The sequence below is a fragment of the Brevibacillus aydinogluensis genome (assembly GCF_961514395.1).
In the GTDB taxonomy this organism is placed as follows: domain Bacteria; phylum Bacillota; class Bacilli; order Brevibacillales; family Brevibacillaceae; genus Brevibacillus; species Brevibacillus aydinogluensis.
On the sequence record NZ_OY569118.1, the window covers coordinates 2,763,934 to 2,994,619 of the forward strand.

A 230,686-nucleotide genomic window follows, 5' to 3' on the forward strand; every position below is an offset into this window, starting at 1 on the left:
TCATATAGATGGTACAAACTGACCAGTGAGGAGGGTTATCCGTGCGGAGTGCTACCACCTCGGTATTTACAGGTCTCTTATACACGCTCGGTCTGGTGCTGACGGGCGCTCTCCTGGCCGCCCTGCTGCTGTCCTTTACCAACATACGCGAAAGCACCCTGCCGTATTTCACCTACACCATCAACGCGCTGGGCCTCTTGTTGGGCGGCTATGTGACAGGACGGCGCTGCGGAGGAAAAGGCTGGTACTACGGCGGGCTGACCGGTCTGTCTTACTTCCTGCTCGTGCTGTTGATCGGGTTTTTGGGCTTTGATGCGACCATGCAGTGGAGCACCCTGTTGTACCTGCTGGGCGCGTTTGTGACAGCGGCTGTCGGCGGCATATTCGGCGTCAACTCCGTTTCCAAGCGGTACTAAGCAATTTACGGAAGGGTTTTACGTGACCGAAGCCGCGGGCATCACCCGGTCTTTCCCCCGCATGCGACAGGCAGCCAACGTAAAAAACATCCGGCACCATTGAGGTAGCCGGATGTTTTCGCGTGGATGAAAACTTATTTTGACTCTTCCTTCGATTCCGCAGCCGGTTCGCTGGCGGAGACTACGTTGTTAACGGCACCGCGGTCAAACGTAACGTGGACGTTGTGGGCAATTCGCAGCGTGACGGTATCGTCCGTCAAATCCTGAATCGTGCCGTGGATACCGCCGATGGTTACGACTTTATCACCCTTTTTCAGCGAAGCCAGCATGGCGTTGCGCTGTTTCTGCCGCTTCTGCTGCGGGCGGATCAGCAGAAAATAGAAGATCACAAACATGATGATGATGGGCAAAAAGCCTTGCAGTTGTTGCATGATTGTCCTCCTTTTTTCTTAGAAAGATCTATCTTCACTCAATCCGTATTGAGCGAAAAACTGATCGCGAAAATCGCGCAGCCGGTCTTCGGCAATCGCCTGACGCACCTGTTCCATCAGCTTTACCAGAAAATACAGGTTGTGATACGTGGTGAGCCGGACGCCGAAGATTTCGTCTGCCTTGATCAGATGACGGATGTAAGCGCGCGTGTAGTTTTTGCAGGTGTAGCAGTCGCAGTTCGGGTCCAGCGGGGTGAAGTCGCGGGCGTACTTGGCGTTGCGGATCACCAGCCGCCCCTGGCTTGTCATGCATGTCCCGTTGCGGGCAATGCGGGTGGGCAGCACACAGTCAAACATGTCGATGCCGCGAATCGCTCCCTCAATCAGCGCGTCCGGTGAACCTACGCCCATCAGGTAGCGCGGCTTGTTGGACGGCAGCAGCGGCACCGTATGCTCCAGCACCTCGTACATTAATGAAAACGGTTCACCGACACTCAATCCCCCAACCGCGTACCCGGGGAAATCGAGCGAGACAAGGTCGCGGGCGCTCTGCTCGCGCAAATCCTTGTACATGCCTCCCTGCACGATGCCAAACAGCGCCTGGTCATTCGGCCGGGTGTGGGCTTTCAGACAGCGCTCCGCCCAGCGCGTGGTCCGCTCCATCGACTGCTTCACGTAATCGTATTCAGCCGGGTACGGCGCGCACTCGTCAAACGCCATGAAGATGTCGGCGCCGAGCGCATTTTGTATCTGCGTCGCTTCTTCCGGTCCGATAAACAGCTTTTCTCCGTTCAGATGGGAGCGAAAGAAAACGCCTTCTTCCGTAATCTTGCGCAAATTGCTCAGGCTAAACACCTGAAATCCGCCGGAATCGGTCAAAATCGCCCGATCCCAGTTCATGAAACCGTGCAAACCGCCTGCCTCCCGGACAATTTCATGACCGGGCCGAAGAAACAGGTGATAGGTGTTGCTCAGGATGATGCCGGCACCGATCTCCTTCAGTTCCTCCGGACTCATCGCCTTGACGGTCGCTTGCGTTCCCACCGGCATGAACACAGGGGTGTCAATCGTCCCGTGCGGCGTATGCAGCTTGCCGAGCCGTGCCCCTGTCTGCTTGCAGGTTTTGATCAATTCGTAGCGTACAGCCAATCTGTGTGCACTCCTCAAACTCTGGATGTAATTCTCACCTATTATATAGAAACTGGCAGCTTTTCACAAGGAAAAACCGGGGGACAAGCCCCGGCATTACAAAATCAGCATGGCATCTCCGAAACTGAAAAAGCGGTATTCCTCGGCAATCGCAGTTCGATATGCCCGCAGCACGTTTTCCCTGCCGGCCAGCGCGCTGACCAGCATGACCAGCGTTGACTTGGGCAGGTGGAAGTTGGTCAACAGGCCGTCGATAATCCGGAACTCGTAACCCGGATAGATGAAGATGTCCGTCCAGCCCGATCCGGCCGCCAGCCTGCCGTCATGCATGCCGCCCACCGTCTCCAGCGTCCGGCAGGCGGTGGTGCCGACCGCAATCACACGCCTGCCTTCCGCCTTGGCCCGGTTGACCGTCTCGGCGGTCTCCGGCGGAATCTCGTAATACTCGGCGTGCATCACATGCTCTTCCACGACATCAGCGGTGACCGGGCGGAACGTGCCCAATCCGACGTGCAGCGTGACATACGCAATCTCGACGCCCTTTTCCGCGATCTGCCGCAGGTACTCCTCGGTAAAATGAAGGCCTGCCGTCGGTGCGGCCGCCGACCCCCGTTCACGGGCATACACGGTCTGGTAGCGCTCCTGGTCTTCCAGCTGCTCGTGGATGTACGGCGGCAGCGGCATGGTGCCGAGTTGGTCCAGTATCTCGTAAAAAATCCCGTCGTAGTGAAAACGGACAATGCGCCCGCCGGTCTCCGTCACTTCTTCGCAGACACAGCGCAGCAGTCCATCGCCAAAGACCACTTCCGTCCCCGGCTTTACCCGCTTGCCCGGCTTGACCAGTGTCTCCCAGCGGTCGCCGCCAAGCGACTTGAGCAGGAGCACTTCTATTTTCGCTCCCGTTCCGCTCTTTTCGCCGATCAGGCGCGCGGGCAGCACGCGGCTGTCATTTAGCACCAGCACGTCGCCCGGCCGCAGGTACTCCACCAAATCCGTAAAGCGGCGGTGTGTCAGCTCCCCTGTCCGCTTGTCGAGGACAAGCAGTCGCGACGCCGTGCGATCCTTCAGGGGATGCTGTGCAATCAGCCGCTCTGGCAGTTCAAAATCAAAAAGTTGTACGTCCACAATTCCGACTCCTCATCTGCAGTCCAACGAGCCGTGACGGGATCACCGCTCAATTGTCACATCCTGGTAGTAGTGTTGCAAGATTTGTTTATAGTCATACCCGTTTTCCGCCATCGCTTTCGCCCCGTATTGAGATACGCCGAGGCCGTGGCCAAAGCCGTAGCCGCGGAACAGGAACATCGGCTGCTTGCTGAGCGTGCGCCAATCGCCATCACCGCTGTAAATCAGGAACTGGTCGCTGTAGCCGTTGGTCGAGGGCGACTCCCAACCGTCAGCCCCGAGCACCGCCACGCTGCCGCCACGCGTGTACTCGCGCCGTTTGCCGTCCGCGCCCAACACCGTAAACGTCCCCATTTCCTCCACGTCAAACTTGGTGCTGCGCAAACTGCCGCCGCCCTGTGTGAATATGGAGCGGTGCGCGTCCGGCGACGACACCTTGAGCGTCACGCCGTTCGCCTCCATTTCCAGCACACGACCCGACGGCCCCCGTTCGGTGACGACAAGCGACTCCACTGTTTCGCCGACCCGCTGCGCTTTGTTGCGGTCCTGACTGGCGTTGACCATCGCCGCCACTTCTTGCCCTGTAAACGGTCCGCGCGTCCAAGCGTAGGCATTTTCTTCCGCTTCCTCCCGGATGATCGTCACCTGCGTCCCTGCGGGCAGCGTGGTGAGCACGCGGTGGTAAGTGGTGCTGGGACCGGACCGCAGGTTGGTCCCCTCCGTCGCGATCACGGCCTGCTTCAATCCCACAGGATTGACGCCCCCGTTCAGCCGGATGAGGTCGCTGCGCACATATCCCAGGGTGCCGTCCGTCAGCGCCACGTAGTACCAGCGGTTGGCCGTTTCCAGCGGTCCGCGGTCTTCACTGGGCACGGGACGAAGGTAGGGAACAGGATTGCCCCACGCTTCCGTGCCGTCGGCGGTCATGCCGCCTGCGTTGGAATAGTACAGGGATTCAACCAGTTTTCCTCTGTACCTGATTACTTCGCCTGCCGTCTCGTCGACGGCCTGGCGGATGTCGGCAGACTCGCGCCCGTACCCGTAGTACGCCTGCTCGTACACAGTGTCAGATACGTTGGCCACGCCGTATTTGTTCCCTTGGCTGATCGCCCTCGTACGGGCCAGGACAGCCTGCGTCTTGAGCGCTTCCAGCGGCCAGCCCGCAGCCATTTCTGATCCGACCACGCCGTACAAGTACTGCTCCAGCGGCAGTTCATTCACGACCGTCAGATGCCCGTTGTACTCGGACAGCTCGATTTTTCCCCGATACTTGCGCTGGTCCCGCTCCTCCACGCCGATCAGCGGCAGGGCACCTCCCTTTTTCGGCTCCACGATCAGCCTGGCTTGCGGCGAGAACGCGTATTTCCATATGGTCTCGGAACCGTACACGTCCTTTTTCAGCACCGCATACGCACGGCTCGCCGCTGCCCGGTAGGAATAGCCGGGTCTGGCCGCCGCCGCTTTTTGCGCCAGGCTCTGGACAGCGTCCTGGCTCACTTCGTCTCCGATCCACACGGCGTACTCCAGCTTGCCATTGTCCGCCACCAGCACCGGGTACGCCGGAAGACCTGCGCCAGCCAGCGCCTGCTGTGCATCCAACGCCTGCTGCCAACTGCCGAAGCGGCCCGCTTCCAGTCTCATCGGTCCTTTGACCGCCGACTGCTGCCCGGTTGCCTGAGCGACTGTTTGGGCCTGGGCTGCCGCCGCCTGATACGTGTCATACGTGCCGCTGACCACCTGGTACAGCGTCTGTCCGCCCCGCTGGACCGCCTGAATGGAAGCGTCCCACTTGCGCTGGCTGAGCTGCTGCGCCACTTGCTGAGCCCGGTTGAGGTCACTCGTTTCCGTCACCAGCAGGTGATATTCGTCGGTGCGAAAACGCGCCGCATTTCCCCCCAAGGCAGGCAGTTTTACCGCTCCCTCGCTGCCACTGAGCGTTACCTCCAATCCAGTGCCGCTGGTCAGCGTCACTGCCGGCACCACTCCGCGGTATCCTTGTCCAGTATCAATAAACAGCGCGACCCTGATGTTGGAGTCGGCTGCTTCCACGGGAACCTGTCCCGTCAGAAGCGTCGCCGACAGCAGGCCGGCCGTAAGGATTTTCCCCATCCAACGCTTGCACATGCCGCTCGTCCTTCCTCTCCGATGTTTTGTTGCGCGTCGAAAAATGGCATCAACTCCCATGTTTTTCGACAAAATCGCGATTTTTCCTGCCCCGTTTGCGAATTTGGAACCGGAAGAGGATTTTTACGGGAAACAAGAAGTAAGCCGACGTCGGATAAAGGACGTCGGCTTTTGTTAATCGGAAACCCGTACGGTTGTTCTAGACATTTGCTTCTATAACTATTTAGATTTGAAATAACTGGCATCGCCACCTTATTTTTGGTGGTTATAAAATTAATATCCCGGATCGTCATCATGAATAGTAATGACGGCACCTTGGTGACTATTTGAAACACGTTCTTTCAGGATTGGAAAAGCCGGAGTAAACATACCCACCGTTACAATCGTGATCAGTACTGCCGAGAAGATTTTCTTCATAAGGTCTACCTCCAATCTATATTCCTACTTACAATTACGTTGGCACAATTTCTCCAACATTTCCATAATTCCTTCAGACAATACTTTACCGAATTGACGATGTGCTACAAAAATAGAACCAATGCATTCGTTTACGTAGGCAAAGGCACCTAATTTCTGATAATACGAAGCGCTTTGTATCAAATTTTCAATACCTTCCTCGAACATTTCGTTTGCCAATTGATGCAGGCCTTTTTGTTTATAATACAACGCTAAATGTTCCACTTTTTTTGGTGTATTTATCTGTTGGGGTAAAAATTGCTCCTCTTTTTTTATCAGATCTTCTATCCCCTCATGGTCTCCAATTTGCTGGTACACTTCCAACAAATCAGTGGCAATGGCAATACGTGATTCGCGTTCCGCTTCTACCAGACATTCTTTGAATCCAGCAATTCCTTCAGAAAATTCCCCCTTTTTTACATGAATCTGAGCAAGATAGTATTTAGTTCTATTAGCATTTGCAAATGGGTTATTTACATACTTTTTCAAATACAACTCTGCAAGAATACAGTCCCCCATGTTTATGTAAGAGTTAGTAATTGCAAGCAGGGCAGAGGCCTTCAACTCACTTTCGGTTACGTCTTCCGCAATGCCCTGCCTGCACAGATGGATACAATCGTCGAAGTATTTGAGTGCATATGCTTGAAGTCCCAAACGGTAATACGCGATTATGCGCTCCGATGGCTGCAGATATTCGATGTACACCAACAGCTCTTTCCCTCTACGATATGTCTCCTCCAATCGGGAGAAGTCGTAGCGCTCGATCAAATACCGCTCGAACAACCCCTTCGCCAAATAAAAAGGGATGCCCCGCTTTTTCGTGCATTCGATCATCACGTTGTAAAGAGCCAGCTTGATTTCCTCGTTTTCAGACTCCCGAGCTTGCTGAAGAATGTAATCCAGCGCGAGAAACGTGTTTAGCCTCGGCGTTTCCAACAACTTGTTAGCCGTTTTTCGGACAATGTGTCGATTGGTACGGACGACAGCCTCGGACAACAACATTTTAACGTCTCCGGTCGCTCAGAAACGCCCAAATAAAACGAGATAATCTTATCATATGGGATGTCGAGCGCGGACGCGATTTTGCAACAGGTGGAAAAACTGGGCCTCCTAGTCTCTCCCGATTCAATCCGGGCCAGTACGCTTCTGTTTAAACCTGTCAGCTCGGCCAATTCACTTATCGAGAGGTTCGCCTTATAGCGATACTCCTTTACCATCTCTGCAAACGACATTGGTACGCCCCCCAAACAGTATATAACCATTATCTGTAAATACTGTTGCCAGAGTACCATGAAAAATAATTTTTGTAAATATTTTGTTAATTTTGTTGAATTTTTACTGCTATATCAAACAAAGAGCCTGCTCTTCAATTGAAGGGCAGGCTCCGTCTTTCATGGCTATTTGAACAGGCGGAACAAGTATCCGGCCAACGACAGCAGAATACTGATCACAATGCAGGTGACGATCGGAAAGTAAAACTTGACGTTTTCCTTTTCCACCACGATGTCTCCGGGCAGGCGCCCGAGCGGCAGAAAGCGGCCGCCCACCTGCCACAACAGACCGATTGCGATCAGCACGGCTCCTCCAATAATCAGCAGTTTGGCTACCGGATTCACGCTTTCATCTCCCGACCAAAGTGTTGATAGGCCAACGGCGTCACCACACGGCCGCGGGGGGTCCGCTGCATGAAGCCGATTTGCAGCAGGTACGGCTCGCAGACGTCCTCAATCGTCTGCCCTTCCTCTCCGATGGTAGCGGCGATTGTGTCCAAGCCGACCGGCCCCCCGTCAAACCGGTCGATGATCGCCAGCAACAGTTTGTGGTCAATGTGGTCCAGCCCGCAGGCATCCACCTGCAAGCGCTCCAGCGCTTCCCGGGCTATCTCCGCGGTAATCACGCCCTCACCCTGCACCTGGGCGAAATCGCGGACCCGTTTTAACAGCCGGTTGGCTACGCGGGGTGTTCCGCGCGAGCGTTTGGCAATCTCTTCGGCGCCGCCCTCGGTGATGCCGATCTGCAAAATGTCGGCGGCCCGCGTAACAATAAACGTCAGTTCGGGAACGGTGTAGAACTCCAGCCGGTTGACCACGCCGAAGCGGTCCCGCAGCGGAGACGACAGCATTCCCGCCCGGGTGGTGGCCCCGACCAGCGTGAACGGCGGCAGATCCAACCGGACGCTGCGTGCGCTCGGCCCTTTGCCGATGACGATGTCCAGGGCAAAGTCCTCCATCGCCGGGTACAGCACTTCTTCCACGCTGCGGTTGAGCCGATGGATCTCGTCGATGAAGAGCACATCGCCCTCCTGCAGATTGGTGAGCAGCGCGGCCAGATCGCCGGGCCGTTCGATCGCCGGACCGGAGGTGGTGCGGATGTTTACCCCCAGCTCGTTGGCGATGATTTGCGACAAGGTGGTTTTGCCGAGGCCGGGGGGACCGTACAGCAGGACGTGGTCCAGCGCTTCCTTGCGCATTTTGGCCGCCTCGATGAACACCTTCAGATTATCCTTTACCTGCTGCTGTCCGATGTATTCATTCAGATAGCGGGGACGCAGGCTCAGTTCCGCCGCATCCTCCTCCACATGCATCTGCGTCGTAATGATGCGATGATCCAACTCCTCACCCCCTCATTAACAGCGCAAGCCCCTGCTTGATCAACTGCTCAACCGGCGCGCCACCCTTGGCCGCTTCGGACAGGGCGCCGCGAATCGACTGCAGCTCGGCGTCGGAATAGCCCAACGCCGTCAACGCCTCCTGCGCCTCCTGAAGCGCGGACGCCGCCTTTTCGCCCGCCGCCAGTTCCGTCGCGGCAACAGCCATGACCGCCGACGGCGTGTAGCCGGTCAGCTTGTCTTTCAAGTCAAGGATCATCCGCTGCGCGGTCTTTTTCCCGATTCCGGGGAACTTCGTCAGATAGGAGACATTCTCCTGTTGAACAGCCATCACGATCTGTTCCGGCGTCGCGGCGGCCAGGATGGACAGCGCTCCTTTGGGGCCGATGCCGTTGACGTCCAGCAGCTTGCGGTACAAGTCGCGCTCCTCCCGCGTGGCAAACCCGTAGAGCAGGATCGCGTCTTCCCTGACGTGGTGATGGGTGTACAGCCTGGTTTTCGTCCCTTCGTACCGGACGAACTGGTACGGATTGGGACAAAAGAGGCGATAGCCGATGCCGCCGGCTTCGATGACGATGTACTCGGCATCCAGGTAAGCCAGCGTGCCTTCCACAAAATCAATCATCGTTGTGCTCCTTCCGAAAGGGAAATAAAGGCGCGGAACTGCGCGTGGGTGATGGCGATGCCCAGTGCGTCGGCGACGTCATCCGGCTTGGGCGTCTCCTTCAACCGGAGCAGCATTCGCGTCATCTCCTGAATCTGCCTTTTTTCTGCTCCGCCATAGCCGGTAACCGCCTGCTTCACCTGCATGGGCGTGTATTCGTAAACGGGAATGCCGGCCATCTCGGCGGCCAGCAGGATGACTCCCCTCGCTTGCCCGACCGTAAAAGCGGTCGTGACGTTTTTGTTGAAAAACAGCTTCTCAACGGCCATCTCATCCGGCCGGTATGTATCAAGCAGGCTCTGCATCGCTTCAAAGATCTGTTTCAGCCTTAGCGGCACCGGCAGGCCCGCCTCCGTCTGAATGCTGCCGTACTGTACAGGGCGCAGTTTACTGCCCTGTTTTTCCAAGATGCCAAACCCGACGATGGCAATGCCGGGGTCGATACCGATGATGCGCATGGGCCCACTCTCCGCGTTCAAGTTTCTGTTCCTACTGTACCACAAAGCGGAGAAAAAGCGAACGTGCATTTCCATCGGCAAAAGAAAAAGCCCGACCCTTTCACAGGATCGGACTGCATACGGCGTCACCTAGTGCTTGTTCAATCCCAGTGCATCCGCTTCGTCGTGCAGCATGTGCGCGTATTCGTCCACGCTTTCACGCATCTGTTCGCGGATCTGGTTGATCCGGCGATAGTCGAGCTTGTTGTGCCCCTGGTTCAATTGAACATACAAACGCTGGTGAAACTGGTCTTTGTAGCTTCCTCGAGGCATCGAAGACATGCTGGCAAGACCCCTCCTTAAAGCGCCGTATGAGAACAGTTTGGCGTGAGCATCAGCATGATATGATGGCAAGATTTGCTTCGCAAGCGGGATGCGCCCGGCAGCGCACACTATTACGCGGAGGTGTCCTGACGTGCGTAATGTCCTGATCGTCACATTATTCCTCTGCTCTGCGCTGCTGTGGCAGCCCCTCCAGACCGCAACGGCCGCACCCCCGTCCGAACTGCAGATTGTCGTCAGCGTCGGACCGAATGCCGACTTTTTGTCCACGCTGTCCATCCGTCAAAAAAACGGGCTGGCTCAAATCATCCTGCGCAGCCCGATCGGCCCTGCCAGCCCCCTCCCGAACCCGTCAGGGCAACGGTCTCCATCGGCTCCCGCACGTTTTTGTACGGGTATGACGGCCGCCTGTACGACCAAAACCGGCATGCTGCCGTGCACTTGCCCAACGATGCGGCTGCTGAGCTGGATCGGTACGTGAACCGGCTGGAACAGGTCCACTTCGGCAAACCGCTTGACTGGAGCGAAGTGCGCCGCATGTTCAAACGAATGGGGTACGCCACCGTCATCGACTTGGAGACGGGAAAACAGTTTCGCGTGCAGCGGCGGGCGGGCAGCCGTCACGCCGACGTGCAGCCGCTCACCAAAGAGGACACCCGGATCATGAAAGAGATCTACCAGGGCAAATGGAGCTGGAAGCGTCGGGCGATCCTGGTGAAGGTGAACGGCACGTACCTCGCCGCCTCGATGCACGGCATGCCGCACGGGGCAGGCGCGATCCGCGGCAACCAGTTCCCCGGTCATTTCTGCATCCACTTTACGGGCAGTTCCACGCACCGGCGCAAGGAGCCGGACCCCAGTCACAGCCTGATGATATTGAAGGCGTCGGGAAAACTGCCGGAAACGGTGATGGCCGCCTCGCCGTACCAACTCGTGGACTACTTTCTCACTTCCTTGCACGAACACGATTTGCAGACACTGCGCATGACCACGGACGGCTTTGCGCTGCCCCCTTTTCTACAGGAGATTGACAATGTCAAACGGACTGAGGAGATCCAGACCGGCGATACCGCCGACATCCTCGCCGTGGAGATTCCGGTGCGCCTCGAATACGTCAACAGCGAGGGTAAGAAAAAAGAGGGGCGCTGGGTGTTTCACTTGTGCCGAACCGCCCCCTGGACCCCGTGGAAAATCACGGATATTTGTGCCGACGAGTAAAGGCTGCCCGCAACGGGTCAGCCTCCCATCTCAACTTTCTTCTTCGTCTGTCTGAAACTCACTGTACGTGGACAGCACGCTGTTGTACTCCGCCAGATCGCGGACACGGATGCCCCGTTTCAACGATTCCAGCTTATCCTTGGTCAGTTTTGTTTCCATTTTTGCGGTGTCAATCCGGTAAAACGTCTGCACCACCTGCTGCTCCGCCGGCAGGCCATTGAACAACGTCAGCACGCCATCGGGCGACAAGCCGAAGTATCCGTTTGCCTTGCACGACGGAGCCAGATCGTTCTCCCGCTTGTACAGGATCAGCTTGGCAGGATCGGACGCGATAATCTCCCACCCGCTGTACGCCACCAGGGCTTGGGCCAGTTGCTCGTGCGGAACCTGTTTGATTTCTTCATCCTTTACGCCGCACAGGTAGGTGCGAGCCAGCACCAGCTGGTACGACTTGTTCACGGTCTCCTGTGATCCGCCTGTCTCCACAGCCAGCCAGGATAGTCCGCTCCCGTTTTGGTCCCGGATCAATTCTCCTGCCGCAATGCCGCCGGCCAAACCAACGGCAAACACGGCTGTCCACGACATGAAAAACAACCAATGCCGCCTCATGATACCCATGTACTCCTTTGTACCTGTTTCCAACTAGCATTGCCAATTTTCTAATAGGAAATACCCGGGAATCGCCAAAATTCTTATCTTTGCGACAACTACCCGTGGAAAATATACCCAATCCCCTACAGACGTGATACACTATGATTGCACGTAATCTATCTTTCACGGGAGGAATGCAATCCTATGAAAAAGGCACGCGTACACAGGCTGGCCAGCTGTCTCCTGTCTGCTTCCCTGGTTGTGGCGGCGCTTTCGTTCCCGCTCGTACCGGCAAGCGCCAACGGGGACTCCACACTGAAACTGCGCCTCTTGGAGACGACCGACCTCCATACGCACATCGTCAACTACGATTACTATCAAGACAAGGAAACGGACGAATTCGGCCTGGCCAAGACTGCTTCGCTGATCAAAAAAGCCCGCGAAGAAGTGAAAAACTCAATGCTGTTTGACAACGGCGACCTGATCCAGGGCAATCCGCTGGGCGATTACGTGGCAAGGGTAAAACCGCTCAAGGACGGCGAGATTCATCCCGTTTACAAAGCGATGAACCTGTTGAACTACGATGCCGGCAACATCGGCAACCACGAGTTCAACTTCGGCCTGGAGCATCTGGATCGCAGCCTCAAGGGGGCGAAATTCCCCTACGTCAACGCCAACGTGTACGTGGACGACAAAGACAACAACCCGGACAACGACAAGAACAAGTTCACGCCTTATCTGATCCTGGAGCGCACGTTCAAGGATGAGCGCGGCAAGGACGTCAAGCTGAAAGTGGGTGTGATCGGCTTTGTTCCGCCGCAGATCATGGTGTGGGACAAGTCCAACCTGGAAGGCAAGGTGATCGCCAAGGACATCGTGGAGACGGCGAAAAAATACGTGCCGGAAATGAAGAAAAAGGGAGCCGACATCATTGTCGCCATTCCCCACTCCGGACTTGGCCCCGTCGAAGCGGGCACCACTCTGGAGAACGCCAGCTATCAACTGACCAAAGTGGACGGCATCGACGCCATCTTGTTTGGCCACTCCCACTCTGTCTTCCCGGGCCCCGGCTATGAGAACATCCCGGGCATCGACGCAAAAAAAGGGCTGATCAACGGCAAGCCGGCCGTCATGCCGGGCTACTGGGGCAACCATCTGGGCGTGGTCGACCTGACGCTGAAACAGGAAAACGGCAAATGGAAGGTCGTCGAAGCGGAATCCCGGGCGATCCCGATCTACGATACTGCGAACAAAAAAGCTCTGGCTGACGTGGACACCTCCATCGTCAATGCCGTGAAGGAGGATCACGACAAAACCGTCGAGTGGGTGCGTTCTGCAGTAGGCACAACCACCTCGCCAATCCACAGCTATTTTGCGCTGGTCCAGGACGATCCGTCCATCCAAATCGTCACCAACGCTCAAAAGTGGTACGTGGAGAAAAACATCAAGGGCACGGAATATGAGGGCATTCCGGTGCTGTCTGCAGGCGCTCCGTTCAAGGCGGGCGGCCGCAACGGGGCAAGCTACTACACCAACATTCCGGCCGGCACCATCGCGATCAAGAACGTGTCCGATCTGTACATTTACCCCAACACGTTGAAAGCGGTGCTGGTGAACGGCGCGCAATTGAAAGAGTGGCTGGAACGCTCCGCCGGCCAGTTCAATCAGATCGACGTGAACAAGACGGAGGAGCAGCCGCTGATCAACGAAGCCTTCCCGACTTACAACTTTGACGTCATCGACGGGGTCACTTACCAGATCGACGTCACCCAGCCGTCCAGGTACGACAGGGAGGGTAAGTTGGTCAACCCGAACGCGAACCGGATCAAGAACCTCTCGTACAACGGCAAACCGGTCAAGGCGGAGGACAAGTTCATCGTCGTGACCAACAACTACCGGGCCAGCGGCGGCGGCAACTTCCCGGGTCTGGACGGCAGCAACATCGTCATCGACTCGCCGGACGAAAACCGCCAGGTCGTGATCGATTACATCCTCAGCCAAAAGACAATCAACCCGGCTGCCGACAACAACTGGTCGTTCGCTCCGATCACCAAGAAGGTAAACGTGACCTTCACCACGTCCCCGGACGCCAAACCGTATGCCGAACAGATGCCGCATCTCAAGTACCTGACTACGCTGGAAAACGGCTTTGTCAAATACAGCATCGACCTGTCCAAGGCAGCCTCCAAGTAACGCGAAAAAAGCTGATGGCATCCGTGCCGTCAGCTTTTTTCTTTTACCCGACAAATAGATAGGACCCCCAGGGAGAGCGCTGAAAAATCGCCGGGCCCGCTTCCAGAAACATTCGGCGCGACCGGCGCAGCCGCGCTTCCATCTGTACGAGCTGCAGCACACCGCGCATGGTGTAACCCGGCCGGTTGGCGTACACGCCCGTCACTTCGCGCAGGAAATTGTCCGGGTAGCGCAGAAGCTGGTGGATCATCCAGACTTGGGTGTCGCTGAGCACATTTACCCGGCTGTACGCCTCAATCGCTTCCACAAACGATTCGACGCGGTACCCCTGCATCAGCAGCATGCGCCCCATGAGCTGGACCAGATCGCTGAGCTGCATGTCGTGGCTCACGGTGTCCAGGTCGATCAAATAGCATCTTCCTTGCGGCGTGATCAGAAAATTGTGGCTGGCCACGTCCCGGTGGGCGAGCGTACCCTGTTTGACCACGGCAAACAGCTCCGACGCCAGCGGCAGTTTGTACGCCGTCTGCAAAATCTCGCGGCTGTCACGGATGACTTCATCCGCCATCTCCAGGATGATCTGTTCCAGCCGGTTTTGCGGGCCATGCTGTTCCACGTGCCAGATGATCCGCTCGAAATGCTCCAATCGGCTTTCCCATTTGTCCAGCAAAGCCGGTTTGCCTTCAAATGCATAGGGATAAGGGACGGGGAAGCCGCTGGCCGCCTGGTGAAATCTGGCCAGCGTCGCGGCCGATTTTTTTACGTCGGATAGCGAGGTGTTGTCGGCTTCCCGGCCATCGATCATTTTCATCACGGTGTAGTAACGGTTCTGAAACGGAAAGATTTTCTCTCCGCGCTCATCGGAGACGTACTGAACCGTTTGGTAAAATCCTTTCTCTTGCAGGGTATCGGAGAGTCGGGTCACCCACTCCGCCTTCTCCCGATCTTTGTAGCCCTTGATGATCCAATGGCCCCGATCCGTCTTGAGAAGATGAACATTGCGTCGGGGCTTTATCCCATAGATGCGGCAGCGGAACGCTTTTTCAAGAGAAAGAACAAAGGATCTGCTCATGTCCTGACACTCAGGAAGAAGAAGATTCATCGTGCCCCTGTTCCCAATTTGGCCACACTTCCTGAGCGGGCAGGGCCGGAATGGATTGGGAAGCAGAGTACGTCAACGGGGTCGCGTTCTCCTGTGTGCCGCTGTCACACTGACAATCTTGATAGGGCAAGTCATCATATGGACCATCGTGACCGCTGTCCCGACACGAGCAAGAGCTGGACGTCGAATCGCAGCACTCCCGATGATGCCGCTTCTTCTTGCGGCGGGTACGGCCCGGCGGACGCCGCCATCTCGACGGACTGTCTTCATACAGGTAATCCGGCGGCATCGCGTGTGGCGGCAGCATTTCCGGACCTGTCCACGGCGGCATCATGTTCGGCGAAATCATTTCCGGACCCGCCCACGGCGGCATCATGTTCGGCGAAATCATTTCCGGACCCGCCCACGGCGGCATCACGTTCGGCGGCAGCATTTCCGGGCCTGCCCACGGCGGCATCGCGTGTGGCGGCAGCATTTCCGGGCCTGCCCACGGCGGCATCGCGTGTGGCGGCAGCATCTCCGGGCTTACGCGCGGCGGCATCGCGTTCGGCGGCAGCATTTCCGGGCTTACGCGCGGCGGCATCGCATTCGGCGGCAGCATTTCCGGGCTTACGCGCGGCGGCATCGCGTTCGGCGGCAGCATTTCCGGGCTTACGCGCGGCGGCATCGCGTTCGGCTGCTGCGTCTGCGGGCTTACCCACGGCGGTCTTCCGCAAGGCGGGCAGATCGGCTGCGTCGGACTCACCTTGGCCGGTGGAGCCGTCGGCGGAACCGGCCTCAGTTGAGGCGGCACAGGCGGCCGAATCGGTTGAATCGGCGGCTGTGGAGTGACCGGACGAGTGGGCGAAGGCACAACCTGCGGCGATAACCTGGTAGGCGGTGTCGGCGCAGCGTACGGCACGAACGGACGCACTTGGCCGGGGGGCGCAGGCGGAACATTCGGCCCATATGGTCTTACCTGGCCGGGCGGCATTGGCGGCACTCCTGGTCCGTATGGTCTTACCTGACCGGGCGGCATTGGCGGAACATTCGGCCCATATGGTCTTACCTGGCCGGGCGGCATTGGCGGAACATTCGGCCCATATGGTCTTACCTGGCCGGGCGGTATTGGCGGCACTCCCGGCCCGTATGGTCTTACTAGGCCAGGTGGCATTGGCGGAACATTCGGCCCGTATGGTCTTACTAGGCCGGGCGGCATTGGCGGCACATTCGGTCCATACGGTCCAATATCGCCGAACGGCGCGGGCAGTTCAGACGGCTCGGAAGGCAGGGCCTGCGGCGCTTCTTGTTCTGCTTCGATTTCCACTTCGCGCTCTTGCCCGATGTCTGTGTCCATCTCTGGTTCTGTTCCTGGTTCCGCTCCCGGTTCGGTTCCCAGTTCCGTTTCCGGTTCTGTTTCCGGTTTCAGCTCCTGATCCGTGTCTTCCTCCGGCGGCTCCATCGGCCGCATCTCGATTTGCTGCGGCACCTCCGGCTCCATTTGTTCTTCCTTGATCGGCTTTTCTTTAACCCGGGGAGATTCCTGCGATGATGACGTCCTGTTTTTCTGCGGCCGTACCGGCACGCGCTTGGACGGGATTTTTACCCGCATGCCGGGATAAATCAAGTCAGGGTTTTTTATCTGGCTGTTCAGGCGAAGCAGTTCTTTAAAATCGACGCCGTATTTTTTGGCGATTTTCCACATGGTGTCGCCTCGTTGAACTACGTGGATTTTCACAGTTTCTCCTCCCTCTCGGAAACTCCTTTTCATGGTATGCACCCATGGGCGTTTTGCTCACCCCGGCAAAAAAGGGCGTTCGCCCATCTTGCGGAGCGCACGAAAAAACGGCTGTTTGACGTGTCGTCAAACAACCGTTCCGATGGGAGTTTTCTGCAGCAGTGCAGTGAAACTGCCGCTTTCCTCCACGCACTTGCCACGCTTTCACCTTTTTTCTCCAACGCGGACACCATGCTTGAACCGCTCAGAAGGTCCCCGGCATTTTCCTCTTCTACATATGGCTTACTCCTTGTAAATGGCCTTCAGATAAAACGGATACGTGCCGAGCTGGCGGACCTGGCAGCCAAGTGCCTCAATCTCGGCAAACGCGCCGGGAAGCAGCACATCGTCCATTCTTTGTTCGATGTCAATCACGAACAGGTAGCTGCCCAATCCCTTTTTGGTCGGGCGGGATTCGATGCGGGACAGGTTGATCTTGCGCCAGGCAAACGCGGCCAGCACCTGGTAGAGGGCGCCCGGAAAATCTTCTGGAAGCGTGACCAGGATGGTCGTCTTTTCCCTGTCAGACGGGGGCATCTCCAGCGGTTCGCGACCGACGAGGACAAAACGGGTATAGTTGTTGGAATAGTCTTGAATCTCCTGCTGAGCAAACGACAGCGGGTAGATTTCCGGATTGAGCCGCGTCCCGATCGCCGCCCACGGTTCCTCCGGATGCTCGCTGACGATCTGTGCCGCCTGCGCCGTGCTGTTGGTGTACTCAATTTCAGCGTGGGGCAGGTGCTTGCGGAGAAAATTGTGACACTGGGCGATGGCGTGCGGGTGCGACAAAATCCGGGTAATGGCTTCGAGCGGCAGGATGTCGTCCCGCTTGGCCACCAGCAAGTGCTGTGATATTGGCAGCGCCAGTTCGGCCAAAATCGGCAGGTCCACCTCGTGAATCAACCAGTCCATGGCCGCGTTGACGGTGCCTTCAATCGTGTTTTCCACCGGCACCACGCCGTAGTCTGCCTCTCCTGTGGCAGCGGCGTTCAGAACGTCGATGATGCTCGGACACGCCAAGTAACGAAACGGCCGACGCGCCGTCAACGCGCGGGCCGCTTCTTCTGAAAATGTTCCGCGCGGTCCGAGAAAAGCCAATCGTTTCTCCATGACAATACTCCTATCCGCATTCTCTATCTGGTCGAGATTGTCACCTGTGCGCCATGCTCATCGGGTCTTAACCGCATCGTCCGGTAGGAAACGCCGTGCTTTTGCATCACACTGTCGACAAACGCCTGCAGCTTTTCCCGCTCCGCGTCCGTCGAGTAGAAGCAGAGCATCGTCGGTCCCGCGCCGCTCAGCGCCGCACCCAGTGCGCCGTTGCGAGACGCCCCGTCCAGGATTTCACGCAGGCCGGGGACAAGCGCAGCCCGGTACGGCTGATGCAGCCGATCCCCCATCGCCTGACCCAACAGGTCCAATCTGCCTTGGGCCAAAGCGGCCACCAGCAAACTGCTATGACCAACATTATATATGACATCCGGTTTGCTGTACACATCAGGCAGGACATGGCGCGCCTTTTCCGTCGACAGCGGATAGTCAGGGATGATTACGAGCGTATGCAGCCCCTCCGGGGGAGCAAGGCGGACGTAAGGGATCGGCTCCTCGTCCCGCTCCGGCATCGTCGCCACCACAATGCCGCCGAACAGCGACGCCCCCACGTTGTCCGGATGGCCTTCCAGCCGGGTGGCGATGGCAAACAGCCGCTCCCGGTCAAACGGCTCTCCGGCCAGCTTGTTGGCGGCGACGAGTGCGCCGACGATCGCCGCGGCGCTGCTGCCAAGCCCCCGCGTCAGCGGCGCTTCCGTCGTTGCGCGGATATACAGTTCAGGGACGGGCAGCCCCGCTTCCGCAAACAGTCCTGCGGCCACCTGGTACAGCAGGTTCCCCTTGTCCGCGGGCAGCCCCTCCAGTTCCTCGCCGATCAGCACGATTTCCGTCGTCTCGCTGAGCGCCATCTCCACTGTGGAGTACAATTGAAAGGCCATGCCCACGGCATCGAAGCCCGGTCCCAGGTTGGCGGTGCTGGCGGGGACGGTGACCCGCACGAGAGGACGGTTCATCACGAAACGCCTCCCGCATTTTCGCGAATCAACGCCATCACCGCGTCACGCGTCGCCGGCACGGAGCGCGGTTCTTCCCCTACCAGCTTGAGGGCGGTATTGGGATCTTTCAGTCCGTTGCCCGTCAGCACGCATGCGATCGTCAGGCCCTGCTCCAATCTGCCCGCCTCGCGCAGCTTGATCACGCCGGCCAGGGAAGCGGCCGATGCCGGTTCGCAGAAGATGCCTTCGCTTTTCGCGAGCAAATGGTAGGCGTGCAGAATTTCCTCGTCGGTCACGCTGTCCACCAGACCGTCCGATTCGGCGATGGCCGCCAGCGCTCCATCCTTGCTCGCCGGGTTGCCGATGCGAATCGCCGTGGCAATCGTCTCCGGATTGGGCACGGGATGGCCGAGGACCAGCGGCGCCGCTCCCGCCGCCTGAAAGCCGAACATGCGCGGCAGTTGTGCCGTTTTTCCGGCTGCGTGGTACTCCTTGAAGCCCTTCCAGTATGCCGTGATGTTGCCGGCGTTGCCCACCGGAATGGCGAGAATGTCCGGGGAGGTGCCAAGCGCGTCGCAAATTTCAAACGCGGCGGTTTTTTGCCCCTCGATCCGGTACGGGTTGACCGAGTTGACCAGCGTGATCGGCTCAGCAGCGGTGATGTCGCGGACGATGCGCAGCGCTTCGTCAAAGTTCCCGTCGATGGCGATAACCTCCGCTCCGTAGGCGATCGCCTGCGCCAGTTTGCCCAGCGCGATGTTGCCGCTCGGGATCAGCACGATGCAGCGCAGCCCGGCGCGGGCGGCGTAGGCAGCGGCAGCAGCAGAGGTATTGCCGGTGGAGGCGCACATGATGGTGGTGCTGCCTTCTTCCAGCGCTTTGGCGACGGCCATCACCATGCCGCGGTCTTTAAACGAGCCGGTCGGATTCAGCCCTTCATACTTGAAGTACAGCTCTACACCCAATTGCCGGGAGAGAGACGGAGCGTATATCAGTGGCGTGTTGCCCTCGTGAAGGCTGACATGCGGAGTCTTTTCCGTCACCGGCAGAAACTGGCGGTACCGGGCGATGATGCCGGATTGCCGGTCGGCCTGAACAGACGATTGCCATTGGCTCATGCCTGCTCGCCTCCTTCCACGCGGTAGCAGCTTTTCACTTCGCTCACGATCTCCAGTTCTTCCATGCCCTGCAGCACCTCGTCCATGTCTCCCTTCGACGCCAGATGCGTCACGATGATGATTTCCGCCTGTTCACCGTTGTTGTACGGCTGCTGCAGCACCTGCTCCAGCGAGATGTTCTTGTCCGCCAACAGCTGCGTAATCTGCGCCAGTACACCGCGCTTGTCGGCCACGACGATGCGGAGGAAATATTTTGACAATTTCTGCTTGTCATCCTTGAGAATCTTTTCTTTGTATGGAGCGACCATGCCCCGTCCGTTTACACCCAGCTTCATGTTTTTCACCACCGTCACCAAGTCCGACACGACGGCCGTTGCCGTCGGAAGTTCGCCTGCACCCGGACCGTAAAACATGGTCTCGCCCACTGCTTCCCCGTGCACGTAGACGGCGTTGAACACTCCGTTGACCGATGCCAGCGGGTGACTCTTGGCAACCATTGTCGGCTGTACGCTTACCTCGATTGCTTCGCCGTCCCGGCGGGCCAGACCCAGTAGCTTCACCTCGTAGCCCAGCTTTTTGCCGTAGGCGATATCTTCCTTGGTCACCCCGCTGATGCCTTTGACGTCCACATCCTCCAGCTTCATCGGCACACGGAAGCCCAACGTCGCCAGAATCGCCATCTTGCGGGCAGCGTCATAGCCTTCGACGTCGGAGGTGGGATCTGCTTCGGCGTATCCGAGCGCCTGCGCTTCCTTCAGCACGTCGCTGTAATCGGCACCGTCCTGGCTCATTTTGGTGAGGATGTAGTTGGTCGTGCCGTTGACGATCCCCATCATTTTGGTGATACGGTCAGACGAAAAACCTTCCACCAACGCTCTCAGAATCGGAATACCGCCGGCGACACTGGCTTCGTAATAGACGTCGCAACCTTTCTCCTGCGCTTTTTGCAGGATTTCGCCGCCGTGCAGGGCCATCAGATCCTTGTTGGCGGTGACGACGTGCTTGCCCCGTTCCAGCGCTGCCAGAATATATTCTCTCGCCGGCGAGATGCCGCCGATCACTTCCACGATCACGTCGATCTCCGGGTCGTCCAGCAGATCGGACGCATTAGTCGTAAGCACGCTGTTCATCGACGGGATGCTGCGGGTCTTCTCTGCATCCTGCACCAGAATCCGCTTGATCTCGATGCCCAGCCCCGTCTGTTTTTGCAAATCCTCCTGATGGGCCTGGATGATGCGAACGACGCCAGTGCCTACTGTGCCAAACCCCATCAACCCCAGTTTTACCGTTTGCTTGTCCATGTCTCTCTCCTCCTATCCGGCAGCCGCTATCCGCGACCGACAATCATCGCTTTGCGCACACCGTTTATCTCTTGCAGTCCTTCCAGAAACTCCGTGCTGGACACCTTCAGATGAGCCATGTCCACCGACATGGAAATGTTGGCAATACCCTGGAGCGGGATCGTCTGGTTGATCGTCAGCACGTTGCCCCCTTGCTCCGCTATGTACTGCAGCACCTTGGACAAGTACCCGGAGCGGTGTTCCAGCGAAAACGTGATGGTCATGATCTTCTCACTCATCATCGCGTTGAACGGAAAAATGCCGTCCTTGTACTTGTAAAAAGCACTGCGGCTTAATCCCACCCGTTCCACCGCCTCGTTTACCGTATCCACTTCTCCGGCCTCCAGCAGTTTTTTCGCCTCGATGGTCTTGGCGATCGACTCCGGTAAAATGTCGGAGCGAATCAAGTAAAACTTTTCTTCCCGTTTCACACGTTGTGTCCTCCTGAGAAAAACAGTTGTTTTCGCCTAGAGGACATTATAGCTGATCCCTTTTCCCCTGACAATCCTTCTATGCAATTTTTTTGTGCTCGCCTGCTCGTACATGAGCGAATTTCCCTTGGCACAGACTATAACGGACCCAGAGCAAAGCGAGGTGAGTGACCAATGGCTGGACGCGGCAAGACGGACAAGTCGGAGCGCCGGAACAACCACCCCGCCGCCAAGCCGAGCGATTTGGACCAGTTCGGCGACAACACGCGGGGGAAAAAAATGGCCCAGTCTCCCCACGCAGTGGAAGATCCGAGCGGCAACAAGTAAACGGGCACAGCAAAAAAAGTATGCCTGTGGTCAGGCATACTTTTTGCTCCCAAAATATTCCATTTATTTCCTCCGGACGAACGCTTTCTTCCTGAGACGTTCACGCATTCCTGCTCGTTGCAAGGAATTGCAAGACTTATGCGTTGCGTCCGGATTGTGCCAATTTTTCGTAATAACGCTGCAGCACGTGACGATATCTTTCCTCCAGATCGGTGATGACCAGCTTTAACACCGCCGAACCGTCCCGAAACGTCTTCTCCACCACTTTTGTCATCGCCACCAGTTCCTGCTTGTAATGCGGAAGAAAAAAGGACAAGTGCAAAAAATCGCCGACGGAGACGAATCCGTCCGTGCCGACAATCAGATGCGTCGGGGAAAACCGAAGCAGGACGCCCTCCCCGCTTTCTTCTATGGGTCGGGCTCCCATGATTTTGTACGGAACATTGATGACAAAATCAGGCTGCAGGAGCGGCCGCTCTCCTTTGGCTTCCTGTTCGATGCTGGTCGGCACCAGGCGCGCCAGCTTCACGGGCCACACCGCCTGTTCCTGCACCACCTGCAGACTCAGCCAGGTAATGGCTTCATCCGTTTCCCAGCGCAGATGGACGATGGTTCCCAACAGGGAGGTGTTCGTGTCGCTCTCCACGTACGAAAGGATCAGATAGCCCGAATGAACATGTTCGACGATGGCATGAAGCGGCCGATTTGCTGCCAAGGGCGTCACCAGTTCGACCGCTCCGCCCCGCTGCAACCGCTTGTCCGCAATAAACGGAGAAAGGGAGGGGATATCCGCCATACTGTTATCACTCCACAAATTCAAACTCAAAATCACCAATGCGGACGGTGTCGCCATCCTTGGCCCCGTGTTTGCGCAGGGCTTCGTCCACGCCCATGCTGCGCATCATGCGGGCGAAGCGCTGAACAGAATCGTAGCTGTTCAGATTGGTCATGCGGACCAGCTTTTCAATTTTTTCGCCGCTGACGACATATACCTCGTTGTCGCGGGAAATCTCAAACGGCTCCGGCTCTTTCTCTGCGCGGAAGACGACGCGCTCTTCCGCTTCCGCCACCTCTTCGACAGCCGGCTTGTCCGGCAGCGTTTCCAACAGATCGGCCACGGCGTGCATCAGCTCCTGTACCCCCTGGCGGGTAGCCGCTGAAATTTCGTACACGGTCACACCGGGCACCAGTTCCTGAAAGCGGCGCAAATTCTCCTTTGCCTCGGGCAGGTCCATCTTGTTGGCGGCGACGATCTGCGGCCGCTCTTCCAGCTTCAGGTTGTACAGCTTCAGTTCCCGGTTGATCTGATGGAAATCTTCCACCGGGTCGCGTCCGTCCACGGCTGCCATGTCGATCACGTGGACGATCAGACGGGTCCGCTCTACGTGTCGCAAAAACTGGTGCCCCAGCCCCACACCTTCATGCGCCCCTTCGATCAGCCCCGGCAGGTCCGCCATGACGAAACTGCGTTCGCCCAGATCGACCACGCCCAGGTTGGGCGTCAGCGTGGTAAAGTGGTAGGCGGCAATCTTCGGCTTGGCCGCCGTTACGCTGGCCAAAAGCGTCGATTTGCCGACGCTGGGATAGCCGACCAGACCGACATCGGCAATCAGCTTCAGCTCCAGTCTCACATAGCGCTCCTGTCCCGGTTCACCGTTCTCCGAGATGTGCGGCGCCGGATTGGCCGGTGTGGCAAAGCGGATGTTGCCCCGTCCGCCGCGCCCGCCTTTGGCGATGACGGCCCGCTGTCCGTTCTCGACCAGGTCGGCGATGACCTCCCCGGTATCGTCATCAATCACGGTCGTCCCCGGAGGAACCCGCACGACGAGGTCTTCCGCTCCGGCTCCGTGCTGCCCTTTATTGCGTCCGTTCTCGCCGCGCGGAGCCTTGAAATGCTTCTGGTAGCGAAAATCCACCAGCGTGCGCAGCCCTTCATCCACGACGAAGACCACATCTCCGCCGCGCCCGCCGTCACCGCCGGCCGGCCCGCCCAGCGGCACGTATTTTTCCCGTCGGAAAGAGACGGCTCCATTTCCGCCGTCTCCCCCCTTCACGTAAATCCTTACCTGATCGACAAACATGCTGTCACCTCTCTCATTCCGCCACTGGAACAGCCGTTTCCAGTACCCATTCCTCGTCTGTATGTATGCACGCGGTGATTATCACCGGAATTCGACTCTTGTCACGTACCAGTTTTTCCAGTTCGCACTGCGCGGATGCACGCAGCTTCCCGGCCAGGTCAAAGCGAAAATGGATGCCCTTTTCGCCTCGGTACAAGCTGATTTGCATGCTGGCCGGTTCAAATTCATTCCGGTCCAGGTGCTCTCCGACCGTAAACACAATACCTGCCACCAACTGAAACAGGTCATGCTCGTCTGCTGCTGCCTTGCGCAGGTCCACTTCGCTGCAGACATCCACTTCCAGCAGCAGGTCATTGTTTAGCGCGTTAAACGTCAAAAAGAAGACGGACAGCAGCGAGCTGTTCAGCCTGGCCACCATGCTTTCCTGCATGGCCAGCTCCGCGATGCGTTTCAGGTACTTTTCACCTTCTTCCAAGCGGCCCAGACGCAGGTAGCCGAGCAAAACCTGGACATGGTTGAGCCAGTCGTGCCGCTGCCGGTTCAATACGGCCAGCAGTTGATCAGTTTGCTGCGTGAACAGCGTGCGCTCGTCCCTCATCTTCCCCACCCAAACCGATAAATTTCTTTCTTCTACCATTGTACCATACGTGCGTAACGACTAAAAGAAATCCTCCATGCCGGATAAAAAGAAAACCCAGCGACAAGGCTGGGTTTTCGTCTCCGAACTATTTACGCTTGAGAAGCGACCGGTTCGATCACCACTTGTTTGCGATCGCGGCCCAGACGCTTGAAGCGAACGATGCCGTCAGCCGTTGCAAACAGCGTGTCGTCGCCGCCTCTCATGACGTTAGCACCCGGGTAGATCTTCGTACCGCGTTGGCGTACGAGGATGTTGCCAGCTTTCACGAATTGACCGTCGCCGCGCTTCACACCCAGACGTTTGGAGATGGAGTCGCGACCGTTCTTGGTAGAACCTACCCCTTTTTTGGAGGCGAAGAACTGCAGGTCAACTGGGAACAGGAATTTCATAGTCAGGCACCTCCTTGCCATTTTGAATCGTGAATCGCCACGTATTTTCCGTTCGTTTCAGCTACAACAAACAGGGCAACAACCATGCTCTCAGCCAAGAGCTGTTGTTTCTCATGAAGGCGAGCGTCGTCGAGACGGCCCACTCTCCAGCGGAGAAACCCGCCCTCTTCTGCTGCGTGCTCAACGTCCGGAACAAATCCGAGCAGTGGCTGAATCGAATTGACGATCCCGAGACTGACCGCGGACACGGCTGCACAGACGATGTCCTCGCCATGCCTGCCGGCGTTGGCATGTCCCGAAATCGCAATCTCTTCAATTTCACAGTGCGCATTGCGCTGAACAGTTACGGTAATCATCTCGGTACGTCACCAAAATTACGCATTGATCTTTTCGATCACAACTTTGGTGAACGGTTGACGGTGACCTTGTTTGCGACGGTAGTTTTTCTTGGCTTTGTATTTGTACACGATAATTTTTTGACCTTTACCGTGTTTTTCTACTTTGCCGGTTACCGTTGCGCCTGCTACGGTAGGAGTACCTGCCGTAACTTTGCCGTCTTTGCTTACAAAGAGAACTTTGTCGAAAGTAACTACGTCACCTTCGCCTGCAGCCAGTTTCTCGATGTAGAGAACAGAGCCTTCTTCTACTTTGTATTGCTTGCCGCCGGTTTCGATAATTGCGTACATGTTGTGCACCTCCTATACTCAGACTCGCCTGTGCAGGTGCGCCGCGAACGGCGTCTTGTCCAACCTGATTCGAGCGGTTACAGTATGCGCGAGGCATAGCTGCATGACAGACATTAGGTTACCATACCTGTACTGTACAGTCAAGGCATTTTATGCTTTTTCCCGATACAGCCGGTCCGCTTCCTCTCTGCGGCCGGCGTACAGGATGCGGTATCGCTCGGGCGGAAGATGGTCAGCGCGCAGCACGTACAGATGCAGCGGCCGCCCCTCTGGACTATCAGCCGCCAAGCGTTCGTACATCCGGGCCGGCACCTCGATCAGCGCCGCTTCCGCCTCCTGGCTGCGGACAAGCCCGCCCAGCTCGTCAAACAGTCGGCGCTCCAGTTCGTCGACGGAGAGGACTCGTCCCGTTCCGCCACAGCAGGGGCACGGCTCCGTCATCCGTTCGGCCAGGCTGGCCCGCACCCGCTTGCGAGTCAGCTCAACCAGGCCGAGCGCGGTCATGCCTAACACCGCCACCGGCGCCGTATCCTTGGCCGCTTCGGCGCGCAGGGCAGCCAACACCCGCTCCCGATTGGCCGCTTCCTGCATGTTTACAAAATCGATCAGGACAATCCCACCGATGTCGCGCAGCCGCAGTTGACGGGCAATCTCCCGGGCCGCTTCCAGGTTGGCGGCAGTTATCGCCTGTTCGCGCTGCTGTCCCCCTTTGCCGCTAAAGGCTCCCGTGTTGACGTCGATCACCGTCATCGCTTCCGTGCGGTCAAACACGAGATGGACGCCGCTCGGCAGGGGGATGCGCCGCTGCAGCGCCCGGTCCAGTTGGGCCACCAAGCCGAGCCGCTCAAACAGCGGTTCCCTGCCCTGATAGCGGCGAATCTTGTCCGCCGCGTCGGGATACAGCGCCTCCGTCAGTTCCTTGACGCGCTGAAAGGCGGCCGTCTCTTCGACGATGATCTCCTCCGCGTCCTCCGCTCCAAAGTCGCGCAGTGCCGCCTCAATCAGTCCGACATCGCGGCAGATCAGGCACGGCGTTTTCCGCCCGGCGGCCGAGGCGAGCGCTTCCCGCCAGCGCTTTCGCAAAAAGGTTAGCTCGCGGGCCACTGCTTCATCGTCGACATGTTCGGCTTCCGTCCGCACGATCACTCCTTCGCCGTCCTCCAGCAGTCCGGCGGCCCGCTCCCGCAGCTTCCGCCGTTTTGCCTCGTCCGCAATCTTGCGCGAAACCGAGACGCGGGCAGTCGGCTCGGCCGGCACGCTTGCGACCGGCAGGCCGTTTTCCACCGTCCCGACGGCTCGTCCCTCCGGAGGCAGGTACACCAGCAGTCGGCCGGGGATGCTGACGCGCGTCGTCACTTTTGGCGCCTTCCCTTCCGCCGCTTCCTTGCTCACCTGCACCAGCAGTGTTTCACCTACTCGCACCAGCTCGTTGATCAGGCGCTTTTCCGTTCCATGAAACGGCGGCAGGGCATCGTCCACGTACAAAAAGGCGTTTTTTCCCTGGCCGATGTCGACAAAGGCGGCCTGTATCCCCGGCAGCACATCCGTCACCCTGCCCCGGTAGACACAACCCGCCTGCGGTTCCGTCTCCGCCTGTTCGCTGCGCCATTCGACCAGTCGCCCCTGTTCAAGCAGCGCCGCCCAGAGCCTGCCGCCAGACCCGCTGATAGCCACCTGTTTCACGCCGTTCCTCTCCTTTTTCCCTCTTCCCGCGCATGTAAGACGGACGGGCCGGCTTGACGTCCCGCACGTCCACGCCATGCCCACCATCGCTTGGGCGGGGTCCGCATCATCACTCGCACCACGTACTCTACCACAGCGGTGAAAAAAGAAAAGCGGCGGGGCCGCGCTCACACCAACTGCCCGACGGCGGTATCGTGTTTGTTTTCAAACAGAAGCGCATGCAGCAGCCGCTCCTCAGCCAGCAGACCGCTCCCCTGCACGTAGACCAGGTGGGAACAGCCGCGCCGCAGCAGATGAGACACCTCCATCGCCGTCGACTCGGGCGGAACGGTCAAGGCCCGCACACCGTACTCTTCCGGCTGGCGCGCGTATTTTTCCATCAGAAAGCGGATGAATTGGTAGGGAAAACGCAAAAAGGCCTGAATGTTGACGGCCAGCAGATACACGGCCACCACGGCGACATTCGTCTGCAGAGACAGGACAGACACACCCAGCATCAGTGCAGACAGCATGGCGCTCAGTGTCAGCGACGCGATGGCTGCCCGGCGGTATGGCATGCACCAGCAGAGGACAGCTTGAACGATCCGCCCCCCATCCAGCGGCCAGATCGGCAGCAGGTTGAAGCCGGCGACCGCCACGTTGCCGGCCAGGAAAAAGCGGGCCCACTCATCCGTCCAGATGTCGGCATACCAGCATACCAGGGAGACCGCGATCATGATCACGTTGAGAAACGGGCCGGCCAGGGCCACCACAATCTCGTCAAGCGGATCGACTGCGTAGGCTTCCTCCATCGTCGCCACGCCGCCAAACGGCAGCAATTCCACTTCCGTGACCGTCCAGCCCAGCTCCCTGGCGACCGCGATATGCCCCATCTCGTGAATCAGCACGATCACAAACAGGGTGATAATCTCCCAAAACTTTCCCAACAGGATCGACATGCCGATCACAATCCAAAACAGCAGGTGAATGCGCAGGCGGATGCCAAACGGGCGCCACTCATTCAAAGGAAATCACATCCAGCGGATCGATCGCCTGCTCCTGCGCCCGTGCCCCCAGGTACAGATACCGGGCCGTTTCATTGACGGCTCGCGGGATGCCCACCACCTGTCCCGGCTGGAGAAAGTCGTTTACCGCGACCTGAATTTTCTCCATATTGCCAAACCACATCTCCCGTCCCTGGACCAGACGGACAACCACCGTCGTGCCAAAACCGGGCTTTTCCCCCACAAACGTCACCCACCCGGCCTCGCCCATCGTGACCGCACCGTCTGTCCCGGTGCTCAGCACAACCTTGCCGCTGGCATGGTCAAAGGGCTTCACCACTTTCCACGAAGCCGGCCATTTCCAGACGGTCTGTGTGCTGTGCCCGTCCACCGGAACCGCTTTCTTGCCCGACAGGGACGGCAACAGCGTCGGCAATGCACCGAAGCGCGCTTCGTACCAGTCGGCCACGCCGGCAAAATTAAAATCGCGCGTCATCACTTCGCGCGCCGAATGTTTCCAGTCCAACGGAACGACGGACGTTTGGAAAATCAGATAGGCCAGACCCACCAATAGCGCGGACGCGAAGATCCGGATGCCCCATTGCTCCCGGTCAGGCAGTTGGGGCATGGTGCTGTTCCGGCGGGAAGCGTATGGAAACAGAGCGTCGTCGGGGTCGATCGGATCTTTCCAGTCGTCGACAAACGGGGCCAGACTGTCGCGCGACTGTGAGCGAATCCGCTCCATCCGCGCCCGCCTCCTCTCTTTGACACGATCCACTTCGTCGAACATGTCCCATCCCTCCGATGGCCAAGCTTTTGTACCATCTTATGACCTGTCTGTCCGCATTATAACCGCGCGGCATACAGCCGTAAGGAACGGATGACGGCTGTTGACCTGGGCAGCTGGGGACTGCCCCGACATGCAAAAAAGCAGCCTCTCCATCGAGAGACTGCTTTTGATATGGGCCATTGTTTACAGTTTCACAACGTTCGCAGCTTGCGGTCCGCGGCTGCCTTGAACGATTTCGAACTCAACCTTTTGACCTTCTTCCAGCGTTTTAAAACCCTCTGCCTGGATAGCGCTGTAGTGTACGAATACGTCATCTCCGCCTTCAACCTGGATGAAACCGTATCCTTTCTCCGCGTTGAACCATTTAACAATACCTTGTTGCATGAAACAAAACCTCCTAAACATGCGCCCGCATCGGGGCGAAAGAGTGATCCGTTAACCTGTTTTTACAGAGGAGTTTTTGCCGGTATGGAAAAAGTCGTACCGAGCCGAGATTTGACCACATGGTGGCGTCTCTCAACAAGGTACGACTCCACAACCTATATCAAATCACTACAGCTAGTAAAACGGGTTAACTTAGATTGAGTGTATCACATCCGGATCGGTTTGTCACGCATTTAATCAAAACGCAGTCTGTCCTTGCGCATCCCGATGTTCAGGACGACGCCGATGATCAGAAAATTGGTCAACAGCGAGCTGCCGCCGTAGCTGATAAAGGGCAGTGGAAGCCCGGTGATGGGCATCAACTGGATGGTCATGCCGATGTTCTCAAAAATCTGGAACGTGAACATGCCGACCACCCCTGCCACTACATAGGAACCAAACGGATCTTTAACCTCCATCGCGATGCGGATCATCCGGTAAATCAGGAAGAAGAACAGGATCATCAGCACACCCGCGCCGACGAAACCGAGCTTTTCTGCAATGACGGTAAAGATGAAGTCGCTTTCGCCGACGGGGACCCAGCCGAAACTGGCCTGGGTCGGCGTGTTAATGCCTTTGCCAAACAGTTGGCCGGAGCCGATCGCAATCAGCGATTGCTTCAATTGAAAACCGCGCCCCATCGGTTCCAGATCGGGGTTGAGCCAAAACTTGATCCGATCAAACTGATACGGTTTGAAGATCTTGAAGAAAATCGACTGATGGAAAAAGTACAGATACGTCATAAACCCGAAAAAGCTGCCGACGAGCGTTCCCAGGTAGAGCACGTGTTTCAACCGGATGCCCCCCACAAGCAGCATGGTGGCCAAAATGCTGCAGTACACCAGCGCGCTTCCCAAATCGGGCTGCACCAAAATCAACAGCAAGGGCACGGCGATGATGAGCCCGACGGGAATGAGCTGATAGAAATACCGGAACCGCTCGGGATCGTCAGCCTTGTTGGCCAGGTAACGGGCCACCGTCAAAATCGTAAACAGTTTCATCGGCTCAGACGGCTGAAACAAAACGCCCCCCGGCAGGCGGTACCAACTCGTGGCGTTGTTGATCGGCGTCGTCTGGAATACGCCGATCAAAAGGATGATGCCGATGGCGTACAAGACGTAAGACATGGAGTAATACAGCCGATAGTCGAACAGCAGCGTAGCGAAAAGCACCATAAATCCGATCGCGTACCAGATCATCTGCTGGTTGGCCATGTGGATACCTTTGTCCGATCCGGAAATACCACTGTAGCTGTACACGGCCAAGCCAAACAGGATGATCACAATTGGCCAGTCGATCGATTTCAGATGTCGTTTTTCAAGGTCAAACATAGTAGTTTCTTCGCCCTCCCTGGCTCCCATTCTCACGAGGGACGCGGCTTCCTGGGATCCGCTTGCGCATCTGCGCCGATAAGAATGAAAGAACAGGAAAACTCCTGTTCTTTTGGTTCGGCTAACGTCGCTTTATTTCAATCCGAAAAACCTGCGCACCTTTTGCAGCACGCCCGTCTTTTCCTGCAGCGGCTGAAGCGGCACGGCTTCGCCCAACAGGCGGCGGGCGATGTTGCGGTAGGCGATGGACGCACGGGACTCGTGGTTCATCACCACCGGCTCACCCTGGTTAGCCGATTTGATGACATGATCATCATCCGGCACAACGCCAATCAAGTCAATGGCTAACAAATCCAGAATATCTTCCACATCGAGCATGTCGCCGTTTTTCACCAGGTGCGACCGCACACGATTGATCACCAGCTTGGGCATGCCGACCTGTTCCCGTTCCAACAGACCGATGATCCGGTCCGCGTCACGGACAGCGGCTTTCTCTGGCGTCGTGACTACGATCGCCTGATCCGCGCCTGCCACCGCGTTGCGGAATCCCTGCTCGATCCCGGCCGGGCAGTCGATCAGGACATAGTCAAACTCCCGCTTCAACTGTGTGACGATTTCCTCCATCTGCTCGGGGGAAACCGCCGACTTGTCCTTGGTCTGTGCAGCCGGCAGCAGGGACAGGGTTTCGAACCGCTTGTCTTTGATCAGCGCCTGCTGCAGGCGGCAAGTCCCTTCCGCCACATCCACCAGGTCGTAAATGATGCGGTTCTCCAGTCCCATGACGACATCCAGATTGCGCAGTCCGATATCCGTATCGACCATGCAGACTTTCTGGCCCAGGAGAGCGAGCGCCGTTCCCAAATTGGCGGAAGTGGTCGTCTTGCCCACGCCGCCTTTTCCTGATGTTATGACAATTCCAATACCCACGTCCGTTCCTCCTCTTACCCTAACGCCTCACACTTTTTTCGCGCCCAATTCGGGGCGAATCCGGGGCAGATAATTCATTTTGGCTACCAGCATGGTGCCGTTCTCCAAATAGGCGAATTCCGTGCCGCCGTTTTTCGCCCACTCTTCTCCCGGCCTGCTGATCACTTCCGCGATGCGCAGTTGGGTGGGATTCATGACCGCGGCGGCGATGATCACCTGCGTATCCCCGTTGATCCCGGCGTGGGCGTACCCGCGCAAATGACCCAGCACGTAAATGCTGCCCGTCGTCCGCACGATGCCTCCCGGGTTGACGTCTCCCAGAAGCAGCAAGTCACCGTCGAACTCCAGCACCTGCCCGGCGCGAACCGTGTGTACCTGGATGGAAAACGTCGATTTGAGACGTTCGGCAAACGCTTCTTCCTTGGTGATCACGTCCGCTTCGATCGTGTGGATCACCAGATTGCCTTTTTGCCGGATAATTTGCGTCAACTGCTCCTGTTGTTCAGGAGTGCAGTATCGCTTTCCCAATTTAATCGAAACGCGAATCAACGGACCCGACAAGATCTGTTGATGGCTGTGCTCTATCTTTTCACGCAAATCGGCCAGAAGTTCGTCGAAGGAACAGGCGTCATCCATGAAAAAGACGAGACCATCTTTTGTTCCCTTGATCGTGACCTTGTTTTTCACAGTCGTCACCTGTTTCACCTCGAGCGATACCATTCGCCACGATTACAAAAGATTCCTGCTCCATTGAAAAAAATTGCCGAATGCAGTCGGTCGCAGCTCATTGCTGTTCAGCCTGGGTCGGCTGCTGCTGCGAAGCAGTGTTCGCGGCGGGGGTCAGCACGCCCGGATACATTTCGTTGTACGCCTCCAGCAGTCTGCGGGCAATCGGACCGGTGGCGTCGGAACTGGACGTGCCGCTGCGCAAGCTGTCGGGAGCGAGCACGACAAACACCAATTGCGGGTTTTCGTAGGGGGCAAAGCCGACCAGCAGGGCGTTTTCTGCCTTGCGCCCGGTCTGCGCCGTCCCTGTCTTGGCCCCGACGTTGAACGGCAGGCCCTTGAACGTGCTTGCCGCCGTACCGCCTGGCTTCGTCACGGCCAGCATCCCTTCCTTGACCACCTGAATGTATTTCGGATTGACGTTGACCCGGTTCAGCACTTCCGGTTCGATTACGGTCAACGTCTGTCCAGGCTGTTTCGGGTCCGTCGTGCCGCGGCGGATTTCATTGACCAGATGCGGGCGCACCCGGTAGCCGCCGTTGGCGATTGTCGAGACGTACTGGGCGATCTGAATCGGCGTGAACAAATCATATTGGCCGATCATGGCGTCGGCCAGGTTGCCGTAGTGTGAATTGGGGTTTTCCCATCCCATCTTCTCGCCGGGAAGATCGATACCCGTCTTCACCCCCAGTCCAAACTGCGCATTGTAGTAGTCCAGCACGGAAAACTGTTCGGACCAGTGATTCTTCGCCCGTCCTGCCAGGCGAATCGCCATCTCGTACATGTAGGTGTTGTTGGACACGGCCAGCGCGCGGCGGGCGTTGACCGGACCGTGTCCGCTCGGTTTCCAGTTCCGTTTGTACATGTTTCCCACCTTGAGGCCGCCGCGGTCGATGATGGTTTCGTTGGGAGTGGTCAGCCCCTCATTCAGGGCGATCATCACCGACAGGGGCTTGTAGGTGGACGCCGGAGGAAACTGCGTATAGATGAATCGGTTTGCCTCGTTGGGCAGGATGACCGACGTATACACCTCGTTAAATTTCTTGCGGTCGTAGTACCAGTTCACATCGTAATCCGGATAGCTGGCCATCGCCAGGATTTCCCCCGTGTTCGGATTCATCACCAGAACATGGGCCTCCTTGAATTCCTTTGGCGTGGTCGGCTTGCTCTTGAACTTGAGAAACTCCTCTTTCAAAATGGCTTCCACCTTGCTTTGGAAGCGCCAATCCATCGCCAGCACCAGATCGTTGCCCGGTTCCGGTTCCCGGCTCATCCGCTTTTCAACCGTCTGCGAGTCCTTGTTGACGTGCACTTCCATCACGCCGTCCTTGCCGCGCAGATAACGCTCGTAATACGCCTCCAGACCGGTCACGCCGACGCGGTCAAACGGATTGTATCCCTGTGCCTGGTACTCCTTTAACTGCTCCGGCTTGATGGCGTTGATATAGCCAAGGAAGTTGGTGCCAAACGGCGTTCCGTCCGGGTCCTGAATAATTTGTCGCACCGGTTCCAGCACAACGGAAATACCGGGCAATTCGGACAGACGTTCCTCGATTTGATACCGCTCCGCATCCGAGATGTTCACTTTTACGCGGCGCGGAATGTAGCTCGGCATATGTGAAGAGCGCATTTCCTGCAGCAGGGAAAGCTTGTGCCACTGGAACTGGCGCTGCTGGTCGTTGAGCGGCAGACTTACGTCCAGGTCAAAAATGGCCGCGTAGCCCAGCAGTTCCGTATCCGATTTCCCCTTCAACTCCTCGGGATTGGGAAGCTTGTTGATCCGGTATTTGATCTGGCCGATCAGGTCGTCCCGGTACTCCTTGTCCAGCGTCAACTTCAGTTCCGCGTTGCTGGAGACGGCGTATTTCAACAGCTCCGCATCGGACATTTCATCCAGCTCTGCGCGCTGCCCCGGGTCGTTCAGCTTTGCCTTGAGCAGACTCAGTGCCTGCTTTCGCGAGGTGTCGTCAAACGGGGAGCGCACATACAACCCGACGTACAGCGCCGTCTTGATCAGTTGGTAGTCGGACATGCTGTCGATCTCGCTTACCTTCGGCACCTGCCGCAGCTTGTGCTCGATCCGCTCGATCAATTTGTTCGTCTCCTCGGGGCCAAACGCAACCGGCAGCTTGGATTCCAGTTCGACCGTCTTTTTCAGCAGTTCCTTGTCTGTCCCCATTTTCACGCCATCCATCGACAGGATGCGGGCCAAAAGATCGGCCACCTTATCCTTGTCGATCTCCTGCCCCAGCTCCTCCACGTAGGTAACGGTATAAACCGGCTTGTTGGAGACCAGCACCTCGCCGTTTCGGTCAAGGATGCGGCCGCGGGGAGCCGAAATCGGCAGCTCGCGGATGCTGTATTTCTCCAGTTCATGTCGGTACTGCTCTCCATGCACCAGCTGGACGTAGGCGAGACGCAGGATGATGGCGGCAAAAAACAGGAACACAAGCAAAAACAGGATGTTTAATCGAACCGGTATGTCCGACTTCTGCTCATTCTTTTCGTCCACGACCCCTCTCCTCCTTTCCAGTGCCCCCGCCGGGATGACCCGGCTGCTTGTGCCGCTACTCCAACGGGAGGTCGCGTTTGAACATAACGGATTCGCACAGACGCTTGATCGGGGAGTAAATCACCAGGGCACTCAACATATTTAATACGACCGTTGGCAGAATCTGCCAGTTGAGCATCCACTGCACGTCAACAGGGGCTTTGGTGAGAAGCAGATGGAGGCTGTACAGCAGCCACTCGTGGGCAAACAGGATCAGGCTGCACGTGACAAACACCATCCCGAAGCCCCGCTGAAACAACAAGACGATTAATCCTGCAAAATAGCTGGCCACCATCATCGTTATCATGTACAGACCGATCACCTGTCCGTACAGCACATCTTGCAAAAATCCGAGTGCCAGCCCGTAATAAAGTCCTTCCCGCCGCCCCAAAAACATCGAGACGAGAATGGTGCCGACAAGCGCAAAGCGGGGTACTGTCATCAGAGACAGACCCCATTTGTCAGGCAAAAAGACCTGAACCAGCGTACCTTCCAGAACAAACAGCAAGAGCAGCGTCGCAGCGAGCAGAAACCGTGGCATTACCTTCCACCTCCGCCCGATCCTGCAGACGCTTGCGACTGCGTGTTCTGTCCAGGCTGAGTTGACTGTTGTCCCTGCGGCTGATTGGGTATCAGCTCACCCGTGGGCGAGAAGGTGAAGTTGCGCTCTACCACCATCACTTCGTTCAATTGGGAAAAGTCGGCGCTCGGCTGGATATAGGCGGTCTGCGTCAATCCGTAATCGTCAGGCTGTACCCGAACAACGTATCCAATCGGCAGATTGGGCGGAATCACTCCACCAAATCCGGAGGTGATCACCTGCTGCTTTGGTTCGATTTTCTCTCCCAAAGGGATTTTGCGCATGACAAGCAGGCGTTCTTGCGGATCGTATTCTTCAATGACACCGCTGACGGGATGGTGGGTAACGGTGCCGTTGACGTTGCGCACGGTTTGAATCGAGGCCGAGACGTTATTACGCCGCTCATAGCTGGTCAACAGTTCCACGGTGGCGGAAAAGTTGGCCACGCTCTGCACCCGGCCGATCAATCCCTTGGCGGTCATGACCGCCATGTCTTTCTTGATGCCGTGTTTCAATCCCTTGTCGATCGTGATGACGTTGTTCCACGTGTCCGGATTTCTGGCCACCACTTCTGCGTAGCGAAGCTGGTAGGACTTTTTCAACGATTCCTCTGCTTGCAACAGCTTGCGAAGACGGTCGTTTTCCGCCTGGAGCGAGTGCAGCTCCGCCGTTATCCGGGCGTACTGGTCCAGGCTTGCCTTGAGCGCCCGGTTTTCTTCGTATACGTTGTACGCGTCGCCAATTTCTTGAAAGAAGGTGGAAACAGCCTGGGCAGGGCGGTAAAAGATCCCCTGCACCACGCTGAACACATCCTTGAAAAACATTTCCGGCCAGGTCAGGCGAGCCCGTTCCCGGGACGTAAAGCCCACGATGGAAATCAACAGGACCAGGCCCACAAGCACAATAATCAGCCGCTTGTTCCCGAAAAACGACATGCCGCAACCTCCGATTATTTACCGCGCTTTTGTCTGGAAGAGGTGATTCCGTGTTTCGATTTGAACAGATGGAGGTTTTCCAGCGCGCGGCCGGTTCCGATCGCGACACAATCCAGGGCGTTTTCCGCCACGTGCACCGGCATGCCGGTCTCCTTGCTCAGCAGGCGATCGATATTACGCAGCAGCGCTCCGCCGCCGGTCAGCACGATGCCGCGGTCCATGATGTCAGCTGCCAGCTCCGGCGGACTTTTCTCCAGTGTTACTTTCACGGCTTCGACGATGGCTGCCACCGTTTCCGCCAGCGCTTCGGCAATTTCCTCGCTGCTGACGGACAGAGTTTTCGGCAGCCCGGTCACCAGGTCGCGCCCGCGAATCTCGACGGTCTCCAACTCGTCGGGAGCGATGGCGGAGCCGATCTCCAGTTTCAGCGTTTCCGCGGTGCGCTCGCCGATCATCAGGTTGTACTTACGTTTGATGTATTGAATGATGGCTTCGTCCATTTCGTCGCCCGCGACGCGAATGGAACGGGAGGTCACGATGCCGCCGAGCGAAATGATCGCCACTTCCGTCGTCCCCCCGCCGATGTCCACGACCATGCTGCCGGTCGGTTCCCACACCGGCAGGTCAGCGCCAATCGCTGCGGCAAACGGTTCTTCGATGGTGTACGCTTCCTTCGCGCCGGCCTGTTTGGTGGCGTCTTCCACGGCCCGTTTTTCCACCGCGGTAATGCCGGACGGAACGCAAACCATCACGTTTGGACGGCGGCTGAACAGTCCCTGGTTTTTCTGCGCCTGGTTGATGAAGTAGCGCATCATTGTTGCCGTCGTGTCAAAATCGGCAATCACGCCGTCCTTCATCGGGCGAACGGCGACGATATTGCCGGGGGTACGGCCAATCATGCTCTTGGCAGCATTCCCGACTGCTTCGATCGTATTGGTGTCGGTGCGAATCGCCACGACGGACGGTTCGCGTACGACAATCCCTTTTCCTTTTACATAGACCAGTGTATTGGCAGTGCCAAGGTCAATCCCCATGTCACGAGAAAATCCACCAAACATAAAAAAACTCCTTCCGCTGTTGTCCGGTTACAAATCAATGATGTAATAAACTCTTGTAAAACATGCTCGGTAACACCGGTCCATTATGCGGAGCCAACGCATACCCGTTACAGGTAGCCCTGCTCTTTCAAGCTCACGTACCTGGCGTCACCGATGATAATGTGGTCCAGCAGGGTAATGCCAAGCAGTTCGCCGGCTTCCCGCAAGGTGCGGGTAATGGCGAGGTCTTCCCTGCTGGGTGTTGGGTCGCCGCTGGGATGGTTATGTATGCAAATGACCGATGCGCTGCTGGAGCGAATCGCTTCTTTGAATACTTCCCGCGGATGCACAATGGAGGTGTCCAGACTCCCGACAAAAATCGTTTTTTTGCCGATGACGTGATTTTTGGTGTTGAGAAACAGACAGACAAAATGCTCCTGCGTCAGATGGCCAAGCTCTGGCATCATCAGTTCCGCCACATCGCGCGGCAGACGGATGGACGCGCGGCGCTGCCCCGAACCTCCAAGCAGTCTGCGCCCCAACTCGAATGCAGCATGCAACTCGATCGCTTTCACCTGTCCGATTCCCTTCAAGCTGGTGAGTTCGGTGTGAGAGGCTTGAGCCAGGCTGCGCAAGTCGCCAAACGTAGCCAGCAGGCGCTGGGCAAGTTCAAACGCCGTCTCCTGTTCACTGCCCGTTCGCAGCAGAATCGCGAGAAGCTCGGCATCGGACAGATGGCCCGCTCCTTCGCGCAGCAGTCTTTCTCTTGGGCGGTCATAGTAAGGGACGTTTTTCTTACGCATTTCGTTACAGGTGGTTGCCGACATTTTTACCGCCTCCAGCAAATCGTGATCGGTTTGCGGAAACGGCTGGCATCAGAAGCGTCATGAGCGGGCAGAGGCCGTTGCCGCGGAATGCGCAGCACTGATGCGTTACAGCAGGGTGATTCCGAAGCGGGAAAGCATGCGGGCCGTCAAGCACAGCGGCAGTCCGACCACCGTAAAGTAGTCGCCTTCGATGCTTTCCACAAGGGTGGAGCCAATGCCTTGAATGGCGTACGAACCGGCCTTGTCCATCGGTTCCTTGGTCGCGATGTAGGAGCGAATTTCCCGCTCGGTCAGCGGGCGAATCCGCACCGTGGTATTGCTGTGTGCAACCTCGAAACGGCCGGTAGCGGCATCCGTCAGAGCGACGCCACTGTACACGGTATGCTCACGGCCCTGGAGCTCCGAGAGCATGCGAAAAGCGTCCGGCTCGTCAGCCGGCTTGCCCAAAATGCGTCCGTCCAGGACCACGATGGTATCAGAGCCAAGCACGACGCCGGCATCGAGGCGGGAAGCGACGGCCTGCGCCTTGCGAAGGGCCAATTCTTCCACTACCGCTTCCGGGGACATTCCCGGCTGAGTCGTCTCGTCCACTTCACTGGTCATGACGGTAAACGGCAGACCCAACGTCTGCAAAAGTTCCCGCCTCCTCGGCGACGAGGAAGCCAAAATGAGTGATGTTTCTGCTTTCATGCCACGTTCGACCTACTTCATTCTGCGATATATCCAAAAGGCGAGAGCAAGCCCTCCGATACTGGCCAGATTTAGTTTTACCTGAATGTTTATGTTATACTTCAGGATTTCCAAATCGGCCGCCGGGGTCCATGAAATCTCTTTACTCTTTGCGAGAAACGGGATCCACGGTCCCAAAATCTCTCCCAGGATACTGCCGCATAACATCCCGGAAAGTAAAAGAAGCAGAAGCGTAAGTGTTTCTTTCCCCTTCAAATCCCTCATCTCCCTTTTGTCTCTGCGTCCGAACCACTATTCCCCGCATCCGTCCCGCAGAGGTGCGGTGCAGCCAATGGCGGCTGCCCGACCGGTGCCGTGCGGCAGCCCGGCAATACCGGAACGAAGCCGTTCGAACATCTATATCTCTCAAGGGATTTCTTTTTTGCCAACCATAAGTGTAGCAAATGGGACAAGGTGAAACAATCCCCGATACTTACTGTATGTAAAGAAAAAACTTCCTGCAAGAAAACCTGCATGGAAGTCTTGGTCATGTACCGTTATTCCGCCGCTTTCACCTGCCGGACCCAGTTGGCGTAGTTCTCCCAGAACGTCAGCACGCCGGCCTGCACCTGCCAAGCATACGATTCCGCGCTGGCCGTCTTGCCGCCGACAATTGCCTCCGCCATTTTGTCGCGGGCCTGCACAGCCTGGTTCATGCCGTTGACCATTCCGGCGAACAGAGACTGCCCCGACTCTTGCGCGGAAACGGATCGGCCCTGCTCCAGAAAACGGCGGTGCTGTTCTTTGATCGCGGACGCTTCTTCCTTAGACAGCACCGGCTGGGCCGAACTGATCACGTGACCCGATTGGCTGGCCAGGGTGCGGGCCATCTCCAGCCCGGTTTGGAAAAACGCATTCAAATCCTCCGGTGTTGCCGTCCCCGCCGCTCCTGTAACGGAAACGCTTCCGGAGACACCCGGCAGGACCCATTCCTTGACGTAGACGTCCATTCCCTTTGCCTTCAGATTGCTGGCAAACCCGAGCACGGCGTCGCGGGCAGGCGCCGCAGCAGCAAACAGATACTGTTTGTCCTCTCCTTTGTACAGGAAGTGCGGGATGCCCGCTGCGTCCAACGGCTTGATCGCCTCGGCTGTTGACGTCTCGGGTTGGAACACTCCGATCTGGGCCACGTACAAACGCTCCTCCGGCAGTTGCAGCTCCACCATTTGCTTTGTGCCGTCCGCGTCAGTCCCTGCGGCTTCGGGTGTGACCGGTCCGGCCGCTTTCATCCCGTCTGCCTTATCATCCTTCCCCCCGGCCGAAAACGTCGTCACGGTATCGCTCAATACACTTTGATACGACCGGGACAGTTGTTCTTCGCCGAAAACGCTCAGCACCAGCAGTCCGAACACCAGCCCGATCGCCACCGCGCCGCCGGTGGCAAACAGATTTTTTGTCACGGTGCCTTGACGCACCCATTTCGACAGGACAACCCGGCTGCGTCTGAAACGGCCGCTTTCCTCCTCATCCGGGGAGAACTCCGCCTCCCGCTGCGGCTCAACGCCGCTATCCCGCACTGCCGTCACCTGCGGGTGCTTTTTGTGAAGCTCTTTTAACAGCGACCAGGCATCCTCTTCCCGCGACGTTTTGACGGTCGGGACGAAAGGGATCCCCTCTGCTTTCCGCCACTCGATCGGGGGCTGCCCGCCGTCCGTCTGCCCTGTTTTTTTCTCCGTCCTGCTTCCATCCCACCGCTCGCCGTTCAATTTTACCGTCACCTGCGTTTTTCTCTGTCCGCTCACGACAACGCCCTCCTCAAAAACAGGCTCTGTTTGTACCAGTCTACGTCGTGTGGGGACAGGTTATGACAGCATGTGGACAGCGAGGATGCCCGCACAGAGAAACGGAGCAAACGGCAGCGATGCCCCACGCCTTGCCTGCCCATCCAGCAGCATCAGGACACCTGCCGCCAGCGCCAGCGCACTGCCGACGGTAAGCCCAGCGGCAAACGTCCGCCAGCCGACCGCTGCCGCCAGCACACCCGCCAGTTTGGCGTCCCCCATCCCCACCACATCAGGTCGAACCGCGGAGATCGTCCCGAACAGCAGCAAGCCAAAACCCCCTGCCAACAGCGAGGAAAGCCAGGCGTCCGGATGCTTCAGCCAATGCAGGGCCGACAGGACGGGCAGGGCCGCCAGCAGGACGGCATTGGGGATGCGCCGGAACAAAACATCGGTCAGAGAAACCAGGAGACTGAATACAATGAGTAGGAGAGCGGAAAGCTGCTCTGTGATGTCCCTCCCGTCCTGCATTCGTACGACGGCAAACAGGGTGCCGCAGAGAAGCGACACGACCAGCCTGCAAAAAAGCGCAGGAGCACGGAAAGCAGACGGCCCAAAACGACAGGCCAGTCCGCATACATACCAGCCGGCAGCAGTGCCAAGAACTCCCGCACCGATCGCTCCCCACATCTCCACAGCAATGCTCCCTCCCTGTTTTTCTTCGCTGCAATGATTCTGCCTCTTCACAGCGGGACAAAAACAGGGGAGCCGTATCTGCCTAATCCAGCGGCCTCATTTTTCTGAGGCCATGCTCAAACTGGTGCAGCTGGTCTATGCGCTCGTTGACGAACTGGAAATCCTCCTGCCACCCCTGCTGCTTCGATTCCTGCACGACTTCCGCCTTCTTTTCCAGCGTCTTGATTTCGTTTCGCAGCGCGATGATGATATCCACAAATGTGTCCATATTCATCTGCCGGATTCGCTGAATAAACTGCCATTCCGCTTCCGTCAGCCGATATTGTTTGTTTGCCACGAAGTGATCCCTTCTTTATTGTAAAATGTGTCAAATTTTAATACTTTCGTTTCAAAACATGGACTTTTTGACGTCGCAATTTATATAATTATATTTGAATATGTTTATATAGACGAATTTACAAGGAAGGAATGAATGCATACTAGCATGAAAGAATTCCCTCCCCTTCGTTGAGGTCAGAGTTGACGTCAGTTCATCCAAACAGGAGGCGATCGTTGTGTTCAATATTCGGGAGTGTGACTTGCCTGGTATCGGGCGAAAGTACCAAATCGATACCAGGGGAGGAGACAAGCTTGTAGTCGTCGTTCACGACGACGGCCGAAGAGAGCTGTACCACTTTGACAAGGACGACCAGGATGACAATATCTCCATGGTCACGCTGGATGACGACGAAGCGCGTCAGGTCGCCGGCATCATCGGCGGGATGACCTATAAGCCGAAAGCCCTCGATACCATTGAAATTGCCTTGGATCAGCTGGTCATCGAATGGTACAAGATTGAACCTGGTTTTCGCTGCATCGGAAAAACCATCGGCGAACTGGACATCCGCCAAAAAACAGGGGCAATCGTCATTGCCATCATTGAAAAAGACCACAAACAGATTATCAGTCCCGGGCCGGAGCAGGTCCTTACCGCCGGCTCAACCCTGGTGGTTGCCGGGGAAAGAAAGCAGGTGAAGGCGTTAAAAACCACGCTGAGCACGGGAGGTGAATGATATTGGAGTACATCGTGTTTGAAGTAGGCCTGGCCATCGCGTTGATTGCCATCGCCGGCTTCATTTCCACGAAACTTCGCTTCTCCATTGTCCCCTTTTACATTCTGGTCGGCATGGCGGTGGGGCCCCACGCCCCTGATATCGGCCTGTTTGACCTCCGCTTCATTGAAAGTGCGCCGCTCATCGAATTTATGGGCCGCATCGGCATGCTGTTTCTGCTGTTCTACCTGGGACTTGAATTCTCCGTCGGCCGCCTGATCAAGGCAGGCCGCTCGATCGCCGTAGGCGGTACCATCTACATCGCCATCAATTTCACGCTCGGACTTTTGTTCGGGTTTGCCGCCGGGTTTCCCACAAAGGAAGCGCTGGTGATTGCCGGCATTACCACCAGTTCGTCCAGCGCCATCGTGGCAAAAGTGCTGGTCGACCTGAAACGGACAGCCAACCCGGAAACGGAGATGATCCTCGGCATTATCATGTTTGAGGACATCTTCCTGGCCCTCTACATCTCCATCATGTCCGGCCTGGTGCTGAGCGGGGCCTCATCGATTGCGGGCGTCATTACTTCCGCACTGATCGCGCTCGGCTACATGCTGCTGTTCATCATCATTGGGCGAAAGGCAGTCCCCTTGCTGAACCGCGCGCTCCAGATCAAATCCAATGAAGTGTTCATGCTCGCCGTGTTTTCCGGCCTCTTTCTGGTCGCCGGCTTCTCCGAGAAGATCCACGTCGCCGAGGCGATCGGAGCGCTGCTCGTCGGCCTGGTGCTCGCGGAAACGGAGCATATGAAACGAATCGAGCATCTGATTCTGCCTTTCCGCGACTTTTTTGGCGCCATGTTCTTCTTCAGTTTTGGCCTGACGATCGATCCCTTGGCGCTGAGCGGAGCCGTGTGGCTGTCCATCATCGCCGTACTGCTCACAATGATCGGCAACTTTTCCGCCGGTCTGCTCGCCGGACGAAGCGTCGGCCTGTCCCCCAAGGCTTCGTCCAACATCGGACTCACCATTATGTCACGCGGTGAATTCTCCATCATCATCGCGAATCTGGGGAAATCCGGCGGCCTGCTTGAGATCCTCCAGCCGTTTGCGGCCCTTTACGTGTTAATTCTGGCGATTACGGGCCCGTTACTGACGAAGGAATCAAAGCGGATTTACAACCTGCTGAACCGGGTAATCCCATTAGAGCGGATGGGGCGGAAGAAGCCTGCGGAAAGCTCCGGCCAGCATTGACAACCGGCAAGGCCACAGCCAGAGGCGGCTCGGATGTGTTCCAAGCGGCCTCTGGCGACCATTCACGGCATCCATGTGACCAGGAGACCGGCATGCACCAGCCCGCCGCCAAATCCGTAGAGGAGCAGCGTATCCCCGGGCTTTACCTTTCCGTCGCGGATGCCCAGTGAAAGCGCCAGCGGAATGGTGGCCGCCGACGTATTCCCGTAGTACTCCATGCTGTACAGTGTCTTCTCCAACGGAAATCCGCTTTTTTCGCAGATGGACTCAATCATCCGCAGATTGGCGCTGTGGGGAATGAACCAATCCACGTCCCCAAGCGTAAGTCCGGCCTGCTCCACCACTTTCGCCATGCCTGCGGGAACCGTAGTGACCGCCCATTTGTACACTTCCCGGCCGTTTTGCACGATACAACCGTTTCCTGCCAGTTCTGCCTCACCCATTCGCCGCGACAACCCCGTGCGGTACAGATGAATGCCTCCCTCTCCTTTTGTTCCCAAATGGGCGGCAAGAAATCCCGGGTGCTGCTCATCCCGCTCGACCAGTACCGCCCCGGCGCCGTCGCCAAACAGAATGCAGGTGGTCCGATCCGTGTAGTCGGTCACCTTGGACAAGGTTTCCGCGGCCACGACCAGCACTTTTCGATGCAGCCCCGCACTGATCATGCCGTTGGCCAAGTGCAGGGCGTAGGCAAACCCGGCACAGGTGGCGTTTACATCAAGCGCTCCCGCCTGCCCGATTCCAAAGCGGGCTTGAATGCGGCTGGCGACGCTGGGAAAGGGGTAATCCGGCGTGGTCGTAGAGACGAGAATGAGGTCGACATCCTCCACCGTTTTTCCATACGCCTTGATCATATCCTCAACGGCGGCGATTGCCAAATCGCTGGTGAACTGGTTTTCGTCGGCGATCCGCCGCTCCCGTATGCCGGTGCGCTGCACGATCCACTCATCCGACGTGTCTACCATCTTTTCCAGGTCAAAGTTGGTCAGCACACGCGCCGGCACGCAGGTACCAATGGCCGTGATGCGTGCTTTCGATGCCGTTTTCATACTCATCTTTTCTCACCTCGCTCGTATTGTACCCCTATTATATCACCAAGTATTATTACCTGGTGCTAATTTTCCCGTTTTATTCTATTGCTTTCATCACAAAAAACGCCCGGACCGTCATCCGGACGTTTTTTTGCCGTTTTTCACACGTGCTTGCCGTTACTTGACCAGCTTTTCCACCAGCCAGTAAGCGGACTTCCAAATGTCGCCCGCTCCCATGGTCAGGACCATGTCGCCGGGCCGCAGCGCGTTGACCAGATGCTCCTGTACCTGTTCTTTCGTCGGGATGTACTGCGCGCGCGGGTGGCTGTTGGTGCGAATCTTTTCCACCAGCGCTTCGGCGGTCACCCCTTCGATTTTCTCCTCGCCAGCCGGGGAGTAGATGTCGGTGATGATCACCTCGTCCGCTTCCTTGAACGCCCGGCTGAACTCATCCATGAGAAAATACGTGCGGGTGAATCGCTGCGGCTGAAAGACGGCGATCACGCGTCTGCCCGACGCCCGGGCGCCGTTCAGCGTGGCCATGATTTCCGTCGGATGGTGGGCGTAGTCGTCCACCACGAGGATGTCACGCGCTTCTCCGATAATCTGGAACCGACGTTTTGCTCCTCTGAACGTTCCCAGCGCCTGCGCAACCGCTTCAAAGCTCAGCCCCGCTTCCAGACAGACGATAATCGCTGCCAGTGCGTTGGCCACGTTGTGCTTGCCCGGCACGTGCAGCGTCAGCTCGCCGAGCAGCTCTCCACGTCGGTACACCTCGCATTGGGTGCGGCGGTCGCCGCAGACGATCGACCGTGCGCAAAAATCCGCCTGATCCACAAACGACGGGTGGATGGCGTACGTAATCACTGTTTCGGATACCGCTGTCAACATTTCCCGGACAGTCGGATCGTCGAGACACAGAATCGCTTTTCCGCCCGGTTTCAAGTGACTGAGGAACTGCGCGTACGCCCGCTTGAGATTGTTAAAATCGCCGCCAAAATGTTCCAGGTGGTCCGGTTCAATGTTGGTGACGACTTCGTACACAGGCCGATACTCCAGGAAGGAGCCGTCGCTCTCGTCCGCTTCCGCAACGACGATATCGCTTTTGCCCGCTTTTGCGTTGGTTCCCGCATTCAGCAGTTCTCCACCGATGATAAACGTCGGATCTACTCCGCACTCTTCCAGAACGTGGGCGATCATCGAAGTCGTCGTCGTCTTGCCGTGTGCACCTGCAACGGCCACGCCCGTCCGCTCGTTGAGAATACGGGCCAGCATCTGGGAGCGGTGCAGCACAGGAATGCCGCTTGCCTGGGCCGCGACGACTTCCGGGTTATCCTTTGGAATACTGGTGGAATATACGACCAGATCGCTGCCTGCGACATGCTTGGCATCGTGGCCGATATACACGACAGCTCCCCGTTCCACCAGTTTTTGGGCCAGATCGTTCATTGCGACATCTGAGCCGGTTACCTTGTAGCCAAGGTCGATCAAGACGCGGGCGATGGCACTCATGCCATATCCGCCAATGCCCACAAAGTGGACGCGTTGGGCCTGATCCACCCTATTCACCTGCCTCTTCTACTGTAGTGGGAAAGAACGCGCGTACTTGGGCGATGAAGTAGAGCGAACCGCAGACAACCAACCAATCGTCGCCGTTTACCCTCCGGCTGTCCTTCACCCAAGAAGAAAGAAACGCCTGCCAGTCGGAGACGGACTCAAGACTTTCTGTCTGCCATCCTCCCGAGCAAAACGCATCGTACAATTGCCGGCTCTCGGCGGCGCGAGGAAAGTCAAACGTCGCAAGGTGTATGGTCTTCACACGCTCTTGCAGCGGTTTGAGCGCCTCGGCCATCTGAGCAAGCGGCTTATCCGCCAGTCCGGCAAACAGCAGGTGCAGCCGGGTGTCTGCTGTCACCAACCGCTCCAGACTGCTCACCAGCGCTTCTATTCCCTCCCGGTTGTGTGCCCCGTCCAACACGACCATCGGTCTTGACGAGACGACTTCTAGACGTCCTGGCCAGCGAGTTTGTTGCAGTCCGCGGGCAATTTCCTCGTCTTCCAGCAAAAAGGAGAAGAAGTTTTTCAGCACGTCGATCGTCATCAGGGCAACGGCAGCATTATCCGCCTGATGGGGGCCGTTCATGGCCAGCCGGTAATCCGTCTCGTGCCGGCGGTGCAGGCTGCGGTAGCGGATGAGCTGCTCACCCATCCGCTCCTCCAGCTGCTCCACGTCAAAGTGTTGACCGATTGTGTACAGTGTGCCGCGTGCTTTCTCGACGTGTTCCCGGAAAACGGTGAGCACTTCCGGCCGCCGTTCACCGGTCACGACAGGCACACCCGGTTTGATAATCCCCGCTTTTTCCCGGGCAATCTCCTCCAGGGTGCCTCCCAGGACATCCGTGTGATCCATGCCGATGTTGGTAATGACCGAAACGAGCGGAAAGACGACGTTGGTGGAGTCGTTCCGTCCTCCCAATCCCGCTTCCCACACGACGACGGCGGGTCTGGCAATCTTGGCAAAGTAAAGGATGGCGATCATGGTGATCACCTCAAACTCCGTGGGCGAGCCGTACTCCGTTTCCGCCGCGCAGCGCTCCACGAGCGGCTTCACCTCATTGGCCACCGCTACCAGATCATCCTCGGGGATCATGACGCCATTAAACCGAATCCGCTCGCGAAAATCGAGCAGATACGGAGAGGTGAACGTGCCCACGCTGTAGCCGGCTTCCAGCAGCATCTGCGTCAGATAGGCGCAGGTGGAGCCTTTTCCGTTCGTGCCGGCGACGTGGACAAACGCCAGCCTGCGCTCGGGATGATCCAATTCCTGCAGCATCCACCGCATTCTCTCCAGACCCGGTTTCTGCCCGAATCTCAGCAGCCCGTGCAGCCAGTCAAGCGTTTCACTGTACCCTTCCAAACGGTTTACGTTCATACCGCATTGCTCCATTCTCAAAAGTATGCGAAAGGTCGGCGGTTCATTCGCTTTTCAGTTCCGCCAGGCGGGCAATCACTTTGTCCCGCTTCTCCATGTAATCAGCCAGTTTGGCCTTTTCTTCGTCAATCACTTTTGCCGGGGCTTTTGCCATAAAGCCCGGGTTGTTCAGCTTGTTCTCGATCCGCTCCACTTCCTTGTGCAGCGTCGCCAGTTCTTTTTCCAGGCGTTTGATCTCCTGGTCGAGATCGATCAGCCCGGCCAGCGGCAGGAACAGCTCCGCACCCGTCACCACAGCGGACATCGCCTTGTCCGGCGTCGCCAACTGCTCACTGATCTCCAGGCGTTCAGGATTGCAGAAGCGGACGATGTACTCTTTGCCCCGGTTCAGGCGTTCCAGCGCAACGGCGTCGCCCGGCTTGATCAGCAGCTCGATCTTTTTGGACATCGGCACGTTGACCTCGGCGCGAATGTTGCGCACGCTGCGGATCACTTCCATGAGCAGGTTCATCTCTGCCTCGGCATCCGGGAAGCTCCACTGTTCATTGACAGTCGGCCATGCCGCCACCGTGATGCTCTCGCCCTGGTGAGGCAGCGCCTGCCAGATTTCCTCGGTGATGAACGGCATGAACGGATGCAGGAGGCGCAGCGTTTGATCCAGCACGGTGGCGAGCACGGACTGGGTCGTCTTCTTCGCCGCCTCGTCGCTGCCGTACAGCGGCAGTTTGGCCATCTCGATGTACCAGTCGCAGAGATCGTCCCAGATGAAGTTGTACAGCACACGTCCTGCTTCGCCAAATTCAAACGCGTCCATCAAGCGGGTCACGTCGGCGATGGTAGCCTGCAGACGGGAGAGAATCCACTTGTCCGGCGTGGACAGTTCGCCCGACAGGTCAATGTCCTCGTAGCGGAAGCCGGCCATGTTCATCAGGGCAAAACGGGAGGCGTTCCAGATCTTGTTGGCGAAGTTGCGGTTGGATTCCACCTTCTCCCAGTAGAAGCGCTGGTCGTTCCCCGGCGAGTTGCCCGTCGCCAGCGTGAAGCGGAGCGCGTCTGCCCCGTATTTTTCAATTACTTCCATCGGATCGACGCCATTGCCCAGCGACTTGGACATCTTGCGCCCTTCGGAATCGCGAATAATGCCGTGAATCAACACGGTCTCAAACGGATTTTTCCCGGTAAACTCCAGGCCGCTGAAAATCATCCGGGCGACCCAGAAGAAGATGATGTCGTAGCCGGTGACCAGCACGTTGGTCGGATAAAAGTACTTCAAGTCCTCGGTCTCGTCCGGCCAGCCCAGCGTGGAGAACGGCCAGAGCGCGGACGAGAACCAGGTGTCAAGGACGTCCGGGTCCTGCTCCAGCTTGTGGCTGTGGCAGTGCGGGCACTCGGTCACGTCGTCGCGGGACACAATCGTCTCGCCGCAGTCCTGGCAGTACCATGCCGGAATCCGGTGTCCCCACCAGAGCTGACGGGAAATGCACCAGTCGCGAATGTTTTCAATCCAGCGCAAGTAGTTGTTCTTGAAGCGTTCCGGAACGAATTTGACGCTGTTCTCGCTGTACGCATTGGCGATGGCAGCATCGGCCAGAGGCTGCATTTTGACGAACCACTGCGTCGACAGGTACGGCTCGACGACGGCGTCGCTCCGCTCGCTGTGACCCACCTGGTGGATGTGCTCCTCGATTTTGAACATGACGCCCTGCTCGGTCAGGTCCTTGATGATCTGCTTGCGGCACTCGAAGCGGTCGAGGCCCTGATACTTGCCGGCGTTTTCGTTCATCGTGCCGGTTTCGTCCATGACCACGATCTGCGGCAGGTTGTGTCTTAAGCCGATTTCAAAGTCGTTCGGATCGTGGGCCGGCGTGATTTTCACGGCGCCGGAACCAAACTCGGGGTCGACGTAGTCGTCAGCTACGATCGGAATTTCCCGGCCGACAATCGGCAGGATCACCGTTTTGCCGATCAGGTGCTTGTATCGTTCGTCATCCGGGTGAACAGCGACAGCAGTATCACCCAGCATCGTTTCCGGACGGGTGGTCGCCACTTCGATGTAGCCGCTGCCGTCAGCCAGCGGGTAGCGCATGTGGTGCAGCGCGCCCTTCACCTCTTTGTAGATCACCTCGATGTCGGAGAGCGCCGTGCGTGCGACCGGGTCCCAGTTGATGATGCGGTTGCCGCGGTAGATCAGGCCTTTTTCGTAGAGACGGACGAATACCTCGCGCACCGCCCGGGACAGTCCTTCGTCCATGGTAAAGCGTTCACGCGAATAGTCCAGCGCCAGCCCCAGCTTTTCCCACTGGTCGCGGATGTGTTGGGCGTAGATGTGCTTCCACTCCCAGACTTTTTCCAAAAACTTCTCCCGACCCAGATCGTGGCGGGAAATGCCCTGTTCGCGCAGGTTTGCTTCCACGCGGGCCTGAGTGGCGATTCCGGCGTGGTCCATCCCCGGCAAAAACAGCGTGCTGTAACCCTGCATTCGCTTGGCGCGGGTGATGATGTCCTGCAGGGTGGTGTCCAGAGCGTGCCCCAGGTGCAGCTTGCCCGTCACGTTCGGCGGCGGGATGACGATCGTGAACGGACGTTTGTCCGGATCACGCTCCGCCTTGAAAAACTGCTTTTCGATCCAGTACGGATACCATTTGCTTTCCGCTGCCTTCGGATCGTAGTTCTTCGGCAGCAGTTGATCGATGTCTTGCGTCGGTTGAGTCGACATAGCACATCCTCCTTCGGAAAATAAAAAAACCTTTCATCCAAAGGACGAAAGGATCATTTCGCGGTACCACCTTTGTTAACACACGGCGCGTCGAAAAGACAGACGGGGCGTGCGTTCCCTCAGACACATAACGGCTGTTGACCGGTTTCGGCTAAGCGGCATCGCTTCACCGAAACAACTCCCGGGCGACCTTCAGCCATTCCCTGCCTTAGAGAATCTCGCAGCAAATGATTCTCCCTCTCTGCCAAGGCGTCCTGGCCTACTCTTCCCGTTCATCGCTTGTTCCCTGTTCTGTTGCAGATTCTAGGTTATTATTATATACAAACTGCGCGCAGCCCGTCAAACCCGGCCTGCTACGCTTTTTTGACGCCAATGCCGAGCGCCTCCGCAAACCCCAGCAGTTCCAGGATGTCCAATATCTCTTCCCGCACGTTGACGATTTCCACGTGTTTGCCCGCACTAAGCAAATCCTTGGTGGTGTAAAACAGGCTGCAAATCCCTGAAGAATCGACAAACGTCACGTCGCGAAAGTCAACCGTCACGCGTTGATTCCGCTCCCCGTATTCGCGCAGCAGCCGCCCCACTTCGTCCCCTACGGCCATGTCCAGTTCTCCGGCAAAAAACAGCGCGGCCTGTCCGTCCGCTTCGATTGCCCGGTATTCCATGCACAAACTCCTCTCCCTTGGTTTTCTCATCACGCCACCGGTACTGACAGTTCCCTGCTTTCATGTATTACCCTTTTGTGCATTTCCCAAACATTCACAATGGTTGGACGCGGCACTCCAAGACCAGTTTTGTGCCCGCCGACGAACTGCAAAGCAGGAGCCGGTCGCAGCACCGCAGCATGACGTGAAACCCGACACCCAGCGAGTTTCGGGTGGAATAGCCCTGGATCAGCGTCGCACGCGGCAGTTCTTCCAGATCGATGCCGCCCCCCTGGTCATGGACGACGGCGCGGCACACTTGCTCATTTGCCCGGTAGAGAGTGACCGTACCGCCGCTGCCGTGCTTCAGCGTATTGCTGGCCGCTTCGTTCAGCGCCACGATGTACTGCAATAGACGCTTGTCCGCCATTCCGAGCGGCTCCAGCACCCGTCGGCACTCGCGCCTCAGCCTGCTCAAATCCTCCGGAGCCCGTACGTCAATGGCAGCCAGCATCTCTCCTTCCCTGATCAGTACAAACAGTTCCTCGTCAGTCAACAGGACCAGCTTGTCGCCCGTCACCGACGCCAACACCTGTTTGTACAAATCCCACTCTTTTTTCTGCCGCCGCCGCTCCTCGGCAATCGCCTCCGTAATGTCGATCAGCGCAAGGCCGCACGTCCGGTCCGGCAGGGGAGACGCGTACAGCTCGTAGACACGGCTCCCGTCCGGCGCCACGACCTGTTCCCTGAGCGCGGTGCCCGCGTCCGCCGCCCGTGCCGCCAGACGGCGCATCTCCTGCTCCAGCGGCTCGTCCACCCGAGCTGTCCCGAGCGGACGCAGGCGGCCGTCCTCCACCAGATAAAGGTAGATCGCCCCCACCTGGCGCAGGATGGAGAGCTTCTGCAGCTCCTGCTTGATTATCCGGCTCCACTCGTCGTTCCGCTCCCGCATGTTTTTCAACAGCGAGGCCGGGTCGAGCTCCCCGCTCAGATGCCAGCGGTGAAACTCATCCAGGAGCAGCCGCTCCAGCACCTCGTTCCGGCGCAGCACCTTTTCAATATCCAGCACGTAATACGGCACATTGCGGATTCCCCGGACCAGGCTGCCGATAATCCGAAAGTCGGCGGCCAGCTCCACTTCAATTCGCCCATGCAGCGGCTGCCCGGGACAGTACAGCCCCACTGCGGTCCGGCTGACCGCGCGCAGCTCCGCGACAGCCTCCGCGCCGTCCGCCAAAAGCGTCAGACGAACCTGCCGGGGCGGCAGCACCTTCTGCGCCGAGCGGCCCACCCGCAGTTCGTTCAGGCAGTTGCGGCAGGAGGGCTCGTCGGGACACCGCTCACACAGTATCATGCTCCTTCCCCCTCTTTCTTCGCAGCCGTTTGAAACTGAAGGATCAACAAGGAAATGTCATCCTTCTGCTGCCAGGCGCGGGTCAATTCCCAGACGCGCTGCTCCACCAGGGCAATGCGATCTTCGGCCGATGTCCGGCATTCGTTCCACAATGCGGACAATTCCCGGCGCCATCTGTCGGGGCAGCGGCTCGAATCGCGCCGCTTCAGGTCTGGCAGGCCATCCGTGTAGACGAGCAGCATGCCGTCTTCAGTAATGTCCATTTCCTCCCGGACGTAGCGGCTGTCGGACGACAACCCCAGCCCCAAGCCCCCGGCGCAGGAGAACAGGCCGACCTTGCTGGCCGACAGGTACAGCGGCTGGGGATGGCCCGCCCGGCTGAGAAAGAGCTTGTGGGCAACAGCGTCGTACACCACGATCAACATCGTGATGAACGAGCGCGTTTTGCTCAAATCCGCATACAGCAGGTTGTTCAGCCTGTAGAGTATCTGGTCAGGCTCCCAGCACGTCTGGATCACTGCCCGCAGCGCGCTGCGAATGCTGTTGGCCATCAGGCTGGCCGGCAGGCCGTGTCCCGATGCGTCTGCCACGACAAAGCAGGTGTAGCGCTGGTCAATCCGGACGTAATCCACGTAGTCCCCGCCCACGTAGGCAACCGGCAGATAGACCGCTTTTGCCTGCAGGCGCGGCAGCACCATCCGTTCCTCAGGAATGAGCAGCAGTTGAATTCTCCGCGCAAGCTCCATCTCCTGCTCCATCAGGCGCAGTTCAAGCGACTGGTTTTCGTGCAGACAGCGCAGGATCAGACCACGCACGTTGACCGCGAGCAGTCGGTAAAAGGGGTGCTCCATCTCTTTTTCATCCGCCTCTTCGTCCGCCGTCTTGGCCAACACCACCACGTAGCGGGGCGACAGCGGCGAATCCCGCTGTTCGTCGACGACAATCTGCTCCGTCAGCGTATGCCGAATTTGCGGATGGTCCGGATTGCCCCGGACGCTCTCGTAATAGACGACACCATCCGCTGACTCCAGGGACAGCCGCAGGTATAAAAGCGTGCCCATTTTGGCAAACCAGGCGTCCACCAGCTCCTCGATCACCAGCTGCAGGTTTTCGTAGCTCACTTCCCTCATGCTGTGCTCGTTGCTGACGATCAGGAGCTGTTCATAGCGCTGCTTCAGCTTGAGCAGCTGCGCCATCTGGGCGTTTTTCCGCCCACTCTGCTCCAATTGCTCCGCGAACCTCCGTTCCAGTCTGTCCACATACCCAAAGGCGCGTTTGATCACGCTCCGGTTGGCCCGGATTGTCAGCACCAGCCTCACCAGCGCCACCAGCGCTCCCAGGGCCATGCCGATCAGACTGAGGCGCGGTATGGCGGCAACGGATAAGGCGGCAACCACGGTACCTGTCAGCAGTACCGCCGCCATGGATGCATCATGGAGGGAAAATGTCAGTCTTTCGTACGAATGGGTGCAGTCGTCGATTTCCAGTGAGCGTTCACTGACTCGCTCACGACGCTGATGCGCCCGGCAGAGAAGCCAAAGCGAAGTGGCCCCCGCTCCAAACAGCAGAGCCGGAGACAAAAAGGGCAGCGCCGCCGTCAAAACAATAAACGGCAAAACGGCCGCAAGCAGGCGGCGCCGATCCGGCTGGGCCGCATCCGCCATCCGCCGATTGGCGAGTGCCAGGGTGACGGCGGGAAGCAGCAGCAAAAACCCGCTTTGCAGCGCCATTTGGGCGTGCAGCTGGCGGGACAAATCCGGCATGAGCATCAGGCAGACGGCTGTTGTGCCCAACATGGCGCACAGCGTCAGTGCGTCCAGCAGCGTCTTCCACCGCTCGCGGCCGAGATACGGAGCAAACATCGTGTGCAAGGCCAACAGAAAAAAGAGCGAAAAGCACACACACAAAGACAGGCTGATTATCCGGCCCCAAGCCATCGGGATGAATCCCAGCAGGTGTCCGGCTCCCCAGCTGATCAATCCCCATCCCAGCCAAAACGCATCCCAACGCCTATCGCAAGCTGAACGACGGGACACATGCACCAGATACGCGCCCGCGCCCGTACCCAGCGTGTAAAGAAGAGCTTCCCAGATCATCGTGGATCTCCTTATTTTTGCTATCCTATCAGACTATTTTCATTTTACCTACCCGCTCACTCCTGCGTCCAAACCTGTTTTTGCCCCGATAAGCGCGGCTGGTGCAAGGCACTGGCTGTATTCCTTGCGCATATGCTGGAACGAGGTGATTCCGATGAACTGCCGCTGGAAATTCCACCCCACCTACCTGAGGATCAAGTACGGCTGCAAACAGGTTCTGCTGCCGCTGATCATCTTTCAGTTCATCCGCACGGTGATCGTTCCCACATCGTTTGACGTCGTCCTGCTCGGCATCCTGGGGCTCTTGTACGTGGCCATTTACCTCGGCTGGCTGTAGGGGACTTCAATGAGGACAGCAAAAAAACAACGCCCCACTCTGTGAGACGCTGCTTGTCAAAAGGCCTGCTGAACCCAGCGGTTGAGCCGCATCAACCGGTCTATATCCTTCTCCAGCCGCTTGACGGCGTACAGTTCGTTCCAATCCCGCATGCCGCCGTAGTAGATTTCGATATCCCGCATCACCCTTTCCGGGTAGGTGAGAAAGATTGAAAGCAGGTCGATCTCATCCGGCCGAAGCGGAAAGATGCTGGTGTAGTGATGAAACAGTTGACTCGCCCCCGCCGCGTCGCCCGCCTGGTGAAAATAGGCGCGGTAGAACAGGGTCAGGTCACGGGTGGGCGTGTCAAAGAGGGCGCGGTCAAAGTTCAGCAGCTTTCCCTTCCCCGAGCGGTCGGGCATGATGTGGGCCGGATGGGGGAAACCGTGGATCAGGGACAAGCGGAAGTGGGCGTGGGTCTGGTGCCGTTCCCGCCAATCCCGGAGCCGGGCAATCGCTGTTTGGGCCAGTTCGGACACGTACGCCTGATTGGCGAGGAAGACCACGTCAAACGGCGATGGATACAGGCGCTCACGGGCCAGGTCGGCCGCCTTCTCCGCATGTGCCAACAGATGCTGCCAGCGTTTCAAAAGGGAGTCGATCAGCGGCTCTACCTGGCGAGGATCGTCAAACCGGAAATTTTGCGTCAAATGGTGCAGCTCGGCCAATCGTTCCACGGTCGGCGTCGCCCAGGCCAATGGCTGATTGTCCCACAGTTCGCCCCCGGGCATCCAGACGGTCAGGTAATACGTGGTCTCTCCCTGCTGGACGTAAGGTTCGTCGTATTTCGTGTAACAGTACGGCACGGTTCCGTCCCATCCCCGCTGCTGCAGATGGCGCAAAACGCCGCTGACAAGCAGCAGCTTTTGCGCAGAGACCCGCGTCCGCTTGCAGACAAACGATCCGTAAGGGGTCAACACCTTGTACACGTTGGGGGGTTTTAGTTCATCGACGGTCTGGGCGTACATGTCGTATTCACGAAACAGCGGATAAATATCGTCAAAGCGGCTCATACGCCTACTCACTCCTTGCACCCTCAGCCCGCTCAGCCACACGCCGCAGCAAACCGTCGACGGCTTGCTGACGAACGAGGGCCTGCTCAAACTCCGCTGCCGAGCCCCCGTCCGGCTGACCATCATCCTCCATGTATTTTTCCATTTGTTTCCATAATTCCGTTGGTGCCGCCAGAAACGCCAGCATTAGCGTATAGTCGCCGTAACTGAGCGGTTTTGCCTCCTCGTAGCCGTCGAGAAAGGCATCCACCTGAGCTTGGTCATGATGCGTCAGGTACAGATCCCGCAAAAAGACGGCCACATCCCGCTGCTGAACGGACAGCGTCGGCTGGAAAAAGCCGCGCAGGTAAAGCCTGCCATCGATCATGCCCAAATTGTCCCGGTGCAGTTCGCCGTGCGAGACGGACAGTGCAGCCGGATCAATCCGCGAGCTGGCCAACAGGTCGGCGCTGCGCTGCATACGCTGGAGCACGAAGGGAAACAATTCGGCGACTCGCCGCCGTTCCCCCTCCGCCCGCCTGTACCTGGCCCGTACCGCTTCCCACAATTCCCGTGCCCGCCTTGACTCGGCCACCGCCTGAAGCTGTTCCTGGCGCCAAAAGTCTACGGCGGGAAACAGGCTGCTCTCCCGCTGGGCTGCGTGCATCATGCCGATGATCCTGCCGCATTGGCGGATGGTCTCGTGATCCGTCGGAACCGGTTCGATGTGGCGCAGATGGTCTGTCAGGGTAATGCCGCGGCTGGCCTTCACCAGATACGGTTTGGCATCCCGCGTGCGAATGAACCGTTCCAGTTCGCGAAACCCCTGCCGGGCCATCCTCTCCCGCCAGGCAAACGACCAGCGCATCACGTCCACACGCGGCCAGATACGCAGTTCCTTGGTGCCCCGGTTTGTCTCCAGCAGATAGCAGTCTTCCAGCGGCGTCATGTGGATTACCCTCGCCCGATAGCGCCGACAAATCTCGGAAAGGTCGATTTTCTCCACGGTTCCCCGCTCCTCACTCTGGAATGTACAAAATTTGCCCCTCCACTACCTGGTCCGCGCTCAACTTGTTTACCTCCAGGATCTTGGAGATGGGCAGGGAGTACCGCTGGGAAATGGATTCCAGCGTGTCGTTGCGCTGAATGATGCACAGTTTCAACTTGCTGTACCGCTCTTCTTTGCCGCGGATGAACGAGGTGAGGTTGTGCATCGCTTCCAGCGTCCTACTGTCCGGCTCGTACGCGTCCGCCCTGCGGGAAGAACTGGAGGACGACTCGGCGCTTTCGGCTGCCTGCGCTTCCTGTTGGATGCGACTTGCCTGGGAAAAGATGGACGTGAGGTTCAGTTTCTCCCCTTCTCCCTCGGTCGGCTTGCCGGAGATGGCCACACGCACCTCCCGCTCCTCTTCCGGCTTGGGAGCAGTCTGCACTTCCAAAACGTCCGGCTCCTCCTGCGCTTCGACGGTATCCGCCTCTTTCGCCTCCGCCTTGGCCTCGGCCACTCCCGTTTCTTCCGCTTTTACGCTTGCTTCAGCCGCTTCCGCTGCTTCCGCCTCCACGCTTGCTTCGGCCTTCACGCTTGCTTCCGCTTCGGCCGCTTCCGCTGCTTCCGCCTTCACGCGGGCCTCAACCGCTCCCGCCTCTTTTGCCTTCTTGTTGGCCTCGACAATTCGCGATTCACCCGCTGCAGGCCTGGCGCTTCCCGTTTCTTTACCTTCTGCCTGGGCCTCAACACCGCGTGTATTTTTCAATTCGGCCTCGTACGATGATGCGAATCTGGGAGCAGTGGCATCTGGAGCACTCTCCCACCTGCTTTGCTCCTCCCGAGCAGACGCGCGGTTCACCTCCCAGGGTGGAGCCTGATGAAACGACATCTCTGGATATTCGTCTGCTTCCAAAGCCGGCTGATCCCACGCACCTGTCACCTCACCGTATTCCGCTGAGGCGGTCACATCGCCATAATCCGTCTGGGAAGATGGCAAAGGTGAGGCAGGCCGGTCAAACATCGCCGCGTATTCAGCAAGCTCCTCTGCCTCCGCATGAGGCTCCCGCTCCATCCTCTCCAGCTCAGACAGCCTCTGTTCGAGTTCTTCCAACGAAGCTGGACGTGCCACGCGGTCCCGCTGGTCCGGGCTGATTGCTTCGGCCTGCCACTGTTCTGCTGCGCGGCTCTCCACATCCACGTCCGAATGCATGTCCGAGTCCGTCTGCGGCTGCACGTCTGCACGCACGGACATGTCCGCTTCCGCCGTTTCCACCTCCGACTGCATCGCCTTCTGGTCGGATACCCAGTAAGGCTCTGCCATGTGGGCGGCTTCATCGGCGGGGGACGCTGCCGAGTCGGGCTGCAGGGCGGATTGTTGCCCCTGCTCGGTCAGCTGAATGCCGGCAATTTTCAGTTCTGCTTCGATCAGCAGTTGATGCGGCGTTTCCACCTGGCAATCAAAACCGTCTACGACCGCGTAAATGTCCCCCATTTCGGCAACCCGGCTGACTGGGATCGTGATGTTGACGGGGATCCGATGATTCACTTCCTCCTCAAAACCGAACAGCCCGCCGTTGTTTCCCGCCTGCGGAAACGGAGCGAATGTCACCGCTTCCACCAGGGTTTCCGCTCCGCCTTCGGTGGGCTCCGAGGCGCCCCTGGCCGGCTCGTATGTTCCGTACAACTGCAGGCAGCCTGTTATGGAGATGAAGGACTGGTTTTCCAGCACCTCAATATCGGGGACCAATTCCAGCTCTTTCAATTCGCCAATCCCGGCGCGTTCCGCGGGGAGGAATATGGTTTCCTTGATGGCGAACGACAGCAGCCCATCCTGAATCGCCATTCGTGCTCCTCCTTTCAAGTGCAGGACATTTCCCTATACTATATGGACAGGACGAGCCGTTTAGCACTGCAAAATGAAAGGAGCACAAAAGAAATGATAGCCGTGCTGCAGCGAAAAGACGGAGACGTGCGCCAACCAGCGGTCTGCCGGTGATGTCCAATGCTGCCATCAGCAAATGAGGGCAGCCACAACAGCTTTTTTTACATGGACATGCCGCACGGATACGCAAAAAAACCGGGGCATCAATTCCCCGGTTTTTGTGTCAAGTGGTCAAGCAGTTCGCGCATTGCCCGTTTTCCTTGGTCAATGCAGTCGGGCACCCCGACTCCGCCGTATGAGGCGCCTGCCAGCCGCACTGCAGGAAGCGCTGCACCTACTTTGGCAGTCACGTCGCGCAGCCACTGCTGATGGCCGACCATGTAGGGAAGGCCCCTGTTCCAGCGGGTGACCCGGTAAAAATCAGGCGTATCGCCGATCTTCATGACCCGTTTTAAATCGCGAATGACCACGTCGACGATCTCCTCGTCGGAGCGGTCGACGATTTCCTCGTGGCCCGGCTTGCCGACATAGCAGCGGACGAGCGCTTTTCCCTCGGGTGTCGTATGGGGCCACTTGCGATGCGTCCAGGTGCAGGCGGTGATGGTGTAATTGGCCTTGCGCGGCACGACGAAGCCCGTTCCCTCCACGTCCAGAGGCACCGCCTCCGCCGGGTAGGCCATCGCCACCGTGGCCATGATCGTCGGCTTTGCGCCGCCGAGCGGCGGGATATCGACGTACGGACGCAGCAGTTCCTGCGCCACCGGATGAGGGACGGCCAACAGCACTGCATCCGTCCGCAGCGTCCGACCGTCGCTCAACTGCAGCATATATCCCTCCGGCCGCTTTTCGATCTGCCGCACTCCGGTATTCTTCTGCACCGCCTCTGCCGGCAACAGCTGCTCGATCCGCTCCGCCAGCGACTGCAGTCCGCCTTTCAGCGTCATGAACATGCCCGTCGGCTTTTTCGGCTGTTCCGGCTTTGCCTGCGGCCGTGCGTTTTTCATCGCCAGGATCAGGCTGCGGTACTTTTGTTCCATTTGCGCATACTGCGGAAACGTGGAGAGCAGGCTCAGCTTGTCGATGTCGCCGCCATACACACCGGAGATGAGCGGCTCGATGACGTTTTCGATCACTTCGTCGCCGAGACGGCGGCGGAAAAAGTGACCGACTGATTGGTCCTCGCCCGGTTTTCCGCCCGGCAGCACCAGGTCGGCGGCAGCCCGCAGTTTGCCCAGCGGCGACACCAGCGGCGTCCAGACAAACGGCAGCAGTTTGGTGGGAATGCCCATTACCGCCCCTTCCGGTATGGATACGAGGCGATCCTTATGGACGATGTACGCCTGTCCGGCGTGGTTGTGCACAAGCTGATCGCCCAACCCGACGTCTTTGATCAGTTGGGAGGCGCTTGTTTTACGCTCCAAAAAGGAGTCCGCCCCCAACTCGATGGTAAATCCCTGATGCCGCCACGTCTGGATTTTGCCGCCCAACCGGCTGCTTTCCTCCAGCAGGGTAAAGCTGACCGGTACGCCCTCTTCACGGCTCCATTTTTGCAGGTAGTAGGCGGCGCTCAGTCCCGTGATGCCGCCGCCCACGATCGTCACATGCAGGTGTTTGTCGCTCATACGCTATTTCCCCAAGTCCGCCAACTTCTTTCCGACAACATCCGCCAAACAGGCGATAAACTCCGGTCTGGCGTTGGGCATCGGCGGGCGGTAGTAGTTTGCGCCCAGTTCTTCCGTCACCGCTTTGCACTCGATGTCGTTGTCGTAGAGGACTTCCAAATGTTCGGCGACGAACCCAACCGGACAGTAGACAAACGACGTGTAGCCATGCGCCGCGTGCAGCTCTCTGGTCAAGTCCTGCACGTCCGGCCCCAGCCACGGTTCCGGCGTTCTGCCGGCGCTTTGCCATCCCACCGCGTAGTGGGTGACTCCGGCGGCCTCGGCAATCCGTTTGGCCGTATCCTCCAGCTGTTGCGGGTACGGATCGCCCAGCTGCAGAATCTTCTCCGGCAGGCTGTGAGCCGAGAAGATGACCACCGCTTTCTCCCGCTCCGCTGCCGACATGGCAGCAAACGTGTCGCGAAGCGCATTCGCCCAGTAAGCGATAAAGCCCGGCTCCTCATACCAACTGTCGATGCTGTTGATCACCGGACCGCCAATCTTCTCCGCATGGGCTTTTGCCCGAGCGTTGTACTCCTTGACACTGTAGGTGGAGTAATGGGGAGCAAGCACCAGGCTGATCGCCTCGGTGATGCCGTCGCGGTGCATCGCATCCACCGCGTCCTCGATAAACGGCGCGATGTGCTTCAAGCCGAGGTAACCGACAAATTCCGCATCGGGGTGACGGCGGTTCAACTCCGCTTCCAGCGCTCGCACCTGCTCGTCCGTAATCTCAGCAAAACGGTTGATCCCGCCGACCGCTTCGTAACGCGCCTTCAGGTCGTTCAGCAGGTCTTCCGGCGGTTTGCGACCGCGACGAATATGGGTGTAGTACGGTTCGATTTCGTCCTGGCTGCGCGGCGTTCCGTACGCCATCAGCAAGAGGCCCCATTTACGCTTCGCCATCTGTTCACACCTCCCGTCACGAATCTCGGCGGTAACTGTGGATGAAGCGGGTCAGTTTCTGCAGCGTTTCCACCTTCGCATCCGGGAAGACGCCGTGCCCCAGATTGAAGATGTAGCCAGGCTGTTTGGTCCCCTCGTCCAAAATCGCCTTCGCTTTGGCCTCCAGCATGTCCCACGGCGCCAGCAGGAGCGTCGGGTCGAGATTGCCCTGCAGCACCTTGGTGACCCCCAGTTCCCGCGCGGTACGGATGGAGGTGCGCCAGTCGAGACCGACCACGTCCACCGGCAGGCGGTCCCACTCCTTCAGCAGGTGGCCGGCGCCAACGCCGAAGTAGATCGTCGGCACGCCTGTTTCTTTCAGCGCGCTGAAGATGCGGTGCATCACCGGCGCAATATAGGTGCGGTAGTCCTCGTCGTTGAGTGCGCCCACCCAGGAGTCGAACACCTGCACAGCCTGCGCACCGGCGCCAATCTGCGCTTTCAGGTAGCGAATGGTCATCTCTCCCAGCTTGTCCATCAGCGCCTGCCATGCCTCCGGCTGCGTGTACATGAACGCTTTCGTCTTGTGGTAGTGCTTCGACGGGCCGCCCTCGATGATGTAGCTGGCCAGGGTGAAAGGCGCGCCGGCGAAACCGATCAGCGGTACGGAGAGCTGCTGGCGCAGGATTTTAATCGCTTCCATTATGTACGGCACGTGCGATTCCGGGTCCAGTTCGCCCAGGCGCTGCACATCGGAAAGCGTTTTGACCGGATTGGCAATGACTGGTCCGACGCCCGACTCGATGTTGACGTCCACTCCGATCGGCTTCAGCGGGGTCATGATGTCAGCAAACAAAATGGCGGCATCGACACCCAACTGCTCAACGGGCAGCCGCGTGACTTCCGCACACACTTCCGGTATGTAATTCATCTCAAAAAAGCTGTACTTGGCGCGAATCGCCCGGTACTCCGGCTGATAGCGCCCCGCCTGCCGCATGTACCAGACCGGTACGTGCTCCGTCGGCTCGTGGCGACAGGCTTTCAAAAACGTATCGTTAAACGGTTTTGCACTCATGAACAAACCTCTCTTCGTTCAAAGAATGATCCTCTTTCATGATACCATCCACCATTCGACAAATCCCGCATCTTTTGTGTCAAAATCGTTATCGTTTCATAGTGTTTCCAAAAAGTTCCTACTGAATGCGAATATCCCCGGTCGCGGAGCGGACGAGGATGCGGGGTCCGTCGGAGCCGTTCGATCCGTCCAGCCTGTGATCCGTTCGCTCGCTGTAGGATAGTCCGGGCCACTCGGCGTCCACTTCACCCGTGTCGGATTTCAGGTCGAGCCGGACGGCCGCCGGTTTCTTCTCCACTTTGATCTGCACGTCGCCCGTATCAGTTGTGATGTCAACATTGCCGGTCAGTTCGGCCAGCACCAGATCCTGCACGTTTCCCGTATCGCTGTCGATGTTGACATCGCCGCGGATGCCGACCAGGTCCATGTCACCCGTGCCGGTGCTGACCGCCAGCTGGTCGCCCTCAAAGCCGTTCAGCTTCACGTTACCGGTGCCTGTTTGGATCGTCAGGCGCTTGGCCTGCAAGCTGCCGGTGCGAATGTCTCCCGTCACGGTGGCAAGCTGCACGTCCTGATAGGCAGCAGCAGGAATGGTCACCTGGAGTTCCAGTCGAGTGTTGGGAGAGAAGAAAAAGCCGCCCTGTTTTGGCTCCCCCACAGTGATCCGCAGGATACCGTCAGGGGTTACCTCCGTCTGCAGCGTCGGCTTGAGAGCAGCGGACAGCTCCCCGACCAGCCGGACGCTGATCGACGACTCCTGGGCTGCGGAGAAGACAACATCAGCTGTCTCCGTCTTCAATTCGATATTGTTCACCTGCTGTGTGATCGTACGCTGCTCGTCGATGGACTGCACGTCAAAATGGAAATGCCCCCCCTGATGAAACTGCCAGACGAGCCCTCCCACTCCGACAAGAAAGGCAAGAAAGAAAAAGCCGAATAATCGATTACTGATGCGTTTCATCTCATTTCCCCCTGATCAAGCGCAGATTGAAATGCAGGTAGCGCAGAGATTGCCGGTACAGCCAGCCGGTCACCCGGAACAGCCCGATCGCCATCATGCCGCCCAGTCCAAACGACGCGATGCCGGCAAACACCATGTAGGTGCGGTGATCGGATGCTTCCGGAATGACAAAAGGAAACAGCAGGCCGACCGGTGCGATCAAAAGTGCCAGCGAAGCGGCGTAGAGGCCGATCAACACGCCGATGAGCGCAAGAAACGGTCCCAGGACAAAGACGAGGTTAAAGAAGACAAGCATGACGGTCGCGATCACCGTCCGCGTCATGTTGCCGACGGACGCATCGGAATTCGCCTGGTATATCCGATGGTCGGCCAGGATTTCTTGTGCAATCAGCCGGGGACTGCCCAGTGCTTCGGCAATCTCCTGCTCGCTTTTTCCGCTCTTGACACCGTTCAAAAAGTGCTGCGTGTAACTGGCCAGGATGTCCAACCGCTCCTTGTCCGGAAGCTCGCGCAGCAAGCTGTCCAGCTCACGTATAAATTCACTTCTCGTCATAAACGATCCCCCCTGGTTCATCCGATTGACCCCGCAGGCGAATGCACAACTCCACGTAACAAACGGAGTCGTTCCCGATCGGTTCGCCCTGAATCGGGAAGCTGGCAACGGACAAGCATCGACCCGAGCCAAACGCATTTTCCCATTGCTGACTTGTGAACGGCGCTTTCACTACCATTGTACTAGGATCGCGGCGATTAGCGAATACAGCCCCAAATGTACGTTACGAGCAAGGCCCCCGTTTCATTTCATACGTGTTCTCGATTGGGCGACGGGAGACACACATTTCTTCTCTGCGCCAGTCAAGCGGAGGCGTATTTTCCAGTGATGTCTGTTTCAAAAACAAACGACGCCAGATGGCAGCGCCTATGAAATATGAAAATGTGAATCTGACAATCTGTATTATGTCCGGTTGATATAGTTATAGACATGCTGGCAGCATTATTGTAAAATAAAACCAAATATTCCAAATATTAAATTATTTAAGGAGGAATTTGCGATGAGCCGACGTTTTCTGCCCGCCTTGCTCGCCCCTTCCCTCGCCCTTTTGCTGGCCTGGCCGTCCGCTGCCGCAGCAGCCCCCAGTCCCACTCTGCACGACGACAATCCAAACGGAAAAGCAGGTGATTGGTACACCGGAGCGATACCGCCCAACGCTTCGAATGACAAACCGGTATTGCTGTTCGTGCAGGGGCTTCATTCTGACTACACCACGTGGACTGCCTCCGACGACTTTTACACCGCCGCTTACAACGCCGGATACCGCACCGCGTTCGTCCAGCTGCCGGATGCGGAGGGCACCGGCGGCAGCATGTGGACCAACGGCCGCATATTGGCAGATGTCATCAAGAAAGTGGCCGACTACTACCAAGTCCCCCAGATCAATGTAATCGCCCATTCAAAGGGCGGCATTGACACGCAAGCGGCGCTGGTGTACTACGGAGCGCACCCCTACGTCAACGTCGTACATCAATTGGGCACGCCCAACAAGGGGTCGGAACTGGCCGACCTGGCCTACAGCGATTGGACGTGGTGGCTGGCGGAGATTATTGGCATGCGTGACGATGCCGTCTACTCGCTGCAAACCTCCTACATGGCGCAGTTCCGTGAGCAGACAGACAGCCGGGCGGAAGCCCGCAAGGCCACCACGTACATGGGAGCAGGTACCGGTGACGATGGATGGTTTTCCCCCACCTGGTTCGCCCATGCCATCCTCCCCGGCTCGGATGACGGGGCCGTCTCCCTCGACTCGGCGTTCGGTCTGCCGTACGGTATCCGCTCCTTTACGGACAAAGGCTCGGAAAAGCTCTCCCACTTCCAGCTGCGGGATGCCTCCAAGACTTGGGAGCTTGTCCGGCCCAAGCTGAAACTGGCTTCCGCCGGATGGAGTGAAGCCGGAGCGGCTGAAGCCGAGTGGACTGACGCTGGATCGGCCAAAAAAGCGGATCAGGCCGACCGGGTGCCGGCACGCAGCAAAGACGACGCTACCAGTGCCATCTATCGCGGCGGAGAAGTGGACGGCGAGCAGACGGAGCGCATTCCTCTGGAAGGCGGCCTCAAGAACGTGATGATCGACGTCATGGTGGCTGACGAAGCGACCACGGTGGAACTCATCAGTCCGTCGGGGAAGGTGTACAGGCCGGAAGATGGAGAGGCAGTGTCGGACGAACACGGCATCTTCGGCAAAGCCATGCATCACGTCTTCTCGATTGACAAGCCGGAAAAAGGAGAGTGGACCGCGAAAATCAACGGCAAACGGGACGCGTACTTCCTGCTGGCCGCCGTCAAAGGAGGCGTCGACCTGAATTGGCAGGCGGACAAGCAGGTGTTCAAGAAAAACGACACCGCTTCGCTGCAGCTTGAGACGCGCAAAGGCAAAACAAAGCAGACCTCGCTTCAGCAGGCCACGCTGCGTCGGTCCGGATCCGGCAAGGGAACTGAGCTGAAGCGGCTCCGTGTCAATGCGGTCAGCGACAACGAGATGAACATTCGCTTCCAGGTGCCGTCCGAGCCGGGTGTCTACAATCTGTCGTTTGAGGTGACAGGCGTAGACGAATCAGGGGCAGCGTTTACGCGGTCGGTCAACTACAATTTTGCCGTCACGGACGATGACGGTGAGATTCCTCTTCCCGAATAAAACGAAAGAAAGCCCTCCGTCCGGCAGCTGTTCGGACGGGGGCTTTCGCTGTTGCTTCATGGCGGGTAGCAGCAGTATGGTCCTGCCGATCGCTCGTTTTACTCGTTGACTTCGACGATGCGCCCTTCTACCTTTGGGTTCACCGTCTTTTTGTTTATCAACGCTTCTTCGACGATGGTGTAGAGCGTGAGGCCGGTGTTGAATCCCGGTTTGTTAAACGACTCGTAGCCGTCGCCGCCGGCAGCGATGAAGTCGTTGGTGGCTACCTTGTAGGTTTTCTTCAGATCAAGCGGCTGGCCGCCCACTTTCACTTCCACGACACGCTCGCCGGCCGGCTTTTTCGGATTGTAGGTAAAGGACATGCCGCTGATTTGCGGGAATCGTCCTGCGCCTTCCTCCACCTGGCTGACGCCGTTTTCCAGCGCCTTTTTCAGCTCTTCGCCTGTCACTTCGATCACGGTCAGGGTGTTCGGGAACGGCAGCAGCGTGTACAGGTCCTTTTTCGTGATGTCGCCCGCTTTCAACTGGGTGCGGATGCCGCCTCCGTTGATCAGGGCCACGTCCGCTTCGTGTCCTTTGATTGCCTTCGTGCGCTCCAGCATGATGTCTGCGACCAGGTTGCCGACGTTGGTTTCTTTTTTGCGCACCAGGCTGCGGTCTCCGTCCAGATCCACTTCCGACTTGGCGATCACTACGCCCATGACTTCGTCGATCTTGCTGACAATCTCCTGCACCAGTTTCTCTACTTCCGGGTCAGCCTGTACACTCTCATCGTACTCTTTCAACCCGCCGCTAAACGCGACCAGCTCCTTGCCCAGGTAGTACAGGTCGGCACGGCCCAGAGATTTGCCGTATTCCCAGTCCTGCACGATGTAGGTGCCGTTGACCACTTCCGGTGTCTTCAGCGGCGTGTGGGAGTGGCCGCCGACGATCAGGTCGATGCCCGGCACGTTCTTCGCGATTTCGCGGTCCACCTCAATCCCCACGTGGGAGACCACGATCACGTGATCCGCTTCCTTTTTCAACTGCGGCACGACCACCTTCGCCACTTCCACCGGATTTTTGAACGTCAGCCCTTTCACGTTGTCCGGATGCGTGAGAATGGGCGTATCCTCCGCCACGAAGCCTACGAACGCGAACTTCTTGCCGCCGATCTCCGCCTTGTACGTGGGCACGAGGAACTCCGTGCCGTCAGCCTTAAACACGTTGGCGGAAATGATCGGGTACTTCAGCATATCGCGCAGCTTGAGGAGCTGTTCGTAGCCGAAGTCAAACTCGTGATTGCCCGCGGCCATCACGTCGTAGCCGAGGTGATTGAGAATCGGCACGACGGACTCTCCCTTGAACTGGTTGACGAAGACAGTGCCCTGGAAGGTGTCGCCGGCGTCAATCAGCAGGAAGTTCTCGTTTTCCTGACGCCACTCTTTCAGCAGCGTGGCAATCTTGGCAAAGCCGAATTCCTTGAGGCTTGCATCCTCTTGAATATGTCCGTGCGTGTCATTGGTGTGGGCGATGGTGATGTGCGTGGTGGCCGCGTCCCCGATAGCCTGGAAGAATTCGCCGCGGGTCACCTGTGCCTTGTTTTCCAGCTTGAGCGTATAGCCCAGCTTTTTCGCCATCTCCGTCAGCTTTGCGGCGGACGGCAGTTGTGTCGGAGTGTTGATGTCGTTTGCGCTAATTGCTCCCTGGCTGTTTAGCCAAGTCAGGTACGGTGCGGACCAGTGGGCGCCTTTGCCCGCCGAGGCGGTGACGTGGACTCCTTTCAGTTTGGCAAAGACGACGGCGGCCTCAGCCAGCGTCACGCTGCGCTCCAGCGCCAGATCACCGTTTTGTCCCGGTAAGAGGATGGACTTTTTTACCATCCAGTCCACATGCTTTACCGGATGGAGCGGCGCGGCAAACGCCGATCCGGCCATCAGCGACGAACAGATCGCTGCAGCCACTACGGCCAGGCTGATGCGACGTGCTTTTTTCATGAGTGCTTCTCCCCCCAAAACAATAATTGATAGAATAGGACAGCACTACTGATTATAGCAAAATTTTCTTGCGATTTGTCCACGTTTTGTCAGAAACTTCCCATAAATTCGCCAATCGCCGCCGTCAAGTCATCCGGGACTTCCAGCATGCCCATGTGGCCCGCTTTCGGCAGCAGCACCTGGCGAACGTGCGAACCGTCTGCCGTGAAGGTCTTGGCCGGGGAGACGATCTGGTCCTGTTCGCCCGCGACAAGCAGCACAGGCAGGCTGGTTTTCTGCAGGACGTGCCGTCGATCCGGCCGATCTCTCATCCCCTGCAACGTGCGGATCGCTCCCTGCGGATCAGTCCCAAGACCTATTTCCCTGGCCAGCCGCACATCGTCAGGACGGGAGGTGACGCTGTCTGGGGCAAACAGCCTGGGCACAAGCGCCTTGATAAACGGCTCCATCCCGTTCTGCCTGATGCTCTCCATGCTCTTGTCGCGGTTGGCCTTTCCCTGTTCGTCGTCGGGATACGCGGTGGAGTGGATCAGCCCGAAGCCGGTCAGCCTGTCCGCGTAGCGCTCCGCAAACGCCAGCGTCACGTAACCGCCCAGCGAGTGGCCCAGCAGCGTCGTCTGTTCCACTTCCAGCGCATCCAGCAGATGAACCAGATCCTCTGCCAGCCGTTCCATCGTGTACGGCTCGTCAGGCGCGGAACTGCTGCCGTGTCCCCGCAAGTCCGGCACGATCACGCGGAACCGCTTTGCCAGTGCGGGTATCACCTTTTGCCAATAGGCTGAACTGCCGCAAAAACCATGTACCAGCATGAGCGGTGCGCCGCTGCCCGCATCGGTGTAGGCGAGGCGAACGCCGTTTGGCAACGATACTTGTTTCATCATCGCAAATCCCCCTCGTTTTTCTCCTATTTTCAAAGTGTTGCCCGGCCAGGCGGATTCATACACCTGTCGGCTGAAAGCCGGATCACGTGGAATCCCCGGCCGCCGGAGCGGAACAAGTCCGCTTGCCAGGGCTTGTCCTGCCCCGGTATGATTGGAAAAACACGGTAATGAACTCCCTCAGGCCAATCACGCGCTGGAAATCAATCTGGACGCGGAGGCGTCGCTCGACGTGCTGCGCCGCCTTATGCGGGATATGGCCACGTTCCTCTCCGACCGCCTTTCAATACCCGCACGATTAGGATACGGACTGCGGAGACCGCCCTCTCTGTTCCCGGCACCGCCGGCGGTTTGCCGCAGCCCGTCCCCCTTTCCTCTTCTCAGACTTTAGACTCATTTCTCGTTTGAACGCGCAAAAACACTCACGACGAAAGCCCCTCGTGCCGATATGTGAAAAGGACCTCACGTTTACGACTCTGAGCACACCTGGAGGGAGCGTCATGATACATGCATCTCGTCGGGCACTTATCCTGCTGATCGCGCTGAGTATAGTAAGTCTCATATTTTTGATAGGACTCTCCACCAAGGAGACAACGGCCGAAGTACTGCCAACCCGCGTGAAGCCTGCCGAAGGAAAGCCGCTGAAAGCCACGTGGCTTTGGCACACATACGAGACCGCTTCGGAACCGGATCAAATCCTCACGTTTGCCGCCGAGCAAGGCGTAAACCTGCTGTATCTGAAAATCGATACCTCGCTCTCCCCTGCGTATTACCGGAAGTTCATCGGCAAAGCCCGCGCTGCCGGAATCGACGTGCATGCGTTGGGCGGGAAATCCGATTGGGGGCTGGCACAAAACCGTCAGGACATCCTTGCGCTCGTCGATTGGGTCAACCGGTACAATCGCAAAGCAAAGGCTCAGGAAAAAATCACCGGCATCCATCTGGACATCGAACCGTACCTCCTGCCTCAGTGGAAAACAGATCAGCAAGCAGTCATCCGGCAGTGGATGGGCAACGTGGAGGCGTATGTCAGCAAAATCAAGCAGCAGCCTTCCCTGCAGATTGGGTGTGATCTGCCGTTTTGGCTGGACAATATCCCCGTCCCCGGCAGCCCCGACACCTCGCTGGCCGAATGGATGATCGCCAAGCATGATCACGTGGCCGTGATGGCTTACCGCGACCGGGCGGCAGGATCGAACAGCATCTCCTCGCTCGTGACCCAGGAGCTGGAGATGGCCGACCGTCACGGCAAGAACCTGCTTGTCGCCGTTGAAACGAAACAAAGCAGCGAGGGCAATTTCATCACCTTTTTCGAAGAAGGCAACGCGTTCATGGACCGGGAACTGAACAAGCTGCCCGCGCTCATGGCGAAACACCCTTCCTTTGCCGGCGTGGCTGTCCACTCCTATGAATACTGGAAGGAATTGGCAAGATAATCCTCCAACAAAAAAGTCCCTGCCGCAATCGGACAGGGACTTTTGTTGTCTCAACACTCCCGACAGCGCGGGCAGCTGCTGCTGTTCTTCGCCGTGTGCCGGTTTACAGCTTTTTCATCGCCTGGTAGCTGGCTTCGATGGTGCGCTCAATATCCGCTTCCGTATGGGCCAGTGAGACGAACATGCCCTCAAACTGGGACGGCGGAATCATGACGCCTTCTTCCAGCAGGTAGCGGAAGTAGCGGGAGAAGCGCTCCAGATCGGATGTCTTGGCTGTCTCGTAGTTGACGACCGGCGTCTCCGTAAAGAACAGGCACACCATGGAGCCGACGCGGTTTACCGTATGCGGGATGCCCAGCTTCCGTGCGTTGTCCGCCAGTCCTTCTGCCAGGCGGGAAGAGAGTGCATCCAACCGCTCGTAGACCCCGTCCTCACCCAGTATCTGCAGCGTGGTCAATCCCGCTGCCATCGCCAGCGGGTTGCCGGACAGTGTGCCTGCCTGGTAGATCGGTCCCGCCGGTGCTACGTGCTGCATGATGTCCCGCCGGCCGCCGTATGCGCCGACCGGCAGGCCGCCGCCGATCACCTTGCCCATTGTCGTCAAGTCAGGGGTGATGCCGTACAGCTCCTGCGCGCCGCCGCGGGCAACGCGGAAGCCGGTCATCACTTCGTCAAAGATCAGCAGTGTTCCGTAGCGCTGCGTAATCTCCCGCAAGCCCTCCAAAAAGCCTGGCTGCGGCGGTACGACCCCCATGTTGCCGGCGACGGGTTCCACAATTACCGCAGCCAAATCTTCGCCGTACGCTTCAAACGCCATTTTCACGCTTTCCAGATCGTTGTACGGTACGGTGATCGTATGAATGGCCGTCGCTTCCGGCACACCTGGGCTGTCGGGCAGTCCAAGCGTGGCCACGCCAGAGCCCGCCTTGATCAGCAGGCTGTCGGCATGTCCGTGGTAACAGCCCTCAAACTTCATGATTTTGTTCCGCTTGGTATAGCCGCGCGCCAGCCGGAGTGCGCTCATCGTCGCCTCCGTGCCGGAGTTGACCATCCGCACCACTTCGACCGACGGGACGATCTCGCAGACCAGCTTGGCCATGTCCGTCTCCCGTTCGGTCGGAGCGCCAAAGCTGGTGCCAAGCGCAGCCGCTTCCTGGATCGCGGCAAGTACTTTCGGGTGGGCATGGCCCAGAATCAGCGGCCCCCAGGAACCGATGTAGTCGATGTAGGTGTTGCCGTCCACATCGACGACGCGCGCTCCCTCTCCTTTGGCAATGTAGACGGGATTGCCGCCCACGCTTTTAAACGCCCGTACCGGGCTGTTTACTCCGCCCGGTATGTACTGCTGTGCTTCCGCAAACAGCCGGATCGATTTTTCCATCTTCATCGCCTGCTCACCTCGCCAGCCATTTTGCCACGTCTTTGGCATGATAGGTAATGATCAGGTCGGCACCGGCCCGCTTGAAGCCGACCATCGTTTCCATGACAATCCGCTCTTCGTCGATCCAGCCGTTGGCCGCCGCCGCTTTGACCATGGAGTACTCGGCGCTCACGTTGTAGACGACGATCGGCAGATGAAAGGACTCACGCAGGCGCAGCACCATGTCCATGAACGCCAGCCCCGGTTTGACCATCAGGAAGTCAGCCCCCTCCGCCACGTCGGAAGCTGCTTCGCGCAGCCCTTCACGGGCGTTGGCCGGGTCCATCTGGTACGCCTTGCGGTCGCCCGACTTGGGCGCGGAATGAGCCGCATCCCGGAATGGGCCGTAGAACGACGAGGCGTATTTGACCGCGTAGGACATGATCGGCACGTGGGTAAAGCCGGCTTCGTCCAGCGCCGCACGAATTGCCGCCACAAAGCCGTCCATCATGTTGGACGGTGCGATGATGTCTGCTCCCGCTTTCGCCTGCGAGACTGCCGTCTTTGCCAGCAGCGTCAGCGATTCGTCATTGACTACGTCGCCGTCGCGCAGCACGCCGCAGTGGCCGTGGTCGGTGTATTGGCACAGACAGGTGTCGGCGATCACGACCAGTTCAGGATGTCTTTCCTTGATCTGACGGATGGCTCGCTGCGTCACGGCATCGTCGTTGTAGGCTTCCGAACCGCAGGCGTCCTTGTGCTCCGGCACACCGAAGACCAGCACGGACTGGATGCCCAACGCTGCCACCTCGTCAATTTCCTCGTTCAGGCGGTCCAGCGAGAAGTGATAGACGCCCGGCATGGAGGGAATTTCCTCCTTGATGTTCGAACCTTCCACCACAAAGATCGGGTAGATCAGATCCTCCACACGAACGTGGTTTTCGCGTACCAAGCTGCGCATCGCCGCGCTGGAACGAAGCCGGCGATGACGGTCAAATGTGAGTGCCATGTACATCCCCTCCCAGATTTGCTGTTAACGCTTGCAACAAGCCGTCCACCGTGTACTCCCTGGCCACGGCGTGAACCGGCAGGCCGAGGCGCTTGGCCGTCTCAGCCGTAACCGGCCCGATGCAGGCAATCCGCACGGAGGCCAGCAAGCCGTCCAACCCGTACGGGGCCATCACCTGCGTGAAGTGCTGCACCGTGGATGAACTGGTAAACGCAATCGCGTCGATTTCCCCCCGGCGCAGCCGCTCCGCCGCTTCCGGGGCATTCGCGCCGTCGATAACCGTTTCATAGGCGTCCACCTCGGTCACCTGCAGCCCCATGCGGCGCAGTTCATCCGGCAGCGTCTTGCGGGCGATGTCTGCCCGCGGCAGCAGCACCCGCTGGCCCGGTGTCAGACGCCCCTGGAGCGCGGTGAGCATGCCCTCCGCCACGTAGTCGGACGGAATCACATCCGCCGTCCAGCCGTGTTTTGCCAGTTCGGCAGCTGTCTTGGGTCCGACCGCCGCCACGAGGCCGGTCATCCGATCCGGGCTCACGCCCAACTGCCGCATTCGCTCCAGAAAAAAGCGGACGCCGTTGACGCTGGTGAACATCACCCAGTCAAACGAATCCAGGCGGCCAATTGCGTAGTCAAGCGGTCCCGTGTCGGTCGGCGGCACCATTTTCAGCAGCGGAAACTCGTATGCCTCGCCGCCCAGCGCCTCAATCTTTTCCACCAGCTCGCGGGCCTGGCTGCGGGCCCGCGTCACCATCACCCGGACGCCGGAAAGCGGCAGGCGATCCTCGCCAATCGGCGTCAGCCGGTTCATCCCAGATTCTCCTTCTGCACCTCTGCCAGCACCTCGCCGGCTCCTTCCGCCAGCAGGGTGTCAGCCAGTTCCCGGCCGAGTGCGTCCGGATCGGTGCCGGAGACTGTCCGCTTGAACACCCGTTTTCCGTCAGGCGACGCGACCAGACCGGTCAGTGTCACGGTCGGCGCGGCATCGCCCGGCGCTTCCGCCACGGTGGCGTAAGCCCCGATCGGCACCTGGCAGCCGCCCTGCAAACGGTGCAGGAAGCTGCGCTCTGCCGTCACCGCCAGGCGGGTCGGCGGGTCGTCCAGGCGGCGCAGCAGCGCGAGCGTCTCCTCGTCGTCCGCCCGGCACTCGATGGCCAATGCCCCCTGCCCAACCGCCGGCACGCTGATCTCTACCGGCAGATACTGGCTGATCGTTCCGTCCCACTTGACCCGCTCCAGTCCGGCCGCCGCCAGGATGATGGCGTCGAAATTGCCTTCGTTCAGTTTGCGGATGCGCGTATCGATATTGCCGCGCAGCGATTCGATCTGGATGTCCGGCCGGTAGGCCAACAGTTGTGCGGAGCGGCGCAGGCTGCTCGTGCCCACCAGCGCCCCGTGCGGCAGCTCATCCAGCGTCTTGCCGTCCTTGGACAAGAGCACGTCGCGGGGGTCCACCCGCTTGGGAATTGCCCCGATCACCAGTCCCTCCGGCAGCTCTGCCGGCATGTCCTTCAGACTGTGCACGGCCAGGTCCGTCTCCTTGTCCAGCAGCGACTGCTCGATTTCCTTGACGAACAGTCCCTTGCCGCCCACCTTGGACAGGGTGACGTCCAGGATGCGGTCTCCTTTCGTGACGATTTCGTGCAGTTCAAACGACGCCTCGGGCGCAAGCCGTTTCAATTGGTCCACGACCCAATTGGTCTGGGTGAGCGCCAGCATGCTGCGGCGCGTTCCTACCTTCCAGTTTCTCATGGTAGCCTCCTTGCGTGGCGGTTACAGCCATCTGTGAAATGTGGAGATGTCGGTGGCCAGAAAGTTGACCAAGAGCAGCAGAAACGCCGTCAGGTTAAACTGGGCCAGCCGCCGCATCTGCCAGGTGTCGCTGAAACGCTTGTACAGCCAGTACGAATACGCCCCCAGCACCAGGGTCGACAGCAGCACCTTGGCATCGAGCCAAAACTTCTCGGGCAGGACCACCCTGCCCCAGATGATCCCGAGAATGATTGCCAAGAGCAGCATCGGCACCCCGACCATGTTCATCCGGTACGCGTACGCTTCCAGCATGTCGAGGCTGGGCAGCCGCCGCAGCAGCGGCGTCCAGCGTTTTTCTTTCAGCATCTTGTGCTGCAGCAGGTACATCGCCGAAAAGATCATCGACAGGGAAAACGCCCCGTAGCTGAACAACGCCAGCGTGATGTGGATCAAGAGCAGGTCCGACGTGAGCGTTTCCGATACGGCCGTCAACGGCGTCTCCGGCAAAAACATGGAGAGCACCAGCACGACAAAGCCGATCACATTGGTAAAGAATACCAGCAAATCGATGCGAAAAAAATAATTAATCAGAAGTGACAGGGAGACCAGCACCCAGGAATAAAAAAAGAGCGTCTCAAACAGTGTGATGACGGGAAAGTACGATTTCGCCGCCACCTGTGAGACGAAAAAAGCGGATTGCAAGGCCCAAACGACAGCAAGCAACCCGAAAGCCAGGCGATTGACTTTCCGGTTGCTTTGCAAGAAGTCGTTGAAATAGAAGAGAACACTTGCAGCGTAGAGAAAGATCGTCAGGTCGTAGATCCATCTCGCGTCGGCCATGTACGCTCTCCTCTCTTTCCATTTCGGTCCCTACTCGCGGAAGCCGGACGCAACGACCTGCTCACGAGAGGACAAGTGTTTTTTTCTCTTTTTCCCAGTCGGCTTCCCGCTCAAACCGCTCCAGGGTCTCTTCCAATGCAAAGATGGTAGAGAACATGTCCAACACGTCGTCCCCGTTCGACTTGGCCGCCATCTCTTTCAGACGGACGACCGGATCGTGCAATAACTGATTAATCATGCCCTTGGTCGTCTTGCGAATGATGTGTAGCTCGCGTTCGGTCAGGTTGGACAGCTTGTTCTCCATTTTGCGCATTCCTTCGCTGTGGATCGCCTCCGCCTTTTCACGCAGCGCGGCGATCAGCGGTGAAACGCCCAGCGTCTGGTACCAGGTGGTGAAGGCGACGATTTCATCGGCAATCATCCCCTCCAGCCGCTCCGCCTCGCGGGAACGCTCCGCCAGGTTGCTGGCGACAATACCTTCCAGATCATCAATATCGTAAAGGTAGACGTTATCCAGTTCGTGCAGGCCGGGGTCCAGATCCCGCGGCACAGCGATGTCGATCATAAACAACGGGCGGTGTTTGCGACGCTTCATGATCGGCATGAGCTGTTCCTTGGTGATCACATAGCCTGCAGCTCCTGTGGAGCTGATGACGATGTCGGCGGTGAGCAGTGCCTCAGGCAACTGCTCCATCGTACAGGCGTCCCCTTTGAATTTCTCCGCCAAAATCCGGGCACGCTCCAGCGTCCGATTGGCGACCCGCACGTGCTGTGAACCGTTGGCGTGCAGGTGTTTGGCGGTCAGCTCGCTCATTTTGCCCGCGCCGACGATCAGCACTTCCTTGCCCGCGAAGGAGCCAAAAATCTTTTTCCCCAGTTCCACCGCGGCGTAGCTGACGGAGACAGCGTTTTGGCCGATCCCCGTTTCCGTGTGGGCCCGCTTGGCAAACGTGACCGCCTGCTTGAACAGCATGTTAAACACCGTTCCGGTCGTCTTGAGCTGCTGGGCGAGCAGGAAAGCGTCCCGTACCTGTCCGAGGATTTGCGTCTCGCCCACCACCATGGAGTCAAGGCCGCAAACGACACGGAACAGGTGTTCAATCGCTTCTTCGTTTCCTTTTATATAAAGATGTTGCTTGAACGACTCTTTGTCGACGCCAAACCACTCCGCCAGAAATCTCAGCACGTAGTCCCGCCCCACGTTCAACTGATCGCAGACCACGTAGATTTCCGTGCGGTTGCACGTTCCGAGAATGACGCATTCCGCGATGCTCTTCGTCTGGGAGAGGAGATGAAGAGCGCGTGCTGTCCCGTCATCGCTGAACGTGAATTTTTCCCGAATTTCGACTGGTGCTGTTTTGTAATTAAGACCCAGCAAAAGGATATCCATAATGTCCTCCCGGTATTACATGCCAGTCGGCTCTGTGTAAAATGCACTATTATTATAACATTATGTCCCCAAACGACCACTTGTAAATGTGAAAAGTTTATTAACGGGTGCAGCTGGGTCTTGATCCTACAGGCGAAACCGCTTCGTGATTCGCTGCAGCGACATCGTCTTCTCGGCCAGTGTCTCTGCTTCCTCTGCCAGCAGATGCACGCCGCCTGCCTGCTGCTCTACGGCGCTGGCCGCCGCCGAGACGCTCTCCGCAATCTGGCCTGCGATCGTCTTTACCTGGGTCAGCGTCTGGCCGATCGCCCCGCAGTGCTGGCCAAGCCGCTCGGCCCACGCGGCGTTTTGGGCCGACAGAGCCTGGTTGGCGTCCACCACCACCTGCAGGCTGCGGATCGCCTCACCCGCTTCCCGCACGTGACGGCTGGAGCGTCGCAGGTCGTCCAACTGGCGCTCCACTTCTGCCGCCGTCTCGGTCACGTCCGCATGAATGGCGGCTGCGGTGGACAGGATGCTGTCCGCAAACTGCGCGGTCTCCTCCGCCAGCTCACGAATCTCTGCCGCCACCACGGCAAAGCCCCGGCCGTGTTCCCCGGCTCGAGCCGCCTCAATGGATGCGTTGAGCGCCAGCATATTGGTCTGCCGGGCAATCTTGGTGATTGCCGCCACCTGCTGCCGGATCTGTTCCGCAGCCTGTGCCAGTTGGCGGATCGCTTCCGCCGTTTCGGCCATGCCGGACTCCGCTTGTCCCACCTGGCGGGAAGCTGTCTTCACCGCATGGTTGCCCCGCTCCGTGGTCATCGTGGCGCTCTCGCTCATCTCTCTCGTCTTGTTCAGGGCCGTCTGCATCTCCGTCAGCATGGCTGTCATTTCCTGCAGGTGCTCGACCGCTTCGGCGGCCACGTGGGCCTGTTCCTCGGTCCCCGACTGAAACTGCTGCATCATGCCGCTCAGTTCGTCAAAGGTGTCCCGCAGTTCCCGTGACCGCAGCGCCTGCTTGCTGCTGATCTCCCCCGTGCTGTCCGCCGCACCCGCGATCTCGCTTACGATGTTCTGGATGCCGATCGCCATCTTGTTTAGTTCCAGCCCCGTCTGATGAAATTCATTGCGCGAGCGGGTGACCACTTTCCGGGTCAGATCGCCGGACGAGACGGCCCGGGTCAGCTCGCGCCATTCCTGCAGGCTGGTGCGCATGATCCGGTATATCCACAGGCTGCCTATCAACCCCGCGCCGAGCGAAACGAACGCCCATACCGCCGTTTCGGCAAGCGGCAGCCCCCTCCCAAGCAAGGCCGCCCATCCGCACAGCGGCGGGATACAGCCGAGACCGATCAGCGCCGGTCCCAAAAACGGCCGGTGCAGAATCGTGCCCATCCGGAGGACGTACCGTCTGCCGCCAAATGTGCCGATCGGAGCGGCGGTGTCGATCAGCCGCTCGCCCGTGTTGCGCAGGTAAAGCTGGGAGAGGACTTCGCGCGCCGCGGCTGCACGCCGTCCCACCTCGTCGTCAAACACGATGCCCTCCCGCAGCCGGTTGGTATGGATGTGTCCGTATCCCGTCTCGTCGACAATGACGAAGTATTCGCGATTCCCCAACTGCTCGTCCAGAATCCTTCGGACAGCTTCCCGTTTCTCCTCCAACCCGCTGCTGCCTGCCAACAGCTCGGCCAACCGCTGGGCGGTGCGGGTCACTTTGGTTTCCGCCCGGCGGGCCCGCCGCGACCGAAGTACGGACTGATTCATGTGAATCCCCCTTTGACTTTTCTTTATTTTCCGATATTTACATGCAATTGCCAAGCTGAACTCCACCTGTGCTTGATTTCCCCTCTGGCATGCCGTATCATGCAGGCATGGAACCGAAACGTTTGCAATCGTCTGAATCATTCGGAAGGAGAGAAACAACCGTTGAAAAAACAATGGATGGCTGACGTGACCCTGTTTCTGATCGCGTTTGTCTGGGGAGCCACGTTCCTCGTCGTCCAGCAGGCCATCGCCGCTCTGCCGCCCAACGCCTTCAACGCGGTGCGCTTTTCCATCGCCACTCTCTTTCTGCTCGCCATCCATTGTCTGATCGATCGCGAGCAGCTGGAGGAGCTGGAACTTCCCGCTGATCAAGGCCGGATGTCTGATCGGATTTTGGCTCTGTCTGGGCTACGCCCTGCAGACGGTTGGATTGATGTACACCACACCGTCCAAAGCGGGCTTTATTACCGGTCTGTCGGTAGTGCTGGTCCCGCTGTTTTCCTTTCTGATCCTGCGCGAGAAGATCAAACCGGCCGCCATCACCGGCACGCTGATCGCCGCCTGCGGGCTCTACCTGCTGACGAAAACCTCGTCGCTTGCGTTCAACCTCGGCGACGTGCTGGTCTTCGGCTGCGCCATCTGCTTTGCACTGCAGATCGTCGCCACCGGCAAATACGCTCCGCGATTTCCTGCCCTCCCGCTGGCGATCGTCCAGTTGGGGACAGTGGCCGCGCTGAGCTGGGGGTATGCGCTGTTGTTCGAGGACTGGCGCCTTGCCTTCGACCCGGCGGTGCTGCTGGCGCCGGAAGTGGCGCGCGGTCTGATCGTGACCTCGATCTTTGCCACCGCGCTCGCCTTTTTGGCCCAGACGGCGCTGCAAAAGAAGACGAGTTCCACCCGTGTGGCGCTGATCTTCTCCCTGGAGCCGGTGTTTGCCGCGCTCACTTCGTACCTGTGGATTCACGAAGTGCTGACAGCGCGACAGTTGGCGGGATGCGCCCTGATCTTTACCGGAATGATCCTGGCGGAGCTGCCGATCCAGGAATGGTGGAAAAATCGGCGCATCAGGCTCAATCAGGATGATGGCAGCCGAGAGTCGGCGTAATGAACAGTGACAGATAAAAAAACGGGGCTGGCTTTTGTGCCAGTCCCGTTTTTTCACATTTTCACAGCACACAGACGGGTGCGGTTTGCCCGCTTGCCCCACGCAGATACGCGCTTGGTTACCTCGTCTGTTTCAACTCCAGCAGCACCGCTTCCACAAACAGTTTCATCACGTTGCCGCACACCTTTTGCGGCAACCGTTCGGTCCGCTTCATCCAGCGCTTCAGCCGAAACAGGTGATACGCCGCCGTGAGCGTCCGGCCGCTTGTGCCCGCCTCGATCATGGCGGTAACCGACTGCCCGACCTTGGCCCAATGCCGGTACTTTTCCACCCAGCCGCCAATTTCGGCGGCCAGTTTGCGGTTGCGCATCCGCTCCATTAAGTGCAGCGCCGTCTCTTCCATATCGGCAAACAGACGTCCGAGCATGCGCAGTCCCGCCTGCCTGTCCCCGTACAAAAACTGAAAGCGAAACTGCAGAAACGCCTCCAGCAGCGCCGGCGACTCGGTCTCGTTGAGAAACGAACCCTGCACATTGTCTGCGAAGCGGAGTACGGCGGCGGCGTCTTCCGGACCGGCCACTTCTTCCACGGCCTTGGCCCATGCCAAGGCTGGATCGTACCCTTCCGGATCGCGCAGGTAAGCCGCTGCCGTCAAGAGCGGTATCTTTGAGCTCTCCGCCCGCGCCATCGGATTGGCCACGTATCCGGCTACGTGCCGCCACAGACCGGGATCGCGGTGGCGCAGCGGGCCAATGTGCAGCTCATCGGCCATCGCCAGGTCGTTTACCGGATAATTGTCCCAAATCAGCGGTTTGTGCCCCGTCCGTTCTGCAAAAAAGCGGGCGTCCGCCTCGGGCAAAAACGGCGAGCAGACAAAGCGGCCGGTCCAAAACAGGTCGATTGACTCCGGCAGGCGCTGTCCCAGTTCCGTGATGTACGGTTCGTCGCCCATGCCGTGATACTGGGTGGGACAAACGGTCAGCTCCACTCGCTCCTCCCAGCCATCGATCACCTCGTGCAGCTTCAGCACTACTTCCGCGTGCGCTTGCGCCAGCGTGCGGTAGCGGCTTACGTCCGCCGGATGCATCAAGGCCAGCGGGATGTCGTCAAACAGCAGGGCGAAGTGACGCACGCCCCGTTCGTACATGGACCGGTATTTTGCCAACAGGCGGGAAACATGGCTGTCATCGGCGTACTCCATATTCAAGCCGGGGCTCAGGCAGTAGACAAACCGCACCCCGGCCTCCCGGGCGCACGCCATCCAGCCCTCCATCTGCTCCAAAGCCTCGGGCGGATGCGGCTCCTGCCAGCGTTCCCGCAAATAGGGATCGTCCTTGGGCGAGTAATAGTACGTATTAAACCCATGCCGCCCCAAAAAGCGAATCATGTCCAGCCGCTCCGCATTCGTCCACGGAGTGCCGTAGTAACCTTCGATTACACCGCGTACGGGAAAAAACTCACGGTTGTGCATGGACCCCCCTCTTTTCCCGCAGGTGTTACGACGGGGCGTTGCCCGATTCCGCCGTTTCCGGCGTCCCGCCTGCGGGATCCTGCTCAACTTCAGGGGCAGTTTCTTCCTGACGCTGCAAGCGGCGAACGATTTCACCCCACAGTTCGTCCCGTCCCTGGCCCGTTTCCGAAGAAAAGATTATGAGTGCATCGTCACCGCGCATCTTGAGTTGTTCGCGGATTACTTTCGTATGCTGAAGCCAGCGGCCGCGAGCGATCTTGTCCCCCTTGGTGGCCACGACCACGGTGGGAATGCCGATTTCCTTGCACCAGTCGTACATCGCCACATCATCCTTGCTGGGCGCGTGGCGGATGTCCACCAACTGAATCACAAACCGCAGCTCCTTGCGCTGCTTCAGATAATTTTCAATCATTTTGCCCCATTGCTGTTTCAGCGATTTTGCCACTTTGGCGTAGCCGTAACCGGGGAAGTCGACAAAATAGAGCAGGTTGTTGACACGAAAGTAGTTCAGCGTCTGTGTTTTTCCCGGCTTGGAACTGGTGCGGGCCAGCCCCTTGCGATTCATCATTTTGTTTAACAGCGAGGACTTGCCTACGTTGGAGCGGCCCACCAGGGCGATCTCCGGCAAGCCATCTGTCGGGTACTGTTTGGGTCCGACGGCGCTGATGACAAACTCAGCCGATGTGATCTTCATCGCGTTTCACCAACCGCTTGCCGGGTAAGCGCGTGGCGCAGGACCTCGTCCATGTGTTCCACCGTGATCAGTTTCAATTCCTTGCGCACGCTTTCCGGGATGTCTTCGATGTCTTTCTCGTTTTCCTTGGGCAGGATCACCGTCGTCAGTCCGGCCCGATGAGCGGACAGCGCCTTTTCTTTCAGTCCGCCGATCGGCAGCACGCGGCCGCGCAGGGTGATCTCACCGGTCATGCCCACCTCTTTGCGCACCGGGATGCCGGTCAGGGCAGAGACGAGCGCCGTGGCGATGGTGATGCCGGCAGACGGACCGTCTTTGGGGATCGCTCCTTCCGGCACGTGAATGTGGATGTCGTTTTTCTCGTGGAACTCGGGGTCGATGTTCCACGCGGCGGCGCGGGAACGGATGTAGCTGAATGCCGCCTGAGCCGACTCCTTCATGACGTCACCGAGCTGACCGGTCAGCGTCAGTTTGCCCTTGCCAGGCAGAATGCTCACTTCTACGTTCAGCGTGTCGCCGCCCGCCTGCGTCCAGGCCAGGCCGGTTACGGCACCCACCTGGTCTTCCCGCTCAGCCAGGCCGTAGCGATAGCGCGGTTTGCCCAGCAGGCTCTCCACCGTTTTGGGCGTCACCACGACCCGCTTTTTCTCGCCGCTGACGATCAGCCTGGCTGCTTTTCGGCAGATGTTGGCCGCTTCCCGATTCAGGTTGCGCACGCCCGCTTCTCTGGTGTACTGACGAATTACCTTCAGCATCGCCTCTTCGTTCATCTGCAGCTTATCCCTGCCCAGCCCGTGCTCTTCCATCTGCTTGGGCAGCAGGTAGTCGCGCATGATGTGCAGCTTTTCCAGCTCGGTGTAGCCGGCGATGGAGATGACCTCCATCCGGTCCAACAGCGGGCGGGGAATCGTATGCGTGCTGTTGGCCGTCGTGATAAACATCACGTTGGTCAAATCGTAGGTCTCCTCGATGTAATGGTCGCTGAACTTGTCATTCTGGTTGGGGTCCAGCACTTCCAGCAGCGCGGAAGCGGGATCGCCGCGAAAGTCGGAGGCCAGCTTGTCGATTTCATCCAGGAGAAAGACGGGGTTGATCGTGCCTGCCTGTTTCATCCCCTGGATGATCCGGCCCGGCAGCGCACCCACATAGGTGCGGCGGTGGCCGCGAATCTCCGCCTCGTCACGCACCCCGCCCAGCGAGATGCGGACAAACTCCCGCTCCAGGGCACGCGCAATGGAACGGGCGAGCGACGTTTTCCCCACGCCGGGAGGCCCGACCAGGCAGAGGATGGGACCGCGCATGGAATTGACCAGCTTTTGCACCGCCAGATACTCCAATACCCGTTCCTTCGGTTTTTCCAGCCCGTAGTGGTCTTCGTTCAGCACCTGTTCCGCGTGATGGATGTCCAGATTGTCGACGGTCCTGCGCGTCCACGGCAGGGACAGCAGCGTGTCGATGTAGGTCCGGATCACCGCTCCTTCGGCGGACGTGGTCGGCATTTTCTCCAGGCGCTCCAGTTCTTTCTCGATCTTGTTCTTGATCCGCTCGGGAGCGTCGGATTTCTCCAGCTGGGCGCGCAGTTCATCCACTTCACTCTGCCGCCCGTCTTTTTCGCCCAGCTCTTTTTGGATCGCTTTCATTTGCTCACGCAGGTAGTATTCCTTCTGCGTCCGCTCCATCTGCTTCTTGACGCGGTTGCTGATCTTGCGCTCCAGTTCCAGCACCTCGCGCTCGTTGTTGAGGATGTCGAGGAGAATGTTGAGCCGCTCCTTGATGTTGGTCGTCTCCAAAATCTCCTGTTTGTCCTTCATTTTCAGCGGCAGATGGGAGGCGATCACGTCGGCCAGCCGACCCGGTTCCTCGATGTCGCTTACGGATGTAAGCGCCTCCGGTGAAATCTTTTTGGACAGCTTGATGTACTGTTCAAAATGGCTAAGCACGGCGCGCATCAGCGCTTCCACTTCGTTCTCGTCAGCCTTTTCCTCTTCCAGGTACGTGATCGAGACCTGGAAGAAATCATCCTGCCGTATATATTCATCGATTCGGGCCCGCTGCAGGCCTTCCACGAGGACGCGAATCGTGCCGTTCGGCAGCTTCAGCATCTGTTTGACCCGTGCGACAGTGCCGACGCTGAAGATTTGCTCGGCGCTGGGTTCTTCTATGTGGACTTCTTCCTGCGTCGCCAACAGGATCTGGTTGTCATCCACCATGGCCTGCTCCAGGGCGCGGACTGATTTTTCCCGTCCCACATCCAAATGGAGTACCATGGATGGATACACAAGCAGTCCGCGCAACGGGAGAAGCGGTATCTCTCGTTTACCGGAACGTTCGCCCAAGCTTATGCACCTCTCCTTGATCTGTACGAATTGCCTGCTTAACATGCAAAAACGGCTCAGACAGCCGTTTTTGAACATCGCGTAAGCTTCGGAGTGAAGCTTTTTATCATTGTAGCGCAAACGGAATCCGATGTCTAATTTCCGGGCGCACCGCCGTTACAGCGCGCCATTACAACGACAGAGACGAAGAGGCGAGATCTTCCGCCGGAAGCTGCAGGGTGAAACCGGCGCTCTCCGTCTCCGGTTCTGCCAGAAGGGCCAGATCGATTGCCTGCTGCACGGTGGAGACGGGTATCACTTCGATGTCCTGCATGTCGGCAAACAGCGACTGCCAGTTCTCCTCGGGAATCAGCACGCGTTTTGCCCCTGCCTGTCGGGCGGCTTCCACCTTGGCCACTACGCCGCCGACCGGTTTTACCTTGCCGTGGATGCTCACTTCCCCTGTCATGGCAACCAGGTTGTCTACCGGCCTCTCCTTGATCGCCGAATAAATGGCGACGGCAATCGTGATGCCTGCCGAGGGACCGTCTACCGGCACACCGCCGGGAAAGTTGATGTGCAGGTCGTAATCGTACGGCTGGACCCCCAGCCGATTCAGCACGGTCAACACGTTTTCGATCGAGCCTTTGGCCATCGACTTGCGCCGGACCGTGCGGCTGCGACCGCCTATTTCCTCTTCTTCGACCAGGCCGGTCATGGTGACGCGGCCGGCCCCGGGTGTCGACGCCCGGCTGGCGGTCACCTCCAGCTCCATCACGCTGCCCATGTTGGGGCCGTACACAGCCAGGCCGTTGACCAGCCCCACCTGCGGCGTGTCATGCACCTGCTTTTCCTGGCGCGGCGATTTTTGGCTGCTGTGCACGACCCATTCCACATCGGCGGCGCGGATCGTCGAGCGCCCCTCGGTCATTGCGATCCCTGCCGCGATCTGCAGCGTGTTGATCGCCTCCCGGCCGTTGGTGGCGTACCGTTCGATGACGCCGACCGCGTCGTCCTCCATCGACATGTCCATTTTGGAGACGGCGGTGCGGACGATGCTCCCGATCTCCGCCGGCTTGAGCGGCCGGAAAAAAATCTCCAGGCACCGGGAGCGGAGCGCTGCCGGCAGTTCTTCCGGCATCCTCGTCGTCGCACCCACGAGGCGAAAATCGGCCGGCAGTCCGTACTTGAATATCTCGTGGATGTGTGACGGTATTTGCGTGTTCTCTTCGCTGTAGTAGGCGCTCTCCAGCATCACTTTGCGGTCTTCCAGCACTTTCAGGAGCTTGTTCATCTGGATCGGATGCAGCTCGCCGATTTCATCCAAAAACAGGATTCCGCCGTGGGCCTTGGTCACCGCCCCCGGCTTCGGCTGCGGAACGCCCGACTGTCCCAAGGCGCCGGCACCCTGGTAAATCGGATCGTGCACGGAACCGATCAGCGGATCGGCGATGCCCCGTTCGTCAAAGCGGGCAATGGTCGCGTCCACCTCCACAAACTTGGCGTCGCTGGAAAACGGCGACAGCGGATTCTGCTTCGCTTCTTCCAGCACGACGCGGGCGGCAGCCGTCTTGCCCACGCCCGGCGGACCGTAGATGATGACATGCTGTGGGTTTGGCCCGCACAAGGCGGCACGCAGCGCGCGCAGCCCATCCTCCTGTCCGACGATCTCTTCCAGTTTGGTCGGCCTGGTCTTCTCCGAGAGCGGTTCCGTCAAGGCGATCATCCGCATCCGCCGCAGTTGGTCCAGGTCTTTGCGCGACTCCCGGTCACTCGATGTTTTCGCTGACCGCTGGGTGCGGAGCAGATTCCAGAAATAGGTTCCTATGATGATCCCGACGACTACTTCGATGCAGGCAATCACCAATGTCGTATAGTCCATCCGTTAACCCTCCCACGCTCACTTCGCACCACATCGAGAAGAAAACGCGTCTGTTGCGGACACATGCGCAAAAGCCGGTTCTTCCTCTCGGGGATGCTTGTTTTTTGTATCAGCCCGTGTATCAGCCCGCGATCGCGAGAAGTCCTTCCTGATACAGTCGTGATCCAATCAAAAAGCGTCTCGTGAACTATATTGAGTAGTATTGCCTCGCAATCACGGGCGTAAACAAACCGCTCCGGCATTCCCTTGCACTTTGGCGGGCACTGCCGGCCGGGCGAACAAACGGGAGAGCCATGGAAAAACCACCCCGACAATCGGGGTGGTTGGGATGGCGTTTCCGGCGGTGCCGGTTACGCGCTTTCGTTTTTCAGTTCGCGGCCTTCCTTGGTCAGCAGCTGCGGCTTCACCTTGTCACGCACAGCTTCCTCGGTGATCACGCACTTGCTGATGTCTTCGCGGGACGGCAGTTCGTACATCATGTCGAGCATGATCTGCTCGATGATGGCACGCAGTCCCCGGGCGCCGGTGTTCCGCTTGATCGCTTCCTTGGCGATCTGCGTCAGCGCTCCCGGTTCGAACTCCAGTTCTACGCCGTCTAAGCTCAGCAGTTTTTGGTACTGCTTCACCAGCGAGTTTTTCGGTTCGGTAAGGATGCGGACCAGCGTCTCCTCATCCAGCGGTTCCAGCGTGGCCAGTACGGGGAGACGGCCGACAAATTCCGGAATCAGGCCGAATTTCAGCAGGTCTTCCGGCAGCACGTACTTCAGGTACTCGCCCGGCTTCAGGTCGCCTTTGATACCGTCGCTCAGGTCGGTGCCGAAGCCGATCACCTTTTTGCCCAGACGACGCTTGATGATCTGCTCGATGCCGTCAAACGCACCGCCGCAGATGAACAGAATGTTGGACGTGTCGATCTGGATGAACTCCTGGTGCGGATGCTTCCGGCCGCCCTGCGGCGGCACGCTGGCAACCGTCCCCTCGAGAATTTTCAGCAGCGCCTGCTGTACACCTTCGCCGGATACGTCGCGGGTGATCGACGGATTTTCCGACTTGCGGGCCACCTTGTCGATCTCGTCGATGTAGATGATGCCCTTCTCCGCCTTTTCCACGTCGTAATCGGCTGCCTGGATCAGCTTGAGCAGGATGTTTTCCACGTCTTCGCCCACGTACCCCGCTTCCGTGAGGGAAGTGGCGTCGGCGATGGCAAACGGCACGTTGAGAATCCGTGCCAACGTCTGGGCCAAGAGCGTCTTCCCGCTTCCGGTCGGGCCGATCAGCAGGATGTTTGACTTTTGCAGTTCCACATCCTCGATCTTGGCGCCGGAGTTGATCCGCTTGTAGTGGTTGTACACCGCCACCGAGAGGGATTTTTTCGCCAGATCCTGGCCGATCACGTAATCGTCCAGGATTTTGCGAATCTCCATCGGTTTGGGAATTTCCTTCATGTCGATTTCTTCTTCCGTTCCCAGCTCTTCCTGGACGATTTCGTTGCACAGTTCGATGCACTCGTCGCAGATGTACACGCCGGGCCCGGCCACCAGCTTGCGCACCTGCTCCTGCGACTTGCCGCAGAAGGAGCATTTCAGCTGGCCTTTATCGTCGTTAAACTTAAACATGCGCTTCACCTCACAACGGGTCAGTTTTTCCGTTCAATAATGGCGTCAATCAAACCGTACGCTTTGGCTTCTTCTGCGCTCATGAAGTGATCACGATCGGTGTCCTTTTCCACACGTTCGTATGGCTGACCCGTCCGTTCCGCCAGGATTTGGTTGAGCTGGCGCTTCGTTTTCAAAATCCAGTCCGCGTGGATGCGGATATCCTCTGCCTGGCCGCGTACGCCGCCGAGCGGCTGGTGAATCATCACTTCACTGTTCGGCAGGGCAAACCGCTTCCCTTTTGCTCCCGCAGCCAGCAGAACGGCTGCCATGCTGGCCGCCATGCCGATGCAGATGGTAGACACGTCCGGCTTGATGTGCTGCATCGTGTCGAAGATGGCCATGCCAGCCGTTACGGAACCGCCCGGAGAGTTTATGTAGAGTTGAATGTCCTTGTCCGGGTCTTCCGCTTGCAGGAACAGCAGTTGGGCGACCACCAGGTTGGCCACTTCATCGTCGATCTCGCTGCCGAGAAAGACAATCCGGTCCTTCAGCAGGCGCGAATAAATGTCATACGCGCGCTCGCCGCGGTTCGTCTGTTCAATGACCATGGGGATTAGCATATGTATCTCCTCCTCTGCCGTCAAAGAGGTAGCGTGCAGCCGCCGGTCCGACGGCTGTGTCGGAAAAAACGCAAGATGGTGAAAAACAAGGCACGAACATTATCGTGCCTTGTATCGCTTGGCAGTCGGGTCAATCGGGAACCTGTCTGCCGGTCGTTTCATGCGTTCTTCCTAAGCTTATGCACTGACTTTGTTTTCTGCAACCAGGAAATCGACCGTTTTCCGCGTTTGCACGTCGCGGTACAGGGCAGCCATACCGTCTTGAGCGGTGAAGATTTTGCGCAGTTCGTCGGCAGGACGACCGTATACGCCCGCCAGTCTGTTCAGCTCTTCGTTTACATCTTCTTCGGTCGCAGTGATGTTCTCGGCTTTAGCGATCGCTTCCAGGGTCAGCGCGGTGCGCACGCGGGTGGTCGCGTCAGGACGAAGCTGTTCGCGCAGCTGGCTTTCATCGGTGCCGGAGAACTGGTAGTACAGGTCCAGGTTCATGCCTTGGAACTGCAGGCGCTGAGCAAATTCGTTCACCATTTGGTCCAGTTCGTGTTCGATCATGACGTCCGGAATGTCGATTTCGGCGTTTTCAGCCGCCTTCAGCACGAGCTGCTCGCGGGTGTACTGTTCTTTCTCCTGAGCCGCTTTTTCTTCCAGCTTTTTCTTGGTGTCAGCCTTCAGCTCTTCCAGTGTGTCGAACTCGCTCACGTCTTTGGCAAATTCGTCGTCCAGCGCCGGGAGGTTTTTGCGCTTGAGGCCGTTCAGTTTCACCTTGAAGACTGCGTCTTTGCCTGCCAGGCTCGGAGAGTGGTACTGTTCCGGGAAGGTGACGTTGATCTCCTTCTCCTCGCCTACCTTCATGCCCACGATCTGCTCTTCAAAGCCGGCGATGAACGTGCCGGAACCCAGCTCGAGCGTGTAGTTTTCCGCTTTTCCGCCCTCAAAGGCAACGCCGTCCTGGAAGCCTTCGAAGTCAATCACAGCCAGATCGCCGTTTTGTGCCGGGCCTTCTTCCACGACAACCAGCTCGGCGTGGCGCTCTTGCATGCGCTTCAGTTCGGCTTCCACGTCCTCGTCAGTAACGTTGAACTCTTTCGACTCGATCGTCAGGTTTTTGTAGTCGCCCAGTTTCACTTCCGGCTTCACCGTTACGGTCGCCTTGAAGATGAGCGGCTTGCCCTTTTCCATCTGCTCAACATCCACTTCGGGGCGATCAACCGGTTCGATGCCGGTTTCGCGCACAGCTTGTCCGTAAGCGGCAGGGAGCAGGATGTCCAGAGCATCCTGGTAGAGCGCTTCCACGCCAAAACGCGCTTCGAACAGCTTGCGCGGCACTTTTCCTTTGCGGAAGCCCGGAACGCTTACTTTCTTTACGACCTTTTTAAACGCTTGGTCCAATGCCGCATCTACTTGCGCAGCATCTACTTCAACCGTCAGGACCCCCTGGTTATTCTCTAACTTTTCCCATTTTGCTGCCACGTAAACTTCCCCTCCTAGATTGAATCCACAGAACACCGCCCGCAACATGCAGTCGGTACGGGCGATGCAATTCTAGCCATTATAACCATTTAAGTATAGCACATATTCACCATTTTTCAAGAAGTCAGCGCCGCAGGGAAAACTTCCCCCCAGCCGCTCCACCGGATTGCCGTGGTGGTCGAAATAGGTAACCTGGACGCGCACTTCCCGCTTTCTCGTCTCAATCTGTTCCAGGTATGCGTAGGTGGGAACGTCAAAGCTGCGGGGCAGCTGGAGACTGCCCGGGTTGAGAAACAGGATGCCCCGCTCGACACCGCAGACCGGAACGTGGGAATGGCCGAACAGCACGACGTTGGCCCCCGTCTCCTCCGCCCGGTAGTGCAGCCGCATCAGCGAGCTTTTCACCCCGAACAGGTGGCCGTGTGTCTGCAGGATTTTCAGGTCCTTCCACTCGGTAAGCTGTTCCTCGGGAACGTCCCTGTCCACATCGCAGTTGCCCCTGACCAAAATCATGTCGGCGAAGGGGTCCCGCTTCCGGTCGACGCAAAAATCGCCGCAGTGAAAGACCTTCTCCGCCGCGTGGCGTTCCACCGTCTCTTTCACTTCGCGTACCAAGCCGTGCGTGTCGCTGAGGATCAGGATGCCCACTGTACCGCACTCCCTTCTGCCTGTAGTCTGCCGCAAGCCGCTAACCCTGCCGCTTGATTGCCGCCAGCAGATTGCCCATCGCCATGGCCCGGTGGCTGATGCGGTTTTTCTCTTCCGGCGGCAACTGCGCCATGGTCACGCCCTTGTCCGGCAGGTAAAAAACCGGGTCGTATCCGAACCCGTTGGTGCCCTCTGGGGCTTCGGCGATGACGCCCTCACATGTGCCTTGGGCCACCATAGGCTCTTTGCCCGGTTCCGCCAGGACGAGCACGCAGCGGAAACGTGCCGTCCGCTGCTGTGCCGGCACGCCGCGCAGTTCATCCAGCAGCTTTCGCCAATTTTGCTCATCGCTGGCGTGTTCACCGGCGTAGCGGGCGGAATAGACGCCGGGACGTCCCCCCAGAGCGTCCACCTCCAGGCCGGAGTCGTCGCCCACAGCCGGCATGTTCAGGTATGTAGCAATGGTCGTCGCTTTTTTCAAGGCGTTGGCTTCAAACGTATCGCCGTCCTCCACCACTTCCGGCACGCCTTCAAACGCGTCCAGGCTGATGCCTTCCCAGCCCAATTCGGCAAACAGGCTGTTGAATTCCTTTACCTTTCCCTTGTTTCGCGTTGCCAGCACCACTTTTTTTCGCTCAGACATGACTCTTCTCCGCCACCGTTTCCTGATCGTTTTCGTTGTCGTCTGCAAACGTCAGCGGTACGTCGGCCAACGCTTCCTTCTGCGCGGCAATCAGGCCGTCGATGCCTTTTTTTGCCAGGTCAAGCAGTTCATGAAGCTGTTCGCCGGTAAACGGCGCTTCTTCGCCCGTGCCCTGCAGTTCGACAAATTTGCCCTGACCGGTCATGACGATGTTCATGTCCACCGTCGCCGTCGAATCTTCCTTGTAATTGAGGTCGAGCATCGGTTCGCCGTCGATGATACCGACCGAGGTCGCCGCCAGAAAATCGCGCAGCGGCAGCTGCTTCAAGGTGCCGGCTTCCACCAGCTTCTGCATCGCATCCACCATCGCCACAAACGCGCCAGTGATTGCTGCCGTCCGGGTACCGCCGTCGGCCTGGATCACGTCGCAATCCAGCCAGATGGTGCGCTCCCCCATCGCTTCCAACTGAACGACCGAGCGCAGCGCACGTCCGATCAGCCGCTGAATTTCCATGGTTCGTCCGCCCACTTTGCCTTTGGACGATTCCCGTGGATTGCGTGACTCCGTGGCCCGAGGAAGCATGGAGTATTCGGCTGTAATCCACCCTTTTCCGCCTCCGCGCATGAACGGCGGCACGCGATCCTCCAATGTCGCCGTACAAATTACCTTGGTGTCTCCTACTTCGATTAGACAAGAACCTTCCGCGTGTTTGATGTAATTGCGCGTAATCTTGACTGGGCGCAATTGGTCACGGTCACGGCCATCAAGTCTCATTCCATGTTTCCTCCTAGCTTGCTATCGTCAACTCCGCTCATTATACCAGACTGAAGAAACCCTCTGCCACTCCGCAAACCCCTGCAACGCATTTCCGAAGCTGCGGAAAAATCCGCTGCCGAAAGCCCAAAGAAAAATCCATCCGTTCGGCGGGAACGAAACTCCGGCAAAGAGGGGTCTTGCGCACACACACAAATTTGACTAACATCTAATTAGACAGTTAACTAATTAATGGTGATTCTTATGACGTCCTCCCTGCTTTTGCGTCAAGCCAATTTTCGCAGGCTGCTGCTTGCCAACTTTCTCAGCGGAGTCGGGGATTGGTTCAACAGCGTCGCCGTCCTGAGCCTGCTGTTGGAGATCACCGGCACGGCCATGGCCGTAGGCATTACACTGGCGCTCCGCACCTTGCCCTACCTGGTGTTCGGGCCGCTCGGCGGGTTGCTGGCCGACCGCTTCAACCGCAAAGCCGTCATGATCGCCTGCGACCTGGTGCGGGCGGTGATCGCCCTCTGCTTCCTGTTCGTCTCCTCTGCTGACGACGTCTGGATCGTCTACGCCGGAACGTTTGCCCTCGTCGCCTTCTCCGCGCTGTACAACCCGGCGAGGATCTCCCTGATCCCGGACGTCGTCGAACGCGATCAGCTCCTCTCGGCCAATGCGCTGGAGGAAAGCGTGTTCGGGATCGTGATGGCGGCCGGATCGCTGGTCGGCGGCGTCTTTGCCGCCTATTGGGGGACGGATGCAGCGTTCGTCTGCAACTCGCTTTCCTTTGTGCTGTCCGCGGCGCTGATTCTGTGGATTTCCCTCCCCCGCGATCAAGCGGTGTCCGACGCGAAGCGGACAAGGAGGAGCGCAAAGCGAACGAACCGTCCGACCTGTTTTCGCTGATCCGCCAAACTCCCCTGGTCCTGTACACCCTGCTGATGACGACCTTGTGGCCGGTCGGGGGAGGCATTCTCAACGTGCTGATCAGCGTCTACGCCTACCAGGTGTTTGCGGCCGGCAAAAGCGGAGTCGGTCTCCTCTACGGCGCGATCGGACTCGGTTTCATCGTCGGCGGGGTTGCGGCCGATCTGCTGAAACGGCGGCCTTACCACATGGCTTCCTGCAGTTTCGCCGTCGAAGGCTTCGCCCACGTGCTGACCAGCTTCGCTCCCACCATTTACCTGGTGGCTGCCTGCTACGCCCTCTCCACCGTCGCCGGGGGGATGGGCAACGCCAGTCTGCGCACGCTCCTGATGCGGCATCTCGACAACGCGTACCACGGCCGTGTGTTCGCTCTCGAATCGACCATCTCCAGCGTGCTCATCGGCCTCTCGATGCTCGTCGGCGGATGGCTGCTCACCGTCTTTGAACCGCGGCTGCTCGGTTTTGCCGCCGGGCTGCTGATCACCCTCTGCTCGCTGATCCTCGGCGTCTTGATCTTGCAGGCCTCCCGGGCAGCCGATAGCGCCGCCCCGGCTCAACCGGACTGACAGAACCGCCGCAAGCAAAAAACCACGCCTGCCGATTCGGGCGTGGATTCGTGCGCGCTGTCAAAACTGCATCGTGTTGATGTGGACGGGGCGGGCGACCGGCTTGGTGAAATCGTACGTTCCGCTGGTGAGCGGCTTGCCTTCCACCAGCAGTTGAACCTGTTTGGCCCCTGTGCTCTCGGTCAGCGAGAGAACCAGCGACTCCAGCGCATCCGGATTGGCTTCCCTGCCGCTGTCGTATCTGAGGATGTCGCTGCTCAGATCGACGGTAACGAGGTCATTCTCCTGCTTTACATCCAGCACCCGGGTGGTGCGCAGGAGCGAACTGAACAGCGGCGAATTGTCACTCGGTCCTTTGATCAGCTCCTCTACCGCCGCTTTGGCCACGTTCTGCGTCTCCGGTATCAGCCGGGTGACCGGTACGAAATAGGAGCGCTTGTCATCCAATTGTCCCTGGAAATAGACCGTAACCGCCGTGGTTCGACCGGGAACGGCCCCTTCCGCCAGCTCCAGGTTGATCCCGAGGTTGCGGTCCAGGGCGGACGAGATCGGTGTGCTGCCCACCGGCATTTCGGTAAGCGGCGTGCCGTTTACCCAGATCTGCACCCTTTTGACGTTGGGAAACTCGGTCAGCGCCCGGGTCACTGCGTCCAGAATCTGCTTTTCGTTCTTGCTGTCGTACTTTTTGAACTCCGGGGAAAAGTCCACTGTCGCCAAACCGTCCTTGATAACCAGTCCTTTTACCTCCGTCCCTTCAGGAAGCACCGCGGAAAAGCCGTTGGGGAGCATGTTTTCCACCGGCCCGCCTTTGACCATGTAGGTCAGCACCTGTTTCGCCACCCCTTCTGTTTTTGGCAGGGTCAGCGTAAACGGCACTACATACCCGTTGGCATCCAGCAAGTAGACGGTGCGGTCGACTGACTCTGTGACCGCGGCCTCCGTCCCATCGGCTGAGCCTTCCGCCGCCGGCAGACCGTTGGGTGTATTCTGGGCGGCTTCCGACTGCGGCGGAGGTGCATCAATGCTGGTGGCTTTCTTTTCCGGTCCGAACAGTCCGCACCCCGACAGCAGCAGTGCGCTGACCCCAAGCACGGCGGTGATTGTGCCGATGCGATGTATCTTCATCATTACCCAGCCTCCTCCAGACACTTTGTACTATCATGTATACGAGCAGGGCTTGTGTTTATGCGTTGAATTGTCCGAAACAGAACCAAAGCGAAAAGCGGCGCCATGATTGGCGCCGCTTTCTTATGGTTGATACGACTCCTCCAGCGATCTATGCTCCACCTTCACCCGACGGCCCAGCCACTCCTCCGCGATGGAGCGGAAATTGTCGGCGCCGCCGCTGGTGAAGAACAGATGGTCGGGAGCCGCAGACGTTTTGTCCGCTCTCGCAATCGAGGCATGCCGGGTCAATTCCCGCGCGGTTTCTTCCGCAGAACTGATCAAGGTGACGGACGGCCCCATCACGTCCTGAATGACAGGGGCCAGCAGCGGGTAATGGGTGCAGCCCAGAATCAGTGTGTCCAATTCTTCCCGGATCAATGGCTCCAGCGTACGGGCCACTACCTGGCGCGCTTCCGCTGTATGCTGCTGATGGTGTTCCACCAGCGGAACAAACGCTGGACAGGCGAGCCCAGCCACATACGTCTCCGGCCGCAGCCGCAGCAGGGCTTGCTCGTACGCGCGGGTGCGGATCGTCGTCTCTGTCCCAATCACACCAATCCGGCCGTTTTTCGTGGCCCGCACCGCCGCTCGCGCTCCCGGCTCAATCACACCGATGACCGGCAGCGGCAGGAGCTGCTGCGCCTCCTTGAGGACGACTGCTGTCGCGGTGTTGCAGGCCACAACCAGAGCCTTTACGGGATATCGGGTGACAAACTCAATCAGTTGAAAACTGCAGGCGCGTATCTCTTCCGGCGACTTGGAGCCGTACGGGCATCGGGCATTGTCGCCGAAGTACAGAATCCGTTCGTCGGGCAGCTGCCGCATTACTTCTTTCGCTACCGTCAGGCCTCCCACTCCTGAGTCGATAATGGCAATTGCTCGTTGGTCGCTCATCTGTGTGTCTCCCCTGTTGTAATGTCCATCTCCCAGCATACCACTTTTTGCGTTCGTGGTATAACCATATGCGATCCGCCGGTGCCACGTACTCCGCACATGCCGCACCATCCCTGGGCGCTTTTCATACGCTGAAATAGATAAGCGAGAAAAGGAGGAATCGCGTTGGAAGAACAGATCAAACACCTCGTCCACTGGAGCCAGTGGGGCACTCAGTGGATTGAGCACCTGCGAAAATCAATGCAGCTCGGCCGGGAGCTTGAGCGCCACCTGCACAAGTTTGACGAAGCGTTTACGCTGATCGGCCGCAAAGCGGCACAGATAAAGAAATCCTCTCACCACGAGGCCGTTCCCGCGCTCGTTGCCAAGGCGGAAGAGGTGCAAAAGCAGTTTCACCAGTTCCTCCGCCTGATCCAATACAACGAACAGGAACAGCCGGAGACCATGAAAGCAGCCTTTTCCTCATCCCGTCAACCGGTTCCCGTCGCCCGCCCCGTACCCGTCGGACGCCATACGCTGCCTCCCCTGCCGTACGCCTACGACGCCCTGGAGCCGTACATTGACGAGACGACCATGCGCATCCACCATGACAAACTGCACCGCAAATACGTGGAAGACCTGAACAAGGCCGAACTGAAGCTGGCGGAGGCGCGAGCCAAAAACGACTTTGCCCTGATCCGCCACTGGGAGCGGGAACTGGCCTTTAACGGCGCCGGCCACTACCTGCACACGATCTTCTGGCAGGTCATGCACCCGGATGGCGGCGGTGAACCGCAAGGCGATCTGGCCGAGTACATCCAGCGCTACTTCGGCTCGTTTGACGCCTTCAAGGCCCAGTTCACGCAAGCCGCCATACAAGTGGAGGGGCCAGGCTGGGCAATCCTCGTCTGGTCGCCGCGAGCACAGCACCTGGAAATCCTCCAGGCGGAAAAGCACCAGAACCTCTCTCAGTGGGACGTCGTACCCCTGCTGGTGCTGGACGTCTGGGAACACAGCTACTTCCTGCAATACCAAAATCAACGGGACAAGTATGTCAACAACTGGTGGAATGTCGTCAACTGGCGGGCTGTCGAGGAGCGCTTTCAGCAGGCGAGACGTCTGCGCTGGCAACCGTATTGAGGCACAAACCGTACCGAGACACAACAATCCATCCCTCCTCTGCCGGAAGGGGCGGCGTGTTTTATGAGCGAATTAACTCAATCGTAAATGAGTTGCTCATCTTCCGGCAAAAGGACGTGAATGTAATGCTCGCAGTCGTCATCCTTTTCCTGATCATTGTGTCAGCAGCCGCTCTGGCAGCAGGTCTGTCCCCAGCCGGCGAAGCGCTTCTGACGATCATTAACCGGAGTTTCCTGGCCGGACTCTCCCTGCTTGTCCTCGGCTGTATCTCCTTGGTTGTCCGCTCTGGATTCTTTACCGTGTTTGGCGCCGGCTTTAAACGGTTGAAAACGTTTTTCTTCCGCCGTCCTCGCGTGCTGGAGAGCGACTGGCACAACATGGTTGACACCGTTTTTGCCCAAAAAAAAGAGACGTTCTTCCGAATCGGAACGTCTCTTCTGCTTTGGAGCGGAGCCGCCCTGATTGTCTTTTCCGTCGCGATGCTCGTTTGGCACTTCCGCTAGTCCGCGCACAGATGGCAGGTCGCCCCATGGCCTGTCCGCACTTGCCTCCACGCAGTCTCCTCGATGGAAAGCGCCGCCGAGCATCTTTGCTCCCGGAAAGCGCCCTGTCACTCTGTCTGCCTCCCGGCCGCGACCAGTTCCTCGATGCGCGGGGCGCGCGGGTCATGCAGCCAGCAGGCAGCCTGATGACTTCCACCAAACACGGCAGGCTCCGGCATCTGCCGGTCGCAGATTTCCATGGCAAATTCGCAGCGGGGCGCAAACGGGCAGCCTTTGGGCGGATGCAGCAGATCAGGCGGCGCCCCCTCGATCGGCACCAGCCGCTGCTTTTCCCCGTCCAGCCGGGGCAGGGAGCGCATTAGTCCCCAGGTATAGGGATGGCGGGGATGGGAGAAGACGTCCTGCACGCTGCCGGTCTCCACGACCACGCCGGCATACATGACCACCATCCGGTGGGCGATTGCCGCCACCACACCCAGGTCGTGGGTGATAATCAGCACGGACAACCTTTGTTCCTTCTGCAGCCGCTTTAGCAGATCGAGAATCTGGGCCTGAATCGTCACGTCCAATGCGGTGGTCGGTTCGTCGGCGATCACCAGCTTCGGCTGGCATGCCAGGGCGATGGCGATGACCACACGCTGCCGCATCCCGCCGCTGAATTGGTGTGGAAAGTGGTCGACCCGCTTCTCCGGGTCGGGGATCCCCACCATGCGCAGCAGCTCAATCGCCCGCTTATGCGCCTCTTCCCGCGAGACCCGATGATGCCGGACGATTCCCTCCGCGATCTGTCTTCCCACTTTCATTGTCGGATTGAGCGCCGTCATCGGGTCCTGAAAGACCATGCTGATCTGCGCGCCGCGAATCTCCAACTGCTCTTTTTTGCTCATCGCCGTAATCTCTTTTCCTTCAAAGACGATCTGGCCATCGACAATCCGGCCGTGCGGGGCGGGGACCAGGCCCATGATCGCCTGGGCCGTGACGCTTTTGCCGCAGCCGCTCTCACCGACGACCGCCACTGTCTCTCCCTTGTCCACATGGAAGGAGACACCGCGTACCGCCTGTACTTCCCCTTCATACGTCTTGAAGTGTACTTTCAAATTGTCGATGGTCAGCAAATGTTGTTCGGCCATCGCAGTTCCCCCTTTTTCTTACTCGCGCAGACGCGGATCAAGCGCATCCTGCAGACCATCGCCAAACACGTTGAAGGCAAACATCGTCAGCGAGATCATCAGTGCCGGGAAAAAGAGCCGCCACCAGTCGCCGGTGAGGATGACCCCAAGCGCGTCGTTGGTCATCGTTCCCCAACTGGCTACCGGTGCCTGTACGCCCAGGCCGAGAAAGCTGAGGAATGACTCGGCAAAGATCGCCGACGGGATGGTAAACGTCAGGTTGACAATGATCACGCCAAACGTGTTGGGGATCAGATGTTTGAACAAAATGCGGGGAAAATTTGCCCCGAGCACCTGAGCGGCGAGGATGAACTCCTGGTTTTTCAACTGCAGGATTTGCCCCCGCACCAGACGGGCCATTCCCACCCACCCCGTCGCAGACAATGCGATGATGATCGTCAACATGCCCGGCTCCATCACGACCATCAGCAGGATGACGACCAAAAGGTAAGGGAGTCCGTACAGTACTTCGATCAACCGCATGATCACGTTGTCAATCCGATCCCCCCGCTTGCCCCTGCCTGCCATGTACCCGGCGATGCCGCCGACGGTCACGCCAATGATCAGGTCGATCAGCGCCGCCACCACCCCGATCGTCAGTGAGATTCGGGCGCCGTACCAGGTGCGGGCAAACATGTCCCGGCCCAAATCGTCTGTCCCGAACCAGTGCTCATCGGAAATCGGCTTGTTTTTCATTAACAGATTTTGGTCGGAATAGCTGTACGGGACGAGATGCGGCCCGATGATCGACATCGCGACCAGCGCGACGATGATGACGAAGCCCAGCATCGCCAGCTTGTTTTTCACGAGCTTGCGAATCACCAGTTGGGCGTTGCTCAGGCTCGGGCGGGCAGATGCTGCGTCAGCCTGCTTACGTTTGACCAGCGGGCGAAACAGGGGATCGACTTTTTGTTCCATCGCCACTTCCTATCCCTCCTTGTTGCTCAATTTGATCCGCGGGTCGATCAGGGTGTACGCCACGTCGATCAGAAAGATGGTCACTATCAGAATGGAGCTGTAAAAAACAGTCGTTCCCAAAATGACTGGATAATCGCGGTTGAAGATGCCGTCGACAAAGTATTTGCCAATCCCGGGAATGGCAAAGATTTTTTCCACGACGAACGTACCGGTGATCAGCGATGCAATCAGCGGCCCCAGGAACGTAACTACCGGCAGGATCGCATTGCGGATTCCGTGTTTGACCACGACTGCCCAGGTGGGAATCCCTTTCGCCTCTGCGGTGCGGATGTAGTTTTGGTTCATCACTTCAATCATGCTGGCGCGCATGTAGCGGGTAATGATCGCCAACGGACCGAACGCCAGCGCCAGCGACGGCAGCACCGTATGCAGCCAGGTCCCCCAGGTGGCGACGGGAAAGATTGGCCACTTGATTGCAAAATAGTTGATCAGCAGCGGGGCCATGATGAAGCTGGGGATTGCCACGCCGAGGACAGCCAGGGCCATCGCCCCGTAATCGATCCAATTGCCGCGGTTGAGTGCGGCAACAATGCCGAAGAAAATGCCGAACACCAGCGCAATCGCGACCGCCTGCACGCCCAGCAAGGCCGATGCGCCAAATCCGTCCGCGATCATATCGTTGACACCACGTGTATCAGATTTGATGGAAGGACCCAAATCGAACATCATCAGATTTTTCAGATAAATAACGTATTGAATCGGCAGCGGCTCGTCCAAATGGTATTTGGCTCGCAGATTAGCGCGGATCTGCTCCGGCAGTTGATCCGAATCGGAAGCGAACGGATCGCCGGGAATCGCATGCATCAGCAAAAAGGTCAGCGTCACGATGATCCACAGCGTCAAGAGCATCATCAGGACGCGCTTTGCCAAGTAATGGAACATGCGTGCTCCTCCTTCTCTATTTGGCCAACTCGTACATCGCCTGGGCGTAGATCGCCATCGCCTGAAGCAGATCGTCAATCTCTGCATACTCGTCCGCGAGGTGGGCCGTCGACTCTTTCCCGGGGAACACTGGGCCAAATGCAACGCCGGCTTTCAGCGTCTTGGCATAAGTGGCGCCGCCGGAAGCGAGCAGGCGAGCGGGGGCGCCGGTATGCTGCTCATACACGCGGGAGAGCGTCCGGATGACGGGATGGTCCGCTGGCACGTAGTGGGACTTGGAGGTGCGCACGCTTGACAACATCCAGCCTAGCTCCTGGATGCGCGCCATCAGCCGCTCCACGTACGGCTCCGGTGCCAAGGTGGCGGGATAGCGGATGTTCAGCCGGACAAGCCCTCCCTCGCTCCTGGTGTAGCGAAGGATGCCTGCGTTGACGGTCAGCGCTCCGCTCACCTCGTCCTGACATGCTACGTTCAGCCGTTCACCGTAGTGGTCTTCGTGCAAAACCTCTGCGAGGAAGCGGAGAAACAGGCGATCGGTACCGGCAAACGGGTAGTCGTACAAAAAACGTGCCAGCAGCGTTCCGGCGTTGACTCCATTGAATGGCTCCATGCCGTGAGCCGGCTTGCCGTCAAGTTGAAACGCCAACACGTCAGGCGCTCTTGGCTCCAGCCGTCCCGTCACACCACTGGCAAGGAGAAACGCGTTCCAGCGTTCGGTCACAGCAGCCGCGGCTGATTTCGCCTCCGCTCCCGCCGGTACCATCACCGAGGCTGTCGCTTTATCCGGCACGCTGTTGCCTTGATCACCGGAGGCAAACGACAGCAGCTGCCAACCTTCGTCCGCCGCGGCCCCTGGCTGTGCAGCCAGCATCAGTGTCGGATTGATCTGCCCCTTTTCGGCGTGGATGATCGGAAACGATGCGTCCGGTGAAAAGCCGATCTCCGGAAGCACCTCCCGTTCGGCGTAGTGCTTCATGCACAACCAGCCGCTCTCCTCGTCAGTGCCGATAATCAGGCGCACGCGTTTGGTGAGCGGCAGACCCGACTGCTTGAGCAGCCTCAGCGCGAAAAAGGCGGCCAGCGCCGGCCCCTTGTTGTCGATGGCGCCGCGGGCGTAGATTTTACCGTCGCGGATGTGCGGCTCGAACGGCGGTGTCGTCCATCCTTCACCAACAGTGACTACGTCGACGTGGACGAGCACTCCCACTTCCTCTTCGCCCTCTCCGTGTTCCACGTATCCGGCGTAACCCTCCAGGTTTTTCACCGCAAAGCCGTCTGATCGCCCCAACTCCAGCATGAAGTTCAGGGCCTGCGCCACTCCGTCGCCGAACGGTTTGCCCGGACCGGCGGTCGACATATCCTCGATGCTGTTAATCCTCAGAAAAGACTGCAGCGTTTCCAAATAGGCTTCGCGCTGTGCCAAAGCCTGCTGCTTCCAATATTCGGAGTGACCGCTCATCTTACTCCCTCCTCCGTTTATCCCCGGCTTTTCTCACAGCAGGCGAGAAACACCGCCCCTTTAGTGGACAGGCGGCTGCCCTGCCGTCCTTTGCCGACGTGTATCAGCCCGTCCTGCTGCAGCAGCTTTAAACGGTACCGCACTTGTTGGCCGCTCAGCTCGATTCCCTGCCGGCTGAGCTGCTCGCCCAACGCGTACCTCCCGCTCCCCTGCTGTTTCAAAACATGCAGGATCGCGACGACATCGTCCAAAAAGCCGCGCTGTTCGTATGCCTCGCACAGCGTCCGGCATTCGTCCGCAAGCACATCATCGGCCGGAACGGCAAAAGACTCCTGCATAAACGGCAGGTGGATGGCATACACTTCCTCCTCTACTACGTGGGCCAGGTATTCCATCACGTTTTCCAATTCCCGGATGTTACCGGGCCAATCGTACTCCTGCATCGCCTTCAGTGCCTCCTGCGTAAGTGTAAACGGTGGGCGGCGCATCTCTTGGCAGTATTTGCGAATAAATTCCTCCGCCAACAAGGGGATGTCTTCCGGCCGCTGTCTGAGGGGCGGCAGGTGGATGGGCAGGATGTTTAACCGATAGTACAAATCAGCGCGGAAGCGTCCTTCACGCACCATGCACTGCAAATCCTGGTTGGTCGCGGCGATGACGCGAATGTCGATCGGGATGACTTTGTTGCCTCCCACCCGCATGATTTGCCGCTCCTGCAGCACCCGCAGCAGCCGGTTTTGGATCGCACCGCTGGCATCGCCGATCTCGTCGAGAAAAATCGTTCCCTTGTGGGCCAGTTCAAACCAGCCGATGTGTCCTCCCTTGCGCGCACCGGTGAACGCCCCCTCCTCGTAGCCGAACAGCTCACTCTCCAACAGTGATTCGGAGATGGCGGCAAAATTCACACCGACGAACGGCTCCCGCCTGCGGGGAGAGGCGTTGTGAATGGCCTGCGCGAACAGTTCTTTACCCGTTCCCGTTTCACCCAGCAAGAGCACTGTTGAGTTGCTGCGGGCAATCTTGCGGGCGATTCGCAGCACCTGTTGAAAAGAGAGACTTTTTCCACAGATGTCGTCAAAGTGGTACTTGGCCACCAGCCCTTTGCTGTACAGGCGCATACGGTAGTCGTGTTCCATCTGTTCGATTTCCGCAGCCTTGCGGAACAAGAGCAGGCTGCCGAAAAACCGCCCCTCCATGACGATGTGCATTTTGCGGAAAAAATACGTCCGGCCGCCCCAATCCATCAGTACGTCGTCGTTCTCGTCGCACTGCCGAATCATTTCGTAAAAGTCTGGCGGCAGACAATGGACCGCTTTTTCCCCCTGAATCGGCACACCCTGCAGGTGAAGGGTGTCCACCGCCTTCTGGTTGATAAACCGGATGGTATCCTTTTCGTCCATGGCAATCACAGCATCCTCGATTCGGTTGACGATTGCCTCCAGGTATTTGTGCAGCAGGTGGGCGTGATGAATCTCGTTGCTCAACTGTTTCGTGATATCGATCAGCGACTGCATCGCGCGGGCGGTCACCCGCTGAAAATTATCGCTGTCGAAATGGGCGTAAATCTCCAGCCAAGTGGACAGGTCGATAAGCCGGAAGCCGATGTCCACCACTTTGCGGATGGTGCCCGGCACGTGTTCGGCCTCACCCGGCGTGACGGCAATCTCAATGTCGCGCGGATAATCGGCCCCCGGATAGTACGGGTAGAGCTCAAAATCCATGCCGGAGTCAATCAGCAGCCTGACCGACTCCTTCGCCGTCTCCTCCGTATCGCTCACAAGCAGCACCTTTACCCCTTTGGGCACTTCCAACATTTCCCGCAAATTGTGATACGGCAGCATCCGCTTGGCAATGATCACCTTCGCTCCCGGCGGCAGATACGCCGCCACCTGCGGATAGATGCTTTTGGAGGACAGGACAACGAGCGAACCATCTGCAATCGGCCAGTAAGGCAGTTGATCCACGCGCCTGCCTTCGATGTGAAAATCCTCGGAGATGCCCAAATCACGGCATTGGCTGACCACAGACTGCAAAAATTCGTCCATTTTGGCGACAAATGTTACCGTTTTTTTCTTCATCACAACCCGCTCCATGCTGTAAAGTGAAGACAAGGGCGCGCAGCTTCAGCCCTTGTCTTCATTGTATTATTTCTTTAAAATCACCGCCCACTTGTAATCAATCGTGCCAACAGCATGGCGAACGATCCCATTCACGTTCGGCTGTTCCATGTACGCCACCGTTCTGAAATAGATGGGCACAATCGGCATGTCCTCCATGAAGATCTTCTCCGCTTCGTGCATCAGCTTGAAGCGCTCGGTTTCGTCAGCCGTGCTGCGGATCTTCTGCACAAGTGCGTCGTATTCCTTATTGCTGTAGTTGATGCGGTTGCCGGGATGATCGGTGGTATAGAGTTCCAGAAAGTTGTAGGGATCAGCATAGTCAGCCGGAATGGTGGAACGGGAGAACTGAAGCTTGCGTGCGCGCTGCTCCGCCAAAAACACGTTCCATTCCTTGTTTTCCAGTTTCACGTCAACACCGAGGTTTTTCTTGTACATCTCCTGCAGCACTTGGGCTATCGCCTTGTGCGCGTCACTGGTGTTGTAGGTCATGGTAACGGGCGGCAGGGTCGTCCAGCCTTCCTCTTCCATGCCTTTTTTCAGCAGCGCTTTTGCCTGTTCGACATCATTGTCCTTAAAATAGTCCCCTCCCACTTCACGAAAGTCGCGTCCGTCCGGTTCCAGCAAGCCGGTTGGCACGTGAGCCAAAGCGGGGAGTTCGTTGCCCTGCGTGACGTTTTCGATTAACGCCTTCCGGTCAATCGCCAGAGCAAACGCCTTGCGGATATTCTTGTTCGTAAACGGCGGCATGGACGTGTTCATCCGGTAGTAGTAGACGGATGCTTCCGACATCACTTTGGCTTCCCCTGAATCGATCAACCGCTTTTTCAAGTCGTTGGGCACAGATTGGACCATGTCAAGCTGTCCGGTTTTGTACATTTGGTACTGGGTATTTTCGTCGTTTACCATCACCCAGTCGATGCCGGCAATCTTGACCGAATCCTTGTCCCAGTAGCCTTCGTTCTTTTCCACTTTCACCGTCTGGTCATGCACCCACTCCGTCAGTTTAAACGGTCCGTTGGTAATGAGTGTGGACGCTTCGGCAGCGAAGTTCGGATTGCTTTCCACCGACTTTTTGTGAACCGGGAAGAACGTCGGCTGCGTGATGATGTTGAGGAAAAAGCCGGTCGGCGCTGTTAGCTTCACTTCCAACGTCCTGTCGTCGAGCGCTTTCACTTTTACGTCGTCTGCGCTTCCCTCCCCCTTGTTGAACTTCTCGGCTCCCTCAATAAAATAGGCAAGGAAAGCGGACGGGAAAGCGTTTTGGGGATCGACGATACGTTTCCATGCGTACTCGAAGTCGTGAGCTGTCACCGGGTCCCCGTTTGACCACTTACTGTCGCGCAGCGTAAACGTGTACGTTTTTCCATCATCGCTGATCGTCCACTGCTCCGCCATGGCCGGCTGCGGCTTGTGATCCTTGTCCAGTCGGACAAGCCCTTCCATGATTGCATTCAGCACTTCATTGGAGACGCTGTCGAAGCCCTTTGGCGGATCGAGCGACGGCGGCTCCGTCCGCAGATTGAGACGGAGTTTGGCTGTTGTGTCTGCCTCTCCACCCGCTTCCGCCGTCTGCCCTTTGCCTGGCTGATTCGGTGCAGCCGATTGGTTGCAGCCGGTGACCATCAGTGCCAGCAAGAGGGCGGACGTGCTCAAGACTTTCCATCCTTTGCGCAACTTCATCGGAACATTCCCCCTTTTCGCGGTAAATTGTATGGATCAAACCGCAGGTGCGGCCAGGCGGCCATCCGCTATTACGCGCGCAAGTCGATGCTGTCTCGGTTTAGCGCAAATCTGGTTGCGATGCGCCCGACAGCCACCCCACTCATGGTGGTCACGGCTGGCTCCGTGTACGCCGCCAATTCCTCCAACGGGCCGTCCGTCCCGATCCCCAACTGCCGCAGGACTTCGTTGACGACGGCGTAAAGGGCGCGTGCTCCTCCGTCTTCGATCTTGACTGCGATGCCCAGCCCGGTCTGCCGGTCTCCCAGGCAGTAAACCGCTTCCGCCCCCGCCTTGCCGATGACACGGCCGCGAAACGCGCGCATCAGATCGGTGCAGTAGCGGTGATTGCCGCCGACCATCTCCGGATGGGCAGTCATCGCATCAGTGATGCGGCGGACTGCCTGCCGCCGCTGCGGGGCGGCAATTACGTCCGGTTTGGCCAGCTTCGCGTACGCCCAGGCGCAATGGGACAGCGGCAGACAGTGGACCGGCACGCCGCAGCCGTCCACAGCCAGCGCAATCTTCTCTCGCGGATAGCTGGTCAGGTCGCTGACCGCATCGAGGATGCGCTGCTGGACCGGATGATCCGGGTGATGGTAGGTGGCCACATCTTCGCCCAAATGAACGGCGGTGGCAATCATCCCGGCGTGCTTGCCAGAGCAGTTGCTGTAAACCGGCGTCAGCGGCTTGTCCTCCCGAAGCAGCTGCTTGTAGCTCTCCTCGTCCCGCGGCACGTGGGCTCCGCATTGGAGCGCTGCTTCCGTATGTCCGCAGCGGACCAGCATTGCCAGCGCCCGTTCGCGGTGGCGGAGCTCCCCGCTGTGCGACGCGCAGCACAACGACAGATCGGCTGGCTCCAGCCCGAATCGGTCCGCCGCTCCCGTCTCCACCACCGGGATCGCCTGGATCGGCTTCATGCTGGAACGGGCAAACGTGAGACGGTGAGGATCGCCGTACCAGTACAACAGGGTTCCTTGTGCATCGACGACAGCTACATGGCCGAGGTGAGAGCTTTCCACGATTTCCCCTCGGTATACCTTTGCTACTACGTTCATGATTTGTCTCCTTTTGTGTTGAAGTGTTAGAATATGACTCTTCGACATGAGATAGAAGCAACTTTCATGCCACATAACGAATACGTAAAGAAGATTGGAAAAATTCCATACATTATTGCTGTTTGCGCGACTGCGCTCATTGTTTGATGTTTTTTAGGATGTCCTCTTAACCTTAACAGGTTGTCCTAAAGTTTTAACAGGTCATGCTCGAGCACAATCAGGTGAACACCTCTGAGTCAGACACCCCATTGTTTTGAAACCGGAACGAAAAAAAACAGCCTTTGGCAAGACTGTTTCCCGGCACATGCCGATGCGCTGATTCACGTTTTTTGCCTGCTGCTTGATGCTCCCTTTATCCTTCGATCAATCCCCTACGCCTGTTTGACTCTCTGCAGATCGGCCTCCACCATCATGTGAATCAGTTCCTGCAATCCCGTCTTGGGCATCCAGCCCAGTTCCCGTTTCGCTTTGGCGGGATTCCCCAGCAGAACGTCCACCTCAGCCGGACGGAACAACTGCGGATCGATCACGAGGTAATCCTGATAATTCAGCCCCACGTAGTCAAAGGCGATCTTGCACATCTCCTCTACCGTCGTGGTGGTTCCCGTGGCGATCACATAATCGTCCGGTTTTTCCTGCTGCAGCATCAGCCACATCGCTTCCACGTAATCACCCGCAAACCCCCAATCCCGCTTGGCGTGAATGTTTCCCAGCCGAAGTTCCTTTTTCCGGCCGGCCACGATTTGCGCAACGGTGTAGGTCACCTTCCGCGTAACGAATTCAAGCCCTCTCAGCGGCGACTCGTGGTTAAACAGGATGCCGTTGCTGGCAAACATGCCAAAGCTCTCCCTGTAGTTTTTCGTCATCCAGTACCCAAACAGCTTCGAAACCGCATACGGGCTGCGCGGGTAGAACGGGGTTTGCTCCGACTGCATCGGTTCCTGGATCAGCCCGTACAGTTCGCTGGACGACGCCTGATACATTTTGATCCCCGGGTCCACCTCGCGAATGGCTTCCAGCATGTGCAGCACACCCATACCGGTCACCTCGGCGGTCAAGATGGGCTGCTCCCAAGAGGAGCCGACAAAGCTCTGTGCCGCCAGGTGGTATACCTCATCCGGTTTGACCGCCTTGACAGCCCGGATCAGCGACGAGAGATCCAACACGTCTCCGTCCCTGTATTCCACCTCGTCCGCGATGTTCAGGTATTCCAGTCTCCACAGGTTGCTGGTGCTTCGCCGCGGAAGCAATCCAGCCACCCGATATCCTTTTTCCAGCAGAAACTTGGCCAGATAAGCCCCATCCTGGCCGGTGATGCCTGTGATGAAGGCTGTTTTCGTCACGGTCTCGCTACTCCTTTTCCACAAGTGATTGCAGTCTGCGGAGGACGGCCTTTGCGCTGTGTTTCCACGTAAAGGCGGATCGCACCCGCTCGCTGGCCGCGCGCCCCATTTGCTTGACGAGCAAGCGGTTTTCGCTGGCCGCGCGCATGGTTTTTTGCAGGACGTGCTTGTCGACGGACAGCCACCAGGGCGGCGCCACCGTCTCCGGAAGACCTGTACCCTGCGCGGGGAGCTCAACCTCCCTGGCCGGGAGCAAAAAAGCCGTCCGCCCGTCACAAAGATCGCGGCTGGGGCCCTGGTCCGGCGCGATGACGGGAAGGCCGCATGCCATCGCCTCCGCAAGCGGCAGCCCAAATCCCTCTCCCCTGTACGGGTGAACCAGGCAGTCGCATCCCGCATACAAACCCGCCATTTCCTCATCGGAGAGGTGCCGGTCCAGATAGACAATGCGCGGGCTGCGCGGCCGGGAAGCTGCTTGACGGATTGCTTCGTGAAACGTCTGTCCTTTGTAAAAGCTGCCTGCCCCGTTGTCCTTGATCACCAGACATACATCGTCATCCGCCGTAAATTCGTCCACATATGCCTCTAGCAAGAGGTCGATCCCCTTGCGAGTGATGGTGCCGCCGACGAACAAAAAGCAAAAACTTGCCGTCCCCACGCGGAGCGGCGCAGCCTCCGGGCGGAAGACCGTTTCGTCGACGCCCAGCGGAATCACCTGGATTTTTTCTTCCGGAATGCCGCAGCGCACGTAGCATTCCTTGTTGTAGGTGCTGTACACCCAAATTTCATCGACGTCTTCCTGTAACGGGATGAACCAGTCGCGCGGAATGGCTCCGTACTCCCAGGCCTGCATGCAGATCCGGCGCTTCCCGGCCGGCTTCACCCACCTGGGCGTCCACTCGTGGACAACCGCAGCGTCTGCATCGGAAAATGGTACAAACGAAGCGGCGCGGCTGGACGGCACCCGTACGATTTCGTCCGGCGGCACTTCCATTCTCAGGAGAAGGCGAGGATCTCGCTCCAGTTGCCTGCAGAGATTCCGGTTGACAACAGCGATGCTGTGGCCGGCAAATTGCGGCCCGACCCAGTTGACCCTGATTCGCTCGTTCAACGGCTCACCCCCGGACTGCCAAAATGACATTCTTCCTCAATATATGGCGCCGGGGCAAGGCCGGTTCCGGTTTTCCTTTGACTGCATCGTTCACCAGGACCGACACCCGGTAATACCCTAACAACAACTGGTACTATCAAGCGGGAGTGAAAACAACGATGACCCAACATTGGCAGGACCACTATCAGCGCTGGATGACGTTCGCCCACCTTGATCCTGAACTGCGCGCCCAGTTGGACAGCCTGCGGGATGACCCCCACACACTGGAAGACTGTTTTGCCAGACCGATCGCATTCGGAACCGGCGGCATGCGCGGGGAGCTCGGTCCCGGGATCAACCGGATCAATCTGTACACCGTGCGCAAAGCGGCGGCGGGACTGGCCCGCTATGTGACCGCACACGGGAAAGCAGCGATGGAAGCGGGCGTGGCGATCGCCTACGACAGCCGGCACAAATCCCGGACGTTTGCCGTGGAGTCGGCCAACGTGCTGGGATGGTACGGCATTCGCGTCCATTTGTTTGACCGCTTGTGCCCGACGCCTCTGCTGTCGTTTGCCGTTCGCCATCTGGGAGCGTTTGCCGGCATTGTCATCACGGCGAGCCACAATCCGCCGGAATACAACGGGTTCAAGGTATACGGCGCGGACGGCGGACAGATTACGCCGGCGACTGCCGACATGCTGCTTAGACACATGGAAGAGGCAGGCGACGAGCTGCGGATTGAGACGGCTGAAGAATCGTCGCTTCGGGCGAGCGGCTTGTTGCGTTCGCTTGGCGACGAGCTGCTTAAGGCGTATCTGGAACAATTGCACCGCCGCCGCATCCCGCCCGCCGTCCAACCGGCAGGCGATCCCGTCCGCATCGTGTTCACGCCGCTCCACGGCACCACGTACGAAGCGATCACAAAAGGACTTGACGCCTTTGGCTACCGCCACGTCACAGTCGTGAGGGAGCAGGCCGATCCGGACCCCTCCTTTTCCACCGTCTCCTCCCCCAACCCGGAGGAACATCACGCGTTTGACCTGGCCATTCAGTATGCGAAAACAGTCGGGGCCGACCTGGTTCTGGCAACCGACCCGGACGGTGACCGCCTCGGGGTGGCCGTGAAGCACCCCCAGGGAGACTACGTCGTGCTGACCGGCAACCAGACCGGAGCGCTCCTGCTGCATTACCTGTTGTCGCAAAAACAGCGAAGCGGCGCTCTTCCGGCAAACGGCGTCGTGTTGAAAACGATTGTCACGTCAGAGATGGGACGGGCGATCGCGTCTGATTTCGGGCTGACCACCGTCGACACGCTGACCGGATTCAAATACATCGGCGAGAAACTGGGCGAGTTTGAAAAAACAGGCGCGTACACCTTCCAGTTTGGCTATGAGGAGAGCTGCGGCTACCTGATGGCTGACATCGTCCGTGACAAAGACGCCGTGCAGGCGGCCTTGTTCATCGCCGACGCCTGCGCCTGCCACAAGGCTGAAGGGCGAAGCTTGTACGACGCATTGCTCCAGTTGTACGACAGGTACGGCTACTACAGGGAAGACCTGCATGCGATCACCTGCAGGGGCAAAGACACCATGGCCGCAATGGTATCCACTCTGTCCCGCCTGCGCAGCCGGCCGCTGACGGAGATCGCCGGAAAAAAGGTGGCTGTCGTGGAAGACTACTTGACGGGCGAACGCCACAATATCGCCCTGGGCATAACCGATCTCTTGACCCTGCCGAAAACCGACGCGCTCAAATACGTGCTGGATGACGCATCCTGGTTCTGCGTCCGGCCGTCGGGCACAGAGCCAAAAATCAAGCTGTATGTCGGCGTCAAGGGTGACTCTCTGAAAGAGGCAGACACCAAACTGGCGACGCTCAAGCAAGCGGTCGGACACCTGTTTCAGACCCCATAGCCCGCTTTGTGCGGATCAAAACGACAACGCCTCTAAAGCGGTAACCCACCTTTAGAGGCGTTGCATTATCCGTCTGTGCAACGGGGGCACAACCTAGGATTCCTGCCATTTTTGAAACACGATCAAGCCGTTCCAGTATGTCGGGTGACCGTTGCCGGCCGTCTGGACATCCATCAGGATTCGGTAACGACCGGGCCTGGATGCGATGAAGTCGAGGGTGGCTCGGCGCGGATCGGCCCAGTTTGTATCGTCGACGAGGATGACGCAGCCATCGGCGAAATAAGGTTCGGCGAGCTGCAGCGCCAGCAGCTGATTGTGGTAGTCGTGCGGCCCGTCAAACATGTAGCAGCCGATCTGCTCCTTGTGCACGCGTTGGAAATACTCGACGTAATCCATCTCGTAAAACTTGTGGTTCCCGCTTTTATGCCGTTGAAAGTAATAGTGGAAACGGTCACGCGGTCCGCCGAATGCCGAAAAGTTGTCAATCCCGATGCAGATTTTGTCGGGGTGGTTGACCAGTCCCGCCAAAAACGTGTATCCGTGCCACACGCCGACATTCACGTATGCGTGTCCGGGAGCCATCTGCGAAACGAGGCGGTTCAGGATGGCTCCGATCGCAAAGGTGGACATTTTGGGAATGTCCCACACGCTGCGGATGTTTTCCGTCAACCTTAATCCGTCTGCCGGCAGCACGGTATTGGTTGACTGCAGCGCGAAATCGTCGGCAAAATACATGTTCTCCGGCAGTTGGTCGGTCGGCCGAATCCTGCGAAACGAGATTCCGGCCAAAAAATCGGCAGGGTTCATGCGGACGATTCCCTCCCTTCTCCAGTAACAGCTCAGCCTTGCATCTTCTGAAAGACGCAAATGTTCCATCCCATGTAGATCCGCCTGTACGAGGCAGGCAGTTCCGAAGCGAGGCGGGTGGGTCCCGGCCAGGACGGAACGTCGTCAAACACGACATAGCCTCCGGCCGGCACCATCGGACTCCACGACCAAAAGTCGCGCTTCACCGCCTCGTAATTGTGGTCAGCATCGATAAACAACAGACCGATCGGATTATTCCTGGGAAAATGCCAGGAAGTAGCCCCCGTATCTCCTCGCAGCGGCTGCACACAATCGGCCACGCCGGCGTTGGTGAGATTTTGCAAAAACTCTTCGAACAGCTGGTTTTCCTTATACCCTTTCAATAACGTCTTGCACGTCTGTTCATCAGGTCCCCCGTTTTTCGTGCCCTCCCAGGTGTCAACCGCAAATACGCGGCCTGCGCCCCGGTCTTTGACAGCATGGGCCAGCCAAACGGTAGACCGTCCTTTCCACGATCCCAATTCCACGACCGTGCCGGTAGGCGCATAAAACCGCACGAGCTGGTATAGCACCATGCCCGCTTGATCGCACACCCATCCCTGGATGGGCGCCACTTTTGCCTGTATTTCCAGAAACCGGGCATGCAGTGTGGGCGATTGCATGAAGTGTCCGCTCATTGCCCGCCACCCCCTCACGCAAGTTTTGGCACGTGCTGCCTTGTTTTCCGATGCTGCTATGATATGCATGCATGTTCAATGCGGCGTGTTCGTTGGCGGACGGGCGTGAAAAATAGGTGAGCGGGATCAGAGTCGGGGAACAGGCTGCCTGTTTTCGCGAATCCACTCTCTCAGCCTGTGCTGCTCTTTTGTAAACACACGGTAAAACGCCGCTTCTTCCCGGGACAGGGGCATAATCTCGTAGGCCATAAAACTGCACACTCGCCTGTTTGCCTGACTGTCAGGAAGAATGACATGCCACGAAGAATAGATTTCTACCCGGTTCTCCGCTTGATCGGAATGAAGCGGAATCTCCAGCTCAAACAGGTTTGCGGGTATGCGAACGCTGCCGGCATGCTGACCGTTGAGCATTACGGTCAACTGCTGAATGTTCTGCGGCTGGGCGGGAATATGATGGGGAATTTGTCCCTTGATCAAGAGCGTGTCAAGCGGATGCTCGGGATTGACCTCGATGGACAGGACGAGCTGAATCGGCACCATCCTGTCCGGGTATCGGTTCATGTCCACCAGCTTCGGAGTATTGCCGAACATCTGGTATGCTTTCACATCGCGCAGGATCCGGTAGATTCCGTATTTTCGGTAATGGGGGACGTAATGGTCGGCAAGCCACGTGTTGGAAATGGCCCCGAAGTGTTTCAGACTGGTTTTTAGCACCTCCGGTATTCCGATGGATTCCCACTGCGTGCCCGATTTGCTGGAGCCGTGATATCTGGCGTTGGCCAAAAAGTCATCAATGGTGCCGATGCGATGCGTTTTGGCAATCCGAATCCACAGGTCGTAATCCATGCAGAAATTCAGCTTCTCATCCACTCCGCCTACCTCTTCTATCACCTCTTTCCGGATGAAAGCGGACGGCTGGCAGATGTGACAGCATTCAAACAGTTCGCGGGCGTCGACCGGCAGTTTTGGGGGAAACGGAAAGACGGTAACTTTTTGATTGTATTCGTTGATGACATAGGCTTTGCCGTGAACCATCCCCCATTCGGGATGCGCTAATAGCGCCTTCACGGCTTTCATGACCGCCCCCGCCTCATACGTATCGTCCGAATTCAGCCAGCCGATGATCGCTCCCCTGGCCAACGCCAGTCCCTTGTTGATCGCGTGGGACTGACCCCGGTCAGGCTCGGACACGAAACGAAAGCGCGTGTCAACCTGGCTGAAATGCTCCAATATCGCCAGCGTTTCATCTGTCGATCCGCCGTCAATCACGATGTGCTCCAGATTGGGATAATCCTGCTGCAGCACACTCTCAATCGTTTGGCGGATAAAATGCCCCTGATTGAACGACGGCGTAATGATGCTCACCAAGGGTAGATCTTCCACAGCCACCACATATCCCTCCTTCGTTGTAAGAAGTTATGTTTCCCGGCACGATACGATAACTTATGCAAAGCGAATCCGCGGCGAGACCGGGCGATGTTTCCGGAAAGCAGGACGTGAGGCGGCCTTCATCTGCGGCTGACCGACCGCGGGAGAACGCACAGCGTTTTGAAAAAAAACTGAAACACGAAGACACTGCTGTCCAAACCATTCGGGTGAAGCGATCATATCCTACTCTATAAGGCAAAATCCGGATGCCAGCCATTTACGATGAGGGGAGAACCTGTAATGGACAATCGTCAATTCCTGAAACACGCCGTCCGCACTGCCTTGGATACGCGCAATTTTGACTGGGTCTTCCGCCAGTTTCCCAACAGATCACAATTGATTGCTCATAAACGAATTGCCCTTGTGCTGGATGTCGGTGCCAATACCGGACAATTCGCCAGCAAATTGAGACAGCAAGGGTATCGCGGCAGAATCGTCTCCTTTGAACCATTGTCCAAGGAATTTGCCCAATTGCAGCAATTGGCCTCCAGCGATCCCCACTGGGACTGCAAGCAGGTGGCGCTCGGCAGTACGGAAGGCCAGGCCATCATCAACATCGCCGGCAACTCCTACAGCAGTTCCCTTTTGCCGATGCTGGACCGGCACGTGATCGGCGCTCCCGATTCGCGCTACGTCGGCAGGGAAACCATCGTCATCACACGTTTGGATACGCTGCTGCCGTCACTGATACACGCGCACGAACGCGTCTACCTCAAGCTGGACGTCCAGGGATACGAATTGGAGGTTCTCAAGGGGGCCCAACGGACGCTGCCCCACGTAGACATCTTGGAAATGGAACTGTCGCTTGTCCCTTTGTACCAGCACCAATTGCTGTATCCGGCCATGATTGACTACGTGGATCGCCTGGGTTTTGATCTGCTCTATCTGGAAAGGGATTTTGCAGACTACACCACAGGGGAAGTGCTTCAGGTTAATGGCATCTTTGTACGGAGGTAGACAGTCATGCACCCTTTTACTCATTCGGAAGTATCACTGAATGACGTCACCATGACGCTTGTGACAAACCTGGAAGATCTGATTTCCGGCGCCGAATTACGGAGCGGGAAGAAGCTGTGGTCGGACGCCCTGGATCACGCGCGAAAAAATCTCAAACCCCATGGCCGGATTCTCTACGCCGGCGGCCATGTCGGCTCAGCGGTGATTTTTCTGGCCAAGGTGGAGCCAACCGCGCTGATCTACTGTTTTGAACCTGACCCGATCAATTTCGCGCTGTTGACGGTGAACCTGGAGATCAATCAGGTGCGCAACGTCCATGCGTTTCCGTTTGCAGCAGGAAAAACACAAGGATTTATTCCTTTTTACAAAAGCGATTGGGATTCATCCGACCACCGCTGCGCCATGCCCCGAATGGACGATCCGGACGTTACCATTTTTCACGGCCTCCCCTACCGCATCCCGATCGTGCAGCCCCCGGAATTTCTCAAAGCGTGCTATCGCAGCAAGGCTCCTCGCTCGTTTGACTTGATCGTGACCGACACCCAGGGGGCCGATTTTGACATTTTGGAAGCGTGTTTGCCGATGATTGGCCCGCATACCGGCGTGATTGCGGAGTATTCGCCCTATCACCTGTACCGCCACGGCACTTCCAGGCAGGATGTAGAACGCCTGCTTCGCCTCTTTTCCCGGGCGGAAATCGTAAACTCGCGGGTGGAAAATGTCATGCCCGCCCCCGTTACCGTTGACCAACTGCTTTCGTTTTATGACGAACACTGCGAACAGTACAAAGGCTATGTGGACATCTGGTTGACTGCACGCCAGGACCCAACACACAAATAGGAGAGTGAGGCCCATGGACACCCAATCGCTTCCTCTTGTGAGCGTCATCACCCCCTCCTATAACCACGGAAAGTATATCCAAGAAACGATCGAAAGCGTGCTGAAGCAGGATTACCCGCATGTGGAACACATCGTGATTGACGGCGGATCCACGGACAACACGTTTGCGATCCTGTCCCAATACAACCAGCTAAGCGAAAAATTCACCTTCGTATCCGAACCGGACCGCGGTCAGTCCCACGCGATCAACAAAGGCCTGTCTGTCGCGCGGGGAGAGATAATCGGATGGTTGAACTCGGACGACACGTATATGCCCGGCGCCATCCGCCGAGCGGTTCAAGCCCTGATGGCAAACCCTCACTGGGGGATGGTACACGGAAACGGCTACGTTGCCAACGAGCGAAACCTGCCGGTCAGGCCGTTTCCCGTCAAGCCGCAGGATCGGCTGAAACTGTTTGAACGGTGCAACATCCTGCAGCCTGCCGCCTTCGTCCGCAAACAGGTCTTGTACGATGTGGGAGGGTTGGATGAAACCCTCAGCTTCTGTATGGACTACGATTTGTGGATCCGCATCGCAAAGCGCCACCGCATCGGCTATGTGCCCGAATTCTGGGCAAAAGCCAGGTATCATTCCGCATCCAAATCGGTCACCCAGTGGCCGACGGTAGGACTTCAGGAAGTGTTCCGGACGAGCGCTAAACACTACGGTACCGTGTCAAACGACTGGGTGATGGAATACCTGTACTTCCACCACAACAAAGGCGTGTTTCCGCTGCTGAACTTTTTTCGGGCGCACGCGGTTTTTGGCAACGCACCGCGGATCACAGCGATGAACCGCCACCCGGACATGTGGGTCCCGCCCAATTTTCACGTCTCGATTCAATCCGATCCGCAATCTCCCGCACACACGCTGCTGATCAGGGGCGCAAGACCGGCCGGGCCGTCCGCGTCCCAATCAGCTTTCCTGCATTACGTCATAAACGGCAGCATGACGGGAACAATCGCCGTGAACGGGACGTCATTTACCGTGGAATTTCCGCTCCCGCCGGATCGGACGAACCATGAACTGGACATTTTCGCATCGTGGAACATAAAGCTTGGCTCCCCGGCGCAGCCGCGCGTCGTCAGCTTTTTGGCCGATCAGGTGCTTCCTCTCTCGTATCAGGAGCTGCAGTTTTACCGTGCATATCTGACAAATCCCGCCGGCATCGCGCAGTGGATCAGGGATCATCGCCGCCCGGTTCCCCGGCTGTAAGCTGCAGTCGGCCGCATGCGGCAAGCGGCGCGACTCGCGCATGCCGCGTCATTCAAACCGTTTTGGAAGGAATAATAGACACGGGGTGCTTGGCCCAATGGCAAGCACCCCGTTTTTTCCTTTTCCGCCCCTGTTGCTATGCGCAGCCGGCCAGTTTCAGCAGTCCGGCCAGTCTCTTCAGATCGACGACGATATCGTCTTCGATGTGGTAGCGAATGGACCACACATCGTAGACCAGCTTCCGCTTCCTGCCGATCAGGTAATAGTAATCCAGATCGCAGTGGCAGCTGATCATCCAGTATGTTTGGCGAACCCAGTGAGGAGAGAAGAATTCGATTACTTTTGTTCCCGGCCGGCAGAAGACAATATTGGCAAGGCCCGCCCCATGCGGTGCGACAATCACCTGTGCTGACGCAAACAGGCGCACCTGCTCGGCGACCGAATACTCCTCACAATGGATGCGGGTAAATCCGTGCCGTTCCAGTAGAGCAACCACTTCCTCTTCATTGCGCACATGTCGGTAACGGGCCCCTGAGCGGCTGATGTAGAGGCGTTCCCCTTTCCCGCCGGACGCGGCTGCACGCCACCCGGCGAACCGTTCGCGCAGAAAGTCGCACACCCATTTTTGCACGTGGCCGGAGTATGCCACCGGCGGAGTAATGACCAGATTGGATGCGCAGATGTGGGTATCGCTCTTGCATTCAATCAGCCGATCGGGTGTTACCCCGAGTGCGGCAAGCGTCTCATCCTGAAACGGCTGGCGCTTTTGATTGATCAGGTATTTGTCGACGGCGATCCCCTCTCGCCGCAAAAGTTCCATCCGCGCCAATACGTCGAACATCCAAAAAAAATAGTTGGAATTGCCCACATATGTCAACAGCGCAGCGGTCCCGGGCAGACGTGTGACGGGCGGCAGATATTCCTGTTCAAAGACGGAATGCTCCTGCGGCAGCCGGTACATCTCATGGGAGACATCCCATACCAGTTTGTTGTCCGGACTGATTACCGCGCCGTTCTCCCCCCACACTCTTCCGTTCGGCATGAAGGCAATGTAGTAGGGCAGCGGTTCGCCATACATCGTCCACATCGAAGGGTCAATCGGCTGCTGGAAACGGCCGGGATCATAGCGAAACGGTTCGACCGGACATTTCCGATACATGCCCGCCGCACTTTTCTGATCCGGATACGCTGCGGCCGCCCAATCCTCCGTGGAGTTGTAAAAATCACGGGGAGGAGCGATACCTTCATCCCATCGTTCCATATGTTCCCCTCCGATCAGTCGCAAACGTGCAGAGCTGCTAGCCTCTTTGCGCCCGCTGCGCGACGTACCACGCAATCGTCCTGCGCAATCCCTCGCGCAGCGACACCCGGGCCTGAAATCCGAAGTACTCCCTGGCCTTCCGGACATCGAGACATCTGCGCGGCTGTCCGTCCGGCTTTCCGGTATCCCAGCGTATCTCGCCCGTAAAACCCGTTTCCCTGGCGATCAGCTCTGCCAAATCTTTGATGGAGATTTCCTCCCCCGTGCCGATGTTGACCGGCTGATCGCCGTCGTAATGCTCCGCTGCCAGCACGATGGCTTCCGCAGCATCCTCGACATAGAGAAATTCGCGCGTGACCTGTCCTGTCCCCCAGACCACGATGTGATTCTCGTTACGCTCTTTGGCCTCCACGCATTTGCGGATCAACGCCGGAATCACATGAGACGTCTCCAGATCAAAGTTGTCGCGCGGCCCGTACAGGTTGACGGGAAGCAAAAAAATCGAATTGAACCCGTATTGCTGCCGGTAGGCTTGACTTTGCACCAGGAGCATCTTTTTGGCCAACCCGTAGGGAGCGTTTGTTTCTTCCGGATAGCCGTCCCACAATGTTTCCTCCCGAAACGGTACAGGAGCGTGCTTGGGATAGGAACAGATCGTTCCGCAGGCCACGAATTTTTCCACACCGCCGCGCCTGGCCGCTTCCATCAGATGAATGCCCATGGACAAGTTGTCGTAAAAAAAGCCCCCGGATTTTTGCGGTTTGCTTCTATTCCTCCAACCGAAGCCGCCAGGTGAATGATCAAATCAGGCTTTGTCTGCTCAATAAGCGACATGGCTGTTTGCTGATTGCGCAAATCGTAATCGCGGCTTCGCGGTACAATGATCCGGCTGCAGCCTGCCGCCCTCAGCCGTTCCACCACATGGGAACCGAGAAAGCCCGAGCCTCCGGTCACCATGATGGTCTTGTCAATCCAGCGTTTCATGCTCCTCCCTCCAGCTGGTCACGGTTTACCCGCTCCATGATCTCTTCCCACGAGAGACACAGGCGGACGATGTCGTCTTCCACCAGGCTGTCTCCCATCTGCACCTCGATGATATCCAGATCGGCAGTGGCCTTGATCGCGTGCTTGGCCCCGACCGGAATTTCCAGTACATCCCCGGCCTGAACATGCCGCAGACGATCGTCCAACACAAATTCACCCTCGCCGGCGACAATTACCCACACTTCTGAGCGATGACGGTGATACTGGTAGCTCAAATTCCGCTCAGCATGGATGTGAAGCCGCTTTGTCAATACCTCGGCCCCGCTGTCCGTGGTCTGGTAACCGATCGCTTGATACCACCCCCAGCGCCGTTCTTCAAACATCGGACGGTGGTTCCACTCTTTCGCAATATCTTTGATGCGGTGACTTTTCGCTTTATCCGATACCAGGATGCCGTCAGGACTGGCCGCCACCACCACGTCGGACGTTCCAATGACGACAATCGGCAGGTCCAATTCATTGATCACGTGGGTATTGGTACATCCGTTGTCCAGGTGCCCTTTTCCGACGAGATTCACGGTCATTTCCTCCGTGATCGTGTTCCAGGTGCCCAGATCCTTCCACTCTCCGTCGTAGGGAACGACGACGACTCGTTCCGCTTTCTCCACCACTTCGTAGTCAAAACTGATCGCGGGCAGCCGGTCGTACTGCTGAATCAGCGCGTCGTACTCAACGGGGTATCCTCTTTTCTCCAATTCCTTGATCATCGTTTCCAGGCGAAACGCAAACACGCCGCAGTTCCAGAGCGCGCGCCGCTTCAGCAGCCACTTTGCCTGCTCCTCAGACGGTTTTTCCGTAAACGAAAGGACGCGGTACATCTGCGGCTGTATCTTGTCTGCTTTTGATTCAGCAGGGACGATGTAGCCGTATTTGCTGGACGGATAAGTTGGCGTAACCCCGATCAGCGCAAGATCGGCTCCCGATTGGTCGAGCACGTGCTCCAGCTGCTTGATCAGCGCGAAAAAATCTTCCCCGACGTAGGGATCGACGGGCATGACCGCAACCGTTTCCTGAAGGTCCACGCCCTCTCTGGAATACAAAAAGCTGGCGGCCAGTGCGATCGCAGGAAACGTGTCCCGCTGCTTGGGTTCAAGGATGAGCGGCACCTCCGTCCCCAACTGGTTCACGATCATGTCCGCCTGCGTTTTGCTGGTGGAAACGTACAGAGAATCGAGCAAGCCGTTGGCAGCCAACTGCCTCCACAGCCGTTGCACCATGGATTCCAACTCGCCGTTCGGATTGCGCAGCATTTTCAAAAACTGTTTGGACCGTACATCGTTTGATAACGGCCACAGTCGCTTTCCGGACCCTCCTGATAGCAATATGAGTTTCATCCACTGCACCTCTGTCCGATTTTTGTCTTGGCCTGCACTATTTTATGAACAAGGAAAGAGGGGTGATATTGAAACGGACAAAAATAGGTATTCTCTCTTCCGCCGGGATGAACGGCCGCATGATGAAGCTGTCCCGTTTCAAAACGACTGTGTTGCACATATCATATTCAATGGCACAGTGACACGAGTCTCTTCCACCAAACTCTGCATGACCTGACGGGGTCATGAAAGGAGAGGAACGGGTTTGTATCCTTTTTCGATCGCACACGTGACGTTGAACAATCTCACCATGCAGCTGATCACCCATCTCGACGACAAAGTGGCGGGAGCCGGTTTTCGCAGCGGAAACCGCCTCTGGAGCGATTCGCTGGAGCATGCGCGGAGCCTGTTAAAGCCGAAATGCCGTGTTCTCTATGCCGGGGGCCATCTTGGCTCGGCGGCCATCTATCTGGCAAAGGCTGAGCCGTCGGCGACCATCTACTGCTTTGAGCCTGACCCGCTCAATTTCGCCCTGTTGACGGTGAACCTTCACCTCAACCAGGTTCAGAACATTCATGCGTTTCCCTACGCGCTGGGAAAAAGCGGGCAGTACATCTCGTTTTTCAAGAGCGCCTGGGACTCGTCCGATCACCGCTGTGCGATGCCGAAAAGCAGCGACATGGAAGTATCGATCTTCCGCAGCCTGCCGTACAAAATCCAGATGGTGAACCCCGTGGAGATGTTCAGCAAGTGTTACGGCTTCACCGTTCCCCCGCTGATGGATCTGATCGTGATTGACACGCAAGGGGCCGACTTCGCCATTATCGAAGCGTGCCTGCCGCTGGTGAGCAAGGACACGACGATCATCGCGGAGTACTCCCCGTATCACCTGTACCGGTACGGCACCACCAGGGAAGACGCCGCGCGGGTGCTCAAGCATTTTTCGCGGATCTCGCTGAGCCGGGAGCAGCCTGCTACCGTCCAGCAGCTGTTGGCGATTTACGACGACTACTACGCCCAGTACAAAGGCTTCTACGACATCTGTCTGAGAAAGTGAAAGGAGGCTTTCTTACATGGGAGGAACATGGACCGAGTCGTTCATGCTCTTTAACGTCCCGCTGGAAGCCAAATTTCCGCAATCCCGGATTGGTGCCGGATTATTTGTAACCGCACCGCATGACGATGGGAAATAGCGCAAAAAGGGAGGCCGAGTGCATTGACCCGGGCCCCCTTTTTTCCGCATTTCATTTTGGAAGGGAGTGAGACGTATGTCCCAACAGGATCTTCCTCTCGTCAGCATCATCACCCCCTCCTACAATCAGGCCGGCTTTATCGCGGAAACGATCCAGAGCGTTTTATCCCAGGACTACCCGAACATCGAGCACATCGTGGTGGACGGAGGATCAACGGACGGCACAGTTGCCCTCCTGCAGCAGTACAGCAGCACTCTGGGGGAGCGGTTTCGCTTCGTGTCCGAGCCTGACCGGGGCCAGTCCCACGCGGTCAACAAAGGAGTAGCCATGGCAAAAGGGGAGATTATCGGTTGGCTGAACTCCGACGATACGTACGTGGCGGGAGCAGTCAGGAAAGCCGTGCAGGCATTGCGGCAGCATCCGGAATGGGCGATGGTGCATGGCAATTGCTTCGTCATCAACAAAAACAGTCGTGCCTCTTCTTCGCTCACGGTCAGCACCGCCACGCTCCAACGCCTGTATGAGAGCTGCTGTGTCTGCCAGCCTGCCGCGTTTTTCCGCAAGCACGTGTTTCAACAGCTGGGGGGTGTGGACGAATCCCTTCATTTTTGCATGGATTACGACTTGTGGATTCGCATAGCCAAACACTACACCATCGGCTACATCCCCGAGCATCTGGCAAATACCCGCGTTCACGAAAGCTCCAAAACTGCAACCCAATGGCACTCGGTCGGGATTCCGGAAGTCCTGCAAACCGTCGTCAAGCACTTCGGATCGATCTCAAATACGTGGATGAGGTACGCGGCTCCCTATCTGCGCATGGGCACCTACTCCCTGCTGCGCCAAATCAAGGCCAACGCCGCCCGCAAACAGACTCCCAAGGTCACGCACATGAACCGGTACAAGGATTTGTGGGTCCCCCCCATGTTCACGGCAACGGTGGAAGCAGATCCGAGCAGTCCGGCCCACCTCTTGCTGGTCAAGGGAAGATCATCCCAGCACATCCCGTCCCCATACGAGCAGGGGGTCCATTTCCAGTGTTCCGTCGTGGTCAACGGACGGCTGATGGCTGTGCACCAGATCACAAAACCATCGTTTTCATTGGAGATACCGCTTGACAAAAGCCGGTTGAAAAACGACGTGGCCATCTTTTCGTCGCGGTTTATCTCTCTTGAAAATCAGGTGTACCCGATGAAGCGGCAGGTCAGCTTCATCGCGGAGGATGTGCTTCCTCTATCCCAGGACGAAGCACGGCTCTATCAAACAATTCAGCATGCGTCCCGCACGCCATAGCCGCAACCGTCAACCCGTGTACAACTTGGTCTCGATTACGGCCGCTGCACCTGCGACAGCGAGAAGCAGCAGCAGAGGAAAGGCGGCCGGTACATAGACGTAAAGCGCGACGACTGCCGCTGCCGCCCAAATGCCTACGCACCAATGGCAGCTGAGCAGCATGCCGAGCCAGCGGCGCAAGCCTTCCCCGTGAAATTCGATATGCCGGATCAGTTGACCGGCAGCGTCGGTCTCATACTTCTCCGTAAAGAAAGGCGCTCTCAGAAACGCAGTGATTTCGTCAAACACGATCAAGTGGGTCAGGCGAAAACTGGCCAGCACCAGAATCGCCAAATCCAGCCACGAGACGCCTTCCATACATCCCACTCCTTTTCCTGATACGTTCTTGGTTCTTTACCTCTTACGCTTACAAGGAAAGGGCGATCCGGTTATTGGCCGCAAACTGCAGCCCCTGTTCCTGAAAGAATACATAGCCCTCGACCGTCACGGTGTTTCCGGTTTCCGGTTTGGTGACGGAGAACTGGAAATTCTGAAACATCTCGGTTGTGTTCGGCTCAATCCTCACGGGATGAATCGGTGCCATCCAGTACTCCCCTCGTTCTTTCGCCTGCGTAAACCAGTCATTCTCCAGATACCGCCACCCTTTGATCCCTGCAGAACTTTGCACGGCGAGCGTTTCCACCAAATTGGGCGGCAGGATTTGTCCCCCCATCTTGATGCTGTCAGGCGGATCGGCGCGAAGGCAGACAACCGGATTGTACAGCGCTTCTGTTCCCGTATTTTTTACGCAAATATTGCCGATGAGCAAAAACGGCCGGTTTTCTACATCGGACCGCAGCACGGTGTAGTCGAAAAACACCTCTGCTTCCAGCCGCCTTGCTTCCGCCTGCCGGAACGTTTCCGCCAAAGGGACTGCTTCCTGCACAGTAACTTGCGGCTCCGCCTCGTCCGTCCTGGCTTCAGCCGTGTCAGGATCAGGCTGCACATCGATTGTCTGTGCGCCCAAGGCCGCCTCTGTCTCCAGAGGTTCCGTTGGAGCCGCTTCCTGCTGTTCGTTCACCCCGGCGGCGCTGTATGCGTCCGCTTCCTCCCCCGCATTCTTTGCTGCATCTGCCGAATCCGCCTCTTCCGCAGCAGCTCTGCCCCCAAACGCTTTCAGCAGATGGCGCGACAGGTATGACAGCGGTGAGATACGCAGACCGGTGAGAAAGTAATGAAGGATTCCGGAAGCGAGAAAAAAGGCGATGCATTCTGCGTACGCCTTGCGCTGCTGTTCATCCGTTCCCTGAGGGAGTTGAAATTGAACCGCGATACCGGAGGAAGCAGAGCGGGCTTCCCGCAGCAGTTTTACCACGCAGTTGATCCCTGTTTGCTTCAGTTCATGGTGGAGGCAGTCAACCAGCGTCCTGCGTGACTCGTTTTCGCTGCGAAACACGATCAACTTGGGGGAGACGGATGCGCGGATCTCCTTGACGCTAAAGCGGATCGCCACATCCTTTTTGAGAATCTTCGCCGGTTCTCCGATCACGACCTCTGCCCCGTACTCGGACAGAAACGCCTGCACCCTGTTCAAAATCTCACATTCGTAGGAGGCGTCTTTTCCGGCTTTTCCCACCGCCAGGACACAGACTCTCCCCTTTAGCCCGGAATCGAGCTCAATCCGCTTCTGTTCGGCATCCCATCTGAGCTGAAAGCCATTCTGTTTGCAGAACAGGCGAAAGGCGGGCACCGACATGTACGGTATGGTCCCGCTGCGCTGTCCCGCGTAATATACCTCGACGTCCATGCGATTCACTCCTCCAATGGGTATTTCCCCATCCGCTGTCTAGTGTATGAACAGCCGGCACCATGCGTGAGACGTGAAGCGGTCATTTTCCGAGAAGACGGGTACCCCCTTCTTCGTTCTGCCATACCATGTCAGGAGAAAGGAGTGATCCCATGTCGGACGAACACCTGCCGTTGGTTTCCGTCATTTTTCCGGCCAAAAATGAGGGAAACAACGTGCGCACCACGCTTGAATCGCTTCGCGCCGCGAAAACGCGCTATCCGTATGAGATCATCGTGGTGGATGACGGTTCTTCAGACAACTGCTGCGCCTTTTTGCAAACAGAAGAACAGAATGGCCGGGTCAAGCTGATCACCACGCCTGGAATCGGCGCAGCTGCTGCGAGAAATCTGGGAGCGGAACACGCCAAAGGCACCTATCTGATTTTCTGTGACGCCCATCTGACGTTTCCGAATTACTGGATCGACGGTCTCGTCGATCTGATCAAGTCCGGGCGCACCGATGCGGTATCTCCCGCCATCGCGTCGATGCAGGAGCCCCACAAGGTCGGCTACGGCCAGACGCTTGACCAGCGATTGGGCGTAGTCTGGACCCGGCATGTTAACCGACCGGAACCATCCGCCATCCTCCCCGGCGGCTGTCTGGCCATGCCGAAACACGTCTTTATGGACATCGGCGGTTTTGACAGAGGGTTTCGCGTCTGGGGCTTTGAAGACATCGAAATTTCCATAAAATTATGGTTGTTTGGTTACCGCTGCCATGTACAACCCTCGGTCAAAATCCTCCACCTGTTCCGAAAAGCCCATCCGTACAAAGTGGAGTTTGAGCATGTGTACTACAACATGCTGCGTATGGCGTACAGCCACTTTAACGAATCGCGGATTGCAGCTTGCAAGAAACTGATCATCCACGCCGATCCCAACCGGATTGAGCGCGAGGTGCTGCAATGCGGGGCCGTGGCCCAGCGTCTGCGGTATTTCGCCCGCCGCAAATACGACGACGACTGGTTCATGCGCCAGTTCGCCATTCCTTTCTAAACAGAAGGGCACGAAGCGAAGACTGCGCGAAAAATGGGCATTCGTTGACAAGCAAATCTCCCGCTGCCTCCATAGTATGTAATGCAAAATCAAATACCCTATAGAAAGGAAGGGTTGTACTGGTGCATAAAGTGAAGCCCATCAGGGGTTACCAAGTGCCGACACCTACACCGACGCCAACCGCACCTCCGCCGATTCCCAACAATCTGCAGGAAGAGTGCATCCGCGTTCAAAAGGTGTACGACTGGGTTGTATTTGCCAACAGGGACCGCAACAAGGTTCCCATTCCAGACGACTGCCGGCCGTTGGTTGACGAAGCCATCCGTGCGGGACAGGACATTACGATTCAGTGCGTGGAACCGATCGTACCGCCGCCGTTCCCGCTGATTCCGAAACCGCAACCCACGATTTCGCCCGAATTTTCCTGCCGTGTCATCGGCATTCGCCGTGAGACGATCACGGTTGGCGGTGCTACCGTCCGCGTAGGCGTTGTCCGGTTCCTGTTCGGTGCTACTGTGTTGCTTCGCATTTTTGCTGATGGTACGTTCCTGTGCGAATTCCCGGCGACCATCCAGTTTGATGACGAAGTGGTGCTCTGCCTGCCGGAGCCGCTGGACGAAAACAACATTCTCTGCCGGATTACCGCAATCGAGTGCACGCCGATCGGCAGCGTTCTGCTCGGCGGCATGGTAGAATTGGAGATCACGATCTGCAAGGAAATCCAGGTGGAAGCGGAAGTAAAACTGGAGGTACTGGCCAAGTTCTGCGCACCGCGTCCGAACGACATCCCGGTACCGACACCGTCCCCCGGTCCTGGTTTCCGCTGCCCGCCGATCGTCTTCCCGCCGCAGTGCCCGACGATCTTCCCGCGTGCGAACTGCGACTGCCAGGCTACAGTCAATACGCTGCTTACCGGCGTAACAGTAAGCCTCGGCCTGCCGCCGCTGGCACCGGTAGAAATCGGTACCGTACAGTTGATCGCCGACATCTGCCCGAGCTGCAATCCGTCGGCCAGCACGTTCACTTTCAACTTCTTCGATACGCCTGGTCCGACACCGCTGCCTGACGTCATCCCCGGCGACCAAAGCTTCAGCCTCACGCCAACGACGATCAGCTCGCCGACGTGCATCACGGTTCTGCCGGACCTTGGTCTGGGAATCGTTCTGCCGACCATCCTCCTCGGTCTTGTCGTTACCGGTACCGGCGTGAGAACGTTCACGGCAACAGGCACGCAAGAAACGGTGAACTACACGCTCGTCTTGGCCGAAACCGGTCTGGGGCTGCCGGACGTCGTGCTCCTGCTGCTGACCAACGGAGCCGGACTCCCCATCTTCTCCGCAGCACTTACGATTGTCCCCGACGAGCAGCTGCTGGTCCAAGACTGCGTAACGTTCCCGGATGTAATCCCGACGCCGTCCATTCCGTAATTCGCCAGAATCGATACAAAACGGGAGAAGAGTTGCTCTTCTCCCGTTTGTGTGTAGACAAAGTGGCCGTTGCAAGGAGAACACGTTTCCGTCATCCGCTCCGTGCTCGCCCAGCAAGGAAGCACAAACTGCTCGCTCCGCATCGATTTGCGGGGGATCGCCAAAGCCGCATAGCTACGCAGCCTGTTCAACGGTGGCGATCCTTTTACCCGCAAATCGCAGCTCCGCTCGGTAGGGCTCACAAGTCGCTCTGCCTGGAAACGTGCTTCTCCTCGGTACAACCGGTTTGTCTTCAGTACGACGGGAGAAGAGTTGCTCTTCTCCCGTTTCTGTTTTAAGTGAAACATATACTCACCCGTAACAGCCTAACTCTTCTCCGCTTTTTCACACTTCCCGCTCCCTTACATATGTCTATAGGGGAACACACACTGCAAAGGAGGAACGTACGGTGCTGAAAAAAAAGACCTCCAGCAAAGCGAAGCCGGAGAAGGAAAAGCTTCTCCTGCTGAAGCGGCAAGCGCAGTTTTTTGAAGCGAAAGCGAACCAGTACTACGAAGAACTACAGCTTGCCAGCAAAAAACTGAAGGAACTGCGGGACCGGGAAGAATGGCACAACCAGCACCTGGAACAGGTAAAACGATCACTGACAGAGCAACAGCGCAGGGCAGACGAATTGAACCGCGTGGTGGCCGAACTGAAAGACCGGGTGCACGAGCTTGAACAACTCGAGGCAAGTCAGCTTGCCCTGCTTGAACAACGGGACCAAACCATCGCCTATTACAAGGAAAAGGAGGCGGAATGGCAGAAAACCCTGGAAGAGTGGAGGGAAATCGTAAGGGAAGCCCAGGGGGCGATGCTTTCAGAGGACGTTGCGCAGCTGCTGCAGCAAAAAGACGACATCATCGCCTACTATCAGGCCAAAGAGGCGGAGTGGAGCGAAAAATGGGAGTTGTTGAACCAAGAAGTCAAGGCGCACCAGCAGCAAACAGCCGACGATGCCCAGCGCATCAAGCAGCTGGAAGAAACCATCGCCAGCTACCAAACAAAAGAAGCCGAATGGCAGGGAGCGCTTGAAGAACTGACGCAGCAGCTTCACCATCGAGACGACATCATCGCCCGCTATCAGGCCAAAGAGGCGGAGTGGAGCGAAAAATGGGAGTTGCTGAACCAAGAGCTCAAGGAGTACCACCAACAAACAACCGACGATGCCCAGCGCATCAAGCAGCTGGAAGAGACCATCGCCAGCTATCAGACAAAAGAAGCCGAATGGCGGGGAGCGCTTGAAGAACTGACGCAGCAGCTTGAATCTTCCCGGCAAAACGAGGAAGCGCTGACGCAGTTGCTTCACCAGCGGGACGACATCATCGCCCGCCATCAGGCCGAGAAATCAGAATGGCAGCAGCAGATTGATGAATTACAGCAAAAATTGATACACGCATCGACTCAATCGGAGCGGGAAGAAACCTATCAGCAGCAGCTGAAGGAGAAGGAAGAAGTGATCGCCCGCTTGCAGGCGCAGGAAGCGGAATGGCAGCGGGAACGCCAGGAGTTGAAGAAGACGATCAAAGACTTGCAGAAAAAAGAAGAAAAGTACCGGCAGGCCATCCACGATTACCAGTCACGCGAATCGCGAAGCAAAAAAGGGATGGAATCCCCTGCTGCTGCCCAGCAACAGCAACTGGCAGCGGGAGGCACGCCCGTGTTGAGACTGCCGTCCAACAGCGCTCACGCCTCTTTTCTCAAACCGCACAACACGTCTGCAGTCACTGCCTTTAATCCCTTTAAAAACGCGTAACCATGCACCCAGACCGCCCGTCCTTTCCCCGACTGCACTCCGATGTGCAACCGCCGTTCCCTTCCTTTCCGCCGACGAATACATCATAGTATACGCCGAAGGAAAGGAAGGGATTTTCATGACACCGGATCAGATCCGCGCACTCTACAGACAACGGCAAATGAGGCCTGTCCACACGCACCCCCATCTTCCGAGCAACAGTCAGCAGCACGTATCCCCTCCAGGACATACCGGATGGGGCAAGTCGCACGTGGTCAAATCGTTGCCGCAACGAAGATCGGGCGGTTGCTGCGGGAGGCGTTTCAAGCCGTAGTCCCATAGGCATCGTCCTGCCGCTGGCTTATCATGTGTGGCGAGAGATGGTTGTCCACTGCACTGCTGAACAGCCCTATGAAGCATGTGGACTGCTGTCGGGGAGATGCGGACGGGCGGAGACCATTTGGAAGATGGAGAACGCCGATAAAAGCCCCTTCTCGTTTTCCATGAGAGAGGAACAGATTCGCCAGGTCTTTGCCCAAATGGAACAGAGAGGGGAACGTCTTGTCGCCATCTACCACTCTCATCCGGCCGCTCCCGCTTATCCATCGCCGTACGATATCGAGCACGCCTGTTATCCGGAGACTGCCTATCTGGTCCTGTCCCTTGCCGGACAACAGCCGGTTCTGGGATGTTTTCGCATCCACGGCAAACAGGTGACGCCGCTCAGATGTATCCTTTATTGAGTGACGTTGGTCTTGATTGACCGGGCATGTCCCATCTCTTCACAGTCTCGAAACAGTATATGGAAAAGTTGGGAAGCGGGAGCCGTGGCTCCCGCTTTTTTGTCGTCAGGAAAGCTGCTCCGCTTTCGTCAGCACCTCCGCTTTTTCCCAACTGACAAAGGTGTCCTCCCAGAATATTTGATACCATTCCCCGTTCACCGCGATGACGATTCCTCTGGCTCCGTCACGGGTGTAGACAACGCATTCCCCCGGCTTAAACATGTTCCACCGTCCATTACCCCAGTCTGAAAATAATCCCGTGACCGCCTTTCGGGTATTCCCACTTGATGTTTTCGTACGGACAGCCAATCCGGCAGCTTCCGCATTCGTGACATCCCTCGTACCCCACATGCATGCGCACACCTTCCCACTTGTAAACTTCGGCCGGACAAAAAATCGTGCACAGCTTGTCAGGACACTTGGTGGCACAGATGTCCGCATCCAGCACGTGCAGGTGTGACTTGGTGTCTGCCTTGAAGCGGACGAGGTACTGCTTTTCCTCGATCGATTGGCCTGCGGGCAGCTCTTTCCTCATTTCATCACCCTCCATGCCTGCATCAGATCGCGGGCCATCTTCCATTTCTCCCTGGCCGTGCCCAGATCACGCCAGATTTTCTTTTGCTTCTCCCACTTGGAACTGCCGTCCACGGTAAACATCTGGCTGGCCGCCCGGTTCATCATGGGAATATATCGCTCGAAATACTGGGGAGAACGTTCAAAGTGATGCGTGGCGTCCTGATACTTTTTCAGGTCCTGGCCAATGAAGCTGTCCAACAGTCTTTTGCGGTACGTATCCAGCGTCTTTTCGGAAAAGTCTCCCGCCGCTTTGGCCTCCAGGATTGCTTCCGCCGCCAGCACACCCGAGGTCATCGCCATGTTGGAGCCCTCGCGGTGGATCGCATTGACCAGTTGGGCTGCGTCCCCTACCACCAGTACGCCGTTACCGACGATCTTGGGCATGGAGCGGTAGCCGCCCTCCGGGATGAGATGGGCCAGGTACTCCTGCTGTTCGCTGCCCTGGATGTAGGGGCGGATCATCGGGTGATTCTTGACGTAGTCCAGCAGTGCATAGGGTTTGATCTTATGCTTGATCAGACCGGACAGCATTGCTCCCACGCCGATGTTGAGGCTGTCCTTGTTGGTGTACAGCCAGGCGGTGCCGAGAATGCCTTTGGTCGAGTCGCCGAAGATTTCGATCGTACAGCCCTGATCCCCTTCCAGATTAAAGCGGTCCTCGATGATCTTGCGGTCCAGCTTGAGCACTTCCATGACAGCGAGGGCCACTTCGTCAGGCCGAAACTCCTTGTGGAAGCCGAGCGACTTGGCCAAGAGCGAGTTCACCCCGTCGGCCAACACTACCACGTCAGCGAACACCTCTCCGTCCGGCCGGTCGGTGCGTACTCCCACCACCTTGCCGTCTTCCACGATGCACTCCCGCACGACCGTTTCGTTTACCAGCAGGGCCCCCTGCTGCACTGCCTTGTCGGCAAACCACTGGTCAAACTTGGCGCGCAGCACGGTGAAGTTGTTGTACGGCTCCTTCGCCCACTCCAACCCCTTGTAGCTGAATGTCAGCGCCGATTGTTCATCCAGCATCATGAAGCGCTGCTCCACGATCGGCCGCTCCACCGGCGCTTCCTTGTAAAAGCCGGGGATGATGTCCTCCATCATTTTGCGGTAGAGCACTCCACCCATGACGTTTTTGGAGCCGGGATATTCGCCCCGCTCCAGAAGCAGGACGTTGACACCGGCCTTCGCCAGCGTGTAGGCGCACGCCGTGCCCGCCGGTCCGGCCCCGACGACGATTGCATCAAACTTTTCCGCCATACTGCACCTCCTTGTCCGATTCCGCCTGAAGCGCCTCGATCAAGAGCGGGACGATTTCAAACGCGTCACCGACGAGGCCGTAGTGGCACGCCTGAAAGATCGGCGCGTCCGGGTCCTTGTTGATCGCGATGATCAATCCGGAGTTCTGCATCCCGACCAGGTGCTGAATCGCTCCGGAAATGCCAATGGCAAAGTAGATTTTCGGCGTCACCGTCACCCCGGTCTGCCCCACCTGATGCTGGTGGTCGATCCATCCCGCCTCGACGGCATCCCGGCTGGCCCCGACCGTCGCGCCGATTGCCTCGGCGAAGCGGTGGATCAGTTGGAAGCCCTCCTTGCTGCCCATCCCCTTGCCGCCGGCGACGATGATGTCCGCCTCGTCCAGCCGCACTCTCCTGCTGGTTTCGCGGACGATCTTCAGCACTTTGGTGCGGATCTCTTCCTCTCGCAGGGGAATCCGCTCCTCCACAATCTGGCCTGTACGATTGGGATCGGGCGGCAGTGCCTTCATCACCTTGGGCCGGACGGTGGCCATCTGCGGCCGATGCTTTTTGCACAGGATAGTCGCCATGATGTTGCCGCCGAACGCCGGACGGCTGGCTTCCAGCAGGCCCGTTTCTTGATCCACGTCAAGCATCGTGGTATCGGCGGTCAGCCCCGTCTCCAGATCGGTCGCCACGGCGCTGGCCAAATCCTTGCCGGTCGACGTGGCTCCGTAGAGCAGGATTTCCGGTTTGTGCTTCTGCACGCATGCGATCACGGCACGCATGTAGGACTCGGTCCGGTAGTAGTGAAAAATCGGGTCATCGTAGAGATAGACGACGTCCGCTCCGTACTGGAAGGCGACCGTCGCCAGTTCACGCACCTGGTCGCCGATCAGCAAGCCGGAAAGCGGCACACCCCGCTTGTCAGCCAGCTTTCGCCCCGCCCCCAGCAGCTCCAGCGACACCGGTGCGATCCGGCCGTCCTGCTGTTCCAAAAACACCCAGACCCCGCGGTACTCCTCCAGGTTCATGCCCGTCCCTCCTTTGCGCGAAACAAATCCTTCTTCTCCGCCAGGATTTCCATCAGCCGGTTCACCTGCTCGCGCGGGCTGCCCTGCAGCTTTTCGCCCCCCTTGGGTTTCTCCGGCGGCCACACCTTGGCGACGATCGTGGGTGAACCTTTCAGCCCCAGCAGGCTCCGATCCACGTCCTCCAGGTCGTTGACGGACCAGATGACGGGCTGGTAGCGGGCGGCGCGTAGCATGTTGGGAAGCGGAGAGTACGGCACCTCGTTGATCTCCTTTTCCACGGAGAACAGACAAGGCAGCGTGGACTGGACCACTTCGTACCCGTCCTCCAGCTTGCGGTGGACGATGGCGTATCCCTTCTCCTTGTTGATCTCCACCACCTTTTTCACATTGGTCAGCGGCGGTATGTCGAGCCGTCTGGCGATGCCCGGCCCCACCTGCCCGGTGTCGCCGTCGATCGTCATCTTGCCGCAGATGATCAGATCGATCGGCTTCTGCTTGGCGATTTTCTCCAGCGCCTTGGTCAGCGCATAGCTGGTGGCCAGCGTGTCCGCCCCGGCGAATGCCCGGTCGGTAATCATGTAGCCCTCGTCCGCACCGATCTCGATGCACTTGCGGATCGCCTTGACGGCCGGCGGCGGTCCCATTGTCAGCACGGAGACAGTGCCGCCGTAGCGCTGCTTCAGCCGGACCGCCTCTTCCACGGCGTGGGCGTCATACGGGTTGAGAATGGCTGGAGCGCTGGATCGGTCCATCGTGTTCGTCTTCGGGTTCATCTTGATAACCTTCGTGTCCGGCACCTGTTTGATACAGGCGACGATATGCAGCATGCACAAATCCCTCCTCGCTGCCAGCTGCGGTCTTCAGCGAAGTCCCGCACGGGTTGTCTCTTTTTTAGGCGCATCTTGGGCAGCGTGTTGTTCATTGTTATAACGTATTGCGGGGAGCTGTCACTTAGACCTGGAATATGGGACACGTTCGAAACATTTCACAAGATTGACAGAAGTTTAATTTAGCTATATATTTTTTCTGTCAAATTGCATATGAGATCGGATGAACCATTCAGGAAAAGATCGGAAACGATCTACCGACGGGGCAAGGGAGCACATCCCGAAACTCTCAGGTCTTGGCAACAAGTGAAACTGAATGGGGACGAACCTCTGGAGAGACCCCCTACCCGCATCGGCGAGGGGCACGGGCACCGAAGGAGCAAATTCGCAGCAATGCGAATGAATCTCTCAGGTAAAAGGACAGAGCGAACGACAGCTGCAAAACGACCGGAATGGCGCTAGGGGCTTATTGCTCCCCTGATTCCCCATGAACGGGCCGTTTTGCGTGTCCATGCCCGCTCCAGAAACATTTCATCCGCGATGAAATGTTTTTTCTTTTGTACGCAGATTTGTACGACAAACAAGGAGGAAACGACATGGACAAGCTGCTGCATTGGCTGGATGTAATCAACGGTTACGTATGGGGACTGCCCACGCTGGTGCTGTTGGTGGGCACGGGCGTAATGCTGACAGTGAGGTTGAGAGGATTGCAGTTCCGCAAACTGTGGTATGCCTTGAGGCTGGCCTTTGGCCGGCAGGAGAGCGGCTCGCCTGGGGATATCAACCACTTTCAGGCGCTGATGACAGCGCTGGCCGCCACCATCGGGATGGGCAACATCGCAGGTGTCGCCACTGCCGTCGCCACGGGTGGTCCCGGCGCCATCTTCTGGATGTGGGTTACTGCCCTGTTCGGCATGGCCACCAAGTATGCCGAAGCCATTTTGGCGGTCACCTACCGGATTCGCGAAGCGGACGGCCGCTATTCCGGCGGCCCGATGTACTACCTCGAACGGGGATTGAAGCAAAAATGGCTGGCTGTGCTCTTTGCCTTGTTTGGCACGCTGGCTTCGTTTGGGATCGGCAACATGGTGCAGGCCCACTCGGTGGCGGACGCGCTGCATTTGAACTTCGCCGTTCCCCCGCTCGCGTCCGGCGTGGCCCTGGCGCTGTTCACCGCGTTCGTGGTGCTGGGCGGCGTGCGCAAGATCGGCCAGGTGACCAGTGTTCTCGTGCCGTTCATGGCCCTGTTTTACATCGCCGCCGGCATTTGCGTCGTCCTGTTCCACCTGGACCGGGTGCCGCAGGCGGTATCCATCATTCTCGAAGGGGCCTTCAACGGGACGGCGGCCACGGGCGGCTTTTTGGGGGCCACGGTGGCGATGGCGATTCAAAAAGGAGTGGCCCGCGGCGTCTTTTCCAATGAGGCGGGGCTGGGCAGCGCTCCGATCGCGGCCGCTGCCGCCAAGACCGACACGCCGGCCAAGCAGGCGCTGGTCTCGATGACAGGCACCTTTCTCGACACCATCATCGTCTGTACGATTACCGGACTGGCCCTGGTGACGACCGGCGCATGGGAAACGGGCAAATCAGGAGTGGAGGCGACGACCTACGCATTCCAGACCGTATTTGGCCCGGCCGGCAGCTACGTGCTGGCCGTTGCCGTGATCCTGTTTGCCTACTCCACCATTCTCGGATGGGCCTACTACGGCGAAAAGTGCTTCGAATACCTGGCGGGCAAGGATTCCGGCCGTTACTTCCGCCTCGTCTTTGTGGCGATGGTGAGCGTCGGTGCAACGCTGAAGCTGGACCTCGTCTGGACGCTGTCTGACATTATGAACGGGCTGATGGCTGTGCCCAATTTGATCGGCCTGATCGGTCTCTCCGGCGTCGTCGTGGCGGAAACGAGGCGCTTTTGGGAACAGGAAGCAGCCTGCACCGCGAAACGAAAGCTGGCTGGCTGACACGCTTTGCCTGTTACCTGATCTCGTTTACGAATGAGCGCCTGGCTGCTGCTCGACCGCCATCGTCAGCAGCTTTTCCAACGCCTCCAGCGCCCGCTGCTCGTCAGGCCCGTCAGCGGTCAGGGACACCTGCTCACCCTGGGCAACGGTCAGCGACATGATGCTGATGATGCTTTTTCCGTTTGCCGTCTTCCCGCCTTTGCGCAGACCGATGTCACTGGCAAAAACGGAAGCCGTTTGCACAAATGCGGACGCCGGTCGGGCATGCAGCCCTTGGGGAAGGGTGACAATCACTTGTTTTTCCAACATGAAACATTCCACTCCCAATCTCTCTTTGCAAGTGTTACACCTGCGGCAGGGCGGCGATCAGTTCTTTCACCTGGTCCGTCCTGGTCAGCCCGGTCGCCTTGTCGACGATGGAGGTATAGATGTGCGGAATCACGTGTTGGACCCCCTCCTCCAGGCAGGTTTCCACCACACGCCGGATGGAGGATGCGTCGATGCCTCCAGTCGGTTCGAATACGGACAGACCGCAGCGCACTGCCGCGCGAGCCATCGCCCGCAGTTCGTCGAGGCGTTGGCATCCGTTCACCGGGTAAAATTTGACTGAATGCACGCCGATCTCCGCCAGCATCGCCGCAGCCGCCTCGCAGGAGACGGTCTCCTGCCAGGTCCCACTTACGGGGCCGGTCGATATGATGACCCGCCCCGGTGTGCCGCTGGGGGCGATCAGCGCGTTAACAATTGTATCGCTGCTCCCTGCCTGCTGCAGGCAGCCCAGTGTGTAGCCGGCGGCGGGAAACACCTGGTTGACATGGGCCGGTTTTGTCCGTGCGGCCACCTCAGCCACCTTGTTCCACTGGGTCGGGTCGCCGGCCCCCAAACCCACGGAAACGGGCACGCCGGCGCGCTGGAACGACTCTACGGCGGCAGCGGCGGCATCAACGTCAGGGTACGCTTTTACCATCACGCCGATAAGCACCCGGCCCTCGGTCGCTTCCAAAATCCCCCTGGCGTTTTCCACGTGTTTGGCAAGAACATTGAGTCGGATGGTTGGCTTGTTCGTTGACATGGGTGCTCCCTCACTTTCTGTTGCTCCAAATCTCCCGGAGGCGGGCTGCAATGATCGCTTCCTGTCCGGGGCGCAGCGGTCTCGGGTCAAAGGCAATCACGCCCGTGTTGGCGTAGTGATTGCGGGTGAAAATGGCCGGGTCGCCCGCTTCCAGGAGGCGAATCAGCTCATGGGCTGTCATCCCTGCCGTCCGCTCGTCCACTTTTACCTGCGCACGGTAGATGGCGCGCCCCGCTTCGTCCTGCACCACGGCGGCATGGAGTCCCGGCAGTTCGTTGATTGCCGCGACGAGCCGTTCGACCAGCTGAAGCTGCTCTCCGGCGTCCTTGCTGGCCAATTCGTACCGCTCAAGAGCTGCCAGCAGGCCAACGATCGCCTCCTTACCTACCTTCATCGCCCGGCCGATGCCTTTGTACTGGGCGCGGCAGGCTTCCATCAGTTCGGCTTTGCCGCAGACAAACCCGGAGGTGGGCCCACCGATTGCCTTTCCGCCGCTGTAAATGACCGCATCCGCTCCCTTGGCGATGTACAGCCGGAGGTCTTCCTCCGCGGCGGCGTCCACGATAACGGGAAGTCCGTACTCCCTGCCAAGGGCGATCATCGTCTCCAGCGGCTGCATCCCTTTCTGCACGGCGTGGTGGGACTTGACGTACAGCAGCGCCCCCGTGCGTTCGCCGATCGCTTCGCGCAGGTGCGCTTCCTCCACGTGGTTGGCGTGACCCGCTTCCACCACCTTCCCGCCGCCGAGGGCAATCATCTGCCGTACCGATGCCCCGAAGTGGACGGCATGCCCTTTTTGAATCACGATCTCGTTGCGCAGCCCCTCCGAGTCCGGCAGCTGTTCGATCAGACGCAAATTGCGGCCGGCGATGACGGCGGCGACGGCAATGGCGATGCCCGCAGCCGCACCGGATGTCGGACACCCGTCTTCTGCTCCCGTCACATCGGCGATTTTTTTGCCGGCCGCTTTCAACAGCTCGGCGATCTCCGCGTAGTCCATGGCTGCCTCGCCCATCGCCTGGGCGACAGCGGGATGGACGGCGCTGGCTCCGAGCGCCGTCATTTTGCCGCTGGCGTTGATTACCTGTCTAAGACCGTATGATTGGTAGATGCCCATTTGGTTGCAGCATCCTCCTTCCCGGTGTGTTGGGCCAAAGGCGTCACTGCGGCGGGATGGGGAACATCGCTCCCAAAATCATCGCGCCGATGATCGCCCCGCCGGCAATCGGTTTTTTGAAGTAGTAGAAAACGGCTGCCCCGATGGTGGCACCGATGCCAACCGGTATGGACGCCATGATCGCAGAAATGACGATCAGCGGACCGAGATAGCGTCCGGCTGCGTTGCCCGCTCCCATCATCACGTCAGCGCCAAACGTGGACTTGGCCACGTTGATCGTAAACGTGCGGATCAGGACGATCACCGCGCCGATGATCAGTCCCAGCAGCGCTCCCGTTACCAGTGCCAGCGGGAACGAAAGCAGCGGGGCCGTCATGCCCGCGCTGAGCATCAGCGCCGGAACGCCGATGCCAATGCCCGTCTGCAGCGAACCGCCGATGTCCAGGATGCCGACCAGCGGCCCTTCCAGGACGCGGGCAAACAGGAAGCTGGCGCCAAACGCAGCTGCCGCTCCATACCCGCCGCCTTTTATCCCCGCTTCCAGCATGGCGACGATGGCGATGTCGTTGAAAGCTCCAATGTGATACACATAATACAGATGAGTCCCGGCAAAAATCCCGGAAGACAGGCACGCGACGAAGAGCGGAAACGCCCACTCGGAATACCAGAAACCTTTTGCCTGACCTTCATTCATCACTTGTTCACCACCGATCCAAACATCTCATGCAGATCAATCAGCCACTGCGGAACGTCCACCTGGATGCTCTTTAACAGCGCCACGTCAAATGCGCGGAAGAACCCGCTCAGGATAAACAGCAGCACCACGGCCGTCACCAGGGTTTTGGTAATCCGGTTCCATCCGCTGTCGTCCAAGCCTTTGCCGATCAGGATGCCGAGCACAATGCCCGGTACGGCGTTGCCCATGACCAGGTGGGAAAACCCGCCGAGAACGGTGCCCCAGACGCCGGTTCGTTTTCCCGCATCCATCGCAGCCATCCAGAAGACGATCGGCATGATTGGATTGATCAGCCAGTTGGCGGCCGGAACCAGGACTTTCGTCGCCACCAGCTGCATCGACTGGGGAATGGCCGTCGCTGTCGAATTGAGCAGCGTCACGACGACTGCACCGACGACTGCCCCGACGATCGCCATTTTTTTCGGGTCGTGCAAAGTCTCCTCCACGTTTTTGTTTTTCCACAGCAGAAGGGCTGCCGTCCAGTTGGGCAAAATCCGGTGGTCCACATCCTGGGTCAGCGCGCCGGCCCCGACCACGGACGCCCAGGAATTGAAGAAGAAGCCCAATCCGAACGAAAAGTGGGAGATCGGGTCACCGGCGCAGGCGTTCAGTTCGCCAAAAGTGCGAAACGCCCCCATTCCCTGCACGTTCGGTGCGTGAAACATCCGGGCCGCCCCCGCTCCCACGCCGAAGCCGACCAGTGCGCCGATTACCATCGATTTCAACGCAATCATCCATGTCACCATGAACGTTCCCCCTGTTTCTTTCTATCGCTGGCCGAGCAGCTGCTTCACGCCGGTCGGCTGCTCGCTTTGCTGCCGGAACGGAATCTCCTGCAGCCGAACAAGTCCCAGCCGGACGCTTACGTCTGCGGTAATCTCGTATCGCGTGCGGGTGCGCGGAAAAAAGAGGCCAAACAGCCGCTCCCGGTACGACGTCTCCGTCGCGGACACCACCTCGACCGCGAGCGGTTCAATCCGCACCACCAGATCGGACGTCTCCCGCGCGATCGCGTGCTTGATCTGGGCGAAAATCCTGTTGAACGCCCCTTCTTTGGTCTCCGCGCTCCCCGTCAGTCTCAGCGTGCGAGTCACTTCCGTGTACATAGGCTACCTCCCCGCCAGTTTGATGAATGCTTCGGTCAACCGTCTGCCCAGCTCTTCCGTGTCCATAAACCCGAATCCGATCACCTTGCTGCCGTTTTGAAGCGCGGTAATGCCCGCTTCCACAGACCTGAGACCGTATTCGACCGGGTAGCCGTACTTCGTCTTCGCGGTCAGCGCCCCTGCGCCTCCGCTGCCGCAAAACGACAGGCCGAAATCAGCGTTTTCCCGGTACATCACGTCCCCCACTTTCATGTCCGCGCCGACGCCGGGTATCAGGATCGCCAAGCCCCCCGCCGCTTCCACGCCTTTTGCCACATTGTGGCCCTTGCCCAACCGGTCGCCAATCACCACTTTTACCTTTGCCATTCGCATACCCTCCTCCATTGCTACGGTTGTTCCTGCTGCAGCGCCCGTGCCGCTTCAAAATGGACGGCCATTAAAAACACTTCCGCATCCCCGGCTTCCCGTGCTGATCCGGCGGCGGCGAGCACGCGTCCGGCGAGATGCAGCATCTCGGGCGGGATCTCCGCATACAGCTCCTTCTCCACGGGCGGAAGCGTCTCTCCGCTTCGCATCCGCCGCAAAAATCCCAGCATGTGCACGCCCATCGCCAGCCATCTGTCACGGGAGACTGTTAATCCCAGACGGGTCGTCTCGTCAAGAGCTGCTGCCATCAGGTTGTTTAATTCAGAAATTTCAGATAAGTTAGCTTCCAACTGTTCCGCCACTTCCTGCACTATTGCCTTGATCATCTGCATGTCAGTACCTTTCCTGCTTTAATCGTCAGCCTTGCTGTAACCGACTCCTCCGCCGTGAGCTGCTCTCGTTCCGAGTCTGTCAGGACGACGGGGACGTTTGTCAGCTCCAGCACACTCAGATCGGCCACTGCACCCGGCCGCAGCGTCCCGATTTCATCCGTCATTCGCAAAACGGCGGCAGGCGCTGCCGTACAAGCGGCAATCACCTCCTCCAGCGAATAGCCGAGCGCCACAAACTTCGTCATCGTGGTCGTCAGGCTGTGTACCGGTCCCGCCGCGTTCTGCCGGTAAATGTCGGTGCTGATCGTATGCGGCGCCAGGCCGAGCGCCCGCGCCTGCCGCATGGTGCGGAAGCTGAAACTGGACGTGCCGTGCCCCACGTCAAACAGCACGCCGCGCGCCAGTGCCTTTTCCGCTTCCGGAATCAGCCGGCCCCGTTCGTCCAGGATGCCGCCCGCTTTTCCGTGAAACGCGTGGGTCACCACGTCGCCGGCATCCAGCACGCGCAAAATCTCCGACAGTGCCGGCGGTGCGTTTCCGATGTGCACCATAAGCGGACAGCCCGCTTCCCGGGCCGCTTCCTTAGCGACGAGCAGAGGCTTGATGCCGTTTTCCCTGACGACCGACGCACTCATTCTCGCCTTGATACCGCGGATCAGCGGCTGCTCCCGGATGAGCGCCACCGCTTCCCGCGGCGTGAGCCGGTCCATGTCCGCCAGCTCGGACAGCCCGCCGCACAATCCTTCGCCGGCAATGTTGAGAAACGCAAGCACGCGGGTCCCGGCCGGTTTGACAGCTTCGTCCAGGAAGGTTGCGAACGTGCGGGCTCCGGCGCTGCCCGCGTCCACCAGCGTGGTAACGCTCTGTTCGATCCCTACGCGGTCGGCCTCGATGCCGAGCGGCGTCCGCCCCGGAAATACATGGGCATGCAGGTCGATCAGTCCTGGCGTCACGATGGTCCCCGAGGCATCCAGCGTCTTCCTGGCGCCGCCCAATTGCGCCGGCAGCCGTCCCGGCTCCGCCAGCGCCGCGATCCTCCCGCCGCTGATGGCAATGTCATACCGTCCGTTGATCGACTGGGAGGGATCGATCACCCGCCCTCCCTGGATGAGCAAATCAATTGTCACTCTCTGTCACCCCTTTCCCTGAAAAATATCGCATGATTGCCGTTATCTCGCTCTCCGGCACCGCAAGCCCGGCGTTTTCCACGAGCGTTTTCAGCGTTTTGCGCCATGCGGCATAGTCTTCTCCCTCCGGCTCCGCTTCCGTCTGCCACTCCACGTAGGAGGAGCCAAACGTCAAGCGGTTGACCATTAGCATGATGTGGAGCATCAGACCGCTTGCCGCCTGTTCGGTCAAGTGTTCGCGAAACGCCGCGGTAATCGCTTGGCTCAGCTCGAATCCCTTGTAGATCACGTCCTGCGACAGCCGCTCCACCACCGGCAGGTCACGCTCGTGAAGGTCGGCGCAGAGATCGCTTCGCCGCGGCCCTCCGCCACTTCCGGACGCAGCCGAATCGGCCGACGGTTGTGCGGAGATCGTTTGCAGACAGTCGTGAATTTTTTCGAGATCGTGCCGGGTGGGCAGAGCGTTGACGACGACAACCGGCACGTCCGCCTTGACCGGCAAAACGCTGACGATCAGGTCCACTTTGCGGCTGGCCAGGTATTTCTCCACCTCCAGACTGCCGCACAGGCCGACGACGCGCAGCCCTTTCAGTTCCGCCTCCAACTGGGTTTTCAGGAACCGGGCCGTGCCCCGTCCAGTACCGCACACGACCAGCACATTCACCTTTTTCTGCTCCATCCAGCGGTCCCAGGCGGCCTGAAAGTGCAGCACGATATAAGCGATGTCCGCGTCGAGCAGACAGATGCCGCTCGGCCAGAGCACGTCCTGGCATGCCCGCTTGACCGCGGCGAACATCCGCGGATACGAGCGGCAGATTTCGCTGGTTAGGGGATTGGGGTACAGCACCCCCTGCAGGTAGCGCATGATCCTGTCAGTCAGGTGGGCAAACAGGTGCTCGTGCAGCTCGGGATCGTCGTCAAACGGCACCTGCATCGCCTGGCTGACCGCTTCCGTCAGCCGGATGGTGACGTCGTAGATGTCGGGAGCCGGGCTGCTGCCGCGCACAGCCGTCAAGGGGTAATCCACCCCCAGCAGGGGGAGGCAGCCGTACGCCAGCTCGTCGGGTGTGACCATCAGTCGCAAGGCAGCAAACAGCCGGTTGGCCGTCTGCGCGAACAAGGGGTAGCCGCTCCATCCTTGCGCGGTTTGAATGGTTGTTTCATCGGCAGTCAGGACTTTCCCCTTTTGTACCCTGTGCACGAGTATGCACAGCCGGATGTGCAGGCTGATCAGCGTCCGGTCCGTCACGGCAAACGACAACTGCGCCATCAGCTCCCGCACCGCCTGATCGATCAGGCGAATCTCCTCTTCGCCGAGCAGCCGCTGTTCCACGAGGGGGCCTGCTTCATCGGCAGCAGCAGCGATGTCCGCCGCGCCTCCCTGTACCCGCTGCACCAGCCGGAACATCTCGTCGCCTTCCAGGAGATCGTGCAGGAGACACTCCAGGGCAAAGCGCACCGACCGCTCTTCTCCGAATATTCTGACTCCATAGCGCGGCCTGCTGATCAACTCCAGCCCCCACCCTGCGAGAAAGCTCTCCGCTTCTCTGAGGTCGGATATCACCGTATTGCGGCTGACCGCCATCCGGTCCGCCAGATCGTTCAGCCGCACGTACCCGTCGGCGAGCAGCAGCATGAGCGCCAGGTGCTTGGCCCGTTCCTTCTGATGCAGGACCCAATCGCTCCGACCCCATCCCTCCAGGTGCCGGCGCAGGCGGGCCCGCTTTTCCTCGTTTTCGCTGATCCAGATGCCCTTGTTCGGCTGGGAGTGCAGGGTGACGTGGCGCTCCTTCAACCACGTGCGGATCGCTTCCAGATCGTACTTGATCGTCCGCTCGCTGACGCGAAAATCGCGCGCCGCTTCCCGGATTTTCATCGGCCGTGTGCTGTCCAGCAGCACTTTCAGGAGCGCGCGGGAACGCGAGGTCAACTGCACCTTACCTCCCCCTTCCCGTCGAATCTTGTCAGCGTTGGTTGAGTCTCATTATAAGTAACCGTTTTCTTGGGGTAAAGCACGATTCTTTTCCCCATCAGATCGTGCAACTTTTGCAAGATTCCGTCGAAACTCTCTAACATGTTAATGAGCCGTCCCCTACAGGACGGCCTCATTAACATGCCCCTTATTCAAAAAAGTTCATGCTCAGATACCGTTCGCCCGTATCCGGCGCGATGCAGACGACCCTCTTGCCTGCTCCAAGCCGTTTGGCAATCGTGATGGCGGCGTACACCGATGCTCCCGACGACGGGCCTACCAAAATCCCCTCCAGCGCGGCGAGCTTGCGCATGCAGTCCAGCGCGTCCTCGTCTGCAATCTGGATGATCTCATTGTAGATGTCCGTATTCAAAATGCGCGGGATGAAGCCCGGACTGGTCCCCACCAGCTTGTGCGGTCCAGGCTTGCCGCCGGACAGGACGGGGGAGCCTTTTGGCTCGACGACAGCGATGTACAGCTCCGGCAGCTGCTCGCGCAAGGCTTCGCCCGTCCCCGTGATCGTTCCGCCTGTGCCCGCGGTTGCGACAAAGGCATCGAGCTGTCCGTTCGTCTGCTCTAAAATTTCGCGGGCAGTCGTGACCCGGTGGATATCGGGGTTCGCCTTGTTTTCAAACTGCTGCGGGATGAAGCTGCCCGGAATCTCCTTTTGCAGCTCCAGCGCCTTGGCGATCGCCCCCGGCATGCGCTGCTCGCTCGGCGTCAGCACCACCTCGGCGCCATACGCCTTCAACAGGTTGATCCGCTCCTTGGACATGTTGTCCGGCATGACCAGTATCGCCCGGTATCCTTTGGCCGCAGCGTTCATCGCCAGGCCGATCCCCGTGTTGCCGCTGGTCGGCTCGATGATCGTGTCCCCCGGCCGAATCAGTCCTTCCGCCTCCGCGGCCGCGATCATATTGTACGCCGCGCGGTCCTTGACGCTTCCGGACGGATTAAATTTTTCCAGCTTCACCCAAACCTCTGCCGCTCCTTCCGGGACGATCCGGTTCAGGCGAACGAGAGGCGTATTTCCGATCAGCTCTGTAATACTTTCATAGACTCTCATAAAAAACCTCCCGATCAAGCTACAAAGGCGAATGTATACGTTTAAGGATAATACAACAAAACCGATCTGAAAATAACAAAATCACAGTTTGCTTTTTACCGGATCACCGTCTGGTTGACTCTAGTTTGCAAAAAAGCCCAGCCTTCCGCTGCATCGAGCCGTCGGAAAGCTGAGCTTTTTTCCATTCGACTATCTGTACTAGAAGCCGTACTTGGCCCTCGTCTGTTCGAGCACGGCTGCCGCCTGCCGGTAGAGCTTGTCTGCGGAGGCTTTGACGCCAGCCTGCTCATTTCCCAGTGCATTGATCCGCTCATTTGCCTGCGCGATCGCGTCGGAGCCTGCCTTGACCGCTTCCGTCAACGCTTTCTCCCGCTTCTCTATATCTGTCACGCTCGCCTTGATTTCCTCCCACACCGCCTGCGCGTCTTTCATATCCGTCTCCAGCACGGCAATTATGTCTTGCATGCGCTTTTTCTTTTGCTCGATCGTGCCGTCCATGGCATTGATCCCGTCGACCAGCACCTTCATGTTGTTAAGCGTCCCGGCCATCACGTCGTAGTCCGTTTTGCTCAGACCAGGCTGTTTCGCATATGCAGTCAGCTCGTCCAAAAGTCCTTGCAGCTCGACGACCTGATCTTTGGAAAACTGCAGCTCCTCTGCGAACTGGATCTCCTGCAAATATTGGGCGCTCTCCAGCATATCGGCCGTAAGCCTCTCCGTCCGCTCGACCTTTTTGGCGAACTCGACGCGCGCTGCTTCCTTGGCCCGCTGCTCCTCCACTTCTTTTTTCTTCTGTGCAGCTTCCTGCTCGACGTTCTTCGTCCACACCGCCAGCTTGTCGTCGTACACCTGCTTGTTGCTGGCCGCGAGCAAGATTTCTGCCGGCTCGCCTTGCGCAAGCGGCCCCTGGAACAGCAGTCCGTCTCTTCTCAGCTTGGCCTGGAGCTTTTGGCTCGTCGTCTTTTCTTGAAGCGTAAGCGTATTGTTTTCCATCGTGCCCGTCCAGACGCTTGTCTCAGTCTGCAAGCGCGGAATCGTATCCTCGACGAGCAGCTTGGTCAAGGTTACTTCAACGCTGACCTGGTCATTTTCCGCTGTTGCCTTCGCGTACACCATCCGGCTGTTGTCTTCGTACATGTATCCTTCGGCCAGTGCAATAGGCCCCAGCAACCGATAGCTCCAAAAGCCCAACACAATGACAACCAGCAGTGCGATTCCAAGGTATAGACGTTTGTTTTTCCCCTGCATGTGGCGACCCCTCATCCGTTTTCTGTTTCTTTTGACCTGCTTTTTTCCAAAACACGCCATAACTTCATCATACATGAACTGCAATCCAAAACCATATGAGTCGAAAGGCCAATTCCTGTGCAGTATGGCGGGGTCGTATTCTTACTTTTTTGCAGAGGGGGGATCAATTGTTAACATGCTTCTCCTCATTTCCCTGCCATTTTTCACGGGACAGCCCCTTTCATTCAGCTCTTTTTCTCAATATCACTCCGATAGATCAGATAGCAATCGCTAGGTTCATCGCTAATTTCTTCGTGCGCAAAAACAATCGTCCAGTCCAGCGTAGAGTCAAACAGGTACATATCAAAAGTGAAGCGCGTGTACGATTTCATCAATTTTTCGGCATCCATCGTAAACACTTTGCCGGATGTGAACTTTTTCCCTAACGGGCTTGATGTATCCCAGAAAAACAGCACCTCTTGTTTGCTTTTCAAATAATTGGTCGCTTCTTCCCGGCTCATCCCCTGCATGTTGTCAAGAGCCTCTTCACTCAGAAACTCCCAAAGGTATCCATGGTGCAACGATACATATCTATTGTAGAGAAACCTGCGAAATTGGGTGCTGTCCACATCGAAATATGTTTCGATGTACTGTTTGCGAAGCTGTTTGGCCCTCGCTTCGGGCAAGATGGGGATCTGCCGCACATTCACAACATCTGGCGAGTATTCGACTAAATTATAAGTGTACGAATGATACTTGCCGCCTGCTCCCAATACAAACTTTCGATACTCGCTGCAATCGTCCTCATTACCGAGTATGTAATTCGTCATCGAAAACATATCGCGTACATAGACCGCTTGATAATCAGGCACTTTGGCATAAAGACCCGCGGGTACTTTTACAGCTACACACCTCTCCGGCAGATTCTCTATCGAACTGACTTGCTTGCCGATAATCTCTTTTTCTCCGATGGAAAAGTAATAAAAGACATGAGGATTAATCACATGGTCAATCTCTGACAGGACAGGGTCGGGGGCTTCAAAATATTCATCCCAGTCAACCCCTGTCAACGCCGACTTTATTTTGACCCACCATCGCCGGTTTAGAATTGACCCACCCGGCGATTTTTTGTTGGTTAGGTGGTAGAGGGGGAGCCGTAGGCTCCAGTCCTCATCTTCTCACGAAGGCGGTAACTATTCCCCCTAATGTTGACGATGTGGGAATGGTGTAAGAGTCGATCCAGAATAGCTGTAGCAAGGATCGGATCGCCCATCAGTTCCCCCCATTCACCGAAACTCTTGTTGCTGGTCAACAGAATACTCCCTTTCTCGTATCTTGCACTTACTACCTGGAAAAAGAGGTTAGCTGCCAAACTGTCAAACGGTAAGTAGCCAATCTCGTCAATAACGAGGAGCTTTGGTCGAATATAGATACGGATGCGTTTATCCAGCCTGTTTTCCGTGTAAGCTTTTCGCAGATCTTCGATGAGTTGCGAGAGACTGACAAAGTAAACGGATATCCCTTGCGAGATGGCTTCTACAGCCAACGCCACCGCCAGATGACTTTTTCCTACTCCGGGAGGCCCTAAGAACAAGACATTCTCGTGTCGGGTTACAAAAGTCATCGTGGCCAGCTCTCGAATCAACCGTTCGTCAATGCTGGGTTGGAAAGCAAAATCAAAATCCTCCAGCGTTTTTCGGTAAGGCAAGTGTGCAAGTTTGGTGCGTACCTCCATATTCCGTTTTTGACGTTCCGCTATCTCGGCATCAAGGAGCGTGTTGAGAAAGGACAGATAGGTGGGCTGTCCATGACTTGCCGCTTCCAAGTGAGCATCCAAGAGTAGAGCCGCTTGCTGAAGTCCAAGTTCCTCGAGACGTAGCCGTGCCTGTTCCAGTTCGATCATGCTCCCACCCCTGTTAGCTGCTCATAGACATCCAGCGAACGCACTTCCACTTGCTGCGATGAAATCTGTCGGGCTTGCGGACGCGGATAGGCATATCCTTGAGCGGTCGAAAGACCTGCATACTGGTTTTCACAAAAAACAGTTGCGCGGGATCGATAGGCCTTTTGGTGTCGAGCAATACATGTGCCGTCGGCCCAGATTTCCACCCACCCATTCACTTCTCGAACGGTTACCTCACGTCCACTGTACCTCCATGGAACTCCATATCGCACACCATCGTAGCTAACAAATCCGTCTCGGCTGACCTGTCTTGGTTCATGCAAGTATTTTTCCCATCGTTCAGCTGAAGGGATAGGCGACAGATTTTCCTCACGGAGTCGGTCGATGGGACGTTCGCCGGTTGTTCCATGAATACGGCGGTTAATCCGCTCGCACCAGTGTAGGGCTTGTTGATTGAGATCCTGTAAATCAACGAAGCGTTTGCCAGGAAGAAAGTTGTTTTTTACGTATTGAACGCCTCGTTCCACTTTTCCCTTTGTTTCGGGGCGTCGAACTTTGCATACTTTTGGAACAAGCCCAATCGCTGCAGCAAAGTCGGCAAAAAGCGGATGCCAGCGAGGTTTTCGATCGTCTCCCATACCAAGTACGACGGTTTTCATCTGATCAGTCAGCATTACCTTTGGGATGCCTCCAAAATATTCAAAAGCATGAATCAAGCAACGAAGAAAGCTGTAGATGTCACAACGTTTTGTAAACTCGATATACGTAGCACGAGAGTACCCCAATACCATGACAAATACCGGCACTTTCCGGACGTTGCCGTCCAAATCTACGTAATCACACAGTCCCCAGTCGACCTGTGCATATTCACCAGGTTTCGTCTCGTAACGAAGAACAGCGGGAATGTGTTTGGGAGGACGGAAGTTCTTCACATAGTCTTTCAAGATGGTGCGTCCACCGGTGTATCCCTTTTCTTGTAGAAGATCGAATAAAACCTCGCAGTTATAGATACCTTCTTGAAGACGTTCCTGCAGGAACGGTTTATACGGATCAAGCTTGGAACCACGAGATTTACGGGTTCCCTTTTCGGGGGAGGATTCACCCCGGAGATATCGGCGAACTGTATTTCGAGAATGTCCAGTTAGACGGGCAATTTCACGAATACTCTTGCCTTCTGCCCTCATGGTATGTAACGATATCACTATCCCACTCCTTAGCATGTGTCTCCCTCCGAAATTAACTTGCCGGTTAAATCCGAAGGGGATATATTCGCTAAGGGTGGGTCATTTTCATTCCGGCGAACCTGGGTCAATTATATCCCGGCGGTGACAACCCCCAATCCAATCTCAATCCCTGCGATATAAAATTCGTCCATTTCTACAATGGTTAAGCGCATGTTATCCTCCTTAATTTTTGCCAAAAACATGGCAGGAAAGGGCGTAACTGTATATGTTACGCCCTACCATTACTTTAACCCACTCACGAGAAGGAATGATAATCTCCCAATCCATCGCTTTACTTTCAGTATTCAGACTTGTTGAGGCTGCTAATCTAGCAACTCAAGATTACAGATTGCAATACCTTCACTATTAAAATCTGGATTTTGTTACCACTTGCACTTATAACATATTTTTACTTTTTCTGTAAACAAATTTTTCCCTCCATCTCAACACTGTCATTCAAAAATGAAAGATAATCATTCAAAAATGAATGAATCTTTGCAATCAGATTCTATTTTTCCAAAAATACAAATTGGTATAATGTTTGCATACTTGAATATAAGCGCGGCACAAATAAAGGAGGATATGTCGATGCAGCATGATTGAATCAGGTTACGAGGTGTTTGACACATACCAACAAGGGGGGAACCACATGTCCCAACAGCAAAGCAACACCTTGCAAAAGAAGTTGAAACCGCGTCATTTGACGATGATCTCGATTGGCGGAGTAATCGGTGCGGGATTGTTTGTCGGCAGCGGTTCCGTGATCAATTCCACAGGTCCAGGCGCCATTCTCTCGTATGCCTTGGCCGGGCTGCTCGTGGTAATGGTCATGCGCATGCTGGGAGAAATGGCTGTCGTCAATCCGGACAGCGGCTCCTTCTCCACCTATGCCCATCAGGCGCTGGGGCCCTGGGCAAGCTATACGATCGGCTGGCTGTACTGGTTTTACTGGGCCATTGTGATTGCCATTGAGGCGACGGCAGGCGGCGCCATCGTTCACGGCTGGATTCCGTCCGTACCGGTCTGGTTGTTGAGTCTCATTCTGACCGTGTTGTTGACCATTACCAACGTGCTGTCCGTGAAGTCGTTCGGCGAATTTGAATACTGGTTCGCCATGATCAAAGTGGTGGCGATCAGCCTGTTCATGTGCATCGGGGCTGCCATTCTGTTCAATCTGATCCCTGCCATCCCCTCGCCGGGATTGACCAACCTCCTGGGACAGGGCGGATTTTTGCCCAATGGCGCTTCGTCCGTATTCGTCGGGATCGTCGTCTGCGTCTTCTCCTTTTTCGGAGCGGAAATCGCCGCCATCGCGGCAGGCGAAACACCCAACCCGGAAAAATCCGTCGTCATCGCCATCAAAAGCGTGATCTGGCGCATTCTGCTCTTCTACATCGGCTCTGTCGCCATTCTGGTGATGCTTCTGCCCTGGAACGCCGCCGACCTGCTGAAGAGCCCGTACGTCACGATGCTGGACATGCTCGGCATCCCGGCAGCCGCGCAAATCATGAACGTGGTCGTGCTCGTCTCCGTTCTGTCCTGCTTGAATTCCGCGCTGTACACCAACTCGCGGATGCTGTATTCCCTGGCGCGCAAAGGAAACGCACCGCGCTCGCTCCTGCAGGTAAACAAAAACGGGGTTCCCGTTCGCGCCGTCCTGGCGAGCACCTTTTTCTCCTATCTCTGCGCGATTTTTCACTTTGTGTCTCCGGACAAGATCTTCCTCTTTCTGGTCAACGCGTCCGGTGCCATCGCCATTCTGGTGTACCTGGTCATCGCCGTGTCGCACGTGCGGCTTAGAAGAAAACTGGAGCGGGAAAATCCGCAGGCCCTCACGCTGAAAATGTGGGCGTTTCCCTATCTCACCTACCTGACCATCGCCGCCATGGTGCTCATTCTGGTGTCGATGCTCTTCATGGAATCCATGCGATCCCAGCTCTACCTGACGATGCTGATCACCGCTCTCGTCGTCGCCTCCTACTTCCTGTTCAAGCGAAAGTCCGCCGCGCTTGCTCATGAAGCTGGCGAAACCGAAGTGGAACACCAAAACCAGAACGCCTCGTAATCCCCCAAAAAATCCGTTAGCGCCCGGAGCGTTAACGGATTTTTTCGCCAGACCGTCGCAGAAGAAAGACAGCTCTTCCCCCACAGAACAAAACAGCCGATACCTGCATGCAGGCATCGGCTCAACCTCTGCTATGAAATTGGCTTGTCGATTGCTACAGGCGATTGAAAATCACCAGTTTGCTTTCCGTCATCTCTTCCACCGCGTACCTGACCCCTTCACGGCCCAACCCGCTTTCCTTGACACCGCCGTACGGCATGTGGTCGACGCGGAAGGTAGGCGTATCGTTGATGAGGACACCGCCCACCTGGAGCTTTTCGGCAGCCTCAAACGCCGTGTGCAGATTCTCCGTGTAGATGCCCGCCTGCAGCCCGTACTTTGAATGATTGACCAGCTCGATGGCTTCCTCGACGGATGCGACCTTGTTGATCAACACCACGGGGGCAAACACTTCCTCGCATGACACTTTCAACGTCGGCGCCGCATCCAGAAGCACCGTAGGCAGCAGGCAGTTGCCCTCTGCCGTACCGCCAGTCGCCACCCTGGCGCCGTGCTGCACCGCTTCGTCAATCCAGCCGAGGACCCGCTGTACTTCGCGCGGGGCGATCAAGGCGGAGATGTCCGTCTCGGGCAGAAGCGGATCGCCCACCTTCAACGTCTGGACCGCCGCGATGAATTTTTCCACAAACTCCTCATACGCCTCCTCGTGGACATAGATGCGCTGCAGCGAGATGCACACCTGCCCCTGGTAGGAAAACGCGCTGGTCACGCATCGATTGATGATCTTGTCTATGGTGACGCCCTTGTCGACGATCACGGCCGCGTTGGAGCCCAGTTCAAGCACCACGCGTTTTAACCCGGCCTGGTTGCGAATGGCCTTGCCGACTGCGGCACTGCCGGTGAAGCTGATCATGCTGACGCGCTCGTCGGCGACGATCTGTTGGCCCACTTCGCCGCTGCCCGTAACGATGTTCAGCGCGCCGTCCGGCAGTCCTGCTTCCTGCAGCAGCTCGGCCAGGAAAAACGCCGACAGCGGCGTCTGCGGCGCCGGTTTCAACACCACGGTATTGCCTGCTGCAATAGCGGGCCCCACCTTGTGGGCGACCAGATTCATCGGAAAGTTGAAGGGGGTGATCGCTCCGATTACGCCCAACGGCTCCCGCGTGGTATACGCCACGCGCCCTTCGCCGCCCGGGGCCGCGTCCAGGGGAATTGTCTCCCCGTGGATGCGCTTGGCTTCCTCTGCGGCAAACTTGTACGTCGTGATGGTGCGCTGTATCTCTGCTCTGGCTGTCGTAATCGGTTTGGCCGCTTCCCGCGCGATGATGACCGCCGCTTCTTCCTTGCGCTTCTCCAGCAGGGTCACCAGCTTCTCCAAAATGGCGGCACGCTGGTGCGCCGGCATTTTCGCCATGGTGTCTCGGGCCTGGTACGCCGCCTCAATCGCCCGATCCACTTCAGCTGCGGTCGCCATCGGAATTTCTGCGATCTTCTCTCCGGTATACGGGGAAAAAGGGGGGTGTAAGCCGCGGCTTCCACCCATGCTCCGTTGATAAACAATTTTTGCTTGATCATTTGTGCTCCACTCCCTTATGATGCGAACTTACGGCGTGACGAGTTCCCCCAGGACTTCTTCAATGATGTCAAGACCTTCATCCAACTGCTCATCCGTAATCACCAGCGGCGAGAGAAAACGCAGAACATTGCCGTACAGACCTGCGCTTAACAGTACCAGCCCGCGCTGAATGCACTCCTGCACGATCCGGCCAGTCAGGTCCTTGTCCGGCTCCTTGGTGACCGGATCCTTGACCAGTTCCACCGCACACATCGCTCCCAGACCGCGCACGTCGCCGATCACCGGATACTTCTGCTGCAGGCTGCGGAAGCGCGACATGATGCGTTCCCCGATCGCGTTTGCCCATTCCGGAATGTTTTCTTGTTCAAACATCTCAATCACTTTCAAGGCCGCCACGCAACCAAGCGGGCTGCCGGCGTAGGTGCCTCCCACCTCGCCGGGGTTGGGGGCGTCCATGATTTCCGCCCGGCCGGTCACGGCGCTGATCGGAATCCCGGCAGCGATCGACTTCGACATCGTCATCAGATCCGGCACGACGTCAAAATGCTCCATGGCAAACATCTTTCCGGTACGGCCGAAGCCGGTTTGCACCTCGTCGGCGATGAACAGAATCCCGTGCGCTTCGCAGATGCGTTTTACCCCTTGGACGAAGGTTTTGGAGGGAACCACGAATCCCCCTTCCCCCTGCACCGGCTCCATGATAATCGCAGCCACGTCTTCGGCAGGCACTTCGGTCAAAAAGAAGGTCTCCAGCCGCTGCAGAAGTTGTCGGTCCAGTTCGTCGGGAGTCAACCCGTCGGCGCGGTAGTAGTACGGATAGCTTATCTTGTAGGTGTCGGGGGCAAACGGACCGAAGCCGTACTTGTACGGTTTTACCTTGCTGGTGAGCGACATGCCCAGCAGCGTGCGGCCGTGGAAACCCCGTTCAAAAGAGATGATCGCTTTGCGGCCGGTGTACTTCCGGGCGATCTTCACGGCGTTTTCCACCGCTTCCGCCCCGCTGTTCAAAAACATCGTTTTCTTTTCATGCGTACCCGGGGTGATCTGGTTCAGCTTCTCGGCCAACTGGACATACGATTCGTACATAAACACATTAAAGCCCGTGTGAATGAACCGGTCCAACTGCTCCTTGAGCGCAGCCACAACGGTCGGGGGACAGTGGCCGGCGTTCAACGTCCCGATCGCCCCCGCAAAATCAATGAAGGTATTGCCGTCAACATCCGTGATCAGCGCACCTTCCGCCCGATCAGCGAACGAAAACACCGTATGGGATAGGCCGCGCGTCACGTGCTTGTCCCGTTTTTCCAGGATTTCCTGCGCTTTCGGACCAGGGATGGCCGTGTTCAGCTTGACAAAGGTACGAGTGGTGGTCTTCATCGTAAACCCTCCTCGGAAGTTCGTTTCGGTCACGATTTTACCTTTGCAAGGAACGTGCCAACCCTGAAAACACGCAGAGAGTAGGGCCGATGAAACTGTGTATTCCTGACAGTTATTCAAAAATGAATGACCGTTATTCAATGCTGCCGGTGTTCTCGATTCTGCTTGCAAGACAAAAAACCTTAGCCGGTGATACCGGGCTAAGGTTTTGTCTCCTGCTTTCTGTTCCGGCTGATTTTCTGAAATCGCCTGCTGAGCGTGGGCTGGCTCACTTCCAACACTTCGGCCACCTTCGTAATCGTCTTGTACTTGGCCAGGGCCAACTGGATGAGCTGCGATTCCGTCAGCTCCACCGCTTCCTTCAGCGGAATAATGCGGTTGACCTGGACGGGAGACTGGTCCTTCTCCCCACGACGGCTCAAAATGCTCGTCAGTTCATTTGCGGTAATCAGGTTTCCGGGAGAGATCACCATCGCCCGCTCAATCACGTTTTGCAGTTGCCTTACGTTACCCGGCCAGTGGTACGCGTTCAACATCTCGATGGCGTCCTCGGAAAAAAACTTGCGGGTTGAAAACTTTTTGTTGAATTTCTCCAGAAACGCATAGACGAGCGGTTCCACATCCTCGATCCGCTCCCGCAGTGCCGGGATGTACAGGGGAATCACGTGCAGGCGGTAGTACAGGTCTTCCCGGAACTGCCCGCGCTGCACCATCTCCTCCAGGTTTTTGTTGGTGGCGGCGATAATCCTCACATCGACAGGAATCGGACGGGTGCCGCCCACCTTCAGGATTTCTCTCTCCTGCAGAGCGCGAAGCAGTTTCACCTGCAAGTTGATCGGCATTTCGGCGATCTCATCCAAAAACAGGGTGCCTTCGTGCGCCAGCTCAAACAATCCCTTTTTCCCCTGCAGGCTGGCACCGGAAAAGGCTCCCTTTTCATACCCGAACAATTCGCTCTCCAGGAGATTTTCCGGAATGGCCCCGCAGTTGATTTTGACAAACGGCTTCTCCCGTCTGGCGCTGCTGTTGTGAATGGCGTTGGCGATCAGCTCTTTCCCGACACCCGATTCACCGTACAGGATCACGGTCGATTCCACCAGCGCGATCCGCTTCACCTGCTCCATCACCTGAGCCATCGCCTCCGACCGGTAAATCACCTCGTTTACGGCGACAACCTGGTGATTTCGCAGTTCATCAATTTCTTCCTTGTATTTTTGCGTCAGGCTCTTGGCGCGCTGCAGTTCGCTTTTCAACTCGCTCACTTCGGTAATGTCCCGCGACGCGATGACAATTCTCTCCAACTGCCGTTTCTTGTTGAAAATCGGATTGCCGACCGCCAGAATTTTGCGTCCGAAGCGATTTTGCTGCACGATGGAAATTTTGCGCTTCTCCTCCAACACCTTGCGCGTGACGGACGGCTTGAACCAGCCTTTTTCCTCCAGGTCGAGGATGTTCTTGCCCACCACCGTGGACAGGTTTACCCCCATAAATTGTTCGCGCTGCGATTGGACACGCGCAGGATCGTTCCCGTCGCGTCCACGACCAGGATTTCATCGTAGATGGAATCCACAATCGCTTCCAGGTCTTTCGTCAATTCCGTCACATCCTGAGACAGCTTTCGTTTCATCAGGATGTTTTCCATTGTCACCGCATCAAGCCAGCCCGCAATCTCTCCCCGGTCGTTTTGGACAAGCCAGTAGGACGCCTGATCGGGCCGCTGCTGAAACAGCGCCTCTTCGTCCACCACGGCAAAGGGCTCGCTATAGGTCAGCTCCGCGGTTCCCTTCTCCAGCTGCCGTAGCAGTCCGTGCGCGTCGCACACGCCTACGATTTCCCCGCGGCGGCGCACGACCAGGAGACGCGCTCCGCTGATTTGTTTCAGGGCTTGTTCGATGGTAACGGGATGTTCTACGATCACAAAATCGTCGTATATTGCTGCCATACGCTCCACAGTCATCTTCCTTGTGATCCAGAATGAACGTGCTCGTTTCGTTTGCCGCCAGATCACGGCTCGATCGCGTGCGACAGAAAGGAGCACCTTGTAGATGAAGTCTACCACAAAGCGTTCAAAAGGCCAAAGCGTTGCGTTCCAAAAAAAAATCCTCCCTTCCATTCGCAAGGGAAGAAAAGGGAGGCCGGGTGGACTGGGTTCAAATCTCTAACTCACCAAGTCGAACGAGTTCGACTACTGCTTGAGATCGACCTTTGACACCTAATTTCTGCATGACATTGCTGATGTGATTGCGTACGGTCTTTTCGCTGATGAAGAGTTGTCCGGCAATCTCTTTCGTCGTCTTATCCTGGACCAAGAGTTCAAATACTTCTCTTTCTCGATTTGTCAACAACGGCTTGGTTTGATCGCTACCCTTCAATCGTGCCACCCCTCCTTGTGGGCTCTACAGGAACAAGGTTGAGGGATTACAGAGTCACCTTATCCTATGTAGGGGGGTGGGTGGTGGTGCCGGAATTACAGGGATTTTAGGCTTTTGTCTTACATCCTATTCAGAAAATGGGCGATGGGTTCCAGAGGTTGCAGCGAAGAGAATTTTCCTTACAGATAAACCAGTTAATCGAGCCCACATGCTGCTCAGATATACGATGTGCGCTTGTACGTCTCCTGGAAGTGATCGCGCAGCCCCTTGGCGAGCAGGGAAAACGACCCGACGGCAAACACGAAGCAGATCAGCGGGATGAGGAAAAGCCAGGCGTTTTTGCTGTAGACAAAGGTGCGATAGGAGCCGAGCAAGCCGGCCCACTCATGCGTGATGGATTGGTAGAGGACCGGATCGTACGACATTTTCGTGCCGCCGATGAACAGGTTGAACATGCCCATCAGCCCCATCAGCGTCATCACGGCCACCGTCTCCGTCGCCATGATGACGACCACCTGTTCCTTGATGTGCGGCAGGACGTGGCGAAACATGATCTGCCCCCGACCCGCTCCCATGGAAACAGCCGCCAGCACAAACTGCGTCTCTTTGATCTGCTCCGTCTTCTGCCGTATGGACGAAGCGACACTGGGCACGCCCAAGACGGACGCTGCGCCGATAAACAGCGCGACCAAGGTGGAGACGGACAGCTCCGAATTAATGCTGACCCCGCGGAGGAAAAAGTAGACCGGGATGAACAGCGGAATGTAGCTCCAGGCGTTTTCCACTGACAGCCACCAGCGCTGCGGCTTGTCCTGAATGCCGATGTACAAGCCAACCAGCGTGCCGAGCAGCACCCGGAGCAGCGCGACGGCCAGCGTGACGAAAATCGTGTACGGCGCCCCGTGGAGCAGCAATGTCAGCAGGTCGTAGCCCCAGTTGTCCGTCCCCAGCCAGTGCTCTGCGGACGGTGGAATCGGCGGGGAGAGGTATACTGATTTGCCGTTCACCGTCTCGCTGCGAAACACTTCCTGAAAATTCAGTTCATACGGAGCGATGTACGGCCCTATGAAACCCAGCACCACGAGAAATGCCACCAGGATTGCACCGATCCGCAATGACCAGTTGGTTCGACGTAACTGCATGACAAAACCTCACTCAAGTGGATCTAATCGTTCATTTGTAGACGAACACCCGCTCAAACAGGTACAGGATGGCCCGGATCAGCACATAGACGAGAATGGAGAGCAATATGATGCCCATCAGTCCCATGACGGCCGCGTTGAACTGCAGGTCGGCATTTTTGCTGAAAATGAACCGGGTCAAACCGACGACGTTCAGCAGGTATTCCACGACAAACAGGTTGGTTACCGTGATCGCGATCGTCTTTTTCAGATCGGCCAAAAGAAACGGTTTGACGTTCTTGTAGACGTGGTGAATGAGAATGTGCCAGATGCCCATGCCTTTGGCCAACACCGTGCGGATGTAGTCTTCGCCTCCGATCTGGGCGTACTTCAGGCTGACCCCCTTCATCAGGAAAATGGTAGGCCCGATGGACAGGATGGTCAGGGGAAGCCAGTTGTTGGTCGAGTCGTTGAAAGGCGAGAGCGAGATGATTTGGATGCCGGTCGCCTTGTAAAACTGGATGCAGCCCAGAATTGCCAGCAAGATCAGGATGAAGTCGGGCACGGTGGTGATGACGTCCAGCACCCGCTGCAGCTGGCGCACGACGCCGAACCGCTGCAGAAACAATCCAAACAATAGACTGGCGGTGACCGCGATCAGGACGCTGAAAAACAGCAGTCGAAACGAGCTCAGCGCAAACGGCCCGATGTCCTGGGCGATGCTTCGCTCCGTATTCCCCACCCAGTACGTGCCGAGTGAACCGTCGGCGATCTGCTCCAGCAAGTACACCGTGAGAATGACCATTCTTTCCGGCTCTACATGCACCTCGTCCTCGTCGGCGTACAGCATGAACGGCGCACTGCAGACGACGACCACGAGCAGAAACATCGCGATCAGCTGCTTGACGTAGGTCAAGCGAATCAGCCCTCCTTCCTACTACCAACAATACACGATTTGACAGAATTCAACCAGACAATAAAGAGTATTTTCTGTTTTCTTGCAATTCCTGCTGCTGCTGAAGAGCGCCTGCCCGAGCGCCGTAAAAATGGCGTGCCGCCTCCTGCCGCACGCCTTCTGCCTATTTCACCACGATGACCTGTATCTCCATGCGCCCCATGTCACTCAGATCCAGAGGAGCCGACAGCGCCGGGCCGCTCACTGTCAGCATGTCACTGTGCTGTATCAACTGCGGCGGCGTGATGTCAATTTCGACGCCCTGGCTGTACAGAATCGTACTGGCGTTGCCGGAGATCATGTTGCCCAGTTCGGAAATCGCGCTTTTTCCCAGCTCGTCCAGTTCACTGACGGGAAAACCGCCCATCATGGCCGAGACAATTCGCAGTGCGAGATCATTGTGCAGGCCGAACAAGACGTCACCTTCCAGATGACCGGTCATGCCGATGCGAATCCAGGTATGGTCGTCTCGGCAGTCCCACTCAGTCACAGCCAGCTCTCCCCGCGTGACGGTCACGTTGCAAAACTGTTGAATGACCATGGAGGCCGACTCCAGAAACGGATTGAGGTAATGGACGTTCATGATGGTTCCATTCCTTTCCCGGTCAAAATCTTCCTGTTTGTGCCCATTATAATGTCGAAATATGACAGTTACAAGAGATTTGCATAAAAAATCCTAATACTTTAGTCCTGGATTACAGGAACATCTGGAAAAAGCCCCCTGATTTCGGCAGCCGCATCCGCCCGCTTGGTGTAGATCCGCACGCATGTACGCAAATCCAGCACCTCCACTCCCACCTCGTGACGGCTGAGCTGCCACAGCGGCCCCTCCAGCCGTTCAAAGGCAAACACCGTATCCCCAAAGCAGAAACACTCCCGGACGCATCGCTCCGGCGGATAGTCCGCTCCCTCCTCCAGCAGGTGGACCGGTTCGAGGCCGAACTGCTGCAGCAGATGAAGCCGGTCTGCCAGCTGGTCACCCCGCTTGCGCGAAACGCTGCGGCGCGGTGAGAGCAGCGGATACGCTTCCCGTACATATTCCCACTTGATGCCGTGGAAAAACACAGAAATCCCCTCCTGACCCGTAAAACGCTGTCGCGGCAATCCCCACGCTGCCGACATGGGCATAAAAACGGTGCCCTTTCAGCGAAAAAAGGATGTCACCCGGACATCCTTTATCCGCCTTTCCCGATGACGATGATCTCGCCGTGAACCTCCCGTCCCAGTGCGTCGGTGGCGATCACCGTCAGTTTCTGCTTGCCTTCCCGGACGCCGTCCAGCAGTACGCGAAACTCGCCCCGGTCGTTTACATCCGCCGGCAGCCGGCGATCGCCGTAGACGATCTGCAGCCGCGCGACGCCCGTAGCCGTCACCTTTCCGGAGACGGGAACCGATGACCCGACGCGGGCCTCCAGGCTGTTCTGTTCCAGTTTCAGCGTCGGAGCGGGCAGCGCTCTGGCCGTGTAGGTGAGCCGCTGCTCCCCGTGGTGCAGCACCAGTGAACCGGCATGGGCATCGACGTACGCGTAAACCACCAGCGAGGATTGGTTGCCGGCCCCGTCCTTGCCTTCCAACAGGATGCGGTTTTCCCCGTGCTTAAGGGACAGCGTGTGCGTGAATTGCTTCCAGACCGGCTTTTCCAACTGGTCTTCTTCCCAACTGCCGACGATCTGCCCGTTGACGCTGACCTGCCCCTTGTACGTCTGGTCGCGGTAATGGAAGCGGATCGGGACGAGCATGCGCTTGGTGGCCCCATCGTAGAGAATGTCTTCGGAGCCGTCGTTTGCCAACTGCAGGACCGGCGGCGTCGTGTCCACGATGACCCGCTGCGTGAACTGCCGGGTGTTGCCGTACATGTCGCTGGCGCTGTACGAGACGTAGTTCAACCCCTCCGGCAGGCGCAGGACGGTCTGAAACGCTCCGTCCACCTCCACCTGCACCGGTTTGTTATTGATCAAGAGGCGCACGCGGTCCAGCATGTCTTCCCCGCTGATCCGTCCGCTGATCGCCACTTCCGGCTGACGGGAAATCAGCACGTAGCGGAACAGGTCGTTGGGGAATTGCACGTACGGCGGAACGACGTCGCTCTTTCCGTTGAGGTGGACGATGCTGACATTGCCGGCGTAATCGTAGGCGACCAGCGAGACCTTTTTGTCCGGCTGGCTGACCACCGCGCTCGTGACGTTGGCCGAGTACGGTCCGCCCGTCTTCTTTCCGCCTACGTACAAGAGATAGCCCTGCACATCCTTGTCCTTGCAGCTCCATTGGACGCGGTTGCCCGCCAGCGACGCGGTGACGACGGGTGCTTTGGTGTCCACCCGGACCGGCAGGGTCAACGTCTGCCAGTTGGCGTTTGGCCCGTCGATTTTGGCACGGATGACAAACTGGTAGACGCCGTCTGGCACCGGCTCGTACGTGCCTTTTTCCGGGGAGTACCCCCTGCCGTCCCAGCTCCACTCCTCCCGCTCGGTGTAGTAATAGGGAATGCCCCGTTTGGACTGATCGTACTTCCTCACCTTTTCGTCGCGAGCCAGGGAGCGAATCAATTTGCCCGTGCGGTCCGTCACGTCCACCATGACCTGCTTCGCGTTGCGCAAAAAGGTGATCGACGGAGCGGCCGTGTCGTAGTGACCGTCGCCGTTGGGAGAGAACGCAATCTTCGCCGGGTCCACCTGCACTGTCCCGTCTTCACTCACCCCGACGACTCCCAGGTAGTCACGGTATTTCCACTTGTCGTTTTCCTTGTCGTGATACCAGGTAGTCTTCACGCCGGTCCGGTTTTCCTGGCTTTCCTCCTCCCACATGGGGGCGTCCATCACCCGCGGCTCGTCCCAATCGCCGTAAAAGCCGTAGTACGGCACGCGCAGCACGGGCTCATCGCCATTCACCGGCTCAAAGGCGATATAACCTTCGGCAAAAATGTTGCGCTCCGTCTCCGCCGGAATGTGCAGCGTTACCTTGACCTCCGCACGCTCACCCGGCCGAACGGTCACCTGCTGGCTGGAGAATTGCAGCCGTGCCCCTTTCAGCGGGGTTTCCGTCAGCAGGTTCAACCCGTTTTGACGCAGGTCGGTCAGCACGCCGAACTCGTCCTTGATTTTGTAGGTGAGCGGTTTTTTCCCGAATTTGTTGTCCACGAAGAGGGAAAACGTCGTGCGGTTGCCGATTTCCCCGAGCGAGACACCTGCCTTGCCTTTGGCATCGGTGACAATCGCCGGCGTCTTGATCGCCTTGGCGATCTGCATGAGCCCCGCACCCTGGACGCGCGGGCTGTACGGCAGTTTTCCCGGCCGGCTGCCCTCAGAAGCGGCAGCAGTCTCCCGCGGGTCGAGGACGGGATTGGCCGTATTCATTGCGGCCGCCTTTAGCGTCTCCACCAGTGCCCGCCCTTGCAGGTTGCGCCCTTGCTTCAGATACGCCTGCTTGATGAGCGCCATCCCTCCCGCGACGTGCGGCGTTGCCATTGACGTGCCGCTTTTGACCGCGTAGTCTGACTCCCGCACTATCGACAAGATCCCTCCGCCCGGTGCGGCGATTTCCGGTTTGAACTGCAAATCGGGCGTCGGCCCCCAGGAGGAAAAGGCAGAGATGGTGCCCCCATCCGGATACGGCATTGGATTTTGCGCATACTGGCCGTCAAAGGTGACCGTAACCTTTTTGCCCTTTTTCAGCGCCTGGGCCAGCCGCTCGCCCGTCTGTTTCAAAATGGAGACGGCGGGAATCTGTTTGGCATTCTCCGCGCTGATGATCAGCGGCCCCGACTGGTTGTTGTAGATGATTACGCCTGCCGCTCCCGCTTCCTTGGCCAACCGCAGCTTCTCGTCAAACGGGATGTCACCCCGCTCCAGGAGCACCACTTTTCCCTTGACGGAGACGTTGTAATCTTCCTTTTTCCCCTTGCCCATATAGATCAGCGGATACGGTTTGAACAAGGACTGGACAGGATTCATCACGCTGCCGCTGCTGGCGTGGCCGTGCAGGTAGACCACCCGCTCCAGCCCGTCAACCCCCTGTACGGCAAAGCTGTAGCCGGCCAGGGCGGTCGCATTGACCGACGCGACGGAAAAAGCGTCCGGTGCCAGACCGGGAGAGCCGATCATGGAGACATCGGGATTTTGCGCTTTTACCTTGTCGCTGCCAAAGTAAGCGTCGTTGCCCGCTGCCGCCACCACAATCACACCGTTGTCCACCGCCCGCTTGATGGCATACTGCTCCGTGTTGGTCTCGTCCACATATCCGGCCGCTGAGCCGAGGCTCAGGTTGATCACATCCGCTTTTTTCGCAATCGAATCGTTGATCGCAAACAGGATCGATTCGCTCAATCCCGGCACTTCCCCTTGGTAATTGCTGAACACTTTCTGGCTCAGCAGTTGAGCTTCAGGCGCCACGCCCTTCAGCTTCCCGTTGGCCGCCACAATCCCGGCGACGTGCACGCCGTGCTGCGATTCGCCCACGTCCTCGGTCGTCTGGTTGCGGTCTGCCCAGTTGTAGCCGGGGATCACTTTTTGCGTCGAACCGGACTTTTGCTGGGCAAGCCGCTTGTCGCGCGGCGCAGGCAGATCGGGGTGCCTGCTGTTGATACCGGTGTCGATCACCGCCACCAGCATGCCTTCCCCTTTGACGCCGGCTTCCTGCCACGCTTTCGGCGCCTCAATCATCTCCAGTCCGGAGGCAGGGGCTGCGCCACCATTTCGCCCTTTAGCACGTGCTCTGCCGCATTCCACTCGTCTGCGCCGGAAGCAGTAATTCCGCTGCGCTCCGGTTCAGACGCAGCCGCCTTCGCCTGCCAGTGGGCATCGCGAAGATCCTGAAGCACTTGTTTGGCAAAAGCGGCATCCTGCCCGCGTTGATTGGCCTCTGCCGTCCACATGTCCGCCATCTGCGCCGGAAGCAGGGATAGTGCCATCCCGATGCACAAGATCCGTTTTTTCATCGTCTGCCCCCCAAAAAAACATCCATTTCTTTCAGTTTTCCTTTGAAGGGAGATTCGTATTCCCAGAAATCGGATGGGCGAACAGATTGACAAATGCGTTGGCGCGCTATATATTTAAATACGTTAAATATTAGACACGATAAATTTTAACGATAGAAATTGAAGTGTCGTTGATAATGGAAGGTGAGTGACATGGATCAACTGGACTTGGATCAAGCGACTGAGCGGCTTCAGATCGCCTTTACCACGACGATGAGAAAAATAGGACAGGAACTGGCGGAATCGTCAACGGATATGACCGGTCCGCAGTTTTACATCCTAAATATGCTCGCCAAAAAGGGGCCGGATTCCGTGAGCGACTTGGCGGACGCCATGTGCGTCAAACCGAGTGCGATCACAGCAATGGTAGACCGGCTGCTGAAACACGGTTACGTCCAGCGAGATCGGCACGAGCACGACCGGCGTGTCGTGACCATCCGCTTGACCGAACAAGGTGCAACCATCTTGAAGCAGGCCAAACAAAAGCGAAAAGCGGTCATTGAACGCTATCTGCGCCATCTGAGTCCGGATGAGCTGGAGGCGCTCGTCCAGCTTTTCGAGAAGCTGGCCCGTATCGCAACACATGAGAAGGAGTGACATCATATGCAAGAACAGCAAGAACAACAGGAAAAACGCGGACTTCTCATTGTCGGACTGTTAGTGGCGATGTTCTTTGCGTCGCTGGACAATACGATTGTGGGAACCGCCATGCCGCGCATCGTCGGCGAACTGGGCGGCTTGGGGGTCATGACCTGGCTGACTACAGCCTACATGCTGACGTCCACCGCTGTCGTGCCGATCACCGGCAAATTGGCGGACTTGATCGGCCGAAAAGTGATCTATGTGACCGGTTTGATTCTATTCATGGTCGGTTCTGTCCTCTGCGGAGCTGCCCAGTCGATGAACCAGCTCATCATCTTCCGCGCGATCCAGGGCATCGGCGGCGGCATCATGATGCCGATGGCGATGATCATCGTCGGCGATTTGTTTACCGGCGAGCAGCGGGCCAAATGGCAGGGGGTCTTTGGCGCAGTCTTCGGCCTCTCCTCCATTCTGGGGCCGCAGGTTGGCGGCTGGATCGTCGACTCGTTGAACTGGCGATGGGTCTTTTACATCAATCTGCCTGTCGGCATTCTCGCCGTGATCCTGATTGCATCGGCACTTAAATCGCAGCGGCTGAACGGACCGGTCAACATTGACATCTGGGGCATGTTTACCATGACCGGCGGCGTCGTCAGCCTGCTTCTCGCTCTGACGTTTGGCGGAAAAGACTTCCCCTGGGCGTCGTGGCAGATTCTCTCGCTGTTTGCTCTCTCAGCCGCGTTTCTGATCGCGTTCGTGATCGTGGAGTCGAAAACAGCTGAGCCGATTTTGCCGCTGCATCTGTTTCGCAACAAAACCTTTTCGCTGTTGAACGGCATCGGGTTTCTCATGTCGGTCGGGATGTTTGGCGCCATCATGTTCGTGCCGTTATTCATGCAGGGCATCGTCGGCATCAGCCCGTCCGAGTCCGGGACCATCATGGTGCCGATGATGCTGGCCATGATGCTGACCAGTATCATCGGGGGCCGGATCGTGAAAAAAATCGGCGTCCGCACGCAAATGCTGGTCGGGATGATCACGATGGCTGTGAGCTTCTGGCTCTTGTCCACGATGGTCGTAACCACTTCCCAATGGGAAGCCATGGCATACATGATCGTGCTGGGATTGGGAATCGGGCTGGTGATGCCGCTGATTACCATCGCGCTGCAGGAAGCCTTCCCCAAATCGCAGCGGGGGGTCGTCACATCCTCCAGCCAGTTTTTCCGACAAATCGGCGGAACGTTTGGCATGACCGTTTTGGGAGCGGTCATGAACCATCGCTCGACCGCCCTGCTGACGCACGACCTCATGCCGCGTCTGGAAAAACTGCCGCAGGAGGCTCACGGCATGGCGGAGCAGTTCTCCAATATGATTCAGACGAACCCGCAGGGCCTATACTCCATGCTGCTGAGCCCGGAGGCGCTGGCCGCCATTCCGGAGAACATTCGGCAGTTTCTGCTGCCAATCCTCAAGACGGACATGGTCGCCTCGCTCCATGAGGTGTATCTCGTCGGACTTGTCTTTATCCTGGCAGGCGCCGTGCTCGCCATGTTCCTCGGCAAGATCAAGCTGTCTCCACGGGAGCAAAAGGCAGCCGAACAGAAAGCCGCGTAACCATCGCACGGCGCTCACTCGGGAAAACGGCTCGAACATGATTCCAGGCAGATACCGACATGCAAACAGGCGTGCAAACCACAGTAACGGTTTGCACGCCTGTTGTCTGTCATCCCCTGAAAAAATCAGGAGAAGAAGAATTTCTTCAGCGCGTGTTTGGTCGTCTCTTTGTTCATGTGAGCGATGGAAGTCGTCAGCGGAATGCCTTTCGGACAAGCCTGCACGCAGTTTTGCGAGTTTCCGCAGTCGGCGATGCCGCCGTCTTCCATCAGCGCTTCCAGACGCTCATGTTTGTGCATCGCACCAGTAGGATGCTGGTTGAACAGACGCACCTGGGAGATGGCAAACGGACCGATAAACGCCGATTTTTGGTTGACGTTCGGGCACGCTTCCAGGCAGACACCGCAGGTCATGCACTTGGACAGTTCGTACGCCCATTGACGTTCCACTTCCGGCATGCGCGGACCCGGTCCCAGGTCGTGGGTACCGTCGATCGGAATCCATGCCTTGACGCGTTTCAGCGCGTCGAACATGCGGCTGCGGTCTACGGACAGGTCGCGCTGTACCGGGAAGGTGCTCATCGGTTCCAGACGGATCGGCTGCTCCAGCTTGTCGATCAGAGCGGAACACGCCTGGCGCGGTCTGCCGTTAATCACCATGGAGCACGCGCCGCACACCTCTTCCAGACAGTTGGATTCCCAGTTGACCGGTGTCGTTTTTTGACCTTGCGCGTTCACCGGATTGCGCTGTATTTCCATCAACGCCGAAATCACGTTCATGTTCGGACGGTACGGAATCTTGAATTCTTCCTTGTACGGAGTGCTGTCAGGGCTGTCTTGACGAGTGATAATCAAGTGGACAAACTTTTCGGCCATGATCAGTTCCCTCCCCTCTTACTTCTTCTTGTCGGACGTGTAGTCGCGCTTACGCGGCGGAATCAGCGAAATATCCACGTCTTCGTAGTAGATCTCCGGTGCGGTGGTCTCCGGATTGAATTTGGCCATCGTCGTTTTCAGGAACTTCTCGTCGTCGCGTTCCGGGAACTCCGGTTTGTAGTGAGCGCCGCGGCTTTCGTCGCGCATCAGTGCGCTGATCGTGATAACGCGGGCAAGCACCAGCATGTTCCACAGGTGACGAGTGAAGGTTGCGCCGGAGTTGCTCCATTTGCTCGTGTCATTGATGTTGATCCGTTTGTAGCGCTCCATCAGTTCCTGAATTTTTTCGTCCGTCTTTCTCAGGCGGTCGTTGTAGCGCACGACGGTCACGTTGTCGGTCATCCACTCGCCCAGTTCCTTGTGCAGGAGGTACGCGTTTTCGGTGCCGTCCATCTTGAGGATGTTGTCGTATTTCTCCTGCTCTTTCTTCGTGTAGCTGTCGTACAGCGTGGAGGGAAGAACGTCGCAGGACTGTTCCAGACCGTTCATGTATTCGATTGCCTTCGGACCTGCCACCATGCCGCCGTAGATCGCGGAGAGCAGGGAGTTGGCACCGAGGCGGTTCGCACCGTGCTGGGAGTAGTCGCACTCACCCGCAGCGAACAGACCCGGGATGTTGGTCATTTGGTTGTAGTCTACCCACATGCCGCCCATCGAGTAGTGCACGGCCGGGAAGATTTTCATCGGTACCTTGCGCGGGTCATCGCCCACGAACTTCTCGTAGATCTCGATAATACCGCCAAGTTTGACGTCCAGTTCTTTCGGATCTTTGTGGGACAGGTCGAGATACACCATGTTTTCGCCGTTGATGCCCAGCTTCAGATCCACGCAGACGTGGAAGATTTCGCGGGTGGCGATGTCGCGCGGCACCAGGTTGCCGTAGGCCGGGTACTTTTCTTCGAGGAAGTACCACGGTTTGCCGTCCTTGTAAGTCCAGACGCGTCCGCCTTCACCGCGGGCCGACTCGGACATCAGGCGCAGCTTGTCGTCGCCCGGGATGGCGGTCGGGTGAATCTGAATCATTTCGCCGTTCGCGTAAATGACGCCCTGCTGGTACGCCGCAGATGCCGCCGTACCGGTGTTGATGATCGAGTTGGTCGATTTGCCGAAGATGATGCCAGGTCCCCCGGTTGCCAGGATGACGGCGTCGGCACGGAAGGATTGAATCTCGCCGGTACGCAGGTTTTGCGCCGTGATCCCACGACAGGTGCCGGCATCGTCCAGAACAACCCCGAGGAAATCCCAGTATTCGTACTTGGTCACGAGACCTTCCGTTTCAAAGCGGCGCACTTGCTCGTCCAGCGCGTAGAGGAGCTGCTGTCCGGTCGTTGCACCGGCAAACGCGGTACGGTGATGCTTGGTCCCCCCGAAACGGCGGAAGTCCAGCAGACCTTCCGGTGTACGGTTGAACATGACACCCATCCGGTCGAGCATGTAGATGATGCCCGGTGCGGCGTCACACATTGCTTTAACAGGCGGTTGGTTGGCCAGGAAGTCGCCGCCGTAAATGGTATCGTCGAAGTGCTCCCAGGTGGAGTCGCCTTCCCCTTTGGTGTTCACCGCACCGTTGATACCACCCTGGGCACAGACGGAGTGAGAACGCTTTACCGGAACCAGGGAGAACAACTGTACGGGAACGCCCTTTTCTGCTGCTTTGATCGTAGCCATTAATCCGGCAAGGCCGCCGCCGACAATGATCAGTTTACCTTTTGCCATGAATGAGTCCCCCAATCCCTACAGAATGAATGCAGACATCGCCCGCAAGCCAATGAGCGAAACGATTACAAAAATGCCCATGGTCAGATAAGTGGCGAAACGCTGGGAACGTGGACCGACGGTGATGCCCCAGTGTACGAGGAACGACCAGAGCCCGTTGGAAAAGTGAAACACGGTGCTGAGAATCCCGATCGTGTAGAAGACAACCATCAGCGGACTGCTGAGAATGTTGGTCATCATGTCAAAGTTCACTTCGGCACCCAGCGCTTTTTGAATGCGCGTTTCGTACACGTGCCAAGCGACAAAGATGAGTGTGATGATTCCCGTAAGGCGCTGCCAGAGGAACATGTGGTTGCGGAAATGTCCGAAGCTGCCCACATTGTGTTTCGCCTGGAAGGCAATGTAGATCCCGTACACAGCATGGAACAGGATGGGAATGTAGATGAAGATGAATTCCACGGCGAGCAGGAATGGAACGTTTTCAATCATTCCTACTACCTGGTTGAAAGCTTCCGGTCCCCGGGTTGCCTGATAGTTCGCTGTCAAGTGGAACAAGAGGAACAGCCCGATTGGGAACAAACCGAGAAGAGAATGCAGCTTGTGGTTCAGAAAGCTATGGCCTTTTGCCATACAATGGTCCCCCTTTCAATTGTAAGTAGCGTTCTTTGGTTAATCTTTTCCCCACTATCCTAACCCATTGCCCAGCCGGTTAGACATGACGGCAGCTGCCTGCCCCCCTGCTACACAGCCAGACAAATTGTGTCGGAAAACGGAAAAAAGTTGGGCAAAACGTTGAACCACAACCAATTGTACTCCTGTCTACAGAGAGCGTCAAGACAGTGAATAGACTAATTCCATTGTTGGATTACACGTATTAATCGTCCGATTTTTCTATGAATCTGTCATAGATTCGGCCGCTCTCTCATAATCTGTTACCAAACAGGTAGAGCAAACCGGCTGTAATAGACCTGGCGGCCGCAGGAGGGTCCGACAGGGGACAAGCCTCGCGCGGCCTGCAGCCGGGAAGGAGGGTCGTGACGTGAAAGAACCGGATCAACTGGAAGCCTTGCTGCCTTCCCGCATCATCGCAGATATTGAGCGCATCCACATGCCCTATCTGGGCTATCACTTACTGCGCGAGCACCTCACCCGCTCGCTTTTGGGCGAAAGCGAACCGCCCATTCTCCACTGGTTGGGAAAGGAAATGGGGCGGCAGATTCCCATCCGCTCCGCCAACGGTCTGGTGTTTCCCTTTATCCGTCTGGGGCTGGGCAAACTGGACCTGTTGGAAGACGGGGAGCGGCAGATTCGTTATCGGCTGACCCATACCATCTATCGCTACATGTCGCCCGAACGCATCAACCGTTCCCTCTCTCTGGAGTGCGGGATCATCGCCGGTGCTGTCGGCCGTTGGAAGCAGCGGGAGATGAAAACCCGGATGGAGACGGAGGAGACGGGCAGCGTCCTGATTACCGTTCACTGGTAAGGTCTGGCCGGGACGAAAGTGAGCCGACCGGGCAGGAGCGGGGAGGCGAGGCATCGCGCTGCCGCTGCCACGCGATTTCCCGCAAACATCCCACCAGAAGAAAATCCCCCTTTTTCCGCGGCGAAAAAAGGGGGACAGCATGTGTGTTCCGTATTGGGCTGTCAGCGGGTCATACTCCGTGTACGACAGCTGTTTCCGCCACGTCGAGGCCGTATGCGGTGTGCAGGCAGCGCACGGCCCGCTCGGTGTGTTCCGCCGGGATGACGCAGGACACCTTGATGTCAGACGTGGAAACCATTTTGATCGTGATCTCCTGCTCGGCCAGCACGCGGAACATCTCGGCGGCCACGCCCGGATTGTTCACCATGCCGGCTCCGACAATCGAGACCTTGGACAAGCCCTCTTCGCATTCCACTTTTTCAAAACCGAGCTGCTCGCGGTGGGCGTTCAGCGTATCGAGCGTCTTTTTCAAGTCGCTTCCTGCCACCGTGAAGGAAATGTTGGTCACGGCCGCGTCGTACGAGCTTTGGATGATGATATCCACGTTTACCTGGTGATCCGCCAGCGTGTTGAACAGCCGGGACAGCGTGCCTACGCGTGCAGGCATCCCCACAACCGTCACCTTTGCGACGTCTTCGTCGTGGGCGACGCCGCTAACTACTCTTCCTGTTTCCATATGCGCACCCTCCTCTACGTACGTGCCTTCTTCTGTCGTAAAGCTGGAGCGGACGACCAGCCGGACCTTGTGGGTCTTGGCTGCCTCCACCGAGCGCGGATGCAGCACGCCCGCCCCCAGGTTGGCCAGTTCGAGCATTTCATCATACGAGATGCTGTCCAGTTTGCTCGCCGTCGGAACCACACGCGGGTCGGCAGTGTAGACGCCGGCCACATCTGTGAAAATTTCGCATTTGTCCGCGTTGAGACTGGCTGCCAGCGCCACCGCGGACGTGTCCGAACCGCCGCGGCCCAGCGTGGTGATCTCGCCTGCTTCGCTGACGCCCTGAAATCCAGCCACGATGACGACCCGGCCGCGCGCCAGTTCCCTTCGGATTCGTTCCGTCTCAATATGGGTGATCCGGGCCTTGCCGTGGATCGACTCGGTCGTCACTCCCGCCTGCCAGCCCGTCAGGGAAATGGCGTCATACCCCTTTTGGTGCAGCGCCATCGCCAACAGCGCAATCGACACCTGCTCGCCAGTCGCCAGCAGCATGTCCATCTCCCGCTCCGACGGGTAGGGGGAAATCTGTTTGGCCATATCCACCAGCACGTCTGTGGACTTGCCCATTGCCGACACGACGACGACCATGTCGTGTCCAGCTTCCTTATATTGAATAATCCGGTCCGCTACTTTCATAATCCGTTCAATGGTACCTACGGAGGTGCCTCCGTATTTATGCACGATCAACCCCATGCGGCTTCTCTCCCTTTTCCTATTCAACATGTTCACATATCTCTTTGGATTCTTCTTTCATCAGGCCATCTTCTCAGGCCATCTTCGTTTCACTATTGTTATTTCTCACTCTTGCAAAAAAGGCAGCGACGAGGATACACCTGTCACTGCCTGCCAGTTCGACATACCGGTTCCTCCTTCCCTTGGCCACGTGAACAGTTGAGCATGACAGAACATCCCCTGTTCCATTCTCAACCGACATCGTGAGATAGCTCTCCATCCGGCAACGGGAATTGCACGGATGACAGTCCTGCGCTTATTCAACGCAGACCCAGCACGGAGGAAGCGGGCCTTTCTCCGTACTTCGGCGAATTCCCCTTTCCCGTACCCGTCACAGATGCCCGATCTCAGGGAGGTACTCATGGTTTTCGCGCCTCTACCTCACTCCTAACGGGAAGTGAGGCTTGTTATGCTGTTTGTATGGGATTATACCACGTGTACGAAGGCGGTTCAATCAGAAATTTCATTAAAGTTTGCAGCATCATGGTAAAGTCCGTGCCTGTACGAGCCGTAACTTCTGTCATAGCCCTTATTGCCAGATGATACCGAAAATTGTATATTATTTCTCAATTTCATAGATTTCATGTTGGGGGTATGCGAATGAAGACGATCGGCCTGATTGGAGGAATGAGTTGGGAATCGTCGCTCGAATACTATCGGTTGATCAACCAGCTCGTCAAAGAGCGCCTGGGCGGCCTGCACTCCGCCTGCTGCATCATGTACAGCGTCGACTTTGCACAGATCGAGGCGTTTCAGCGTGAGGGGCGCTGGGACGACGCCGGTGCAGCGCTTGCACATGCGGCAAAGGCGCTGGAACGGGCGGGAGCCGACTTCATCGTGCTCTGCACCAACACCATGCACAACAACGCGGAGGCGATTGAACAAGCGGTGGCAATTCCCCTGCTGCACATCGTCGACGCCACGGCAGAGCGGATTGTTCAGCGCGGAATTCGGCGCGTTGGCCTGCTGGGCACCCGTTACACCATGGAATTTCCCTTCTACCGCGAACGGATGCGCCGATACGGAGTAGAAGTGCTGGTGCCGGACGAGCCTGACCGCGCCATCGTCAACCGCATTATTTTTGAAGAGTTGTGCCTGGGAAACGTATTGCCAAAGTCCAAGCAGGAGTACCTGCGGGTAATGGACGGCCTCGTTCGCCGCGGAGCGGAGGGCGTCATCCTCGGCTGCACGGAAATCACTCTGCTGATCAAACCGGAGGATATGCTTGTGCCGCTGTTTGACTCCACACGCATCCACGCGGAGGAAGCCGTGACGCGGGCTCTTGGATGACACACGTAAAAAAGGCTGATGCCCGCACTCGTCAGGCGTCAGCCTTTTTGTCTGTTTCGCCGGATGCTCCGTTTGCATCCCCGTCCGCCTGTTGTCGCAGGTGGCGCAGGATCTCTCGGGCCAGCTTGTCGCCGATGCCGATCTGCCGGAAGTCTTCCACGGTCGCTTCACGCATTTTTTTCAGCGAGCCAAAATGCTGGAACAACAGCTTGCGCCGCTTTTCGCCAACACCGGGAATCTCGTCCAGCCGTGACGATAGCATCGTCTTGCTGCGCGCCTGCCGGTGAAATGTGATGGCAAAGCGGTGCACCTCGTCCTGAATTCGCTGCAGCAGGTAAAACTCGTAGCTGTCCCGGCGAAGCTCCACCGGCTCCGGCGGATCGCCGTAGAGCAACTGCGCGGTCCGGTGCTTTTCGTCCTTGGCCAGGCCGCAGACGGGGATGTAGAGACCCAGCTCGTTTTCCAGCACGTCCATCGCCGCGCTGATCTGCCCCTTGCCGCCGTCGATGACGATGAGATCGGGCAGCGGCTGGCTTTCCTTCAGCAGGCGGGTGTAGCGGCGGCGAATCACTTCCCGCATCGCCCCGTAGTCGTCCGGCCCCTCGACGCTTTTGATCTTGAATTTGCGGTACTCTTTCTTGTCCGGCCGGCCATCGGTAAAGACCACCATCGCTGACACCGGTGTCGTGCCCTGAATGTTGGAGTTGTCAAATGCCTCGATGCGGTGCGGCGTGCCAATCCCAAGGATGTGCCCCAGATTGTGCACCGCCTGGATCGTCCGCGCATCGTCCTTGGACATCAGCGCAAATTTTTCCTGCAGGGCAATCCGCGCGTTTTCGGACGCCATCTGCACCAGTTCCCGCTTTTTCCCTCGCTTGGGCGCGTACACCTTGACGCCCAGCCACCCCGCCAGCAACTCCGGCTCGCTTCGTTCCGGCAGCAAAATCTCCTTGGGCAGCGCGTTTTGCTTGTCGTAGTAAAACTGGGTGACGTAGGACATGAAATCTTCCGTCTCGTCGCCGTAATACGGGAACGACGTCGTCTCCCGTTCGATCATCTTGCCCTGCCGCATGTAAAAGATCTGGATGCACATCCAGCCCTTGTCGACAGCAAAGCCGATGATGTCCCGGTCCACCGTGTCGGTAAACGTCACCTTCTGTTTTTCCATCACGGCTTCGATGCTGCGGATTTGGTCGCGAAGCTCCTTGGCGCGTTCAAACTCCATGTTTTCCGCTGCCTGCAGCATCTTTTCCGTCAGCTCCTGCTTGACCGCCTCGTGGCCGCCGTCGAGAAAACGGCAGATCTCTTCCACCAGCCGCTGATTCTCTTCCGCAGGCACCTCGTGAACACAGGGAGCCAAACACTGCCCCAGGTGGTAGTACAGACACACCTGCTTCGGCAGCGTTTTGCACTTCCGCAACGGGTAGAGGCGATCCAGCAGCTTTTTCACTTCGGATGCCGCTCCCGCATTGGCGTAGGGACCAAAATAGCGCGCCTTGTCCTTGACCACCTTGCGGGTGATTTCCAGGCGCGGATGTTTTTCATTGGTGACCTTGATGTACGGATAGGTTTTGTCGTCCTTCAGCATTACATTGTAGCGCGGATTGTGCTGCTTGATCAGGTTGCACTCCAAAATCAGCGCTTCGATCCCCGAAGAAACGACGATGTATTCAAAATCGGCAATTTCGCTGACCAGTAATTGCGTCTTGCCGTCGTGACTGCCTACAAAGTAGGAACGGACGCGGTTTTTCAGCACTTTGGCCTTGCCCACGTAGATGATGTCTCCGTCCTTGTTTTTCATCAGGTAGCAGCCCGGCTTCTCCGGCAGGACGGCCAGCTTGTCTTTCAAGGAGCTGTTCACGGCTGCCCCTCCTTTCTTCATATCCGGACCAACGGCCTTCCCGCGCGGGCGGGAATATACGTTCCGTCCCCATGTTACCACGTTTTGCGGCGAAACACGAGTGTTTGCGCTGGCATAAAAAAATCAGCATCCGCGCAGTGCAGATGCTGATGACGGCCCCCGCCCGGCGCAAGCGGCCAGGCAGGTGCAGATCCGTTTTCCTTACAGGTGTTTGTTCAACGTGCCCATCAGCGCATCCTTCGGTTGGAAACCGATTACCTTGTCAACCGGTTGACCGTCCTTAAACACGATCAGGGTCGGAATGGACATTACGCCGAAACGGCCGGCAGATTCCGGATTCTCATCCACGTTTACCTTTACGATTTTCAGTTTGGTCCCTACTTCACTGTCGATCTGCTCGAGTACCGGCGCGATCATTTTGCAGGGACCGCACCACGGAGCCCAGAAATCAACCAGGACAGTGCCGCCTTGCTCCACTTCCTGGGAAAAGGTCTGGTCGGTTGCATTCACAATTGCCATGGTATCGTTACCTCCTTTCTATACGGTACGCCAAAAGGTTCCATACGCCCTACAGTATATCATTCTCCACCGGAAATGACTACAACGGACGACACTTTGCCGCGCTTTCCCCGTTAGTCTGTCCGAAATCGCCGCTCTCTATTGTCCCAAGTGCTTCAGGCGGTTGATTTCCCGCTCGTGGTCGCACACTTTGCGGTGCAGCAGGTCAAAATCGGATTCCAGCAGTTGATAATGCCGTTCCAGGCGGTCAAAGCGGCGGTTGGTTTCGTCGCGAAACGCGTACATGTCGTCGCGAAACGCGTACATTTCACGTTTGAACTCGCGGAGCTCCTCGACCGATTCCTTGACGATGCGGTTGTTTTCCGCCACCATGTGGATCAACTGATGCAGCAGTTCCTCACTCATTCCGACCACTCTCCCTTTCCTAGTTATTATAGCGGACAGGAGAAGCATACGACAGCGGGGGCGGACAAAAAAACGACCGCAGACAGAGAGCGCTTCATGATGACTGATGCCCGCCGCATGACTTCCCGTACAAAAAAGGCGCCCCGTCCAGGGCGCCGTTCCGTACCGCTCGCTTATACGAGCACTTTTTTGAATTCAGCCGTGAGCAGGGGAACCACCTCAAACAGATCGCCGACGATGCCGTAGTCCGCCACCTGGAAAATGGGGGCTTCCGGGTCCTTGTTGATGGCGACGATCACTTTGGAGTTGGACATACCTGCCAGATGCTGGATTGCTCCAGAGATGCCGCACGCGATATACAGGTCGGGTGTAACCACTTTCCCCGTCTGGCCGATCTGCATGGAGTAGTCGCAGTAATCGGCATCGCACGCGCCGCGGGACGCGCCTACTGCGGCGCCAAGCACCTCAGCCAGTTCGTAGAGCGGTTTGAAGCCGTCCGCGCTTTTCACGCCGCGACCGCCGGAGACGATGATCTTGGCCTCGGAGAGATCCACCTTTCCGCTCGTTTTGCGAACCACTTCCTTGACGATGGAGCGCAGATCCTTGATCTCCACGTCAAACGGCACCACCGTCGCCGTTTTCCCGGTGTCGGCCGCAGCCGCCGGGATGTTGTTGGGCCGAATCGTAATCATGATCATGCCGTCGCTGAACTTCCGTTTTTGGAAAGCCTTGCCCGCATAGATCGGCCGCGTAAAGACCGGACCGGGCTCCAGAGCCGTCACGTCAGAGATCAGACCGTACCCGAGACGGGCGGCAACACGCGGCGCCACGTCACGGCCGATCGCCGTGTGCCCCAGCACCACCGCGTCAGGAGAGACATGGTCAATCAACTGTTTCAGCGCTTGGACGTACGCGTCCGGCGTATACTGGGCCAGCGCGGCGTGATCCGCCACGTAGACCGTACCGGCGCCGTGATGTCCCAGTGTCGCCGCATGCGCGCCGCTGTCCGGTCCGAACAGGGCAGCCACCACTTCGCCGCCTTCTGCCAACACCTGCGCGGCGGCCAGTGCTTCCAGGGACACGTTGCGCAGTTGACCGTCACGCGTTTCTGCCAATACCAGTACCTTTTTCATCTGGATCCTCTCCCTCTCGCTTAGATCACTTTTGCTTCGTTACGCAACAATTGGACCAATTCGGACACCTGTGCCGCCAATTCGCCGGAGAGAATGCGGCCCGCCTGCTTTTTCGGAGGCAGGGTCTGGTCGACGATGACGGTCTTCGCCTGGACGTCCTGGGCGGACAGGCCAAGATCGTCCGCAGAGAGGCGATCCAACGGTTTTTTCTTGGCTTTCATGATCCCCGGGAGGGACGGGTAACGCGGTTCGTTCAGCCCCTGCTGGGCGGTGATCAGCACCGGCAGGCTGGTTTCCACCACTTCCAGGTCCCCTTCGACGTCGCGTTCCACCCGCACCTGGGTGCCGTTGATCTCCAGTTTGACAGCCGTGGAAACGTGGTTGATGCCCAGCTCTTCAGCCAGACGGGGACCGCCTTGTCCAGCGCCGGTGTCAACGGCCATCTGTCCGGCGAGGATGATGTCGTACCCCACTTTGCGGGCGACGGCAGCCAGCACTTTGGCAGTCGTGTACTCGTCGCCGAACAGGCTTTCGTCGTCAACCAGAATTGCCTTGTCCGCTCCCATCGCCAGTGCCGTTCTAAGCTCTTGTTCCACGCTGTCCGTACCGATGGAGACGACGGTCACCTCGCCGCCGTGCTCTTCCTTCAGTTTGATCGCCTCTTCCAGGGCGTACTCGTCGTACGGGTTAATGATGGTTTTCGCGCCGTCATCCAGGATTTTTCCATCCTCGATGACGATTTTTTCTTCCGTGTCAAAGGTTTGCTTCATGACAACCAAAATGTTCATGGGATTCCCTCCTTACTAGGTGGCGCAATTCCAATAGAAGCTAGCGGTCGGCAAACTGCGGCTTGCGCTTTTCCAAAAACGCGGCAACGCCTTCCTTGACGTCTTCCGAAGCGAACGCTTCAGCGAACAGTTCCGCTTCGCGCTGCATGCCATCTGCCTTGCCGAGCACCGTCCCGGCATGCACCGACTGCAGTGCCAGCCGCAGGGCGACAGCGCTTTTTTGGGCAATGGCTGCAGCCAGTTTTTTCGCTTCGTCCAGGAGCTGGTCCAGCGGATGGACCGCTTCCACCAGTCCGATGCGCAGCGCCTCTTCGCCGTCGATCATTTCGGAGGTGAGGATCATCTGCGTCGCCTTGCCCCGGCCGACCAGACGCGGCAGCCGCTGCGTGCCCCCGTAACCGGGGATGAGGCCCAGGTTGAGCTCGGGCAGGCCCAGCTTGGCTTCGGGCGCCGCCAGCCGAATATGGCAGGCCATCGCCAGTTCCAGACCGCCGCCCAGGCACGCCCCGTTGATCGCGGCAATGATCGGTTTCGGGAAGGTTTCCAGACGGTCAAACAATTGCTGTCCGGCTTTCGCCATCGCTTGGGCATCTGCGGGCACCAGTTGGGTAAACTCCTTGATATCCGCCCCGGCGATGAAAAAACGGCCTTCGCCGGTCAAGACGATCGCCTTTACCTGACCGTCCCGTTCCAGATCGTCCAGAAGCGCTGCCAGCTCCGTCAGCGCCGCCTGGCTCAGCGCGTTGGCCGGCGGACGGCTGATGGTGACGACGGCAACGCGATCTTCCTTGTGCACTTGCCAATACGAATACATCCCTCTCCCCCCTGCTTGCGTCAAGTCATGAAGCATCCGCCATCTGAGCGAACGCTCAGTCTTCACGTTTTTATTGTAACAAACGAAATCTTGCAAAAAAAGCGTTTTCTTTTGTCATTTTCCCTTCATACCGTACAGGAAGAGGTTATGAATGGGGTCAACATGGGAGACAAGATCGTACTTGCATTGTTTCATGACCCAGGATGTCGTCACTTCATCCAGCGTTCCGAAAATCATTTTCCGCGCCACGCGGACGTCGATGTCCGGGCGGAACACGCCTACCTGCATGCCTTCGTGGATCACTTCGTCAATCAGGTTAAAGTACTGCTTCATCACGGCACCAATGCCCTCACTGATTTCCGGATTGGACTGGCGCAGTTCAATCTGCGTCACTTTTGCCAGATCCGGGTCTTGGGCCAACTGGCTTAAATGGGCGTGAACCAGGACGTACAGTTTTTGCTCGACCGACTCTGCTTCAGCGATTCGTTCCCGGCAGGTTTCGATAAAGGCCCCCATCTTTTCGTTGAACAGGGAAATGAGAATGTCATCCTTGTTCTCAAAGTAGAGGTAGATGGTGCCGTCCGCTACCTTCGCTTCTTTCGCAATTTTGGAAACCTGAGCGCTGTGATAGCCATGACGAGCGATGACGCGAACAGCCGCATCAATAATGGCTTGATATTTTTCCCCCGTTTTTTTCGCCATACGTACCTCCACGTTTGCTTCGAATCAATGCAAAATGAATGATTATTCATTCATGTTTACAGTGTAATATAGGGCTCCATCCGCTGTCAATCCCTCGTCCGCCTGGCCAAAAACAAGCGGCAAGTGGACTGTCCGGGAAGTCCTCTGCTGAAATAGCCTGTCCCCCGGTCTGTCAAGAAAAAGGCCGCTCCCGATCAGGAGGGCGTTACGGGACAGCATTCACGGTCGATGCGATTGTGCGGCGGTTTCCGCCTGTCTTTCCGTTCGCTTCTGGCGGGCTTCAGCTCGTCTTGACCTGGTCTTGGTCGGCGCTCCGTTTCTTTTCTTCCTCCTGCAATTGGCGGCGCAGCACTTTGCCCACCATCGTCTTGGGCAGCTCTTTTCGGAACTCGTATAACCGCGGAATCTTGTAGGCAGCCAGGCGCTTGCGGCAGTGGTTCTCCAGCTCTTCCTCGCTTACCTGCGCTCCTTCCTTCAGCACGATAAACGCCTTGACCGTCTCGCCCCGGTAGGGGTCCGGCACGCCGATGACGGCTGCTTCCTGGACGGCGGGATGCTCGAACAGCACTTCTTCCACCTCACGCGGGTAGATGTTGTATCCGCCGGCGATTATCATGTCCTTCTTGCGGTCGACGATGTAAAAGTATCCGGCTGCGTCCATGTAGCCCATATCTCCGGTCAACAGCCACCCGTCCCGCAGGACAGCCGCTGTGTCTTCCGGACGGTTCCAGTATCCGAGCATCACCTGCGGCCCTTTGACCGCCAACTCGCCGATCTCTCCCTGGGGCAGTTCTTCCCCGGTTGCCGGGTCGACGATGCGGCAGTCGGTGTCCGGCCAGGGCAGGCCGATGCTGCCGTTGACCCGCTTCCCCCAGATCGGATTGGAGTGGGTGACGGGGGACGCTTCCGTCAGGCCGTACCCTTCCACCAGCCTGCCGCCGGTCAGCTCTTCAAATCTGCGCTGCACCTCCACGGGCAGCGGTGCGGAACCGCTGACACAGGCGGTAATGGAGGACAAATCGTATTTGGGCAAATCAGGGTGATTGATCAGTCCGATGTACATCGTAGGTGCGCCGGGAAACAAGGTGGGTTTTGTCTTGTCGATCAGTTTGAGGATTTGCTTGGCGTTGAATTTGGGGACGAGAATAATTTCCGCCGCAATGGAAATGCCCTTGTTCATCACCGTGGTCATTCCGTAGACGTGGAACAGTGGCAGGGCGGCGAGAATTCGTTCCCGCCCTCTGACGAACTTATACATGACTGCCTGGCACTGCAGCGTGTTGGCGACGAGGTTGCGGTGTGTCAGCATGACTCCCTTGGCCAGGCCGGTGGTGCCGCCGGTATACTGCAGAAGCGCGATGTCCTTTTCCGGGTCAACCTCAGGCCTGACCGGATTGGTAGCGCTTTCTTTCAGTACGGAAAGAAAAGGCTCAACATCACCGCCGTAGGTTATCTGCGGATGGTCGCCCTGTTTCTTCTGCACCAGCGGATACAGTATCTTTTTGAAGAAGGGTAGAAAATCACCCACACTTGTAACGATCAGGCGTTTCAGTGGGGTGGAGGCCTTCACGGCCGCGACGCGGCTGTACAGCAGGTCCAATGTGATAATCGTCTCGGCTCCCGAGTCGTTCAACTGGTGAATCAGTTCCCGTTCCGTGTAAAGCGGGTTCGTCATGACCACCGTCCCGCCGGCCATCAGAGTGCCGTAGTAGCAAATGACTGCCTGAGGCGTGTTGGGCAGCATGACGGCGACACGGTCCCCTTTTTTCACGCCGCGCTTGATCAGCGCGTTGGCGAACTGATACGACATCGCCAGGAGCTCCCGGTAGGTGATCCGCCTGCCCATGAAGTACAGCGCAGGACGATCGGGAAACTCCGCGGCCGACTGTTCCAGAAAGTGAGTCAGCGGAACACGGGGGTATTCCAATGACGGTGCGGTCTCGGGCGGGTAATTGGCAATCCAAGGCTTGGCGTTTGACATGGGCAAATTCCCTCCAGTCCCTTATTGGCCTTACCTCTCCCGTACGATCCACATTCATAACCTCTTCCTGCTTCCATTCTAGTCGAAAGATAGGTAATTTTCCAACGAAAAAAATCGAATTGGATGTGATTTTTGCAAAAAAGGGCGGGCGCTTTCCTGCTCCGATCAATGCCGGGCAGGAAACCAGTGCCCGTGTTCACGGGATCAGCGCCTCCATCAGCAGTTGGCGAACGCGGGACCGCTCCTCTTTTGGCACCAGATGATACCAGCCGAGGACGCCGTTGTGCCAGATCCGCTCGTCCGCTCCCGTAAGCGTGTCCGTCGTCAGCGCATTCGGCTCGGTGTCGCCGTAGGCCAGCAGGAGGGAGGCGATCTCCCGGTCGGTCAGATCGGTTTTGATATGGCTGCCGAGAATGTCCATCAGCGAAAACGCCTTGACCAGCGCCTGCGCCGACGTGCCCTTGTCAATCAGGGCCTGGACGATTTCCTGCTGCCGGGCGATGCGTTGGTAGTCGCTGTCTTCCCGCCCGATGTCACTTTTGCGGTAGCGGACGTAGTCGAGCGCCTGTTGACCGTTCAGTGTCTGCAGTCCCGGCTTCAGGTCAATGTAGGTGTCGTCGCTCGGATCAGTGTACTTCATCCGTTTTTTCACCTCGATCTGCACCCCGCCCAACGTGTCCACCACCTGCCGGAAGCCTTCGAAGTCGATCGTCACGTAGCGGTCGATCTTGAGGTTGAAAAAGCGCTCCAGCGACTGTTTGACCAGCTTGGGGCCGCCGTAGGCCATGGCGTGGTTCAACTTGTCGTAGCCTTTTCCGGGAAGTTCCATGTAGCTGTCCCGGGGGATGGAGACGAGATGCACCTGCTGCTTGGAGGGATGCACAGCCGCCAGCATCATCGTGTCTGAGCGGGCCTGCTCCCCGTCCCGGCTGTCTGTCCCAATGACGAGCAGAAGAAACGGCTTCAGCGTTTTGGCTTGGGCCAACAGCGCACCGGGCAGCTGGTCCCCCTTCGCTTGCAAAGACGCTTCCGTTCCCGCCTCGAGCGGGGCGTACCATTCCCGCGTCATCCGTTTGAACTGGAAGGCGGCAAAGGAGACCGCCGCCAATACGCCGATCGCCACAACGACTGCTCCGTACCGGGCGATTCTCTTTCCGTATCTGCGCCAAAACATATGCATGAACGAGACCTCCCTTTGACAAACAGGACCCCATCTGTGCTAAGAGATTGATGGGGTCCTGCTTCCATTGTTGACCGGGGAGATCTTGTTTAAACCTGAGCGTTGGCGCTTCAGTCCCTTTCCACAACCATCGCCATGCCCATTCCGCCACCTACGCAGAGCGTGGCCAACCCGCGCTTGACCTGGCGGCGCTTCATTTCGTGCAGCAGCGTGACGACGATGCGGCAGCCCGTGGAGCCGACCGGATGGCCGAGTGAGATGCCGCTGCCGTTGACGTTCGTGATCTCGCGCGGCAGCTCCAGCAGCTTTTCCACCGCCAGATACTGGGCGGCAAACGCTTCGTTTACCTCGATCAGATCAATGTCGGCCAGAGTCAGGCCCGCTTTGGCCAACGCCTTTTTCACCGCCGGCACCGGTCCGTATCCCATCAGATCAGGCTCCACCCCGGCCCAGGCATACGAGACGATCCTGCCCAGCGGAGCGACGCCCAGCTCCCGTGCCCGGCTCTCCTTCATCAGCACGACCGCAGATGCCCCGTCGTTCAGCCCGGAGGAGTTGCCCGCCGTCACGGTCCCGTTTTCGCGAAAGCTGGGCTTCAGCTTGGACAGGCCCTCCAGCGTGACGTCCCGACGGGGATGTTCGTCTGTCTCCACCATCGTCACCGCTCCCCGCTTCGTTACTGCAACGGGAATGATTTCCTCACGAAACAGGCCGCTGTCGATCGCCCGCACCGCGTTTTGCTGGCTGCGCAGGGCGATTTCATCCTGTTCGGCGCGGCTGATGCTGTAGCGCTCCGCCAGCCGTTCCGCCGTCTCCCCCATCAGGATGCCAAAATGGGGATCGGTCAAAAGTTCCCACATCGCGTCGGTCATCTCCCCGTGCGTGAGGCGTTTGCCCCAACGGGCGTTTTTCAACACGTACGGCGCATTGCTCATGCTCTCCACGCCGCCGGCGATTACCACCTCACAGTCCCCCAGCAGAATTTGTGCGGCACCGCTGACGATCGCCTGCATGCCGGAGGCGCACTGGCGCTGTACGGTAAAACCGGTCACCCGGTTGCCGAGCCCGGCGTCAAGGGCTGCCACGCGTGCAATGTTGGCTTCATCGGTCCGCTGGATGCAGTTGCCAAGGATCACTTCATCAATCAGCGACGGATCTACTGACGATTTGGCAATGACGCCGCGAATCACCGTTTCCGCCAGTTTGCGAGCGCTTACATCTTTCAGCGCGCCGCCGAACGTGCCGATCGGCGTGCGTCCGGCTGCGACAATGACGATTTGTTCCATCGCAATTTCCTCCCCCGCGTTCGATTTTCCCATTTCTCCCATTGTGACACAGGTACGAATCGGGCGTAAATCGTTCCCGTACCATCTCTACTCCCGGGCGTCTTTCATCATGACCGTCACCCACTCGTCACTGTGCCGCTCCGCCACCAACGAAAATCCGGCCTGTTCGTAAGCAGCCAGCACCTTGTCGCGATTCCACTGCACAATCCCGGAAAGGATCACCGTCCCTCCCTGCGTAATTCGCTTCCGCACCAGCGGCAGCATGGCCACGTCTTCGTCACCGCCGATATTGATCAGGATCAGATCCGCCTCCCGGGGCAGCCGCTCCTGTACGTCCGGTTCCAGCGCGTCACCCAATACGATTTCCACCGCATCCTCCGCCAGGTCGTTGTTGGCCAGGTTTACCCGGATCTGGTATTCGCTCTGCGGGTTGAGATCCACCGCAAAGACCGGCTGCCGGGCGCCGTTTTTGACGCAGAACAGCGACAGGATGCCGGAACCGGCGCCGATATCCAGCACTCGTTTGCCGGCGGGAGACCACTCCTGCAGCAGCAGCAGGATGTCCTGGGTAGTGCCGTGGTAGCCGGTGCCAAACGCCGCGCCGGGATCGATCCAGAGCACGTGTCTGGCTTGGGCCAGCGCCTCCGGCGGGGTCCACGTGGGTGCAATCCACCAGTCGCCCACCTGCACCTCGTGAAATGTCTCCTTCCACGACTCATTCTCCGCGGTCACCGTCTCTACTTCCTTAAGGCGGACCTGCTCCCCCCAGCGGCTGAGATAGTTCCGAAGCTGCTCCACATGCTCGGCTTCGCTCTCCCTGAGCGGCTCAAACAGGTAGGCGATCACCGGCCCGTCCGTCTTTTCCGCATAATCGTAGCCGTTTTCCGTCGTCAGCACCTCGATCTGCGGCTCCACCCAACCGAGTGTGTAGGCGCTGGCCAGCACCTCGCTGACAAACGCGTCTTCCGCATCCCGATCGACCAACAGGATGTACTTTAGCCATGTTTCTTCCATCGTCTGCCTGCCCCTTTCTCCCATCTGATCCTCTGAATGGATGGCGAGGATATGCGCTTGCATGGTATGATTATAGAATGGATGAAAACTTGTTTGGAGGCTTGCCATGTTTGACGAATTTTTTTACCGGCGCCGCAAGAACAAGGGGATGCTGATCCTGATGATCGCCCTGCTCATTATGGGGGCCGGTCTGTTCGCCCTGGGCTTCCTCTATTTGTTCTAGAGTTGCTTTACTTCCCCGTATTTACTCGATTATACTTGAGAATGTGTTTTTCCTGTACGTTTGATATAGAAAGAAGGTTCACTCCATGTCGCGTATTCTCATCTCCGGGTACTACGGCTTTAACAATGCCGGAGACGATGTGGTCCTGTATGGCATCATCAGCGCGCTGCGTCGGGAACAACCGAATATTTCCCTGGCCGTGTTGTCCAACCAACCGGAGCGAACGACGGCCCTGTTTGGCATTCCGGCGTACAACCGCTGGAGCCTGCCGACCATCGTGCGCGAGTTGATGCGAAGCGACATGCTGGTGATGGGCGGCGGAACGCTGATGCAGGACGTGACCAGTCCGCGCAGCGTGCTTTACTACCTGGGGATCGTCTCGATCGCCAAGCTGCTGGGCAAACCGGTCGTGTTTTACGCTCAGGGGTTTGGTCCGGTCCAGAAGCGTATCAGCCGCCTGTTGATCAAGCAGGTGGTGAACCGGGTAGATGTGATCACCGTACGTGACTTTGAATCAGGCGAAGATTTCAAGGCGTGCGGAGTGAGCAAGGCGCCCGTCTACGTGACCGCCGATCCGGCACTGACCATTTCGCCGGACGACGTGTCTGACGAGCGGGGGCGCCAGCTGTTGGCGGACAAGTTTGTCGACCTGTCCAAGCCGCTGGTTGCCATCTCGGTCCGCGACTGGAAGCAGGAGCAGCGCTTCAAGCAGTCGATCGCCCGGGCAGCCGACCTGTTTGCAGAGCGTGGATGGAACGTGCTGTTTGTGCCGATGCACTATCCCAGCGATCTGGCTCCCTCCCGCGACATCATCGCGATGATGCGCCAGCCGGGGGCAAAGCTGTTGGACGAGCCGGTCACCTTTCACGACATCATGTCCGTGCTGAAACAGTGCGAGTACGTGCTCGGCATGCGGCTGCACTCCCTGATTCTTGCCTGCATGCTCCAAACGCCGTTTACCGGCATCTCCTATGATCCCAAAATTGACCGGTTTGTCGAGCGGGCCGGCATGCCCAGCGCCGGCCATATCACCCGTTTGGACGAATCGGCGCTCCTCGCCCTTTTGGACGAGCGGCTGGCCGACCTGGAGCGGGAAAAACGCGTGATTGCCGAACGCTCGCAACTGCTCGCCCAGGAAGCGGCCAAAAGCAGTGAACTGGTGCTTCAGGCACTGCGCCGCAAAGCGTAAGTCTGACCACGTGGCTTAAAACGCCGACAGGGGCAGGTCTCCCCACAACGCGGACGAAAGGAGGACGTGCAGATGTCCGTTTCTTCCCAGTTGCTGATACGTTTGAACAAGCTGTTTCCGCTCCCCGTTCACCCGTTCAATCTGGCGAACGACGGGACGATGAGCTACACCGAATGGCAGTTCCAAAAAGGGGACCAGACGATCCAGTTTTTCCTCCCCTATCATTCGCAGGAGCAGATGTTCGTCGACAAGACAGTCCTGGACATCGGCTGCGGCGGCGGAGGCAAAACCTGCTATTACGCCACATTTGGTCCCAAGCAGATGATCGGCATCGACATTGTGCCCCATTACGCCGAGGAAGGAAACGCCTTTGCCCGCGAAAAAGGGCTGGCGGACCGGGTCTCGTTCATGACCGCCGACTCTGCCGATCTGCCGTTTGATGACAACACGTTCGACACGATTATCATGAACGACGCGATGGAACACGTCGACCGTCCGGAACAGACGCTGGACGAATGTTTCCGCGTTTTGAAACCGGGCGGTCATCTGTATATCAACTTTCCACCGTACTACCACCCGTACGGGGCCCATCTCTCCGACGCCATCGGGATTCCCTGGGTGCACGCGTTTTTCTCCGAGCAGACGCTGATCGACGCCTACAAGCAGTTGGTTCGCCACCTGCCTGACGGCGAGGAGCGGATCTCCTTCCGCTTCGGTCAGGGGCCGGATGGCAAGGAGACCATTTCCTACATCAACCGGATGACGATCAAGCGGTTCCGCCGCATCCAGCAGGGGGTCCACCATCCAGTGGTTTACCAGCAGGAAGTACCGCTGCGCCCGGTCGTCTCCGGCCTGGCCAAACTGCCGTTTTTGCGTGAGTTTTTTGTCAAAATGGTAGTCTGCATCTATCAAAAGCAGGCATAGCAGACCGATATGCGTGAAGCCGTCCCAAACAAGCGGGGCGGCTTTTTGCCGGGGGCTGGGCCGCACCGGTCCTTGACAGACAGAGAAAAGGGCTGTGCCGTAATCGGAGGTGTTCCGTTTACGGTACAGCCCTTGTTTTCATGCCGCCAGGCCGAGGTCAGCGGATATCGGTCGGCGACTCTTTCCGGCGCAGCAGGTTCACCAGGCCGCGCAGCCGGTTGCCTCCGGGCAGCCACTCCAGCTCTTTTTCTTCGATCAGCGGTATGACCAGCAGCATGCCCAGGTAGACGAGCATCCCCGTTCCGACCCCGACCACCGTTTCCACCGCCCCCACCAGGCGGGCTTTTCCATGCAGCAGGAAACCGACCGTCTCCGTTGCCCCCCAGGCCAATACCAGCATCAGGTTGGCGACGAGCAGCGGATACAGCGTGTCAAAGCGCCACTGAATGTCCACCTTCACAAGACGGTTGATCACCCGCATGTTCAGGGCACAGACCAGGGCAGTGGCGCACAGCCAGGATACGGACAGCCCGTCCATCCCCAGCAGGGAAGTAAACAGGATCGTCGTCCCGATCTTGGCCAGCACGCCCCACAAGAGGTGCAGTGCCGGCACTTTTTCCCGGCCCAGCCCCTGCAGGATGCCGTTGGTGGCCAGCAGCAGGGAAAGCGGAATGGCGCTGACGCCCAAAATCGCCATCGCCCGTGTCCCCTCCACGTCTCCGTACAGTGCCAGGTTGGCCCCTTCAGCCACGGCCGTCAAGCCCAGACCCGCCGGCAGGCCGATCAGCCAGGCAAAGCGCAGGGAGAGCTTGGTCAGCGTGCTCACCCGTTCTTCGTCACGCTGCTGCCGTGCTTCGGCGATGGCGGGAACGATCGACAGCGCAATGGACGAGCCGAACAGGCTGGCCAGCTGCAGCAGCGGTCCTCCACGGCTGTAGATGCCGAACCAGGTGTCGGCGGTCAGTCCGTCCACATGCCAGACGTAGCGAAAGATGTTGATCGCCAAAAACGAGTCGACCAGGCTGAAGATCGGAATGACCAGCGCGCTGATACAGATCGGCCAGGCGATGCGCCACATCGACAGGAAAAAGGTGCGGTCGAACCACCAGTCAAGCCGCTTCCACCCGTCCGCAGACGCGAACGGCTGCTTGCGGTTGTGCCGCCACAACAGGAACGCAAGGAAGCCAAGGCTCAACATCGTGCTGATCATCGTCCCAAAGTTGACGCCCGTGATCACCTGATCCGTATCTTCGCCCAGCGAGACGAGATAGAGCGAGGCGATCAGGATAAAGGCCACCCTCAGCGTCTGCTCCACGATCTGGGAGAGGCCGACGTAGAGCATTTTCTGATGTCCGTAAAAGAAGCCCCGGATCACCGCGATCAAGGGAACGAACAACAGCGACAGCGAAATGGCCCGAATCGGTTCGATCAGATGAGGGTTGCCCATCAACCGGGCGATCAGGGGAGAACCCAGGTAGAGCAGGGCAAACAAGACGATCCCGATCCCGCCCATCATCACCATGCTGCGGGCGAGAATCTGGCTGACCGCATCCTGCTTTCCTTCCGCCAGCGCTTCGGCGATCACCCGGGAGAGAGCCACGGGGACGCCCGCTGTGGCCAGAATCAGGAATGTGAGGTAGAGCGGATATACCTCCTGGTAGAGACCCAATCCGTTGTCACCCACGATTTCCTGCAGGGGGATGCGGTAAAACATCCCGATTACCTTGGACAAAATCCCGGCCACAGCGAGAATCAACGCCCCGGCGAGGAATTGACTTTTTTTGGTCATGGGAAACTCCTTTGCAACAATGTCAAATCAAATCGTGTACCGCACAGCCGGGTTGCTTTGCAAGTCGGCGGCAGTTTGCTTCACGCACAGACAAACATAAACCGTCCGGGCAAACCGCTGCCGTCCCTCGTGCACACACCTGCTGTAAATTCTCTCTCTATCCTACTAGGAAATCTCCCATCCGGCAAACAGGTATAGGGGCCCGATCCGGCAGTCATACTAATGGGAAAAGATTCCAAACATTGTATCGGCAGCCGGAAAGGAGCAACCCCCCAATGCAACTGACAGGCACACTCATCCGCCGCGTGCACTGGCCGTTGATGGAACGGCTGAAACAGAACCGCACGCGTCAGTATTTGCACGAACTGCGAGAGGCGCAGCAGTTGTCGCCGCAGGCGCTGCGGAAACGCCAGGCGGACAAGCTGAGGCGCTTATTGGACCACGCCGTCCGCCGTGTCCCCGCCTACAGCGAATACGCATCCGACTGGGAAGCGGCTGATGACGACCCGATTCGCTTCCTGGAGCGCCTTCCCGTGCTCAGCAAGGCCCGTTTCCGCGCGTCGTTTGACCAGTTCCTCAGCAACGATGCAGACCCCTCCCGGCTCATTGCCAACCGGACTGGCGGCTCCACGGGAGAGCCGACCCGTTTTTACCTGAGCCGGCCGGCTGTGGAACGCTACGAAGCAGCCCGCTGGCTGGGGCTCTCCTGGCACGGTATTCGCATCGGCGACCCGTCCGTCATGGTCTGGGGCTCGCCGCTTGAACTCAACCAGCAGCAGGCCCGCCGCTATCGCCTGAAAGAGCGATGGTTGAAAAATCGGCTGATGATACCCGCCTACGACCTGGACGAGCGGCGGCTGGACGAACACCTGCAGCTAATCCGCCGGTTTCGCCCAGTCTACCTGTACGGGTATGCGTCTGCCCTCCACCTGTTGGCTGAGATGATGCTGGCGCGCGGCGCCAGTCCAGGTGTGAAGCTGAAAGCGGTGGTGTCTACGGCAGAGACGCTTCATGACTACCAGCGGCAAGCAATCGCCAAAGCGTTCCAGGCGCCTGTCGTCAACGAATACGGCGCCCGCGACGGAGGCATCATCGCCTACCAGTGTCCGGTTGGACGCATGCACGCCTTCAGCGAAAACTGCGTGCTGGAAGTGGTCGATCCCGCCAGCGGCCGCCCCCTTCCCCCGGGGGAAAGAGGGACGCTTCTGGTCACTGACCTGCACAACACAGTCATGCCCCGGCTGCGCTACCAGTTGGGCGACGTCATCGCCCTCTCGTCGGACACCTGCACCTGCGGCATCAGCTATCCGCTGCTGGCCGCCATTGACGGCCGGGAAGACGACATGTTTGTCACCGCTCACGGTACGTATGTGCACGGCCACTACTTCAACCACATCATGCGCAATCTGGACAGCTTCCGCACCTTTCAAATCATCCAGCACAGGCCGGACCAGGTGACGCTCAAACTGGTAAAAGAGCCGGATCGGTACGATCCGGCTGACGAAGCCCGGCTGTTGGAGGCCGTTCGAGACAAACTGGGGGAAGTCAGCATCGAGGTATGCCACGTCGACCGGATTCCACCGAGTGCTTCCGGCAAGACCCGCTACGCCATTCGCGAATGTCCGCTTACCGGTTTGCTGCGGGAGTAGACCGTCTGCGCAGCTTTTGCACCAATTCGGCGACCAGCGGTTCACGCAGCGCGAACAGTGCCGCAAAGTACAGCAGCGCCCCGCCCGTTACCCCAAGCAGCAGGTAACACCACAACGGCAGAGCGGACAGCCAGGCATCAGCCAGCAAAATCCCGCCGCTCATGACAGCGCAGGCGGCCAGCGTCCGCAGCGCTGTCCACACAAAGCTCCGGTTGATGGGCGCACCCACTTTGCGCCAGAGCAGGGCGAACAGCAGCACCGACTGGAAGAGTACGGAGACGGCCATCCCCAGGGCGATCCCCCCGTGTCCCATCCAGGGGATCAGCAGCCAGTTGGCAACAGCGTAGACGGCGATCCCGATTACGCCGACCACGACCGGCGTCCGCGTGTTGTCCAGTGCGTAAAACGCCCGGGTGATCAGGTCGCGGGCGGCCATCCCGTACAGCCCCAAGCCGTAAAATGGCAGCGCCCAGGCGGTCAGCGCGACGGACAGCTCGCCGAACTCGCCGCGCTGGAACGCCAGCCGCACGATCGGTTCGGCGTAGAGGATCAGTCCCGCCGTCACCGGCAGGAGCAGAATCAGCAGATACGCCAGCCCTTTTTGCAGAATCTGCTTCATCTGGTCCATCTCTCCCCGCTTCACGTGGCTGGCCAGCAGCGGAAACAGCGGCAGAGTAAACGCCCCAACGAAGATCGCCATCGGCATCTGCACGATCTGGTTGGCGTTGGCCAGAGCGGATACGTTGCCTGCTCCCAAGCCGTTGGCAAACCCCCGCTCCAAAAACGTGGTCGCCTGGGACACGACTGCTCCGATCAGGATGGGCACCACCCGCTCGCCCATGCTGCGCAGTGCTTCATCCTCTTTCCATGCAAACGACAAGCGGTGGCGGTAGCCAAATCGGCGCAGCGTTGGCAGCATCGTCAGCATCGCCGCCAAGTAGCCGAGAGTGGTCGCCATGGCCAGTCCGTCAGGTCCGTAGAGCGGCACCAGGAGATACATGCTGACAATCACCAACGCGCCGTTGGCCACCGTTCCCAGCGTCGGAGTGAAGAAGTGCTGGTGGGCGTTGCAAACACTGGACCACAGACCGGCAAGCCCGATGAAAACAGCGGACGGCCACATCCACCGCAGCATGTCGACCGTCATCTCCAGCGTGTTTTCCTGTGCTCCCATCAACCAGGCGATCTCCCGGGCAAAGACGACGCCCAGCACCGCCATCGCCAGAAACGCCGCGAACACGACGGTCAGCACCTTGTTGTACAGCACCCCGGTCCGCTCCTCTTTTTCCATCAGCCCGCGCATGGTGGGAATCAGCACGGCATTGATCGCTCCCGGCACGACCAGAAACAGCGTCTGCGGAATCGTCACCGCTGTGTAAAAGGCGTCGGACGCTGCACTGGTGCCGTAGAGGTTGCTTACGTAGACGTTGCGAAAAAAACCGAGAAGCCTTCCGATCAACGTGAGTGCGACGATCATCGAGGCAGTCTTGAATATGCTCATCGTTCGAATCTCCCATCTTTGCAATACGCGCCCATCCTCTTAAAAAGCACACCTGTTATCATAGCGCATTTCTCGTAATCCTACCAACCTCTATCCCCCTTCGCCTTGCGACAGCATTCGCCCATTCATTATAATAGTGGGGTTAATCCCTGTGTAGGAGGATCAAAAACGAAATGAAAGAGAACGTATGGAAGTGGGGGAGGCAGTCAGACACCTGGGTCTACCTCCTGCTGGCCTACCCCGTTATCGATTACGTCTTGCGAAAGATTTTGCCGATTCCAGTCGTCTCGTCGCTGTGGGATGACGGCCTGCTGCTCGTCCTCCTGCTGTTTACTTTTCTCGCCTACTGGAAAGGTTCGCGGGACATGCCCGCCATCAAGCATACGTTTGCGGCGTTCATCGTCTACGGACTGGCGCTGACGGTGGCCGACATGGCCAACTGGGACGCCAGCGTGGAGGGCTTCCGCGCCGTCTACCAGTACATGATTGCCTTTTTCATCGGCTTTTACCTGCTGCGCGACACAAAGCAGCTGGTCGTGTTCCTGAAAGTGCTCACCGCGTTCGGGTTTCTCGCCGCGGTCGTCGGCATCATGCAGGTAGTGCTGGGCGTACAGACGCCGCAGTCGTGGGTGCAGGAAGGGGAAGCCGTCACGACGCGGGCGTTTTCGATTGTCACCAGCCCCAACGTGCTGGGCAGCTACATGGCCCTGATCGCTCCTGTCGCAGTCGGGTTGGCCGTCACAACAGCCAATCGGAAAGAGCGCATCATCTGGTGGATCGTCGCGCTGACGACGCTGCTCACCTTGCTGCTGACCAGTTCGCGCGGAGCCTGGATCGCGCTGGCTGTGGCGCTGTTCGTCTGCTGCTATCTGTGGAACAAGCGGCTGGCCGGCTTTCTCGTGATCGCCGGCATCGTCGGCCTGATCGGCCTGTACTTCGTGCCGGAGTCGACGCCCCTGATCGGGAAGATTTCCAACCGCATCTTCACCCTGTTTACCCCCGAGTACCTCCAATCCAGCATGCAGGCCGGACGTCTCGACCGCTGGGGGGAGGCGTACGACAAGATGCGGCTGGAACCGCTGTTCGGGGTGGGGCTCGGCCATCACGGCGGCGCCGTCGGTTCCCGCCACTTCGGCACAATCTACACCGACAGCTACCTGTTTAAAAGCATCGCGGAGCTGGGCCTCATCGGCGTCATCATGCTGATTGCGCTGATTGCCATGACGTTTGCCTACGCGGTCCGGCTCATCCGGGCACAGGCAGGAAAGCCGCCGTTCTTTTTGATGCTGGGTCTGTTTGGCGGCCTGTTTGCCGTCGCCATGCACAACCTGGTGGAAAACATTTTTGAGGTGCCGTTCATGTCCCTCTACTTCTGGTTGTTTGGCGGCTTCCTGTGCGCACTGTACGCCGACCAAGCGAAAGAGAAAAGGTGGTGAGTCCATGCGCCGCAATGGTGTATTGTCAGCCGTGAACTGGGCGCTGTACGCAATCGCCCTGTTCCTCATCTATCACATTCTGGTCAAACCGGCGTTCCTGGACCTCTCCTGGATCGCCCTGATCGTCTTTTTGCCGCTGCTCGGTTTCCTATATGTCCTGGTACATCCGGACGAACGGCGGCAGGTAGTCGTTTTTACGCTCGGCTTTTTGCTGCTGGACCGTGCCCTCGCCCACGTAGACGTGAAATCGCTCGCCGCCGTGCTGATCGGCGGAGCGGTGGCGAGCGGAGTCATCGCCATGATTGCCAAATGGTACGGCCGTCTGAGCTGGTCGGCTGTCATCGCGCTGGTGCTCGTCGCCGTGCTGACCAACGTCAGCTTCCACCGGGACAACCTGGCCGCGCTCAGCCACTTCACGCTGAAGTATGAATCGGAACGCCTTTACAACGGAGCCTGGGTGGATTACTTCCCCGTCATCCTCTACGACGTGGACGGAGACGGCAAGCAGGAGATCATCACGTACGGCAACGCCGAGGAGTTGCCCCTGCCGGAAGAAAAGCCGAAAAAGCCGGAGACGGAAGCAGAGCGGAAGGAGCTCGCCGACAAACTTTTGCATCTGCAGGCCGAACCCATCTCCCTGTACGTGCTCACCTGGAAAGACGGCAAGCTGGTGCGCATGCCCAACGACCAAATCGCGGCGGAGACGATGGCTAAAATCAAGGAGCAAATGCCGACAGACTACCCGGGCTTCCCGTACTACACGATGAAAGACGGCCAACTGCTGCCAAACGTGCAGCGCCAATCCTACGCGGAAGCGATGCTGCAGGTGGGAACCGCTCCGAATCGCGCCCTGCTGTTGGACATGCAAATCATCGGGGACAAGCTGGCGGAAAACGACGGCGGCCTGGACGTGCGCAGCGCGATCGGCGAGAAGTACCGCGATGTCTCGATCAAAGAGGGGCTGCTGAGCGGCACGTATGAAGGCAGGCCGTTTGTCGCCACGACCAAGGCGACCAAGCTGATTGGCACGATGAAGCTGCCGGACGGTCGCGAGGGGCTTATCATCATGGGCGAACACCTCAGCGTCATGGCTGTGGAACCGGACGGCACCGCCGTGGAGGCGTACTCCCTGACGCGCAAGGAAATGCCGCTGGCAACCGCGGAATTCATCCCGGCCGATTTGGACAAGGACGGAGCCGATGAACTGCTGGTGGCCAACAGTCCGTCCTACATCCTGAAAGCGAAGCAAAACGGCACCTGGGAAATCCTCTGGGCAAGCGAGGAAGGCGATCGCAGCTTCCGCTTCACCAACTACGCTCCGATCGGATCTAGCACAGAGCCGGAAATCGTCGCCATGGCGAAAAGCTGGGTGAGCACCACCGACTCCCGTTACCTGTCCGGGTACCGCTACACCCCGGACGGACTGAAGCAGACCTGGCGCATCTACCTGCCGCTTTTAAACGTGCAGGTGGGTGACATCGACGGCGACAAGGAAAATGAAATCGTCGCCACCATCTACGACAAGCACCGCCTCATCGTGTTCAAGCAGCACAACGTGCCCGTCGTGCCGCTCGTCATCCTCCTGTTTGCCGGATTGATCGGCTACGGGATCGCAAGGAGGGTTCGCCATGCGTAAACGAACCGTAGGAATGCTTTCCCTGTCTGCGCTCGCTGCCACCCTGCTATTGACCGGATGCACCTACGAGTCGGGGCCCAAGTCGTTCGCCTCCACCAATTACGGCACGAGCTCGGCAAAGACGGCCCCGCAGCAGACCGAGTCGGCGAGCGAGTGGCTGAAGACAGCGCTGGAACGTGCGAAAACGGACAAGGACGCACAGAAGTTCTGGTACAAAGGCCACGTCAAAACCATTATGAACCGCACCACAACCAGCATGTTTAACGGGGCCGTCGTACAGCCAAACGGATACAATGTGGATGCGCGGATTGCCCGCCAGGACTATCAGTATTACCGTATCGGTGACAAGCGGTACATCCGGGTCGGCGATGCCTGGATGACTGCTCGGGAAACCCCGCTTCCGTTTGACGTGCTGGCCGGTTTTGACGACTGGCTGCCGTTTATGGAACAGGCGGTACAGTTAAAAGAAGAAAAAGTGTACGGTACGGTTTGCGTCCCGTTTGAAGTGAAAATGACCGGCGCAGACTGGCTGGCGGCGAGCAAGAGTCCGCTGTTTGAGCCGCTGCGCCAGCAGGTGGCCGACCGCCCGGACATGGCGGCCGTTCTAAAGGATTCCACGATCAAGACCACTTTCTGGTTCGGCAAGGACGACCGGCTGATCCATCAGTTCGAGACCTGGATCATCCTGCCGATGCCGGAAGGAGGCACGATGGACCAGCAGGTGTTCTTCCAGTTTTACAAGTACAACGACCCGGGAATCCAGATCAAGGACCCGGAAGAAGTGGAAAAGTATCTGCTGTACTAAACAAGCGCACATAAAAAAGAGGCGAATCTATCGCCTCTTTCTGTTTGTAGGCAAAATGGCCGTTGCGAGGAGAACACGCTTCCGTCATCCACTCCGTTCTTTACCCACTGAACACAAGCTAATGCTCGCGTCCGGCGGGGCCCAGTCAATGCCCAGCAGGGAAGCACAAACTACACACTCCGCATCGATTTGCGGGGGATCGCCAAAGCCGCATCGCTACGCAACCGATGCAAAGGTGACGCTCCTTTTTCCCGCAAATCGCTGCTTTGCTCGGTAGGGCTCTCAAGTCGCTCTGCCTGGAAACGTGATTCTCCTTCGGTACCATCCGTTTGTCTTCATTCTGAAAGAGTCAAATTCATCGCCTCTCAGACTGAAGACAACCTGTTTTTTATTGAGTGTCCGCAAGGAAACGATCTTCCATCGTTTCCAGGCCGGAAGGCCTGCACATTCATCAACCGAAGGTGGAGACAAAGTACATGGCATGGAGTGATGGGCCAAGCGAGCTCCTTTGACGACCTGCTCAGCGGAAAAACGAAAGACGCGGGAAAAAACAGGGGGCACAAGTCTCACTTCATCAAACTACCCAGATGTTTGCCCCCTGCCCGCGTCGCGTTTTGAAGCGGACATCATTCACTTCTTTGCTGGTCGTCAAGAGAGCGAGCGAGCCCGATCACCCATGCGCCACGGACTTTGTCTACACACTGAGAGGTTCATGCCTCATTTTCATTGTCCGACCAGTTCGTTCATCAATTCAGCCAGTTGGCGGGCCTGCTCACGCCGTTCGTACGGCTTGACCCGTTCGGCAAAGTCGTCGTCACGTTCCGCCGCGCCGGCCGCTCCCCGCTCCTTCCACTCGCGGTACAGCTTCAGAAACGCCTGCTTGACGGCTTCCTTGTCTTCCGGGTCGGCCACTTGGCCCAGGCGGAATGCCTCAATAATCTGCGTCGCCTCCCCCGCTTTGTTCAGGGCGAGGATCGGCTTGCCAATGCCCATGTACTCGTACAGCTTGCCGGGGATGTACGCTCCGGCGTCCGGCGAAACGTCCCCGATCAGCAGAAGCGCATCTGCTCCTTTCATCAGGCCGAGCGCCTGTTTGTGCGGCAGGTTGCCGAGCACGCGGACGACGTCGCCCAATTGCAACGCCTCCACACAGTCCCGGTTTTCCGAATAACCCGGATAGTCAAACACGCCGGCAAAACTGAGCTGCAGGTCCTCGCGCTCCACCTCTCCCGCGTCGATCAGCTCACGGATCGCCCGCAGCAGCAGGCGCGGGTTGCGCTTCTGATACAAAATGCCGGCGTAGACGGCGTGAAACTTGCCGGGCGCGGTATACTCAGGCGTGAGGCCGACGAAATCTGCCTGGTCAAAGCCGTTGTAGATCAGCTCCAGACGGCGAATGCGGCTGCCGTGTTTTTTGCGGAAGTTCTCGGCAAATGTGGCCGTCACCGTGGTGATGGCGTCAGCCTCTGCCATCACACCCGCTTCCATGCGCTCCTCCAGCCGCTCCCGCCAGGCGATCCCCGACGAATGCATGTTTTGCGTCCAGGGATCGCGGAAATCAGCCACCCATTTTACCCCGAACTCGCGGGCGAGCCGGCGGGCGACGAGGTGATTGGTCACGGGGCCGGAGGTGGAAAAGATTACATCGATTTTTTCCCGGCGGATGATCTCCCGCCCCAGCTTCAGCGCGTTGGGCAGCCAAAGGATCTGGTCGTCGGGGATCAGCAGGTACGGTTTCACTTTTTTCAACAAACCGACCGCCTGCTGCTTGAGCGTCGCTGTCAGGGAACGTCGGGCCAAAGCAGCCTCTCCTCCGGCAGCAGGGGCAGCACCCCCGCCCCGTCGCGGCAGCAAGGGCCACTCCTTGGCGCGGTGTATCGTCACGTCGGCCGGCACCTGCGCCAAAAGGGACGGGTCCAATGTAGCGTGGTAGACAGGGTCAACAGTCAGTACGTGCACCTTCCACCCAAACTCGCCCAGGTATTTGGCCATTTTTAACGGCCGCGGCACGCCTCCTCCGCCGATCGGCGGGAATATGTAACAGATGATCAATACACTGCGGGTCTTCATTGGGATACCTTCCTCGTTTTTGTCCATTCTCGTAATGCTCCTTCACCAAGATACCACAAGTCCAGTCTTATTGCGAATCCACCAGTCATCTGCTATAGTGAGAATGGCTTTGTTTTCAAATCAGGAAGAGATGATCTTTCACGTCGCGACGGCAGTGTTGCACGATTGGTTGGAGAGCCCCGCCCGGCGAAGCAAGGGACCCTGCTCGACACAGCGTCAACCATTGAGTGGGGGAAGCGTATGCTATGGCCGGGTGGGTTTTCTTACAGGATCAGCATGCAGGTAACTTCCCGGTGCTGCTGGCTGATCCGGCAGAAATCTACCTCTACCGAAGAACGGACTGATGTGAATGCTTTCGATAGAGGGTTTGTCATAAAGGTTTGGGTGGATTGTCATGAGCAAATTACGAGTCCTCCACGTCATTGGCGGGGGGGAATTTGGCGGAGCGGAACAGCATATTCTCAACCTGGTCACCTCCCTGCCGCAGGAAGCAGTGGACGTGGCGGTCGTTTGCTTTTACAACTCCCTGTTCGCCGACGAGCTGCGCAAGGTCGGCGTCTCCGTCATCCCGCTGGACAGGTTCGGCCGCTTCGACGTGCGCCTGCTGCAGGCGCTGCGCGACACGTTTCGCCGCTATCAACCGGACATTGTACATACCCACGGCGTAAAAGCAAACTTTTTTTCCCGGTTGGCCGTGCGTGGAACCGGCCCTGTACTGGTCACGACCGTACACAGCCACCTCCGCTACGACTACGTCCATCCGCTGGCGTACGCCGCCGTCACGATGATGGAACGGTCCACCCGCCGATGGAACCGACACTTTGTGGCGATCAGCGGCGCACTTGCAGACATTTTGCGGCAAGAGGGAGTTCCTAAAGACCGCATCAGCATCATCTACAACGGCATGGACCTGGCCCCCTACCGGCAGACGCATCGGCGCGTCGAGGACCGGAAGCGGCTGCGCGCGGAGTGGAACATCCCCGAAGAGGCGTTTTTGTTCTCCACAGTCGCCCGGTTCGTCCCGGTAAAAGGGCTGCCACACCTGATCGACGCGTTTGCCCAGCTGACGCGGAATCCCGGCACAGAGGACGTCCGCCTCGTCATGGTGGGGGACGGTCCGGAGCGAGCGCTGCTGGAAACGAAGGTGCGCGAACACCGCCTGGAGGACAAGGTCCGGTTCGCCGGTTTCCGCCAGGACATCCCCGCCTGCCTGCATGCTTGTGACGCGTTTGTCCACTCTTCTCTCTACGAGGGACTGGGTTACACGCTCATCGAAGCGATGGCCTCGGAAGTGCCGGTCATCGCCAGCAACGTCGGGGGCGTCAAGGAGTTTGTCAAGGACAGGGTAACCGGTCTGACGGTGGAACCGGGCGACGTCGAGCGGCTGAGCCGGGCCATGCAGGAGCTGCATCAATCGCCCGAGCTGCGCGAAACACTCGTCGAAAACGCCCTGCGAACGGCAGAAGACACCTTTACCATCAAGCGCATGGCGGAATGCACCCTGGCGCTGTACCAGCGGCTGGTGTAAAGAAACTGGAAACACGGCAACAAACGCCCGAATGCAGACGTTCGGGCGTTTGTTATACTTATTACCGGGACTTGCTGAATTGACTCTATCAAAAGAATCTCCCCTCGTCTCGAAGACTCGGAGGTCTGCTGGCATACTTTGTTGCCTTTGGCAAGACAATCTGCTTTCATAGAAGTGAAATAATTCGGAATCATGCGAGAAAGGATGGGCCCGATGAAACTGTTTCTCTCCGTCGACATGGAAGGCATCTCCGGCATTGTCGACACCAGCTACATCAATCCGAACGCCGGGGTCAACTACCAGCGCGGCCGCCAGTTCATGACGGACGACGCCAATGCTGTCATCGAAGCCGCTCTGGAGTGGGGCGCAACGGAAATCGTGGTGGCGGACAGCCACAATACCATGAACAACATCCTGTGGGAGTCGCTGCATCCCCAGGCAAGACTGTTGGCCGGCTCCCCCCGCAACTTTTCGATGATGCAGGGGTTGGACGATAGCTATGACGCCGCCTTCTTCATCGGCTATCACACGCGGCAGGGGGTACCCGGCGTCCTCAGCCACACGATGTCAGGCTGTGTTCGCAACATGTACATCAACGGCATGGTGGTGGGAGAATTCGGCTTCAACGCCGTCTACGCCGGCTTGTACGGCGTGCCTGTCTGTCTCGTGTCGGGGGACAACCTGATCGCTGAAGAGGCGAAGGCGCTCATCCCCGACATCTGTACCGCCGTGGTCAAACAGGCGGTATCCCGCACAGCCGCCCTTTGCCTGTCCCGCGAGGAGGCGACTGCCGAACTGAAGCGGCAGACCAGGCTGGCCCTGTCCAAAGTCGAGCAGATTGCGCCGCTCACCGTCACGACGCCGCTGGAACTGGCCATCGAGTTCACCCTTGCCGGTCAGGCAGAGATGGCCGCGATCGTTCCCGGCACCCGGTACGAAATGGAAAGCTGCACGGTATATTACACTGCCGCCGATCAGCACGACCTGTACAAAACCATGCGGGCGATGATCAATCTGGCGGGAACCGCGGAATTTTTCTAAAGGCCGCTGCCCTATTCCCCCAACAGCAAGGCAGGCACGCTTCCTCAGCGCGCCTGCCTGTTTGCCGTTTCACACAATCCGCGCCGTTTCAGAAACCAGCGGATGGAAAACGAGAAGACGGTGACGATAAACAATACGCGAAAGAGCTGAAAGGCCGTCACCAGCAGCGGGTCGGCACCGATCGCCAGGGCAGTCAGACTCATTTCTGCTGCGCCGCCGGCCGCTGTCGCCAGCATGCCGGTAAGCAGGTCGATGCTCGTGGCATACGACAGCAGGAAGGCCAGCGCGAACGTCAGGGTGGTCAGCAGCAAAGACGCGGCCAGCGAAGGCACCAGCAGCCTGCGGTAGGTACGAATCTCCTCCCGCCTGAATTCAATGCCGATCCCCGCCCCGATCAAAAGCTGGGCGCCTTTCACGACGAGGCCGGACAGGGCCGGCGTGCCCGCACCAGCAGTGCCGCCTGTCACCGAAAGCGCAAAGGACACCAGTGACGCCGTCAAAAGCGGACCCAGGAAATACGGCGCCGGGAACTTCAAACGGGCGGCTGCCACCGCTCCCAGCGCTCCGGCGGCCAAAAACACCGCCGCCTGCATCCAGCCGACCGTCTGACTTGCGGGTTGTACCGGCAGCAGGTTGGCCTTGTGGGACAGCGTCATCACGACGAACGGCGTCAAGAACACAACCGTGACGATGCGAATGGAGTGGAACAGGGAAATAATCTGCAGGTTACCGCCCTGCTCCCTGCCGATCGTGGACATTTCCGAGAGCCCGCCGGGGATGTTGCTGAAAATGGACGTTATCGCGTCCACCTGGTACAGTTTGTGGATCGCCCAGGCCTGCATCAGGCCGAACAGGATCGTCACGAGCGTGGCTGCCAGCATCATCCCGATGTGATCCGCCATGGTCCCCCAAATGTCCCGGGTTATCCGCATGCCCAGCGCGACGCCGACGATCACGAGGCCGATCCGGCGAAACCAGGAAGGCAGCCACAGTCTGTCACACCCCAGCATGACCGAAACGACTGTTGCTGCCAGCGGTCCCAGCAGCCAGGGCAGCGGCAGACGAAGCAGGGTGAAAACGGCGCCACCTGCCGCCGCGATCAGGATGGTGAGAACCGGCCGCAGCGCGATCATCGTTCCGCCATTCCTTTCGCCTTTTTCACGCTTTTGTAGACCCTCTCCGGCCGTCCCACCGCCCCGTAGGAGAGGTCTGCGACCGCCTCCCCAGTGACGACCAGGTATTCCAGGTAGCGGCGTGCCGTCGAACGGCTCGTCCCCGTTGCCCTTCGCACCTGTTCGGTGGTGACTTCCCCCGCCTCGCTGAGACAGGCAGCCACTTTCTCCAGCGTGATCCTGTCGATTCCCTTGACCAGACCGCTATCCCTTCCGCCGTTGGGTCCCGCCGCGCGTATGAGCTCGTCAATTTCTTCCTGATTGATGTGCCCCCGCTCTGTTTTCAAGGCGCGCACCCTCTGCCGGAACTCCCGGTAGTTGGCAAGCGTTTGCTGCAAGCGCTCGAAAATCAACGGCTTTGTGATGAAATCAAACACGCCGCAGCGGATCGCCTCCACCACCGTGTCCACTTCCTTGGAGGCGGTCAGCATGATCACATCCGTCTCCGAACGCCGCTCCTTGATGACCGACAAAAAGTCCAAACCGTTCATGTCGGGAAAGTAGATGTCCAACAGCACCAGATCGGGCTGGAGAATGTCCAGTTGGTCCACGGCCTCCTGTTGGTTCGTGGCGATGCCGATGACCTGATACCCGCTCACCTTTTCCACGAAGCGCCGGTTCACTTCGGCAATCCGTACGTCGTCCTCGATGATCAACACCTGAATCATGGGCTCATCACTCCTCGCTTTCATGGCGTTCCCTTCACCCTCTTTGCTGTGTCGGCTTCCTTTGGAATGACGACGGTAAAAATCGTTCCCCCGTCCGGATTGGGCGTGTGACTGACGTGTCCGTTCAACTGCTCGACAGCCTGTTTGACCAGGGCGAGGCCAAATCCGTGATTTTTCTGCGCTTTTGTGGAAAACCCCAATTCGAACAAGCGGTCTGCGTGTTCGTCGGGAATGCCCGGTCCCCGGTCTTCCACCTCGAACAGCAGCACTTCCCCGATGTCGGTCAGAAAGACGTTGACTTCCCTGGCGAAAGCCCCCGGTGCCAAAACCGCCTCCAGGGCGTTATCGACAAGGTTTCCCATGATGGTAATCAGATGGTGGCGGTCAATCCACGCCGGAATGTCGCGGAAGCTGCTTTCCCGGTCAATCTCCAGCTTCACCTTCAGTTCGTTGGCCCGATTCAGCTTGCCGAGCAGCAGACCGCCGATGATCGGGTCCGGGATCTCCCGCATGATAAACCGGGTGTGATTCACATGGACATCGGTTTCCCGGGTAATAAACTCAATCGCTTCCCGGTACGACTCCAACTGGATCAGGCCGGAAATCAGGTATAGCTTGTTGGAATACTCATGGGTTTGCGCACGGAGCGCTTCCGCGTATTCCTTGACGCGGGACAGCTCTTCGATAACCCGGTACAGTTCTGATTTGTCGCGAAAACTGGCCACAGCGCCGACAATCTGGTCGTGCGTGTCCAAAATGGGCACGCAGTTGACGACCAGCACATGACCGGCCATCCAAGTCTCCTGGTCGACGACCGCCCGGCCTGCCTTCAGGACTTCCAGCAGCCGGAAGCTGTCCAGAATCTCGTCCGCCGGTTTGCCCGTGATTTCCTTCGAGCTGTCCAATCCCAACAGCTGCAGCGCCGTCTGGTTCGCCATGGTAATCGTCCCGTTTGCGTTGACAGCCACGATCCCTTCCCGGATGGATTCCAGGATGGCCTGCTTCTCCTGGTAGAGCTGACCGATCTGGGACGGCTCCAGGCCGAAAATCGCCTGTTTCACGCTGCGGGCGATCCAAAAGGTGCCGATCACGCCCAACGCGAGGGCAATCAACCCGATCGCAACGATCTTATCCCGATAGGAATGGATGGTTTTTTGAACATCTTCCAGCAAAAATCCGACCGAGACTACCCCGATGACCTGTCCTGCCTCGTTGAAAATGGGCGCCTTGCCTCGCAGAGCGGGCCCCAGGGAACCGGTCGTCTCCGAAACGATCGACTGGCCTGCAAAGACGGGCTGATTGTCGCCGCCCTGCATTTTCTGTCCGATCCGCTCCGGGATGGGGTGAGAGTAGCGAATTCCTTCCCGGTTTCCCACTGTCACAAAATCGGCATGGGTTTCCCGGCGAACTTTCTCCGCCAACGGGGCGATCGTCCTGGACGGATCAGAGTCGGAAAAAGCCCGTTTGATCTCCTGCATCGCTGCAACGGTTTCCGCGACATGGAGGGCGCGTGTGCCGATCTCCTTTTTCAGCGCGTTCGCCAGCATGTACTCATAGGAACATCCCAGGATCGCGATCACGCACAACAGCAGCGTGCAGATCACCAGGATCAGTTTGCTTTGAAACCGCACGAAACCACCTCTCTCCTCAGTGTAGCAGATTCCGGCGCAATCTCAGCCGCAAAAACAGTGAAAATAGAGGCCAAGGGGGCCTCTATCCGTTCGTGCGATTCTGTTTTCCCCAAGGGATGAGCTAGAACGACATCACTCCCGTAAGAACAGCGGTCACTATCATCACAAGCGATGTGCCGCAGGCCCACTTCAGGATAAACCGGTGATTTTCTCCGTAATCGACCCCCACCATTCCGAGGAGCAGATACTGGGCCGCATACAGCGGGCTCAAAACGTGCAGCGGCTGGCCCAGGATGGAGGCCCGGCCGATCTCTACAGGATCGACGCCATAGCTGGCTGCCGCTTCGGCCAGGATCGGCACCACGCCGAAGTAGTAGGCATCGTTTGACATGAAATAGGTAAAGGGCAGACTGGTAATTGCCACCAAAATCGGCATGTGTGTTCCCAGCGACTCGGGAATCAGGGAAACCAGCGTGTTGGACATTGCATCCACCATCTTGGTGCCGGTCAGGATGCCGGTAAAAATTCCGGCGGCAAAGACCATGGAAACGACGGTCAGCGCATTTCCGGCGTGGGCGGTGATCCGTTCCTTCTGCTCCTGCAGGTTGGGGTAGTTGATCAGAAGAGCGGCTGCGGTCGCGACCATGAACAGGACCGGAAGCGGCATCCAGTTCATCACCAGGCCGGTCATCAGGGCGCAGGTCAGCAGCAGGTTGATCCACAGCCGTTTTGGACGATTGAGCTGGTCAGCGGCCGCCGCCTGTTCGGACATCGCCATCCGTTCGTCAGCGGTGTACTGAATCTCCGCCACGCCCAAACGCTTGCGTTCCCGCATGCCCAGTATACAGGCCACCGCGATCACCCAGATCAGCCCGCCGACCATCGTGGGAATGAGCGGCGTAAACAGTTCCGACGCATCCAGGTGCAGCACGCTCATCGCCCGTGCCGTCGGTCCGCCCCACGGCGTCATGTTCATGACCCCCATCGAGAGCATGGGCGTGACCGCCAGAATCAGCGGGTTCATGCCCAACCGTTTGTACAGCGGCAGCATCGCGGATACCGTAATCATGTAGGTCGTGGTCCCGTCACCGTCCAGTGCCACCAGCATCGACAGGACGGCGGTACCCACTACAATCTTCAGCGGGTCTCCTTTGGCCAGTTTCAGAATTTTCGCGATCAAAGGATCAAACAGACCCGCATCCATCATGATCCCAAAGTACAGGATGGCAAACAGCAGCATGATCCCCGTGGGAGCGATCTTGGCAATGCCCTCCAGCATCATCGCTCCCATCTCCGCCCCGAATCCTCCGATCAGGGCAAAGAATATGGGCACGACGATCAGGGCAACGAGCGCGGACAAGCGCTTTGTCATGATCAGGTACAGGAAGACGGCCATCATCAGGAAGCCGAGCAAAGACAGCATGTTTGTTTCCCCCCAAAAAGAATGCGCTTTCAAGAAAGTGTTTTCATTATAACAACAATATTTTGACGAGAATAGAAAACGGAAATAAACGATATAAGCCGTATAATCCTCATTTTGTTCATTAAATTAACCGACGCGAAACCCGCGTGATCATGCAGTTCACTACAGCAAGAAGGCTCCCGGACCAAACACGTCCCGGGAGCCTCCTTCACTAAGGATCGCCAGCCCAAAACAAAAGTCCCCAGGTTTTGGGGACTTTGTCGTTCGTCAGATGCGCACCACGGTCAGCCGGCTGTCCGTGTCCAGTGTGCGCGGAATGCGGTTTTTCGTGTCAAACAGGATCGGCGTCGGCGCCATCAGTTCGGCGGCGTGCTGCCAATCCAATTCGGCAAACTCCTTCTGAACGGCGGTCAACAACAGCGCGTCCGCGCCGCGCAGCGCCTCTTCCAGGCTGTCCGTCTTGTGCCCGTAGCGGCTGGGCACTGCCGGGTCGTAGGAGCGTACCTCCGCGCCTTTGGCCTGCAGCAGCGCGATCAGGTCGTGTACCGGGCTCACCCGGTCGTCGTTGGAGAAGTCCTTCATCGCCAGACCCAGCACGGCGACGCGGCTGCCCGCCAGCGTCTTGCCTTTTTGCCGCAGGGCCTGTTCCAGCATCCCGACCAGGACGGCCGGCACGCCGTCATTCGTGTTGCGGGCCAACTGCAGCAAGGGCAGCGAGACGCCCAGCTCCTTGGCCTTGGGCTGCAGGTAGTACAGCGCGTTGGGCAGACAGAAGCCGCCTACGCCCGGCCCCGGAGTCAACAGGTTGACGCGCTTGTGGGTGTTTGCCACTTTGATCAGCTCAAAGGTATCGATCCCGAATGCCTCGGCGAAACGGGCAAATTCCTGCACCATCGCGATGTTCACGTCGCGCTGGATGTTTTCGATCACTTTGGCGGTCTCAATCACGCGAATGTCGGAGACGATGATCTCCGTTTCACTGATGAAGGAGAGCAGTTCCTTGCCTTTGGCGGCGCTCTCCGCGTCAATACCGCCGAGCACGAGCGGCATGTGGATGAACTCTTCAAACGCCCGCCCTTCGGCAATTCGCTCGGAGCAGTAGGTCAGGTAAAAGTCGCTGCCCGCCTTCAACCCGCTGGCTTCCTCCAGGATCGGCAGAATCACTTCTTCCGTCGTGCCGGGAATCACGGTGCTGCGAATCATCACCATGTCTCCCTTTTTCAGCACGCGTCCCAAGGTGTGGGCACAGCTTTTCAGCGGTCCCAGGTCCGGGTCCCCGTTGTGGACAGGCAGACCGACCGTCACGATGTAGTTGTTCACTTCCGCTGCTGCTTCTTCGTAGGATGTCGTCGCTCGGAAGCGGCCCGCAGCGATTTGCTCGCGCAGGATTTCCGGCAGCGTCTTGCCTTGATAGGATTCAAGATGGTGGGAGATGCCGGCGTTGATCTCCTCGACGACGTTCGGCATGACGTCCACACCGACCACGCGGGCTCCTTTCATGGCGTACGTGAGTGCCAGCGGCAATCCGACGAATCCTAATCCGACAACAGCAACGCGTACAGGCTGAGTCATTGCAGATCTCCTCTTTCCCATTATCTGGTAAAGGTCCGCGCGGTCAGCGTGGCCTTTTTGCGTCAATTCGACAGGTACCATACTCCTGCCGCAAGAAACACTACACATAAGACGATGAGGACCTTGTACAAGGTTTCCAAGGTGAAGCCTCCTCATGCAGTGGCACCGTATGCCAAAGCCTTATTATACTCCTCAATGGGCAATGGTTCAACGAACGTTCACGGCCGGGCAGGGGCGGACGCATCCAAATAAACGGTCAAAGGACCGGTCACGTACACCTGACAGCTCAACCGCATCCCTGCCGCCACCGCCGCCTCTCCCAGGCGGTACCGCTCCGTGGAAGAAGGGGGTGCAGCCGAGCCGACCGGAATGTCCATGCGGAGACGACAAGTGGTACATTTTCCTGTCGTGCAGAAAAAGTCAATCGGCAGCCCTGCCTCAACCAGCGCCATGAGCAGGTTCGCTCCCTGCTTCAGGAACAGCTGCTTGCTTTCCCCATCGTGCAGCACCGTCACGACAACAACATCCGTCTGGCTCATCCTGCATCCCCCATATCCTTTAACTTCACATACGCTGGCGGACTACCGGTACGCTGTCAGACCACCGGTCCCATTACCGCATGCCCCCAGGCGATGATGAGCGTGCCTCCCTTCACTGCCCCGGCTTCGTCCGGCAGGGAGCCTGCTCTGTTCACCTGATCAGGCTGGCCCCGATCACGTAGGAAAACCCGACCGACAGCACCATGGCAATAAAGCCGATCGCCCGGTTGTCCGCGGCGATTTCCTCATCAATTTTATAGCTGGGCGTCATGAATTCAAAGATGAAATAGCTGGACAGCAACAGGAAAAATCCCAGCGTTCCCCAGATCAACGCCTGTCCGATTGAGTCGTGATGCTGGATGGAGTAGCGAAAAATGTTGGCAATGCCAAAGATTTTTCCGCCCGTTGCCATCGCGACGGAGACGTTTCCCCGCTTCAGCTCCTGCCACACACGGTAGCGCGTGACCAGTTCAAACACGGATAAAAACACGATCATCGCCAATCCGGTGACAGTAAAGTATGCAACGGCGGCAAAGTATTTGTTGTGAAGCAAGTGTTCCATGCGGCACCTCCCGCTCTCCTACTTGAGCTCGACGATAGTAGCGCCCACTCCGCCTTCACCCTGGCCGCCCAACCGAAACGACTTGACGTTCCGGTGCTGGCGCAGATACTCGTGAACGCCTTTGCGGAGCACGCCGGTGCCGTGGCCGTGAATAATCGAGACGGAATGCAGGCCGGCCAACAGCGCCTCGTCCAGGTACCGGTCGATCTCCCTGATGCCTTCTTCCACGTTGTAGCCGCGCAGGTCCAACTCCATCTTGACCGTGTTTTTGGCCCGTTTGACCGACGTGTATGCGGCGATGGTCTGCTCCTGTTTGGAAGGCTTCACCACGTGCATGTCGTTTCGCTTTACCTTCATCTTCATGATGCCGATCTGGACCAGGAATTCGTCATCGCCTGCTTTTTCCAGGACGGTTCCCTTTTGGCCGAAGCTGGTCACCATTACTTCGTCACCCGGCTTGACCTGGGTGGCGCGCACGGCTTTGACCGGCTTTTTCACCTTTTCCTTCTCCAGCTCCAGCACAGCGTCACCCAGGCGCTTCTTGGCCTCAATCAGCCGATGTTCCTTGATTTCCGCGCCTTCCGCCATCATGCGCCTGAGCTCGCGAATGACCGCGTCCGCCTCTTCCTTGGCAAGCTGCACAGCGATCCGCGCTTCTTCTTCTGCCCGTTCCAGCAGCTTGTTTTTCTCTTCGGCGAAGCGGGTCCGCTCTTCTTCAAGCTGCGCTCGCAGCGCTTCCGCTTCGCGCCGCAGCGCCTCGGCCGTCTGCCGCTCTTCTTCCGCCGTCCTGCGGTTTCGCTCCAGCGAGGCGATCATGCTCTCCACCTGATTGTCTTCCTCACTGATCGAAGCGCGCGCCTTTTCAATAATCTCCTCGGGCAGTCCCAGCCGCTTGGCGATGGCGAACGCATTGGAACGGCCGGGGACGCCAATCAGCAGACGGTAGGTCGGGCGGAGCGTTTCCACGTCAAACTCCACGCTGGCATTGATGACCTCCGGTCGGTCGTAGGCGTAGGCTTTCAGCTCGCTGTAGTGGGTCGTGGCAACCAGCCGGGCCCCGCGCCTGATCACGTCGTCGATGATCGCCATTGCCAGCGCCGCCCCTTCGGTGGGGTCGGTTCCCGCTCCCAATTCGTCAAACAGCACGAGGCTGTTCTCATCCATCGCACCGAGGATGTGAATGATATTGGTGAGGTGGCTGGAGAAGGTGGACAGGTTTTGCTCGATGGACTGCTCGTCGCCGATATCGGCAAACACGGAGGAAAAGACGGCTGCTTCACTCTCTTCCTCTGCCGGGATGTGCAGACCGGCCATCGCCATCAACGAAAGCAACCCGATCGTCTTCAGCGAAACGGTTTTTCCCCCGGTGTTGGGGCCAGTCACCACGATTGCCCGGTAGCTGCCCCCCAGCTCCACGTCCACCGGCACGACCTTGTCATGCGGGATCAGCGGATGACGCGCCTTTTTCAGCCGCAGGTAGCCCCGGTCGTTCAGCCGCGGACAGACAGCTTTCATGCTGGCGCCCAACTGAGCCTTGGCGAACATGAAATCCAGCTCCGCCAGCGCGTCGACATTTTCCTTCAGCGCTTCCACCGCGCCGGATACCATCTCCGTCAGGACGAACAGGATCCGCTCCACTTCCTTTTCTTCGCGCAGACGCAGTTCGCGCAGCTTGTTGTTCATCGACACGACTACTTCCGGCTCGATGAACAACGTTGCGCCCGACGCCGACTGGTCGTGCACGATCCCGCCGAAGACGTGACGGTACTCCTGCTTGACGGGAATGACAAAACGGTCGCCGCGAATGGTCACGATGCTGTCCATCAGCATTTTCTGGTACGCCGAAGACCGTGTCATCTGATCCAGCTTTTCCCGGATGCGCGCCTCCAGTTGGCGAATCTCCTGCCGCACCTGACGCAGTTCCGCGCTGGCGCTGTCCAGGATGTCGCCGTTTTCGTCCACACAGCGGCGAATTTCCGCCTCCAGCTCGCGCAGCCCCTCAATCCGCTCGGCCTGAAAGCGCAGCAGCGGCAGTTCCTGCTCCTCGCACAGGTCAAGCAAAAAATTGCGCAGCCGACGTCCCGCCATTACGGTGTCGGCGATATCCAACAGTTCCCTGGGCGCCAGCATTGCATTCAGCCGGGCACGCTGCACGGCGGCGCGGATATCGCGGATGCCGCCCAACGGCACGCTTCCCTTCAACCGCAGCACGGTTGCCGCCTCTGCCGTTCCCTGTTGGGCCGTCTGCACTTCGTCCAAGCGGACAAAGGGCGTCAAGGCGGATGCTTTTTCTTTGCCGTATGCAGATGTCGCTTTCTCCATCAGGAGGGCGACGATCTTGTCGTATTCCAAGGTTTTTAACACCCGTTGTTCCAAAATGGTGCCTCCTTAACGTGGTCAACGCTAACATTCCCCATTATAACATGCAGTCCGCCGCAAGCATAAATTTACACACCCGGTGCGGCATATTTTGTCGAAAAACAAGCCAGAATGAGTAGTGAAACAAACTCCAAAGGAGGATTCTTCATGACGATTTTGCGCCATGTCATTCGTTTCGTGGTCGCGGCAGTCGTGCTTATGTTCGTCGGGTTTCTCGTTCCCGGCTTTTCTGTAAACGGTTTTTGGCCCGCACTAATGGCCGCGGTGGTCATCGCCGTAATTGGTTGGCTTATTGAATTGATGTTCGGCGACCGGATCTCCCCGTACAATCGCGGGATTGTCGGTTTTCTGGTGAGCGCCGTGGTAATCTGGCTGACTCAGTTTGTCGTCTCCGGGTTCCGGGTGACCATCCTGGGTGCCCTGCTCGCCGCGCTGGTGATCGGGATCATTGACCTGTTCATCCCGATCAAGACGCATATGGACCTGCGCAACGGCGACGCCGGCAACAAACAGGAAACCTAATTTCACGTCCGTGAGCGAAGAGCCAACCCCTTGTCGGGTTGGCTCTTTTTATTACGGTTGCAGCGAGGCAGCGGCGATCTGCCGGTGAATCATGCCGGCCAGGTAGCCTGCGCCAAATCCGTTGTCGATGTTTACCACAGCCACGCCGTTGGCGCAAGAGTTGAGCATCGACAGCAGCGGGGCCAGGCCGTTGAAGTGAGCACCGTACCCGACGCTGGTGGGCACGGCGATGACCGGCTTGTCCACCAGTCCGGCAATAACGCTGGCCAGCGCTCCTTCCATGCCGGCGATGCAGATGATCACCGCCGCCTCCCTGATCTCATCCAAGCGCTGGAACAGCCGGTTGATGCCGGCCACCCCCACATCGGCGATCACTCTCGCTTCGCTGCCAAAACAGCGCACCGTCCAGGCCGCCTCCTGAGCGACCGGCCAGTCGGACGTGCCGGCGGTCACCACCGCCACGTATCCGTCCCGCACAGGCGTAAGCGGGCTGCTGGTGCCGATCAACAGTCCCGCTTCTCTCACATACTGCACGTCGGGCCACCGGGTCAGCACGGCCTCCGCCTGCTCGGCCGTCACCCGCGTGGCCAGCACGATTGTTTGATGTTCCCGCAGCCTGCTGAAAATCCCGACCAACTGTTCCGCTGTTTTGCCAGCCGCGTACACCACTTCGGGAAAACCGGTTCGCCGCGCCCGGTCGAGATCAAGCGTGGCATACTCCAGACGGCTCGTGCCCGCAAGCAGCTCTTCCGCCTCTTCCACGCTCAATCTTCCTGCCTGCACCTGACGCAAAATCGCCGCTACATCAACCATGCGCCGCTTTCACATCCTTGTCCAGAACGGCGTTCATGCTGCCCGTCTGGTAGCCGGACAAATCCAGGGTGACATACTGAAAACCAATCTGCCGCAGCGTTCGGGAAATCTCGTCGCTATGCTCCAGCAGACGCGGAAAGTCGGCCGGGTCTACCTCAATGCGGGCGATTGCATCGTGATGGCGCACGCGCACCTGATGAAAGCCGAGACTTATCAGATACCCCTCTGCTCTGTCAATCTGGTCGATCTTTTCCAGGGTGATTGGCGAGCCGTACGGGATGCGCGACGACAGGCAGGCAAACGACGGCTTGTTCCAGGTGGGCAGCCCCATGGCCCGGGACAATTGGCGTATCTCCTCCTTGAACAAGCCGGCTTCCTGCAGCGGGCTGCGGACACCGCGCTGGACGGCGGCCAATCGTCCGGGACGATAGTCGCCCAGGTCATCCATGTTGGCCCCGTCGCAGATGACGGCATTCCATTGATTTTCTTCCGCCAATCGGCCGAGATGCTCGTACAATCCGTCTTTGCAGTAAAAACAGCGGTTGACCGGATTGGCCACGAACTGCGGATTTTCCATTTCGCGGATCTCGGTGGTCACAAAACGGGCACCCAGGCGTTTGGCCAACTGCCTGGCCGCTTCAAACTCCCGCGTCGGGAACGTCTCCGACGCCGCGGTCACGGCGATCGCCTCATCGCCCAGTTCCTGGACGGCGCATGCCAGCAAAAAGGTGCTGTCAACGCCTCCGGAAAACGCGATCAGCACGCGCCCCATATCGCGCAGCAGCCCGCGCAGTTTTTCCTCTTTTTCTGCGAGAGACAGCCGGCGGGCCGCCTCCCGCAGCGCTTCTCTGTCCATCTCCTGACCCATCTTTTGCCCACGCCCCTCTTATTGACAAGCTTTTTCGCGACAATGGGAAAAGAGAGGCATACACTGCCCCTCTTTTTATGTGATTCGTCTATGCTTGGTTCGCGTCGTCATGCAGGATCTTCAACAGTGCCTCGTACTCCTGTCGCAGGCGGAAGTACTCGTCCGCAATGTTGACCGCGGTGAGCACGGCGATTTTGGCCGTGTCCAGGCGATGGTTGCCCTTGGCGATTTCATTCATCTTGTCATCGACGAAACCGGCCACCATGCGGATATGGTTTACGCTTGCCTTTCCGCTCAGCCGGTATTGCTGGCCAAATATATCAACCGTCAACCGATTTTTCCCATCACCTTGCACGAAGGCTTCCTCCTTCAACACTACTCTGCGACTTTTGTACTCCTGTATCTTTTTTAGGTTACTGAAAATGTCAGAATCCGTCAAGGTCCCTTACATGCGCAGTTCCGCGCCCGTTTGCGCCTTCAGTGCGTCCACGACGGCGGCAGTCACCTGCTGGATTTCGTCGTCCTGCAGCGTCCGTTCCGGATGGCGGAAGACGAGGGAGAAGGCGACGCTCTTCTTGTCGGCGGCGATGCGCTCCCCGGTGTAGACGTCAAACAGCGTGAGCGATTCCAGGAGCTCTCCTGCCGCCTGGCGAATCGCCGTTTCGAGAGCGGCCGCCGGCACACTGCGGTCCACTACCAGTGCGAGGTCGCGGGTCACGGCCGGGAACTTGGGCAGCGGCTTGTAATAGCCTGCATCCTCGACTGCTGCTGCCAGCTCCGTCAGGTCGAACTGAAACACGTACGTTTCCGACACGTCGTAGGTTTTTTCCAGTGCCGGGTGAATCTGTCCGAGATAGCCGAGACGCCGCTCGCCGACCCATACCTCCGCCGTGCGGCCGGGGTGCATGCCAGCCAGATCGGATGCAGGCTTGTAGGTCGCACCGACAATTCCCAAGCGGCTCAGGAGTGAGTCAACCAGTCCCTTGACGAGGTAAAAATCAACCGGCTGGTTTGCGCCCATCCAATTCTGCGGCAGCCACTGCCCGGTCAAAGCTGCCGCCACGTAGAGGCGTTCCTCGGGAAGCTGTGTCAGCTTTTCTTCTGTGGTCAGAAAGACACTGCCCAGTTCAAACACGGCCACATCGTGGTTTTGCCTGTTTTTGTTGTAGGCGATCGTCTGCAGAAGGCCAGGGATCAGGCTGGTGCGCAGCACGCTGTGCTCTTCGCTCATCGGCATGGCCAGCGAAATCGGCTTGGCGTCAATGCGGTGCAGACCGGCTACATCCCCCACCCGCTCCGCGTGAACCAGGGAGTAGGTAATCGCCTCGTGCAGTCCCGCGCCAATCAGGTGGTGGCGAATTGTCCGGCGCAGACGCTGGTCGGGGGTAAGCTGCCCCTGTGTGGCCTGGCCGCTCGGCAAGCTGGTCGGAATGTTGTCGTAGCCGTACAGGCGGGCCACTTCCTCCACCAAATCCTCCGGCAGGGTGATGTCACCGCGGCGGGTCGGTACGGTGACCGTCCAGGTGCTGCCGTTCTGCTCATACGAAAAGCCCAGGCGGTCGAAAATTGCGGAGACGTCCGCTGCGGTCAGCGACGTGCCCAGATGCTGGTTGATCTTCTCCAGCGCAACCGTTACGACGGCCGGCTTCACTTCACGGACAACAGCCGACGCCACTCCTTTGGAGACGGCCGCGCCCGACAACTGCTGGATCAGCGCAGCAGCCCGCTCGCCTGCTTCCTGGACGCGCGCCTGATCGACGCCTTTTTCCCAGCGGACGCATCCTTCCGTGCGCATGCCCTGGGTCCGAGCCGTGCGGCGAACCGTCTGCGGCGTAAACCAGGCGGCTTCCAAAATAATTTCCGTCGTCTCGTCGGTGATCTCCGAGTTGGCGCCGCCCATCACGCCGGCGATGGCCAGCCCTTTTTCCCCGTCGGCGATCAGCAGGGTCTGGCTGTCCAGCGTTCGCTCCTGATCGTCCAGCGTGACCAGCTTCTCCCCGTCTTGTGCCAGGCGCACGACGATGGCGCGGTCTTTTACCTTGGTCGCGTCAAACGCGTGCAGGGGTTGGCCGTATTCCAGCATGACGTAGTTGGTCACGTCCACGACGTTGTTAATCGGCCGGATCCCCGCCGCCATCAGGCGGTTTTTCATCCACTGCGGCGAACTGGTGATTTTCGCTCCGGTAAAGTGGCGTCCCACGTAGCGGTAGCAGTGATCGTCCGCTTCGATGCGCACGCTTACCGGATTGTCGCCGCCGTTTTCCGTGACGGCAATCTCCGGCAGCTTGACCTCCCGGCCGAGAATGGCTGCCACTTCGTAAGCGACCCCGATCATGCTGAGGCAATCGGAACGGTTTGGCGTCAAGCCCAGCTCCAGCACGTAGTCGTCAAGCCCCAGGTAAGAGACCGCATCCATGCCCACTTCGGCGTCCTCGGGCAGGACCATAATCCCTTCCTGCTGGTCTTTGGCCAGCAGCTTGTCATTGAGGCCCAGTTCCTTGGCCGAACAGATCATGCCGTGCGACTCCACGCCGCGCAGCTTGGACTTCTTGATGTGCAGGCCGCCCGGCAGTTTCGCTCCGATCAATGCTACGGGCACTTTTTGTCCCTGCGCCACGTTGGGCGCACCGCAGACGATCTGCAGGTCCTCGCCTTGTCCTGCATCCACGATGCAGACGCTCAGGCGGTCGGCGTCCGGATGCTTGCTGCGCTCCTTGACGTACCCGACCACTACGTTGGAGACGCCGGCGTTGCGCGGCTCTACAGTCTCCACTTCAATCCCGCTTCTGGTCAGCTTTTCCGCCAGTTCGTACGGGGTGATATCGTGTAAATCCACGTATTCCGACAACCATTGGTACGATACCTTCATCTCTGAAACGACTCTCCTTTCTAGCCTCGGTTGAACTGCCGCAGGAAGCGCACGTCATTGGTGTAGAAATGGCGAATGTCCTCTACCCCGTACTTCAGCATGGCGATGCGCTCCACGCCCATTCCGAAGGCAAACCCGCTCACTTCCTGCGGATCATAGCCGGCCATTTCCAATACGCGCGGGTGCACCATGCCGGAGCCGAGAATCTCGATCCAGCCCGTCTGCTTGCAGACGCGGCAGCCGTCTCCGCCGCAGCTGAAGCACTGCAGGTCCACTTCCGCGCTCGGTTCGGTGAACGGGAAAAAGCTGGGGCGCAGGCGGATTTGCTGGTTGGCCCCGAACATCTGGCGGGCAAACGTGAGCAGAATCCCTTTCAAGTCGCTCATGCCAATGCCTTTGTCGACGACCAGCCCTTCGATCTGCGTAAACTGGTGGGAGTGGGTGGCATCGTCGTCGTCGCGCCGGTACACCTTGCCCGGAGAGATGATTTTTACCGGCGTCTGGCCGGCCTTTTTCAGCATGGTGCGCGCCTGCACCGGAGACGTCTGGGTGCGGAGCAAAATGTCCTCCGTCAGATAGAACGAATCCTGCATGTCGCGCGCGGGATGATCCTTGGGCAGGTTGAGCATCTCGAAGTTGAAATGATCCGTCTCCACCTCGGGCCCTTCGGCAATTTCAAAGCCCAGACCGATGAAAATGTCCTCGATCTCTTCGATAATGCGGGAAAGCGGGTGCATCGTTCCGGTCGGAACCGGACGGCCGGGCAGTGTAACGTCCAGCGTTTGCGACGCCAGTTTGGCTTCCAGCGCTGCTTGTTCCAGTGCGGCCTGCTTGTCGGCAAACGCCGCTTCCAGCGCCGCGCGCACCTCGTTGACGAGCTGGCCGACGACAGGCCTCTCTTCCGGCGAAAGGCTGCCCATTCCGCGCAGAAGCTCGGTCAGTTCACCTTTTTTCCCCAGATATTTGACGCGCAGGTCTTGCAGCTGACCCGCGTCTGCGGCCTGGCTGATCTGGTCCAGCGCCGCCTGTTTCATCTCCTGTAACCGCGTTTGCACGTTGTATCGCTCCTTTGCTCAAGATTTGCAACCTTCCTGCGGTCCCGTCCGGCTGCGGCTGCCGCGTAAACCGGGAGGGCCCCGAAAAATAGAAAAACCCGCCCCGAAAAGGGACGAGCTGTTACTCGCGGTACCACCCTTGTTAAGCAGAAGGCTTTTCCCCCAACGATGCCTGGGGAACCCAGTCTTCCGCCTCACTTTGACCATGATAACGGGAATGTCCCGGCTGCTCCTACTGGGCTCGTCTCGAGCGGTTCAGAGTGCGGCTCCAGAGTGAATTCGGCAGACATGGCGTTGGGATGCTTTCAGTCTGCGGCATCTCCTCCCTGCAAACGCATGGGGCCTGCGTACTACTCTCTGTCATCGCTTTCCGTTATATTACACACATTCAGGAAAATTATAGCGCAACCCTGGCGAACTTTCAATGATGCAAATCCTGCATGCGGTCAAGCGATTTTCCAACAGGCGCTGTGGCCATGGCTTGGGACGAACGCAAGCGGCTGGCGAAGCGTGTGCAGCGGACAGCAGCCGCTACCTATGCCTGCGTCTGCGCTGCGCCTCGTAGATGAGGATGCCGGCGGCGACCGCCGCATTGAGCGATTCCGCCCGTCCGTACAGCGGGATGTGCACGAACCCGTCAGCCGCTTCGCTCACGGCACGGGAGACCCCCCGCCCCTCATTGCCGATCACGATTGCCGTTTTGCCTGTGTAATCAGCCTCGTCATACCTGAGGCTGTTTTCATGGAGGGAGGACACGATAACCCGCGCGCCTTGCCGTTTCAATTCGGCGGCGGCCTCCAGCAGCGGCCGGGAAAAAACGGGCAGCCGGTACAGCGCCCCCATCGTGGCCCGCACCACTTTGCCGTTGTACGGATCGACGCTGCCTTTGCCGAGAATCACTGCGTCGACACCAGCCGCTTCCGCCGTGCGCAGCATGGTGCCGAGGTTGCCCGGGTCCTGAATCTCGTCCAGCATCAGCAGCAGGTAATCACGTTCTTCCGCCGCCTGCAGCCATGCGTTCCAGTCGTGCTCTGTCTTTTTCACTTCGGCGACAATTCCCTGCGGTGTCTTGGTCTCCGACAGCTTGGCCAATACCGCCGCGGAAGCGGGAACTACTTCGACTTCCCCCGCGCGCCTGTCAATCGCCCGCCGGCAGGCCGGGTCCATCTCCCGGCTGCTGTCGTACAGGACGGTGATCACCTCCGCGCCGCTGTTCAGGGCTTCTTCCACCAAATGGGCCCCTTCGACGAGAAACCGCCCCTGCTCGTCCCGTCCTTTTCGCTCCAGCAGGCGGAACAACCGCTTCACCAAGGGGTTATGCACCGATTGTATGACGTCGTGCTTCATTGTCTACGCCTGCTCCTCAAATGCATTCAGATGTTTGTTGTTGCCGATGACGACCAGCACGTCCCCGTACTGGATCACCTCGTCCGGACTGGGGGCGATGTTGAACTTCTCGCCGCTTTTGATGGCGATGACGTTCACTCCGTATCGGGCGCGGATGTCCAGCTGACGCAGCGTCTTGCCCACCATCCCGGATGAGACCACCACTTCGGCCACGCTGTAATCCTCCGCCAGTTCAATAAAGTCAAGCACATTGGCGGAGATCAGATTGTGGGCGACGCGCACCCCCATGTCCCGCTCGGGAAACACCACCCGATCCGCCCCCACCTTGTACAGCACCTGACCATGCCGCTCGTTCTGCGCTTTGGCGACGATCTTTTTCACGCCCAGTTCCTTGAGGATCAGCACGGTCAAAATGCTGGCCTGAATGTCAGCCCCGATCGCGACGACGACCACGTCGAAGTTGCGAATGCCGATCTCCTTCAGCGCCCGCTCGTCGGTCGAATCGGCGGCGACAGCGTGGGTGACGTACTGGATGTTCTCGTTGATGCGCTCTTCGTTTTCGTCAATGCCCATTACTTCATAATCCATCTCATACAGGGTCCGGGCCACGCTGGAACCAAACCGGCCCATCCCGATGACGGCAAACTGCTTTGACATGCTTTTCCACTCCTTGTGCTGTGGCCACATGACCAAAACGTCCTGCCTGGGCTGCCCCATCCGGAGCACCGGCAGGGCACTTTTAATACCAAGCATTATACCACAACGCTTCCATCGGCTACAAAACGGGTATGAGCCGACGATGCGGGACGAATACTATAGGCGCAGCCATCACGACAAAAGGAGTGGATGTCCGCCATGAACATTGCCGCACTCAATCTGCGCCAGGCGATCATGTACAAAATGCAGGGCTCCAGTGCCAACGACGTGCAGGAGACGATCACGGACGCGATCGCAAGCGGTCAGGAAAAAACCCTGCCCGGTCTGGGCGTGCTGTTTGAAGTCCTGTGGCAAAACAGTGATCAGGCGACTCGGCAGAGCATGGTGCAAACAATCGCCGACCATCTGCCAAAACAGGCACAATCGCCGGTGTAAGGACGCTTGGACCAGCGGGAGAGGCGCTGTCGTCTCTCCCGTTTTACGTGCGTCACAATTCCGATTTTGCATCCACCTGTTGGACGAAAAACCCCCCCTGCTTAGCAGGAGCGGCTTCTCTCACCAGTTGCCTATTGGTTGAACAGACAAACCCATATCAGAACGATCTGAACTGCGCAAATGAGCGGCACCCCCGTCATGAACAGCGCATGCCGGGTCTTGTGGCGCCAGGCCAGCATGCCCAACAGCGCGCCCGCTCCGCCGCCCACCAACGCGCTCAACAGCAGGCTCGCCTCCGGAACGCGCGGTCCGCCCCGCCGCGCAGCACGCTTGTCAGCGGCCATCAGACCGGCGGCGTACACGTTCAGCACCAACAGTCCCGCTGCGACAAACGGCAGACGCGACAGCCACCAGCCGCACAAAACGAGCAGCCAGCCCGCCACCCATACCGCGTTGCGGCGCTGCCTGTGCCTTGTTACCCATTTATGATGACGCATCTCTTTATTCTCCTTTTGCCCGAAAGGAGCGGCCGGCCAGAAACAAGCGGTGAACCGCCCAGCCCGCAACGAGCAGCGCGATCACGATAAACAGGGCGAAGAAGCCGTAGGTGCGGATCATCGCCACGACCACATCCACGTTTTTTCCGAACACGTAGCCAATCAGATAAAAAAGGATCGTCCACAACAACCCGATCGGATAGGACAGGACCGCGTAGCGCCGATACGTCATCCCGCCCATGGCGACGATGTAGGGAACGACGTGGCGAACGACAGGAAACAGATAGCTGAAGCAGAGGGCATAGGTCCCGTACTTTTCCACGAGACCGGTGGAGCGCTCCACCGTATGCCTCATCTTCTCACTCTTTGACAACCATGCAAGGATCGGCCGGCCGAAGAACTTCCCCAGTAAAAACCCAATCGTCAATCCCGAGGCCACGCCCAGGTAGCCGGCAAGAAACGCGCAAACAGGGTCCAGCAGCGCCAAGGACGCCAGAAACCCGCCGGTAGCGACGACCAGTTCGTCGGGGATCGGCAAACCGACAATGCCCAGCCAGAGCAAAAAGAAGATGGCCGCATATCCATATTGCTCGATAATTGACATCAGCATGTTCATTTCCATGACGCAAAATCCCCTACCCTCGCCACTCAGCGGCATTGTTTCCTGTCCATTTCCGGCATAGTTCCTTTTTCACAACCTGTAAGTAATACGGTTCGGGGCAAAAAAAGTTACGTGTGCACCGTCATTCCGTCCGCAGGCTGCCGCGGCTGCGCCTTCTTTCATCCAGCGATCCGTATCACGTTCTCCAAATTTGTATTCTGCCCCGTTTTTGTCCACTTACGCCAATCCGCTCGCGGCAGCTTCCCGTCTCACCACGACAAAGTCGTTCTCCCGTCCGTCTTCATACGGAAAATATACCACCAGAACATAGTCCCCTTCCACCAGCTCACCCGTCTTGATCCACGTCGCAATGTCAAAGCTGATGTTAGCCAACAGTGTGTGCTTGAAGAAGTCCTTTTGCTGCGCCGCCCGCCGGGCAAAGTCAGGCGGGAGATCATCCAGCCGCTGTTGCACTGCTTCAAAGGCTGCCTGCATCTCCCGTTTGTCCAGCAGATCATCCCACCACAGCTTGCGCGGACGGTGCTTCTGCTTGCGCAGGTAGTCAAATTTCATCAGGCTGATCACGTGGTCGAGGTGCTCCACCTGCCGCGTCTCCAGGAAGCGGCGCAGCCGCACAAACAGGTCTTCCAACTGGTGGCCGATCCGGCTCCAGCCCTGTTCTTCCCAAAAATCGCCGAATGCCTGGAAGAAATCAAATGGCGTCTCAAAACAGCGGGTCACCAGCCATTCCAGTGTGGTATCCATGCGGTGGGCGTTCCAGTATTTTTCCAATACGTCCTCCACCCGCTTGATCCGCTGGATGTCGGCAAACGACAGGACGTTGTTGCCGAGAATCTCATACGGCGCCTCGTCCATGAAAATGTACCCGTGGTTGGCCGCACGCGCGCGGACGCCGGTGCCGCGCAGCATTTTCAAAAAGCCGAGCTGCAGTTCCTCCGGCCGCAGCGCAAAGACGTCGTTGAATGTCTTGCGGAAAGAGTGGTAATCCTCCTCCGGCAGACCGGCGATCAGATCCAGGTGCTGGGCAATTTTTCCCGACTGCTTGATCCGGGTGACGGTGTGGGCCAGACGATCGAAACGCTGAATCCGCTGGACCAGCCGGTTGGTCTCGTCGTTGGTGGACTGGACGCCGATCTCAAAACGGAAAATGCCGGGCGGCGCGTTTTCCGTCAAAAAGTCGAGTACGTCGGCGCGCAGGATGTCGGCGGTAATTTCAAACTGAAAGATCGTGCCGTTGTGGTTGTCGATCAAAAACTGAAAGATTTCCAGCGCGTATTTTTTGTTGATGTTAAACGTGCGATCGACGAACTTGATCGTCTTGACACCGTGCTGAATCAGCCGCAGCAGGTCGGCCTTCACCCGCTCCAGACCGAAATAGCGCACGCCGTCCTCAATCGACGACAGGCAGTACTGGCATTTGAACGGACAGCCGCGGGACGCCTCAAAGTAGACGACGCGGTTGTTCAGTTCGTCCAGGTTGTCGGCATACGGAGACGGAATCGTGTCCAGGTTTTCGATCTGCGCCCGGGGAGCGGTGAAGCGCACGTGCCCCCCCTCGCGATAGGCAATCCCGGCTACATCCCGCAGGCGGGGCGGCTCTCCTGTCCGGCGGGATTCGTCGTAGACCTGCAGCAGTTCCAAAAACGTCTGTTCTCCCTCACCGATGACGATCACGTCAATCTCCGGATGCTTCTTCAACCACTCGTCGGCGTCGTAGGTCACTTCCGGCCCGCCCAGCACCACCGGCAGGTCGGGCCGCACCTTTTTCAGGTTGCGGATCACATCGAGCGTCTCGCGGATGTTCCAGATGTAACAGGAAAAGGCGGCAACGTCGGGTTGCCGCTTGTAGACGTCGGCGACAATGTTGAGCGTCACGTCGTTGATCGTGTATTCAACCAGCTCGATGTCGGGAAACGTCGGCCGGGCGTAGCTTCGCAAGTAACGCAGCGCCAGGGATGAGTGAATGTACTTGGCGTTCAGCGTAGACAGTAAAATCTTCATGTGTCTGTCGACTCTCCTTGAAATACGTGCTTGTTCTATCCGTAACCGTAACACAAGCCGCCGGCAGCGGCAAATGAAGATCCTGGCTCCGGCGGCCCTGCCCGCCTACTTGTTCAGTTCCCGGACGACGTGCCCCAGTTCTGGCACGATCAGCCGAGTCATCGCCAGCCGCACTGCACCGGTGGAGCCTGGGGTGGAAAAAATCGCTTTTCCCTTCCGGGTGCCGGCAATGGCCCGGCTCAACATTGCCGCCGAACCGATGTCCTCGGTGTAGCTGAGCATGCGAAACAGTTCGCCAAACCCGGGCATTTCCTTCTCCAGCAGTCTGGAGACCGCCTCATACGTGTTGTCGCGCTGAGACATGCCGGTGCCGCCGTTCAGAAGGATCACCTGTACTTCCGGATGGGCAATCCCGGCTTCGATCGCCGCTTCCACCTCCGCCGGCTCATCCTTGACGATCCGGTACAAGATCGCGGCATGGCCGGCCTCCGCCAAGAGCTCTTTCATCAGCTGTCCGCTCTTGTCCGTCTCCTCGGTGCGCGTGTCGGAAACGGTAATCACCATGCAGCCCACCCGTTTGGGGGCCCCCGCTTTGTGTTCCTGTGTGCTCATTGCCACTCTCTCTCCTGTCTTGGCAGGCTGCTGCCCTCCCCATGGGGAACAACACACCCGCCGCTTTATCGCAAACGACCCTGTCTTGTCTGAAGCCATGATACCATGGAGCGAAAAGTCTATCCAGTCGGCTGCTTGAAGCGGTGGTGATCGACGGCCATCAGGCCCGGGGCACAATGAAAGGCACCGTCCAACCAGTGACGTTGTACGGTGCCCCTGCTGTGTTATTAAAAGCCCCACCAGTACCGGTGCATCCCGTTCGCGTATTGGGTGGCAAGCGTTTGACGGAACGAGCTCTGCGCCAGTTTGGACGCATCGGAGGCGTTGGAAATGAAGCCGGTCTCGCCAAGCGTCGCCGGCATATTGGTATAGGTCAGCACGTAGTACGCATATTCCTTCACCCCTCGGTGACTGGAGAAGGAACTTTTCAATTGATTGTACGTTTCGGTAGCCAATCGCTTGCCGTTTACCGATCCCGGGTACGCGTACGTCTCGATTCCGTTGGCCGAAGTGTTTGTCGCGGAGTTGATGTGCATGGAGACAAAGAAATCGGCATTCCTGGCGTTGGCAAATGAGGTCCGGCTGGACAGGGAAACGGTAGTGTCAGAGCTTCGCGTCATGTACACCGTAGCCGGATAATTGGCCACAATGTAGTTTCTGGTCCGCAGCGCGATGTCCAGCGTCAAGTCCTTCTCTTTCAACCCGTTGCCCGTGGCGCCCGGGTCGTCCCCGCCATGTCCGGGGTCGATGACGATGATTGGATTGGCGGCCATTCGAATCGATTCCTTGTCAAAGACGCGTTTGTCCGCTTCCTCCCGCTTTTTCGGGTCGAAGTTGCGCGGGGCGGGTTCACTGTCCCACGCTGGTTCGTTGGCGATTTCCCTCTCCGCAAACGCGGGAGCGGCAGCCGCCAAGCTGCTCACAATCAGTGTGACAGCCAACATTTTTGACCATTTCATACCCATCTCTCCTTTTTCCTGGTTTTTTTCTATTCGAAACGACGAATCGTCTCGGATAGACTACGCATGCGATTGGAACAACAACTGCAACCGCACAGGCAGGTCACTCCAGAACGCCCAAAAGCGATTGTTTTTTAAATTTTCTGTAAACAAGCAGTACAGATTTGCCCTCTTCTGCTCCTCCAGCCATTTTCCGTACACAATTGATTCTTTCTCCAGATAGAGCGTCCGGTAAATCTTTTCCCTCACTTCCGCAAGGCTTTGCGTTTTGGCCGGCATTATCTCATCCGGCAAAAACCAATACGTCCACTGTTCAGAGACGATCGGACCGACGACCTGCTTTATGGGCGAGCGAAACACGGCCTCAGCAGCCTCCTCGCCGACAGTGGCGGACAGTTCGGCTTGTGAAATCCATTCGTGGAATCCGGCTCGTCCCTCCAGATCGTACTCTTTGAGGAGGGAGGGAAAACGTTCTGCACGGATGGTTTTCAGCTTGTCCATCAACGGCTTGTCAGCTTGTCCAGCCCGGACATAATAGATGGTGCGCAGTTCGGGAATGCGAAACGACTCGAGATGCTCCCGGTAGTAGCTGTTTATTTCTTCCTCGGACACGGTGATCTCCCCGGTTACCCTACGCTTCACTTCAAAACCGATCAGGGCCCGCCGTATGTTCGTGACGCTGTCCGCTTCCGTCATGTTCATCTGCCGCAGCACCTGTTCGCGCTCCTCTTTCGTGCTCCCCAACTGCTTCATGTGCTCGTCGATGATTCGCTCGTCAATCCGGACGCCCATTTGTCTCCCCATGTAGAGAACCAGTTCTTCCAAACTGCGCTGTTCCAGCAGCCTTTCCTCTTCTTCTGGCGTATGCGGCCTCCCGTGAAAATAGATGGGTTTGATTCTCTCCCAGTCATCTTTGCGAAAGATGTGGTCGCCGGCAACAAAGAGAATCGGCTGGTACACCGCCATAGCGTAGATCAGCATCGCTGTCAGCGACAGGCATGCCGCGCACAAAAAGAGCCATTTCTTGCGCGTTTTCATCCAATCACCTGCGTCTCGGTATGGATAATTTTAATAAATATGCAAAAATATACCTATTCCTATAGTAACAGGAATTTACATTTTTGGGTATATATTTTTGAATATTTTTTATTTTCCTTCTTTTGTTTTGACAATAGGGAAACGCACCTTCAAAAGCAGAACATGCAGCCTTTTGCTCATGAAAAGGCTGCATGTTTCAAGAAAAGGTATGGCCCTCCTGCTCAGCCCATCGGCCGAAGCGACGGGGTGTTGCGTGCGATCATGCGGCCGGCCAGCAATGCAGCCGCGCTCCACAGACCGCTCACGTACAGCGGATCGATGCCGGTGAGGGGCAACAGCCACCACGCCCAGACGAGCGCGAGCAACGGTGCTCCCCAGACTGCCACGACCGCCCAATGCCGCTCCACCGGTGATATGTGAAAGAGGTAGAACAGCACCGGAAAGAAGATCGTCACTCCCCTGAGCGTCATGGCCAAAAATGCCCAGTGCAGGATCAACGCGTTTTCGTCCAGGCATACCACCGCATAGGCAACTGCGATGACGACCAGTATGAGCGCCCGGGACAGGCGCAGCTTGCTCTCCTCTGAACGGAACCGGGCGGTGTAGCGCTGGATCACGTCCCGGTTGAGGATCGTGGCGATGCTCAGCGCCAGAGCCGCTCCGGTCATCACGACGGACAGGAGTATGACGGCATAAGCGGCTCCCGCCAGCCAGGACGGTGCATGGATCAGGAAAAACATCGGGACAGCCTCGCGCGGCGCCAGCTCGGGGTGGGTGTCGTGCATGAACATGCCGATCCAGGCGCTGACCAGCCCGATGAGGATGATGATCAGACCGGCTGCAATCGAACCGCTGCGCGCTTCTCGTTCACTGCGGCTCGCAAAGATAGGCTGCAGATAGGCCTGCGTGGAAAAAATCCCCACAATCATCGACGCTCCCTGCACCCATCCCAGTCCCGCTTCGGGAACCACCAGGGAAAGACGCCCCTGCTGCCACCAGCTGACAATCGTCTCACCGCCCAACGCTCCCCACAGCCAGACACCCGTTCCCAGCAGCAGGAGGATGAGCATAACCGTTTTCAGCGTGCCGACGATACTCGCCCCCATAAATCCCCCGGCCAGCACGTAGGCGAAGATCAGAACAGCGGGAATCAGCGCCAGCAGCGGCAGCGGAGCCTTCCAGAAGACGGAGACAAAGGGCAGGGCGGCCAACAACTGCGCGATCACCTGGATAAACATCCCCAGCGACAGAAACAGGCTGGCTCCAAGCTGGGCTCGTCCGCCGTACTGCGTGCCGATCAGCTCGGGCAGTGTTTCCACCTGCAGCCGGAGGAAGCGAGCGGCACACAATCCGAGCAGGATAACAGCCACCCCGCCTCCCAGCGTAAACCACACTGCGGCCAGTCCATGCCGGAAAGCAAGTTCGCCCGTGCCGACAATCGACGTGCCGCCGACAAATCCGCCGACAAGCGCACCGGCCACCATTCCCGCCGACAGCGAACCGCTGGCGTTGCTAAAGTCACTGCTGCGGCGAACGGATCGCTTGGCGATCAGGCCGGCAGCGATCGTACACGCCAAAATGGCAACAAAACTGAGCAGAAAGCCAAGCGAAGACACGATGACACCTCTTTCGCACGAATCAGGAAATTGCGACTCATTCTATGAATGTTATTAGTATATGACGAGAACCGGTACAGTGACAAGTAAAAAACCACCGTGAAGACGGACCAGCGTGTAGGCTAAGTCCATGGCACGCAGTGGCTCCTGATGAAACGGCTATGTCGCCGGCCCGGTATGCTGGAAAACGTTTTTGCCAATCGGAAAAACCCTGAGTCTCCGTCCAATCCGTCGGACGAAGACTCAGGGTCTTTTTGCGGTACTCTGCTCTTATCGGGAAATGGCCTGGCTTTGGAGAGCTTCGCGGACCAGTCTGCCCATCTCCGCCGTACCGATCGCCCGGCTGCGGTCGGCAGCGATGTCACCGGTCCGGTGCCCCGCCTCCAACACCGACCAGACCGCACGCTCCACTGCGTCCGCTGCCGCGTCCATCCCGAATGAGTGGCGCAGCATCATCGCCGCAGAGAGAATCGTTGCCAGCGGATTGGCGATGCCTTGGCCGGCGATGTCAGGTGCCGAGCCGTGAACCGGTTCGTACAGCCCAAAGCTGCCTTCCGCCAGGCTGGCCGACGCCAGCATACCGATCGAGCCGGTCAGCATCGCTGCCTGATCGCTCAGGATGTCGCCAAACATGTTTTCCGTAACGATCACATCAAACTGCTTGGGCGCGCGAACGAGCTGCATCGCGCAGGCGTCCACCAGCATGTGGGACAGTTCCACATCAGGGTAGTCGGCTGCCACTCGTTCGGTCACCTTGCGCCACAGGCGGGAGCTTTCCAGGACGTTGGCCTTGTCGACCGAGACGAGGCGCTTCTGCCGCTTGCGGGCAATGTCGAAGGCAACGCGCACGATGCGCTCGATTTCCGCTTCGTGGTAGATGCACTGGTCTTCCGCCACTTCGCCATTGGGCCCGTCATAGCGCTTTTTCTCGCCGAAGTAAATGCCGCCGGTCAGCTCCCGGACAACGATCAGATCGACTCCGGAGACTACTTCCGGTTTGAGCGAGGAGGCCTCCACCAGCGAAGGGTGCATCGTCGCCGGACGGATGTTGGCGAACAGCCCCAACGCCTTGCGGATGCCGAGCAGCCCCGCCTCCGGACGGAGATGGCCCGGATTCTGATCCCACTTGGGACCTCCCACGGCGCCGAGCATCACCGCGTCCGCCTCCTTGGCGATCCTCAACGTCTCTTCCGGCAGCGGCGTGCCGTCCGTGTCGATGGCGATTCCGCCGATCCGTCCGTGCTTGAATTCAAATGTAACTCCTTCCCGTTCCGCCACGAGGGAGAGAACCTTTACTGCTTCCTCCATGATCTCCGGTCCGATTCCATCCCCGGGCAGAACGGCAATGCGAAAGGTTTTCTTCATCGTTTCATCCCGCTTTTCCGTGTATAGTTGTTTCTATTATATAGTGGTTCTGTACGTACTCTTTTCCGAACGTTCCTGGTTTCTCTTCCATCCTATCCTGCCGTCCTCGTCAGTTGGCGGCCACTGTCAGCGTGTTCTTGCGCTCCAGGATCTTGTTGACGGCCCGCACATACGCGATCGCGCTCGCCTCCAGCACGTCGGTGCTGACCCCGCGACCGGTAACGGTAAGGTCTCCCTGCTGCAGGCGGACAAACACTTCCCCGAGCGCGTCCTTGCCGTGCGTGACAGAAAGAATCTTGTAGTCCGTCAGCGTGACTTCCTCGCCTGTCGCCCGGTCAATCGCCTTGTAGATCGAGTCGACGGAACCGTTGCCGCACGCCGCTTCCTCGCACACTGTACCGTCGGCACGCACCAGTCTGACACTTGCCGTCGGCAGGGAGATGTTGCCGTAGGAGAGCTGCACCGACTCCAGCCGGTACATTTCTGTTCCGCGAACCATCTTGGCGTCAACCAGCGCGAGGATGTCGTCGTCGCTGACTTCTTTCTTCTTGTCGCACAAGTCCTTAAAGGCAGCAAACGCTGCGTCGATTTCCTCCTGTTCCAGATGGTAGCCCAGTTCCATCAGTTTCTCCTTGAAGGCGTGACGGCCGGAGTGTTTGCCCAGCACCAGTTTGTTCGACTTGAAGCCGACCGTCTCGGGACGGATGATTTCGTAGGTGGATGCCTCTTTCAGCACGCCGTCCTGGTGAATGCCGGACTCGTGGGCAAACGCGTTGGCCCCTACCACCGCCTTGTTGCCCGGTACGATCATCCCGGTCAGACGGCTGACCAGCTGGCTGGTGCGGGCAATCTCTTTCAGGTTGAGCTTGGTCGTGGCCTGGTAGTAGTCCTTGCGGGTCTCCAACGCCAGTGCCACTTCTTCCAACGCCGCGTTGCCCGCCCGTTCGCCGATGCCGTTGATCGTGCCTTCCACCTGGGTCGCGCCCGCTTCGATCGCCGCCAGGCTGTTGGCCACGGCCATGCCGAGGTCGTCATGACAGTGACAGCTCAAGCGGACTCCTTCGATACCGGGAACGCGCCGGCGCAGTTCGCGGAAGATGTTGCCGTACTCGTACGGCGTCATGTAGCCGACCGTGTCGGGGATGTTGACAGTGGTGGCGCCCGCCTTGATGACTGCCTCCACCACTTCCGCCAAAAAGTCAATTTCGGTGCGGGCTGCGTCCTCCGCGGAGAACTGGACCTGCGAGAAGTACTTCTTTGCGTAGGTAACCGCCTCCACCGCCCGCGCCAGCACCTGCTCCTTGCTCATCCGCAGTTTGTACTGGCGATGGATCGGCGAAGTTGCGATAAAGACGTGGAGGCAGGCATCCTGCGCGTGGCGCAGCGCCTCGTACGCCTTATCCATGTCGTCCTTGACGGCACGGGCGAGGCTGACGATGGTGGAATTCTTCACCCGCTTTGCCACGTCGGCCACGGACTTTTGATCGCCCGGGGAAGCAGCGGCAAACCCCGCCTCGATTCTCGTTACGCCCAGCTTCTCCAGCTGCAGGGCGATCTCCACCTTTTCGTTCGTGCTGATGTTGACACCGGGAGTCTGCTCCCCGTCGCGCAATGTTGTATCAAAAATCTCTATGGTCCGCATGAACTCTCCACCTCCACTGGGTTCCCATTTCAATCTTTTGTCAGCCATTTTTCAGGCTGTTACTGACCAACCTTTGCTTCTTCTTTTTTTGTCTCGTTGTTCAGCCAGGACATCATGCTGCGCAGCTTCGCCCCTACTTGTTCGATACCATGCTCCGCTTCCAGACGGCGGCGTGCGTTGAATGCCGGACGGTTTGCCTGGTTCTCCAGGATCCAGTTGCGGGCAAAGGTGCCATCCTGGATTTCGGCGAGCACTTTTTTCATTTCCTGACGTGTCTGTTCCGTGATGATGCGGCGTCCGGTGCTGTAATCGCCGTATTCGGCGGTATCACTGATGGAGTAACGCATGCGGGCGAGGCCGCCTTCGTACATCAGGTCGACGATCAGCTTCAGCTCGTGCAGACATTCAAAGTAGGCGATCTCCGGCTTGTAGCCTGCTTCCACCAGGGTGTCAAAACCAGCTTTCACCAGCTCGCTCACGCCACCGCAGAGTACTGCCTGCTCCCCGAACAGGTCGGTTTCGGTCTCTTCGCGGAAAGTCGTTTCGATGACGCCCGCTTTGGTGCAGCCGATGCCGCTCGCGTAGGCCAGCGCCGTCTCTTTTGCCCTGCCCGACGCATCCTGATAGACAGCGATCAGGCCCGGCACGCCAAAGCCTTCCTGGAAGACGCGGCGCACGAGGTGACCCGGGCTCTTCGGCGCCACCATGATTACGTCAACATCGGCCGGCGGCACGATCTGGCCAAAGTGGATGTTAAAGCCATGGGAGAAGCAGAGCGTAGCTCCAGCTTTCAGGTTGGGTGCGATTTCGTCGCGATACACCTGAGCCTGGCGTTCGTCCGGCATGAGGATTTGCACCACGTCGGCGCGGCTGGCTGCTTCAGCAACGGTTACCACCTGGAAGCCGTCCTTAACCGCCTGTTCCCAGGACTTGCCCGGACGCAGGCCGACGATTACCTGATAGCCGCTGTCACGCAGGTTCTGCGCCTGTGCGTGCCCTTGGCTGCCGTAGCCGATGATGGCGATGGTCTTGCCTCGCAATGCCTCTTTATTTACGTCTGCTTCGTAGTACATGTTTACCATTTTTTAGCCTCCTTAAAAATTTTTAGATGGAATCACTATTCTGAATTTGACTGCTGCTGCTTACACGGTGGCCGGCACCACGCTGCGCGCCATCGCGAGCGTGCCGGTTCGCGTCAGTTCGACGACCCCGTAGTTCTGCAGGAGCACCAGCAGTGCATCGATTTTCTCGGTATCTCCGGTCACCTGCACAATCAGCGAGGTGGGGCCGACATCGACGATCGTCGCCCGGAACGGTTCGACGATCCCGTTCAGCTCCGCAAGCTGGCTCGGCGTGGCGCTCACCTTGATCAGCGCCAGTTCCCGCGACACGAACGGATTCTCGCTCAGGTTGGTCACCGAGATCACGTCGATCAGTTTGGACAACTGTTTCATCAACTGCTCAATTTTCTGTTCGTCACCCCCGGTGGTGATGATCATCCGGGAGAGACCCGGCTCTTCGCTGGCGCCCACCGTAATGCTGTCGATGTTGAAGCCGCGCTGACCAAACAGATTGGCGACACGCATTAACACGCCGGGGTAATCGTTGACGAGTACCGCAATCGTATGTCGCTGCATCTATTCGTCCCCCAATACCATTTGATCTAATGTGTTGCCCGCTGCCACCATCGGGTAGACGTTTTCCTCCTGGGCCACCCGGAAGTCCACGACCACCGGACCGTCATGCCGGAGCGCCTCCGCCCAGACATCTTCCGCCTCTTGCGGCGTGGTTGCCCTCAGTCCTTTGACGCCGTACGCTTCCGCCAGCTTGACGAAGTCGGGGCTGTGGGTCAGGTCAATCTGGCTGTAGCGGTTGTCGTAGAACAGCTGCTGCCACTGACGCACCATGCCGAGGCACTGGTTGTTGATGATTGCCACCTTGACCGGCGTGTTGTACTGGGCGAGAATCGCCAGCTCCTGACTGGTCATCTGGAAACCGCCGTCTCCCACCACCGCGATCACAGTGCGGTCCGGATGGGCGATTTGCGCCCCGATCGCCGCCGGGAAACCGAATCCCATCGTGCCAAGGCCGCCGGAGGAGATGAGCGAACGGGCGTGCTTGAACTTGTAGTACTGCGCGACCCACATCTGGTGCTGACCGACGTCTGTGGTGACGATCGCTTCCCCGTTGGTGGTGCGGTACAAGAGCTCGATGACTGCCTGCGGCTTCAGCACCTGCTCGTCGCGCTTGTAGCGGTACGGATGCTGCTCCTGCCACTGTTTCAACTGGGCGATCCAGGCTTCCGAGTCGCACGCGGTGACGAGCGGCAGCGCCTTTTGCAGCGTGCTCTT

212 protein-coding genes, 2 pseudogenes, 2 riboswitches and 3 other annotated features (1 of these 219 cut by a window edge) are annotated in these 230,686 nt (G+C 58.0%); of the genes and pseudogenes, 41 read left to right on the forward strand and 173 right to left on the reverse strand.

Annotated elements, in window-relative coordinates; genetic code table 11:
• The first annotated feature begins 41 nt into the window (after positions 1-41).
• On the forward strand, positions 42-416 hold the full coding sequence (locus tag Q7F15_RS13645; protein ID WP_171565445.1) for a TIGR04086 family membrane protein: 375 nt from the start codon (positions 42-44) through the stop codon (positions 414-416).
• Between the two features lie 134 nt (positions 417-550).
• Here Q7F15_RS13645 and yajC read toward each other — a convergent pair whose 3' ends face one another.
• From yajC to Q7F15_RS13700, 12 genes are all read right to left on the reverse strand, one after another.
• The gene (yajC, locus tag Q7F15_RS13650) at positions 551-847 is read right to left on the reverse strand and encodes a preprotein translocase subunit YajC (protein ID WP_171565446.1); all 297 of its coding nucleotides are present in this window, start codon (positions 845-847) and stop codon (positions 551-553) included.
• A gap of 18 nt (positions 848-865) precedes the next feature.
• Complete coding sequence (gene tgt / locus Q7F15_RS13655) at positions 866-1,996, reverse strand: tRNA guanosine(34) transglycosylase Tgt (protein ID WP_171565447.1); 1,131 nt, start codon at positions 1,994-1,996, stop codon at positions 866-868.
• Positions 1,997-2,092: 96 nt separating this feature from the next.
• Positions 2,093-3,121: a tRNA preQ1(34) S-adenosylmethionine ribosyltransferase-isomerase QueA gene (gene queA / locus Q7F15_RS13660; RefSeq protein ID WP_171565448.1), complete on the reverse strand. Its 1,029-nt coding sequence runs from the start codon at positions 3,119-3,121 to the stop codon at positions 2,093-2,095.
• Positions 3,122-3,163: 42 nt separating this feature from the next.
• On the reverse strand, positions 3,164-5,245 hold the full coding sequence (locus tag Q7F15_RS13665; protein WP_304414468.1) for a SpoIID/LytB domain-containing protein: 2,082 nt from the start codon (positions 5,243-5,245) through the stop codon (positions 3,164-3,166).
• 273 nt (positions 5,246-5,518) lie between these two features.
• The gene (locus Q7F15_RS13670; protein ID WP_171565450.1) at positions 5,519-5,662 is read right to left on the reverse strand and encodes a hypothetical protein; all 144 of its coding nucleotides are present in this window, start codon (positions 5,660-5,662) and stop codon (positions 5,519-5,521) included.
• A 24-nt stretch (positions 5,663-5,686) separates the two neighbouring features.
• Entirely contained in the window at positions 5,687-6,703 is a 1,017-nt protein-coding gene (locus tag Q7F15_RS13675) for a transcriptional regulator (protein WP_304414469.1), read from the reverse strand.
• The gene (locus tag Q7F15_RS20590) at positions 6,619-6,993 is read right to left on the reverse strand and encodes a helix-turn-helix transcriptional regulator (RefSeq protein ID WP_368509239.1); all 375 of its coding nucleotides are present in this window, start codon (positions 6,991-6,993) and stop codon (positions 6,619-6,621) included. The genes Q7F15_RS13675 and Q7F15_RS20590 overlap by 85 nt, the downstream gene beginning before the upstream one ends.
• 105 nt (positions 6,994-7,098) lie before the next feature.
• Positions 7,099-7,317: a DUF2905 domain-containing protein gene (locus Q7F15_RS13680; protein ID WP_035300231.1), complete on the reverse strand. Its 219-nt coding sequence runs from the start codon at positions 7,315-7,317 to the stop codon at positions 7,099-7,101.
• Entirely contained in the window at positions 7,314-8,312 is a 999-nt protein-coding gene (gene ruvB / locus Q7F15_RS13685) for a Holliday junction branch migration DNA helicase RuvB (protein WP_171565452.1), read from the reverse strand. The genes Q7F15_RS13680 and ruvB overlap by 4 nt, the downstream gene beginning before the upstream one ends.
• A gap of 4 nt (positions 8,313-8,316) precedes the next feature.
• Complete coding sequence (gene ruvA, locus Q7F15_RS13690) at positions 8,317-8,934, reverse strand: Holliday junction branch migration protein RuvA (protein ID WP_171565453.1); 618 nt, start codon at positions 8,932-8,934, stop codon at positions 8,317-8,319.
• Positions 8,931-9,431 carry a crossover junction endodeoxyribonuclease RuvC gene (gene ruvC / locus Q7F15_RS13695; protein WP_171565454.1) on the reverse strand — a complete coding sequence of 167 codons (501 nt, stop codon included), beginning with the start codon at positions 9,429-9,431 and terminating at the stop codon, positions 8,931-8,933. The genes ruvA and ruvC overlap by 4 nt, the downstream gene beginning before the upstream one ends.
• A 129-nt stretch (positions 9,432-9,560) precedes the next feature.
• Entirely contained in the window at positions 9,561-9,752 is a 192-nt protein-coding gene (locus tag Q7F15_RS13700; protein WP_171565455.1) for a hypothetical protein, read from the reverse strand.
• 133 nt (positions 9,753-9,885) lie between these two features.
• Here Q7F15_RS13700 and Q7F15_RS13705 point away from each other — a divergent pair, with 133 nt between their 5' ends.
• Together Q7F15_RS13705 and Q7F15_RS13710 are read left to right on the forward strand one after the other, a co-directional pair.
• Complete coding sequence (locus Q7F15_RS13705; protein WP_304414470.1) at positions 9,886-10,233, forward strand: hypothetical protein; 348 nt, start codon at positions 9,886-9,888, stop codon at positions 10,231-10,233.
• The gene (locus tag Q7F15_RS13710) at positions 10,188-10,970 is read left to right on the forward strand and encodes a hypothetical protein (protein WP_304414471.1); all 783 of its coding nucleotides are present in this window, start codon (positions 10,188-10,190) and stop codon (positions 10,968-10,970) included. The genes Q7F15_RS13705 and Q7F15_RS13710 overlap by 46 nt, the downstream gene beginning before the upstream one ends.
• A gap of 30 nt (positions 10,971-11,000) precedes the next feature.
• Here Q7F15_RS13710 and Q7F15_RS13715 read toward each other — a convergent pair whose 3' ends face one another.
• Positions 11,001-11,579, reverse strand: coding sequence for a BofC C-terminal domain-containing protein (locus Q7F15_RS13715; protein WP_304414472.1), 579 nt, complete (start codon positions 11,577-11,579; stop codon positions 11,001-11,003).
• A gap of 186 nt (positions 11,580-11,765) precedes the next feature.
• On the opposite strand from Q7F15_RS13715, the gene Q7F15_RS13720 reads away from it, so the two are divergent.
• Positions 11,766-13,754 carry a bifunctional 2',3'-cyclic-nucleotide 2'-phosphodiesterase/3'-nucleotidase gene (locus Q7F15_RS13720; protein WP_304414473.1) on the forward strand — a complete coding sequence of 663 codons (1,989 nt, stop codon included), beginning with the start codon at positions 11,766-11,768 and terminating at the stop codon, positions 13,752-13,754.
• A 43-nt stretch (positions 13,755-13,797) separates the two neighbouring features.
• On the opposite strand, the gene Q7F15_RS13725 is transcribed toward Q7F15_RS13720, so the two are convergent.
• From Q7F15_RS13725 to Q7F15_RS13755, 7 genes are all read right to left on the reverse strand, one after another.
• Positions 13,798-14,826 (reverse strand): YutH/CotS family kinase-like spore coat protein, encoded by a 1,029-nt coding sequence (locus Q7F15_RS13725; protein WP_171565459.1) that lies wholly within the window; start codon positions 14,824-14,826, stop codon positions 13,798-13,800.
• A 10-nt stretch (positions 14,827-14,836) separates the two neighbouring features.
• Complete coding sequence (gene safA, locus Q7F15_RS13730) at positions 14,837-16,573, reverse strand: SafA/ExsA family spore coat assembly protein (protein WP_304414474.1); 1,737 nt, start codon at positions 16,571-16,573, stop codon at positions 14,837-14,839.
• A 282-nt stretch (positions 16,574-16,855) separates the two neighbouring features.
• Entirely contained in the window at positions 16,856-17,722 is an 867-nt protein-coding gene (pheA, locus tag Q7F15_RS13735; protein WP_171565461.1) for a prephenate dehydratase, read from the reverse strand.
• Positions 17,723-17,745: 23 nt separating this feature from the next.
• Complete coding sequence (thrB, locus tag Q7F15_RS13740) at positions 17,746-18,675, reverse strand: homoserine kinase (protein ID WP_171565462.1); 930 nt, start codon at positions 18,673-18,675, stop codon at positions 17,746-17,748.
• Entirely contained in the window at positions 18,675-19,775 is a 1,101-nt protein-coding gene (thrC, locus tag Q7F15_RS13745) for a threonine synthase (protein WP_171565463.1), read from the reverse strand. The genes thrB and thrC overlap by 1 nt, the downstream gene beginning before the upstream one ends.
• Positions 19,772-21,076 carry a homoserine dehydrogenase gene (locus Q7F15_RS13750; protein WP_212132922.1) on the reverse strand — a complete coding sequence of 435 codons (1,305 nt, stop codon included), beginning with the start codon at positions 21,074-21,076 and terminating at the stop codon, positions 19,772-19,774. Before Q7F15_RS13750 ends, thrC begins: the two co-directional genes overlap by 4 nt.
• 26 nt (positions 21,077-21,102) lie before the next feature.
• Positions 21,103-21,546, reverse strand: a complete 444-nt coding sequence (locus Q7F15_RS13755) for an ACT domain-containing protein (RefSeq protein ID WP_171565465.1) — start codon at positions 21,544-21,546, stop codon at positions 21,103-21,105.
• 174 nt (positions 21,547-21,720) lie between these two features.
• Here Q7F15_RS13755 and Q7F15_RS13760 point away from each other — a divergent pair, with 174 nt between their 5' ends.
• On the forward strand, positions 21,721-21,873 hold the full coding sequence (locus Q7F15_RS13760; protein ID WP_171565466.1) for a hypothetical protein: 153 nt from the start codon (positions 21,721-21,723) through the stop codon (positions 21,871-21,873).
• 136 nt (positions 21,874-22,009) lie between these two features.
• On the opposite strand, the gene Q7F15_RS13765 is transcribed toward Q7F15_RS13760, so the two are convergent.
• From Q7F15_RS13765 to Q7F15_RS13875, 23 genes are all read right to left on the reverse strand, one after another.
• Entirely contained in the window at positions 22,010-22,669 is a 660-nt protein-coding gene (locus tag Q7F15_RS13765; protein ID WP_230076715.1) for a PilZ domain-containing protein, read from the reverse strand.
• Positions 22,670-22,676: 7 nt separating this feature from the next.
• Positions 22,677-23,954: a GTPase ObgE gene (gene obgE / locus Q7F15_RS13770; RefSeq protein ID WP_171565468.1), complete on the reverse strand. Its 1,278-nt coding sequence runs from the start codon at positions 23,952-23,954 to the stop codon at positions 22,677-22,679.
• Between the two features lie 13 nt (positions 23,955-23,967).
• Complete coding sequence (locus tag Q7F15_RS13775; protein WP_171565469.1) at positions 23,968-24,552, reverse strand: Spo0B C-terminal domain-containing protein; 585 nt, start codon at positions 24,550-24,552, stop codon at positions 23,968-23,970.
• A gap of 131 nt (positions 24,553-24,683) precedes the next feature.
• Positions 24,684-24,983, reverse strand: a complete 300-nt coding sequence (rpmA, locus tag Q7F15_RS13780) for a 50S ribosomal protein L27 (protein ID WP_029097468.1) — start codon at positions 24,981-24,983, stop codon at positions 24,684-24,686.
• Positions 24,984-24,985: 2 nt separating this feature from the next.
• Positions 24,986-25,339 (reverse strand): ribosomal-processing cysteine protease Prp, encoded by a 354-nt coding sequence (locus tag Q7F15_RS13785; protein WP_171565470.1) that lies wholly within the window; start codon positions 25,337-25,339, stop codon positions 24,986-24,988.
• Positions 25,340-25,357: 18 nt separating this feature from the next.
• Positions 25,358-25,669 (reverse strand): 50S ribosomal protein L21, encoded by a 312-nt coding sequence (gene rplU / locus Q7F15_RS13790; RefSeq protein WP_171565471.1) that lies wholly within the window; start codon positions 25,667-25,669, stop codon positions 25,358-25,360.
• Positions 25,670-25,679: 10 nt separating this feature from the next.
• Positions 25,680-25,758 (reverse strand) — a sequence feature (ribosomal protein L21 leader region).
• A gap of 61 nt (positions 25,759-25,819) precedes the next feature.
• Positions 25,820-27,352: a ribonuclease E/G gene (locus Q7F15_RS13795; RefSeq protein ID WP_304414475.1), complete on the reverse strand. Its 1,533-nt coding sequence runs from the start codon at positions 27,350-27,352 to the stop codon at positions 25,820-25,822.
• A 167-nt stretch (positions 27,353-27,519) separates the two neighbouring features.
• Positions 27,520-28,356, reverse strand: coding sequence for a M50 family metallopeptidase (locus tag Q7F15_RS13800; protein ID WP_304414476.1), 837 nt, complete (start codon positions 28,354-28,356; stop codon positions 27,520-27,522).
• Positions 28,349-29,125, reverse strand: a complete 777-nt coding sequence (locus Q7F15_RS13805; protein WP_304414477.1) for a M23 family metallopeptidase — start codon at positions 29,123-29,125, stop codon at positions 28,349-28,351. The genes Q7F15_RS13800 and Q7F15_RS13805 overlap by 8 nt, the downstream gene beginning before the upstream one ends.
• A gap of 183 nt (positions 29,126-29,308) precedes the next feature.
• Complete coding sequence (locus tag Q7F15_RS13810) at positions 29,309-29,509, reverse strand: cold-shock protein (RefSeq protein WP_029097474.1); 201 nt, start codon at positions 29,507-29,509, stop codon at positions 29,309-29,311.
• A 233-nt stretch (positions 29,510-29,742) separates the two neighbouring features.
• Positions 29,743-30,879, reverse strand: coding sequence for a rod shape-determining protein RodA (gene rodA / locus Q7F15_RS13815; RefSeq protein WP_212132918.1), 1,137 nt, complete (start codon positions 30,877-30,879; stop codon positions 29,743-29,745).
• A gap of 132 nt (positions 30,880-31,011) precedes the next feature.
• On the reverse strand, positions 31,012-31,806 hold the full coding sequence (gene minD, locus Q7F15_RS13820) for a septum site-determining protein MinD (protein WP_304414478.1): 795 nt from the start codon (positions 31,804-31,806) through the stop codon (positions 31,012-31,014).
• A 27-nt stretch (positions 31,807-31,833) separates the two neighbouring features.
• The gene (minC, locus tag Q7F15_RS13825) at positions 31,834-32,502 is read right to left on the reverse strand and encodes a septum site-determining protein MinC (RefSeq protein WP_304414479.1); all 669 of its coding nucleotides are present in this window, start codon (positions 32,500-32,502) and stop codon (positions 31,834-31,836) included.
• Positions 32,503-32,590: 88 nt separating this feature from the next.
• Positions 32,591-35,044: a peptidoglycan D,D-transpeptidase FtsI family protein gene (locus Q7F15_RS13830; RefSeq protein WP_304414480.1), complete on the reverse strand. Its 2,454-nt coding sequence runs from the start codon at positions 35,042-35,044 to the stop codon at positions 32,591-32,593.
• Between the two features lie 55 nt (positions 35,045-35,099).
• Positions 35,100-35,624 carry a rod shape-determining protein MreD gene (mreD, locus tag Q7F15_RS13835; RefSeq protein WP_171565478.1) on the reverse strand — a complete coding sequence of 175 codons (525 nt, stop codon included), beginning with the start codon at positions 35,622-35,624 and terminating at the stop codon, positions 35,100-35,102.
• On the reverse strand, positions 35,624-36,598 hold the full coding sequence (gene mreC / locus Q7F15_RS13840; RefSeq protein WP_171565479.1) for a rod shape-determining protein MreC: 975 nt from the start codon (positions 36,596-36,598) through the stop codon (positions 35,624-35,626). The genes mreD and mreC overlap by 1 nt, the downstream gene beginning before the upstream one ends.
• A 14-nt stretch (positions 36,599-36,612) precedes the next feature.
• Positions 36,613-37,656 (reverse strand): rod shape-determining protein, encoded by a 1,044-nt coding sequence (locus Q7F15_RS13845; RefSeq protein WP_171565480.1) that lies wholly within the window; start codon positions 37,654-37,656, stop codon positions 36,613-36,615.
• A 107-nt stretch (positions 37,657-37,763) separates the two neighbouring features.
• The gene (gene radC, locus Q7F15_RS13850) at positions 37,764-38,438 is read right to left on the reverse strand and encodes a RadC family protein (RefSeq protein WP_171565520.1); all 675 of its coding nucleotides are present in this window, start codon (positions 38,436-38,438) and stop codon (positions 37,764-37,766) included.
• A gap of 129 nt (positions 38,439-38,567) precedes the next feature.
• Positions 38,568-39,152, reverse strand: coding sequence for a Maf family protein (locus tag Q7F15_RS13855; protein ID WP_304414481.1), 585 nt, complete (start codon positions 39,150-39,152; stop codon positions 38,568-38,570).
• Between the two features lie 12 nt (positions 39,153-39,164).
• Positions 39,165-39,416 (reverse strand): DUF4321 domain-containing protein, encoded by a 252-nt coding sequence (locus tag Q7F15_RS13860; RefSeq protein WP_171565521.1) that lies wholly within the window; start codon positions 39,414-39,416, stop codon positions 39,165-39,167.
• Positions 39,417-39,688: 272 nt separating this feature from the next.
• Positions 39,689-40,933, reverse strand: coding sequence for a hypothetical protein (locus Q7F15_RS13865; protein ID WP_304414482.1), 1,245 nt, complete (start codon positions 40,931-40,933; stop codon positions 39,689-39,691).
• Positions 40,934-40,993: 60 nt separating this feature from the next.
• On the reverse strand, positions 40,994-41,602 hold the full coding sequence (locus Q7F15_RS13870; protein ID WP_249179097.1) for a prepilin peptidase: 609 nt from the start codon (positions 41,600-41,602) through the stop codon (positions 40,994-40,996).
• An 88-nt stretch (positions 41,603-41,690) separates the two neighbouring features.
• Positions 41,691-41,945, reverse strand: a complete 255-nt coding sequence (locus Q7F15_RS13875; protein WP_171565484.1) for a hypothetical protein — start codon at positions 41,943-41,945, stop codon at positions 41,691-41,693.
• Between the two features lie 217 nt (positions 41,946-42,162).
• On the opposite strand from Q7F15_RS13875, the gene Q7F15_RS13880 reads away from it, so the two are divergent.
• On the forward strand, positions 42,163-42,660 hold the full coding sequence (locus Q7F15_RS13880) for a cation:proton antiporter regulatory subunit (protein WP_171565485.1): 498 nt from the start codon (positions 42,163-42,165) through the stop codon (positions 42,658-42,660).
• Positions 42,661-42,662: 2 nt separating this feature from the next.
• Complete coding sequence (locus tag Q7F15_RS13885) at positions 42,663-43,892, forward strand: cation:proton antiporter (protein WP_212132914.1); 1,230 nt, start codon at positions 42,663-42,665, stop codon at positions 43,890-43,892.
• Between the two features lie 62 nt (positions 43,893-43,954).
• Here the strand turns inward: Q7F15_RS13885 and Q7F15_RS13890 are convergent, their stop codons facing one another.
• The 7 genes from Q7F15_RS13890 to Q7F15_RS13920 form a co-directional block, all read right to left on the reverse strand.
• Positions 43,955-44,941, reverse strand: coding sequence for a ketoacyl-ACP synthase III (locus tag Q7F15_RS13890; protein ID WP_438286241.1), 987 nt, complete (start codon positions 44,939-44,941; stop codon positions 43,955-43,957).
• A 159-nt stretch (positions 44,942-45,100) separates the two neighbouring features.
• The gene (gene murC, locus Q7F15_RS13895) at positions 45,101-46,483 is read right to left on the reverse strand and encodes a UDP-N-acetylmuramate--L-alanine ligase (RefSeq protein ID WP_230076708.1); all 1,383 of its coding nucleotides are present in this window, start codon (positions 46,481-46,483) and stop codon (positions 45,101-45,103) included.
• 1 nt (position 46,484) lies between these two features.
• Complete coding sequence (locus Q7F15_RS13900; protein WP_230076707.1) at positions 46,485-47,855, reverse strand: bifunctional folylpolyglutamate synthase/dihydrofolate synthase; 1,371 nt, start codon at positions 47,853-47,855, stop codon at positions 46,485-46,487.
• Between the two features lie 43 nt (positions 47,856-47,898).
• A complete protein-coding gene (locus tag Q7F15_RS13905) occupies positions 47,899-50,571 on the reverse strand; it encodes a valine--tRNA ligase (RefSeq protein WP_212132910.1) in 2,673 nt (890 codons plus the stop codon).
• A gap of 37 nt (positions 50,572-50,608) precedes the next feature.
• Positions 50,609-50,856 (reverse strand) — a binding site (T-box leader).
• 68 nt (positions 50,857-50,924) lie between these two features.
• Positions 50,925-51,236: an STAS domain-containing protein gene (locus tag Q7F15_RS13910; protein ID WP_171565491.1), complete on the reverse strand. Its 312-nt coding sequence runs from the start codon at positions 51,234-51,236 to the stop codon at positions 50,925-50,927.
• Between the two features lie 94 nt (positions 51,237-51,330).
• A complete protein-coding gene (locus Q7F15_RS13915; RefSeq protein ID WP_212132909.1) occupies positions 51,331-52,569 on the reverse strand; it encodes an ATP-binding protein in 1,239 nt (412 codons plus the stop codon).
• Positions 52,566-54,665: a SpoIIE family protein phosphatase gene (locus tag Q7F15_RS13920; RefSeq protein WP_249179093.1), complete on the reverse strand. Its 2,100-nt coding sequence runs from the start codon at positions 54,663-54,665 to the stop codon at positions 52,566-52,568. The genes Q7F15_RS13915 and Q7F15_RS13920 overlap by 4 nt, the downstream gene beginning before the upstream one ends.
• A gap of 154 nt (positions 54,666-54,819) precedes the next feature.
• Here Q7F15_RS13920 and Q7F15_RS13925 point away from each other — a divergent pair, with 154 nt between their 5' ends.
• Entirely contained in the window at positions 54,820-55,002 is a 183-nt protein-coding gene (locus Q7F15_RS13925; protein ID WP_171565493.1) for a YszA family small membrane protein, read from the forward strand.
• Between the two features lie 56 nt (positions 55,003-55,058).
• Here Q7F15_RS13925 and Q7F15_RS13930 read toward each other — a convergent pair whose 3' ends face one another.
• The 8 genes from Q7F15_RS13930 to Q7F15_RS13965 form a co-directional block, all read right to left on the reverse strand.
• Positions 55,059-56,054 carry a YutH/CotS family kinase-like spore coat protein gene (locus Q7F15_RS13930; protein ID WP_212132908.1) on the reverse strand — a complete coding sequence of 332 codons (996 nt, stop codon included), beginning with the start codon at positions 56,052-56,054 and terminating at the stop codon, positions 55,059-55,061.
• Positions 56,055-56,058: 4 nt separating this feature from the next.
• Positions 56,059-57,039, reverse strand: a complete 981-nt coding sequence (locus tag Q7F15_RS13935) for a YutH/CotS family kinase-like spore coat protein (protein WP_212132907.1) — start codon at positions 57,037-57,039, stop codon at positions 56,059-56,061.
• Between the two features lie 13 nt (positions 57,040-57,052).
• Positions 57,053-58,864: a LysM peptidoglycan-binding domain-containing protein gene (locus Q7F15_RS13940; protein ID WP_212132906.1), complete on the reverse strand. Its 1,812-nt coding sequence runs from the start codon at positions 58,862-58,864 to the stop codon at positions 57,053-57,055.
• A gap of 242 nt (positions 58,865-59,106) precedes the next feature.
• A complete protein-coding gene (gene hemY / locus Q7F15_RS13945) occupies positions 59,107-60,525 on the reverse strand; it encodes a protoporphyrinogen oxidase (protein ID WP_171565497.1) in 1,419 nt (472 codons plus the stop codon).
• Between the two features lie 3 nt (positions 60,526-60,528).
• Positions 60,529-61,470, reverse strand: coding sequence for a ferrochelatase (gene hemH, locus Q7F15_RS13950; RefSeq protein ID WP_171565498.1), 942 nt, complete (start codon positions 61,468-61,470; stop codon positions 60,529-60,531).
• A 16-nt stretch (positions 61,471-61,486) separates the two neighbouring features.
• Positions 61,487-62,524, reverse strand: coding sequence for a uroporphyrinogen decarboxylase (gene hemE, locus Q7F15_RS13955; RefSeq protein WP_171565499.1), 1,038 nt, complete (start codon positions 62,522-62,524; stop codon positions 61,487-61,489).
• Between the two features lie 118 nt (positions 62,525-62,642).
• Positions 62,643-63,485, reverse strand: a complete 843-nt coding sequence (locus tag Q7F15_RS13960) for a DUF4097 family beta strand repeat-containing protein (protein ID WP_171565500.1) — start codon at positions 63,483-63,485, stop codon at positions 62,643-62,645.
• Position 63,486: 1 nt separating this feature from the next.
• On the reverse strand, positions 63,487-64,038 hold the full coding sequence (locus Q7F15_RS13965) for an HAAS signaling domain-containing protein (protein ID WP_171565501.1): 552 nt from the start codon (positions 64,036-64,038) through the stop codon (positions 63,487-63,489).
• Between the two features lie 499 nt (positions 64,039-64,537).
• Here Q7F15_RS13965 and Q7F15_RS13970 point away from each other — a divergent pair, with 499 nt between their 5' ends.
• Entirely contained in the window at positions 64,538-66,175 is a 1,638-nt protein-coding gene (locus Q7F15_RS13970) for an esterase/lipase family protein (RefSeq protein WP_171565502.1), read from the forward strand.
• A 98-nt stretch (positions 66,176-66,273) separates the two neighbouring features.
• On the opposite strand, the gene Q7F15_RS13975 is transcribed toward Q7F15_RS13970, so the two are convergent.
• Positions 66,274-68,151: a bifunctional metallophosphatase/5'-nucleotidase gene (locus Q7F15_RS13975; protein ID WP_171565503.1), complete on the reverse strand. Its 1,878-nt coding sequence runs from the start codon at positions 68,149-68,151 to the stop codon at positions 66,274-66,276.
• Positions 68,152-68,240: 89 nt separating this feature from the next.
• Positions 68,241-69,032, reverse strand: a complete 792-nt coding sequence (locus tag Q7F15_RS13980; protein WP_212132903.1) for an alpha/beta fold hydrolase — start codon at positions 69,030-69,032, stop codon at positions 68,241-68,243.
• A gap of 497 nt (positions 69,033-69,529) precedes the next feature.
• Between Q7F15_RS13980 and Q7F15_RS13985 the strand changes: the two genes are divergently transcribed.
• On the forward strand, positions 69,530-70,465 hold the full coding sequence (locus tag Q7F15_RS13985; protein WP_304414484.1) for a hypothetical protein: 936 nt from the start codon (positions 69,530-69,532) through the stop codon (positions 70,463-70,465).
• A gap of 103 nt (positions 70,466-70,568) precedes the next feature.
• Here Q7F15_RS13985 and hemL read toward each other — a convergent pair whose 3' ends face one another.
• The 7 genes from hemL to Q7F15_RS14020 form a co-directional block, all read right to left on the reverse strand.
• Positions 70,569-71,852: a glutamate-1-semialdehyde 2,1-aminomutase gene (hemL, locus tag Q7F15_RS13990; RefSeq protein ID WP_171566350.1), complete on the reverse strand. Its 1,284-nt coding sequence runs from the start codon at positions 71,850-71,852 to the stop codon at positions 70,569-70,571.
• A 7-nt stretch (positions 71,853-71,859) separates the two neighbouring features.
• The gene (gene hemB, locus Q7F15_RS13995) at positions 71,860-72,834 is read right to left on the reverse strand and encodes a porphobilinogen synthase (RefSeq protein ID WP_171566351.1); all 975 of its coding nucleotides are present in this window, start codon (positions 72,832-72,834) and stop codon (positions 71,860-71,862) included.
• Positions 72,818-73,642: a uroporphyrinogen-III synthase gene (locus Q7F15_RS14000; protein WP_304414485.1), complete on the reverse strand. Its 825-nt coding sequence runs from the start codon at positions 73,640-73,642 to the stop codon at positions 72,818-72,820. Before Q7F15_RS14000 ends, hemB begins: the two co-directional genes overlap by 17 nt.
• Entirely contained in the window at positions 73,639-74,583 is a 945-nt protein-coding gene (hemC, locus tag Q7F15_RS14005) for a hydroxymethylbilane synthase (protein WP_171566353.1), read from the reverse strand. Before hemC ends, Q7F15_RS14000 begins: the two co-directional genes overlap by 4 nt.
• 21 nt (positions 74,584-74,604) lie before the next feature.
• The gene (locus Q7F15_RS14010; RefSeq protein ID WP_304414486.1) at positions 74,605-75,423 is read right to left on the reverse strand and encodes a cytochrome C assembly family protein; all 819 of its coding nucleotides are present in this window, start codon (positions 75,421-75,423) and stop codon (positions 74,605-74,607) included.
• 61 nt (positions 75,424-75,484) lie between these two features.
• Positions 75,485-76,813 (reverse strand): glutamyl-tRNA reductase, encoded by a 1,329-nt coding sequence (gene hemA / locus Q7F15_RS14015; protein WP_304414487.1) that lies wholly within the window; start codon positions 76,811-76,813, stop codon positions 75,485-75,487.
• Between the two features lie 126 nt (positions 76,814-76,939).
• Positions 76,940-78,559: a methyl-accepting chemotaxis protein gene (locus Q7F15_RS14020; protein WP_304414488.1), complete on the reverse strand. Its 1,620-nt coding sequence runs from the start codon at positions 78,557-78,559 to the stop codon at positions 76,940-76,942.
• Between the two features lie 162 nt (positions 78,560-78,721).
• Here Q7F15_RS14020 and Q7F15_RS14025 point away from each other — a divergent pair.
• Positions 78,722-79,664, forward strand: a pseudogene (locus Q7F15_RS14025) (DMT family transporter).
• 118 nt (positions 79,665-79,782) lie between these two features.
• On the opposite strand, the gene Q7F15_RS14030 reads toward Q7F15_RS14025, so the two are convergent.
• The 10 genes from Q7F15_RS14030 to rph all read right to left on the reverse strand — a co-directional run bounded on the left by Q7F15_RS14030 (position 79,783) and on the right by rph (position 91,780).
• Positions 79,783-81,135: a protein O-GlcNAcase gene (locus Q7F15_RS14030; RefSeq protein WP_304414489.1), complete on the reverse strand. Its 1,353-nt coding sequence runs from the start codon at positions 81,133-81,135 to the stop codon at positions 79,783-79,785.
• 25 nt (positions 81,136-81,160) lie between these two features.
• Positions 81,161-81,829 (reverse strand): ribosome biogenesis GTP-binding protein YihA/YsxC, encoded by a 669-nt coding sequence (gene yihA / locus Q7F15_RS14035; protein ID WP_304414490.1) that lies wholly within the window; start codon positions 81,827-81,829, stop codon positions 81,161-81,163.
• Positions 81,826-84,165 (reverse strand): endopeptidase La, encoded by a 2,340-nt coding sequence (gene lon, locus Q7F15_RS14040; RefSeq protein ID WP_230076695.1) that lies wholly within the window; start codon positions 84,163-84,165, stop codon positions 81,826-81,828. The genes yihA and lon overlap by 4 nt, the downstream gene beginning before the upstream one ends.
• A gap of 169 nt (positions 84,166-84,334) precedes the next feature.
• Complete coding sequence (gene lonB / locus Q7F15_RS14045) at positions 84,335-86,026, reverse strand: ATP-dependent protease LonB (protein ID WP_171566360.1); 1,692 nt, start codon at positions 86,024-86,026, stop codon at positions 84,335-84,337.
• Positions 86,027-86,376: 350 nt separating this feature from the next.
• On the reverse strand, positions 86,377-87,642 hold the full coding sequence (clpX, locus tag Q7F15_RS14050) for an ATP-dependent protease ATP-binding subunit ClpX (protein ID WP_171566361.1): 1,266 nt from the start codon (positions 87,640-87,642) through the stop codon (positions 86,377-86,379).
• Positions 87,643-87,662: 20 nt separating this feature from the next.
• The gene (clpP, locus tag Q7F15_RS14055; protein ID WP_268255227.1) at positions 87,663-88,250 is read right to left on the reverse strand and encodes an ATP-dependent Clp endopeptidase proteolytic subunit ClpP; all 588 of its coding nucleotides are present in this window, start codon (positions 88,248-88,250) and stop codon (positions 87,663-87,665) included.
• A 171-nt stretch (positions 88,251-88,421) separates the two neighbouring features.
• On the reverse strand, positions 88,422-89,714 hold the full coding sequence (gene tig / locus Q7F15_RS14060; RefSeq protein ID WP_171566363.1) for a trigger factor: 1,293 nt from the start codon (positions 89,712-89,714) through the stop codon (positions 88,422-88,424).
• Positions 89,715-89,786: 72 nt separating this feature from the next.
• Positions 89,787-90,362, reverse strand: a complete 576-nt coding sequence (locus Q7F15_RS14065) for a metallophosphoesterase family protein (protein ID WP_304414491.1) — start codon at positions 90,360-90,362, stop codon at positions 89,787-89,789.
• Positions 90,363-90,402: 40 nt separating this feature from the next.
• A complete protein-coding gene (locus Q7F15_RS14070; protein WP_304414492.1) occupies positions 90,403-91,005 on the reverse strand; it encodes an XTP/dITP diphosphatase in 603 nt (200 codons plus the stop codon).
• The gene (gene rph / locus Q7F15_RS14075) at positions 90,998-91,780 is read right to left on the reverse strand and encodes a ribonuclease PH (RefSeq protein WP_304414493.1); all 783 of its coding nucleotides are present in this window, start codon (positions 91,778-91,780) and stop codon (positions 90,998-91,000) included. Before rph ends, Q7F15_RS14070 begins: the two co-directional genes overlap by 8 nt.
• A 243-nt stretch (positions 91,781-92,023) precedes the next feature.
• Between rph and Q7F15_RS14080 the strand changes: the two genes are divergently transcribed.
• Both Q7F15_RS14080 and Q7F15_RS14085 read left to right on the forward strand, forming a co-directional pair.
• Positions 92,024-92,671: an MFS transporter gene (locus Q7F15_RS14080; protein ID WP_304414494.1), complete on the forward strand. Its 648-nt coding sequence runs from the start codon at positions 92,024-92,026 to the stop codon at positions 92,669-92,671.
• The gene (locus Q7F15_RS14085; protein WP_304414495.1) at positions 92,578-93,258 is read left to right on the forward strand and encodes an MFS transporter; all 681 of its coding nucleotides are present in this window, start codon (positions 92,578-92,580) and stop codon (positions 93,256-93,258) included. Before Q7F15_RS14080 ends, Q7F15_RS14085 begins: the two co-directional genes overlap by 94 nt.
• A 60-nt stretch (positions 93,259-93,318) precedes the next feature.
• Here the strand turns inward: Q7F15_RS14085 and Q7F15_RS14090 are convergent, their stop codons facing one another.
• Complete coding sequence (locus Q7F15_RS14090; protein ID WP_311837218.1) at positions 93,319-94,383, reverse strand: GerMN domain-containing protein; 1,065 nt, start codon at positions 94,381-94,383, stop codon at positions 93,319-93,321.
• Positions 94,384-94,506: 123 nt separating this feature from the next.
• Complete coding sequence (gene racE, locus Q7F15_RS14095) at positions 94,507-95,319, reverse strand: glutamate racemase (protein ID WP_171566368.1); 813 nt, start codon at positions 95,317-95,319, stop codon at positions 94,507-94,509.
• Positions 95,320-95,484: 165 nt separating this feature from the next.
• Here racE and Q7F15_RS14100 point away from each other — a divergent pair, with 165 nt between their 5' ends.
• A complete protein-coding gene (locus tag Q7F15_RS14100) occupies positions 95,485-96,438 on the forward strand; it encodes a superoxide dismutase (protein ID WP_171566369.1) in 954 nt (317 codons plus the stop codon).
• A gap of 125 nt (positions 96,439-96,563) precedes the next feature.
• The gene (locus Q7F15_RS14105; RefSeq protein ID WP_304414497.1) at positions 96,564-96,941 is read left to right on the forward strand and encodes a DUF3899 domain-containing protein; all 378 of its coding nucleotides are present in this window, start codon (positions 96,564-96,566) and stop codon (positions 96,939-96,941) included.
• A 107-nt stretch (positions 96,942-97,048) separates the two neighbouring features.
• On the opposite strand, the gene Q7F15_RS14110 is transcribed toward Q7F15_RS14105, so the two are convergent.
• The 9 genes from Q7F15_RS14110 to Q7F15_RS14150 all read right to left on the reverse strand — a co-directional run bounded on the left by Q7F15_RS14110 (position 97,049) and on the right by Q7F15_RS14150 (position 108,780).
• A complete protein-coding gene (locus tag Q7F15_RS14110) occupies positions 97,049-98,071 on the reverse strand; it encodes an ABC transporter ATP-binding protein (protein WP_304414498.1) in 1,023 nt (340 codons plus the stop codon).
• 18 nt (positions 98,072-98,089) lie between these two features.
• Positions 98,090-99,028 (reverse strand): ABC transporter permease, encoded by a 939-nt coding sequence (locus Q7F15_RS14115; RefSeq protein WP_171566451.1) that lies wholly within the window; start codon positions 99,026-99,028, stop codon positions 98,090-98,092.
• 9 nt (positions 99,029-99,037) lie between these two features.
• Positions 99,038-99,970: an ABC transporter permease gene (locus Q7F15_RS14120; protein WP_304414500.1), complete on the reverse strand. Its 933-nt coding sequence runs from the start codon at positions 99,968-99,970 to the stop codon at positions 99,038-99,040.
• Between the two features lie 16 nt (positions 99,971-99,986).
• Positions 99,987-101,429, reverse strand: coding sequence for a dipeptidase PepV (gene pepV, locus Q7F15_RS14125; protein ID WP_304414501.1), 1,443 nt, complete (start codon positions 101,427-101,429; stop codon positions 99,987-99,989).
• A 17-nt stretch (positions 101,430-101,446) separates the two neighbouring features.
• Entirely contained in the window at positions 101,447-103,507 is a 2,061-nt protein-coding gene (locus tag Q7F15_RS14130; protein WP_304414502.1) for a sigma-54 interaction domain-containing protein, read from the reverse strand.
• 66 nt (positions 103,508-103,573) lie between these two features.
• Complete coding sequence (locus Q7F15_RS14135) at positions 103,574-105,229, reverse strand: peptide ABC transporter substrate-binding protein (protein WP_171566375.1); 1,656 nt, start codon at positions 105,227-105,229, stop codon at positions 103,574-103,576.
• A gap of 71 nt (positions 105,230-105,300) precedes the next feature.
• A complete protein-coding gene (locus tag Q7F15_RS14140; protein ID WP_171566376.1) occupies positions 105,301-106,326 on the reverse strand; it encodes an asparaginase in 1,026 nt (341 codons plus the stop codon).
• A gap of 371 nt (positions 106,327-106,697) precedes the next feature.
• A complete protein-coding gene (gene gmd / locus Q7F15_RS14145) occupies positions 106,698-107,669 on the reverse strand; it encodes a GDP-mannose 4,6-dehydratase (protein ID WP_171566377.1) in 972 nt (323 codons plus the stop codon).
• A 7-nt stretch (positions 107,670-107,676) separates the two neighbouring features.
• The gene (locus Q7F15_RS14150) at positions 107,677-108,780 is read right to left on the reverse strand and encodes a glycosyltransferase (RefSeq protein ID WP_304414503.1); all 1,104 of its coding nucleotides are present in this window, start codon (positions 108,778-108,780) and stop codon (positions 107,677-107,679) included.
• Between the two features lie 158 nt (positions 108,781-108,938).
• Between Q7F15_RS14150 and Q7F15_RS14155 the strand changes: the two genes are divergently transcribed.
• Positions 108,939-110,675 (forward strand): phospho-sugar mutase, encoded by a 1,737-nt coding sequence (locus tag Q7F15_RS14155; RefSeq protein ID WP_212133059.1) that lies wholly within the window; start codon positions 108,939-108,941, stop codon positions 110,673-110,675.
• A gap of 93 nt (positions 110,676-110,768) precedes the next feature.
• Here the strand turns inward: Q7F15_RS14155 and Q7F15_RS14160 are convergent, their stop codons facing one another.
• The 3 genes from Q7F15_RS14160 to Q7F15_RS14170 form a co-directional block, all read right to left on the reverse strand.
• Positions 110,769-111,482: a class I SAM-dependent methyltransferase gene (locus Q7F15_RS14160; protein ID WP_212133060.1), complete on the reverse strand. Its 714-nt coding sequence runs from the start codon at positions 111,480-111,482 to the stop codon at positions 110,769-110,771.
• A gap of 32 nt (positions 111,483-111,514) precedes the next feature.
• On the reverse strand, positions 111,515-112,159 hold the full coding sequence (locus Q7F15_RS14165) for a class I SAM-dependent methyltransferase (RefSeq protein WP_171566381.1): 645 nt from the start codon (positions 112,157-112,159) through the stop codon (positions 111,515-111,517).
• Between the two features lie 126 nt (positions 112,160-112,285).
• Positions 112,286-113,548 carry a glycosyltransferase family 2 protein gene (locus Q7F15_RS14170; RefSeq protein WP_171566382.1) on the reverse strand — a complete coding sequence of 421 codons (1,263 nt, stop codon included), beginning with the start codon at positions 113,546-113,548 and terminating at the stop codon, positions 112,286-112,288.
• A gap of 279 nt (positions 113,549-113,827) precedes the next feature.
• Between Q7F15_RS14170 and Q7F15_RS14175 the strand changes: the two genes are divergently transcribed.
• Genes Q7F15_RS14175 through Q7F15_RS14185 form a run of 3 tightly spaced genes read left to right on the forward strand, consistent with a single transcriptional unit; the run spans position 113,828 to position 116,639 of the window.
• Positions 113,828-114,544 carry an FkbM family methyltransferase gene (locus tag Q7F15_RS14175; RefSeq protein WP_171566383.1) on the forward strand — a complete coding sequence of 239 codons (717 nt, stop codon included), beginning with the start codon at positions 113,828-113,830 and terminating at the stop codon, positions 114,542-114,544.
• A gap of 6 nt (positions 114,545-114,550) precedes the next feature.
• A complete protein-coding gene (locus Q7F15_RS14180; protein WP_230076682.1) occupies positions 114,551-115,384 on the forward strand; it encodes an FkbM family methyltransferase in 834 nt (277 codons plus the stop codon).
• A gap of 13 nt (positions 115,385-115,397) precedes the next feature.
• Entirely contained in the window at positions 115,398-116,639 is a 1,242-nt protein-coding gene (locus Q7F15_RS14185; protein ID WP_171566385.1) for a glycosyltransferase family 2 protein, read from the forward strand.
• 136 nt (positions 116,640-116,775) lie between these two features.
• Here Q7F15_RS14185 and Q7F15_RS14190 read toward each other — a convergent pair whose 3' ends face one another.
• From Q7F15_RS14190 to Q7F15_RS14205, 4 genes are read right to left on the reverse strand one after another with little or no spacing between them, the layout of a single operon-like run.
• On the reverse strand, positions 116,776-117,900 hold the full coding sequence (locus Q7F15_RS14190) for a glycosyltransferase family 61 protein (protein WP_171566386.1): 1,125 nt from the start codon (positions 117,898-117,900) through the stop codon (positions 116,776-116,778).
• Positions 117,901-117,937: 37 nt separating this feature from the next.
• Positions 117,938-118,621, reverse strand: a complete 684-nt coding sequence (locus tag Q7F15_RS14195; RefSeq protein ID WP_304414504.1) for an NAD-dependent epimerase/dehydratase family protein — start codon at positions 118,619-118,621, stop codon at positions 117,938-117,940.
• The gene (locus tag Q7F15_RS14200; protein WP_304414505.1) at positions 118,606-118,884 is read right to left on the reverse strand and encodes an NAD-dependent epimerase/dehydratase family protein; all 279 of its coding nucleotides are present in this window, start codon (positions 118,882-118,884) and stop codon (positions 118,606-118,608) included. Before Q7F15_RS14200 ends, Q7F15_RS14195 begins: the two co-directional genes overlap by 16 nt.
• A complete protein-coding gene (locus Q7F15_RS14205) occupies positions 118,881-120,278 on the reverse strand; it encodes a sugar phosphate nucleotidyltransferase (protein ID WP_230076680.1) in 1,398 nt (465 codons plus the stop codon). The genes Q7F15_RS14200 and Q7F15_RS14205 overlap by 4 nt, the downstream gene beginning before the upstream one ends.
• 244 nt (positions 120,279-120,522) lie before the next feature.
• Here Q7F15_RS14205 and Q7F15_RS14210 point away from each other — a divergent pair, with 244 nt between their 5' ends.
• The gene (locus Q7F15_RS14210) at positions 120,523-121,314 is read left to right on the forward strand and encodes an FkbM family methyltransferase (protein WP_171566389.1); all 792 of its coding nucleotides are present in this window, start codon (positions 120,523-120,525) and stop codon (positions 121,312-121,314) included.
• Positions 121,315-121,525: 211 nt separating this feature from the next.
• Positions 121,526-122,743 (forward strand): glycosyltransferase family 2 protein, encoded by a 1,218-nt coding sequence (locus Q7F15_RS14215; RefSeq protein ID WP_171566390.1) that lies wholly within the window; start codon positions 121,526-121,528, stop codon positions 122,741-122,743.
• A gap of 9 nt (positions 122,744-122,752) precedes the next feature.
• Here the strand turns inward: Q7F15_RS14215 and Q7F15_RS14220 are convergent, their stop codons facing one another.
• Together Q7F15_RS14220 and Q7F15_RS14225 are read right to left on the reverse strand one after the other, a co-directional pair.
• Entirely contained in the window at positions 122,753-123,100 is a 348-nt protein-coding gene (locus tag Q7F15_RS14220) for a DUF1360 domain-containing protein (RefSeq protein WP_304414506.1), read from the reverse strand.
• Between the two features lie 49 nt (positions 123,101-123,149).
• Complete coding sequence (locus Q7F15_RS14225; protein WP_304414507.1) at positions 123,150-124,529, reverse strand: hypothetical protein; 1,380 nt, start codon at positions 124,527-124,529, stop codon at positions 123,150-123,152.
• Between the two features lie 152 nt (positions 124,530-124,681).
• On the opposite strand from Q7F15_RS14225, the gene Q7F15_RS14230 reads away from it, so the two are divergent.
• From Q7F15_RS14230 to Q7F15_RS14245, 4 genes are all read left to right on the forward strand, one after another.
• Positions 124,682-125,566 (forward strand): glycosyltransferase, encoded by an 885-nt coding sequence (locus Q7F15_RS14230; RefSeq protein ID WP_171566393.1) that lies wholly within the window; start codon positions 124,682-124,684, stop codon positions 125,564-125,566.
• Between the two features lie 155 nt (positions 125,567-125,721).
• Positions 125,722-126,993, forward strand: coding sequence for a BMQ_0737 family morphogenetic spore coat protein (locus tag Q7F15_RS14235; RefSeq protein WP_230076676.1), 1,272 nt, complete (start codon positions 125,722-125,724; stop codon positions 126,991-126,993).
• 448 nt (positions 126,994-127,441) lie between these two features.
• Complete coding sequence (locus Q7F15_RS14240; RefSeq protein ID WP_304414508.1) at positions 127,442-128,788, forward strand: coiled-coil domain-containing protein; 1,347 nt, start codon at positions 127,442-127,444, stop codon at positions 128,786-128,788.
• Positions 128,789-129,147: 359 nt separating this feature from the next.
• Positions 129,148-129,510, forward strand: coding sequence for a M67 family metallopeptidase (locus Q7F15_RS14245; RefSeq protein ID WP_171566395.1), 363 nt, complete (start codon positions 129,148-129,150; stop codon positions 129,508-129,510).
• 105 nt (positions 129,511-129,615) lie between these two features.
• Here Q7F15_RS14245 and Q7F15_RS14250 read toward each other — a convergent pair whose 3' ends face one another.
• From Q7F15_RS14250 to Q7F15_RS14270, 5 genes are read right to left on the reverse strand one after another with little or no spacing between them, the layout of a single operon-like run.
• Positions 129,616-129,771, reverse strand: a complete 156-nt coding sequence (locus Q7F15_RS14250) for a hypothetical protein (RefSeq protein ID WP_171566396.1) — start codon at positions 129,769-129,771, stop codon at positions 129,616-129,618.
• Positions 129,772-129,784: 13 nt separating this feature from the next.
• Complete coding sequence (locus Q7F15_RS14255) at positions 129,785-130,099, reverse strand: ferredoxin family protein (protein WP_171566397.1); 315 nt, start codon at positions 130,097-130,099, stop codon at positions 129,785-129,787.
• Positions 130,081-131,376, reverse strand: coding sequence for an FAD-dependent oxidoreductase (locus Q7F15_RS14260; protein WP_171566398.1), 1,296 nt, complete (start codon positions 131,374-131,376; stop codon positions 130,081-130,083). Before Q7F15_RS14260 ends, Q7F15_RS14255 begins: the two co-directional genes overlap by 19 nt.
• A complete protein-coding gene (locus tag Q7F15_RS14265; RefSeq protein ID WP_171566399.1) occupies positions 131,360-132,391 on the reverse strand; it encodes an electron transfer flavoprotein subunit alpha/FixB family protein in 1,032 nt (343 codons plus the stop codon). The genes Q7F15_RS14260 and Q7F15_RS14265 overlap by 17 nt, the downstream gene beginning before the upstream one ends.
• Complete coding sequence (locus Q7F15_RS14270; protein WP_304414509.1) at positions 132,388-133,218, reverse strand: electron transfer flavoprotein subunit beta/FixA family protein; 831 nt, start codon at positions 133,216-133,218, stop codon at positions 132,388-132,390. Before Q7F15_RS14270 ends, Q7F15_RS14265 begins: the two co-directional genes overlap by 4 nt.
• 320 nt (positions 133,219-133,538) lie before the next feature.
• Positions 133,539-133,652: riboswitch (glycine riboswitch) on the forward strand.
• A 162-nt stretch (positions 133,653-133,814) separates the two neighbouring features.
• On the opposite strand from Q7F15_RS14270, the gene Q7F15_RS14275 reads away from it, so the two are divergent.
• Complete coding sequence (locus Q7F15_RS14275; protein WP_212133068.1) at positions 133,815-135,179, forward strand: alanine/glycine:cation symporter family protein; 1,365 nt, start codon at positions 133,815-133,817, stop codon at positions 135,177-135,179.
• Between the two features lie 27 nt (positions 135,180-135,206).
• Here Q7F15_RS14275 and Q7F15_RS14280 read toward each other — a convergent pair whose 3' ends face one another.
• From Q7F15_RS14280 to istA, 15 genes are all read right to left on the reverse strand, one after another.
• The gene (locus tag Q7F15_RS14280) at positions 135,207-135,488 is read right to left on the reverse strand and encodes an HPr family phosphocarrier protein (protein WP_304414510.1); all 282 of its coding nucleotides are present in this window, start codon (positions 135,486-135,488) and stop codon (positions 135,207-135,209) included.
• A gap of 34 nt (positions 135,489-135,522) precedes the next feature.
• The gene (locus tag Q7F15_RS14285; RefSeq protein WP_304414511.1) at positions 135,523-136,251 is read right to left on the reverse strand and encodes a KDGP aldolase; all 729 of its coding nucleotides are present in this window, start codon (positions 136,249-136,251) and stop codon (positions 135,523-135,525) included.
• Between the two features lie 10 nt (positions 136,252-136,261).
• Positions 136,262-137,368, reverse strand: a complete 1,107-nt coding sequence (locus Q7F15_RS14290; protein WP_171566404.1) for a DgaE family pyridoxal phosphate-dependent ammonia lyase — start codon at positions 137,366-137,368, stop codon at positions 136,262-136,264.
• Positions 137,369-137,411: 43 nt separating this feature from the next.
• Positions 137,412-138,062 (reverse strand): DUF4310 family protein, encoded by a 651-nt coding sequence (locus tag Q7F15_RS14295; protein ID WP_304415539.1) that lies wholly within the window; start codon positions 138,060-138,062, stop codon positions 137,412-137,414.
• Positions 138,062-138,850 (reverse strand): DUF4311 domain-containing protein, encoded by a 789-nt coding sequence (locus Q7F15_RS14300; RefSeq protein ID WP_212133070.1) that lies wholly within the window; start codon positions 138,848-138,850, stop codon positions 138,062-138,064. Before Q7F15_RS14300 ends, Q7F15_RS14295 begins: the two co-directional genes overlap by 1 nt.
• A 21-nt stretch (positions 138,851-138,871) precedes the next feature.
• Positions 138,872-139,210 carry a DUF4312 family protein gene (locus Q7F15_RS14305; protein ID WP_171566407.1) on the reverse strand — a complete coding sequence of 113 codons (339 nt, stop codon included), beginning with the start codon at positions 139,208-139,210 and terminating at the stop codon, positions 138,872-138,874.
• A gap of 3 nt (positions 139,211-139,213) precedes the next feature.
• The gene (locus Q7F15_RS14310; RefSeq protein ID WP_230076668.1) at positions 139,214-139,576 is read right to left on the reverse strand and encodes a glycine-rich SFCGS family protein; all 363 of its coding nucleotides are present in this window, start codon (positions 139,574-139,576) and stop codon (positions 139,214-139,216) included.
• A gap of 20 nt (positions 139,577-139,596) precedes the next feature.
• A complete protein-coding gene (locus Q7F15_RS14315) occupies positions 139,597-139,968 on the reverse strand; it encodes a hypothetical protein (RefSeq protein WP_171566409.1) in 372 nt (123 codons plus the stop codon).
• Positions 139,959-141,095 carry an amidohydrolase/deacetylase family metallohydrolase gene (locus Q7F15_RS14320; protein ID WP_212133071.1) on the reverse strand — a complete coding sequence of 379 codons (1,137 nt, stop codon included), beginning with the start codon at positions 141,093-141,095 and terminating at the stop codon, positions 139,959-139,961. Before Q7F15_RS14320 ends, Q7F15_RS14315 begins: the two co-directional genes overlap by 10 nt.
• On the reverse strand, positions 141,085-143,031 hold the full coding sequence (locus Q7F15_RS14325; RefSeq protein ID WP_230076666.1) for a BglG family transcription antiterminator: 1,947 nt from the start codon (positions 143,029-143,031) through the stop codon (positions 141,085-141,087). The genes Q7F15_RS14320 and Q7F15_RS14325 overlap by 11 nt, the downstream gene beginning before the upstream one ends.
• Positions 143,032-143,215: 184 nt before the next feature.
• Entirely contained in the window at positions 143,216-144,133 is a 918-nt protein-coding gene (gene cysK / locus Q7F15_RS14330; RefSeq protein WP_171566412.1) for a cysteine synthase A, read from the reverse strand.
• Between the two features lie 198 nt (positions 144,134-144,331).
• A complete protein-coding gene (locus Q7F15_RS14335) occupies positions 144,332-145,381 on the reverse strand; it encodes a hypothetical protein (protein WP_171566413.1) in 1,050 nt (349 codons plus the stop codon).
• 224 nt (positions 145,382-145,605) lie between these two features.
• Positions 145,606-146,430, reverse strand: coding sequence for a DUF4275 family protein (locus tag Q7F15_RS14340; protein WP_304414512.1), 825 nt, complete (start codon positions 146,428-146,430; stop codon positions 145,606-145,608).
• Positions 146,431-146,495: 65 nt separating this feature from the next.
• The gene (gene istB, locus Q7F15_RS14345) at positions 146,496-147,263 is read right to left on the reverse strand and encodes an IS21-like element helper ATPase IstB (protein ID WP_304414513.1); all 768 of its coding nucleotides are present in this window, start codon (positions 147,261-147,263) and stop codon (positions 146,496-146,498) included.
• Positions 147,260-148,483: an IS21 family transposase gene (gene istA / locus Q7F15_RS14350; protein ID WP_304414514.1), complete on the reverse strand. Its 1,224-nt coding sequence runs from the start codon at positions 148,481-148,483 to the stop codon at positions 147,260-147,262. Before istA ends, istB begins: the two co-directional genes overlap by 4 nt.
• A gap of 652 nt (positions 148,484-149,135) precedes the next feature.
• On the opposite strand from istA, the gene Q7F15_RS14355 reads away from it, so the two are divergent.
• Complete coding sequence (locus Q7F15_RS14355) at positions 149,136-150,551, forward strand: amino acid permease (protein WP_171566415.1); 1,416 nt, start codon at positions 149,136-149,138, stop codon at positions 150,549-150,551.
• A 154-nt stretch (positions 150,552-150,705) separates the two neighbouring features.
• Here Q7F15_RS14355 and Q7F15_RS14360 read toward each other — a convergent pair.
• The 11 genes and pseudogenes from Q7F15_RS14360 to Q7F15_RS14410 all read right to left on the reverse strand — a co-directional run bounded on the left by Q7F15_RS14360 (position 150,706) and on the right by Q7F15_RS14410 (position 162,885).
• Positions 150,706-152,126: pseudogene (locus Q7F15_RS14360) on the reverse strand (aldehyde dehydrogenase family protein).
• 28 nt (positions 152,127-152,154) lie between these two features.
• Positions 152,155-153,504: a 4-aminobutyrate--2-oxoglutarate transaminase gene (gabT, locus tag Q7F15_RS14365; RefSeq protein WP_304414515.1), complete on the reverse strand. Its 1,350-nt coding sequence runs from the start codon at positions 153,502-153,504 to the stop codon at positions 152,155-152,157.
• A gap of 200 nt (positions 153,505-153,704) precedes the next feature.
• Positions 153,705-154,991, reverse strand: coding sequence for a sigma-54 interaction domain-containing protein (locus Q7F15_RS14370; protein WP_304414516.1), 1,287 nt, complete (start codon positions 154,989-154,991; stop codon positions 153,705-153,707).
• Positions 154,982-155,455, reverse strand: a complete 474-nt coding sequence (locus tag Q7F15_RS14375) for a hypothetical protein (RefSeq protein ID WP_304414517.1) — start codon at positions 155,453-155,455, stop codon at positions 154,982-154,984. Before Q7F15_RS14375 ends, Q7F15_RS14370 begins: the two co-directional genes overlap by 10 nt.
• A gap of 199 nt (positions 155,456-155,654) precedes the next feature.
• Positions 155,655-155,876: a helix-turn-helix domain-containing protein gene (locus Q7F15_RS14380; protein ID WP_003387736.1), complete on the reverse strand. Its 222-nt coding sequence runs from the start codon at positions 155,874-155,876 to the stop codon at positions 155,655-155,657.
• A gap of 215 nt (positions 155,877-156,091) precedes the next feature.
• Positions 156,092-157,018 (reverse strand): ABC transporter permease, encoded by a 927-nt coding sequence (locus tag Q7F15_RS14385; RefSeq protein WP_171566419.1) that lies wholly within the window; start codon positions 157,016-157,018, stop codon positions 156,092-156,094.
• A gap of 31 nt (positions 157,019-157,049) precedes the next feature.
• Positions 157,050-157,913 carry an ABC transporter permease subunit gene (locus tag Q7F15_RS14390; RefSeq protein WP_230076663.1) on the reverse strand — a complete coding sequence of 288 codons (864 nt, stop codon included), beginning with the start codon at positions 157,911-157,913 and terminating at the stop codon, positions 157,050-157,052.
• Positions 157,914-158,076: 163 nt separating this feature from the next.
• The gene (locus Q7F15_RS14395; protein ID WP_171566420.1) at positions 158,077-158,535 is read right to left on the reverse strand and encodes a chemotaxis protein CheX; all 459 of its coding nucleotides are present in this window, start codon (positions 158,533-158,535) and stop codon (positions 158,077-158,079) included.
• 101 nt (positions 158,536-158,636) lie between these two features.
• Positions 158,637-159,017, reverse strand: coding sequence for a hypothetical protein (locus tag Q7F15_RS14400; RefSeq protein ID WP_171566421.1), 381 nt, complete (start codon positions 159,015-159,017; stop codon positions 158,637-158,639).
• Between the two features lie 110 nt (positions 159,018-159,127).
• Entirely contained in the window at positions 159,128-162,610 is a 3,483-nt protein-coding gene (locus Q7F15_RS14405) for a S8 family serine peptidase (protein ID WP_304414518.1), read from the reverse strand.
• Positions 162,607-162,885, reverse strand: coding sequence for a hypothetical protein (locus Q7F15_RS14410; RefSeq protein ID WP_304414519.1), 279 nt, complete (start codon positions 162,883-162,885; stop codon positions 162,607-162,609). The genes Q7F15_RS14405 and Q7F15_RS14410 overlap by 4 nt, the downstream gene beginning before the upstream one ends.
• Positions 162,886-163,077: 192 nt before the next feature.
• Here Q7F15_RS14410 and Q7F15_RS14415 point away from each other — a divergent pair, with 192 nt between their 5' ends.
• Together Q7F15_RS14415 and Q7F15_RS14420 are read left to right on the forward strand one after the other, a co-directional pair.
• Positions 163,078-163,521 (forward strand): MarR family winged helix-turn-helix transcriptional regulator, encoded by a 444-nt coding sequence (locus Q7F15_RS14415; protein WP_171566423.1) that lies wholly within the window; start codon positions 163,078-163,080, stop codon positions 163,519-163,521.
• A gap of 6 nt (positions 163,522-163,527) precedes the next feature.
• Positions 163,528-165,120, forward strand: a complete 1,593-nt coding sequence (locus Q7F15_RS14420) for an MDR family MFS transporter (protein ID WP_171566424.1) — start codon at positions 163,528-163,530, stop codon at positions 165,118-165,120.
• A gap of 125 nt (positions 165,121-165,245) precedes the next feature.
• On the opposite strand, the gene sdhB is transcribed toward Q7F15_RS14420, so the two are convergent.
• The 3 genes from sdhB to Q7F15_RS14435 are packed head-to-tail and all read right to left on the reverse strand — an operon-like array spanning position 165,246 to position 168,401.
• Complete coding sequence (sdhB, locus tag Q7F15_RS14425) at positions 165,246-165,995, reverse strand: succinate dehydrogenase iron-sulfur subunit (RefSeq protein WP_171566425.1); 750 nt, start codon at positions 165,993-165,995, stop codon at positions 165,246-165,248.
• An 18-nt stretch (positions 165,996-166,013) separates the two neighbouring features.
• Complete coding sequence (sdhA, locus tag Q7F15_RS14430; protein ID WP_171566426.1) at positions 166,014-167,771, reverse strand: succinate dehydrogenase flavoprotein subunit; 1,758 nt, start codon at positions 167,769-167,771, stop codon at positions 166,014-166,016.
• 18 nt (positions 167,772-167,789) lie between these two features.
• A complete protein-coding gene (locus Q7F15_RS14435; protein WP_171566427.1) occupies positions 167,790-168,401 on the reverse strand; it encodes a succinate dehydrogenase cytochrome b558 subunit in 612 nt (203 codons plus the stop codon).
• A 409-nt stretch (positions 168,402-168,810) separates the two neighbouring features.
• On the opposite strand from Q7F15_RS14435, the gene Q7F15_RS14440 reads away from it, so the two are divergent.
• The gene (locus Q7F15_RS14440) at positions 168,811-169,257 is read left to right on the forward strand and encodes a DUF2507 domain-containing protein (protein ID WP_171566428.1); all 447 of its coding nucleotides are present in this window, start codon (positions 168,811-168,813) and stop codon (positions 169,255-169,257) included.
• Between the two features lie 169 nt (positions 169,258-169,426).
• Here the strand turns inward: Q7F15_RS14440 and Q7F15_RS14445 are convergent, their stop codons facing one another.
• A complete protein-coding gene (locus Q7F15_RS14445) occupies positions 169,427-170,668 on the reverse strand; it encodes an aspartate kinase (protein WP_171566429.1) in 1,242 nt (413 codons plus the stop codon).
• 240 nt (positions 170,669-170,908) lie between these two features.
• Positions 170,909-171,094, reverse strand: a riboswitch (Lysine riboswitch).
• Positions 171,095-171,307: 213 nt separating this feature from the next.
• On the opposite strand from Q7F15_RS14445, the gene Q7F15_RS14450 reads away from it, so the two are divergent.
• The gene (locus Q7F15_RS14450; RefSeq protein ID WP_230076661.1) at positions 171,308-171,997 is read left to right on the forward strand and encodes an aspartate/glutamate racemase family protein; all 690 of its coding nucleotides are present in this window, start codon (positions 171,308-171,310) and stop codon (positions 171,995-171,997) included.
• Between the two features lie 31 nt (positions 171,998-172,028).
• Here Q7F15_RS14450 and uvrC read toward each other — a convergent pair whose 3' ends face one another.
• From uvrC to Q7F15_RS14505, 11 genes are all read right to left on the reverse strand, one after another.
• Positions 172,029-173,858, reverse strand: a complete 1,830-nt coding sequence (gene uvrC / locus Q7F15_RS14455; RefSeq protein WP_171566431.1) for an excinuclease ABC subunit UvrC — start codon at positions 173,856-173,858, stop codon at positions 172,029-172,031.
• 201 nt (positions 173,859-174,059) lie between these two features.
• Positions 174,060-174,377 (reverse strand): thioredoxin, encoded by a 318-nt coding sequence (gene trxA, locus Q7F15_RS14460; protein ID WP_171566432.1) that lies wholly within the window; start codon positions 174,375-174,377, stop codon positions 174,060-174,062.
• A 138-nt stretch (positions 174,378-174,515) separates the two neighbouring features.
• A complete protein-coding gene (locus tag Q7F15_RS14465) occupies positions 174,516-174,782 on the reverse strand; it encodes a hypothetical protein (protein WP_304414520.1) in 267 nt (88 codons plus the stop codon).
• 173 nt (positions 174,783-174,955) lie between these two features.
• A complete protein-coding gene (locus Q7F15_RS14470) occupies positions 174,956-175,915 on the reverse strand; it encodes an electron transfer flavoprotein subunit alpha/FixB family protein (protein ID WP_171566433.1) in 960 nt (319 codons plus the stop codon).
• Between the two features lie 20 nt (positions 175,916-175,935).
• Positions 175,936-176,703, reverse strand: a complete 768-nt coding sequence (locus tag Q7F15_RS14475) for an electron transfer flavoprotein subunit beta/FixA family protein (RefSeq protein ID WP_171566434.1) — start codon at positions 176,701-176,703, stop codon at positions 175,936-175,938.
• A gap of 40 nt (positions 176,704-176,743) precedes the next feature.
• Positions 176,744-177,517: an enoyl-CoA hydratase gene (locus Q7F15_RS14480; protein WP_171566435.1), complete on the reverse strand. Its 774-nt coding sequence runs from the start codon at positions 177,515-177,517 to the stop codon at positions 176,744-176,746.
• A gap of 114 nt (positions 177,518-177,631) precedes the next feature.
• Positions 177,632-178,219: a fatty acid metabolism transcriptional regulator FadR gene (gene fadR, locus Q7F15_RS14485; RefSeq protein ID WP_171566436.1), complete on the reverse strand. Its 588-nt coding sequence runs from the start codon at positions 178,217-178,219 to the stop codon at positions 177,632-177,634.
• A gap of 280 nt (positions 178,220-178,499) precedes the next feature.
• Positions 178,500-180,200, reverse strand: coding sequence for a long-chain-fatty-acid--CoA ligase (locus Q7F15_RS14490; RefSeq protein WP_304414521.1), 1,701 nt, complete (start codon positions 180,198-180,200; stop codon positions 178,500-178,502).
• A 196-nt stretch (positions 180,201-180,396) separates the two neighbouring features.
• Positions 180,397-181,380, reverse strand: a complete 984-nt coding sequence (locus Q7F15_RS14495) for an LCP family protein (protein ID WP_304414522.1) — start codon at positions 181,378-181,380, stop codon at positions 180,397-180,399.
• A 110-nt stretch (positions 181,381-181,490) separates the two neighbouring features.
• Positions 181,491-182,666, reverse strand: a complete 1,176-nt coding sequence (locus Q7F15_RS14500) for a thiolase family protein (protein WP_171566439.1) — start codon at positions 182,664-182,666, stop codon at positions 181,491-181,493.
• An 87-nt stretch (positions 182,667-182,753) separates the two neighbouring features.
• A complete protein-coding gene (locus Q7F15_RS14505) occupies positions 182,754-183,680 on the reverse strand; it encodes a 50S ribosomal protein L11 methyltransferase (RefSeq protein ID WP_304414523.1) in 927 nt (308 codons plus the stop codon).
• A 308-nt stretch (positions 183,681-183,988) separates the two neighbouring features.
• Between Q7F15_RS14505 and csaB the strand changes: the two genes are divergently transcribed.
• Both csaB and Q7F15_RS14515 read left to right on the forward strand, forming a co-directional pair.
• Complete coding sequence (gene csaB, locus Q7F15_RS14510) at positions 183,989-185,092, forward strand: polysaccharide pyruvyl transferase CsaB (RefSeq protein ID WP_171566441.1); 1,104 nt, start codon at positions 183,989-183,991, stop codon at positions 185,090-185,092.
• A gap of 72 nt (positions 185,093-185,164) precedes the next feature.
• The gene (locus tag Q7F15_RS14515; RefSeq protein WP_230076656.1) at positions 185,165-186,016 is read left to right on the forward strand and encodes a class I SAM-dependent methyltransferase; all 852 of its coding nucleotides are present in this window, start codon (positions 185,165-185,167) and stop codon (positions 186,014-186,016) included.
• 157 nt (positions 186,017-186,173) lie between these two features.
• On the opposite strand, the gene Q7F15_RS14520 is transcribed toward Q7F15_RS14515, so the two are convergent.
• The gene (locus Q7F15_RS14520) at positions 186,174-187,805 is read right to left on the reverse strand and encodes a putative polysaccharide biosynthesis protein (protein WP_304414524.1); all 1,632 of its coding nucleotides are present in this window, start codon (positions 187,803-187,805) and stop codon (positions 186,174-186,176) included.
• Positions 187,806-188,080: 275 nt separating this feature from the next.
• On the opposite strand from Q7F15_RS14520, the gene Q7F15_RS14525 reads away from it, so the two are divergent.
• Positions 188,081-189,454 (forward strand): phenylacetate--CoA ligase family protein, encoded by a 1,374-nt coding sequence (locus Q7F15_RS14525; RefSeq protein WP_304414525.1) that lies wholly within the window; start codon positions 188,081-188,083, stop codon positions 189,452-189,454.
• Here the strand turns inward: Q7F15_RS14525 and murJ are convergent.
• A complete protein-coding gene (murJ, locus tag Q7F15_RS14530; RefSeq protein ID WP_304414526.1) occupies positions 189,432-190,955 on the reverse strand; it encodes a murein biosynthesis integral membrane protein MurJ in 1,524 nt (507 codons plus the stop codon). The two genes, Q7F15_RS14525 and murJ, sit on opposite strands and share 23 nt — an antisense overlap.
• A gap of 173 nt (positions 190,956-191,128) precedes the next feature.
• Here murJ and Q7F15_RS14535 point away from each other — a divergent pair, with 173 nt between their 5' ends.
• The 3 genes from Q7F15_RS14535 to Q7F15_RS14545 are packed head-to-tail and all read left to right on the forward strand — an operon-like array spanning position 191,129 to position 194,832.
• Entirely contained in the window at positions 191,129-192,391 is a 1,263-nt protein-coding gene (locus Q7F15_RS14535; RefSeq protein ID WP_171566446.1) for an O-antigen ligase family protein, read from the forward strand.
• A 4-nt stretch (positions 192,392-192,395) separates the two neighbouring features.
• On the forward strand, positions 192,396-194,027 hold the full coding sequence (locus tag Q7F15_RS14540; RefSeq protein ID WP_304414527.1) for a hypothetical protein: 1,632 nt from the start codon (positions 192,396-192,398) through the stop codon (positions 194,025-194,027).
• Positions 194,020-194,832, forward strand: a complete 813-nt coding sequence (locus tag Q7F15_RS14545) for a hypothetical protein (RefSeq protein WP_304414528.1) — start codon at positions 194,020-194,022, stop codon at positions 194,830-194,832. The genes Q7F15_RS14540 and Q7F15_RS14545 overlap by 8 nt, the downstream gene beginning before the upstream one ends.
• A 723-nt stretch (positions 194,833-195,555) precedes the next feature.
• Here Q7F15_RS14545 and Q7F15_RS14550 read toward each other — a convergent pair.
• A complete protein-coding gene (locus tag Q7F15_RS14550; protein ID WP_304414529.1) occupies positions 195,556-196,902 on the reverse strand; it encodes a glycosyltransferase family 4 protein in 1,347 nt (448 codons plus the stop codon).
• 394 nt (positions 196,903-197,296) lie between these two features.
• Here Q7F15_RS14550 and Q7F15_RS14555 point away from each other — a divergent pair, with 394 nt between their 5' ends.
• Positions 197,297-198,430, forward strand: a complete 1,134-nt coding sequence (locus Q7F15_RS14555) for a glycosyltransferase family 4 protein (protein WP_304414530.1) — start codon at positions 197,297-197,299, stop codon at positions 198,428-198,430.
• 213 nt (positions 198,431-198,643) lie between these two features.
• The gene (locus tag Q7F15_RS14560) at positions 198,644-199,471 is read left to right on the forward strand and encodes a M55 family metallopeptidase (protein ID WP_304414531.1); all 828 of its coding nucleotides are present in this window, start codon (positions 198,644-198,646) and stop codon (positions 199,469-199,471) included.
• Between the two features lie 44 nt (positions 199,472-199,515).
• On the opposite strand, the gene Q7F15_RS14565 is transcribed toward Q7F15_RS14560, so the two are convergent.
• From Q7F15_RS14565 to Q7F15_RS14600, 8 genes are all read right to left on the reverse strand, one after another.
• Positions 199,516-200,604: an AbrB family transcriptional regulator gene (locus Q7F15_RS14565; RefSeq protein WP_304414532.1), complete on the reverse strand. Its 1,089-nt coding sequence runs from the start codon at positions 200,602-200,604 to the stop codon at positions 199,516-199,518.
• A complete protein-coding gene (locus tag Q7F15_RS14570; protein WP_171566634.1) occupies positions 200,601-201,311 on the reverse strand; it encodes a DUF977 family protein in 711 nt (236 codons plus the stop codon). Before Q7F15_RS14570 ends, Q7F15_RS14565 begins: the two co-directional genes overlap by 4 nt.
• A gap of 20 nt (positions 201,312-201,331) precedes the next feature.
• Positions 201,332-202,942: an ATP-binding protein gene (locus Q7F15_RS14575; protein ID WP_304414533.1), complete on the reverse strand. Its 1,611-nt coding sequence runs from the start codon at positions 202,940-202,942 to the stop codon at positions 201,332-201,334.
• Positions 202,943-203,063: 121 nt separating this feature from the next.
• Complete coding sequence (locus Q7F15_RS14580; RefSeq protein ID WP_497197332.1) at positions 203,064-204,398, reverse strand: CitMHS family transporter; 1,335 nt, start codon at positions 204,396-204,398, stop codon at positions 203,064-203,066.
• A 234-nt stretch (positions 204,399-204,632) separates the two neighbouring features.
• Positions 204,633-205,937, reverse strand: a complete 1,305-nt coding sequence (locus tag Q7F15_RS14585; RefSeq protein ID WP_304414535.1) for a nucleotide sugar dehydrogenase — start codon at positions 205,935-205,937, stop codon at positions 204,633-204,635.
• Between the two features lie 218 nt (positions 205,938-206,155).
• Entirely contained in the window at positions 206,156-206,476 is a 321-nt protein-coding gene (locus Q7F15_RS14590) for a 2Fe-2S iron-sulfur cluster-binding protein (RefSeq protein WP_171566638.1), read from the reverse strand.
• 151 nt (positions 206,477-206,627) lie between these two features.
• Positions 206,628-207,038, reverse strand: a complete 411-nt coding sequence (locus tag Q7F15_RS14595) for a DUF350 domain-containing protein (RefSeq protein WP_171566639.1) — start codon at positions 207,036-207,038, stop codon at positions 206,628-206,630.
• Between the two features lie 18 nt (positions 207,039-207,056).
• Positions 207,057-209,414 (reverse strand): endonuclease MutS2, encoded by a 2,358-nt coding sequence (locus Q7F15_RS14600; RefSeq protein WP_304414536.1) that lies wholly within the window; start codon positions 209,412-209,414, stop codon positions 207,057-207,059.
• 150 nt (positions 209,415-209,564) lie between these two features.
• Between Q7F15_RS14600 and Q7F15_RS14605 the strand changes: the two genes are divergently transcribed.
• Entirely contained in the window at positions 209,565-209,939 is a 375-nt protein-coding gene (locus Q7F15_RS14605) for a phage holin family protein (RefSeq protein WP_171566641.1), read from the forward strand.
• A gap of 51 nt (positions 209,940-209,990) precedes the next feature.
• Here the strand turns inward: Q7F15_RS14605 and larB are convergent, their stop codons facing one another.
• The 7 genes from larB to Q7F15_RS14640 form a co-directional block, all read right to left on the reverse strand.
• Complete coding sequence (larB, locus tag Q7F15_RS14610; RefSeq protein ID WP_171566642.1) at positions 209,991-210,752, reverse strand: nickel pincer cofactor biosynthesis protein LarB; 762 nt, start codon at positions 210,750-210,752, stop codon at positions 209,991-209,993.
• Positions 210,745-211,620, reverse strand: a complete 876-nt coding sequence (larE, locus tag Q7F15_RS14615; RefSeq protein WP_230076649.1) for an ATP-dependent sacrificial sulfur transferase LarE — start codon at positions 211,618-211,620, stop codon at positions 210,745-210,747. Before larE ends, larB begins: the two co-directional genes overlap by 8 nt.
• A gap of 88 nt (positions 211,621-211,708) precedes the next feature.
• Complete coding sequence (gene zapA / locus Q7F15_RS14620; protein ID WP_171566643.1) at positions 211,709-211,975, reverse strand: cell division protein ZapA; 267 nt, start codon at positions 211,973-211,975, stop codon at positions 211,709-211,711.
• A 90-nt stretch (positions 211,976-212,065) separates the two neighbouring features.
• Complete coding sequence (gene pheT / locus Q7F15_RS14625) at positions 212,066-214,489, reverse strand: phenylalanine--tRNA ligase subunit beta (RefSeq protein WP_171566644.1); 2,424 nt, start codon at positions 214,487-214,489, stop codon at positions 212,066-212,068.
• Positions 214,490-214,509: 20 nt separating this feature from the next.
• Positions 214,510-215,544, reverse strand: a complete 1,035-nt coding sequence (gene pheS, locus Q7F15_RS14630) for a phenylalanine--tRNA ligase subunit alpha (RefSeq protein ID WP_171566645.1) — start codon at positions 215,542-215,544, stop codon at positions 214,510-214,512.
• A gap of 106 nt (positions 215,545-215,650) precedes the next feature.
• Positions 215,651-215,917: a binding site (T-box leader), on the reverse strand.
• A gap of 158 nt (positions 215,918-216,075) precedes the next feature.
• Positions 216,076-216,891 carry a 23S rRNA (guanosine(2251)-2'-O)-methyltransferase RlmB gene (gene rlmB, locus Q7F15_RS14635; protein ID WP_304414537.1) on the reverse strand — a complete coding sequence of 272 codons (816 nt, stop codon included), beginning with the start codon at positions 216,889-216,891 and terminating at the stop codon, positions 216,076-216,078.
• 3 nt (positions 216,892-216,894) lie between these two features.
• A complete protein-coding gene (locus Q7F15_RS14640; protein ID WP_171566647.1) occupies positions 216,895-217,548 on the reverse strand; it encodes a potassium channel family protein in 654 nt (217 codons plus the stop codon).
• Positions 217,549-217,746: 198 nt separating this feature from the next.
• Between Q7F15_RS14640 and sspI the strand changes: the two genes are divergently transcribed.
• Entirely contained in the window at positions 217,747-217,983 is a 237-nt protein-coding gene (sspI, locus tag Q7F15_RS14645) for a small acid-soluble spore protein SspI (protein ID WP_171566648.1), read from the forward strand.
• 131 nt (positions 217,984-218,114) lie between these two features.
• Here the strand turns inward: sspI and Q7F15_RS14650 are convergent, their stop codons facing one another.
• The 12 genes from Q7F15_RS14650 to ilvB form a co-directional block, all read right to left on the reverse strand.
• Entirely contained in the window at positions 218,115-218,480 is a 366-nt protein-coding gene (locus Q7F15_RS14650; protein WP_304414538.1) for a DUF1294 domain-containing protein, read from the reverse strand.
• A gap of 4 nt (positions 218,481-218,484) precedes the next feature.
• Complete coding sequence (locus Q7F15_RS14655; protein WP_304414539.1) at positions 218,485-219,102, reverse strand: DedA family protein; 618 nt, start codon at positions 219,100-219,102, stop codon at positions 218,485-218,487.
• Positions 219,103-219,318: 216 nt separating this feature from the next.
• Positions 219,319-221,103 (reverse strand): B12-binding domain-containing radical SAM protein, encoded by a 1,785-nt coding sequence (locus Q7F15_RS14660; RefSeq protein WP_304414540.1) that lies wholly within the window; start codon positions 221,101-221,103, stop codon positions 219,319-219,321.
• A 105-nt stretch (positions 221,104-221,208) separates the two neighbouring features.
• On the reverse strand, positions 221,209-221,715 hold the full coding sequence (locus tag Q7F15_RS14665) for a MogA/MoaB family molybdenum cofactor biosynthesis protein (protein ID WP_304414541.1): 507 nt from the start codon (positions 221,713-221,715) through the stop codon (positions 221,209-221,211).
• A 227-nt stretch (positions 221,716-221,942) separates the two neighbouring features.
• Positions 221,943-222,674 (reverse strand): N-acetylmuramoyl-L-alanine amidase family protein, encoded by a 732-nt coding sequence (locus Q7F15_RS14670; protein ID WP_171566653.1) that lies wholly within the window; start codon positions 222,672-222,674, stop codon positions 221,943-221,945.
• 60 nt (positions 222,675-222,734) lie between these two features.
• Positions 222,735-223,712: a peptidylprolyl isomerase gene (locus Q7F15_RS14675; RefSeq protein ID WP_171566654.1), complete on the reverse strand. Its 978-nt coding sequence runs from the start codon at positions 223,710-223,712 to the stop codon at positions 222,735-222,737.
• Positions 223,713-223,933: 221 nt separating this feature from the next.
• Entirely contained in the window at positions 223,934-225,328 is a 1,395-nt protein-coding gene (locus Q7F15_RS14680) for a sodium:solute symporter family protein (protein ID WP_171566655.1), read from the reverse strand.
• 270 nt (positions 225,329-225,598) lie between these two features.
• On the reverse strand, positions 225,599-226,693 hold the full coding sequence (leuB, locus tag Q7F15_RS14685; protein ID WP_171566656.1) for a 3-isopropylmalate dehydrogenase: 1,095 nt from the start codon (positions 226,691-226,693) through the stop codon (positions 225,599-225,601).
• A gap of 109 nt (positions 226,694-226,802) precedes the next feature.
• Entirely contained in the window at positions 226,803-228,335 is a 1,533-nt protein-coding gene (locus Q7F15_RS14690) for a 2-isopropylmalate synthase (protein WP_171566657.1), read from the reverse strand.
• 59 nt (positions 228,336-228,394) lie between these two features.
• On the reverse strand, positions 228,395-229,417 hold the full coding sequence (ilvC, locus tag Q7F15_RS14695; RefSeq protein WP_171566658.1) for a ketol-acid reductoisomerase: 1,023 nt from the start codon (positions 229,415-229,417) through the stop codon (positions 228,395-228,397).
• 60 nt (positions 229,418-229,477) lie between these two features.
• The gene (gene ilvN / locus Q7F15_RS14700) at positions 229,478-229,972 is read right to left on the reverse strand and encodes an acetolactate synthase small subunit (RefSeq protein ID WP_171566659.1); all 495 of its coding nucleotides are present in this window, start codon (positions 229,970-229,972) and stop codon (positions 229,478-229,480) included.
• Positions 229,973-230,686, reverse strand: the final stretch of a protein-coding gene (gene ilvB, locus Q7F15_RS14705; protein ID WP_171566660.1) for a biosynthetic-type acetolactate synthase large subunit. 1,023 nt of this gene lie beyond the right edge of the window; the window shows 714 of its 1,737 coding nt (coding positions 1,024-1,737); its start codon lies beyond the right edge, outside the window — the gene reads right to left on this strand; it ends in the stop codon at positions 229,973-229,975.

Excerpts from the sequence above, each read along its gene's own strand:
- Q7F15_RS14690 (WP_171566657.1), bottom strand. The coding sequence starts at position 228,335 with ATGCGGACCATAGAGATTTTTGATACAACATTGCGCGACGGGGAGCAG.
- Q7F15_RS13860 (WP_171565521.1), bottom strand. The coding sequence starts at position 39,416 with ATGAGGGATTTGAAGGGGAAAGAAACACTTACGCTTCTGCTTCTTTTA.
- csaB (WP_171566441.1), top strand. The coding sequence starts at position 183,989 with ATGTCGCGTATTCTCATCTCCGGGTACTACGGCTTTAACAATGCCGGA.
- Q7F15_RS13805 (WP_304414477.1), bottom strand. The coding sequence starts at position 29,125 with ATGTTCGACGAAGTGGATCGTGTCAAAGAGAGGAGGCGGGCGCGGATG.
- Q7F15_RS14090 (WP_311837218.1), bottom strand. The coding sequence starts at position 94,383 with ATGAAGATACATCGCATCGGCACAATCACCGCCGTGCTTGGGGTCAGC.
- Q7F15_RS14355 (WP_171566415.1), top strand. The coding sequence starts at position 149,136 with ATGTCCCAACAGCAAAGCAACACCTTGCAAAAGAAGTTGAAACCGCGT.
- hemB (WP_171566351.1), bottom strand. The coding sequence starts at position 72,834 with ATGGCACTCACATTTGACCGTCATCGCCGGCTTCGTTCCAGCGCGGCG.
- Q7F15_RS14300 (WP_212133070.1), bottom strand. The coding sequence starts at position 138,850 with ATGGTGACATGGATGATTGCGTTGAAATCGATGGTAATCGGCGCACTG.
- hemE (WP_171565499.1), bottom strand. The coding sequence starts at position 62,524 with ATGAGTGCAAAACCGTTTAACGATACGTTTTTGAAAGCCTGTCGCCAC.
- Q7F15_RS14585 (WP_304414535.1), bottom strand. The coding sequence starts at position 205,937 with ATGACTCAGCCTGTACGCGTTGCTGTTGTCGGATTAGGATTCGTCGGA.
- Q7F15_RS14515 (WP_230076656.1), top strand. The coding sequence starts at position 185,165 with ATGTCCGTTTCTTCCCAGTTGCTGATACGTTTGAACAAGCTGTTTCCG.
- istB (WP_304414513.1), bottom strand. The coding sequence starts at position 147,263 with ATGATCGAACTGGAACAGGCACGGCTACGTCTCGAGGAACTTGGACTT.
- Q7F15_RS14495 (WP_304414522.1), bottom strand. The coding sequence starts at position 181,380 with ATGCATATGTTTTGGCGCAGATACGGAAAGAGAATCGCCCGGTACGGA.
- trxA (WP_171566432.1), bottom strand. The coding sequence starts at position 174,377 with ATGGCAATTGTGAATGCAACCGACCAGACCTTTTCCCAGGAAGTGGAG.
- Q7F15_RS14295 (WP_304415539.1), bottom strand. The coding sequence starts at position 138,062 with ATGAATGAAGGTCAGGCAAAAGGTTTCTGGTATTCCGAGTGGGCGTTT.
- rodA (WP_212132918.1), bottom strand. The coding sequence starts at position 30,879 with ATGTTTGACCTTGAAAAACGACATCTGAAATCGATCGACTGGCCAATT.
- clpX (WP_171566361.1), bottom strand. The coding sequence starts at position 87,642 with ATGTTTAAGTTTAACGACGATAAAGGCCAGCTGAAATGCTCCTTCTGC.
- Q7F15_RS13980 (WP_212132903.1), bottom strand. The coding sequence starts at position 69,032 with ATGATGAAACAAGTATCGTTGCCAAACGGCGTTCGCCTCGCCTACACC.
- Q7F15_RS14285 (WP_304414511.1), bottom strand. The coding sequence starts at position 136,251 with ATGTCAACGAACAAGCCAACCATCCGACTCAATGTTCTTGCCAAACAC.
- Q7F15_RS14420 (WP_171566424.1), top strand. The coding sequence starts at position 163,528 with ATGCAAGAACAGCAAGAACAACAGGAAAAACGCGGACTTCTCATTGTC.
- Q7F15_RS14225 (WP_304414507.1), bottom strand. The coding sequence starts at position 124,529 with ATGGACGTCGAGGTATATTACGCGGGACAGCGCAGCGGGACCATACCG.
- murJ (WP_304414526.1), bottom strand. The coding sequence starts at position 190,955 with ATGAGCATATTCAAGACTGCCTCGATGATCGTCGCACTCACGTTGATC.
- Q7F15_RS14490 (WP_304414521.1), bottom strand. The coding sequence starts at position 180,200 with ATGTCAAACGCCAAGCCTTGGATTGCCAATTACCCGCCCGAGACCGCA.
- Q7F15_RS14560 (WP_304414531.1), top strand. The coding sequence starts at position 198,644 with ATGAAACTGTTTCTCTCCGTCGACATGGAAGGCATCTCCGGCATTGTC.
- lonB (WP_171566360.1), bottom strand. The coding sequence starts at position 86,026 with ATGGACTATACGACATTGGTGATTGCCTGCATCGAAGTAGTCGTCGGG.
- Q7F15_RS13910 (WP_171565491.1), bottom strand. The coding sequence starts at position 51,236 with ATGGAATACCGGGCAATCGAAGCGGACGGACAGGCCGCGCTGTTTTTT.
- Q7F15_RS13930 (WP_212132908.1), bottom strand. The coding sequence starts at position 56,054 with ATGAGCCGCTTTGACGATATTTATCCGCTGTTTCGTGAATACGACATG.
- Q7F15_RS14185 (WP_171566385.1), top strand. The coding sequence starts at position 115,398 with ATGGACACCCAATCGCTTCCTCTTGTGAGCGTCATCACCCCCTCCTAT.
- Q7F15_RS13905 (WP_212132910.1), bottom strand. The coding sequence starts at position 50,571 with ATGTCGACTCAACCGACGCAAGACATCGATCAACTGCTGCCGAAGAAC.
- Q7F15_RS14670 (WP_171566653.1), bottom strand. The coding sequence starts at position 222,674 with ATGAAATGGTCAAAAATGTTGGCTGTCACACTGATTGTGAGCAGCTTG.
- yajC (WP_171565446.1), bottom strand. The coding sequence starts at position 847 with ATGCAACAACTGCAAGGCTTTTTGCCCATCATCATCATGTTTGTGATC.
- Q7F15_RS14190 (WP_171566386.1), bottom strand. The coding sequence starts at position 117,900 with ATGGAACGATGGGATGAAGGTATCGCTCCTCCCCGTGATTTTTACAAC.
- Q7F15_RS14655 (WP_304414539.1), bottom strand. The coding sequence starts at position 219,102 with ATGGAAATGAACATGCTGATGTCAATTATCGAGCAATATGGATATGCG.
- Q7F15_RS14525 (WP_304414525.1), top strand. The coding sequence starts at position 188,081 with ATGCAACTGACAGGCACACTCATCCGCCGCGTGCACTGGCCGTTGATG.
- Q7F15_RS14335 (WP_171566413.1), bottom strand. The coding sequence starts at position 145,381 with ATGCAGGGGAAAAACAAACGTCTATACCTTGGAATCGCACTGCTGGTT.
- ruvA (WP_171565453.1), bottom strand. The coding sequence starts at position 8,934 with ATGATTGATTTTGTGGAAGGCACGCTGGCTTACCTGGATGCCGAGTAC.
- Q7F15_RS14650 (WP_304414538.1), bottom strand. The coding sequence starts at position 218,480 with ATGCGTCATCATAAATGGGTAACAAGGCACAGGCAGCGCCGCAACGCG.
- fadR (WP_171566436.1), bottom strand. The coding sequence starts at position 178,219 with ATGGCGAAAAAAACGGGGGAAAAATATCAAGCCATTATTGATGCGGCT.
- thrB (WP_171565462.1), bottom strand. The coding sequence starts at position 18,675 with ATGAACCGTCCTCTCGTGCGGGTCACCGTCCCCGCCAGCACCGCCAAC.
- Q7F15_RS14070 (WP_304414492.1), bottom strand. The coding sequence starts at position 91,005 with ATGTCTGAGCGAAAAAAAGTGGTGCTGGCAACGCGAAACAAGGGAAAG.
- cysK (WP_171566412.1), bottom strand. The coding sequence starts at position 144,133 with ATGAGAGTCTATGAAAGTATTACAGAGCTGATCGGAAATACGCCTCTC.
- Q7F15_RS14465 (WP_304414520.1), bottom strand. The coding sequence starts at position 174,782 with ATGAGTGAGGAACTGCTGCATCAGTTGATCCACATGGTGGCGGAAAAC.
- Q7F15_RS14260 (WP_171566398.1), bottom strand. The coding sequence starts at position 131,376 with ATGGCGGAAAAGTTTGATGCAATCGTCGTCGGGGCCGGACCGGCGGGC.
- Q7F15_RS14265 (WP_171566399.1), bottom strand. The coding sequence starts at position 132,391 with ATGAACCTGGAGGAGTACCGCGGGGTCTGGGTGTTTTTGGAACAGCAG.
- Q7F15_RS13870 (WP_249179097.1), bottom strand. The coding sequence starts at position 41,602 with ATGTGGGGAGCGATCGGTGCGGGAGTTCTTGGCACTGCTGCCGGCTGG.
- Q7F15_RS13750 (WP_212132922.1), bottom strand. The coding sequence starts at position 21,076 with ATGGACAAGCAAACGGTAAAACTGGGGTTGATGGGGTTTGGCACAGTA.
- yihA (WP_304414490.1), bottom strand. The coding sequence starts at position 81,829 with ATGAAGATCACATCGGCTGAGTTTGTCATCAGCGCCGTCGGACCCAAA.
- Q7F15_RS14305 (WP_171566407.1), bottom strand. The coding sequence starts at position 139,210 with ATGTACACGGAAGTGACTCGCACGCTGAGACTGACGGGGAGCGCGGAG.
- sdhB (WP_171566425.1), bottom strand. The coding sequence starts at position 165,995 with ATGGCCGAAAAGTTTGTCCACTTGATTATCACTCGTCAAGACAGCCCT.
- Q7F15_RS14445 (WP_171566429.1), bottom strand. The coding sequence starts at position 170,668 with ATGGGGTTGATCGTGCATAAATACGGAGGCACCTCCGTAGGTACCATT.
- Q7F15_RS14565 (WP_304414532.1), bottom strand. The coding sequence starts at position 200,604 with ATGATCGCGCTGCGGCCGGTTCTCACCATCCTGATCGCGGCGGCAGGT.
- Q7F15_RS13915 (WP_212132909.1), bottom strand. The coding sequence starts at position 52,569 with ATGATACTGTGTGAGCGGTGTCCCGACGAGCCCTCCTGCCGCAACTGC.
- Q7F15_RS14120 (WP_304414500.1), bottom strand. The coding sequence starts at position 99,970 with ATGTTCCATTACTTGGCAAAGCGCGTCCTGATGATGCTCTTGACGCTG.
- Q7F15_RS14385 (WP_171566419.1), bottom strand. The coding sequence starts at position 157,018 with ATGCAGTTACGTCGAACCAACTGGTCATTGCGGATCGGTGCAATCCTG.
- Q7F15_RS13715 (WP_304414472.1), bottom strand. The coding sequence starts at position 11,579 with ATGAGGCGGCATTGGTTGTTTTTCATGTCGTGGACAGCCGTGTTTGCC.
- Q7F15_RS13785 (WP_171565470.1), bottom strand. The coding sequence starts at position 25,339 with ATGATTACCGTAACTGTTCAGCGCAATGCGCACTGTGAAATTGAAGAG.
- Q7F15_RS14290 (WP_171566404.1), bottom strand. The coding sequence starts at position 137,368 with ATGGGCATCTACCAATCATACGGTCTTAGACAGGTAATCAACGCCAGC.
- Q7F15_RS13700 (WP_171565455.1), bottom strand. The coding sequence starts at position 9,752 with ATGTCTTCGATGCCTCGAGGAAGCTACAAAGACCAGTTTCACCAGCGT.
- Q7F15_RS14310 (WP_230076668.1), bottom strand. The coding sequence starts at position 139,576 with ATGGCAAAGGTAAAAGTGGTGATTGGCGACCGGTTGGGCAAGGGCCAC.
- Q7F15_RS14605 (WP_171566641.1), top strand. The coding sequence starts at position 209,565 with ATGACGATTTTGCGCCATGTCATTCGTTTCGTGGTCGCGGCAGTCGTG.
- Q7F15_RS14395 (WP_171566420.1), bottom strand. The coding sequence starts at position 158,535 with ATGAACGTCCATTACCTCAATCCGTTTCTGGAGTCGGCCTCCATGGTC.
- Q7F15_RS14550 (WP_304414529.1), bottom strand. The coding sequence starts at position 196,902 with ATGAAGACCCGCAGTGTATTGATCATCTGTTACATATTCCCGCCGATC.
- Q7F15_RS14130 (WP_304414502.1), bottom strand. The coding sequence starts at position 103,507 with ATGAAGAAAAAAACGGTAACATTTGTCGCCAAAATGGACGAATTTTTG.
- Q7F15_RS13970 (WP_171565502.1), top strand. The coding sequence starts at position 64,538 with ATGAGCCGACGTTTTCTGCCCGCCTTGCTCGCCCCTTCCCTCGCCCTT.
- Q7F15_RS14215 (WP_171566390.1), top strand. The coding sequence starts at position 121,526 with ATGTCCCAACAGGATCTTCCTCTCGTCAGCATCATCACCCCCTCCTAC.
- pepV (WP_304414501.1), bottom strand. The coding sequence starts at position 101,429 with ATGAGCGGTCACTCCGAATATTGGAAGCAGCAGGCTTTGGCACAGCGC.
- mreD (WP_171565478.1), bottom strand. The coding sequence starts at position 35,624 with ATGCCACGGTTTCTGCTCGCTGCGACGCTGCTCTTGCTGTTTGTTCTG.
- Q7F15_RS14180 (WP_230076682.1), top strand. The coding sequence starts at position 114,551 with ATGCACCCTTTTACTCATTCGGAAGTATCACTGAATGACGTCACCATG.
- Q7F15_RS14010 (WP_304414486.1), bottom strand. The coding sequence starts at position 75,423 with ATGGCCGACGCGAGATGGATCTACGACCTGACGATCTTTCTCTACGCT.
- Q7F15_RS14220 (WP_304414506.1), bottom strand. The coding sequence starts at position 123,100 with ATGGAAGGCGTCTCGTGGCTGGATTTGGCGATTCTGGTGCTGGCCAGT.
- Q7F15_RS13940 (WP_212132906.1), bottom strand. The coding sequence starts at position 58,864 with ATGGCGATTCAGGATGGGCTGCTGTCGTTCGCCATCAAGGAAACCATA.
- Q7F15_RS14135 (WP_171566375.1), bottom strand. The coding sequence starts at position 105,229 with ATGAAGTTGCGCAAAGGATGGAAAGTCTTGAGCACGTCCGCCCTCTTG.
- Q7F15_RS13890 (WP_438286241.1), bottom strand. The coding sequence starts at position 44,941 with ATGAAAACGGCATCGAAAGCACGCATCACGGCCATTGGTACCTGCGTG.
- Q7F15_RS14165 (WP_171566381.1), bottom strand. The coding sequence starts at position 112,159 with ATGAGCGGACACTTCATGCAATCGCCCACACTGCATGCCCGGTTTCTG.
- Q7F15_RS14450 (WP_230076661.1), top strand. The coding sequence starts at position 171,308 with ATGAAGACGATCGGCCTGATTGGAGGAATGAGTTGGGAATCGTCGCTC.
- Q7F15_RS13760 (WP_171565466.1), top strand. The coding sequence starts at position 21,721 with ATGGCTGGACGCGGCAAGACGGACAAGTCGGAGCGCCGGAACAACCAC.
- radC (WP_171565520.1), bottom strand. The coding sequence starts at position 38,438 with ATGCGTAAGAAAAACGTCCCTTACTATGACCGCCCAAGAGAAAGACTG.
- Q7F15_RS14175 (WP_171566383.1), top strand. The coding sequence starts at position 113,828 with ATGGACAATCGTCAATTCCTGAAACACGCCGTCCGCACTGCCTTGGAT.
- Q7F15_RS14675 (WP_171566654.1), bottom strand. The coding sequence starts at position 223,712 with ATGAAAACGCGCAAGAAATGGCTCTTTTTGTGCGCGGCATGCCTGTCG.
- hemL (WP_171566350.1), bottom strand. The coding sequence starts at position 71,852 with ATGAAGATGGAAAAATCGATCCGGCTGTTTGCGGAAGCACAGCAGTAC.
- Q7F15_RS14535 (WP_171566446.1), top strand. The coding sequence starts at position 191,129 with ATGAAAGAGAACGTATGGAAGTGGGGGAGGCAGTCAGACACCTGGGTC.
- leuB (WP_171566656.1), bottom strand. The coding sequence starts at position 226,693 with ATGAAGAAAACCTTTCGCATTGCCGTTCTGCCCGGGGATGGAATCGGA.
- Q7F15_RS14665 (WP_304414541.1), bottom strand. The coding sequence starts at position 221,715 with ATGAGCACACAGGAACACAAAGCGGGGGCCCCCAAACGGGTGGGCTGC.
- Q7F15_RS14275 (WP_212133068.1), top strand. The coding sequence starts at position 133,815 with ATGGACAAGCTGCTGCATTGGCTGGATGTAATCAACGGTTACGTATGG.
- Q7F15_RS14435 (WP_171566427.1), bottom strand. The coding sequence starts at position 168,401 with ATGGCAAAAGGCCATAGCTTTCTGAACCACAAGCTGCATTCTCTTCTC.
- Q7F15_RS14110 (WP_304414498.1), bottom strand. The coding sequence starts at position 98,071 with ATGGCCGAACAACATTTGCTGACCATCGACAATTTGAAAGTACACTTC.
- Q7F15_RS14315 (WP_171566409.1), bottom strand. The coding sequence starts at position 139,968 with ATGCAGATGATCAAGGCAATAGTGCAGGAAGTGGCGGAACAGTTGGAA.
- racE (WP_171566368.1), bottom strand. The coding sequence starts at position 95,319 with ATGAGCGACCAACGAGCAATTGCCATTATCGACTCAGGAGTGGGAGGC.
- Q7F15_RS13965 (WP_171565501.1), bottom strand. The coding sequence starts at position 64,038 with ATGACGAGAAGTGAATTTATACGTGAGCTGGACAGCTTGCTGCGCGAG.
- Q7F15_RS14160 (WP_212133060.1), bottom strand. The coding sequence starts at position 111,482 with ATGAACCCTGCCGATTTTTTGGCCGGAATCTCGTTTCGCAGGATTCGG.
- Q7F15_RS20590 (WP_368509239.1), bottom strand. The coding sequence starts at position 6,993 with ATGGTACTCTGGCAACAGTATTTACAGATAATGGTTATATACTGTTTG.
- hemY (WP_171565497.1), bottom strand. The coding sequence starts at position 60,525 with ATGAGCGACAAACACCTGCATGTGACGATCGTGGGCGGCGGCATCACG.
- Q7F15_RS13920 (WP_249179093.1), bottom strand. The coding sequence starts at position 54,665 with ATGATCTGGGAAGCTCTTCTTTACACGCTGGGTACGGGCGCGGGCGCG.
- Q7F15_RS14155 (WP_212133059.1), top strand. The coding sequence starts at position 108,939 with ATGACCCAACATTGGCAGGACCACTATCAGCGCTGGATGACGTTCGCC.
- Q7F15_RS13855 (WP_304414481.1), bottom strand. The coding sequence starts at position 39,152 with ATGAAAGCAGAAACATCACTCATTTTGGCTTCCTCGTCGCCGAGGAGG.
- Q7F15_RS13725 (WP_171565459.1), bottom strand. The coding sequence starts at position 14,826 with ATGAGCAGATCCTTTGTTCTTTCTCTTGAAAAAGCGTTCCGCTGCCGC.
- Q7F15_RS14115 (WP_171566451.1), bottom strand. The coding sequence starts at position 99,028 with ATGGAACAAAAAGTCGATCCCCTGTTTCGCCCGCTGGTCAAACGTAAG.
- Q7F15_RS14520 (WP_304414524.1), bottom strand. The coding sequence starts at position 187,805 with ATGACCAAAAAAAGTCAATTCCTCGCCGGGGCGTTGATTCTCGCTGTG.
- Q7F15_RS14230 (WP_171566393.1), top strand. The coding sequence starts at position 124,682 with ATGTCGGACGAACACCTGCCGTTGGTTTCCGTCATTTTTCCGGCCAAA.
- Q7F15_RS14195 (WP_304414504.1), bottom strand. The coding sequence starts at position 118,621 with ATGGGCATTCATCTGATGGAAGCGGCCAGGCGCGGCGGTGTGGAAAAA.
- Q7F15_RS13900 (WP_230076707.1), bottom strand. The coding sequence starts at position 47,855 with ATGAACGTAAACCGTTTGGAAGGGTACAGTGAAACGCTTGACTGGCTG.
- Q7F15_RS14255 (WP_171566397.1), bottom strand. The coding sequence starts at position 130,099 with ATGGAGGGTGATGAAATGAGGAAAGAGCTGCCCGCAGGCCAATCGATC.
- Q7F15_RS13720 (WP_304414473.1), top strand. The coding sequence starts at position 11,766 with ATGAAAAAGGCACGCGTACACAGGCTGGCCAGCTGTCTCCTGTCTGCT.
- Q7F15_RS14020 (WP_304414488.1), bottom strand. The coding sequence starts at position 78,559 with ATGAATCAGTCCGTACTTCGGTCGCGGCGGGCCCGCCGGGCGGAAACC.
- Q7F15_RS14405 (WP_304414518.1), bottom strand. The coding sequence starts at position 162,610 with ATGATTGAGGCGCCGAAAGCGTGGCAGGAAGCCGGCGTCAAAGGGGAA.
- Q7F15_RS14480 (WP_171566435.1), bottom strand. The coding sequence starts at position 177,517 with ATGTATTCGTATTGGCAAGTGCACAAGGAAGATCGCGTTGCCGTCGTC.
- Q7F15_RS13675 (WP_304414469.1), bottom strand. The coding sequence starts at position 6,703 with ATGTTGTTGTCCGAGGCTGTCGTCCGTACCAATCGACACATTGTCCGA.
- Q7F15_RS14595 (WP_171566639.1), bottom strand. The coding sequence starts at position 207,038 with ATGGAACACTTGCTTCACAACAAATACTTTGCCGCCGTTGCATACTTT.
- ruvC (WP_171565454.1), bottom strand. The coding sequence starts at position 9,431 with ATGCGCATCATCGGTATCGACCCCGGCATTGCCATCGTCGGGTTTGGC.
- Q7F15_RS13765 (WP_230076715.1), bottom strand. The coding sequence starts at position 22,669 with ATGGCGGATATCCCCTCCCTTTCTCCGTTTATTGCGGACAAGCGGTTG.
- Q7F15_RS13670 (WP_171565450.1), bottom strand. The coding sequence starts at position 5,662 with ATGAAGAAAATCTTCTCGGCAGTACTGATCACGATTGTAACGGTGGGT.
- gabT (WP_304414515.1), bottom strand. The coding sequence starts at position 153,504 with ATGAAGACCACCACTCGTACCTTTGTCAAGCTGAACACGGCCATCCCT.
- Q7F15_RS13810 (WP_029097474.1), bottom strand. The coding sequence starts at position 29,509 with ATGCAACAAGGTATTGTTAAATGGTTCAACGCGGAGAAAGGATACGGT.
- Q7F15_RS14640 (WP_171566647.1), bottom strand. The coding sequence starts at position 217,548 with ATGTCAAAGCAGTTTGCCGTCATCGGGATGGGCCGGTTTGGTTCCAGC.
- mreC (WP_171565479.1), bottom strand. The coding sequence starts at position 36,598 with ATGTCGTTTTTCGGGAACAAGCGGCTGATTATTGTGCTTGTGGGCCTG.
- rph (WP_304414493.1), bottom strand. The coding sequence starts at position 91,780 with ATGAGACTTGATGGCCGTGACCGTGACCAATTGCGCCCAGTCAAGATT.
- Q7F15_RS14555 (WP_304414530.1), top strand. The coding sequence starts at position 197,297 with ATGAGCAAATTACGAGTCCTCCACGTCATTGGCGGGGGGGAATTTGGC.
- rlmB (WP_304414537.1), bottom strand. The coding sequence starts at position 216,891 with ATGAAGCACGACGTCATACAATCGGTGCATAACCCCTTGGTGAAGCGG.
- istA (WP_304414514.1), bottom strand. The coding sequence starts at position 148,483 with ATGCTAAGGAGTGGGATAGTGATATCGTTACATACCATGAGGGCAGAA.
- Q7F15_RS14545 (WP_304414528.1), top strand. The coding sequence starts at position 194,020 with ATGCGTAAACGAACCGTAGGAATGCTTTCCCTGTCTGCGCTCGCTGCC.
- Q7F15_RS13845 (WP_171565480.1), bottom strand. The coding sequence starts at position 37,656 with ATGTTTGGTGGATTTTCTCGTGACATGGGGATTGACCTTGGCACTGCC.
- Q7F15_RS14590 (WP_171566638.1), bottom strand. The coding sequence starts at position 206,476 with ATGAGCCAGACGGATGTTGTTGTCGTGACGGTGCTGCACGATGGGGAA.
- Q7F15_RS14415 (WP_171566423.1), top strand. The coding sequence starts at position 163,078 with ATGGATCAACTGGACTTGGATCAAGCGACTGAGCGGCTTCAGATCGCC.
- Q7F15_RS14200 (WP_304414505.1), bottom strand. The coding sequence starts at position 118,884 with ATGAAACGCTGGATTGACAAGACCATCATGGTGACCGGAGGCTCGGGC.
- Q7F15_RS13925 (WP_171565493.1), top strand. The coding sequence starts at position 54,820 with ATGAACTGCCGCTGGAAATTCCACCCCACCTACCTGAGGATCAAGTAC.
- rplU (WP_171565471.1), bottom strand. The coding sequence starts at position 25,669 with ATGTACGCAATTATCGAAACCGGCGGCAAGCAATACAAAGTAGAAGAA.
- Q7F15_RS14500 (WP_171566439.1), bottom strand. The coding sequence starts at position 182,666 with ATGGAACAAATCGTCATTGTCGCAGCCGGACGCACGCCGATCGGCACG.
- ilvN (WP_171566659.1), bottom strand. The coding sequence starts at position 229,972 with ATGCAGCGACATACGATTGCGGTACTCGTCAACGATTACCCCGGCGTG.
- sdhA (WP_171566426.1), bottom strand. The coding sequence starts at position 167,771 with ATGGCAAAAGGTAAACTGATCATTGTCGGCGGCGGCCTTGCCGGATTA.
- Q7F15_RS14105 (WP_304414497.1), top strand. The coding sequence starts at position 96,564 with ATGCTCGCAGTCGTCATCCTTTTCCTGATCATTGTGTCAGCAGCCGCT.
- Q7F15_RS14205 (WP_230076680.1), bottom strand. The coding sequence starts at position 120,278 with ATGAAACTCATATTGCTATCAGGAGGGTCCGGAAAGCGACTGTGGCCG.
- ilvC (WP_171566658.1), bottom strand. The coding sequence starts at position 229,417 with ATGGTAAACATGTACTACGAAGCAGACGTAAATAAAGAGGCATTGCGA.
- Q7F15_RS14475 (WP_171566434.1), bottom strand. The coding sequence starts at position 176,703 with ATGAACATTTTGGTTGTCATGAAGCAAACCTTTGACACGGAAGAAAAA.
- Q7F15_RS14280 (WP_304414510.1), bottom strand. The coding sequence starts at position 135,488 with ATGTTGGAAAAACAAGTGATTGTCACCCTTCCCCAAGGGCTGCATGCC.
- Q7F15_RS14000 (WP_304414485.1), bottom strand. The coding sequence starts at position 73,642 with ATGAACCGGCTGACGCCGATTGGCGAGGATCGCCTGCCGCTTTCCGGC.
- Q7F15_RS14540 (WP_304414527.1), top strand. The coding sequence starts at position 192,396 with ATGCGCCGCAATGGTGTATTGTCAGCCGTGAACTGGGCGCTGTACGCA.
- hemH (WP_171565498.1), bottom strand. The coding sequence starts at position 61,470 with ATGGCGAAGCGTAAATGGGGCCTCTTGCTGATGGCGTACGGAACGCCG.
- thrC (WP_171565463.1), bottom strand. The coding sequence starts at position 19,775 with ATGAGCCAATGGCAATCGTCTGTTCAGGCCGACCGGCAATCCGGCATC.
- hemC (WP_171566353.1), bottom strand. The coding sequence starts at position 74,583 with ATGAGAAACTGGAAGGTAGGAACGCGCCGCAGCATGCTGGCGCTCACC.
- Q7F15_RS13665 (WP_304414468.1), bottom strand. The coding sequence starts at position 5,245 with ATGTGCAAGCGTTGGATGGGGAAAATCCTTACGGCCGGCCTGCTGTCG.
- Q7F15_RS14270 (WP_304414509.1), bottom strand. The coding sequence starts at position 133,218 with ATGCTGCATATCGTCGCCTGTATCAAACAGGTGCCGGACACGAAGGTT.
- Q7F15_RS14080 (WP_304414494.1), top strand. The coding sequence starts at position 92,024 with ATGACGTCCTCCCTGCTTTTGCGTCAAGCCAATTTTCGCAGGCTGCTG.
- rpmA (WP_029097468.1), bottom strand. The coding sequence starts at position 24,983 with ATGAAATTCCTGTTCCCAGTTGACCTGCAGTTCTTCGCCTCCAAAAAA.
- larE (WP_230076649.1), bottom strand. The coding sequence starts at position 211,620 with ATGGGTCAGGAGATGGACAGAGAAGCGCTGCGGGAGGCGGCCCGCCGG.
- hemA (WP_304414487.1), bottom strand. The coding sequence starts at position 76,813 with ATGGATATCCTTTTGCTGGGTCTTAATTACAAAACAGCACCAGTCGAA.
- sspI (WP_171566648.1), top strand. The coding sequence starts at position 217,747 with ATGAACATTGCCGCACTCAATCTGCGCCAGGCGATCATGTACAAAATG.
- pheA (WP_171565461.1), bottom strand. The coding sequence starts at position 17,722 with ATGGAGAAACGATTGGCTTTTCTCGGACCGCGCGGAACATTTTCAGAA.
- pheT (WP_171566644.1), bottom strand. The coding sequence starts at position 214,489 with ATGAAGGTATCGTACCAATGGTTGTCGGAATACGTGGATTTACACGAT.
- Q7F15_RS14410 (WP_304414519.1), bottom strand. The coding sequence starts at position 162,885 with ATGAAAAAACGGATCTTGTGCATCGGGATGGCACTATCCCTGCTTCCG.
- Q7F15_RS14245 (WP_171566395.1), top strand. The coding sequence starts at position 129,148 with ATGGTTGTCCACTGCACTGCTGAACAGCCCTATGAAGCATGTGGACTG.
- larB (WP_171566642.1), bottom strand. The coding sequence starts at position 210,752 with ATGGTTGATGTAGCGGCGATTTTGCGTCAGGTGCAGGCAGGAAGATTG.
- Q7F15_RS14660 (WP_304414540.1), bottom strand. The coding sequence starts at position 221,103 with ATGAAGATTTTACTGTCTACGCTGAACGCCAAGTACATTCACTCATCC.
- obgE (WP_171565468.1), bottom strand. The coding sequence starts at position 23,954 with ATGTTTGTCGATCAGGTAAGGATTTACGTGAAGGGGGGAGACGGCGGA.
- Q7F15_RS13975 (WP_171565503.1), bottom strand. The coding sequence starts at position 68,151 with ATGAAAAAAGCACGTCGCATCAGCCTGGCCGTAGTGGCTGCAGCGATC.
- Q7F15_RS13775 (WP_171565469.1), bottom strand. The coding sequence starts at position 24,552 with ATGAGGGACGAGCGCACGCTGTTCACGCAGCAAACTGATCAACTGCTG.
- Q7F15_RS14470 (WP_171566433.1), bottom strand. The coding sequence starts at position 175,915 with ATGAAAAAGGTACTGGTATTGGCAGAAACGCGTGACGGTCAACTGCGC.
- Q7F15_RS14140 (WP_171566376.1), bottom strand. The coding sequence starts at position 106,326 with ATGAACGTAGTAGCAAAGGTATACCGAGGGGAAATCGTGGAAAGCTCT.
- Q7F15_RS14570 (WP_171566634.1), bottom strand. The coding sequence starts at position 201,311 with ATGATTCAGGTGTTGATCATCGAGGACGACGTACGGATTGCCGAAGTG.
- Q7F15_RS13960 (WP_171565500.1), bottom strand. The coding sequence starts at position 63,485 with ATGAAACGCATCAGTAATCGATTATTCGGCTTTTTCTTTCTTGCCTTT.
- Q7F15_RS14505 (WP_304414523.1), bottom strand. The coding sequence starts at position 183,680 with ATGGAAGAAACATGGCTAAAGTACATCCTGTTGGTCGATCGGGATGCG.
- Q7F15_RS14370 (WP_304414516.1), bottom strand. The coding sequence starts at position 154,991 with ATGGGGGTAAACCTGTCCACGGTGGTGGGCAAGAACATCCTCGACCTG.
- Q7F15_RS14250 (WP_171566396.1), bottom strand. The coding sequence starts at position 129,771 with ATGTTTAAGCCGGGGGAATGCGTTGTCTACACCCGTGACGGAGCCAGA.
- Q7F15_RS13985 (WP_304414484.1), top strand. The coding sequence starts at position 69,530 with ATGATACATGCATCTCGTCGGGCACTTATCCTGCTGATCGCGCTGAGT.
- Q7F15_RS14030 (WP_304414489.1), bottom strand. The coding sequence starts at position 81,135 with ATGCACAACCGTGAGTTTTTTCCCGTACGCGGTGTAATCGAAGGTTAC.